This is a genomic window from Rhizobium leguminosarum (genome assembly GCF_001679785.1).
GTDB lineage: Bacteria > Pseudomonadota > Alphaproteobacteria > Rhizobiales > Rhizobiaceae > Rhizobium > Rhizobium leguminosarum_R.
This window is the reverse complement of sequence record NZ_CP016286.1, coordinates 4553040-4780014: the sequence shown is the minus strand read 5'-3', so window position 1 is coordinate 4780014 and position 226975 is coordinate 4553040. Positions and strand designations below refer to the sequence as shown.

General features: G+C 60.5%; 211 protein-coding genes, 4 tRNA genes, 13 pseudogenes and 1 riboswitch (1 of these 229 running past the window's edge). Of the genes and pseudogenes, 110 read left to right on the top strand and 118 right to left on the bottom strand.

Translation table 11 applies throughout. The features are described 5' to 3' along the window. Window positions 1–49 carry the beginning of a Ku protein gene (locus BA011_RS23260; RefSeq protein WP_065282177.1) on the bottom strand. 755 nt of this gene lie to the left of the window's left edge, so 49 of the gene's 804 nt are visible here — the first part of the coding sequence; its start codon is at window positions 47–49; its stop codon lies beyond the left edge, outside the window. A gap of 234 nt (window positions 50–283) precedes the next feature. On the opposite strand from BA011_RS23260, the gene BA011_RS23255 reads away from it, so the two are divergent. From BA011_RS23255 to BA011_RS23245, 3 genes are read left to right on the top strand one after another with little or no spacing between them, the layout of a single operon-like run. After that, window positions 284–1018: an SGNH/GDSL hydrolase family protein gene (locus BA011_RS23255; protein ID WP_065282176.1), complete on the top strand. Its 735-nt coding sequence runs from the start codon at window positions 284–286 to the stop codon at window positions 1016–1018. A gap of 43 nt (window positions 1019–1061) precedes the next feature. Further along, the gene (locus BA011_RS23250; RefSeq protein WP_065282175.1) at window positions 1062–2417 is read left to right on the top strand and encodes an O-antigen ligase family protein; all 1356 of its coding nucleotides are present in this window, start codon (window positions 1062–1064) and stop codon (window positions 2415–2417) included. Further along, complete coding sequence (locus BA011_RS23245; RefSeq protein ID WP_151343519.1) at window positions 2404–3510, top strand: acyltransferase family protein; 1107 nt, start codon at window positions 2404–2406, stop codon at window positions 3508–3510. Before BA011_RS23250 ends, BA011_RS23245 begins: the two co-directional genes overlap by 14 nt. 99 nt (window positions 3511–3609) lie before the next feature. Here the strand turns inward: BA011_RS23245 and BA011_RS23240 are convergent, their stop codons facing one another. Both BA011_RS23240 and BA011_RS23235 read right to left on the bottom strand, forming a co-directional pair. Continuing rightward, window positions 3610–4755: a right-handed parallel beta-helix repeat-containing protein gene (locus tag BA011_RS23240; protein ID WP_065282173.1), complete on the bottom strand. Its 1146-nt coding sequence runs from the start codon at window positions 4753–4755 to the stop codon at window positions 3610–3612. 74 nt (window positions 4756–4829) lie between these two features. Continuing rightward, window positions 4830–5480, bottom strand: a complete 651-nt coding sequence (locus tag BA011_RS23235) for an esterase/lipase family protein (protein WP_065282640.1) — start codon at window positions 5478–5480, stop codon at window positions 4830–4832. Window positions 5481–5729: 249 nt separating this feature from the next. Here BA011_RS23235 and BA011_RS23230 point away from each other — a divergent pair, with 249 nt between their 5' ends. Further along, on the top strand, window positions 5730–6749 hold the full coding sequence (locus tag BA011_RS23230; protein ID WP_065282172.1) for a LacI family DNA-binding transcriptional regulator: 1020 nt from the start codon (window positions 5730–5732) through the stop codon (window positions 6747–6749). 41 nt (window positions 6750–6790) lie between these two features. Here BA011_RS23230 and BA011_RS23225 read toward each other — a convergent pair whose 3' ends face one another. The 12 genes and pseudogenes from BA011_RS23225 to BA011_RS23170 form a co-directional block, all read right to left on the bottom strand. After that, window positions 6791–7798 (bottom strand): zinc-dependent alcohol dehydrogenase family protein, encoded by a 1008-nt coding sequence (locus BA011_RS23225; RefSeq protein ID WP_065282171.1) that lies wholly within the window; start codon window positions 7796–7798, stop codon window positions 6791–6793. A gap of 88 nt (window positions 7799–7886) precedes the next feature. Then, window positions 7887–8674 (bottom strand): annotated as a pseudogene (locus tag BA011_RS23220) (L-iditol 2-dehydrogenase). Window positions 8675–8809: 135 nt separating this feature from the next. Further along, the gene (locus tag BA011_RS23215; protein ID WP_065282170.1) at window positions 8810–9868 is read right to left on the bottom strand and encodes a carbohydrate kinase family protein; all 1059 of its coding nucleotides are present in this window, start codon (window positions 9866–9868) and stop codon (window positions 8810–8812) included. After that, window positions 9868–10539, bottom strand: a complete 672-nt coding sequence (locus BA011_RS23210) for a D-lyxose/D-mannose family sugar isomerase (RefSeq protein WP_065282169.1) — start codon at window positions 10537–10539, stop codon at window positions 9868–9870. The genes BA011_RS23215 and BA011_RS23210 overlap by 1 nt, the downstream gene beginning before the upstream one ends. Beyond that, on the bottom strand, window positions 10539–11693 hold the full coding sequence (locus BA011_RS23205; protein ID WP_065282168.1) for a Gfo/Idh/MocA family protein: 1155 nt from the start codon (window positions 11691–11693) through the stop codon (window positions 10539–10541). The genes BA011_RS23210 and BA011_RS23205 overlap by 1 nt, the downstream gene beginning before the upstream one ends. Before the next feature lie 22 nt (window positions 11694–11715). Beyond that, window positions 11716–12540: a class I fructose-bisphosphate aldolase gene (locus BA011_RS23200; RefSeq protein ID WP_065282167.1), complete on the bottom strand. Its 825-nt coding sequence runs from the start codon at window positions 12538–12540 to the stop codon at window positions 11716–11718. 136 nt (window positions 12541–12676) lie between these two features. Beyond that, window positions 12677–13450 (bottom strand): SDR family NAD(P)-dependent oxidoreductase, encoded by a 774-nt coding sequence (locus BA011_RS23195; protein WP_065282166.1) that lies wholly within the window; start codon window positions 13448–13450, stop codon window positions 12677–12679. Between the two features lie 11 nt (window positions 13451–13461). Beyond that, on the bottom strand, window positions 13462–14187 hold the full coding sequence (locus BA011_RS23190; RefSeq protein WP_065282165.1) for an SDR family oxidoreductase: 726 nt from the start codon (window positions 14185–14187) through the stop codon (window positions 13462–13464). A 30-nt stretch (window positions 14188–14217) separates the two neighbouring features. Continuing rightward, a complete protein-coding gene (locus tag BA011_RS23185) occupies window positions 14218–15495 on the bottom strand; it encodes a D-tagatose-bisphosphate aldolase, class II, non-catalytic subunit (protein WP_065282164.1) in 1278 nt (425 codons plus the stop codon). Then, window positions 15495–16472 (bottom strand): sugar kinase, encoded by a 978-nt coding sequence (locus BA011_RS23180; protein WP_065282163.1) that lies wholly within the window; start codon window positions 16470–16472, stop codon window positions 15495–15497. The genes BA011_RS23185 and BA011_RS23180 overlap by 1 nt, the downstream gene beginning before the upstream one ends. 30 nt (window positions 16473–16502) lie before the next feature. Next, window positions 16503–17729: an ROK family transcriptional regulator gene (locus BA011_RS23175; protein WP_065282162.1), complete on the bottom strand. Its 1227-nt coding sequence runs from the start codon at window positions 17727–17729 to the stop codon at window positions 16503–16505. A 62-nt stretch (window positions 17730–17791) separates the two neighbouring features. Continuing rightward, window positions 17792–18676, bottom strand: coding sequence for a sugar phosphate isomerase/epimerase family protein (locus tag BA011_RS23170; RefSeq protein WP_065282161.1), 885 nt, complete (start codon window positions 18674–18676; stop codon window positions 17792–17794). 298 nt (window positions 18677–18974) lie between these two features. Here BA011_RS23170 and BA011_RS23165 point away from each other — a divergent pair, with 298 nt between their 5' ends. From BA011_RS23165 to BA011_RS23140, 6 genes are all read left to right on the top strand, one after another. Next, the gene (locus tag BA011_RS23165; RefSeq protein WP_065282160.1) at window positions 18975–20408 is read left to right on the top strand and encodes an extracellular solute-binding protein; all 1434 of its coding nucleotides are present in this window, start codon (window positions 18975–18977) and stop codon (window positions 20406–20408) included. 95 nt (window positions 20409–20503) lie between these two features. Next, window positions 20504–21379, top strand: coding sequence for a carbohydrate ABC transporter permease (locus BA011_RS23160; RefSeq protein WP_065282159.1), 876 nt, complete (start codon window positions 20504–20506; stop codon window positions 21377–21379). Window positions 21380–21383: 4 nt separating this feature from the next. Next, a complete protein-coding gene (locus BA011_RS23155) occupies window positions 21384–22220 on the top strand; it encodes a carbohydrate ABC transporter permease (protein ID WP_065282158.1) in 837 nt (278 codons plus the stop codon). Between the two features lie 4 nt (window positions 22221–22224). Next, window positions 22225–22431 carry a DUF2160 family membrane protein gene (locus tag BA011_RS23150; RefSeq protein ID WP_003545406.1) on the top strand — a complete coding sequence of 69 codons (207 nt, stop codon included), beginning with the start codon at window positions 22225–22227 and terminating at the stop codon, window positions 22429–22431. A 162-nt stretch (window positions 22432–22593) separates the two neighbouring features. Next, a complete protein-coding gene (locus BA011_RS23145; protein WP_065282157.1) occupies window positions 22594–23655 on the top strand; it encodes an ABC transporter ATP-binding protein in 1062 nt (353 codons plus the stop codon). 11 nt (window positions 23656–23666) lie between these two features. Continuing rightward, a complete protein-coding gene (locus BA011_RS23140) occupies window positions 23667–24392 on the top strand; it encodes an SDR family oxidoreductase (RefSeq protein ID WP_065282156.1) in 726 nt (241 codons plus the stop codon). Between the two features lie 9 nt (window positions 24393–24401). Here the strand turns inward: BA011_RS23140 and BA011_RS23135 are convergent, their stop codons facing one another. The 5 genes from BA011_RS23135 to BA011_RS23115 form a co-directional block, all read right to left on the bottom strand. Next, window positions 24402–24671, bottom strand: a complete 270-nt coding sequence (locus tag BA011_RS23135) for a hypothetical protein (RefSeq protein ID WP_065282155.1) — start codon at window positions 24669–24671, stop codon at window positions 24402–24404. Between the two features lie 287 nt (window positions 24672–24958). Next, the gene (locus BA011_RS23130; protein WP_065282154.1) at window positions 24959–26386 is read right to left on the bottom strand and encodes an arabinose isomerase; all 1428 of its coding nucleotides are present in this window, start codon (window positions 26384–26386) and stop codon (window positions 24959–24961) included. 28 nt (window positions 26387–26414) lie between these two features. Continuing rightward, entirely contained in the window at window positions 26415–27419 is a 1005-nt protein-coding gene (locus tag BA011_RS23125) for an ABC transporter permease (RefSeq protein ID WP_025393100.1), read from the bottom strand. Further along, window positions 27416–28975 (bottom strand): sugar ABC transporter ATP-binding protein, encoded by a 1560-nt coding sequence (locus tag BA011_RS23120; RefSeq protein WP_065282153.1) that lies wholly within the window; start codon window positions 28973–28975, stop codon window positions 27416–27418. Before BA011_RS23120 ends, BA011_RS23125 begins: the two co-directional genes overlap by 4 nt. 22 nt (window positions 28976–28997) lie before the next feature. Then, a complete protein-coding gene (locus tag BA011_RS23115) occupies window positions 28998–30167 on the bottom strand; it encodes a sugar ABC transporter substrate-binding protein (RefSeq protein ID WP_065282152.1) in 1170 nt (389 codons plus the stop codon). A 94-nt stretch (window positions 30168–30261) separates the two neighbouring features. Between BA011_RS23115 and BA011_RS23110 the strand changes: the two genes are divergently transcribed. Then, entirely contained in the window at window positions 30262–31227 is a 966-nt protein-coding gene (locus BA011_RS23110; RefSeq protein WP_065282151.1) for a helix-turn-helix domain-containing protein, read from the top strand. A 511-nt stretch (window positions 31228–31738) separates the two neighbouring features. Here BA011_RS23110 and BA011_RS46130 read toward each other — a convergent pair. The 11 genes from BA011_RS46130 to BA011_RS23055 all read right to left on the bottom strand — a co-directional run bounded on the left by BA011_RS46130 (window position 31739) and on the right by BA011_RS23055 (window position 38230). Continuing rightward, complete coding sequence (locus BA011_RS46130) at window positions 31739–31873, bottom strand: hypothetical protein (RefSeq protein ID WP_257785303.1); 135 nt, start codon at window positions 31871–31873, stop codon at window positions 31739–31741. Between the two features lie 126 nt (window positions 31874–31999). After that, window positions 32000–32075: transfer RNA gene (locus BA011_RS23100), tRNA-Phe, on the bottom strand. 283 nt (window positions 32076–32358) lie between these two features. Continuing rightward, window positions 32359–32571, bottom strand: a complete 213-nt coding sequence (gene yacG / locus BA011_RS23095; RefSeq protein ID WP_018072488.1) for a DNA gyrase inhibitor YacG — start codon at window positions 32569–32571, stop codon at window positions 32359–32361. A 129-nt stretch (window positions 32572–32700) separates the two neighbouring features. Beyond that, window positions 32701–33321: a Maf-like protein gene (locus tag BA011_RS23090; RefSeq protein ID WP_020048403.1), complete on the bottom strand. Its 621-nt coding sequence runs from the start codon at window positions 33319–33321 to the stop codon at window positions 32701–32703. 57 nt (window positions 33322–33378) lie between these two features. Further along, window positions 33379–33597 carry a translation initiation factor IF-1 gene (gene infA / locus BA011_RS23085; protein ID WP_003545338.1) on the bottom strand — a complete coding sequence of 73 codons (219 nt, stop codon included), beginning with the start codon at window positions 33595–33597 and terminating at the stop codon, window positions 33379–33381. Window positions 33598–33720: 123 nt separating this feature from the next. Beyond that, the gene (locus BA011_RS23080; protein ID WP_186806479.1) at window positions 33721–34206 is read right to left on the bottom strand and encodes a low molecular weight phosphatase family protein; all 486 of its coding nucleotides are present in this window, start codon (window positions 34204–34206) and stop codon (window positions 33721–33723) included. Next, complete coding sequence (locus BA011_RS23075; RefSeq protein ID WP_018493697.1) at window positions 34203–34676, bottom strand: UPF0262 family protein; 474 nt, start codon at window positions 34674–34676, stop codon at window positions 34203–34205. Before BA011_RS23075 ends, BA011_RS23080 begins: the two co-directional genes overlap by 4 nt. A gap of 4 nt (window positions 34677–34680) precedes the next feature. After that, window positions 34681–35979: a histidinol dehydrogenase gene (hisD, locus tag BA011_RS23070; RefSeq protein ID WP_065282148.1), complete on the bottom strand. Its 1299-nt coding sequence runs from the start codon at window positions 35977–35979 to the stop codon at window positions 34681–34683. A gap of 116 nt (window positions 35980–36095) precedes the next feature. Next, the gene (locus BA011_RS23065) at window positions 36096–36527 is read right to left on the bottom strand and encodes a DUF2948 family protein (RefSeq protein ID WP_065282147.1); all 432 of its coding nucleotides are present in this window, start codon (window positions 36525–36527) and stop codon (window positions 36096–36098) included. 108 nt (window positions 36528–36635) lie between these two features. Continuing rightward, complete coding sequence (gene murA, locus BA011_RS23060; RefSeq protein ID WP_065282146.1) at window positions 36636–37928, bottom strand: UDP-N-acetylglucosamine 1-carboxyvinyltransferase; 1293 nt, start codon at window positions 37926–37928, stop codon at window positions 36636–36638. A 107-nt stretch (window positions 37929–38035) separates the two neighbouring features. Beyond that, window positions 38036–38230 carry a hypothetical protein gene (locus BA011_RS23055; protein WP_012755987.1) on the bottom strand — a complete coding sequence of 65 codons (195 nt, stop codon included), beginning with the start codon at window positions 38228–38230 and terminating at the stop codon, window positions 38036–38038. A gap of 154 nt (window positions 38231–38384) precedes the next feature. Here BA011_RS23055 and BA011_RS23050 point away from each other — a divergent pair. From BA011_RS23050 to BA011_RS23035, 5 genes are all read left to right on the top strand, one after another. Further along, window positions 38385–38459: transfer RNA gene (locus BA011_RS23050), tRNA-Thr, on the top strand. Between the two features lie 369 nt (window positions 38460–38828). Beyond that, window positions 38829–39140, top strand: coding sequence for a PadR family transcriptional regulator (locus tag BA011_RS42015; protein ID WP_206118331.1), 312 nt, complete (start codon window positions 38829–38831; stop codon window positions 39138–39140). Then, on the top strand, window positions 39128–39757 hold the full coding sequence (locus BA011_RS45995) for a sugar transferase (protein ID WP_065282145.1): 630 nt from the start codon (window positions 39128–39130) through the stop codon (window positions 39755–39757). Before BA011_RS42015 ends, BA011_RS45995 begins: the two co-directional genes overlap by 13 nt. An 11-nt stretch (window positions 39758–39768) precedes the next feature. Next, window positions 39769–40065, top strand: coding sequence for a sugar transferase (locus BA011_RS45990; protein ID WP_065282144.1), 297 nt, complete (start codon window positions 39769–39771; stop codon window positions 40063–40065). A gap of 356 nt (window positions 40066–40421) precedes the next feature. Further along, complete coding sequence (locus BA011_RS23035) at window positions 40422–40664, top strand: DUF982 domain-containing protein (RefSeq protein ID WP_011650393.1); 243 nt, start codon at window positions 40422–40424, stop codon at window positions 40662–40664. Window positions 40665–40902: 238 nt separating this feature from the next. Here BA011_RS23035 and BA011_RS23030 read toward each other — a convergent pair whose 3' ends face one another. After that, window positions 40903–41163 (bottom strand): hypothetical protein, encoded by a 261-nt coding sequence (locus BA011_RS23030; RefSeq protein ID WP_065282143.1) that lies wholly within the window; start codon window positions 41161–41163, stop codon window positions 40903–40905. A 125-nt stretch (window positions 41164–41288) separates the two neighbouring features. Continuing rightward, the gene (locus BA011_RS23025) at window positions 41289–41549 is read right to left on the bottom strand and encodes a BON domain-containing protein (RefSeq protein ID WP_065282142.1); all 261 of its coding nucleotides are present in this window, start codon (window positions 41547–41549) and stop codon (window positions 41289–41291) included. A gap of 178 nt (window positions 41550–41727) precedes the next feature. Between BA011_RS23025 and BA011_RS23020 the strand changes: the two genes are divergently transcribed. Together BA011_RS23020 and BA011_RS23015 are read left to right on the top strand one after the other, a co-directional pair. After that, complete coding sequence (locus tag BA011_RS23020; RefSeq protein ID WP_065282639.1) at window positions 41728–41994, top strand: hypothetical protein; 267 nt, start codon at window positions 41728–41730, stop codon at window positions 41992–41994. Between the two features lie 107 nt (window positions 41995–42101). Next, on the top strand, window positions 42102–44162 hold the full coding sequence (locus tag BA011_RS23015; RefSeq protein ID WP_065282141.1) for an ATP-dependent helicase: 2061 nt from the start codon (window positions 42102–42104) through the stop codon (window positions 44160–44162). Window positions 44163–44172: 10 nt separating this feature from the next. Here the strand turns inward: BA011_RS23015 and BA011_RS23010 are convergent, their stop codons facing one another. The 5 genes and pseudogenes from BA011_RS23010 to mscL form a co-directional block, all read right to left on the bottom strand. Then, complete coding sequence (locus tag BA011_RS23010) at window positions 44173–45225, bottom strand: enoyl-CoA hydratase/isomerase family protein (RefSeq protein WP_065282140.1); 1053 nt, start codon at window positions 45223–45225, stop codon at window positions 44173–44175. 82 nt (window positions 45226–45307) lie between these two features. Continuing rightward, window positions 45308–47268: pseudogene (locus BA011_RS23005) on the bottom strand (putative bifunctional diguanylate cyclase/phosphodiesterase). 110 nt (window positions 47269–47378) lie between these two features. Then, window positions 47379–48413: a UDP-glucose 4-epimerase GalE gene (gene galE / locus BA011_RS23000; protein WP_065282638.1), complete on the bottom strand. Its 1035-nt coding sequence runs from the start codon at window positions 48411–48413 to the stop codon at window positions 47379–47381. Between the two features lie 221 nt (window positions 48414–48634). Continuing rightward, on the bottom strand, window positions 48635–49801 hold the full coding sequence (locus BA011_RS22995; protein WP_065282139.1) for a pyridoxal phosphate-dependent aminotransferase: 1167 nt from the start codon (window positions 49799–49801) through the stop codon (window positions 48635–48637). Between the two features lie 111 nt (window positions 49802–49912). Beyond that, window positions 49913–50350 carry a large conductance mechanosensitive channel protein MscL gene (gene mscL, locus BA011_RS22990; protein ID WP_003545282.1) on the bottom strand — a complete coding sequence of 146 codons (438 nt, stop codon included), beginning with the start codon at window positions 50348–50350 and terminating at the stop codon, window positions 49913–49915. A gap of 223 nt (window positions 50351–50573) precedes the next feature. Here mscL and BA011_RS22985 point away from each other — a divergent pair, with 223 nt between their 5' ends. Continuing rightward, window positions 50574–54095 carry a PAS domain-containing hybrid sensor histidine kinase/response regulator gene (locus tag BA011_RS22985; protein ID WP_065282138.1) on the top strand — a complete coding sequence of 1174 codons (3522 nt, stop codon included), beginning with the start codon at window positions 50574–50576 and terminating at the stop codon, window positions 54093–54095. Between the two features lie 9 nt (window positions 54096–54104). On the opposite strand, the gene BA011_RS22980 is transcribed toward BA011_RS22985, so the two are convergent. Next, a complete protein-coding gene (locus tag BA011_RS22980) occupies window positions 54105–54662 on the bottom strand; it encodes a TetR/AcrR family transcriptional regulator (protein ID WP_065282137.1) in 558 nt (185 codons plus the stop codon). A 136-nt stretch (window positions 54663–54798) separates the two neighbouring features. Between BA011_RS22980 and BA011_RS22975 the strand changes: the two genes are divergently transcribed. After that, window positions 54799–56001, top strand: a complete 1203-nt coding sequence (locus tag BA011_RS22975) for an MFS transporter (RefSeq protein ID WP_065282136.1) — start codon at window positions 54799–54801, stop codon at window positions 55999–56001. Window positions 56002–56005: 4 nt separating this feature from the next. On the opposite strand, the gene BA011_RS22970 is transcribed toward BA011_RS22975, so the two are convergent. Both BA011_RS22970 and BA011_RS22965 read right to left on the bottom strand, forming a co-directional pair. Beyond that, on the bottom strand, window positions 56006–56449 hold the full coding sequence (locus tag BA011_RS22970) for a YybH family protein (protein WP_065282135.1): 444 nt from the start codon (window positions 56447–56449) through the stop codon (window positions 56006–56008). Between the two features lie 117 nt (window positions 56450–56566). After that, complete coding sequence (locus BA011_RS22965; protein ID WP_065282134.1) at window positions 56567–56971, bottom strand: GFA family protein; 405 nt, start codon at window positions 56969–56971, stop codon at window positions 56567–56569. 58 nt (window positions 56972–57029) lie between these two features. On the opposite strand from BA011_RS22965, the gene BA011_RS22960 reads away from it, so the two are divergent. Beyond that, complete coding sequence (locus tag BA011_RS22960) at window positions 57030–57530, top strand: MarR family winged helix-turn-helix transcriptional regulator (protein ID WP_065282133.1); 501 nt, start codon at window positions 57030–57032, stop codon at window positions 57528–57530. 223 nt (window positions 57531–57753) lie between these two features. Then, a complete protein-coding gene (locus tag BA011_RS22955; protein WP_065278963.1) occupies window positions 57754–58962 on the top strand; it encodes a helix-turn-helix domain-containing protein in 1209 nt (402 codons plus the stop codon). A 312-nt stretch (window positions 58963–59274) separates the two neighbouring features. Here the strand turns inward: BA011_RS22955 and BA011_RS22950 are convergent, their stop codons facing one another. From BA011_RS22950 to BA011_RS22925, 6 genes are all read right to left on the bottom strand, one after another. After that, entirely contained in the window at window positions 59275–59484 is a 210-nt protein-coding gene (locus tag BA011_RS22950; protein WP_003545273.1) for a cold-shock protein, read from the bottom strand. Between the two features lie 279 nt (window positions 59485–59763). Continuing rightward, window positions 59764–60327, bottom strand: a complete 564-nt coding sequence (locus BA011_RS22945; protein ID WP_065282132.1) for a YdeI/OmpD-associated family protein — start codon at window positions 60325–60327, stop codon at window positions 59764–59766. 114 nt (window positions 60328–60441) lie between these two features. Next, window positions 60442–62655, bottom strand: a complete 2214-nt coding sequence (locus BA011_RS22940) for a 3-hydroxyacyl-CoA dehydrogenase NAD-binding domain-containing protein (protein ID WP_065282131.1) — start codon at window positions 62653–62655, stop codon at window positions 60442–60444. A 16-nt stretch (window positions 62656–62671) separates the two neighbouring features. Then, window positions 62672–63055: a cupin domain-containing protein gene (locus tag BA011_RS22935; RefSeq protein WP_065282130.1), complete on the bottom strand. Its 384-nt coding sequence runs from the start codon at window positions 63053–63055 to the stop codon at window positions 62672–62674. Between the two features lie 2 nt (window positions 63056–63057). After that, entirely contained in the window at window positions 63058–64266 is a 1209-nt protein-coding gene (locus BA011_RS22930; RefSeq protein ID WP_065282129.1) for an acetyl-CoA C-acetyltransferase, read from the bottom strand. A gap of 100 nt (window positions 64267–64366) precedes the next feature. Then, window positions 64367–66163 carry an acyl-CoA dehydrogenase C-terminal domain-containing protein gene (locus BA011_RS22925; RefSeq protein WP_065282128.1) on the bottom strand — a complete coding sequence of 599 codons (1797 nt, stop codon included), beginning with the start codon at window positions 66161–66163 and terminating at the stop codon, window positions 64367–64369. Between the two features lie 267 nt (window positions 66164–66430). Here BA011_RS22925 and BA011_RS22920 point away from each other — a divergent pair, with 267 nt between their 5' ends. The 6 genes and pseudogenes from BA011_RS22920 to BA011_RS22895 all read left to right on the top strand — a co-directional run bounded on the left by BA011_RS22920 (window position 66431) and on the right by BA011_RS22895 (window position 74867). Then, window positions 66431–67132 carry an SDR family NAD(P)-dependent oxidoreductase gene (locus tag BA011_RS22920; protein ID WP_065282127.1) on the top strand — a complete coding sequence of 234 codons (702 nt, stop codon included), beginning with the start codon at window positions 66431–66433 and terminating at the stop codon, window positions 67130–67132. Window positions 67133–67580: 448 nt separating this feature from the next. After that, window positions 67581–71350 (top strand): annotated as a pseudogene (locus tag BA011_RS22915) (peptidoglycan-binding protein). A 312-nt stretch (window positions 71351–71662) separates the two neighbouring features. Continuing rightward, window positions 71663–72585: pseudogene (locus BA011_RS22910) on the top strand (sulfite exporter TauE/SafE family protein). Then, complete coding sequence (locus BA011_RS22905) at window positions 72585–73385, top strand: TIGR02186 family protein (RefSeq protein WP_062944100.1); 801 nt, start codon at window positions 72585–72587, stop codon at window positions 73383–73385. Before BA011_RS22910 ends, BA011_RS22905 begins: the two are co-directional and overlap by 1 nt. A gap of 200 nt (window positions 73386–73585) precedes the next feature. Continuing rightward, window positions 73586–74143 (top strand): dihydrofolate reductase family protein, encoded by a 558-nt coding sequence (locus BA011_RS22900; protein WP_065282126.1) that lies wholly within the window; start codon window positions 73586–73588, stop codon window positions 74141–74143. A 142-nt stretch (window positions 74144–74285) separates the two neighbouring features. After that, window positions 74286–74867, top strand: a complete 582-nt coding sequence (locus tag BA011_RS22895) for a transglycosylase SLT domain-containing protein (RefSeq protein WP_065282125.1) — start codon at window positions 74286–74288, stop codon at window positions 74865–74867. A gap of 32 nt (window positions 74868–74899) precedes the next feature. On the opposite strand, the gene pdeM is transcribed toward BA011_RS22895, so the two are convergent. The 3 genes from pdeM to BA011_RS22880 are packed head-to-tail and all read right to left on the bottom strand — an operon-like array spanning window position 74900 to window position 78840. Further along, a complete protein-coding gene (gene pdeM, locus BA011_RS22890) occupies window positions 74900–75625 on the bottom strand; it encodes a ligase-associated DNA damage response endonuclease PdeM (protein ID WP_065282124.1) in 726 nt (241 codons plus the stop codon). 24 nt (window positions 75626–75649) lie between these two features. Then, window positions 75650–78160: a ligase-associated DNA damage response DEXH box helicase gene (locus tag BA011_RS22885; protein ID WP_065282123.1), complete on the bottom strand. Its 2511-nt coding sequence runs from the start codon at window positions 78158–78160 to the stop codon at window positions 75650–75652. Window positions 78161–78207: 47 nt separating this feature from the next. Next, a complete protein-coding gene (locus BA011_RS22880; RefSeq protein WP_065282122.1) occupies window positions 78208–78840 on the bottom strand; it encodes a YitT family protein in 633 nt (210 codons plus the stop codon). A 132-nt stretch (window positions 78841–78972) separates the two neighbouring features. Here BA011_RS22880 and BA011_RS22875 point away from each other — a divergent pair, with 132 nt between their 5' ends. Further along, a complete protein-coding gene (locus BA011_RS22875) occupies window positions 78973–79473 on the top strand; it encodes an RrF2 family transcriptional regulator (RefSeq protein ID WP_065282121.1) in 501 nt (166 codons plus the stop codon). Between the two features lie 23 nt (window positions 79474–79496). Next, entirely contained in the window at window positions 79497–79958 is a 462-nt protein-coding gene (locus tag BA011_RS22870; protein WP_011650365.1) for a carboxymuconolactone decarboxylase family protein, read from the top strand. Window positions 79959–80027: 69 nt separating this feature from the next. On the opposite strand, the gene BA011_RS44410 is transcribed toward BA011_RS22870, so the two are convergent. The 3 genes from BA011_RS44410 to BA011_RS22860 all read right to left on the bottom strand — a co-directional run bounded on the left by BA011_RS44410 (window position 80028) and on the right by BA011_RS22860 (window position 82127). Continuing rightward, complete coding sequence (locus BA011_RS44410) at window positions 80028–80195, bottom strand: hypothetical protein (RefSeq protein WP_186806563.1); 168 nt, start codon at window positions 80193–80195, stop codon at window positions 80028–80030. Window positions 80196–80348: 153 nt separating this feature from the next. Continuing rightward, window positions 80349–80984, bottom strand: a complete 636-nt coding sequence (locus tag BA011_RS22865) for a YitT family protein (protein ID WP_065282120.1) — start codon at window positions 80982–80984, stop codon at window positions 80349–80351. A 210-nt stretch (window positions 80985–81194) separates the two neighbouring features. Continuing rightward, on the bottom strand, window positions 81195–82127 hold the full coding sequence (locus BA011_RS22860; RefSeq protein WP_065282119.1) for a class I SAM-dependent DNA methyltransferase: 933 nt from the start codon (window positions 82125–82127) through the stop codon (window positions 81195–81197). A gap of 202 nt (window positions 82128–82329) precedes the next feature. Between BA011_RS22860 and BA011_RS22855 the strand changes: the two genes are divergently transcribed. The 3 genes from BA011_RS22855 (at window position 82330) to BA011_RS22845 (ending at window position 84527) form a co-directional block, all read left to right on the top strand. Beyond that, window positions 82330–82596, top strand: coding sequence for a DUF6460 domain-containing protein (locus tag BA011_RS22855; protein WP_026154422.1), 267 nt, complete (start codon window positions 82330–82332; stop codon window positions 82594–82596). A gap of 1 nt (window position 82597) precedes the next feature. After that, window positions 82598–83095 (top strand): CAP domain-containing protein, encoded by a 498-nt coding sequence (locus BA011_RS22850; protein ID WP_017958873.1) that lies wholly within the window; start codon window positions 82598–82600, stop codon window positions 83093–83095. 85 nt (window positions 83096–83180) lie between these two features. After that, window positions 83181–84527 carry an MATE family efflux transporter gene (locus BA011_RS22845; RefSeq protein WP_065282118.1) on the top strand — a complete coding sequence of 449 codons (1347 nt, stop codon included), beginning with the start codon at window positions 83181–83183 and terminating at the stop codon, window positions 84525–84527. On the opposite strand, the gene BA011_RS22840 is transcribed toward BA011_RS22845, so the two are convergent. After that, entirely contained in the window at window positions 84503–85591 is a 1089-nt protein-coding gene (locus BA011_RS22840) for a quinone-dependent dihydroorotate dehydrogenase (protein WP_017958871.1), read from the bottom strand. The genes BA011_RS22845 and BA011_RS22840 overlap by 25 nt on opposite strands. Further along, window positions 85588–85941 carry a DUF952 domain-containing protein gene (locus BA011_RS22835; protein WP_026158509.1) on the bottom strand — a complete coding sequence of 118 codons (354 nt, stop codon included), beginning with the start codon at window positions 85939–85941 and terminating at the stop codon, window positions 85588–85590. Before BA011_RS22835 ends, BA011_RS22840 begins: the two co-directional genes overlap by 4 nt. Before the next feature lie 119 nt (window positions 85942–86060). On the opposite strand from BA011_RS22835, the gene BA011_RS22830 reads away from it, so the two are divergent. The 5 genes from BA011_RS22830 to BA011_RS22810 all read left to right on the top strand — a co-directional run bounded on the left by BA011_RS22830 (window position 86061) and on the right by BA011_RS22810 (window position 89226). Continuing rightward, window positions 86061–86459 carry a hypothetical protein gene (locus BA011_RS22830; RefSeq protein WP_017958869.1) on the top strand — a complete coding sequence of 133 codons (399 nt, stop codon included), beginning with the start codon at window positions 86061–86063 and terminating at the stop codon, window positions 86457–86459. 91 nt (window positions 86460–86550) lie between these two features. Then, the gene (locus BA011_RS22825; RefSeq protein WP_003545225.1) at window positions 86551–87198 is read left to right on the top strand and encodes a response regulator; all 648 of its coding nucleotides are present in this window, start codon (window positions 86551–86553) and stop codon (window positions 87196–87198) included. A 125-nt stretch (window positions 87199–87323) separates the two neighbouring features. Beyond that, window positions 87324–88001, top strand: a complete 678-nt coding sequence (locus BA011_RS22820) for a S24 family peptidase (protein WP_026158508.1) — start codon at window positions 87324–87326, stop codon at window positions 87999–88001. An 11-nt stretch (window positions 88002–88012) separates the two neighbouring features. Then, window positions 88013–88711, top strand: coding sequence for a thermonuclease family protein (locus tag BA011_RS22815; RefSeq protein WP_065282117.1), 699 nt, complete (start codon window positions 88013–88015; stop codon window positions 88709–88711). A gap of 101 nt (window positions 88712–88812) precedes the next feature. Beyond that, complete coding sequence (locus BA011_RS22810) at window positions 88813–89226, top strand: tellurite resistance TerB family protein (RefSeq protein ID WP_017958866.1); 414 nt, start codon at window positions 88813–88815, stop codon at window positions 89224–89226. 24 nt (window positions 89227–89250) lie between these two features. Here BA011_RS22810 and BA011_RS22805 read toward each other — a convergent pair whose 3' ends face one another. After that, window positions 89251–90126 carry a transporter substrate-binding domain-containing protein gene (locus BA011_RS22805; RefSeq protein ID WP_065282637.1) on the bottom strand — a complete coding sequence of 292 codons (876 nt, stop codon included), beginning with the start codon at window positions 90124–90126 and terminating at the stop codon, window positions 89251–89253. Window positions 90127–90499: 373 nt separating this feature from the next. On the opposite strand from BA011_RS22805, the gene BA011_RS22800 reads away from it, so the two are divergent. Then, window positions 90500–92491, top strand: a complete 1992-nt coding sequence (locus BA011_RS22800) for a methyl-accepting chemotaxis protein (protein ID WP_065282116.1) — start codon at window positions 90500–90502, stop codon at window positions 92489–92491. 222 nt (window positions 92492–92713) lie between these two features. Here the strand turns inward: BA011_RS22800 and BA011_RS22795 are convergent, their stop codons facing one another. Then, on the bottom strand, window positions 92714–93094 hold the full coding sequence (locus tag BA011_RS22795) for a VOC family protein (RefSeq protein WP_065282115.1): 381 nt from the start codon (window positions 93092–93094) through the stop codon (window positions 92714–92716). Between the two features lie 421 nt (window positions 93095–93515). Between BA011_RS22795 and BA011_RS22790 the strand changes: the two genes are divergently transcribed. Beyond that, the gene (locus tag BA011_RS22790; RefSeq protein WP_065282114.1) at window positions 93516–93794 is read left to right on the top strand and encodes a hypothetical protein; all 279 of its coding nucleotides are present in this window, start codon (window positions 93516–93518) and stop codon (window positions 93792–93794) included. 159 nt (window positions 93795–93953) lie between these two features. Here the strand turns inward: BA011_RS22790 and BA011_RS22785 are convergent, their stop codons facing one another. Next, complete coding sequence (locus tag BA011_RS22785; protein WP_065282113.1) at window positions 93954–95102, bottom strand: helix-turn-helix domain-containing protein; 1149 nt, start codon at window positions 95100–95102, stop codon at window positions 93954–93956. Window positions 95103–95456: 354 nt separating this feature from the next. Between BA011_RS22785 and BA011_RS22780 the strand changes: the two genes are divergently transcribed. From BA011_RS22780 to BA011_RS22715, 14 genes are all read left to right on the top strand, one after another. Beyond that, entirely contained in the window at window positions 95457–96503 is a 1047-nt protein-coding gene (locus BA011_RS22780; RefSeq protein WP_017958859.1) for a UDP-glucuronic acid decarboxylase family protein, read from the top strand. Beyond that, window positions 96503–97489, top strand: coding sequence for a UDP-glucose 4-epimerase GalE (gene galE, locus BA011_RS22775; protein ID WP_017958858.1), 987 nt, complete (start codon window positions 96503–96505; stop codon window positions 97487–97489). Before BA011_RS22780 ends, galE (BA011_RS22775) begins: the two co-directional genes overlap by 1 nt. Beyond that, window positions 97486–99393: a glycosyltransferase family 2 protein gene (locus tag BA011_RS22770; RefSeq protein WP_065282112.1), complete on the top strand. Its 1908-nt coding sequence runs from the start codon at window positions 97486–97488 to the stop codon at window positions 99391–99393. Before galE (BA011_RS22775) ends, BA011_RS22770 begins: the two co-directional genes overlap by 4 nt. A gap of 19 nt (window positions 99394–99412) precedes the next feature. After that, window positions 99413–100351, top strand: coding sequence for a glycoside hydrolase family 26 protein (locus BA011_RS22765; RefSeq protein WP_065282111.1), 939 nt, complete (start codon window positions 99413–99415; stop codon window positions 100349–100351). An 18-nt stretch (window positions 100352–100369) separates the two neighbouring features. After that, a complete protein-coding gene (locus BA011_RS22760; protein ID WP_065282110.1) occupies window positions 100370–100879 on the top strand; it encodes a DUF995 domain-containing protein in 510 nt (169 codons plus the stop codon). Between the two features lie 585 nt (window positions 100880–101464). Continuing rightward, window positions 101465–102475 carry a hypothetical protein gene (locus BA011_RS22755; protein ID WP_065282109.1) on the top strand — a complete coding sequence of 337 codons (1011 nt, stop codon included), beginning with the start codon at window positions 101465–101467 and terminating at the stop codon, window positions 102473–102475. A gap of 368 nt (window positions 102476–102843) precedes the next feature. Next, window positions 102844–103512, top strand: coding sequence for a hypothetical protein (locus tag BA011_RS22750; protein ID WP_065282108.1), 669 nt, complete (start codon window positions 102844–102846; stop codon window positions 103510–103512). A 116-nt stretch (window positions 103513–103628) separates the two neighbouring features. Beyond that, window positions 103629–104267: a hypothetical protein gene (locus tag BA011_RS44405; RefSeq protein ID WP_065282107.1), complete on the top strand. Its 639-nt coding sequence runs from the start codon at window positions 103629–103631 to the stop codon at window positions 104265–104267. Window positions 104268–104309: 42 nt separating this feature from the next. Continuing rightward, window positions 104310–104756: an IS66-like element accessory protein TnpA gene (gene tnpA, locus BA011_RS22740; RefSeq protein WP_065280340.1), complete on the top strand. Its 447-nt coding sequence runs from the start codon at window positions 104310–104312 to the stop codon at window positions 104754–104756. Continuing rightward, the gene (gene tnpB / locus BA011_RS22735; protein ID WP_065280339.1) at window positions 104753–105106 is read left to right on the top strand and encodes an IS66 family insertion sequence element accessory protein TnpB; all 354 of its coding nucleotides are present in this window, start codon (window positions 104753–104755) and stop codon (window positions 105104–105106) included. The genes tnpA and tnpB overlap by 4 nt, the downstream gene beginning before the upstream one ends. Window positions 105107–105169: 63 nt before the next feature. Next, window positions 105170–106825 carry an IS66 family transposase gene (gene tnpC / locus BA011_RS22730; protein WP_065280338.1) on the top strand — a complete coding sequence of 552 codons (1656 nt, stop codon included), beginning with the start codon at window positions 105170–105172 and terminating at the stop codon, window positions 106823–106825. Between the two features lie 694 nt (window positions 106826–107519). Continuing rightward, the gene (locus BA011_RS22725; RefSeq protein ID WP_065282106.1) at window positions 107520–108200 is read left to right on the top strand and encodes a hypothetical protein; all 681 of its coding nucleotides are present in this window, start codon (window positions 107520–107522) and stop codon (window positions 108198–108200) included. Between the two features lie 311 nt (window positions 108201–108511). After that, window positions 108512–109087, top strand: coding sequence for a hypothetical protein (locus tag BA011_RS22720; protein WP_065282105.1), 576 nt, complete (start codon window positions 108512–108514; stop codon window positions 109085–109087). A 24-nt stretch (window positions 109088–109111) separates the two neighbouring features. Further along, window positions 109112–109468, top strand: coding sequence for a DUF3768 domain-containing protein (locus BA011_RS22715; RefSeq protein WP_065282636.1), 357 nt, complete (start codon window positions 109112–109114; stop codon window positions 109466–109468). A 5-nt stretch (window positions 109469–109473) separates the two neighbouring features. On the opposite strand, the gene BA011_RS22710 is transcribed toward BA011_RS22715, so the two are convergent. Further along, window positions 109474–109740 (bottom strand): helix-turn-helix domain-containing protein, encoded by a 267-nt coding sequence (locus tag BA011_RS22710; RefSeq protein ID WP_065282104.1) that lies wholly within the window; start codon window positions 109738–109740, stop codon window positions 109474–109476. 108 nt (window positions 109741–109848) lie between these two features. Here BA011_RS22710 and BA011_RS22705 point away from each other — a divergent pair, with 108 nt between their 5' ends. The 3 genes from BA011_RS22705 (at window position 109849) to BA011_RS41975 (ending at window position 111936) form a co-directional block, all read left to right on the top strand. Next, window positions 109849–110199 (top strand): hypothetical protein, encoded by a 351-nt coding sequence (locus BA011_RS22705; RefSeq protein WP_065282103.1) that lies wholly within the window; start codon window positions 109849–109851, stop codon window positions 110197–110199. Further along, window positions 110186–111244: a hypothetical protein gene (locus BA011_RS22700; protein ID WP_065282102.1), complete on the top strand. Its 1059-nt coding sequence runs from the start codon at window positions 110186–110188 to the stop codon at window positions 111242–111244. Before BA011_RS22705 ends, BA011_RS22700 begins: the two co-directional genes overlap by 14 nt. 389 nt (window positions 111245–111633) lie before the next feature. Then, window positions 111634–111936, top strand: coding sequence for a hypothetical protein (locus BA011_RS41975; RefSeq protein WP_151343514.1), 303 nt, complete (start codon window positions 111634–111636; stop codon window positions 111934–111936). On the opposite strand, the gene BA011_RS22695 is transcribed toward BA011_RS41975, so the two are convergent. Next, complete coding sequence (locus BA011_RS22695) at window positions 111894–113027, bottom strand: omptin family outer membrane protease (protein ID WP_237352516.1); 1134 nt, start codon at window positions 113025–113027, stop codon at window positions 111894–111896. The two genes, BA011_RS41975 and BA011_RS22695, sit on opposite strands and share 43 nt — an antisense overlap. 323 nt (window positions 113028–113350) lie before the next feature. Between BA011_RS22695 and BA011_RS45185 the strand changes: the two genes are divergently transcribed. The 3 genes from BA011_RS45185 (at window position 113351) to BA011_RS22680 (ending at window position 116588) form a co-directional block, all read left to right on the top strand. Then, a complete protein-coding gene (locus BA011_RS45185) occupies window positions 113351–114523 on the top strand; it encodes a hypothetical protein (RefSeq protein WP_237352515.1) in 1173 nt (390 codons plus the stop codon). A 347-nt stretch (window positions 114524–114870) separates the two neighbouring features. Continuing rightward, a complete protein-coding gene (locus BA011_RS22685; RefSeq protein WP_065282100.1) occupies window positions 114871–115641 on the top strand; it encodes a hypothetical protein in 771 nt (256 codons plus the stop codon). An 89-nt stretch (window positions 115642–115730) separates the two neighbouring features. Next, window positions 115731–116588 (top strand): hypothetical protein, encoded by an 858-nt coding sequence (locus BA011_RS22680; RefSeq protein ID WP_237352513.1) that lies wholly within the window; start codon window positions 115731–115733, stop codon window positions 116586–116588. A gap of 147 nt (window positions 116589–116735) precedes the next feature. Here BA011_RS22680 and BA011_RS46565 read toward each other — a convergent pair whose 3' ends face one another. The 6 genes and pseudogenes from BA011_RS46565 to BA011_RS45180 form a co-directional block, all read right to left on the bottom strand. Continuing rightward, complete coding sequence (locus BA011_RS46565; protein ID WP_196766967.1) at window positions 116736–116888, bottom strand: reverse transcriptase N-terminal domain-containing protein; 153 nt, start codon at window positions 116886–116888, stop codon at window positions 116736–116738. Window positions 116889–117439: 551 nt separating this feature from the next. Beyond that, a pseudogene (locus tag BA011_RS41965) lies at window positions 117440–117711 on the bottom strand (ArdC-like ssDNA-binding domain-containing protein); the annotation flags it as partial. A gap of 419 nt (window positions 117712–118130) precedes the next feature. Beyond that, window positions 118131–118529 (bottom strand): annotated as a pseudogene (locus tag BA011_RS44400) (glycoside hydrolase family 2 protein); the annotation flags it as partial. Beyond that, window positions 118521–118823: pseudogene (locus BA011_RS44395) on the bottom strand (acyl-CoA dehydrogenase family protein); the annotation flags it as partial. The pseudogenes BA011_RS44395 and BA011_RS44400, both read right to left, overlap by 9 nt. Then, window positions 118823–119074 carry an acyl carrier protein gene (locus tag BA011_RS22670; RefSeq protein WP_065282098.1) on the bottom strand — a complete coding sequence of 84 codons (252 nt, stop codon included), beginning with the start codon at window positions 119072–119074 and terminating at the stop codon, window positions 118823–118825. The pseudogene BA011_RS44395 and the gene BA011_RS22670, both read right to left, overlap by 1 nt. A gap of 485 nt (window positions 119075–119559) precedes the next feature. Next, a pseudogene (locus tag BA011_RS45180) lies at window positions 119560–119832 on the bottom strand (thiamine pyrophosphate-binding protein); the annotation flags it as partial. A 174-nt stretch (window positions 119833–120006) separates the two neighbouring features. On the opposite strand from BA011_RS45180, the pseudogene BA011_RS22660 reads away from it, so the two are divergent. The 3 genes and pseudogenes from BA011_RS22660 to BA011_RS22650 all read left to right on the top strand — a co-directional run. Beyond that, a pseudogene (locus tag BA011_RS22660) lies at window positions 120007–120645 on the top strand (PD-(D/E)XK nuclease family protein); the annotation flags it as partial. Window positions 120646–120715: 70 nt separating this feature from the next. Beyond that, window positions 120716–121036: a thioredoxin gene (gene trxA / locus BA011_RS22655; RefSeq protein WP_065282095.1), complete on the top strand. Its 321-nt coding sequence runs from the start codon at window positions 120716–120718 to the stop codon at window positions 121034–121036. After that, a complete protein-coding gene (locus BA011_RS22650; RefSeq protein ID WP_065282094.1) occupies window positions 121037–121252 on the top strand; it encodes a hypothetical protein in 216 nt (71 codons plus the stop codon). A gap of 21 nt (window positions 121253–121273) precedes the next feature. Here BA011_RS22650 and BA011_RS44390 read toward each other — a convergent pair whose 3' ends face one another. Further along, window positions 121274–121417 (bottom strand): hypothetical protein, encoded by a 144-nt coding sequence (locus BA011_RS44390; RefSeq protein WP_186806478.1) that lies wholly within the window; start codon window positions 121415–121417, stop codon window positions 121274–121276. Window positions 121418–121783: 366 nt separating this feature from the next. Between BA011_RS44390 and BA011_RS22645 the strand changes: the two genes are divergently transcribed. Beyond that, window positions 121784–122350: a recombinase family protein gene (locus BA011_RS22645; protein WP_065282093.1), complete on the top strand. Its 567-nt coding sequence runs from the start codon at window positions 121784–121786 to the stop codon at window positions 122348–122350. A gap of 178 nt (window positions 122351–122528) precedes the next feature. On the opposite strand, the gene BA011_RS22640 is transcribed toward BA011_RS22645, so the two are convergent. The 5 genes from BA011_RS22640 to BA011_RS22615 form a co-directional block, all read right to left on the bottom strand. Next, on the bottom strand, window positions 122529–123488 hold the full coding sequence (locus tag BA011_RS22640; protein WP_065282092.1) for a hypothetical protein: 960 nt from the start codon (window positions 123486–123488) through the stop codon (window positions 122529–122531). A 136-nt stretch (window positions 123489–123624) separates the two neighbouring features. Next, a complete protein-coding gene (locus tag BA011_RS22635) occupies window positions 123625–123921 on the bottom strand; it encodes a hypothetical protein (protein ID WP_065282634.1) in 297 nt (98 codons plus the stop codon). Continuing rightward, window positions 123902–125935 (bottom strand): PHP domain-containing protein, encoded by a 2034-nt coding sequence (locus BA011_RS22630; RefSeq protein WP_065282091.1) that lies wholly within the window; start codon window positions 125933–125935, stop codon window positions 123902–123904. The genes BA011_RS22635 and BA011_RS22630 overlap by 20 nt, the downstream gene beginning before the upstream one ends. Before the next feature lie 854 nt (window positions 125936–126789). Continuing rightward, window positions 126790–128586 carry a DUF262 domain-containing protein gene (locus tag BA011_RS22620; RefSeq protein ID WP_186806477.1) on the bottom strand — a complete coding sequence of 599 codons (1797 nt, stop codon included), beginning with the start codon at window positions 128584–128586 and terminating at the stop codon, window positions 126790–126792. A 267-nt stretch (window positions 128587–128853) separates the two neighbouring features. Further along, window positions 128854–129321, bottom strand: a complete 468-nt coding sequence (locus tag BA011_RS22615) for a hypothetical protein (protein ID WP_065282088.1) — start codon at window positions 129319–129321, stop codon at window positions 128854–128856. 1115 nt (window positions 129322–130436) lie between these two features. Here BA011_RS22615 and BA011_RS22610 point away from each other — a divergent pair. Further along, window positions 130437–133667 (top strand): type ISP restriction/modification enzyme, encoded by a 3231-nt coding sequence (locus BA011_RS22610; protein ID WP_237352511.1) that lies wholly within the window; start codon window positions 130437–130439, stop codon window positions 133665–133667. Between the two features lie 186 nt (window positions 133668–133853). Here the strand turns inward: BA011_RS22610 and BA011_RS22605 are convergent. The 5 genes from BA011_RS22605 to BA011_RS22580 all read right to left on the bottom strand — a co-directional run bounded on the left by BA011_RS22605 (window position 133854) and on the right by BA011_RS22580 (window position 138756). Then, window positions 133854–135043, bottom strand: a protein-coding gene (locus BA011_RS22605; protein WP_151343511.1) for an IS3-like element ISRle4 family transposase whose coding sequence is annotated in 2 segments (ribosomal slippage) — window positions 133854–134794 and window positions 134794–135043 — 1191 coding nt in all. Because the reading frame shifts where the segments join, the coding sequence is not laid out codon by codon here. Between the two features lie 123 nt (window positions 135044–135166). Continuing rightward, window positions 135167–135985, bottom strand: coding sequence for a DUF3800 domain-containing protein (locus BA011_RS22595; protein ID WP_065282632.1), 819 nt, complete (start codon window positions 135983–135985; stop codon window positions 135167–135169). Window positions 135986–136129: 144 nt separating this feature from the next. Next, window positions 136130–137341, bottom strand: a complete 1212-nt coding sequence (locus BA011_RS22590; RefSeq protein ID WP_065282086.1) for a tyrosine-type recombinase/integrase — start codon at window positions 137339–137341, stop codon at window positions 136130–136132. Between the two features lie 187 nt (window positions 137342–137528). After that, window positions 137529–137602 (bottom strand) — tRNA-Gly (locus tag BA011_RS22585). Between the two features lie 59 nt (window positions 137603–137661). Next, on the bottom strand, window positions 137662–138756 hold the full coding sequence (locus BA011_RS22580; RefSeq protein WP_017958854.1) for a 2'-deoxycytidine 5'-triphosphate deaminase: 1095 nt from the start codon (window positions 138754–138756) through the stop codon (window positions 137662–137664). Window positions 138757–138829: 73 nt separating this feature from the next. After that, a riboswitch (SAM riboswitch) is annotated at window positions 138830–138908 on the top strand. A 42-nt stretch (window positions 138909–138950) separates the two neighbouring features. Here BA011_RS22580 and BA011_RS22575 point away from each other — a divergent pair. Then, window positions 138951–140135, top strand: coding sequence for an O-succinylhomoserine sulfhydrylase (locus BA011_RS22575; protein ID WP_065282085.1), 1185 nt, complete (start codon window positions 138951–138953; stop codon window positions 140133–140135). A 373-nt stretch (window positions 140136–140508) separates the two neighbouring features. After that, window positions 140509–140901, top strand: coding sequence for a Co2+/Mg2+ efflux protein ApaG (gene apaG / locus BA011_RS22570; RefSeq protein WP_003545191.1), 393 nt, complete (start codon window positions 140509–140511; stop codon window positions 140899–140901). A gap of 213 nt (window positions 140902–141114) precedes the next feature. Here the strand turns inward: apaG and BA011_RS22565 are convergent, their stop codons facing one another. The 3 genes from BA011_RS22565 to BA011_RS22555 form a co-directional block, all read right to left on the bottom strand. Continuing rightward, a complete protein-coding gene (locus BA011_RS22565; RefSeq protein WP_065282084.1) occupies window positions 141115–142107 on the bottom strand; it encodes an Hsp33 family molecular chaperone in 993 nt (330 codons plus the stop codon). A 91-nt stretch (window positions 142108–142198) separates the two neighbouring features. Beyond that, window positions 142199–143113, bottom strand: a complete 915-nt coding sequence (gene argF, locus BA011_RS22560; protein WP_065282083.1) for an ornithine carbamoyltransferase — start codon at window positions 143111–143113, stop codon at window positions 142199–142201. 42 nt (window positions 143114–143155) lie between these two features. Further along, window positions 143156–144355 (bottom strand): aspartate aminotransferase family protein, encoded by a 1200-nt coding sequence (locus BA011_RS22555; protein ID WP_065282082.1) that lies wholly within the window; start codon window positions 144353–144355, stop codon window positions 143156–143158. 420 nt (window positions 144356–144775) lie between these two features. Here BA011_RS22555 and BA011_RS22550 point away from each other — a divergent pair, with 420 nt between their 5' ends. Beyond that, a complete protein-coding gene (locus tag BA011_RS22550) occupies window positions 144776–145309 on the top strand; it encodes a GcrA family cell cycle regulator (protein ID WP_017958849.1) in 534 nt (177 codons plus the stop codon). Between the two features lie 247 nt (window positions 145310–145556). Here the strand turns inward: BA011_RS22550 and phoB are convergent, their stop codons facing one another. The 7 genes from phoB to phoR form a co-directional block, all read right to left on the bottom strand. Further along, window positions 145557–146240 (bottom strand): phosphate regulon transcriptional regulator PhoB, encoded by a 684-nt coding sequence (phoB, locus tag BA011_RS22545; protein ID WP_010068798.1) that lies wholly within the window; start codon window positions 146238–146240, stop codon window positions 145557–145559. Window positions 146241–146374: 134 nt separating this feature from the next. Continuing rightward, entirely contained in the window at window positions 146375–147088 is a 714-nt protein-coding gene (gene phoU / locus BA011_RS22540) for a phosphate signaling complex protein PhoU (protein WP_003556199.1), read from the bottom strand. Window positions 147089–147132: 44 nt separating this feature from the next. Continuing rightward, the gene (gene pstB, locus BA011_RS22535; protein WP_017958848.1) at window positions 147133–147948 is read right to left on the bottom strand and encodes a phosphate ABC transporter ATP-binding protein PstB; all 816 of its coding nucleotides are present in this window, start codon (window positions 147946–147948) and stop codon (window positions 147133–147135) included. 15 nt (window positions 147949–147963) lie between these two features. Continuing rightward, complete coding sequence (gene pstA / locus BA011_RS22530) at window positions 147964–149286, bottom strand: phosphate ABC transporter permease PstA (RefSeq protein ID WP_017958847.1); 1323 nt, start codon at window positions 149284–149286, stop codon at window positions 147964–147966. Next, window positions 149283–150764, bottom strand: a complete 1482-nt coding sequence (gene pstC / locus BA011_RS22525; RefSeq protein WP_065282081.1) for a phosphate ABC transporter permease subunit PstC — start codon at window positions 150762–150764, stop codon at window positions 149283–149285. Before pstC ends, pstA begins: the two co-directional genes overlap by 4 nt. A 162-nt stretch (window positions 150765–150926) precedes the next feature. Beyond that, the gene (locus BA011_RS22520; protein WP_065282080.1) at window positions 150927–151961 is read right to left on the bottom strand and encodes a substrate-binding domain-containing protein; all 1035 of its coding nucleotides are present in this window, start codon (window positions 151959–151961) and stop codon (window positions 150927–150929) included. A 193-nt stretch (window positions 151962–152154) separates the two neighbouring features. Next, the gene (phoR, locus tag BA011_RS22515) at window positions 152155–153378 is read right to left on the bottom strand and encodes a phosphate regulon sensor histidine kinase PhoR (RefSeq protein ID WP_065282631.1); all 1224 of its coding nucleotides are present in this window, start codon (window positions 153376–153378) and stop codon (window positions 152155–152157) included. A gap of 242 nt (window positions 153379–153620) precedes the next feature. On the opposite strand from phoR, the gene ppk2 reads away from it, so the two are divergent. Continuing rightward, the gene (gene ppk2, locus BA011_RS22510; RefSeq protein ID WP_065282079.1) at window positions 153621–154502 is read left to right on the top strand and encodes a polyphosphate kinase 2; all 882 of its coding nucleotides are present in this window, start codon (window positions 153621–153623) and stop codon (window positions 154500–154502) included. Window positions 154503–154591: 89 nt separating this feature from the next. On the opposite strand, the gene BA011_RS22505 is transcribed toward ppk2, so the two are convergent. Next, window positions 154592–155791 (bottom strand): regulator, encoded by a 1200-nt coding sequence (locus BA011_RS22505; protein WP_065282078.1) that lies wholly within the window; start codon window positions 155789–155791, stop codon window positions 154592–154594. 286 nt (window positions 155792–156077) lie between these two features. Here BA011_RS22505 and BA011_RS22500 point away from each other — a divergent pair, with 286 nt between their 5' ends. The 7 genes from BA011_RS22500 to BA011_RS22470 all read left to right on the top strand — a co-directional run bounded on the left by BA011_RS22500 (window position 156078) and on the right by BA011_RS22470 (window position 161536). Next, the gene (locus tag BA011_RS22500; protein ID WP_065282077.1) at window positions 156078–157037 is read left to right on the top strand and encodes an NAD(P)H-dependent flavin oxidoreductase; all 960 of its coding nucleotides are present in this window, start codon (window positions 156078–156080) and stop codon (window positions 157035–157037) included. Window positions 157038–157159: 122 nt separating this feature from the next. Continuing rightward, window positions 157160–157235, top strand: a tRNA-Thr gene (locus tag BA011_RS22495). A 441-nt stretch (window positions 157236–157676) separates the two neighbouring features. After that, window positions 157677–157952: a DUF1778 domain-containing protein gene (locus BA011_RS22490; protein ID WP_065282076.1), complete on the top strand. Its 276-nt coding sequence runs from the start codon at window positions 157677–157679 to the stop codon at window positions 157950–157952. A gap of 96 nt (window positions 157953–158048) precedes the next feature. Beyond that, complete coding sequence (locus BA011_RS22485) at window positions 158049–158468, top strand: GNAT family N-acetyltransferase (protein WP_151343509.1); 420 nt, start codon at window positions 158049–158051, stop codon at window positions 158466–158468. Window positions 158469–158978: 510 nt separating this feature from the next. Further along, on the top strand, window positions 158979–159350 hold the full coding sequence (locus BA011_RS22480) for a hypothetical protein (RefSeq protein WP_065282074.1): 372 nt from the start codon (window positions 158979–158981) through the stop codon (window positions 159348–159350). Window positions 159351–159609: 259 nt separating this feature from the next. Next, window positions 159610–161100: an MDR family MFS transporter gene (locus tag BA011_RS22475; protein WP_065282073.1), complete on the top strand. Its 1491-nt coding sequence runs from the start codon at window positions 159610–159612 to the stop codon at window positions 161098–161100. Window positions 161101–161155: 55 nt separating this feature from the next. Beyond that, on the top strand, window positions 161156–161536 hold the full coding sequence (locus BA011_RS22470; RefSeq protein ID WP_065282072.1) for a GFA family protein: 381 nt from the start codon (window positions 161156–161158) through the stop codon (window positions 161534–161536). Between the two features lie 28 nt (window positions 161537–161564). Here BA011_RS22470 and BA011_RS22465 read toward each other — a convergent pair whose 3' ends face one another. Continuing rightward, entirely contained in the window at window positions 161565–163574 is a 2010-nt protein-coding gene (locus tag BA011_RS22465; protein ID WP_065282071.1) for an ABC transporter ATP-binding protein/permease, read from the bottom strand. A 207-nt stretch (window positions 163575–163781) separates the two neighbouring features. Here BA011_RS22465 and BA011_RS45175 point away from each other — a divergent pair, with 207 nt between their 5' ends. Then, entirely contained in the window at window positions 163782–163976 is a 195-nt protein-coding gene (locus BA011_RS45175) for a hypothetical protein (RefSeq protein ID WP_151343551.1), read from the top strand. A gap of 65 nt (window positions 163977–164041) precedes the next feature. Then, a complete protein-coding gene (locus BA011_RS22460) occupies window positions 164042–164518 on the top strand; it encodes a nucleoside deaminase (protein WP_065282070.1) in 477 nt (158 codons plus the stop codon). Between the two features lie 59 nt (window positions 164519–164577). On the opposite strand, the gene BA011_RS22455 is transcribed toward BA011_RS22460, so the two are convergent. Continuing rightward, a complete protein-coding gene (locus BA011_RS22455) occupies window positions 164578–165477 on the bottom strand; it encodes a GntR family transcriptional regulator (RefSeq protein WP_065282630.1) in 900 nt (299 codons plus the stop codon). 340 nt (window positions 165478–165817) lie between these two features. Here BA011_RS22455 and BA011_RS22450 point away from each other — a divergent pair, with 340 nt between their 5' ends. From BA011_RS22450 to BA011_RS22420, 7 genes are all read left to right on the top strand, one after another. Then, window positions 165818–167320 carry a UxaA family hydrolase gene (locus tag BA011_RS22450; RefSeq protein ID WP_065282069.1) on the top strand — a complete coding sequence of 501 codons (1503 nt, stop codon included), beginning with the start codon at window positions 165818–165820 and terminating at the stop codon, window positions 167318–167320. 91 nt (window positions 167321–167411) lie between these two features. Beyond that, a complete protein-coding gene (locus BA011_RS22445) occupies window positions 167412–168431 on the top strand; it encodes an aldo/keto reductase (RefSeq protein ID WP_065282068.1) in 1020 nt (339 codons plus the stop codon). Between the two features lie 9 nt (window positions 168432–168440). Further along, a complete protein-coding gene (locus tag BA011_RS22440) occupies window positions 168441–168887 on the top strand; it encodes an RbsD/FucU family protein (RefSeq protein WP_065282067.1) in 447 nt (148 codons plus the stop codon). A gap of 208 nt (window positions 168888–169095) precedes the next feature. Continuing rightward, window positions 169096–170085 carry an ABC transporter substrate-binding protein gene (locus BA011_RS22435; protein WP_017958826.1) on the top strand — a complete coding sequence of 330 codons (990 nt, stop codon included), beginning with the start codon at window positions 169096–169098 and terminating at the stop codon, window positions 170083–170085. 108 nt (window positions 170086–170193) lie between these two features. Then, window positions 170194–171747 carry a sugar ABC transporter ATP-binding protein gene (locus BA011_RS22430; protein WP_065282066.1) on the top strand — a complete coding sequence of 518 codons (1554 nt, stop codon included), beginning with the start codon at window positions 170194–170196 and terminating at the stop codon, window positions 171745–171747. A gap of 27 nt (window positions 171748–171774) precedes the next feature. Beyond that, window positions 171775–172749 carry an ABC transporter permease gene (locus BA011_RS22425; protein ID WP_025393012.1) on the top strand — a complete coding sequence of 325 codons (975 nt, stop codon included), beginning with the start codon at window positions 171775–171777 and terminating at the stop codon, window positions 172747–172749. Window positions 172750–172812: 63 nt separating this feature from the next. Then, on the top strand, window positions 172813–173832 hold the full coding sequence (locus BA011_RS22420; RefSeq protein WP_065282065.1) for a zinc-binding alcohol dehydrogenase family protein: 1020 nt from the start codon (window positions 172813–172815) through the stop codon (window positions 173830–173832). 301 nt (window positions 173833–174133) lie between these two features. On the opposite strand, the gene BA011_RS22415 is transcribed toward BA011_RS22420, so the two are convergent. After that, the gene (locus BA011_RS22415) at window positions 174134–175330 is read right to left on the bottom strand and encodes an IS256 family transposase (RefSeq protein WP_065278964.1); all 1197 of its coding nucleotides are present in this window, start codon (window positions 175328–175330) and stop codon (window positions 174134–174136) included. A 292-nt stretch (window positions 175331–175622) separates the two neighbouring features. Here BA011_RS22415 and BA011_RS22410 point away from each other — a divergent pair, with 292 nt between their 5' ends. Further along, window positions 175623–176609 carry an IS110 family transposase gene (locus tag BA011_RS22410; RefSeq protein WP_065280768.1) on the top strand — a complete coding sequence of 329 codons (987 nt, stop codon included), beginning with the start codon at window positions 175623–175625 and terminating at the stop codon, window positions 176607–176609. 138 nt (window positions 176610–176747) lie between these two features. On the opposite strand, the gene BA011_RS22405 is transcribed toward BA011_RS22410, so the two are convergent. Next, window positions 176748–177473: a copper homeostasis protein CutC gene (locus tag BA011_RS22405; RefSeq protein WP_065282064.1), complete on the bottom strand. Its 726-nt coding sequence runs from the start codon at window positions 177471–177473 to the stop codon at window positions 176748–176750. Next, the gene (locus BA011_RS22400) at window positions 177470–178717 is read right to left on the bottom strand and encodes a LysR family transcriptional regulator (RefSeq protein ID WP_065282063.1); all 1248 of its coding nucleotides are present in this window, start codon (window positions 178715–178717) and stop codon (window positions 177470–177472) included. Before BA011_RS22400 ends, BA011_RS22405 begins: the two co-directional genes overlap by 4 nt. Before the next feature lie 521 nt (window positions 178718–179238). Here BA011_RS22400 and osmF point away from each other — a divergent pair. The 6 genes from osmF (at window position 179239) to BA011_RS22370 (ending at window position 186039) form a co-directional block, all read left to right on the top strand. After that, a complete protein-coding gene (gene osmF / locus BA011_RS22395; protein ID WP_065282062.1) occupies window positions 179239–180147 on the top strand; it encodes an ABC transporter substrate-binding protein in 909 nt (302 codons plus the stop codon). 59 nt (window positions 180148–180206) lie between these two features. Continuing rightward, complete coding sequence (locus BA011_RS22390; RefSeq protein WP_065282061.1) at window positions 180207–181373, top strand: ABC transporter permease; 1167 nt, start codon at window positions 180207–180209, stop codon at window positions 181371–181373. Further along, window positions 181370–182314: an ABC transporter ATP-binding protein gene (locus BA011_RS22385; protein WP_065282060.1), complete on the top strand. Its 945-nt coding sequence runs from the start codon at window positions 181370–181372 to the stop codon at window positions 182312–182314. Before BA011_RS22390 ends, BA011_RS22385 begins: the two co-directional genes overlap by 4 nt. Continuing rightward, window positions 182311–183060 carry an ABC transporter permease gene (locus BA011_RS22380; RefSeq protein WP_065282059.1) on the top strand — a complete coding sequence of 250 codons (750 nt, stop codon included), beginning with the start codon at window positions 182311–182313 and terminating at the stop codon, window positions 183058–183060. The genes BA011_RS22385 and BA011_RS22380 overlap by 4 nt, the downstream gene beginning before the upstream one ends. Window positions 183061–183108: 48 nt before the next feature. Next, complete coding sequence (locus BA011_RS22375; protein ID WP_065282058.1) at window positions 183109–183504, top strand: VOC family protein; 396 nt, start codon at window positions 183109–183111, stop codon at window positions 183502–183504. Between the two features lie 81 nt (window positions 183505–183585). After that, on the top strand, window positions 183586–186039 hold the full coding sequence (locus BA011_RS22370) for a glycoside hydrolase family 2 protein (RefSeq protein ID WP_065282057.1): 2454 nt from the start codon (window positions 183586–183588) through the stop codon (window positions 186037–186039). 49 nt (window positions 186040–186088) lie between these two features. Here the strand turns inward: BA011_RS22370 and BA011_RS22365 are convergent, their stop codons facing one another. Continuing rightward, window positions 186089–186481 carry a PRC-barrel domain-containing protein gene (locus tag BA011_RS22365; protein WP_017958814.1) on the bottom strand — a complete coding sequence of 131 codons (393 nt, stop codon included), beginning with the start codon at window positions 186479–186481 and terminating at the stop codon, window positions 186089–186091. Window positions 186482–186742: 261 nt separating this feature from the next. On the opposite strand from BA011_RS22365, the gene BA011_RS22360 reads away from it, so the two are divergent. The 3 genes from BA011_RS22360 (at window position 186743) to otsA (ending at window position 192124) form a co-directional block, all read left to right on the top strand. Then, the gene (locus tag BA011_RS22360) at window positions 186743–188443 is read left to right on the top strand and encodes a long-chain fatty acid--CoA ligase (protein ID WP_065282056.1); all 1701 of its coding nucleotides are present in this window, start codon (window positions 186743–186745) and stop codon (window positions 188441–188443) included. A gap of 185 nt (window positions 188444–188628) precedes the next feature. Then, window positions 188629–190254 (top strand): glucose-6-phosphate isomerase, encoded by a 1626-nt coding sequence (gene pgi, locus BA011_RS22355; RefSeq protein ID WP_065282055.1) that lies wholly within the window; start codon window positions 188629–188631, stop codon window positions 190252–190254. 472 nt (window positions 190255–190726) lie between these two features. Beyond that, window positions 190727–192124, top strand: a complete 1398-nt coding sequence (gene otsA, locus BA011_RS22350; protein ID WP_065282054.1) for an alpha,alpha-trehalose-phosphate synthase (UDP-forming) — start codon at window positions 190727–190729, stop codon at window positions 192122–192124. Window positions 192125–192217: 93 nt separating this feature from the next. On the opposite strand, the gene BA011_RS22345 is transcribed toward otsA, so the two are convergent. Beyond that, window positions 192218–193180 (bottom strand): acyl-CoA desaturase, encoded by a 963-nt coding sequence (locus BA011_RS22345; protein ID WP_065282053.1) that lies wholly within the window; start codon window positions 193178–193180, stop codon window positions 192218–192220. A gap of 169 nt (window positions 193181–193349) precedes the next feature. Here BA011_RS22345 and BA011_RS22340 point away from each other — a divergent pair, with 169 nt between their 5' ends. Further along, window positions 193350–193709, top strand: a complete 360-nt coding sequence (locus BA011_RS22340) for a metalloregulator ArsR/SmtB family transcription factor (RefSeq protein ID WP_065282052.1) — start codon at window positions 193350–193352, stop codon at window positions 193707–193709. Between the two features lie 245 nt (window positions 193710–193954). Here the strand turns inward: BA011_RS22340 and BA011_RS22335 are convergent, their stop codons facing one another. The 3 genes from BA011_RS22335 to BA011_RS22325 all read right to left on the bottom strand — a co-directional run bounded on the left by BA011_RS22335 (window position 193955) and on the right by BA011_RS22325 (window position 196361). Then, window positions 193955–194881: a carbohydrate kinase family protein gene (locus BA011_RS22335; protein WP_065282051.1), complete on the bottom strand. Its 927-nt coding sequence runs from the start codon at window positions 194879–194881 to the stop codon at window positions 193955–193957. A gap of 62 nt (window positions 194882–194943) precedes the next feature. Continuing rightward, window positions 194944–195633 carry an orotate phosphoribosyltransferase gene (locus tag BA011_RS22330; RefSeq protein WP_065282629.1) on the bottom strand — a complete coding sequence of 230 codons (690 nt, stop codon included), beginning with the start codon at window positions 195631–195633 and terminating at the stop codon, window positions 194944–194946. Between the two features lie 71 nt (window positions 195634–195704). Further along, on the bottom strand, window positions 195705–196361 hold the full coding sequence (locus BA011_RS22325; RefSeq protein WP_065282050.1) for a TetR/AcrR family transcriptional regulator: 657 nt from the start codon (window positions 196359–196361) through the stop codon (window positions 195705–195707). A 75-nt stretch (window positions 196362–196436) separates the two neighbouring features. Between BA011_RS22325 and BA011_RS22320 the strand changes: the two genes are divergently transcribed. Further along, a complete protein-coding gene (locus BA011_RS22320) occupies window positions 196437–197261 on the top strand; it encodes an NmrA family NAD(P)-binding protein (protein WP_065282049.1) in 825 nt (274 codons plus the stop codon). Between the two features lie 2 nt (window positions 197262–197263). Continuing rightward, complete coding sequence (locus BA011_RS22315) at window positions 197264–197746, top strand: DUF1772 domain-containing protein (RefSeq protein ID WP_065282048.1); 483 nt, start codon at window positions 197264–197266, stop codon at window positions 197744–197746. Window positions 197747–198289: 543 nt separating this feature from the next. Here BA011_RS22315 and BA011_RS22305 read toward each other — a convergent pair. The 8 genes and pseudogenes from BA011_RS22305 to BA011_RS22270 form a co-directional block, all read right to left on the bottom strand. Further along, window positions 198290–199237: an IS110 family transposase gene (locus tag BA011_RS22305; RefSeq protein ID WP_065282047.1), complete on the bottom strand. Its 948-nt coding sequence runs from the start codon at window positions 199235–199237 to the stop codon at window positions 198290–198292. A gap of 489 nt (window positions 199238–199726) precedes the next feature. Further along, entirely contained in the window at window positions 199727–200263 is a 537-nt protein-coding gene (locus BA011_RS22300) for a glyoxalase superfamily protein (RefSeq protein WP_065282046.1), read from the bottom strand. 189 nt (window positions 200264–200452) lie between these two features. Beyond that, window positions 200453–201631, bottom strand: coding sequence for a GGDEF domain-containing protein (locus BA011_RS22295; protein ID WP_065282045.1), 1179 nt, complete (start codon window positions 201629–201631; stop codon window positions 200453–200455). A gap of 180 nt (window positions 201632–201811) precedes the next feature. After that, complete coding sequence (gene pyrC, locus BA011_RS22290; protein ID WP_065282044.1) at window positions 201812–202858, bottom strand: dihydroorotase; 1047 nt, start codon at window positions 202856–202858, stop codon at window positions 201812–201814. Window positions 202859–202930: 72 nt separating this feature from the next. Then, window positions 202931–203563 carry a nucleoside triphosphate hydrolase gene (locus tag BA011_RS22285; RefSeq protein WP_065282043.1) on the bottom strand — a complete coding sequence of 211 codons (633 nt, stop codon included), beginning with the start codon at window positions 203561–203563 and terminating at the stop codon, window positions 202931–202933. Next, window positions 203560–204341: pseudogene (locus tag BA011_RS22280) on the bottom strand (ATP-binding cassette domain-containing protein). Before BA011_RS22280 ends, BA011_RS22285 begins: the two are co-directional and overlap by 4 nt. Before the next feature lie 2 nt (window positions 204342–204343). Next, entirely contained in the window at window positions 204344–205408 is a 1065-nt protein-coding gene (locus tag BA011_RS22275) for an ABC transporter permease (RefSeq protein WP_065282042.1), read from the bottom strand. 155 nt (window positions 205409–205563) lie between these two features. Further along, window positions 205564–206583 carry a sugar ABC transporter substrate-binding protein gene (locus BA011_RS22270; RefSeq protein WP_017958798.1) on the bottom strand — a complete coding sequence of 340 codons (1020 nt, stop codon included), beginning with the start codon at window positions 206581–206583 and terminating at the stop codon, window positions 205564–205566. Between the two features lie 228 nt (window positions 206584–206811). On the opposite strand from BA011_RS22270, the gene BA011_RS22265 reads away from it, so the two are divergent. Both BA011_RS22265 and BA011_RS22260 read left to right on the top strand, forming a co-directional pair. Next, the gene (locus tag BA011_RS22265; RefSeq protein WP_065282041.1) at window positions 206812–208059 is read left to right on the top strand and encodes an ROK family transcriptional regulator; all 1248 of its coding nucleotides are present in this window, start codon (window positions 206812–206814) and stop codon (window positions 208057–208059) included. After that, window positions 208043–208513, top strand: coding sequence for an RbsD/FucU family protein (locus BA011_RS22260; protein WP_065282040.1), 471 nt, complete (start codon window positions 208043–208045; stop codon window positions 208511–208513). Before BA011_RS22265 ends, BA011_RS22260 begins: the two co-directional genes overlap by 17 nt. A 114-nt stretch (window positions 208514–208627) precedes the next feature. Here the strand turns inward: BA011_RS22260 and BA011_RS22255 are convergent, their stop codons facing one another. Then, window positions 208628–209110 (bottom strand): RidA family protein, encoded by a 483-nt coding sequence (locus BA011_RS22255; RefSeq protein ID WP_065282039.1) that lies wholly within the window; start codon window positions 209108–209110, stop codon window positions 208628–208630. A 19-nt stretch (window positions 209111–209129) separates the two neighbouring features. Further along, window positions 209130–209564: a cupin domain-containing protein gene (locus BA011_RS22250; protein WP_065282038.1), complete on the bottom strand. Its 435-nt coding sequence runs from the start codon at window positions 209562–209564 to the stop codon at window positions 209130–209132. Between the two features lie 118 nt (window positions 209565–209682). Between BA011_RS22250 and BA011_RS22245 the strand changes: the two genes are divergently transcribed. From BA011_RS22245 to BA011_RS41935, 5 genes and pseudogenes are all read left to right on the top strand, one after another. Further along, entirely contained in the window at window positions 209683–211215 is a 1533-nt protein-coding gene (locus tag BA011_RS22245; protein ID WP_065282037.1) for a winged helix-turn-helix domain-containing protein, read from the top strand. A 68-nt stretch (window positions 211216–211283) separates the two neighbouring features. After that, window positions 211284–211450 (top strand): annotated as a pseudogene (locus BA011_RS41940) (RbsD/FucU domain-containing protein); the annotation flags it as partial. 245 nt (window positions 211451–211695) lie between these two features. Beyond that, entirely contained in the window at window positions 211696–212370 is a 675-nt protein-coding gene (locus BA011_RS22240; RefSeq protein ID WP_065282036.1) for a hypothetical protein, read from the top strand. 463 nt (window positions 212371–212833) lie between these two features. Beyond that, window positions 212834–214378, top strand: coding sequence for a putative bifunctional diguanylate cyclase/phosphodiesterase (locus BA011_RS22235; protein WP_065282035.1), 1545 nt, complete (start codon window positions 212834–212836; stop codon window positions 214376–214378). Between the two features lie 98 nt (window positions 214379–214476). Continuing rightward, window positions 214477–214602: pseudogene (locus BA011_RS41935) on the top strand (TetR/AcrR family transcriptional regulator); the annotation flags it as partial. A gap of 121 nt (window positions 214603–214723) precedes the next feature. Here the strand turns inward: BA011_RS41935 and BA011_RS22230 are convergent. Further along, window positions 214724–215539 (bottom strand): annotated as a pseudogene (locus BA011_RS22230) (alpha/beta hydrolase). A 270-nt stretch (window positions 215540–215809) separates the two neighbouring features. On the opposite strand from BA011_RS22230, the gene BA011_RS22225 reads away from it, so the two are divergent. Then, window positions 215810–216388, top strand: a complete 579-nt coding sequence (locus tag BA011_RS22225; protein ID WP_065282034.1) for a TetR/AcrR family transcriptional regulator — start codon at window positions 215810–215812, stop codon at window positions 216386–216388. A 29-nt stretch (window positions 216389–216417) separates the two neighbouring features. Here the strand turns inward: BA011_RS22225 and BA011_RS22220 are convergent, their stop codons facing one another. The 5 genes from BA011_RS22220 to BA011_RS45170 form a co-directional block, all read right to left on the bottom strand. Further along, complete coding sequence (locus tag BA011_RS22220; RefSeq protein ID WP_065282033.1) at window positions 216418–217512, bottom strand: alkene reductase; 1095 nt, start codon at window positions 217510–217512, stop codon at window positions 216418–216420. Between the two features lie 26 nt (window positions 217513–217538). Continuing rightward, window positions 217539–217991, bottom strand: a complete 453-nt coding sequence (locus BA011_RS22215; protein WP_237352509.1) for a DUF2147 domain-containing protein — start codon at window positions 217989–217991, stop codon at window positions 217539–217541. A 191-nt stretch (window positions 217992–218182) separates the two neighbouring features. After that, the gene (locus BA011_RS22210) at window positions 218183–219187 is read right to left on the bottom strand and encodes an NADP-dependent oxidoreductase (RefSeq protein WP_065282032.1); all 1005 of its coding nucleotides are present in this window, start codon (window positions 219185–219187) and stop codon (window positions 218183–218185) included. A 31-nt stretch (window positions 219188–219218) separates the two neighbouring features. After that, window positions 219219–220082 carry an alpha/beta fold hydrolase gene (locus tag BA011_RS22205; protein ID WP_065282031.1) on the bottom strand — a complete coding sequence of 288 codons (864 nt, stop codon included), beginning with the start codon at window positions 220080–220082 and terminating at the stop codon, window positions 219219–219221. 128 nt (window positions 220083–220210) lie between these two features. Beyond that, window positions 220211–220456 carry a hypothetical protein gene (locus tag BA011_RS45170; RefSeq protein WP_237352507.1) on the bottom strand — a complete coding sequence of 82 codons (246 nt, stop codon included), beginning with the start codon at window positions 220454–220456 and terminating at the stop codon, window positions 220211–220213. A 36-nt stretch (window positions 220457–220492) separates the two neighbouring features. On the opposite strand from BA011_RS45170, the gene BA011_RS22200 reads away from it, so the two are divergent. The 3 genes from BA011_RS22200 to BA011_RS22190 are packed head-to-tail and all read left to right on the top strand — an operon-like array spanning window position 220493 to window position 221806. Beyond that, window positions 220493–221074, top strand: a complete 582-nt coding sequence (locus BA011_RS22200) for a TetR/AcrR family transcriptional regulator (RefSeq protein ID WP_065282030.1) — start codon at window positions 220493–220495, stop codon at window positions 221072–221074. Continuing rightward, window positions 221071–221433 (top strand): nuclear transport factor 2 family protein, encoded by a 363-nt coding sequence (locus tag BA011_RS22195; RefSeq protein ID WP_017958787.1) that lies wholly within the window; start codon window positions 221071–221073, stop codon window positions 221431–221433. Before BA011_RS22200 ends, BA011_RS22195 begins: the two co-directional genes overlap by 4 nt. After that, window positions 221426–221806 carry a TfoX/Sxy family protein gene (locus BA011_RS22190; RefSeq protein WP_065282029.1) on the top strand — a complete coding sequence of 127 codons (381 nt, stop codon included), beginning with the start codon at window positions 221426–221428 and terminating at the stop codon, window positions 221804–221806. The genes BA011_RS22195 and BA011_RS22190 overlap by 8 nt, the downstream gene beginning before the upstream one ends. An 85-nt stretch (window positions 221807–221891) precedes the next feature. On the opposite strand, the gene BA011_RS22185 is transcribed toward BA011_RS22190, so the two are convergent. Beyond that, window positions 221892–222632, bottom strand: a complete 741-nt coding sequence (locus BA011_RS22185) for an SDR family NAD(P)-dependent oxidoreductase (protein ID WP_065282028.1) — start codon at window positions 222630–222632, stop codon at window positions 221892–221894. Window positions 222633–222713: 81 nt separating this feature from the next. Here BA011_RS22185 and BA011_RS22180 point away from each other — a divergent pair, with 81 nt between their 5' ends. After that, on the top strand, window positions 222714–223382 hold the full coding sequence (locus tag BA011_RS22180; protein WP_027666203.1) for a TetR/AcrR family transcriptional regulator: 669 nt from the start codon (window positions 222714–222716) through the stop codon (window positions 223380–223382). Window positions 223383–223876: 494 nt separating this feature from the next. On the opposite strand, the gene BA011_RS22175 is transcribed toward BA011_RS22180, so the two are convergent. From BA011_RS22175 to BA011_RS22165, 3 genes are read right to left on the bottom strand one after another with little or no spacing between them, the layout of a single operon-like run. After that, window positions 223877–224914, bottom strand: a complete 1038-nt coding sequence (locus BA011_RS22175) for a 4-hydroxyproline epimerase (RefSeq protein WP_065282027.1) — start codon at window positions 224912–224914, stop codon at window positions 223877–223879. Window positions 224915–224930: 16 nt separating this feature from the next. Next, the gene (locus tag BA011_RS22170; RefSeq protein WP_065282026.1) at window positions 224931–225641 is read right to left on the bottom strand and encodes an SDR family oxidoreductase; all 711 of its coding nucleotides are present in this window, start codon (window positions 225639–225641) and stop codon (window positions 224931–224933) included. A 9-nt stretch (window positions 225642–225650) separates the two neighbouring features. Then, window positions 225651–226901, bottom strand: coding sequence for an NAD(P)/FAD-dependent oxidoreductase (locus BA011_RS22165; RefSeq protein WP_065282025.1), 1251 nt, complete (start codon window positions 226899–226901; stop codon window positions 225651–225653). Window positions 226902–226975 lie beyond the last annotated feature (74 nt).

The window sequence follows — 226975 nt, the reverse complement described above, 5'->3', positions numbered from 1 at the left end:
TGACGAGCGAGAGCTTGAGATAACCTTTCCAGAATGTCTGACGTGCCATGTCTGTCCTGTCTCCCGGACACGGTTGGGCATGGCAATCAACGGCGGGTTCGGCCTTTGGTTCCGGAAGTTGAAGATTTCGTTGATCGGATGCTGTCGGTGCATTTCCCTTTCATGGATCGGCTGCCATGCCCGAGCATTGCGGGCGGAGGGACCAGAGCCACTCTTTCCTTGCCACCGCCATTTTCCTCTTCAATAATGAAAGCCCCAAGACGTCTGGATATCGGTAATCTGAATGTTGCGACTTTTCGTCAACCTCGTCATCGTCCTCGCATGCAATTTCTTTTTCATCGTCGGCAATGCTGGCCCGTCCTTTGCACAGGAATGCCCTGACCCGACAAAAGCGACGAATGCCTCGGCCCAGCAAAAGCAGGCAAGCAAGCGACTTAATCGCGCTCTTCCCAGCTATCGCGCCAGATCGGCCCGATACAACATGGCTCTTGTCGGCGATTCGCTCGTCGAACTCTGGCAGCCCTGGATCAAGGACAGCTTTCCCACCCGCCCGGTGATGAACCTCGCGGTCGCCGGCGACACCACGCAAAATGCATTGTACCGCCTCGAGGGTTTAGACCTTCCGGATTTCCATCCCGCGGACGTCGTCGTGCTTATCGGCACGAACAACCTGGGTGCGAAAACCGCGCCATGCGCAGTGGCAGCTGGTGTCGTGGCTGTTGTCAGCAAGGTTCGCGCTCTTTGGCCGGGCGCCCATGTTTACGCGTTGTCCATACCGCCTCGGGGCAAGCGCTACGCTTTCTACGAGGATGTCCGAATTCCGGCCAACCAACTTGTCGCATCGTCATTGGCTGAAATGCCGGGTGTCACGTTCGTTCAAATGAACGATGATATGTTGCGGTGCGGTAAGCCAAGCGATAAGGATTGTTCCAACTACAAGCCTGACCATCTTCATTTCAATGAAGGGGCATACAAGCTGATCACGAGCTTCCTCGCCGCAGCGGGTCTGCAGCTTTGATTTTTGCCGCTCAGGTGGTTACCAAAACGTAAGGCGGAATGTCATGAGCACCTCATTTGACAGCTACCAACCGATTGGCCTGCAAAGACATAGACCCAGAGCTCGCGCGCAATATCGCATTCGGCGGGAAACCCTCGTTCGGATCGTCCTCTCGGCAATATTTTATATTTCCCTCTGGAGAGCGACCGGCATGTGGTATGGGCTGCCCGCCGACTTCCAGGAGGGTGTCGGCAAAGATCCCATGCCAATGCGACTGTTGCTGATGTCGCTCGTTCCACTCATTGGCCTCTACTGCTTGCTGGAGCCCAGGCGAATCGTTGAATTGCTCCGCAGCGCCTCGCCGCTGGTCGGCATAGTCTGCTTATGCATCTTTCTGTCGATTGCTTTTTCCGTCAGCGTTACAGCCTCGCTCCGGGCGCTCGTCGCCGTCGCATTGCTGACAGCTGGACCCCTTCTTTACAGAGCCCGTTATGGAGCCGTCGACACATTTGAAAGCCTGGCCAAATTTGCCATTGCGACGGCTTTCATCAATATTCTTTACACGGCAGCCTTTCCCCGGTTTGCGGTGATGAGAGGCAGTTATGCCGGGATGGTGAAAGGGGCCTTCTACCACAAAAACATGCTTGGCCAGTTTTCGGCAATAAACTTCATCCTGCTGCTTCCAGCCCTGCCGATGTGGCGTCTGCGCTATTATGATCTCCTGCGATGGGCGGCAATGCTGCTCTACCTCGTGCTCATCGTGCTGGCGAAATCATCAACGGCGATCATCCTGCTTTCGATCGGAATAGCCGTATACCATGGAATGAGCTGGATTCAGCGCTTTCCAGGCCGCATCTTCAGATCCTTCGTCGTTCTTCTTGCATTCGCCCTGCTGGGCTTCGTCGTCTCCGTCGCGTTGATGGGTGTGGCACAGGCGATTGCCGAGTCATTCGGGAAAGACCTTACGCTCAGCGGGCGTACGAATGTCTGGGAACAGTTGCTGCCGCTGATCTACGAGCGGCCGCTTACGGGCTGGGGATTTGCCTTGTTCCGACAGCCCGACATCATGGAGCAATATGTTCGCCTTACGTGGGACGCTCAATCGACCCATAACACCTATATCGAACTTGCGCTGAACATGGGCATACCCGCGACCATAATCTGGACGTCGTTCGTCGTGGTGCGGCTCGTGGCGAAGATGACCTCGTCGCCCCTCAATCAAGCGCTCGCCATCACCAAGAGAAAGGAGGTTGTCATTATCCTCCTGATCTTGATCGGCGCATTCACCGAAGCCGGAATGATGCTGGCCCCCTTCATCTTATGGCCCCACACCGTTATCGCGCTTACGAGCCTTGGCCCGGAATTCCTGTCCCGCTTCCGCAAACCGACCCAGGCAGGCGCGCAACATGCATCAGGCTAAAAAGATGACTTCAAATAATCGTAGACTGGTTGGCCTCGATGGGATTCGTGGCTTGGCGGCTATTTGTGTGGCAGTGCATCACACCGAAGGTTTTATCGGATTTGATGCAGCACCTGCTGCCTACCTCGCCGTCGACCTGTTTTTTTGTCTCAGCGGCTTCGTGATCGGCCACGCCTATGAGAGGAAACTCATTCAAGAGTCTTCGCTCTCTGCCAATGATTTCGCCATCAAGCGTCTCATCCGCCTGTATCCCCTCTATCTGCTCGGTTTGTTGCTCGGCGTGCTTGCATATGCAGGCATGTCGCTCAGCAGAAATCAGCAAATGGATCCGATGCTGTTTGCCACCTCGTTGATTGCCTCGATGTTCTTCCTGCCGGCGATCGGTGGGACATCACTGAAGGCGCCGAATCTGTTCCCTTTCAACGGTCCGTCATGGTCTCTATTCCTGGAGATCGTGATCAACCTGGCCTATGGCTATACGGCGAGATTGCTGTCCAACGGTGTGCTCGCTGTCATCCTGCTTGCGTCATGGGTTTGGTTGGCGGCGCAAACGCTGGCCCATGGAAGCGCCGACTTGATCCCGCTCGACGGCGCCTTGCTCTCCGGATTTCCCCGCGTTCTCTTTTCTTTCAGCCTCGGCATCTTGATGTACCGCTACCGTCAGCGGCTTTCCCCTTCGGGCATCGGAAAAGCAGCCGCAGTGACAACAATCGTCGTCGCGACTGCTCTTCTCGTTTTCCAGGCGCCAGCCGCCTGGGTTGGCATAAAGGACCTGATTGTCATCACTGCTTTATTTCCTCTCGCCGTGCTTGTCCTTTACACAGCCAACTTCGATGGCGTGCTGCGGCAGCCCCTTCTTATTGCGGGAGAGGCGTCCTACGCGCTCTATGCAATTCATGTTCCTCTGCTGGGATTGCTGTTGGGAGCCTGGAAAGCCGCTGGCCTGGGACAACCGCCGGCCTGGGCGATATTTGCCATTGTTCTTCCGCTGATCGTCGTATTGGCCATTGTCGTCACCCGCCTCTACGATGAACCGGTTCGCAAAGCGCTCAGCGCAGGAAAGGCCATGAGGCTTCGCTGGCGTCGATCCTGATTTTGGCGCGATGCGAGGATTGAGAGAGTTGGAGCGCCTTTTGTGCGTCCGAAAGGACGCACAGCGCTCTAATCGTCGTGCAGCCAAGCGATACGCCGATTAAATCGAGAGATAGCGCTTGCGCCAAGGCAGCATGTGTTCCTGCCATGTGCGCGGCGTGAAATCGTCATAGGCAGTCTCAGCGATCGCCAGCATCCAGTTCTGCGCCTTGCGGGCCAGCAGGACGCATGACAATTCCATGCCGGGCTCAACCGCGATCGAGGGCCGGTTGGCGCCTGGGATATCGATGCCCTTGTTACGCCACTGGATGCGGATTTCGTCGGGCTCGGATGTCCATTCGCCGGAGGCAACGGAAGCGTTGCCGTCAGGCTTGAAGCGAAGCGGCGGCGGGGTGACATTCAGAAAGCTGCCATCGTTGCGATAGTTGCCATCGATATCACCCGCAGTCGCTTTGCCGTTTCCCTTGAGAACGATGTCCTGTTCGCACCGCAGAAATATGTTGCGCCGGAAGCTGCCGGACCACCGACGGTTGGCGAAGAACGCGATGTCGCATTGGCTAATGACGTTGTCGTGAATATCGATGTCTTTGCGAAATGCCAGCTCCTGATCCGAAAAGCCGCTCAGGCTGACGCCACGGTTGGTGTTCTCGATCCAGTTGTCATAAATGTGATGGCCGGAGTGGTCGGCCTTGTCGCCGACGCCGTAGCCGAAGGAATAGTCATTCATCCTGCCATCGCGCATGATGTTGCTGCGCACCACGGCGTCATCGCCGATCGACGAAAAGGAGAAATTCTTGCCGCCGATGAAATTGTACTCGACCAGGTATTTTCGCGTTTTGTCGCAGACCAGCGCGCCCTTGTTCGATGCGCTCGCCGGCGACTGCAGGAAGAGGTTGCCGCGGATCACGATATCGGAGCTGATATTGTCGTCGCTGTTTTGATAGGCGAACTGGCAGCAGTCTGCTCCCTCGCCCGGGGCCGCGCCGATGCGATTATTCTCCAGCAACACGTGCGTCGTCTTCGTCAGGTAGATGCCGTCGCCGTTCACATTCTCCGTTTCACAGCGCCTGACGGTGAGATTATTGCCATTGTGAAATTTGAAGCCTCGGGGAGAATTCTTGACGATAACGTCTTCGATCACCGTATCGGAAAACACCTGATAGGCGACGCCGACATCGGGCGCACCATCGATGACCTGTCCGCGTGTAGACGCGCCGTGAACTTTCTTTCGCAGGATGGCGGTCATTACATTTCCTTCGATACCGGTGCCGCGGGGAATTAAGCAGAGGGCATGTGGCGGATGTTTGAATATTTGGAAATTCAGCTTGTAAACCGCCCATCTTTCAAAAACGACAGAGTCTGGCTCCACATCATCTTGTTGACGGGCAAGAAAGTGTGGTTTGCCGGAATGACGATATGCGCTGCCGCGCCGTCGAGGCGCGTGCTCTCCACCGAAACCTTTCCATCATTCGGAACCCTGACGCCAATGATAAGCGAAGAGACCGGGTCGATGGTCCGATTCCCGGCAATGATGCCAAGTTCATAATCCACAGTGCCGAACAGCTCTGTCATGGCGGTTTGATCGGTAATCAGCTGCTGCCCCGCCGGTCCATAGTACTTTCTGTATAGTGGCCAGTTCTTGAGGAAATCGGCAATCTGACTGCCGTTGTTCGGCGTTCCGACCATGACCACTCTGCCCAAATTGGCTGGGCGATAACGCGTGAGAAAAGCACGGATGATCAGCCCACCCATCGAATAACCGACGAAATGGACCCGGCCGTCGCCTGCCTCCATCGCAGCGCCATCGATCTCTGGTCGGATGGTGTCGACGAGGTCGCTGATCGAAAACTTGGTGGAGGGGTAACCGACATTCACAACCCGATAACCGTGGCCGGACAGGAAGCCGGCGAGCCTCGCCATGCTTTTCTTCGTCCGGGCAATGCCGTGAAACAGGAGGACAGTGTCGTTCATCATGGTCCGCTCAACGGGCTGCTATCGATCGGGCTCTATCCTGTAGCTCTCAAGCTGAAGCTTGTCACGAACGGCAGACGTTCTCAAATAGCGGCGCGCTTGATGCGGCGTGCCGCTAGTGATCTAGTGGATGATGAAATGAAGGTGAACTTCAGCAGCCCGTCTCATGAATGTTCGACCGCTCCTGTGCTAGCGTCTTTTGCGCGTTTGAAAAGACGCGCGGCGCTGTAGAGAAAGAAATGCGAGCACGTGACGACCAGCATCCGACATATCGCTAAACTTGCAGGAACGTCAGTCTCTTCGGTCTCGCGCGTGCTCAACAACAGCGGTTATGCCTCGCCTGAGCTCAGGGAGCGGGTCGAGGCGGCTATCCGAACGCTGAACTACACGCCCAGCAAGGGTGCCCGTATGCTGCGCGGTGCACCAAGCCGGATGATCGGGCTGATGCTGCCGTCGATCGAGGTGCCTTTCTTCGGCATCCTCGCCCATGCGATCGAACAGGAACTGTTCCAGCACGGCTATCAGACGCTGATCTGCAGCACGGCGGAAAATATGGACCACGAGGTGCGCTACATCTCCATGCTGCTCGCCCAGCGCGTCGATGGCGTCATCGTGGCGAGCGCCTTCGGCAGCATCGAGCATTTCGGGGTGCTGCGGGACGCTGGCATTCCGATCATTGCCATTGACCGCGAGCTGAGCGGCATCGCCGACGACGCTGTGATGGCCGATCACGAGGAAGGCGGGCGGCTGATGGCGCGCCATCTGATCGACCTCGGCCACCGGGCGATCGCCATTGTCGGCGCGCCGGCCCACAGCCAGCCGATCCAGCTTCGCCTTCAAGGCATCACGGCCGAGATGGCGAAAGACGCCATCGCGCCTGCCATCGTGGCGATGGCCGAAGAGCACAGTTTTGCAGAGACCTACCGCCTGGCGCGGGAATTGCTGGCGTCTCGACCTGAGGTCACCGCGATCATCGGCACGACCGACGTTTCGGCGATTGCCGCAATCCATGCCATCCAGGATCGCGGATTTTCCGTTCCGGGCGACTATTCGGTCGTCGGCTTCGACGATCTGCCGGAGGCAGCCTATGTCTTTCCACGGCTGACCACGGTCGCGCAGCCGATCCGCGATGTCGGACAGCAGGCAGCACGGCTGTTGGAAGCGCTGATCGAGGAGCACCCAACAGGAGACGAATCTCGGCAAGGCGCGATCGTAAAAGTGCCGGTCACGCTGATCGAGCGCGATTCCACCGGCCCCGTCCGCAGCTGAGCAGGTGGTGTGGCCTGACAGCCAGCTAGGCGCACGCAAAGCTAGGGCCGGACGATGACCTTGATCTCGCCTGGCAACGGCGTGTTGCCCACCACGTCGGCGACCTCCTCGAGACCGATGGTTTTGGTGACCAATGCGTCCAGTTCCAACGCCCCGCTCGCGACCATCGCCGCAGCCCGCGAATGGGTGAAGGGGTTGAGGTAGGCCGGCCTGATATCGACTTCGTTTACCAGCAGGTCGAAGGGCAGAACCGGCACCTCGACACCCGCCGGCGTCACCCCAAAAAGCACGAAGGTACCACCGCGCCGCGCCATTTTCAGACCGGTTTGCAGCGTGTCGCTGACGCCGGCGCACTCGATGACTACGTCGGCGCCGCCTTTGGTGACCTCTCGAACGGAAGCGATTGTTTCTGAGGCCGGGTCGAAGGCGTGCGTCGCCCCCAGGCGCAGAGCGGTTTGGCGTCTCGATTGCTGCCGCGTGATCAAAATGATCTCGCCTGCCCCAGCCAGGCGGGCCAGTTGCACCATGAGCAGGCCGATCACGCCCCCGCCGAGGATCGCGACGCTGTCGCCGGGACGAATCCTTGCCTTGTCGATGGCGTGGATACAGCAGGCCAGCGGTTCACTGAAGGCGCCGTGAACGGGGTCGAGGTCAGCCGGCAGTATGAAGGCTTGCGCGTGCGGCACCGCCACATATTCGGCAAAGCCGCCATCCCGTGTCACGCCGATGGCGGTCAAGCTCTCGCACAAGTTCGGCCGCGCCTGCGCGCAGGCCCGACAGGTGCCGCAGGAGATATTCGGGTCGACCGTCACAAGCTCACCGCCGGTAAAGCGGGTGACGGTATCGCCGATCGCTTCGACTATGCCGCAGAATTCGTGGCCCAGCGTCACGGGGATCGCTGTCGGATATTCGCCCTTGTACATGTGGCGATCGGACCCGCAGATGCCGGCCACTGCAACCCGGACAAGCAGCTCGCCCGGCCCGGCAACCGGCTTCTCGACGCTGCGCATGGTCAAAGACCCGATCGTCTCCAAACGTACAGCCCTCATTCCACTCCTCCAGACCTCAAGTTCGATTGCCTATCGTGCTGATGAAGCCGCCTTGCGGGATTATACGCCCGCGACGCGGCCCAAACGCTCAGCTCATGACATTGCCGCCATCGACATTGTAGCACTGCGCTACGATATATGCTGCATCAGGCCCGGCCAGGAAGGCCGCCATGGCAGCTTGCTCTTGGGGGGCGCCAAATCGTCCGGCGGGAACGGCGGCCGCCACGCGGCGCTTGACGTCACCGGGTTTCAAACCTTCCCGGCTCCCGAGTTTTGCATCGACGACGTCCCACATCGGCGTATCGACGACGCCGGGAGCGATGGCGTTGACGTTGATGCCGTAACGGATCAGCTCCAGAGCGCAGCTTTGCGTGATGCTGATGACGGCCGCCTTGGAAGCGCAGTAAGCCACAGCCGGTCCTTCGCCCCGACGCCCCGCCTGGGACGAGAAGTTGATGATGCGTCCACCTTCCCCTCTCTCCACCATGTGCCGGGCAACGGCCTGCGTCATGAAGATCAGGCCTTCGATATTGACCTGAAATACCCTAGCGGTTCGTTCCCGGGATATTTCCAGGATGGACTCGACCTCGTAAATGCCTGCGGCGTTGACCAGGATGTCGATCTGACCGGCGGTGGCGATAGTGAAGCGTACAGCTTCTTCGATGCTGTCCTGGCTGGTCACGTCAAGCGCCACATCCCAGGCATCAAGGCCGATCGCTTCCGCCACCCGCGCGCATCGTTCACCGTCGAGGTCCGCCACGACAACCCTCGCGCCTTCGGCGGCGAAGCGTTCGCATACTGCCTTGCCGATGCCGCTCGCTCCCCCGTGACCAATGCCACCTTGCCGGAGAGCCGCGCCGTTTCCGCATATGTCATCGCACTGGCTCCCCGGTCGCGTCTGAATCGGCAAAGGTGCCGTGCGCGGCTGCCATAATGAATAGCTTCATGTTTGCTCCTCCCCTTTTGACTGAACGATGATCGGAGCCGCCCTCCTGAGGCGACGCCAATGGGCTAAGCGGATTGCGGGTTCGTCTCCTTCGCCTCGCGAAGAAGAATAGACATGTCGGGGATACCATCGGTGGCCGTCGCACCCTTAAGGCAGCGCCCAGCTGCGGCATGGGCGACGGCGCAGATATGCTCGACAGGCCAATTCTCATGCAGGCCATAGAGCACGGCGGCGCAGAAAGCGTCCCCTGCGCCGACGGTACTGACGATGTCGTCGGGATCGACAGGTCGTGAGCGCGTGATGATCGGGGAAGCGCCAGGCGCAAACCAGAAGCAGGTTTCCGGTGCGTGGATGATCGCGCCCTTGGTGACGCCTGCGGCAAGCAGGCGCTCGCCCGCTTCCAGAAGCCCCGCCTCGATCAAGTCTCCCTTCTCATCGCGAACGATCACGCCGGTTGCCCGACCCGCCTCCATCTCGTTGATGATCAGATAATCACAGAAGGGCAGAGCGACGCCGACCTTGGCCGCAAATTCCGGGTCTTCGCTCGATACGAAATCCACGCAGGTCGTAAGCCCGGCGCGGCGCGCCGCTTCCAGCAGGCGCGACGCTCCCGAACGACCGTCGGGACCTATTCGGTCGAGACCCGGCAACAGCATGAGATAACCGAGATAGAACAGCCGATAGCCGGCCTTGGCGAAGGCTGCTGGTGAGACAAGCTCATCCGTGACGGCATCGTTGGCGCCGCCATGATAGAAGAAGGTCCGGTTCTGGCCGGGCACATTCATGACATGCGTATGCGCCGTCACCCGGTCGGCAAGCGCCGTCAGCCCACCGACATCGACGCCGGCAAGTGCAAGGCGGGCCTTGACGATTTCTCCGTCCTGATCGGCGCCGATGCATCCCGCCGCCGCCAGCTTTCCCGGAAATCCAAGCGAGGCCAGATCGGTGACGACATTGGCCGCCCCGCCCCCCACGCCGAGATCCTGGTGCAGGATATGGGCGAGATTGCCCTGTTCGGGCCAATAGGACAGGGTGTGGACGCGATCGACGATGAAGTTTCCCGCGCAAACGATGCCGCCCTGCTTCTGACTGTCGCGATCGCAAACCTCCTCCCCGGCTCGCATCAGCTGACTCCTTCGTTCCACAAGGGTCTCAGCGGCGGCTCGTCTTCCTCGATCGCGGCAAAGCGCCCGATCGGCTTCAGAAAGAAATTATCGCTGTTGTCGTCGTTGACCTGGCTGACCTCGCCGACAAGGACAGGTCCGCCCGCTTTACTGCCGTAAAAGCGATGGTAAAGCCCGGTGCGGATCGTCACGCTCTGGCCGGGCTGGAGAATCAGCGGTTCCCATGCCGCGAGCCGGTGCGGCAGCCCGTCTACCGGAACCGTCACATCATCCTTCAGCACATTGCCATCGGCATCGGTTGCGGCGAATTCGATGACGAGATCGCCGCCGGCGCGATTGATGATGTCTTCCATCTTCGCGGCATGACGGTGCGTCGGCGTGACCTGCCCTTCGCCAACGAAGAGCAACTTTTCGGCATAGGTCCGTTCACCGAAGACCTCAACGATGCCATTGCGCAGGCAGAACAGCACGAGACCGCATTCGGCAAACCGGTTCGAGCCGAAATCGGTGACATCCCAACCCAGCTGATGGGCGCGCAAATAGGCTGATGCCTCGGGATGAGCGGCAAAATCCGCCGCCGTCCAGGAGCCCCATGCCGGCAGGGACCAATGCCAGCGCTCGAGGGTCTCGGTTGCCCGCAGCAACGCGGCGTTGATCTCGGAGCGCTGCATCAGGCTGACGCCCCGTCATAGGCGACCGGTACCACGACGTCCTCGCGACCGGATTTGAGGGCTGCCGTCAGGACCGCATGATGCGCCTGCGCCTCGGCCGGCGTCGCGCAGCCGAAACCGTTGGCATTTCCGCCGGCAAGCTCATCGACGAAGGCCGCCCACATCTGCTGTATGGCGTCGGCAAAACCGAATTCGAAGATCTTGCCTGTGATGGCTGAAAACAGCGAGCCATAGCCGAGATCCTCGGTGCTCCAGGCCTGGGCACCGCCATTATAATCCATCCACTGCCACTGGCGCGGCGACTTCGTGCTGAAGAATGCGCTCTTCTTCATGCCGAGAACGCGGATGTACCAGGTGTTGGATTCGCCGGGCGCGATGCGCCAGGTTTTCAGCACCATCGGGAAATCCTGATCCCCGGCGCGCACGCGGCTGCTGATCGTGGCATTGTCCCAGGTCGTGCAGGGCAACATGCCGCCCTTGCCGTCAGGACGTTCGGTGACCTTCTTGATCAATTGCGCGTGCAGGGTGGTCGGGCGCCAGCCGAGACGCAGCGGCACGTGCAGCACATGCATGCCGAGATCACCCATGCAACCGTAGTCGCCATTGATATCGGCCATGCGCTTCCAGTTGATCGGCTTCTGCCGGTCGATATCCGAAGAGTGCAGGAAACCCGCCTCGACTTCGATTATATCCCCCATCTCGCCGCTTTTTGCGAGCGCGATGACCTTCTGTGCGCCGGGGAAGAAAGGCATTTCCGACGAACAGCGGACCAGGAGTTCGGGATGCTCGGCGAGAACCGCCATGATTTCGCGGTTCTGAGCGGCGTCCATGCCGAAGGGCTTTTCCCCGAGAAGATGCTTTCCGGCCTTCAGGATGTCGATGTAGAATTGCTGGTGCAGCACATGCGGGACAGCGCAATAGACCGCATCGACCTCGGGATTGGCCAGAAGCTCCTGATAGTCGGCGGTGAACTGGCGAACAGTCGGCACATGATCCCTGAACCAGTCGAGCAGCGTCGCGTTGGTATCACAGACGGCGACGATTTCGGGTCGCGCCTTCACATCGGCCAGATGCAGCCAGCGCGCCGCAGCACTCGCGAACTCGCGCCCCATAAGACCGCAGCCGATGACGCCGAAGCGGAATATTTTCGTCATGACATCTCCTCCCAGACGCGCGTCAGCCAATATGCAACAAGGCTTGCTCGACGGAAGCCTTGTCATGGACGATCGCCATCAAGGCCCGCGTCATGCCGCCGGGATTTTGATGCTGGATGACGTTGCGGCCATAGACGATGCCACGGGCGCCCTGCTCCATCAACTGCTTGGTGCGGATCAGGATTTCCTGATCCGAAACGCGGCCGCCGCCGCGCACGAGCACCGGCAGGCCCTGGGCGATTTCGACCACACGGTGATACTCCTCGACATTGTCGCAGGGGTCGGCCTTGATGATATCGGCGCCGAGTTCGGCCGCCTGGCGCACAAGCGGCAGGATCTTGTCGATCGCGCCATCGACCATGTAGGCGCCCTTGGAATTGTCCTGCATGACAAGCGGCTCGACCATCAGCGGCATGCCGTAGATCTCGCATTCGCGCTTCAGGCTGTTCACGTTACGCACGCAGGCGCGGTAGACTTCCGGCTGGTCCGGCAGCATCAAAAGATTGACGACGACACAGGCTGCATCCAACGCAACGCCCTGTTCCACCGCCCTGTCGATCATCTCGGAAAACAGCTGAGACGGCAGAGGATTGCCATAGATGTTGGCGATGTCGGTGCGCAGCACCAGTGCCGGACGATGCTTGCCGGGGATCGCCTGCAGAAGGGGTGCCGTCCCCGGCGGGAGCTGAATGGCATCCGGCGCCGCGTCCGCGATCACCTCGATCGCCGTCTTCATGTTCTCGATGCCGGCGAGGAAGGTCCGTTCGTTGAACATGCCGTGATCGATAGCAACGTCAAAACAATTCCCAGACACGCCGAAAAGTCGGTTCAACCGCGCGGATTTCATCAGCTTCCTCCCAATATGGCAACGTTTCCACATCTGGATAAACGCCGCTGGAATGCGAGTCAAGATTATGTGGTAACGTTTCCATACTGGTTTCCGTGTGTGAACGAGGCGCTACACGCGCCTCATTCCGGAAGGACTACCAGCAGGTGAACCCTGCATCGACGTTGACGATCGCCCCAGTCATGAGGCTGGCCGCGTCCGACGCAAGGAAGAGAACGGCGCTTGCAACCTCCTCCGGCGTACCCATCCTCCCCATCGGCGTGTCGGCGAGCCAGAGCGGAATACGCTCGCGATTGGCTTCGACGGCCACCACCATCGGTGTCTCGATGTAGGTGGGCGCGACGGCGTTTACCCTGATGCCGTGGTGCGCCCACTCGGCGGCCAACGAACGTGTGAGGTGATGGACTGCCGCCTTGGAGACGTTATAGGCCGTCTGAGGCTGAGGCCGATTGCAGATGTGACCCGACATCGAGCCGAGGTTGACGATGGCGCCGCGTTTCATCGAAATCATCGGACGACCGAAGGCGCGCGAGCACCAGAAGACGCCGTTGAGATTGACGTCCATCATGCGCAGCCAATCCGCGTCGGTGAGAGCCTCCGCCGGGATGCCGCTCTGGCCAATTCCGGCATTGTTCACCAGGATCGTCGCCGGCCGGCCGTCATCGGCAAGCTCAGCCGCGATTGCGTCCATTCGGGCCGCATCGGCGACGTCGCCCACCCGGAGTTCGATGTCGTAGCCTCTGTCGCGCAGCGCAAGCGCTTGCTCAGCGTCGGCCTCGCTGCGTTCGATGACGACGACGGCGGCGCCCGCCTCCGCCAGCGCCTCGGTGCAGCAGAGCCCGATCGCACGCCCTCCGCCCGTGACCACCGCCCGTTCGCCGTCGAGGCGAAATTTCTGCTGGTAGCTCATCTCACGTCTCCTCAAATGTCAAAGGCGCTTGGAAGCACCACGATATCGCGGATGGTGACGTTGCGCGGCCGGGTCAGCATGAAGATGATCGCATCGGCGACTTCCTTCGGCTCGATCAAGGCTCCGGCCTCCTTCGCCTTGCGAAGGTTTTCCTCCGGCCAATCCGCAAGCAAAGCACTGATCACCGGTCCTGGAGAAACCGACCCCACGCGAATGCCACTTTTCAGAAGCTGGCGTCGCATCGTCTGGACGAAGCATGTCATCGCCCATTTCGATGACGAATAGACAGGCTCCCATGGAATCGCCGAGTGTCCGGCGACGGAACTCGTGACGACAATGTCGCCGGTGCCGCGTTCGATCATGTGCGGAATGACGTTTCGAACGTTCTTGATGACGACATTGACGTTGAGATTGAGCATCCGATCGATGGTATCGAGATCGGTCTCCATCAGGTCGCCGCCGATATAGGTGCCCGCATTGGCATGCAGGATATCGAGTTTGCCCGTCTTCGACAGGACGCCCTCGAGCAATCCCGCGCATTGGTGCGAATCCAGCAAGTTGATCACGAGCGGAATAGCGCGCTCGCCAAGCCGGGCACAAACCGCCTCAAGGGCCTTCTCATCGCGGTCGACGAGGACGACCGTCGCGCCAGCGGCGAGCATTGCCTCCGTCGAAGCGAGCCCTATTCCGGACGCTGCGCCCGTGACCGCCGCGACCTTCCCATTCAATTCCGTCATCGATTGTTCCTCCTGTCTTGATCCTGATTGTCAATTCTTCCCGACGCCGCAAGCGGCATGATAGTCCGAGAGGCTCTTCGTCACTCTCCAGATTAGAACCTGTTCCGGATCGAGCGGCGCATCTGCGAAGTCCTGTGCGGCCGGCATGTGCTGCCACAGCAATGGCAGCGGTACGATTTGCCCTCGAATGGCCTCGCACAGCTGCCGGACGGCATATTGTGCTTCAGTCGACGCCCAATAATAGCGGATGCGGTCGGACAGCGAATAGTGCCGCAACCAGCGCATCTCGGCGTCTGTGCCATGGTAGTGGCGGCTCCAGTCGCCCGGCTGATCAAGCATCAGCGCTTCCATCGCCGCATACAGCGGACGCTGGCCGTAATCGGGCAAGAGGTCCGAAGCGATCGCATCCAGCGCGTAGAGCGCCTCGCGCAGGACGAAGGTCAGCTCGGGACCGACCTTCAGAATGGGAAAGCCGTCCTGCACCAGCGCGGTCAACGGCCGGGTCCCCTGATAATCCGTCGAGTGCGCCTCGAAGACGAATTGCGGTTCGTCGGTGAGCACCGATTTCAGCGCGTCTATCTTGCTGCGGTCGTACTGGATGACATTCTGATTGCCGAACTCGACGCCCGGCTGAACGACCAGCCCGATGGCCCGTTCAAATGCTTGGCCGAGTCCGGCCTCCGCAAAGATCCGGCGGTGGACTTCGATCGTCTCCAACGCCGCCGCGGCGGCCGTCGGTTCGATGGTTGTCAGGGCGTGGTCGGCTCCGCCCGGCGGCGGCACTTCGGTGCCGATGACGTAAACCGGCATTGCGCCGCCGCTCTTCTTCGCCGACGCCTCAGCGACCGCCGCAAGCCGGGCGGCGCGATGGGCGGTGGTTTCGTCGTCGAGCGCCACCGGCTCGCCCTTGCAGCCCATCGAGGCGTCGAGGTGAATCTTGCGAAACCCGGCCTCGACATAGGCGGCAACCATCTTCTCCGCCTCGGCCATGGCCTCTTCTGCCGAGCGGTCGCGCCAGGGATTGGGGCCGAGGTGATCGCCACCGAGAACGATCAGATTTTCGGGGCACCCCTCCTCGACTGCTATTTTGCCGACGAGGGATGCGAAGTCACTTGGCGTCATTCCGGTGTAGCCGCCGAGGTGATTGACCTGGTTGCAAGTCGCTTCGATCAGGACGGTGCTCTCGTGTTGCCGCCCGTGTCGGAGTGCTGCTCGAAGCACGATGGGATGGGCCGAGCATACGGAGGTCACGCCTCTCGGGTGGCCTTCGATCCTCAGCCTGGCCAGTTCGTTGAGATGCACCTGCATCACGGGCGCCTTTCCGTTGAAGCGATAAACGCATCGAGTTCTTGCTGAGTGCCGGCGCCTTCCATCGGACCCAGGACCGTCACGTTGCGGGCGCCGGCGGCCGAGGCATAGGTCAGAGCTTGCTGCGGAGACATTCCGAGCCGCCGGCAGGTGAGATAGGCACCGCCGAAGCAGTCGCCGGCGCCGGTCGGGTCGACCTCTTGAACGACAAATGCCGGAGCGTCGATGCGGTCTCCGTCCCTGCCGAAATAGGTCGCGCCTTCGGCGCCGCGCTTCAGCACGATCTCCTTGACGCCGATCTCGAACAAGCGGCGGATCGCCTCTGCCTCGCCTTCGACACCTGCGGCACGCTCAAGCTCCTCTCCGGATGGCAGAAGCAGATCGGCGGCAGCGACAAGCTTGGAAAAGCGGCGCTCGGTATCCTCATCCAGCTTCAATTCCTTGCGAATGTTCGGATCCACCGAGAGCGTTCCCCCGCGTGCCTTGACGATGTCGACCGCCTTGTCGATCACCTCGCGCGCACTGGGGACAGATAGAGCCGAGCCCATAACGTGAAGATGGCCGCTCCGATTGATGAGATCACCGACCGTTTGAGACCAGCCGAAGCGTGCGGCTGCTGATTTGGCGATGTTATAGACGAAATCCCGGGAGCCATCCTTGCGGTAGCGGACAAAAGCGCTGCCTGTGGGATAGTCCGGATCGATCGAGATCGTCGAAACATCGACGCCGTCGCGTTCGAGGCGATCGGTATTGACACGCCCGAAATCGTCATCGCCGACGGCGCCGACCATTGCGGCCTTGCCGCCGAGGCGCCCGCATTGCGAGATGAAGATCGCCGGCGCTCCGCTCGCGAACGGACCGACAAGCGGCTGGGCTTCAAGAAAACCGTCTCCGACCGTCGTGGCGACGATCTCGACGAGGATCTCCCCCACGCAAACGGTAGGACCAAGCGGGTCCGGAGCCAGTACTGAAGTCATTTGCAATCCTGCTTTCGATCGTTCTTGTCTTCAACTCGTCGCCGACTGGATCGGCGCACCGTCCTCGCCGCCGAACTCCTCGCTCTCCAATGACAGAAAGCGCTGGTGCAACATGCACGCTGCCCCGAAGGCGGAACCGAACTCCGCATCATCGTCCACAACGATGTCAGGCGTGGGAAAAGGTATGCTCTGCCCCTCCGACATGTGGACCGCCACGCGGGCGGCCACCATCGGGTAGAGGGATGCCACGGAGCCACCCAGCACGATCCTGTCGGGGTCGAGCAGACGACAGGCCTGCAGCAATGCGTAAGCGAGATGGCGCGACCAGGTTTCGGCGATATTGACCGCGGCCGGGACGCGATCATGAACGTCGCCAAGGAACTCCTGCAGATCGACGTGCTTACGTCCAATAGCCTCGCGATACTGCCTGATCAGCACTTCGCGACCGATCAGCTGCTCAAACTTCTGACCGCCGCTTCCCGGCACCAGAGTGTGGCCGATTTCTCCCGCCAGGCCGTGGCCGCCCCGGAACAGTTTGCCATCGATCATGATGCCGCCGCCAACGCCCGTTTCCATCAGCAGGAACAGGGTTACGCCTGAGACGCCGTGACGATAGCTGTCGCCGATTGCAAACGCGTTGGCGTCGTTTTCAACCGCGATCGGGACGGCGGCCGGGACGGCGGCCAGGAAGGCGGATCGACCGATCTCCTTCAACGACACCTCCCGCCAGCCGATGATGGGTGCGAGGGTGACAATTCCGTCCGGCCGGATGTGGGCCGGCGCCGAAATGCCGAGACCTTTGCACCGTCCAATCATCCCCTTCGCCATCGCGCCGATGATCAGCTCGACGCCCCGCGCCACGGCCTCCTCCACCGTCGAAGACGGCGTGTCGAACGCGATTTTCCGACATGCCCGGACTTCGGCGGAGAGATCGACAACTGCAGCCGATATATGCTCAACGCCAATCTCGATCCCGACGAAGAATGCGGCATCGGGGACAAGTTCGAGCATGATACCAGGACGCCCGGCACGGGAATGTTCCAGGCGCTGCTTGCCGCTCTCGTCCGACTCCTGAACGAACCCGCCTTCCGTGAGTTCGGCGACGATCTCTCCCGAGGATGAGCGATTCATCCCGAGCTTGCGGGCGAGATCCGCCCGGCTGAGGCTTCGGTGGGCATAAATCGTCTGCAAGGCGGCGACGATATTGTTCTGCCGGATCCTGCGCGGCGAACTTCCGATGGAGACGGTGTCGTTCATATTTCAATTCCCTTCAGTCGGCCCAACCCTTACACGACTGGAACAGGCTGTCAGAGGGATAATCAGGGCCGCGCGTTTGTGGCGCGGCGGCGCTTGGCCTCGTCATATTTCAGCTCGATGTAGCGCTTCGCGTGCGCGGCAAGCGGATCATTATCCTCCCAGGTGTCGCGCCAGATCGCGCAGGCGAGCGACAGGCCTTCGTCCACGACCGTCGTCGAGAAGCTCTCGAACACGATGTCGCGCTTGTAGTCGATGTCGAGCAGAGCGTCGAAGATCAGATCGAAGTTGATGACGCCGTCGCCGAGGTAACCGCGGTTGCTCTCGCCGATGTGGAAGTAGCCGATCTTGTCGCCGGCCAGGCGGATCGCGGCGGCCGGATTGGCTTCCTCGATATTCATATGGAACGTGTCGAGGTGGAGTCGGACATGCTCCGATCCGGTCTCGGCGATGAACTTCAGCCCCTGCGCCGCCGTATTCAGCAGGTTCGTCTCGAACCGGTTGACAATTTCCAGGACGAGGTCGACGTTCGCTTGTCTCGCGACTTCGGCGGTCGCGGCGATCGCGGCGACGCTGTTGTCCCAGCCCCTCTTTGTCGGCTGGCGATTGTACTTGGTGTGCGCGGAATAGAGAATTCCGCCCAGCTTGTTGCCGCCGATGTCGCGGACCGCACGAACGGCGTCGGCCAGCGTCTGCTTGCCGGCGGACACCGCAGACATGTCCTCGCTCGACACGTCCCTGTCGACCGGCAGGCCCATCGTCACGCCAATCTCCACGTCAAGCGACTGCGCAAGCTTTGCCAGTCGATCGAGATTGAATTTCTCGGGGCGGAGATAGGCAAATTCGATGGTGCGATATCCGTGTTCGGCCGTCTTGTTGAGGGCCATCTCCAGCCCTTCCTGCGTTTGGCCGCCTGTCCATACAAATGAATGGATACCCAATCGACGCATAGCCTTTTCCTCCAAAAAATGCCTTTGGCTGCGCACAGTGCTATGCCAATTAGTTCGGCAAGACAACAAATAATTTTGGCTGCAGTTTTTTTGCTGCTTTGCAAAATTACTTTGCGATGCAATATATTACGCTTCTTGCGATTTGCATCGCACCCTCCGCGGGAATTTAGTTTCTGCAAAAATCAATGGGATAGATCATCTATTTGCATGGCTAGACAACAAATGTTGCGTCGTCAGTTTTTTTGGCCTACACAAAGGACCGGCGAAATGATCTCGCTGCACTTTGGGAGGATTGAAAATGAATTATGCTTTGAAGGCTAGCGCGCTTGCGCTGACGCTCGGCCTCGCCACGACTGCTTCGCCGGCCTGGGCTGACTTCTGGTCCGACGCCGGCGCCAAATTCAAGGGCGTGACACTGCACGGCGTCACCGAAAGCACCCCGCCATCGAACTACATCAGGAACGTTCTCGCTCCGGAATTCGAAAAGAAGACCGGCATCAAGGTCGACATCGAGACGACGTCCTGGGATCAGATGTACGACAAGGCCATCAAGGACATGGAAGCCAAGACCGGCATCTATGACATGGTCTACATCGAGCAGGACATCATCTACTCCTATCTCGCCAGGAATTTCCTCGTCGACATCACGAAGACGCTGAAAGAACAGCCTGATCTGAAGGCGCCGACCTACGACGACGCCAACTTCACCAGCTTTGCCGACTACTTCAAGGACTCGAGCGGCGATCTCTTCGGCGTTCCGATGGAAGCCTTCCTGAAGGCGTATCTCTATCGCAAGGACCTCTTCGACGATCCAAAGATCAAGGAAGCCTTCAAGAAGGAAACAGGCAAGGACCTGAAGCCGGCGACCACACACGCGGAATACACCGAGATCGCCGACTTCTTCACGAAGTACGGCAAGGACAACGGCATGGAGCTCTGGGGCACGACCGCTCAGGCACATACAGGCCATCCGGCGTCCTGGTATGAATTCTTCGAGTCCATCGCGCCGACCTTCGGCGTCTACAATTGGGGCATCGACGCCAAGAACAATTATGCGGCGACGGTCGAACATGGCGGCGCAATGAACGGCGACAAGGCGAAGGCCGCGTTGAAGTACTGGCTGCACCTGCGCGACATCGCGCCTCCGGAATCGACGCAGTCAACCTGGACGGAAACCGCAACGACCTTCGCCGCGGGCCGCGTCGCCCAGGGCCTGATCTACGGTGAGAACGCCGCGTGGATCGCAAGCGATCCGGCGCAGTCGAAGGTGGTCGGCCAGGTCGGTTTCGCTCTGCCGCCGCTCGAGCCCGGCGTGCTGGACGACGCCAAAGCCGGAAAGGGCTATATCGGCTACTACGATGGCGGCGCCTTCGGCGTTCCGGTCACGTCCAAGAACAAGGAAGCGTCACTGCTGTTCCTCGAATTCATCGGCCAGAACGAAGTGCAGCCCGATTGGGCGATCGCCGCACCGCGCATCACCAACAAGGCAACGTTCGACGATCCGAAGGTGAAGGAGATGGACGTCAAGCTCGGCGGCTTCTACACAATGCTGAAGGACGACGGCAAGCTCTTCGCCGGCGCTCCCCCCTACCCCTTCCATGCGCAGGTGCGTGAAGCGACCGCTCCTATCTTCTACGACATACTGACCGGCAACATCGGGCCTGATGAAGGCCTCGACCAGATGGCGGGCAAAGCCGAAGAAGAGCTCACCTCGCTCGGTTATCGCAAATAAAGCATCCTCCCCAACTGACGGGTCGTTCCGACGACCCGTCATCTTTCGCTCCTGATGGAGCGGACGTCCACATAGTGTTCAATGGGGGATAGGCGATGCATTCGCAGAAGCTCGGGTGGCTGTTGCTGTCACCGACCATAGTGATCCTCGGACTGTTCGGGATATTTCCGTTCATCTACGTCCTCTGGGTCTCTTTCCATTCATGGAACCCGTTCGCTGCCAATCCGGGCATGGTGTTCAACTGGGCTGAGAACTATCGGCGGCTCGTCTTCGACCCGCAGTTCCTGGCATCGCTCGGCATAACCCTGACATTCGTCTTCTTCGCGGTCGTGTCGGAGCTGGTCCTCGGCTACATCCTCGCCCAGGCGCTGCTCAAGGACTTTCCCGGAAAAGCGGTGTTTCGCACGATCCACACTCTGCCGCTGATCATGGCGCCAATCATTGTCGGCTCCGTCTGGAAGCTGATGACCACGCCATCGATCGGCATCATTCCCTATCTCCTGAGGAGCTGGTTCGGCTACGATCTGAATATCGGCCAGAGCGCGGTTGCGGCCTTCACCGTCACTGTCATCATGGACATCTGGCACTGGACGCCGCTCGTCACCCTCTCGCTGATCGCCGCACTCGTCTCGCTCCCATCAGACCCGTTCGAGCAGGCGCAGATCGACGGCGCCGGCAAGAGCCAAATCTTCTGGCACATCACGCTCCCCCTGATCCGCCCGGCCCTGCTCGCCACGGTGTTCATCAGGCTGATGGACGCGCTGCGCACCGTCGACGAAGTCCTGATGCTGACCGGCGGCGGTCCGGGTTCTTCGACGCGCTACATCGGCGTCCATATCTTCAGGGAAGTCTTTCCCAAGACGAATTACGGCTACGGTTCGGCGATCTCCGTCATCGTCCTCTATCTCACCATCGTCGTCTGCTGGCTGCTCTATGTCGGCCTGATTGCGCCCCGCGTGAAGAGAGGTTGAAGCGATGAAGACCCGTTTTCCCTGGCTTCCGGTCCTCCTGTGGACCTTGATAAGCTTCGTCACCCTATTCCCGATCTATTGGCTCTTCGTCATATCGGTGAAACAGCCGTTCGACCTGTTTTCGACGCCCGATGTCATTCTCCGGAGCTTCTTCTGGAAGAACTACCAGGACGTGCTGACCAACCCGACCTTGCGCGGATACATGCTCAACTCGCTGATCATTTCGTCGGGCAACGCGCTGCTTGTCACGACGCTCGGCTTCCTTGCCTGCTATGCCCTGACGCGCTTCGACCTCGCCGGCAAGGAAAGCATCTTCTTCTGGACGATTACCAACCGCATGGCGCCGCCGGCGGTCTTCCTCCTGCCGCTTTTCCTGCTTTTGACGCAGGTCTACAGGATCGGCGACTTCTCGCTCGCCGATTCCAAGCTGGGCATGATCCTGGTCTATTGCTCCTTCAACCTACCCTTCGCCATCTGGACGCTGCGCCCGACCGTGGAAGGCATTCCGAAGGAATTGGACGAGGCGGCCTATATGGACGGCGCGAGCCCATGGACCGTCCTCTATGATATCATCTTTCCTTTGGCTCGGCCCGGACTTGCGGTGACGCTGATCCTGACCTGGGTGTTTGCGTGGAACGAATATCTGCTGGCGGCGACGCTCACCAACTTCCATGCGCGGACACTCACCACCGGCCTGTCGGAATATGTGACGACGACGGGGACGGCCTGGGGCATCATGGCCGCGATCTCCATGCTGACCTTGGTTCCGGCGCTCATCGTCTTTTCAGTGGTGCAGCGTCACATCGTCGCCGGCCTGACCTTCGGCGCCGTGAAAGGATGAAACGATGACGTCTCAATCAGAAAATAACGAACCCAAGCCAGGCTTCCTGCCGATCGAAACGAACTGGTTCGACCGGCTCTTCATCTCGATCGTGATCTGGGTCGCGCTCTCCCTGTTCTGGATGCGGTTCATCGAGCCGTTCGGGCTTTCCGTATGGTTCGCGGCGGCAATCTCGGCAGTCCTCGGCGCCTATATCGTCTGGAAGGGATGAGATGATGAATTCCGTCAACGCCATCAAGTCACTACAGCGCCGCGCGTCTTCTCAGACGCGCAAAGGACGCTGTAGCATTTTAAATTTCTGCATAATTTTACCCTTAAATCGATCCGATTTAAGGAATTATGCAGTAGCCGTGCTGCTTTAGGGGGAACGACATTGGCAAACGTACAGGTTAGCGACGTCACCAAGAAATATGGCTCTCTTCAGGTCATGCACGGCGTCAGCGTCGACATCGAGGACGGCGAGTTCGTCGTCCTGGTCGGTCCATCCGGCTGCGGCAAATCCACCCTGCTCCGGATGATCGCTGGGCTGGAGACGGTCAGCAGCGGAGATATCCGGATCGGCAGCCGTGTCGTCACCAACGCTCCCCCGAAGGAGCGTGACATCGCGATGGTGTTTCAGAGCTACGCGCTCTATCCCCACAAGACTGTCGCCGAGAATATGGGCTTTCCGCTGAAGATGGCCAAGCGTCCGAAGGCGGAGATCGCCGAGAAGGTCGGCAGGGCAGCCGAGATCCTCGACCTGACGCGTTATCTCGACCGCTATCCGAAGCAACTGTCGGGCGGACAGCGTCAACGCGTGGCAATGGGCCGTGCCATCGTTCGCGATCCGCAGGTCTTCCTGTTCGACGAGCCGTTGTCGAACCTCGACGCCAAACTCCGCGTCACCATGCGCGTCGAGATCAAGGAGCTTCACCAGCGGCTGAAGACCACCACCGTCTACGTCACGCACGATCAGATCGAGGCGATGACGATGGCAAACAAGATCGTGGTCATGCGCGACGGCCGGGTCGAGCAGATCGGCAAGCCGCTCGATCTCTACGACTTCCCCGTCAACCTCTTCGTCGCCGGCTTCATCGGCAGCCCATCGATGAACTTCCTTCAGGGTCGCATAGCCACAAGCGACGGCAGGAAGATCGTCGTCACCGACCAGGGCATCACCCTTCCGATGGCGGACACAAATGCGGATGAAGGAAGAGCCGTTACCTACGGCATACGACCGGAGCACATCACGATCGGCGAAGAGGGAGTTCCGGTCGAGGTATCGGTGTTCGAGCCGACGGGTTCCGAGACACTGATCTTCGGCCGCACGGGAGGCGTGCCGATCGACGCGCTGATCCGCGAGCGTATCGAGGTCGATCCCGGACGGACGATGTACTTCCACATCGATCCCCGACGTGCGCATATCTTCGATCGGGAAACAGGCCAGAGACTGTAGGAGAACGACCCATGGAGTTCAAAGGAAAGACTGTGATCGTGACCGGCGCCGGCAAAGGCATCGGACGCGAAATTGTAAGGATGCTCGTCGAACGGGGTGCGCAGGTCGTCGCCCTGACCCGCAGTGCCGCCGACGTCGAAGCGCTGCGAGGGGAGTTCGGCTGCCGGGCAATCCAGGTCGATCTCGCGGAAGCCGATGCGACCAGACAGGCTGTCATCGCTGCCCTTCCCGCAGATTTCCTTATCAACTGCGCCGGCACGACCGAGCTTCAGCCGTTCCTGGAAACAACCGTCGAAGCCTTCGATCGCCTTGTCGCGGTCAACACGCGTGCTCCGATGATCGTCGCCCAGGAATATGCCCGTTCGCTGATCAAGGAAGGCCGTCCAGGCGCCATCGTCAATGTCTCGTCGGTCGCATCCTTCGTCGGCATCCCCGACCACGCCGCCTATTGTGCATCGAAGGGTGGATTGGATGGCTTGACGCGGGTCATGGCAAAAGAGCTTGCGCCTCACGGCATCCGCGCAAACGGCGTCCACCCGACGGTGACGTTGACGCCAATGGCGGTGAAGGCATGGAGCGATCCCGAAAAGGCCGCGGGGATGATGAAGCGAATTCCGGTCGGACGCTTCGCGGAGCCGGCAGACATTGCCGAGGTTGTTCTTTTCCTGCTCTCAGACCAAGCTGCCATGGTGAACGGCATATCGATGCCGGTGGACGGCGGTTACATGATTGCCTGAAGTTCAGGACTAACGTGCAGTACGACCCTGCCGAGTAGTACGATTCTGCGATTGCAATACGGGAAGCGGCGAGGTTGACCGCCGCACCAACCGGCGCAGCTCATCTTGATCGACATAATGATCCGTCACTCCGGCCTCTTTATCCGGATGGCTGAAGACAAGACCGTCGGAGTCCTCAAGCTTTAGCGCTTGCTCCGTATTCATGATCCCCAGTGCCTGACGCTCGTACTCGGACTCGAGCGCCGCCTCGACGATGGCTTTTTTCTTGCGCATGTCCATTTCCTCCGTTCCTCAAATGATAACGGACGGCTGGACTCGCGGTTCCCATCAGGGCATCACGATATGAGACCCGTTGAAACGAACGCCCGCCGATACATGGCCCGCCAGCGCGCGGGCCGAACTGTTTTTATGCCCTCGCTGCGAGGTTTGGCGCTGCCACCAGCAAGCCACTACGGCCGCCAAACACGATAGCGGCCACAACCGGCAAGATAGGCAGAGGAACTGCGATCGTTTTGACGGGTCCTTTTATTCGTCAAGCAGTTCCCGCAGCGAAATATTTTTGACAATCAGCAAATTCTCACGAATTCGACCTCCAGCAGCTTTCCTAATTTTTCGATGCTGCTCCCAATGTGTCCGACGCCGACTGCGCAATGATGCGCCGGTCCTTCGGCGTTCCAATTCTCGACGAACGCGCGCGCCCCGATTGGAAATTGATAGCGGCTGTTGGTGTTTCCGATTTCCAGGATCGGCCCGGGCACCGATTGTCCTTCGGCGCACAACAGCTTCACTTTTCCGGCGCACTCCACCACGGAGAGCAGTGTGACCGGGCCATTCTTAACCGACATTTCGACGCTAACGCCGGAGCCGACCTTACCGTGATAGACCTCGAGAGGACGGATCTTGGTTCGACCCTCTGCAATTTTGGTATGGCCTGGGCCGTCATGGCCCATCAGGACCACGTCTGCATCGAAATCCATTGCATAATATTCGGTGAAGGAACCTCCGGCGCCGAAGCTGTCCATGATCTTCATGGCCTGCGCGTTCTTGATCTCATATTCGCCAGCAACCGGTATGCCTTCGGCGGTGAGCATCGAACAACCAACGATTACCGACGTGATGACGTCCTCGTATTCATGCCCGGACACCGATTCATAATAATAGGCGAGCGAGCCGAGACGCTTCGCGTCGACGAGTTTGCGCAGCGCGACAGCAGTTCTTGCCGCCCGCGCCAGTTCGTCCGGATCGCAATCCGGCTGCACGTCGAATTCCGTTCGGATTCTGTCCAAGCAGGCCGCCACTTCCGCCTCGCCAACATCGCGTCTGAGGCGTGCTAGTTCGTCAATCTCCACCACTTCGATGTGTGTCCCGAATGCCGTGCTTTGGGCTGTGAGATCGGAATAGATATCGAGCATGCCGTTGTAATAGCGCCCCATGACGCCAAGGCGATTATGCGACATGACGTGGGCTACCCGTGCGGCCTCGATCCACTCCTCGATCTCGTTGTCGACAAACGGGTCATCGGTGAGAACGCCTGTTACTTGGTGGAACCGAATGCCCGCTCGAGTGAACACATTGGCAATCTCGGGCACCGGGCATGCAGCGCAGTGCGCCAGCCACTCGCCGGTCATGGCAGTCCTGTTGCCGAGTGCGTTGAAGGAGGCGTAGTCGATCGCACCAGCCGGCTGCAGATTCAAAATAATGACCGGCACCTTTGCACGCCGCACAACCGGCAAGACGGTCGACGATAGAGCGTAGGTGGTGATGTAAAGGAAAATGATATCGACATCGGCCTGGCGAAACAGATGGCCGGCATCGACGGCCTTCTCCGGCGTATCGACGAGGCCAAGATTGACGACTTCGACCCCGGGCCGTTCCAGCTTGGACGCGACGACATGTACATATCCGCGCAGCCTTGCTTCGAGACCGTCAAACTGCGGCCAATAGGCCTCCAGACCGATCCCGAACAGGCCGGCCTTCAAAGGGCGATCAGACATTCCATTTTCTCCTGGAATAATAGCGGGGTCAGCCCTGCAGGCGGACACGAAGCTGGTCGAGGCCCACGGCCAGAAGCAACACGACACCGCGCGTGACATCCTGCCAGAAACTGGACACGTTCATGAGGGTCAGGCCGTTGTTCAGAGTTCCGAGGATCAGCACCGCAATCAGCGTACCCCAGACGCTTCCCCGCCCGCCAAAGAGGCTCGTGCCTCCAAGAATGATCGCGGCGATGATCGTCAGCAGATGCTGACTTGCTGCATTCGGGGCTGCCGCGCCGAGCATTGCTGCAAGAATGATACCGGCGGCAGCGCCTGAAATGCCTGAGATCACGTAGAGGATCATCTGGGTGCGCTCGACAGGCACGCCGAGAAGGCTGCTGGCCTCGGGATTGCCGCCGGTTGCGTACACAAACCGTCCGAACGGCGTCTTGGCAAGCACGAGCCAAAGGACGGCAAAGACGATCAGCATGACGATGACGGGAAACGGCACGGAAAAGATGCGACCTGAACCAAGCCAGTTGAAGGCCGGCACGAAAAGCGGCTTGCTCAAGCCACCCGTCATGACCATCGACAGGCCGGAGAAGATGCTCATCGTCCCGAGTGTCACGATCAGGGGATTGAGGCGCAGCTTGGTGACGATGACGCCATTCAAAATTCCGACCCCGGCGCCGATGACCAAGGCTGTCAGGCATCCAACCCAGATATTGATCCCGTTGGAATGCATCAATGCGACGATGACGCCGGCCAGTCCGGCAACGGCAGCCACCGACAGGTCGAGTCCACCGCCAATGATCAGCGGCGTTCCGGCTGCGGCCATGAGCCCGATGAAGGCCATGTTGGTGCCGATATTGGCAAGATTGCTCACCGACAGAAAGAACGGCGACAGCATAGCGAAAGCCGCAAGAAGGATGACATAGAAGCCCAGCAGAACCACGATCCCGGCGACCGGTCTGGCAAGGATCTCCGTCATCGACTGGCGTTGGCTGGTCGGCTTGGGTTCGCCCGCAACGATCGAGTTTGACTTGTTCATGCTTTCTCCAATTCGTTCGCAGCAGCCACGGAGTGCGACTCCGCCGCCTGCATCAGCTCGGCGGCCGATGCATTGGCTCCCAGTGCGGCCACGGCCCGGCCCTCTTCGAAGACGATCGCTCGGTCGGCAAGACCGGCGACTTCCTCAGCGTCCGATGAGACGAGGAGTATGCCCAATCCGTTCGCTGCGAGCCGGCGGATCTCCTCATAAATCTCTCGTCGAGCGCCGAGGTCGACCCCGCGGGTCGGTTCCTCGAGAATGAGCAGCTTGGGGTCGCCGAGCAGCCATCGCGCCAGGCACACTTTCTGCTGGTTGCCGCCGGACAGGAGTCTTATCTCCTGCTCCGGACCCGTCGTCTTGACGCGCAGGGTGCGGATCCAGTGTTGCGACATTGCCCGCTCCCGATTGTCATCGACGAGCCCGAAGCGCGTAAAGCGCGTGAGGTAAGGAAGGGTCGTGTTGGTACGGACGGTGAGGTTGGCGATCAGGCCTTGCCGCTTGCGCTCGGCTGCAACGAAACCGATACCGCTTTGAATGCTTGCCCGCGGGTTCGACAACGCCGTTTCGGCTGTCCCCATCCGGATTGAACGGACCTTTGCCTTGGGCTCCGCCCCATAAACGGCTCTGCCGACCTTCTCAATCCCGGAGCCGATCAGGCCGAACGCACCCAGGACCTCGCCGCGGCGCACCGAAAAGGACACGTCGCTGAGCCAGCCTGGCAGCGACAGTCCTTCGACAGCCAGGATCGTCTCGTCCGGCAGGGATTGCGGCTTTGCCGGAAAAAGATCGCCGAGATCGCCTCCCAGCATCGCCCGCAGCACCTCGTCGTGACTGGTGGCGCTCGTCTGGAACTGGCCGCGTACCTCGCCGTCCCGCAACACGACGATCCGGTCGGAGAGGCGAAACACCTCGTCGAGGTAGTGGGAGATATAGATGATCGTGACGCCGTCGGCGCGAAGCGCATCGATCACCCCGAACAGGGTTTCGGCATCTGCTTCTCCGAGTGCAGCGGTCGGTTCATCCATGATCAGAATACGAGCCTGGCCGGCCAATGCCCGGGCGATCTCGACGATCCGCTGCTCCGGAAGCGATAGCGATCCCATTCTCCGGCTCGCAGAGACATGACCGAGCTTCAGTCGGCCGAGCAGCGTCGTCGCTTGCCTCTGCATGGCGGCACGGTCGACGAAACTTATGCCGGCGATCTTGCGCTGGGGCATCGAGCCAAGCGCGATGTTCTCCGCGACCGTCAAGTCCGGATGCACGGACAGTTCCTGCGGCATCAAGCGAATACCCGATGCTATGGCCGCACGTGCCGACGTGATGTCGACTGCGGCGCCATCGATCAGTATCTGTCCGGCATCGCAGGAATAGACGCCGGATAGGATCTTCATCAGCGTGGATTTGCCTGCACCGTTAGCCCCGAGCAGCGCCACGACCTCGCCAGCATCAGCCGAACAGGTGACGTTTTTCAGGACCTGCACGCCGGAGAAGGACTTGGTGACGTTGGTAATTTGGAGCCGCGCTACGCGGCTCCCCGTGCTCGATACCGTCTGCATCAAAATCGCCTCCGACCCCAGATCATTGCTTGGGGAGAATTGCCTCGTAGCCCTTCAGCCAACCCTCTTTTTTCAGACCAGAGAGATAGCTTGCGAACTCTGCCTCGGGAAACGCGTACCCGTCGACCTCGCCTGCGCACGCGAATTCCTTGTAGAATTTGCAGATGTTTGCCTTGGTTACCATCTGATGGGTGACGAAGGTTGCCTCCGGCACGGCCTTGCCGGCGAGCGCAGACAGCGCAATCGGAATGAGATAATTCCCGTAGCTGCCTGGAAACGAACCCGTCGCCGCCACGAGTTTCGGGTCCGTGGCAAGCGCCTCGGCTTCATCCGCGCCGTTGCCGACGGCGATGGCCTGATCAACACGTCCGGCTGCTCGGACGGCCTGCAGCATGCCCATGGTCGCCTGGTCGTTGATGGCGATGATCAGGATCGGCGCTCCTGGCGGAATGCGGCCGAGCACGTTGTTCATCTGGGTATAGGATTCCTGCAGCGTATTCTTCGTATCGATCTCGATGATGCGGTCGGCCGGGAAATCCTTGGTCAGGGCCAGGAAGCCGGCGCGCTGACCTTCCGTGCGCATGCGCGGGATGACGCCCGACTGGGGCAGTGCGCCGATGACGAGGTAGCCGCTTTTTACCGTGTCCGCGCCAAACTGTTTTGCCGCGGCCGTTGCAAGGTAGGACCCACCCATGAAGCCGGACTTGGGATTATTCACGCCGAAGAAGCTTGCGCCGGGCATGGGGATATCGATTGCCGTGACCTTGGTGCCGTCTTGCTTGAACACGTCCATCACGGTCTGACCGAAGTTTGCGTCGGTCTGAAACTCGATGACGTAGTCAACCTTGCGTTCGGCAAAAGATTTGGCATTGGCAAGCGCGGTCGGCCCATCGAGTCGGTTGTCGGCGACGACGAGTTCCACGCCGGCAGCATCGGCGTTTGCCTGAATGCCTTTCTCAACGAGCACGCCGAAAGCGATATCACGCTGAAGATTGGCGAAGCCGATGCTGTACTTGCTGCCGTTTTTCGGAGGCGTCACTTTCGACGCGTCGGCGGCCATGGCCTTGAGAGCCTCGGCCGAGAGCATATTGCCATCGAACTTCGCGGGATCGAACCCGTGGAAATCATCGGCATAGGCAGCAGATGCGGCGAGGCAAGCGGCTGCGACCAGCAGTCTGGCGTGAGTTTTCATATCTATTCTCCTCCCAGCCGCTACCCTCCCCGGCAGCGGCGATAGCTGATGCAATCAGCGTTTCGGCAAATTCGATCGACTTTGCCCTGACCTGATGACGGTACCATCGGCCCCACCTGTTGACACGACGCCAAAATCCACAAAAGTGATCATTTGCATACAAAAATTGATCCTAAAAAGGCGACGTCAAATGACGGAAAACTACTTCGTCTACATGCCTGACAACAGAATTTCTGCAGCATGGGGCTGCACCGCTGTCTCGACGGGCTATTCGGTCATCGCGCCGCACTCCGATTACCCTCCGAGCCGTCATCCGGACGACCATCATTTCAGCTGGTCTCGAGGCCGCATCCTTCAGGCCTATCAGGTCGTGCTGATCAGCGCCGGCAGCGGGAAGCTCGAATTCGGCAACCTGCGCCGACAGGTGCGCGTCACGGAAGGATCGATTTTTCTCCTGTTCCCGGGCGTGTGGCACAGGTTTGCGCCCGATCGGCGAACCGGCTGGACCGAGCACTGGATAGAGTGCCGGGGAACCGCTTTCGATTTTGCAGTGGATGCTGGCCTCCTGCATGTCGAACGCCCGCTCAACCCGGCAAGCGATGAGATCAAGCATGTGTTCGCCGCCATCCATGACCTGGCGCGGCAGGATCCCGTGCTTCATCAGCTGGTGATATCCACGCTCGGGTTGCAGCTCCTTGCGCTGCTCTGCCGGCCGGACGATCTGGCAACCGGCTCCGGCGCGCGCCTCGTCGATCGGGCGCGCATGATCCTGATGGAGCGCTGCGGAACTTCACAATCGGTCGAGGATCTCGCAGCAGAGATGGGGGTGAGCTACCCCTATTTTCGCCGGCTGTTTCGTGAGCAAACCGGGATGTCGGCGAAACAGTATCAAATGAACGTCCGCGTTCAGCGAGCACGCGACTTCCTGGTAAACACCGACAAATCGGTAAAAGAAATCGCCGGCCTGCTCGGCTTTCATTCCGCCTTCCATTTTTCCAGCCAATTCAAAAATGCGGTTGGCTGCGCACCGACGGAATATCGTAGGACCTCTGAGAATTGAGAGGTCTGCCGATCCGTGGCACCGTGCGACCCCAGACGTCCCTCAGTCTGTCTTCGATGTCGGGAACCAGCGGCAGCGTGCTTGATATGGTCCGACAAGGCTGCACGCCGTTTCGCGGCGTAGAAACGAGAGCGGCGGCTCGACGCTGCAATCAGTGGAGAAGCCGCATGTCCGCCAGTCGCTGAAGAGGCGGCGCGCCGCCAATGGGAACCACGATTTTCGGAAGACCTCTTATTTCATTGAAAGCTAATTTGAACTTCGTTAGCTTCCTTTGCGGGAGGACTACAATGCAACACATTGATTCGATTACTGCCGAGCCTATCGCAGCGGCGAAGGTCTGGTGCATCGCGGACTTCTGCTCGCAGCACCGATTGGATAGCAAGGAGCAAGCCAAGCTTACTGCTTTGTTCGGTGAGTTCGCGACCATCAGCGAACTCGTCCACAATGTAACACGTAGATCAAGGTCAAGGTGAAGAGGCCGACCCGGCGAAACGGCTGACGTTCCATGCGCTCACCTGGCCGGCGGCACCAGCGAGCCTGCGATATCGATGATGTCGTCACGCGAGGTGGTCGGGTCTTCCCTGTTCCAGGCCATCACGATATGAGACCCGTTGAAACGAGCGCCCATCGATACACGGCCCGCCATCGCGCCGGCCACGCTGTTTTGGCCCTCTCCACCACGTTTGGCGCGGCTACCAATGTGCTACCACGGCCGCCAAGCAGGCGCCTTTTCCAAGGCCAAAAATTCTCTAATGATGTAAGGAAATCAAAGTGGTGCCCAGGACCGGAATCGAACCAGTGACACGCGGATTTTCAATCCGCTGCTCTACCAACTGAGCTACCTGGGCTAACCTGCTTCCGATAGTGCCTTTCAGAAAAGGAACCGCGGGGCCTTGGTTCACCCCGGAAGCGAGCGGGGTTATAGCATCTTGTTCGCCCATGGCAAGCGTCAAATGACTCTTTTTTGACGGTCTTGCCAGCTTTGCGGATTCATGAGGAAAAATAAGAGCTTCGCGGGCGAAATTCTCTAAAGCGCGTCACGATCTTTCAGATTCGCTCCTCGCGCTTTAGGTCTTTATTTCTATGCATGTCGTTCTCCCAAAACCGCTGCGCACTTTTGGGCGACATGCATTAGTTTTCCTCATCGGGATAATCGGCCTTCGTCTCGTCGTCGGCAACCGGAATGGCATAGGCGCCGGTCAGCCAGCGGGAGAGATCGGCCTCGCGGCAGCGGTTGGAGCAGAAGGGGTAATGTTCGCGGTGGGAAGGTTTGCCGCATTCGGGGCAAGGGCGCGTCTTGCGCAGCGGTTCGACCTTGGCGGCCGGTTTCTTGTCTTCAGGCATATCGGTCGGTCCTAAAGCATGTCGCGTAAAAGTGTGTAGCGGTTCAACGACATGCGTAAAAATAAAGCCTTAAAGCGCGACGCGCGGATCTGAAAGATCGTGACGCGCTTTAAGCATCGGCCGTCGGGCTCAGCCCTCGGGCCACCGGCTATGCACATCGAAGCCTTCGCCGGTCAAAAGCAGAATGGTTTCATAAAGCGGCAGGCCGACGACATTGGTGTAGGAGCCCACCATCTTCTGCACGAAGGTGCCGGCGAGGCCCTGGATGCCGTAGGCGCCTGCCTTGCCGCGCCACTGGCCGGAGGCCAGGTAGTTCTCGATCTCGAAGCCGGAGAGACGCTTGAAGCGTACCTTGGTCTCGACGATCTTCTGACGGACCTTGCGATCCGGGGTCACCAGGCAAACGCCAGTGTAGACCATATGGTTGCGTCCCGAGAGGAGATGCAGCGAGTTCAACGCCTCGTCGGCGAACTCAGCCTTGCCGAGAATGCGCCGGCCGACAGCGACCACCGTATCGGCAGACAGGATATAGCTGCCCTTCCAGGTGATATCGCTCTTGATGGCGGCAAGGGCGGCTTCGGCCTTCTCCGCCGAAAGCCTGCGGGCGAGCGAACGCGGATGCTCCGACTTCTTCGGCGCCTCGTCGATATCCATCGGCATCAGGCGCGAGGGCTCAATGCCGGCCTGGTTGAGCAGGTCGACGCGCCGGGGCGAACCCGAGGCCAGAATGAGCTTGTATTTCAGCGCCATGGAACCTCGACCATCGTCAGACGGGGGCAAAAACCCTTGCAGGACCTTCGGGCAAACTTACTTGAAACGGTAGGTGATACGGCCCTTGGTCAGATCGTAGGGCGTCATTTCCACAAGCACCTTGTCGCCGGCGAGAACGCGGATGCGGTTCTTGCGCATGCGGCCCGCGGTGTGGGCGATGATCTCGTGTTCGTTTTCGAGCTTCACGCGGAACGTCGCATTCGGCAGAAGTTCGGTGACGATTCCCGGGAATTCGAGGACTTCTTCTTTAGGCATATAAGTGTTTTCTTCCTGTGGGTTGAATAGGCAGCGCAGCGCGCGCCTTTAAAATTTGGGCGGAAACTACACAATCAACGAAGGTTTGTGAACCTCGTTGATCAGGCTTTCCTTTATTTGTTTTCATGCCGATTGCGCGGCAATGCCATTTCGTTTGAGTAGCCGGCTTTCGATGAGGCCGGCCAGGTGATCGCGGACCTCGCGGTAGCTCTCCAGAATCTGCTCGCGCGTTCCGATTGCAACCGTCGGATCCATGGTCGGCCAATAGACGACATCGATCGCATTCGACCGTGTCAGCTCGAGTGCTGCATGATGTGCCTGGGGCGACAGCGTGATAATCAGATCGAAGTAATCGTCCTCGAGTTCTTCCAGCGTCTGCGGCTGGCGGCGCCCGAGGGAAAGCCCGATCTCCTCGAGCACGGCATCTACGAAGGGATCGCGCTCGCCGGCGCGAACGCCGGCAGACCTGATATAAGTATTGGCCGGCAAAATGCTACGGGCGATCGCTTCAGCCATCGGCGAGCGGATGGCATTCATCCCGCACATGAAGAGGATGGCGCCCGGCCGCTTTCCCTCCTCGACATCGGCGGCGCGCTCCATTGCCGTCATCCGCGCCAGTAGAGCACGCAGACCAGCGTGAAAAGGCGCCGGGCGGTATCGAAATCGACCTCTATCTTGCCGGCCAGCCTATCCTTCAGCGTCTGCGAGCCTTCATTGTGGATGCCGCGCCGGCCCATGTCGATCGCCTCGATGCGGCTCGGCGTCGACGAACGGATCGCTTCGTAATAGCTCTCGCAGATCATGAAGTAATCCTTGACGATCCGCCGGAAGGGCGTGAGCGACAGGATATGAGTGGCGACGCCGCCGCCCTCTTCGGTGGTGATGGCAAAAACCAGTTTCGAATCGACCAACGAGATATTCAGCCGGTAAGGTCCGCCGACATGGCCGAGTGGCTCGAACCTGTTCTCCTCGATCAGATCGAAGATGGCGACGGCGCGTTCATGCTCGACATCGGGCGTCGAACGGCCGATCGTATCGTCAAGGACGACGTCGCAAAGCCGGAATTCGCCCTTCGCCATGCCCTCACCTTTCGAGGTTGAGGCGGATCGCGACCGACCGCGCATGGGCATCGAGGCCTTCGGAGACAGCAAGGGCGATCGCCGCCGGGCCGAGGGTGCGGAGCTGCTGCGGACCGAGGCGCAGGATCGAGGTGCGCTTGACGAAATCGAGCACCGAAAGGCCGGAGGAGAAGCGCGCCGAACGCGCCGTCGGCAGCACATGGTTCGAACCGCCGACATAATCGCCGATCACCTCGGGCGTATGGGCGCCGATGAAGATCGCGCCGGCATTGCGGATGCCGTCGAGCAGACGATCCGGATCGGCGACGGCGAGTTCCAGATGTTCGGCGGCGATGCGGTTTGCCAGCGGAATGGCCTGTTTCAGATCGGCAACCAGGATGACCGCGCCGAAATCGCGCCAGCTTGCCGCCGCCGTCTCGGCGCGGTTCAGCGTCTTCAGCTGGCGTTCGACCGCCTGCTCCACCGCCTTGCCGAATGCGGCATCGTCGGTGATCAGGATCGCCTGGGAACTGACATCGTGCTCGGCCTGGGCCAAGAGGTCGGCTGCGATCCAATCCGGATTGTTGTCCTTGTCTGCAATGACAAGCACTTCGGAGGGGCCGGCGATCATGTCGATGCCGACGGTGCCGAAGACATGGCGCTTGGCGGCGGCGACATAGGCATTGCCGGGGCCGATGATCTTGGCGACAGGGGCGATCGTCTCGGTGCCATAGGCAAGAGCCGCGATCGCCTGGGCGCCGCCGACACGATAAATCTCCGTGACACCGACGAGCTTGGCGGCGGCAAGCACCGCCGGATTGACGGCGCCGCCGGTGGCGGGAACGGCGATGACGATGCGATCGACGCCGGCGACCTTGGCCGGCACGGCATTCATCAGCACCGAGCTCGGATAACTCGCGGTGCCGCCCGGAACATAGAGCCCGACCGCTTCGATCGCCGTCCAGCGCGAGCCGAGACCGACGCCGAGGTCGTCCTCGTAGATATCGTCCTTCGGCAGTTGCCGGCGATGATGGGATTCGATGCGCAGTGCGGCGAGCTTCAGCGCCCCCAGCACTTCCGAAGGCACCGCCTCGACGGCGGCGTCGATCTCTTCAGCTGTGACGCGCATCGGGACGGTGGCGTAATCGATGCCGTCGAATTTCAGCGAATATTCGGCCAGCGCCACATCACCGCGGGCTCTGATATCATCGATGATGGCGCGAACGACGACGTTCACATCATCGGAGACTTCACGCTTCGTCGTCAGAAAGGCGGCAAAATGCTGCTCGAAACCTTCCGATGCCTGATCCAGCCAGATTGCCAAGGCCGATATTCCTTCTCAACTTGAAACTGCGATGTTCAAACTTTAGGGCGTCAAACACTCATTGTTTTATGCATGTCATTATCCCGGAACCGCTGCACACTTCCGGGCGACATGCATTAGCGGTGGCGAGGCATGGAGGAAGCCTCCCAGGCGCCGCCGATATCGGCCAGTTGGACCTCGATGCATTCGACATCGAGCGCAATCGAGGCGGTGCCGGACAGCGACAGCTCGACCGTGCCCTCCGGCCCCTCGCCCTTCTGCTCGAAGCGCAGCGCCAGCAGCGACAGCACCTCATCGCGTTTTCCACGATCGATGCCGAGCGAACGGACGGCAAGCACGCGCTTGAAAACCAGGGCAGCACGGCGCCGCTCGAAACCCTTGCGCTTGCGCTCGGCACCTTCCCAGACGAAACGATTGGCGGCAAGCGCGAACTGCGCGTCGCGCGGCGACCAGTCGATGTCGCCGACCTTGAAGACGCTGTCCTGCATATGCGCGGACATGATCGCAAGATCCTCGTTATCGAGCGCAACAAGTTTCAGGTCGGTCATTCAGCCTCATCCCATTACCGGCCTAGGCCGGGCACCGCCGGAATGGCGATGCGTCAGACAAGGGAAATAAGGCGCGGCGACCGAATACGCAACCGGGATGAACGGTGCTTACTCGCTGATGCGCTCGACGATGGCGCCGCAGCGGGTCAGCTTCTCCTCGAGCCGTTCGAAACCACGGTCGAGGTGATAGACGCGGGAGACCGTGGTTTCGCCCTCGGCGGCAAGGCCGGCGATGACGAGCGAGACGGAGGCGCGCAGATCCGTCGCCATGACGGGGGCGCCGCGCAGGCGTTGGACACCCTCGATCTTCGCCGTCTGGCCGGACAGCGAGATCCTGGCGCCGAGGCGGGCAAGCTCCTGCACATGCATGAAACGGTTTTCGAAGATGGTCTCGGTGACATGCGAGACGCCGGAAGAACGGGTCATCAGCGCCATGAACTGCGCCTGCAGATCGGTCGGGAAGCCCGGGAAAGGATCGGTGACAATATCGACCGGTCTGATGCCGGCGCCGTTGCGCTTGATGCGCATGCCGTTGTTGGTCGATGAGATTTCCGCGCCGGCGCGGCGCAGCGTTTCCACCGCGGTTTCGAGCAGCGCCACATCGGTATTTTCGAGCACGACGTCGCCGCCGGCCATGGCGACGGCCATGGCGTAAGTGCCGGTCTCGATGCGATCCGGCAGGACGCGGTGGCGGGCGCCGGAGAGCGAGGTGACGCCTTCGACCGTGATCGTCGCCGTGCCGGCGCCCGTAATTTTGGCGCCCATGGCGTTCAGGCAGTTGGCGAGGTCGACGACCTCGGGCTCGCGGGCGGCATTGCCGATGACAGTCGTGCCGCGGGCAAGCGTTGCCGCCATCATCACCACATGGGTGGCGCCGACGGAGACCTTCGGGAAGGTGTAGCGGGCGCCGATCAGGCCGCCGGCAGGCGCCTTGGCGTTGATATAACCGGCATCGATCTCCATGGTGGCGCCGAGCGCCGTCAGGCCTTCGATGAAGAGATCGACCGGGCGCGTGCCGATGGCACAGCCGCCCGGCAGCGAAACACGGCAATGGCCTTCGCGCGCCAGCAGCGGACCGATGACCCAGAAGGAGGCGCGCATCTTCGAGACCAGTTCATAAGATGCGGTCGTATCGACGATGGTGCGGCAGGTGAAGTGGATCGTGCGCGAATAGGAATCTTCCTGGCGCTCGCGGCGGCCGTTGACGGCGACATCGACGCCGTGATTGCCGAGAATGCGCATCAGCAGCTCGACGTCGGCCAGATGCGGCACGTTTTCGAGCGTCAGCGTATCGCTGGTCAGAAGCGAGGCGATCATCAGCGGCAGTGCGGCATTCTTGGCGCCGGAAATCGGAATGATGCCATTCAGCTCATTACCGCCGACGATTCTGATACGATCCATGTGCGCTTACGGGCAGCGCCCGCCTTTCCTGAAATTTCTGCCTTGGAATAAGGAGTGAGGTGTTTAGGGGATTTATCGAGACGCTTCAATTCGCGACGGACGGAACATTACGATTCGTCCATTTTTGCGGCGGGCAGCCCATTTGTTTCGTCGGCTTGGCCGGAACGGCGGGCGCGCACCTGCTGTTTGCGTCGCCCCAGATTTTCCCTGAGCTTGTCGGCGGCGCGCTCGCGGCGCAGTTTCGCCTGTGCCTCGATCGCCTGTTTGCGGCTCTGCTGGCCGGTTTCGGTCTTTTCATTCATGCAACAGGATTAGCCGAATTCGCGCCAATCCAAAAGGCCCTTGCATCCCAATCCACGCGAAGTTGGAATTTGCGGCTTGCGCTTGCCGTCAAGCTGTGGCAATAGCCCCCCGTTCTCGCGATTGAGCCACATGGCTCGCACGGGTCCTGGTCCTGCTGCCGTAGCTCAGTGGTAGAGCACACCCTTGGTAAGGGTGAGGTCGGTGGTTCAATCCCACTCGGCAGCACCAGTTTTCTCTTAGGACAATCAGAGCGACATCGAGCACCTCCCGGCCGTCATCGCTCCTCAATCCAGAACGCCCATCCCCTTTGATTTGGCGGAGGGCTATCGCGATGTTCATTCTGTCGAATTGATTACATCGAGCCTAAGAGCAAACGCGTTAGGCGCTCAAGGCGCTTTGACGGTTAGCACGTTTCTATTCGAAAGCAGCACGGGCCGGCTGAAGAGGATCGCGATCACTCATGTTGCGCCTGCTCACTAGAATCCTAGCCGACCTCGCCGGACACCGCCGCCCTCCTCGATGACGCCGCTGACCGGATCGCGGATACACCAAACAACCGCATTGACAAATCTGGGACCCTATGTAGACTTCTCTACTATGGCAAAAGATGTTCGTCTGACAACGCAAACAATATCGGTTCTCCAAGCCGTGATGGCCCACCGCGTATCCGGGGCTTCCGGTGCGGTGATTGCGAAGGAAACAGGCCTCGCCTCTGGTAGCCTCTATCCAATTCTGAAGCGTTTGGAGGATGCGGGCTGGTTATCGAGCGAATGGGAGAAGGGAGATCCAAGCGAACTTGGCCGACCTAGACGGCGTTTTTACAATGTTACTGGCATGGGCGCGCGCAAGATGAATGCTATAGCAACGACCATGAGCAATGATCTGGAGGATGCTGCATGGGCGTTCTGACGGTTATTGGAGCGTTCCTTGTCGCCCTGATCGTTCCTGCTGTCTCCCGTTTGCTCTCTGACGAGTACAAGGAGTGGCGCCCTCACCTTGTGAGAAAGGTTATTAGATTCTCGGTTCGATTCCTGCCCCAGTCAGAACGTGGCCGCTACGAGGAAGAATTCTCGGCTCACATTGAGGATACCCCTGGCGATCTTAGCAAATTGATTGTGGCTCTCAGCTTGATACCGGCTGCGTTTCGGATGTCGGATCGACCACTCTTAGCGCTTGGACTGAAGCGAGCTTTGGACATTTTTATTGCAGTGGGATCACTGGCGTTGTTGATGCCTTTGCTGATTTCCGTTGCTATCTTCATTCGCATCGAAAGTCGCGGCCCAATCGTCGTCAAGCACACTCGGCTTGGTAAGGGCGGAAAAACGTTTCCCGTCTTTAAGTTCCGCACGATGTACAGCGACAAGAGCTATGATGCACTGGCAGGTCTGGCCTTTAGGAGTGATCCAAGGATCACTAGGACTGGCAGTTTTCTTCGCATCACGAGCATTGATGAGTTGCCGCAGCTTTTCAATGTGCTTCGGGGCGACATGTCCCTTGTCGGCCCCCGTGCGTACCCCCCAATTTGATGGCCGCCGGAATGATGATCGATGAACTCGTTACGGACTACCATTCGCGTTTGCAGATGCGACCGGGCATTTCTGGCTTGGCGCAAATTCGCGGCCTGCGTGGCCCCAGTGAGTACCCTGCAGCCTACAGCAATCGTATCGAGGCAGATCTAGAATACATAAAAAGTTACTCGCTGGCATTAGACCTGAAGATATTGTGGCAGACTGTGTTTTCCCAGTTGAGCCCGCTTTCAGCACCGCTAATTGTCCTTCTAGCAATGATGATTTCCGGTGGCATTTCCTTCTTGCTCTACCTCGCGATTCCGTGAATTGGAGTCGGGTTCTCGGTTGGATGCAGTAGTTAGGACTGCACCCATCAGATGATTATGCGTGGGGTCTAGACGACGGAATACAGTTTCGCCTTCTCTGACTGCGGCGGCATACACCTTCCAAAAACTCCCTTGTATTTGGGCGTCATGGTTGCAAATACCCACGAAATTTTAGTCCTCGCCCGCCCGATCGCTCCGTGAATCTCACAAGCAGACAATTCGCCTCACCAGCCGCAATGCATTCCACCATTGCTGACCGCAAAAATCACGCTAGAGTATTAACTATCGCAAAGTCTCCCCGGAGGAACTGGGAGATGCTGCGCTTCGTTTCTGTCGACAATCGTGGAGGAGCGTCAATGGCAACTGAAAGATGGAACAGCCCGGTCAAGGTCGGTTTCGAAGGTGCCGATGCGCGAACGGTCAATGGTCCGTTCGATGCGCTGAAGTGCCTGGCGGATCTGTGGCCGAGTATGCGCGGGCTTCGTTATATCAAGGCCCGCAGCGCCTGCCGGGCAGCGCTCGATGGGCGCAAGAGCGTGGAAGAAGCAAGAGCCGAGTTCCTGGCGGCCGCCGAAGAGGCGAAGCTGAAGCTGCATTAGCACTTCGGAAAGGAATTTCGGGCGATTTTCGCCTTCTGGGCGCGCAAGCGTGCCGGAACGGGACAATGCTTTAATTTTGATTTAACCCTGCAATAAGTGTCTGCCGGGTTTTGGTGTAAAGGGCGTTGCGCCTGGTACAGGTGCATCAATAGAAGACGACCAGCCATCATGATGATGGTTAGAGGCTCGTCGCCTCTGCGGAAACGCAGGCGAGCCTCGTCCGAGCAAAGCGGATGCCTCAGCAGCCCGCGCCCTCATTTTCCACTTCGATATAACCGACGCCGATGATCGTGCCATCCGATGCGCGGATGAAGGAGGGGAGATAGTGGGGCTCTACCGGCGTGCAGGCGACGGCCCCGGTATATTCGTTGAGGGCGATCTGATCCTTCGGCAAAGCGGAATAATTCGTGCCGGTTTCGAGCGATGCATGGGCGGAGCCAGCAAGGACACCGCAACCCACTATCAAGGTCGTTGCCCAGAGGCGAGGAAGCAACTGCATGAGAGTCTCCAGCGTTTAGGTCCGGCATTTCAACACGCAGGGGAGCATTTTGGTTCCCTCGTCCAACAGAAAGACATGAGCGCGCGGCTGTTCTAAAACCGCTGCACAGCTTTGCGCGACATGCATTAGCGTCGCAGCAGGCGACCACGCACATAGCCTCGGCCGACGACGCCCTCGGCGATCTCGATCGCCCGCTCGACGTCGGCCCGCCGGCGCACGAAGCCTTCGAGGATGACATAGGAGCCCGATATGCTGACGGTGATTTCGCCGGCTTCGATGTCGGCGGCCGCATGAAGGGCGCTCTCCACCGAGGCGCGCGTCGCGGCATCGCTGTGGCCCTGCCGGCCGGGCTCGTCATGCCCCGTGAATGCTGGAAAGCCGAGCACCGTGAACGTTTCCTGATGTTGGTTGATGTCTGTTAACGCGACAGCGACGCAGTTCGTTGCGCCCCCCGGAAAAGAAGAGCCTGCTCGACAGCGATACCTGCGCGGTGGCATGGGCTACCCTTGGCGAAAGGCGCCGCGGTTTCCATATCTGGCGGCAGTCGAAAGAGGGATGATGACGATGAAAGCGCTTCTGCCCGCCTTGTTTGGCGGGGCATTGCTTGCCGGCTGCTCCGCGGCGGATACGCCGGCGCTGGAACCCATTCCCGGCAGCATTACCTATGGCGGCCAGCCGCGAACGAAGCTTAGCAAATCGCCGGTCGGCAGCGTCGTCTACAACCAATTCTATAACGGGACGGGCCAGCGCGTGGAGGAAACCTATATTCTTCAGCCGGACCGCAGCCTGAAGCTGGTGCGGCGCGAGATCGGTCCGGATTTCCCCGACTGAGATGTTGTTCGCGCGCCAGATCGCTTGACAGGGACGGCAATCGCGAACATTCAAGGAACATCTAATCTTTCCCCAGTGATTCTGCGGGAGCCCGACCGGACGGCTGGATGTATCTCGAAAAGCTCAATCCGCAGCAGCGCATGGCCGTCGAGCACGGCACGCTCATCGACGGCAGCCATATTGCCGGGCCGCTGCTGGTCATTGCCGGCGCCGGTTCCGGCAAGACGAATACCTTGGCGCATCGCGTCGCCCATCTCATCGTCAAGGGCGCCGATCCCCGCCGCATCCTGCTGATGACCTTCTCGCGCCGGGCAGCCGCCGAGATGGCGCGACGCGTCGAGCGCATCTGCCGCGATGTGCTTGGTGCGAATGCCGGCGTGATGGCGGACGCGCTTTCCTGGTCCGGCACCTTCCACGGCATCGGCGCGCGGCTGTTGCGCGATTATGCGGAGCAGATCGGTCTCGATCCTGGGTTTACCATCCACGACCGCGAAGACAGCGCCGATCTGATGAACCTGATCCGGCACGACCTCGGCTTCTCGAAGACGGAAAGCCGCTTTCCCACCAAAGGCACCTGCCTTGCCATCTATTCCAGGGCGGTGAATTCCGAAACCGCGCTCGACCTGGTGCTGCGCGACGTCTTTCCCTGGTGCGCGACGTGGGAGAAACAGCTGCGCGAACTTTTCGCCAGCTATGTCGAGGCCAAGCAGAGCCAGAACGTGCTCGATTACGACGACCTGCTGCTCTACTGGGCGCAGATGGTCGGCGAAGCGATGATTGCCGAGGATATCGGCAGCCGCTTCGACCATGTGCTGGTCGACGAATATCAGGACACCAATCGGCTGCAGGCCTCGATCCTGCTGGCGCTAAAGCCCCAGGGCCAGGGGCTGACCGTCGTCGGCGACGACGCACAATCGATCTATTCCTTCCGTGCCGCGACAATACGCAATATTCTCGACTTTCCCGCCGCCTTCAGCCCGGCCGCCAATATCGTCACGCTCGACCGCAACTACCGCTCGACGCAGCCGATCCTCGCCGCCGCCAACGCCGTCATCGATCTCGCCTCGGAGCGCTTCACCAAGAACCTCTGGACCGAGCGCCAATCGTCCGAGCGGCCGCGCCTGGTCACGGTGCGCGACGAGGCCGAGCAGGCGCGCTACATCACCGACATGGTGCTCGACAATCGCGAGGAAGGTGTGACACTCAAGCAGCAGGCCGTGCTCTTCCGCGCCTCGCATCACAGCGGGCCGCTGGAGGTCGAGTTGACCCGGCGCAACATCCCCTTCGTCAAATTCGGCGGGTTGAAGTTCCTCGACAGCGCACATGTGAAGGACATGCTGGCCGCCCTTCGCTTCGCGCAGAACCCGCGCGACCGGGTGGCGGGCTTCCGGCTGATGCAGATCCTGCCGGGCGTTGGGCCGTCGACGGCGCAAAAGGCACTCGACCTGATGGCCGAAGACGCCAGCCCGATCTCTGCTCTTGCCGCCATGCCGGCGCCGCCGCGCTCCGGCGAGGACTGGACTGATTTCGTTGCCATGCTGCAGGAGATGAAGTCCGGCAAGGCAGGCTGGCCGGCGGAAATCGGCCTGGCGCGGCAATGGTATGCGCCGCATCTGGAACGGCTTCATGAGGACGCGACCACGCGGCAGGCCGACCTGCTGCAGCTCGAGCAGATCGGCAGCGGTTATGCCTCGCGGGAGCGCTTTCTCACCGAGCTCACCCTCGATCCGCCGGACGCGACCAGCGACCAGGCGGGCGTGCCGCTTCTCGACGAAGACTATCTCATCCTGTCGACCATCCATTCCGCCAAGGGCCAGGAATGGACGAGGGTCTTCATGCTGAACGTCGTCGACGGCTGCATACCGAGCGATCTCGCCGTCGGCACCACCGCCGAAATCGAGGAGGAACGCCGGCTGCTCTATGTCGCGATGACACGCGCCCGGGATGGTCTCGACCTCGTCGTGCCGCAGCGCTTCTTCACCTATGGGCAGAACTCACAGGGCGACCGGCATGTCTATGCCTCACGCAGCCGCTTCATTCCGGCAACGCTGCTGCAGTTCTTCGAGGCCTGCAGCTGGCCGCAGGTGAAATCGCAGACCGTCGCCCAGCAGCAGGCGCGGCAGGTGCGCATCGATGTCGGCGCCCGCATGCGCGGCATGTGGCGATAATTGGGTAGCGTTAGAGTGAAAGCGGCGGCTCGGCCGGTTTCAGGAATTGCTCGACCCTAGCCACCTCCACAGCCTCGACTGATGCCGGCGACCATTGCGGATTGCGATCCTTGTCGATGACGGCAGCGCGGATGCCCTCGAAGAAGTCGGGATTGTCAAGCATCTGCAGACAGGCGCCGAGTTCACGGCCGAGGCATTCGGCAAGCGAGGCGCTGCGGCGGCCGGCTCTGAGCAGCCGCAAAGCGAGCTTCAGGCTGGTCGGCGAACGCGTCAGCAGCACCCGGCGCGTCTCGGCGGCGAACTCGCCCTTCTCCCCGGCGAGTGCTGCCAGGATCTCCTCGACGTTATCGAACCGAAATGCGCGATCGATCATCGCCGCGTTCTGCCGCAGCCGGCTTTCTCCCGCGGGCTCCGAAAGCACCTGCAGCACGGCATCGACATCGCCGGATGAGCTGCCGCGCGGCAGGGCACATAGAGCATCGATCACCTCGCTGAGCCGCGACGAAGCGGTGTGAAGGTCGGCAAGGCGAGCGTGGATGGCGTCGGCCGCACCGATATCGAGCCCCGTCAGGCCGAGCCATGTTCCGGCTTCGCCGGGGCCACGCGGCAGCAGCCAGGTGGCGCCGACATCCGGGACATAGCCGATGCCGGTTTCGGGCATGGCCATCCGGGTGCGCTCGGTGACGACGCGGTGGCGACCGTGCGACGACAGGCCGACGCCGCCGCCCATGGTGATGCCGTCCATCAGCGCGACATAAGGTTTGGGGTAGGCGGAAATCATATGGTTGAGGCGGAACTCCTCGCGCCAGAAGTTTCCGGCGAGGCCATCGCCGGCGCGGGCGCTCGCATGCAGGGCGCGGATATCGCCGCCGGCGCAAAAGCCGCGTTCGCCCTCCCCCATCATCACGACGCTTGTCACCTCGGGATCATCGGCAAAGTCGTGAAGGGCCGCAGTGATTGCGCGAATCATCGGCAGCGTCAGGCTGTTCAGCGCCCGCGGCCGGTTGAGCCGAATGATAGCAGCAGTCCCTCGCCGTTCAATGATGACTTCGCCGTCCTGCATGGTTCACCTCAATTGTTACGACCATGAATAAACGACGACGTAGCTTCGCTCCAGTCGATTTAAGACCGGTGGGGAGATTGGCTCAGGCAGACAGCGAATTGCGGGCGGAGGCTGCGGTCTCGCACCGCGCGGCGTAATCGATGGCAAGTTCGAGCGGCAGCGGCCGCGAGAAATGATAGCCCTGCGCCAGACGAACGCCCATCGCCTTCAATCCCTCGGCGATCTCCTCGCTTTCGACGCCTTCGGCGACGGAGGCAATGCCGAGATTCTGGCAGAGATTGGCGACCGAGCGGGTGATGTTCATGCAACGGGCGTCACGATCGAATTCATCACGAAGGACTTGTCGATCTTCAGCTTGTCGAAGCCGAGACGATGAATATGGCTGAGGCTCGAATAGCCGGTGCCGAAATCGTCGAGCGCAATCGAGATGCCGGCAGCGCGCAGCATCGTGATCACCTGGTCGGCGGTGTCGAAATCGGAGAGCAATGCGGTCTCGGTAATCTCGAACTCGATGCGCTTCGGATCGATGCCGGAGCGGGTGATCATTGCCAGCAGCGCCATCGAGGTCTCGTGGTCGCAAATATCGCGTGCGGAGAGATTGAAAGACAGGCTCAGATGCCGTGGAATGATCGCCAGCGCTTCGAGCGCCTTGGCGAAGAGGATGCGGGTCATGCGGCCGATGACCGCCGTGCGCTCGGCAGCGGGAATGAAGGCTTCGGGACTGATGCGGCCGAAGCGGGCGCTGTCCCAGCGGGCGAGCGCCTCGTAAGCGACGACGCGGCCGCTCCTCAAGTCGACGATCGGCTGATAATCGAGTTTCAATTCCTTGGCGAAATCATTCGCCTGCAGTTCGAGTTCGATCAGGTGGCGCTGCGTCAGGATCTTCTCGTGCTCGGCTGAAAAAAATTCGACGCCGCTGCTGCGCTTGCTCTTGACCTGGTAAAGAGCGAAGTCCGCTTTCTCGTAGAGATCCTCGGCGGTGTATGTGCCGATATCGGGATAGACGATGCCGCAGGAGCCGAAGACGCGGACCGAGCCGTCGGGGATTTCGAAGGGGTCGCGGACGGCAGCGCAGAGCGCCTGGCCGAGATCAGCGATCGCCTGGCGCGTCATCGAGCAGGGAAAGATGATCCCGAACTCATCGCCGCCGAGACGGGAGACGATGCCCTCTTCGCCGACCAGCGCGACGAAGCGGCGGGCCGTCTCCTTGAGCACGAGGTCGCCGGCGGCATGGCCGAAGACGTCGTTGACCGGCTTGAAGCCGTCGAGATCGAGAATACCGAGGACGGGCGGCGAAGACGGATTCTTTTGCAGCCGTTTTTCCAGCGAGAAAAAGAAGCTGCGGCGATTGGCAAGGCCGGTCAGCTGGTCATGCAGCGCATTGCGGCTGTTGACGAGGTTCAGCTCTTCGGCTTCCGCCTGCTTCTGCTTCAGCTCCTCGGTCAATTGCACGAGACCGACGAAATTCTGGAAATAGCTGTTGATCACCCTGAGGAAGGGCAGGATCAGGAAGAGGCCGCTGATGGCCGTCGCGACGAAAACGGGATTGCCCGAGAACAGGAAGGTCGCGACCATGGCCGAGAAAGTGATGACCGTGGTCAGCGCTGCCGCCATCGGCAGGTGCATCAGGCAAAAGATGCAGGAAATGCCTGTCACGACGAGGAAGTAGGCGATCTGACCCTGCTGGGAAGCATCGCCATATTGGTAAAGCGCGATCGCCCAGCCGCCGAAAGCGACGGCCAGAATGCCTGCGCCTGATATCGTCACCTTCATCAGCCTGTAGGCCTGCTCGGCGGTGACGTTTTCCTTGCCCCGGATCTCCCACCAGCAGAGACGGAAGACACAGACGACGCACAAGGCCACGGGAATGTAGAGCGAGAGCCAAAGGGGGGCGGATTTGAGGTGGGTGATCGCCACCGCAAGGGCGTTGATGATCAGCAGGACATAGAGAATGGGGATCTGCGACGACAGGGCCCGGAACTGCGCCGTCAGAAGCGTTGGATTGTCTTTTTGCAGCTGCAATGAGGCGAGAAAGTTCTTCATCTTCTCTTTTCCGTTGGCCCCGAGCCAGCCAGAGAAAGCTTCATATTTCCTTATTCACGTGACGGCATGCAGCCCCCCGCAGGCGCGGGGACGATAAACGGGTTCCCAGATCAGAACGAAGCGGCGGCGAGTGCCCGGTGGATGCTGTGCAGGTCATCGACATTCTTGTTCGAAAGGAACAGTTCCCAATCGAGCGAGCTCTGGACGATGGTTTCCAGCGAATCGTATTTGGGCTTCCAGTCGAGCACCTGCCGTGCGAGCGAAGCGTCTGCGACGACGCTTGCCGAATCGCCGGCGCGCCGCGGCGCCATGTGGATCTTGAAGGAATGCCCGTGCAGGCGGGTGACCATGTTCAACACGTCGAGCACCGAATAGCCGCTGCCATAACCGCAATTGGCAACGAGCGAGCCCTTGCCTCTGCGCAGGTGCTGCAGCGCTTTCAGATGTGCATCCGTGAGATCGCTGACATGGATGTAGTCGCGCACGCCGGTGCCGTCATGGGTGGGATAGTCGATGCCGTAGACATGGACGCTGTCACGCCTGCCGAGCGCTGCCTCGCAGGCGACCTTGATGAGGTGCGTGGCGCCTGAGGTCGACTGGCCGGCACGGTGGTGCGGGTCGGCGCCGGCGACGTTGAAATAACGAAGCGCGACATAGTTGAAATCATAGGCGGCGGCGGCATCGCGCAGCATGAACTCGGTCATCAGCTTCGACTGGCCGTAAGGATTTTCCGGATTGAGGGGGGCCGTCTCCTTCACCGGCAGGTCGGTCTTTTGCTGGCCGTAGACGGCCGCCGTCGAGGAGAAGACGAAGTTGCGGATACCGGCCTTGACCGAAGCGCTCAGAAGCGCCCGGGTCTTGCCGGAATTGTTGTCGTAATAGGAGAGCGGATCGGCGACCGAGACCGGGACGACGGCGGAGCCGGCGAAATGGATGATCGCCTCGATGTCGTTTTCGATGAAGACCTTTTTCAATATATCGGGATCGGCAACGTCGCCGAGATAGAAACGCGCCGCCGGCGCCACCGCCCAGCGAAAGCCCGTGGAAAGGCGGTCAAGCACGACCACATCCTCGCCTGCATCAAGCAGCGCCCAAACCATGTGACTGCCGATATAACCGGCCCCGCCCGTCACCAAAACCGCCATGTCCCGCATCCCTGCTTTCGTTTTTTAGAAGCAGGGGCATCAGGCGCCGGTTTTTCTTTCCAATTTTCTTATCGCACGGCCTTTGGAAGGCCTTTGAACGGGTATGTTTGGAGTCGTGGTTAGAGGCCGATTTCGGGCTTTGCTAGAGTTTTATCGATCCGGCGATTTCGGCACAAAATCGACGCCTCAGTCGCCACGACGCGTCTTGCGGCCAGTGCTTCTCAAAGCTTGAGGATATAGTCGCAGAGGCGCTCGGCCGCGATCGCCACCTGCGTGGGATCGCGCAGGAAACAGGCGCGCAGGAAGAGTTCGCCGCCCGGCCCGAAAGCGGTGCCGGGAGCAAGGCCGACGCCTGTCTTGTCGACGATGTCGAGCGCTGCCTTGCGACTGTCGGCGACGCCGTCGATCTTCAGGAAGGCGTAGATCGCGCCGTCCGGTTTCAGCGTCTCGACGCGGTTGGTGGCGACAAGCGCATCGCAGAGAATGTCGCGAGAGCGGGCCGCCTTGGCGATATTGGCAGCGACGAAATCGTCGCCTTGATCAAGGGCTGCGACGGCGCCCTTCTGCATGAACTGCGCCACACCCGATGTCGAATACTGGATGAGGTTTTCGAGCACCTGGCCCATTTCAGGCGGTGCTACAATCCAGCCGACGCGCCAGCCGGTCATCGACCAGTTCTTCGAGAAGGAATTGACGAAGATGATCTTGTCGCCCTCGTCCATCACATCGAGGAAAGAGGGCGCGCGGCCGCCGGCAAAATAGTAGCGGGCGTAGATTTCATCTGCCAGGATCCAGAGGTCGTGCTTGCGGGCAAGCGCCAGGATATCGCCAAGATCCTGTTTCGTTGCGGTCCAGCCCGTCGGGTTCGACGGCGTGTTGATGAAGATGCCCTTGGTCTTCGGGGTGATCGCGGTTTCGATGCGATCAAGATCGACCGCCCATTTGCCGCCTTCAAACTGCAGCTCGACACTGACTGAGCGCGCACCTGCTATCTCGAGGGCGGCGGCAATGTTCGGCCAGGAAGGCGAGAGGTAAACCAGTTCGTCGCCCGGCGAGGTCAGCGCCTGCACGGCAATCTGGATCGCCTGCATGCCGGAACCGGTGACGTAGAAATGCTCGACCGGAAGCCGGATTTCGAAATGTCTGTTGTAATAATCGGAAAGTGCCTGGCGAAGCTCCGGAATGCCGCGCTGCCAGGTGTAAAAGGTCTCGCCGGCGGCAAGCGCCTCGATCGCCGCCCTGCTGATGAAATCGGGCGTCGGCAGATCACCCTCACCCACCCAGAGCGGCAGCAGGCCTTCGCGGCCACGGGCATAGTTGACGAGTTCGACGATCCCGCTTTCGGGCGCCGCCAGGGCGCGCGGGCTGAGGCTGCTGACAATCGACATGCATATCTCCGGTTTCCGCCTTCATAGCGGATTTGCGCCGGCAAATCCCATGACATCCAGTGATGGCATATCGATTTTGGTGATGAATGGGCCAGGCCGAAGCGGACGGGATCAAGCCGTCGGGCGCGTGGCGAGAAGATCGCGGATTTCCGTCAGCAGCTGAACGTCTGCCGGCGGCGGGGGCAGTTCCTCCGGTGCAGCCTTTTCCTGGCGCTCAACCTGGGCACGCAGGGTATTCACGCCCTTGACCATCAGAAATATGATCCAGGCGAGAATGAGGAAGTTGATGAGCACGGTGAGGAAGCTGCCATAGGCAAAGACCGCTCCCTGCTCGCGGGCGGCGGCGAGCGACTGCGCGTTCACGGCCGACGAAAGCGGGAGGAAGTAATTCGAAAAATCGAAGCCGCCGAAAATGGCGCCGACGATTGGCATGATGAGGTCATCGACCAACGATTTGACGATGCCACCGAAGGCGCCGCCGATGATGACGCCGACTGCAAGATCCATGACATTGCCGCGGGCGATAAAGGCCTTGAACTCATTGAGCATCGGATCCGTCTCCCTTTGATGCATTTTCAAAGACATGCAATGGGTTTCATTAGCTACATCTTCATTGCAATTAATCAATCGGCAATCGCAACTATTCGGCGATACCTCCCCCGCGGTCTTTGACTTAAGGCCTAGACGGCAGGAATTTTCAAAGTGCCTGAAATGACCTAAGCTGACCCACGTTGCGGGAGGTCCCGGCGGGTTTTCCGCCGGCGGAGGGTCAATGCTTCCAGGCTGGGTTATATTCGCGTCTGCCTTCGGCTATCTGCTCCTGCTTTTCGCCGTGGCAAGCTATGGCGACCGCAAGAACCGCGGCCAGGGCACGCCGCAGGGCGGCCAGGGCACGCTGAGCGGATGGCCGGTGGTCTATGCGCTGAGCCTTGCGATCTACTGCACCTCCTGGACCTATTTCGGCAGCGTCGGGCTTGCGGCGCAGCGGGGCCTAGAATTTGCCGGCATCTATATCGGCCCGATCCTGGTCTTCACCCTCGGCATGCCGCTGCTTCGCCGCATCATCGAGCTCGCCAAGGCGGAGAAGCTCACCTCGGTTGCCGATTTCGTCGCCGCGCGCTACGGCAAGAACCCGACGGTCGCCACGATCGTCGCACTGCTCTCGCTGATCGGCGCCATTCCTTATATCGCGCTGCAGCTCAAGGCGATCTCCAGCACCGTCAGCGCCATGGTCAATCCTTCCGATTACGGCATCGGCAGCGGCAATCTCTATTTCCTCGACCTGCCGCTCGCCGCGACGCTGGTGCTTGCCTGTTTCGCCATCATGTTCGGCACGCGGCATACGGATGCGACGGAACATCAGGATGGGCTGATCCTCGCCGTCTCGATGGAATCGGTGGTCAAACTCGTCGCCTTCCTGACGGCCGGCGTCTGCGTCATCTGGTTTCTCTTCGATGGCCCGACCGATCTCTGGCGCAAGACCGTCGACAATGAGCTGGTCATGTCGGCGCTCAGCTACCATACGCCGATCAGCCGCTGGATCACCCTGATCATCTTGTCGGCCTTTGCGATCATCCTGCTGCCGCGGCAATTCCACGTGACGGTTGTCGAAAACCGAACGCCGAAACAGCTGAAACTCGCAGGTTTCCTGTTTCCCACCTATCTCATCGCCATCAATCTCTTCGTGCTGCCGGTGGCGATCGGCGGGCTCTTGACCTTCGGCGGCACCGGCAATGCCGATTTCTACATGCTGTCGCTGCCGCTTGCCGGCCAGATGCCCGTCATTTCGCTGATCATCTTCATCGGCGGTTTCTCCGCCGCGACGGCGATGGTCATCGTCGATTCCGTCGCACTGTCGATCATGGTGTCGAACGACATCATCATGCCGATCTTCCTCAGGCGCAAACTCGCCGGCCGCGCCGGCCAGCGCGATAATTTCGCCAAGACGCTGCTGAACATCCGGCGCAGCGCCATCTTCGCCGTGCTGCTGTTCGGTTATGCCTATTACCGCTCGACCGACAGCACCGCCGGCCTTGCCTCGATCGGCCTTCTTTCCTTTGCCGCGATCGCGCAAATCGCCCCAGCGCTGTTCGGTGGGCTGATCTGGCGGCGGGCGAATGCGCGCGGCGCGATCCTCGGGCTGACCTCCGGCTTCGTCATCTGGATCTACCTGCTGTTCCTGCCCTCGCTCGGCGGCCCCGATTATTCCTATGTGGCGAGCGCCGTGCTCGGCTTCATCTTTCCGGGGACTACACTGTTCACCGCGCCCGACGCCGATCCGCTGGTCAATGCGACGGCGATGAGCCTGCTCGTCAACACCGCCTTCTTCGTCGTCGGCTCGCTCACCCGCAACGCCAAGCCGCTGGAGCGCATCCAGGCCGGCATCTTCGTCAAGCGGCATTCGCGCTCGCAATTTGCCACGCGCGGCTGGAAGACCCGCATCAGCGTCGGCGATCTCAAGGCGGCGATCTCGCGCTACCTCGGCGAAGAGCGCATGCAGCGCTCGTTGACGACCTACGAACAAAGCTCCGGCCGCAAGCTAGAAGACGAGCAGCCGGCCGACATGGCGCTTATCCATTTCAGCGAACAGCTGCTCGGCAGCGCCATCGGCTCGTCCTCGGCCCGGCTGGTGCTGTCATTGATCCTGCAGAAGATCGAGGATGCTTCTTCCGACACCGCTTGGCTGCTCGACCAGGCGAGCGAAGCGCTGCAATATAACCAGGACATGTTGCAGACGGCCCTTTCGCAGATGGACCAGGGCATTGCCGTCTTCGACAGTTCCAACCGGCTGACGATCTGGAACCGGCGCTTCCGGCAATTGCTGGACCTGCCTGAGAATGCCGGCCAGGTCGGTTTTCCCTTGTCCGAAATCGTCACCACGCTCAGCCAGCGCGGCGACATCGCGCCCGGCGATCTCAGCCAGACTGTCCGGCATTTCCTGACGCTCGACAAACCCTTTTCGCTGGTGCTCGGCGGCGGCGAGCGGATCATCGAAGTGCGCTCCAATGCCATGCCCGACAAGGGCATCGTCGCCACCTTCACCGACATCACCCAGCGCGTCAGCGCCGATAAAGCGCTGAAACAGGCGAATGAGACGCTGGAGCAGCGGGTCGTCGAACGCACCGCCGAGCTTACCCGCGTCAACCGTGAACTCGGCGAGGCACGCGCCGCCGCCGACGAGGCGAATATCGGCAAGACACGCTTTTTCGCAGCCGCCGGCCACGATATCCTGCAGCCGCTCAATGCCGCCCGGCTCTATTCCTCGGCATTGGTCGAGCGCATGGCGCAATCCGACAACAGCCCGATCGTGCGCAACATCGATTCCGCGCTGGAATCGGTCGAGACCATTCTCGGCGCAGTGCTCGATATCTCCAGGCTCGATACCGGCGCCATGCGGCCGCGGCTCGCCTCCGTCGCGCTCTCCGACCTCTTGGAGCGTATCCAGACCGATTTTGCGCCGATCGCCCGCGAAAAGCGGCTTAAGCTGGTGGTCATGCCGACGTCGCTACGCGTCCGCTCCGATCCCAACCTGCTGCGCCGGCTGGTGCAGAACCTGGTTTCCAACGCCATCAAATACACGATCACCGGCAAGGTGCTGGTCGGGGCGCGGCGGCGCGGCAACCAGGTGATCATCCAGGTGATCGATTCCGGCATCGGCATCCCGCCGTCGAAATTCCGCACCGTGTTCAAGGAATTCGCGCGGCTGGACGAAGGCGCGAAAACCGCCTCCGGCCTCGGGCTCGGCCTTTCGATCGTCGACCGCATCGCCCGGGTGCTCAATCATCCGGTCGAGCTGCAGTCGACGCATGGCAAGGGCACGGAATTCCGCATTGCCATGCCGCTCGACGTCTCGCGCACGGGCGCGGCTGCAGCAGCGGTTGCGCCCGCCGACCGTCCCGGCCAGCCGCTCAGCGGGCTGAAGATCCTCTGCATCGACAACGAGCCGAAGATCCTCGAAGGCATGCGGCTCTTGATCAGCGGCTGGGGCTGCGAGGTGGAGTCGCTCAATTGCCTGGCCGACGCCAACGCCGTGGATGGCCAGGAGGGATCACCTGATATCGTCATCGCCGACTACCATCTCGGCGACGGCACCGGCATTGCCGCGATCCTGCATCTGCGCCGGCAGTTCGGCGTCGATGTCCCCGCTTTGCTGATCACGGCCGACCGCACACCGGAGGTGCGCAGCGAGGCCGAACGACACGGCATCGCCGTTCAGCACAAGCCGGTGCGGCCGGCAGCGTTGCGCGCCTATATCACCCAAATTTCCGGCATCAAGCGCGCCGCCGCAGAATAACAGCGAACCTCAGTCCGTCGTGCTCATGACACGCGCAACCAGATCGCGCACACGCGCTGTCGCCGGCACATCGCCGAATAGGATGCGGTATATGATCGGCGCCACGACCTGGTCCATGACGCGCTCGACATCCGGAAAGGCCTCGCCGCGGGCCTTCGCCCTCTCGGCGATGACGTCGATCTGCTGGCGGGTATATTCGCTGCATTTACAGGCATTCGCGCCCGCCTGCGCCGCCAGCACGTCGCGGATCATCTCGCGGCCCGGGCCGGAGGACATTTCCTCGGCATATTGCTCGGCCCAGGTTTCGAGATCGGCCTTGCCGCTGCCGGCATCGATCGGCTGCATATCCGGCCGCAGCCGATCGACGGCGACATCGGCAAGAAGCTCCTGCAGGTCGCCCCAGCGGCGATAGATGGTCGATGGCGTTACCCCCGCCTTGCCGGCAATCAGCGGGATCGTCACGTCGGCGCGGCTCATCTCGGCCATCAGCTCACGGACCGCCTTGTGTACCGATGCCTGAACCCGGGCGCTTCTGCCGCCCGGACGGAGATTCTCTTTCACTGTCATGCCTGCAACCGTCTTTCGCCCTTTGACCTCGATGGTTCAAAATCTTTGACAGACCTATTAACGCAAATAATTTGCTTTTATGAAATGCCCGCTCTACATAAGCTAACGCAACGGCTTAGCTTTAAGGGGCTTATATATGTTCGCCGCAGCCAAATCCACCAAGAATTCGCCGCGCCCCTCGATCGGCTTTCATGCGCTGACGCTCGCGACCTTCTTCGGCGCCTCCGCGGCGCCGACGCCGCTCTACCGGATCTATGAGGAAAACTTCTCCGTCTCGCCGGTGCTGATCACGGTGATCTTCGCGGTCTACGCCTTCGCGCTGCTGGCAGCGCTGCTGACCGCCGGTTCGATCTCCGACCACCTCGGCCGCAAGCCGGTGATCTTCTTCGCCCTCGTGCTCGAAATCGTCGCCATGGGCCTCTTTGTCGTCGCAAGCGGTCCCGGCTGGCTGATCGCGGCGCGGATCGTGCAGGGGCTGGCAACCGGGATCGCCGGCGCCTCGATCGGAGCGGCGCTCGTCGATGTCGACCGGGCAAAGGGACAGATCGTCAATTCGATCGCGCCGCTTTGCGGCATGGCAGTGGGGGCAGTGGGCACCAGCGCCCTGATCCAATACGGCCCCTTCCCGATGCATCTGGTCTATGCGCTGTTGTTTGTCGCCTTCACGCTGCAGGCGGCTGCCATCTGGCTGACAGGCGAGACCGGCGGCACGCGGCCAGGCGCTCTCGGCTCGCTGATACCGCGGGTCACCATTCCCAGGCAGGTGAAGCGGCCGCTCTCGCTGGTCACACCGATCAATATCGCCAATTGGACGCTTGCCGGCTTCTATCTCTCGCTGGTCCCGTCGCTGGTCGCCAGCACAACCGGCAGCCGGGCGCCGCTGACGGGCGGGGCCGTCGTCACCGCGCTGATGGTGAGCGGAGCAATCGCCGTCTATCTCAGGCGCAGCAAGACGGCATCGGCCAATCTCGCTTTCGGCGTGTCGGCCAAGGCGATCGGCATCCTGACCGTCGTTGCCGGCGTGCATCTCGCCAATGTGCCGCTGCTGCTGATCGGCACGATTTTCACCGGCGCCGGTTTCGGCACCAATTTCCTCGGTTCGATCGGCACCATTATGCCGCTCGCCAAACCGGACGAGCGGGCCGGACTGCTGTCGGCCTTCTACGTCCAGAGCTACCTCGCCTTCAGCCTGCCGGCGATCCTGGCCGGGTTCCTGGCAAAGTCGGCCGGTTACGCATTGACGACGGATATCTATGCGACGGCGATCCTGCTTTTGATGGGCGTCGGATTGGTGAGCATTCGCGCCGACCGGCGGAAGGTCGCGGGGAGTGCTGCCTGACACTTCACGGCTTGAGATCGAGCAGCGCCCGGCCGCTGCCATCCATGGCGAAGGGCACCGAGGCGTGCTGGTGGGCAACCAGCCAGCGGCCATCCTGCTTGACGAGGCCGAGGGTCTGGCGGAACCACAGATCGACGGCTGCGCCGTCGGTCTTGGTCCCGGTCATGCGCGTGAGGCCGCTCCAGAAAGCCACATCCTCACCAACCGTCAGCCTGGCATCGCGCACATCGCCGCCGATCGGGCCTTCCCAGGTATCGAACCAGGCCTGCAGGCCCGCCTCGTCCTTGCCGTAGTAGACCAGCGGCGGCGCCAGCGAAAATTCGATCTCATCCTCGGTCTCGTAGGAAAGCGCATCCTTGGCGTTTTTTTCGCCCAACGCCTTGGCGCGCATCATCAGCATGGCGATGATCGCCTCTTCCTCGATCCTGGCATTCGCTTCGTCTTTCACGATCGTTCTCCTTCTGCGTTATGGACAGAGGACGAAGGGGAGGACGAGGATCCGACATCGACTTCGAGCTGAGCATGATGTCGTCCGAAAACCGCTCACACTTTTCGGCATCATGCTCTAGAGATAACTCGTCACCGTCGGCTCGTTCCACCAGGCATCGTGCCTGCCGTCGGAGTAACGGACCGGCAGTGCTGCCAGTTCCTCAGGGGTGATATCGTCGAGGCAGGCGATGTTGATCGAGACGTATGCGCCGCCGATCGCTTCGACATAACCGTCGCCGAAGGCCGGCACACCGCAGGTGCGGCAGAAGCGGTGATGACCGCTCATGGTATTGAACTGGTAGTCGGACATTTCCGCCTGGTCGCACATCAGCCGGAAATCCTCCGGCTTGACGTTGGCGCCCCAATAGCGGCGCTTGGCGCAGATCGAACAATTGCAGCGGCCGGTACCCTCCTCGAGGTCCATATCCACCTCATAATGCACTTTGCCGCAATGGCAGCTTCCCTTGTAAGTTTTCTTCATGGCGCTCTCCTCCCTCGGCGTTGCCTTCAGTATCCAGATATGACAATATGTTGTCATTATGGATGAAATACAAAATAGACAACATGTTGTCAAACAAAATCGACCGGAGCGGACGATGGAGGGGGATGCCTTTTCCGCTTTCGCAATCACCGCCCTTCGCCTCGCCGGTCATCTGACGGCGGCGGGCGACCAGTTGGCAAAGCCGGCGGGACAGACGAGCGCCCGCTGGCAGGTGCTGGCCGCGGCACGGCGCGGCGGCATGTCGGTGGCGCAGATCGCCCGCGCGCTCGGCCTCGCCCGCCAGGGCGTGCAGCGGCTTGCGGACGTGCTGGAGGGTGAAGGCCTGATCGCCTATGCCGACAACCCGCAGCACCAGCGCGCCAAGCTGGTGCGGCTGACGGAAGAAGGGGCCGCGCGGCTCGGTGTCATCGAGATCGCGCAAGCCGGTTGGGCCGACGAGCTCGGCGCTGCGTTCACGTCAGCCGAACTCGATGCGGCACGGGCGGTGATGGCGCGGGTTATGGAGATGCTGGAGGGTGGCGAGGCGGCAGGCGGTTGAAGGGCTTTGCTGTCTTGCGGGACTTGTTGTCGCCAGCGCCAAATTCAGTTTGGCGGTGCGAAAGATTCTTTAAGGTCGTGCCGTGAGCGCCCCCCTCTGCCCTGCCGGGCATCTCCCCCACAGGTGGGGAGATTGGCAAGAAGCTGTCCGACCCGGATAGATAGGTAACAGAACGGACCGTTTACATAGGTGACAGTTCTCTGACAGCCGGGAGGACCCGGCGATGGTTTGGAGAGAGACTGGCATCATGGACGAGCGGCTGCGCTTTGTTGGGGAATGTCTTGCGGGCGAGGAGACGATGACGGCGCTGTGTGCTGCCTACGGGATATCGCGCAAGACGGGCTACAAATGGTTGGAGCGGTATCGGGCGCTCGGGCCTGCGGGGCTTATCGACCTGCCGCGGGCGCCGCTTGAGCACGGGCGGGCAACGGCGGCGGAGCTGGTGGCGCGGATCGTGGCGGAGAAGGAGGCGAATCCGCAGTGGGGGCCGAAGAAGGTGCTGGCGCGGCTGAAGCGGTCGGCGCCGCAGCTTTGCTGGCCGGCGGCCTCGACGATAGGCGAGATCCTGAAGCGCCACGGGCTGGTCGGGCGCCGGCGGCATCGCTGGCGGGCGGCTGGTTGCGGCCCGTTCGCACCGGCCAACGGGCCCAATGCGGTGTGGAGCGCCGATTACAAGGGCTGGTTCCGGACCCGCGATGGGCGGCGCTGCGAGCCACTGACGGTGATGGATACGGCGAGCCGCTTTCTGCTGGCGCTGCAAGCCTGCGCGACGCCGGCCGAGGCAGAGGCCTGGCCGGTGTTCGAGCGGCTGTTTGCCGAGCACGGACTGCCGGAGCGCTTTCGCAGCGACAACGGTTCGCCCTTCGCGGCGATTGGCGTCACCGGGCTGACGACGCTTGCTGTGCGGTTCATCAAGCTCGGCATCGGCCTGGAGCGCATCCAGCCGGGCAAACCGCAGCAGAACGGCCGCCACGAACGCTTCCATCTGACGATGCTGCCGCTGGCCATGGCGCCGGAGGTCGACCATGCCGCGCAGCAGGCGGTCTTTGACGCATTTCGCCAGAATTACAACGCCGAGCGTCCACACGAGGCGCTCGCTATGGACGTGCCTGCTGATCATTACCGACCGTCACTGCGGCGCCTGCCCGACCGCCTGCCTGAACCGGACTATCCGGCCGAGGCGGCGGTGCGCCGGGTGCGCTCCAATGGCGAGATCAAATGGAACGGCGACCTCGTCTATGTCGCAGCAGCGCTGGCCGGCGAGGTCGTGGCGATCGAGGAGAATGAAGCGGGCATCTGGACGCTACGCTTCCATGCCCATCCGCTCGGCATCATCGACAGGAAGACCAAGCGGCTTGTCCGCCCCAGCGCCCTGCAACCCCGACCAGCCGGCGCAGGGGCGGACACTGGTTTACAAGGGGGAGAACTGTAACCCATCTATCCGGTTCAATCTGTTACCCATCTATCGGCTGGACAAAGCCATGCCTCACCCTCAATTTACGATTCATATGACGGCCAGTTGTTTGGGAAAACCATCGCGCCCATCCAATCTCCTTCCTTGTGGGGGAGATGCCCGGCAGGGCAGAGGGGGGTGTCGCGGACGCATTTCTCGGGAAAGGGCACGGCATCAGCCAACCAGATACAAAAAAAGGCCGGGTGAACCCGACCTTCCCTGCTATCTCAACGAACCGTGCCAGTACATCCGTGGTCACGATCCGGAGATGATATTTAGAGCCTTGAAGACTCAGGCCGCCTGGAGGCGGTCTGCCGACATCTTGCCGGACTTGTTGTCGCGGACGAGCTCGTAAGACAGCTTCTGGCCATCCTTGAGATCGCGCATGCCAGCGCGTTCAACGGCGGAGATGTGGACGAAAACGTCGGCTGCGCCGTCATCCGGCTGAATGAAGCCGAAGCCCTTGGTTGCGTTGAACCACTTTACGGTACCAGTGCTCATGACGATATCCTTTTCGAATCGTTCATAGAAGAATGCAGCTCGGATAAATGTCGAGCGGCGATGAAAACCGATTTTGGAGGAAGTTCGCCAGGAACGACACGAGGCCGTTTCAAAGTTCATCTAGCAAGATCGATGCGCGGATATGTAATCGGAAATTGTGTCCGTGACAAGGCCGCGGCTCGGGAAATCGGTGACGTTTCAGACACCGCGGACAGATCTTTGCCTGCCGCGTAGCGCGGAAAACCGAGGGCGAAATTTTTGCAGAAGCTGAAATACCGTCTATTCGGCCTGCGCCAACCTGGTGATCGCCTTGCCGAGGCGGGCGACCCGCACTTCCGGGGTGGTAGCCTTCAGGAGCGGCAGGACGATTGCATATTGGCCGGTCTTGTCGAGCCGCGCAAAGGCAGCGCCGGCGGCAACGTTCTCAGCGAGCGCCGCCGCCAGATCGTCCGGCAGGCCGGCATCGCGTTGCGGAGCGTAGGCGACAGCCCATCGTCCGTCGGCTTTGGCGGCAGCGACTTCGGCAAGGCCCGCGGGCCGCATGCGCCCGGTTGCTGCGAGTGCTGCGACACGATCGACATTGAGCTTGGACCACGGACTTTTGGCGCGCCGGGGCGAATAACGCTGCAGGTAGGAATGCGCGTCAAACCCCTTGCGCTGGCTGTCAATCCAGCCGTAACAGAGCGCCACATCCAGCGCCTCATCGATGGTGATGAGAGTTCGTTTCGGATTTTTCTTACCGATCTTCAGCCAGGCGCCGGTCGACGCCGCGTGATGCAGGCAGAGCCAGGATTCCCACTCCATCGGATCGGCAAAGGCGAGGATGTCGGTTGACGGTTGCATGGGCGGTCCGATCCGGGTGACAGCGAGGCGTGGGTTGCTTGCGGTTCAGATTGCCATCGCCACCTGCCCATTCAACGTTTGAACCCCGGCAAGAGCTGCAGCTTTAAAGGCGGCCTAAGCCGCCTTCCCAACCTTCGCATAGGGGTCGAACCGGCCGTAGAACGTCTCGCCCCTGGCGGCCATGTCCTTCAGCAGCGGCGTCGGGTTGAAGTGGTTTCCGTAAGCAGCAGCTAACTTTTCCGCCAATTCCACGAAAGCCTTCGCGCCCATCCCGTCGATATAGCTCAGCGCGCCGCCGGTATAGGGCGCGAAGCCAAAGCCCAGGATCGAACCGACATCCGCCTCGCGCGGATCGGTGACGATGCCCTCCTCCACAGTGCGGGCGGCTTCCAGCGCGATGGTGACGAGGAAACGTTGCTTCAGGACATTAACGTCAACCTCGTCCGCCTGCTTCTGCGGGTAGAGGGTCTTGAGGTCGGGCCAGAGGGACTTCTTCGCTGGTTTCGGTGGATAGTCATAGAAGCCCTTGGAATTCTTGCGGCCGAAACGGCCCTCCTTTTCCACCATGCGGGAGATGAGTTCCATATGCCTGGGGTCGATGGCTTTTTCGCCGAGATCGGCGACCGTCGCCTTGAGGATCTTCAGCGAGAGGTCGATGGCGACCTCATCGTTCAGCGCCAACGGTCCCACGGGCATGCCGGCCATCTTGGCGGCATTCTCGATCATGACAGGCGGCACACCCTCGATCAGCATGTCGTAGCTTTCCGACATGTAGCGCAGCACGCAGCGATTGACGAAGAAGCCGCGGGTGTCGTTGACGACGATCGGCGTCTTCCTGATGGCCGCGACATAATCAAGAGCAACGGCCAGCGCCCTGTCGCCGGTGTCGTTTCCGACGATGACCTCGGTCAGCATCATCTTCTCGACAGGCGAGAAGAAGTGGATGCCGATGAAATCGGCGGGGCGTTTCGAATTCCTGGCGAGACCTGAGATCGGCAGGGTCGAGGTATTGGAGGCGAAGATCGCACCTTCCGGCAGCACGGCTTCGACCGCCTCGATGACCGCTTTCTTCACCTCGCGATCCTCGAACACCGCCTCGATGACGAGATCGGCATTGGCGAGGTCGGCATAGTCTGCCGAGGGTGTGATGCGGGAGAGCAATGCAGCAGCCTCATCTTGCGTAAGACGTCCCTTACCGACGGAATCCTTGACCAGGCCTTCCGAGACTGTCTTGCCCTTGGTCGCCGCTTCGATGTCGCGATCAATCAGCGTCACCGGGATGCCGGCGGCAGCCGTGACATAGGCGATCGAGGCGCCCATGAAGCCGGCGCCGACGACGCCGACATGTTTCAGCTCGGTCTTCGCGTGACCTGCCGGGCGGCGGGCGCCCTTGCCGAGCTCCTGCATGGAGATGAACAGCGAGCGGATCATCGAGAAGGCTTCGCGGGTCTGCAGCACCTCGGTGAAATAACGCTGCTCGATCTTCAGGCCGGTGTCGAAAGGCACCTGCAGGCCTTCGTAGACGCATTTCAGGATGGCAAGCGCTGCCGGGTAATTGCCCGATGTTTCCCTGCGCAGGATCGCCGGGGCTGCCGGCCAGAGCTGGGCGGAGGCCGGCGTCCAGATGCCGCCGCCCGGCGCCTTGAAGCCCTTCTCATCCCAGGGGGCGACCGGCTTCAGGCCATCCTTGATCATCTGCTTGGCGGCCGGGATAAGCTGATCCGGCTCGACCACCTGATGCACGAGGTTCATCGCCTTGGCGCGGAAGCCGGTCAGCGACTGGCCGGTGGTCATCATCTGCAGCGCATCCTGGGCGTTTGCCAGCCGTGGTACACGCTGCGTGCCGCCGGCGCCGGGGAAGATACCGACCTTGACTTCGGGCAGCGCGATCTTGACGCTCTTGGCATTGGAGGCGACGCGGCCGTGGCAGGCGAGCGATAGTTCGAAAGCGCCGCCCATGCAGGTGCCGTTGATGGCGGACACCCAGGGCTTGCCCGATGTTTCGAGCTTGCGGAACAGGCCGCTCATGCGGCCGACCAGACCGAAGAGGTTCTGCACGGCCGTCTCGGGGCTCTTTGCCTTCTCCTCCTGGTAGGAACTGAACATCGACTTGATCATCGACAGATCGGCGCCGCCGGAGAAGGAGGATTTACCCGAGGTGAAAACGGCGCCCTTGACGGCCGCATCGGCGGTCGTGGCGTCGATGATCGCGTCGAGTTCGGCCATCACCTCGGCAGTAAAGACGTTCATCGATTTGCCGGGCATGTCCCAGGTGACGAGAGTGATGCCGTCGGCGTCGGTTTCGAGCGTGAAATTGGTGTAGGTCATTGGGTTTCCTCCCCGATCAGGCCGGCAAATGGCTGCGCTGCGCGTCTAAGGTCTTCGTCTTTTCGGTGACGACATCGCCGGTATGCTTGGTCTGCGACGGCTCGAAAAGCACGATCCAGCATTCCTCCTCAGCAACCGGATTATGCTCGACACCCTTCGGCACGACATGAAAATCACCGGCCTTCAGATGCACATGCGGGCGGTCACGATATTCGATGGTCAGCGACCCCTTCCAGATGAGGAAAAGCTCGTCCTCGTCGCGGTGGGAATGCCAAGTGAGCTGGCCCTTAACCTTGGCGAGCTTGACGCTCTGGCCGTTGAGATCGGCGATGACGCGGGGCGACCAGTGTTCGGTGACCGCGGCATATTCGGTTTCGATCGTGCCGGTGTTGAAGCCCATCGTCAGACCCTCTCGATAACCGTTGCCGTGCCCATGCCGGCGCCGATGCAGAGCGTCACCAGCGCGGTGTTGAGGTCGCGGCGTTCAAGTTCGTCGAGCACAGTGCCGAGGATCATCGCGCCGGTGGCGCCGAGTGGATGGCCCATGGCGATGGCGCCGCCATTGACGTTGATCCTGTCATGGTCGATGTCGAAGGCCTGCATGTAGCGCAGCACCACGGCAGCGAAGGCCTCGTTGAGTTCGAAGAGATCGATGTCGGCAAGGCCCATGCCTGATCGTTTCAACAGTTTCTCGGTGACGTCGACGGGCCCGGTCAGCATCAGGGCCGGATCGGAGCCGATATTGGCGAAAGCCTTGATGCGGGCGCGCGGCTTCTTGCCCATGCTCTCACCGCCGGCCTTCGAGCCGAGCAGAACGACGCTGGCGCCATCGACGATGCCGGAGGAATTGCCGGCATGATGGACATAGTTGATGCGCTCGATCTCAGGATGGGCCTGGATGCCGACGGCCTCGAAGCCGCCCATCTCGCCCGGCATCTGGAAGGACGGATTGAGGGAGGCGAGCGCCTGCATATCGGTGCCGGGGCGCATATGCTCGTCCTTTGCCAGGATCGTCAGGCCGTTCTGGTCCTTGACCGGGATGACCGACTTGTCGAACCAGCCCTTTTCCCAGGCATGGGCGGCACGCTTCTGGCTCTCGACCGCGTAAGCGTCGACATCGGTTCTGCTGAAGCCGTATTTGGTGGCGATCAGATCGGCCGAGACGCCCTGCGGCATGAAATAGGCCGGGAAATTCACGGAAGGGTCCATGAACCAGGCGCCGCCGGACATGCCGAGGCCGACGCGGGACATGCTTTCGACACCGCCCGCGATGACAATGTCGTCGGCCCCTTGCGCGATCTTGCCGGCACCGAAATTGACGGCATCGAGGCCGGAGGCGCAGAAGCGGGAGATCTGCATGCCGGGCGCCTTCGTGGAGTAACCGGCTTCGAAGGCGGCGGCCTTGGGGATGACGGCGCCGGCATCCATGACCGGATCGACGCAGCCCATGATGATGTCGTCGACCGTTTCCGTATCGAGCCCATTGCGATCGCGGATCGCCTCCAGCGTCTTTGCCGCGAGGCGGACGGAAGGCACTTCATGCAGGGCACCATCCTTCTTGCCGCGGCCGCGCGGCGTACGCACGTGGTCGTAAATGAAAACCTCGGTCATTGTCTCATCTCCCTGGCGGCAATCTATCTTGCCTCAAATCTTGGAAGGAGGAGATAAGACCCCTCCCCAGCCCTCCCCACAAGGGGGAGGGAGAACCGGCTCAAAACGCTTCGGCGGCCAGTTCCATCATCGTGTCGGCGCCGGCTTCGATGCGGGCCTTGCGAAGCGCGGTTTCCGGCATCAGGCGTTCCATGAAGAAGCGGGCGGTCACCAGCTTGCTCCTCAGGTAATCCTCGCGGGCGGCATCGCCGGATGCAAGGCCGTCTTCGGCGGCTTTCGCCATCTTTGCCCACATATAGCCGAGAATGACGAGGCCGAAGAGGTGCATGTAGTCGGTCGAGCCGGCGCCGGCATTGTCGGGTTTGGCCATGGCGTTCTGCATGAACCACATGGTCGCGCCCTGGACGTCGTTCAAGCCCTTCTTCAGATGCTTGGTGAAGAAGGAGAGCTTTTCATTCTCGCGGTTCTCCTCGCAGAAATCACCGATCTCCTTGAAGAGGGCCATGGCGGCGCGGCCGCCGTTCAAGGCGAGCTTGCGGCCAACGAGATCGAGCGCCTGAATGCCGTTGGCGCCTTCATAGATCATGGCGATGCGGGCATCGCGCACATACTGGCTCATGCCGTGCTCTTCGATATAGCCGTGGCCGCCGAAGACCTGCTGGGCCATGACGGCATGATCGAAGCCCTTGTCGGTCATCACACCCTTGAGGATCGGGGTGACAAGGCCGAGAATATCGTCGGCCGTCTGGCGCTCCTTCTCGTCGCTAGCGCGGTGGGCGATATCGGACTTGAGCGCGGTCCAGAGCAGGAAGGCGCGGCCGGCCTCGTTGAAGGCGCGGATGGTCATCAGCGTGCGGCGAATATCCGGATGGACGATGATCGGATCGGCCTTCTTGTCCGGCGCCTTGGGACCGGACAGCGAGCGGCCCTGGATGCGGTCGCGGGCATAGCTGGCGGCGTTCTGATAGGCGATCTCGGAAATGGCGATGCCCTGCAGGCCGACCATCAGGCGGGCCTCGTTCATCATCACGAACATGGCGTTGAGGCCGCGGTTTTCGGCGCCGATCAGGAAGCCGGTCGCCTCGTCGTAATTCATCACGCAGGTGGCGTTGGCGTGGATGCCCATCTTGTGCTCGATGGCGCCGCAGGAGACAGCGTTGCGGGCGCCCGGCGCGCCGTCCTTGCCAACGAGGAATTTCGGAACGATGAAGAGCGAGATGCCCTTGGTGCCCTCGGGCGCACCCTCGATGCGGGCCAGCACCAGATGGACGATATTGTCGGTCAGGTCGTGCTCGCCGGCGGAGATGAAGATCTTCTGGCCGGAGATCTTGTAGCTGCCGTCAGCCTGCGGCACCGCCTTGGTGCGCAGCATGCCGAGATCGGTGCCGCAATGCGGCTCGGTCAGGTTCATGGTGCCGGACCACGTGCCGTCCACCATCTTCGGCAGATAGGTGGCCTTCTGCTCGGCGGAACCGTGGACGAGGAGTGCCGCGATCGCGCCCTGCGTCAGGCCCGGATACATCATCAGCGACATGTTGGCGGCCGAGGTATATTCGCCGACGGCGGTATGCAGCGTATAGGGAAGCCCCTGACCGCCGAATTCCTCCGGCACCGCAAGGCCGATCCAGCCGCCTTCGCGATAGGCTTTATAAGCCTCCTTGAAGCCCTTCGGCGTCGAGACGCTGGCATCGTCGTGACGCGTGCAGCCTTCCTGATCGCCGGAATAATTCAGCGGAAAGAGAGCTTCTTCGGCAACCCTTCCGGCCTCGCCGAGGATCGCTTCGATCATATCGGGGGTCGCGTCGGCAAAACCCGGCAGATTGTTGTAGCGCTCGAGACCCAGTACGTCGTTCAGGACGAAAAGCGTATCGTTCACCGGGGCCTTGTAGACTGGCATCTCTCAAATTCCTCCCATTCGACTGACCGGATCGCGACGGCCTTGCCACTGTCTTACAAAATATTGACGTTTGCGTAAACGTCAAATTTTGCGCTTGTGCCGTCTTTTCTTAAAAATTCGAGAGCACGAATCCGCCGCGATGAACCGCTGGAGGAGCAGACGCCATGTCATCTTCCTTGTCCATCGCAGAACGAAGTGTCGGCCGGGCAGTAGCGCAGGTCGTTCCGACGTCCTAAGTCTGTGGGACGATCCATCGAGGAAGACATCATGACCGACTTTCCCTATGAGAGCGCGCTGATTGTCGGCGCGGGCTCCGGCATCAGCGCATCGCTTGCCCGGCAACTGTCGGCGCAGGGCGTCAAGGTCGGGCTCGCCGCCCGCAATATCGAAAAACTCCAGGCGCTGGTCGATGAAACGGACGCCAGCGCCTTTACCGCCGACGTCTCGCAGCCGGCGAGCGTCGCAGCACTGTTCGAAGAGGCCGCCGCCGCAATCGGCGGGCCTGACGTGGTGATCTTCAACGCCAGCGCCCGTCAGCGCGGCCCACTGGCCGAACTCGATCCCGCCGAGGTCGAGAAGGCGATTGCGACCACTGCTTTCGGCGGTTTCCTGGTGGTGCAGCAGGCGGCGCGACGGATGATCCCGCGCGGCCGCGGCGCCATCCTCATCACCGGCGCGTCGGCAAGCGTGAAGGGCTTTGCGCAATCGGCCCCCTTCGCGATGGGCAAGTTCGCGCTGCGCGGCCTTGCCCAGAGTGCCGCCCGCGAACTCGGGCCGATGGGCATCCATGTCGCGCATTTTGTCATCGACGGCGCGGTGCGCTCGCAGATCCGGCCGGACCGGGTGGAGAAGCCGGATGGCACGCTGCTGCCGGATGCGATCGCCCAGACCTATATCGATGTGCTTCGCCAGCACCGCAGCGCATGGTCGCTGGAGGTGGAAGTCCGGCCCTGGACGGAGAGCTTCTGAGCCCTGCTGGCGGGCGGCTATCGCTACGAATATTACGATATTCCCGACACCGATCTCGGCCAGGTCTTCGTCTATGGCCCTAAAGGCGTGAAGATCGAGCTGCAATATCCAGGCCGGGCTGAGCGCGCGAGCGGCAATTCGATATGACGCGTTCGGGGGCAATTGCCACCAAAAACGGCGTTTGGAACACAAACGTTAAAAAATTCCCATCGGCATTAACGGCTTGTTTACCACGTTTCGTGAAAGGTGCGGATTGAGCAGTAGTGATCCGCATCCTTTCCCCCGTCTCGCGTTCCCTTAGGATGCCGCTACATCGTTCAGCTTGAGGAAAGTCTAATTGACTATCGTCTTATGAATGGTGCGCTCAGGCCCGCGTAAAGCGGGCAGCAGACGAAAAGCCAACGATCGAGCTCTGACGAGGGGTCGAGCAGTCGAAGCGAGCAAGAAGATGAACGGATCGCGATCAAATCCTTCCCGACAGTCCGACAGGACCTCGCTCGATGCGCTGAACCGCACGATCGAAGGGCTGGAGGCGCGCATCGAAGGGCTGATGGGCAGCGGGCGCGAACAGCGGCCGCGCGCGGCAACGGCCGAGCGCGATCCTTATGCCGCTTCCCATGCTCCCCGGCCAGCAAAAGCCCTGCCCGAGCCGCGGCCGGATCCGCTCGCCGAAATTCGTCAACGCCAGCGCGCGCTTGAAGCCGGCCGCGAGCGGCCCTATGCACGCGAGCAGGCTCCGCAGCTTCGTGAACCTGCGCCGCGCGCCGCTGCCCCAGTGCCGGCACCCGCCTTCCGCGCCGGCGACGACACGATGACGGAGATCGCCCAGGCGCTCGTAAATCTGCGGCAGGACCTGAAGCGCGACATTTCCGAGGGCGTCACCCGCGAAATGAACGCGCTGCGCGCCGAGCTGCGCGAAATCAAGACAAACGCCGGAGACGGCCGCTTCGCCGACGACATACGCGCGGACATGGGCCGCCTGGCCCAGAGCATCACGCAACTGACCGGCCGCTCCGCCGCACCGGAGGCCACGGGCCTTCGCGAGGATTTCGAAGAGCTGCGCTCATTGATGGACGGGCTGGCGCGCGAAGATTCGCTGCGCCATTTGGAAAATCGCTGGGACGGTTTCGAAAACCGGCTTGCGGCGCTCGATACCGAGGGGTTGCAGGAAGAGCTCGTTTCGCTCGCCTATCGGCTCGACGATATCAAGCGCCATATAGGCGGCATGGGCGAAAGCCCGGCTGTTCGGGCGCTGGAAGACAAGCTCATCTCGATCGCCACGGCGATGGAGCATTTCGGCAATATGATCCAGCCGCACGACCGGGTCATGTCCGAGCAGTTCGCGGCCATGGACATGCGGCTCGACGAGATCAGCCGGGCAATCGCGGCAAGCGGCCGCACCGCCACTGCAAATGATCCGGGTCTGATGCAGCGGCTGGAAAGCCGGCTTGCGGCGCTCGCCGACCAGATCGACCTGATGAGCCATGATGCGGCCAGCCGCGTGAACCCGGCCGACGAGCTGGCGATGCGGCTGGAGGCGCTGACGGGACGCGTCGAGGAACTGACGAAGGCGGAATCGACGTCGCGGCTCGACGAACGGCTGGAACATCTTTCCTATCTGCTAGAGCGCACGCAGGAGACTGCGCCGCAGGCCGATCTCACCGGCACGCTTTCCGACATTTCCCGCAAGATCGACGCGCTTGAGAACGGCGCCGTCAACGATGTACTGGCCCAGCGGCTCGACCATCTCGCCCGGCGCATCGACGAGATGGCCCATCAGCAGCAGGCGCCGGCACCGGCCGCGGTAGTCGACGACGGCGCCTTCCTGCGTCTCGAAGGACGGCTGAGCGACATTGCCGCCCGGCTGGAAGAGAGCACATCGGCAGCGCCGACCGATCCGCGGGCGCTGAAGAACCTCGAAGACCAGATCGCCAATCTTTCGGCGCTGATGAGCGCGCCGCGCGAAAGCGCTGTAATACCCCCGAACTCGACCAGCGCATGGGCGCCATCGAAGATTACATGGCGACGAGCGATGAATATATCATCGAGGCCGCACGCCAGGCGGCAGAGGCCGTCGTCGAAGCCTATTCGCGCCATGGCGGCCCGCAGGGTGTCATGCCCGCCGCCGACATGTCGGCGCTGACGGCGCTGGCCGAGGATCTTCGCCACCTCGAGGATCTCAGCCGCGACAGCGAGGAACGCACGCACAAGACTTTCCAGGCGCTGCACGAGACGCTGGTGCATATCGCCGATCGGCTCGACGGCATGGAAGATCGCGGGCGGCCGGCCGCGCAGATGCCGATCGCCGACGTCGATTTCGATGTCGATCCCTATGCGCTGATGGTGGCCGAAGCGGAGCTGAACAGGACGCCGGCCCCTGCCCCGATCGCGAAGGCTTCTCCTGTTATCCGCACGGCCGAGGTCGCCGCCGAAGCTGCCGCCCCGGCGCAAGCCACCGCCATGAGCGGAACGAGCGCGATCGCCATCGAAGCGGCGACCAAGACGACGGAAGCAGCGACAGCGGCACAGGCCCCGGCGAAGGCCAGCCTGCTCGCCAGCCTCGGCAAGCGGCTGCTGCCCGGCAAGAAAGCCGAGAGCCGGGCGACCGAACGTCCGATGATCGACCCCGCGCCGTCGATCGATCCCACCGACGTGGTGCCGACCGATGCGGCAAACGAACTGCTCGAGCCGGGCTCGGGCGCACCTGACGTGAAGAAGATCCTTGAACGGGTTCGCGCCAGCCAGAGTGCGGCACGCGGCAAACCGGCCGGCGAAACCGATCGCGCCGATTATATCGCTGCCGCGCGCCGTGCGGCGCAGGCGGCCGCGATGGAGGTGGATGCCAATCCGAAGCAGGCAGCCGGCAAGGCCGAGAAGAAGGGCGCGACTGCCGATAAGATCGGCAAGGCTTCTGACAAGACCGGCAAGACCAGCGCCTTTTCGCGCTACCGGCGGCCGATCCTGCTGGCGGTCGGCGCCGTGCTGCTCGCGATCATGGCCTTTCCGCTGGCCCGAACGCTGACAAGTGGCGAGAGCGCGCCGCAGCCGCCAGCAGAAGTCTCGGCGCTGACTGGCGCCGAAAATCCGTCGCCGGCCTTGCCTGACGCGACACCTGCCCAGCCGGATGCCGCCTCTCTCGGAACGACCGCTCCGGCAGCGGATGCTGTACCGCCCGCCGCCGAACAGACGCAGCCGGAAGCAACCCCACCTGACGCCGGCGAGCATCTGACCGACGTGGCGCCGCTTGACGGCGAAGGGGCAGCGACCCTTGCCCCTCCCGGTCCGTCGGGCGCGGCACAGGAGACATCGGGCTTCGTTCCCGCACCCGCACCGCAGGCTGCCATCACCATTCCCGAAACCGTCCAGCCGAAATCGCTTGCCGATGCGGCGAGCAGCGGCGATGCGCTGGCGCTGTTCGAGATCGGCGCGCGCTATTCCGACGGCCGCAACGGCATGACGGTCGATCAGAAGCAGGCAGCGAGCTGGTACCAGCTTGCGGCCCACAAGGGCTTTGCGCCGGCCGAATACCGGCTCGGCAGCATGTACGAGAAGGGCAACGGCGTCGAACGCGACATCGCCAAGGCGAAGGGCTTCTACGAACAGGCGGCCAACCAGGGCAATGCCAGCGCCATGCACAATCTCGCCGTGCTCTACGCCTCCGGCGCGCTCGGCCAGCAGGATTATGCGACGGCCGCCTCGTGGTTCACCAAGGCAGCGAACCTCGGCATCACCGACAGCCAGTTCAACCTGGCAATCCTCTGCGCACGCGGCAACGGGGTTCCGGCGGATCTCGAAGAGTCCTACAAGTGGTTTGCGATCGCCGCCAAGGGCGGCGACAAGGATGCGGCGCAGAAGCGCGACGAAGTGGCCAAAGCCATGAAACCCGACCAGCTCGAACGGGCGCGCGCCAAGGCCGATCTCTGGAAGGCGGAGCCGGTCGACCACCGCACGAACGCCATCGACATCCCCGACGAATGGGCAGGCACCGGCGCGAAGACGGCGAGCGTCGACATGAAAAAGGCGATCCGCAACATCCAGGCGATCCTCAACAATAACGGCTTCGACGCCGGCGTGCCGGACGGCGAAATGGGCGCGAAGACCGTGACGGCGATCAAGAACTTCCAGAAGTCCGTCGGCCAGGAGCCGGATGGGAAGGTGACCGATGCGACCGTGAAGGCGCTGCTCGAACGCAACAAACAGGGCAGCAAGGCAATCTGAGTCCCGCGTCGCATTGACGCAGGATCACCTCTTTGTTCCCAGCGATGAAAAATGCCTGGCGGCCCTATGCCGAAAGGCTTTTTTCAATTTTGCCCTCGCCTGTCACAAAACCTGAAAAAAGCCGGATTATGCCCGGACATATCGATCCGCGCATCCGGCGAATCCTCTGCCACCGATCTCTCCGTCAATCTCTATGGCTAATCACGGGGCCGATCGAAAGCCTCTGGCAACGATTTCACAGTATGGTGCGCATTCGAACGGGGACGTGACAAGAAACCGCCCGGCAGGGGCGGTCATCATTCGGGGTCGGCTGTGACAATCTATCTGCCCATCGCAGAATTGTCGGTGAACATCTTCATCATTCTCGGCATGGGGGCGGCCGTCGGATTCCTGTCTGGAATGTTCGGCGTCGGCGGCGGTTTTCTCATCACGCCGCTGTTGATCTTTTACAACATCCCCCCGTCGTCGCCGTCGCGACCGGCGCCAACCAGGTGGTGGCGTCGTCGATATCTGGCGCGATCTCGCATTTCCGGCGCGGCTCGCTCGACGTCAAGCTCGGCACGGTGCTGCTGGTCGGCGGCCTTGCGGGTGCGACGGTCGGCATCTGGATCTTCTCGCTGCTGCGCGCCATCGGCCAGCTCGATCTCATCATCTCGCTGATGTATGTGATCTTCCTCGGCACGGTCGGCGGACTGATGCTGCTCGAAAGCATCAATGCCATGCGGCGGGCAGCGCGCAACGAGCCGCCCGCACCGCGCAAGCCCGGTCACCAGCACTGGGTGCACAAGCTGCCGCTGAAGGTGCGCTTCAAGAAATCGAAGATCTTTCTCAGCGTCATTCCGATCGTGGCACTCGGCTTTGCGATCGGCATCCTCACCTCGATCATGGGTGTCGGCGGCGGGTTCATCATGGTGCCGGCGATGATCTACCTGCTGCGTATCCCGACCAATGTCGTCGTCGGCACCTCGCTGTTCCAGATCATCTTCGTGACCGCCTATACGACGATCGTGCAGGCGGCGACGAACTTTTCCGTCGACATCGTGCTCGCCTTCATTCTGATGGTGGCGGGTGTCATCGGGGCGCAATACGGCGTGCGCGTCGGCCAAAAACTGCGCGGCGAACAGCTGCGCGCCCTGCTCGGCCTGCTGGTGCTCGCCGTCGGCGTGCGTCTTGCGATCGCGCTGGTGGTGACGCCGGCCGACGTCTATTCGGTGGTGATGGGAGCGGGCAATTGATGCGCCTGGCTGCCGCTGTCATCGCATTGCTTTGCCTGCTGCCGGCCTCTGCCGGAGCGCAGTGGTTGCCGGGGCAAGCAACGGAAGCGGTGCGTGAAGGGCTGGAAATCGGCACGTCGACCAGCGAAATCGCCATCACCTCGGATTTCCACGGAGCGGATCTGACCATCTTCGGGGCGCTCTCGAATACCGACCAGCTGCTGCTCGCCATTGGCCAGTATGACGTGGTCGTGGTGCTGGAGGGCCCGCGCGAGGATGCGACAGTACGCAGGAAGGAACGCGTCTTCGGCATTTGGGTCAACACCCGCTCGATGACCTTCGAAGCGGTGCCGCATTCCTATTCGATGTCGAGCTCGCGCATGATCGACGATCTGACGACGCCGCTCGAGCTGACCGATCAGGGGATCGGCATCGACCACATTCCGCTGACACCGGTCGGCTTCGTCGGCGACGGCAGCAATCTCGGCGAGTTCCGCGACGCCTTCCGGCGACTGCAGCAGGGTGACGGGCTCTACGACCGCAACCCGAGTGGCGTGCGGTTCGTTTCCTCCAACCTCTTCAAGGCGAGCCTGCGCCTGCCGGCAAACATTCCGAACGGCGTGCACACCGTGCGCGCCTATCTGTTCAAGAGCGGGCTTTTCGTCACCGAAAAATCGTTGCCGCTGCGGGTCATCAAGACCGGCATCGAGCAGACGATCACCGATGCGGCGCATGAGCAGCCGATCCTCTACGGCTTTGCGGCCGTACTGCTCGCCGTCATCACCGGCTGGGGTGCCAGCCTGATCTTCCGCAAGGACTGATCCACAGCCAAGGCGCTCAAAATTTCTTCCCGAAAATAGGCTCGGCAAGGCGCTGAGCACGAAGCCTGCGGGAGCAGCTGCTTGCCCGAATGTTCTGCTCCAAAAAAACCGCTTGCATTCTGCTATCAGTCAGCTTAACTTTCAACCAGTTGTTAAACGCAACCAGTTTTGATGGGTGGCAATTCAGAAGGAGGATGGAAATGAGAAAGCTTGTTGTCTGGAACCTGATGACGCTCGATGGTTATTTCGAAGGCACGAAGCCTTGGGATATCGACTTCCACAATTTCGCCTGGGGACCTGAGCTGCAGCGCTATGCCGAACAGTTCGGCAGGGAAGGCGATCTGCTGGTGTTTGGCCGCAAGACCTATGAGGGCATGGCCTCCTACTGGCCGACCGCCGAGGGCGAAGGTGAGATCAAGGCCTATATGAACGGCATCGCCAAGATCGCCGTGTCGCGGACGATGAGCGAGCCCGGCTGGAACAATGCCCGTGTCGTCAACGATCCGATCCCCGAACTGACGAGGCTGAAGCAGGAGGACGGCAAGACGATCTTCATCTTCGGCAGCGCCGAACTTGCCGACAGCCTGCTGAAAGCGGGGCTTATCGACGAAATCAGGGTTTGCCTGGTGCCGGTGATCCTCGGCGGCGGCAATCCGCTTTTCAAACAGGCAGAGGGCCAGGTGCCACTGAAGCTCATCGAATCCTCGACGACGGAGGGCGGCGCGGTGATCCTGCGCTACGAGCCCGTCAAAGCGTAGTGGATGGGATGCCGTCCGATGGTCAGGCCAGGGTATCGATCCCTGGCCGCACAAGGAGGCAGCCGGGGAAGTTCGCATTCGACTAAAAACCGGTTTTTAACATTTACGAGTTAGTAATCTCTCGGAAACGAGAGGTTTTGTCATGCGTACTCGTATCGTCCTGACGGCCGTGGGTCTCGCGCTGCTTGCCGGCTGCGCGACGGCGCCGAAGCAGACGAGGAACATCTGTGCCGTCTTCGACGAGCGCGACGGGCTCTTCTCCAGCTGGCAGAGTGCCGCCGAGCGGACGGAGAAGAAATATGGCGTGCCCGTGCCGATCCTGATGGCGACGATGTACACCGAATCCGGCTTCCAGCCCTATGCGCGGCCGCCGCGCACCAAGCTGTTCGGCTTCATTCCCTGGACCCGGCCTTCGACGGCCTACGGCTATTCGCAGGCACTCGACGGGACCTGGGACCACTACCAGTCGCAGACGGGGAACTGGACCGCGCGGCGGGCGAACTTCGCCGACGCGATCGATTTCATCGGCTGGTATCACTACCAGAACAGCGTGGAGACCGGCATTCCGTTGAACGATGCCTATAATCTTTACCTTGCCTATTATTCCGGTCCGACGGGGTACAAACGCGGCGACTGGCGCTCGAACAGGCAGTTGCAGCAGACGGCGCAGAAGTTTGCGCGGATGGCAGGGACATATCAGCGGCAGTTGCAGGAGTGCGATTGAGTTTAGGCGGTGCCGTCCAAATATGAAGGGCACTACCCCCACAAATTCCCGTACCTGACAGAATAAATCCGGTCCTTGCCGAGCAGATGCGCCACCAGAAAAGCCTTGTCGAACAGGCCCTTCATCGCCTGATGGCCGAGATCCAGACCGCCGCTCATGAGGCCGAAGGCCGGCATCAGCAGACGGGCGCCGTCAGTGGCAAAGCACGGGCGGCGGACGGATTTGTCGCGGCGGCGCACGGTCGCCGACGGGTGCAGGTGGCCGGCGATCTCGCCGCTCTGCAAGCCGTTCCTCGGCTCGTGCCGGAAGGTCAGGCCGGCATAATGCATCTCGTCGGCGGATGTGCCCGGCAGATCGACGATGCCATCCGGATCATGGTTGCCATTGATCCAGATCCATTCGCGGCCCTGCGCCATCGCGACGATCAGGGCGCGGAAATTCTCCGGCAGATGCTTGGAACCGATGCGGTCGTGGAAATTGTCGCCGAGCGAGATGACGAGCTTCGGATCGTAACGTGAGATGACGGCGGCAAGAACGGTCAGCGTCGCCAGCGTATCGTAAGGCGGCAGCATCATGCCGCGGCGGGCAAAGGCTGCGCCCTTTTCCAGATGCAGGTCCGAGACGACGAGCAGGCCGGCATCGGGCAGATAGAGGGCGCCGAGCGGGTCGCAGACGGCAGCGATGCCATGGACTGCCGTTTCGACGCCTGATGTCGCGGCCAGTCCCGATATGTCGCGCGCCAGCGCCAGGCGGTTCATCACAGTCGTTTTTCCTAGTCGTCATCATGCCAGAGCTTCGGCGATCAGATCGTCCGCCGCCTCGGCCAACAGTGCATCATGGGCCTCGCCCGGCACCGCCTCGCGTCCGATTTCCAGCATCACCGGCACGGCGAGCGGGGAAATATGGTCGAGAGCGCGGTGGGTGATGTGGCCCCTGATTCGCCGCAGCATATCGCCAAGACGGCCAATATCCAAAAGCCCCGTCGCCGCATCCTGCCGCGTCGCCTGCAAGAGGATGTGATCCGGCTCGTGGCTGCGCAGCACGTCATAAATCAAATCGGCGGAGACGGTGATCTGGCGGCCGCTCTTTTCCTTGCCCGGATGGCGGCGTTCGATCAAGCCTGCAATCACGGCGCAATTGCGGAAGGTGCGCTTCAACAGGAAGGATTCATCCAGCCAGGCTTCGAGATCGTCGCCGAGCATGTCCTCGTCGAAGAGGTCGGAGAGATTGAGCCGGCCATTGCGGATCATCAGTCCCATATCCTCGAGGCCCCAGATGGCCAGCGAATAATCGGTGGCGACGAAACCGAGGGGCTTGGCACCTGTCCGCTCTAGCCGGCGGGTCAGCAGCATGCCGAGCGTCTGGTGGGCGAGACGGCCTTCGAAGGGATAAGCGACCATATAGGCGCGGCTGCCGCGCGGGAAGGTTTCGATCAGGAACTCGTCGCGCTTCGGCAGCATCGACTTGTCGTCCTGCAGCGACAGCCAGTCGCGCACCTGATCCGGCAGGTGGCGCCAGCGATCGGGATCGGCGATCATCGCCCGCACCTGCTCGGCGAGATAGGTCGACAGCGGAAACTTGCCGCCATTATAGGAGGGGATCTTCGGATCGAGCGAAAAGGCCTGCGACGCCAGGCACTCATTTTCGCGGATGCCCTCGAAGCGCAACACCTTGCCGGAGAAGACGAAGGTATCGCCCGGCGACAACTGCTCGAGGAAATATTCCTCGACCTTTCCCAACGTGGCGCCGCCGCGGCCGATCCTGCCGCCCTCGCCGCGCTTGACCATGCGGATATTCAGCATCGGGCTTTCGACGATGGTGCCGAGGTTGAGACGGTATTGCTGGGCGACAGCCGGATTGGAGACGCGCCAGCGACCTTCCGCGGTCTTGCGGATACGGGCGTAGCGCTCATAGGTGCGGAGCGCATAACCGCCGGTCGCAACGAAATCGACGATGCGCTCGAAGGTCTCCCAGCTCAGATCGGCATAGGGCGAGGCGCTGATGATTTCATCATAGAGCTCCAGCATGTCGAAAGGTTCGGCGCAGGCCATGCCGAGCACATGCTGGGCGAGCACGTCGAGCGCGCCGCGGCCGACCGGCGGGGTGTCCTGCGCCCCGATATAATTGGCGTCGAGGGCGGCCTGGCACTCCATGACCTCGAAACGGTTGGCCGGTACGAGGATCGCCTTCGAGGGCTCGTCCATGCGATGGTTGGCGCGGCCGATGCGCTGGGCAAGACGCGAGGCGCCCTTCGGCGCGCCGACATGGATGACGAGATCGACATCGCCCCAGTCGATGCCGAGATCGAGGGTGGAGGTGGCGACGACGGCGCGCAGCCGGTTTTCGGCCATCGCCGCCTCGACCTTGCGGCGCTGGGCGACATCAAGCGAGCCGTGATGGAGCGCGATCGGCAGGTTGTCGTCATTGATCGTCCAGAGCGCCTGGAAAAGCATTTCCGCCTGGCTGCGGGTGTTGACGAAGAGCAGTGTCGTGCGGTGTTCGACAAGCTGGCGGTACACGTCGGGAATGGCATACCGGGCGGAATGGCCGGACCAGGGAATGCGCTCTTCGGTCGACAGGATCGAGATATCGGGTTTGGCGCCGCCTTCGACGACAACGAGGCCGGCATGATGTTCGCTACCCTCTTGCTGGCCGACCAGCCATTTCTGCAGATCCATGGGTTCGGCGACGGTGGCCGACAGGCCGATGGTCTTGAGGCCGGGGGCAAGGCGGCGGAGACGCGCTAGGCCGAGCGAAAGCATATGGCCGCGCTTGGAGGTGACCAGCGAATGCAGCTCGTCGAGGACGATATATTTCAGGTCCTTGAAGAACCGCTCGGCCTCCCGGTTTGCCAGAAGCAGGGCGACCTGTTCCGGCGTCGTCAGCAGAATATCCGGCGGGTTGAGCTTCTGGCGCTGGCGCTTGGCGTTCGGCGTATCGCCGGTGCGGTTTTCGACGGTGACGGGCAGGCCCATCTCCTCGACCGGCTTCATCAGATTGCGCTCGATATCGATGGCCAGCGCCTTCAGCGGCGAGACATAGAGCGTGTGGATGCCGGTGAAGACGGAGCCGGGCGGGATCTTGCCGCGGCGGGTGAGATCGGTGAGCGAGGGCAGGAAACCGGCGAGCGTCTTGCCGGCACCGGTCGGCGCAATCAGCAGCGTACTTTCGCCGGCCTCGGCGCGGGCAAGCAGCTCCAGCTGATGGGCGCGCGGTCGCCAGCCCTTTTCCGCAAACCAGCGGGTAAAGGCGGCAGGCAGCAGGGTACGGGCTTCGGAATCGATCTGGTCCACGCCTGGAAGGTAGTGAAATGCAGGGGAAAAAGAAGAGCCGCGAGCCTTTACATGGCGATATAGCGGTCCTTGCGGTGGTTGATGGCGATCGTGAGGTTGAGAACGATCGCACCGAGCACCGAGCAGGCGATGATGAAGGGGCTTGCGACGAAGAAGGAGAGCGCCAGGATGATGCCGTCGAAGCCGAGCTGGACGAAGCCGGCGCGCCAGCCGAAGCGATCCTGGATATAGAGGGCGAGAATGCCGATGCCGCCGAGGCTGGCGCGGTGGCGGAAGAGCGCCAGCATGCCGGCGCCGATGACGAGGCCGCCGAAGAGCGCACCGGCGATAGGATCGACATGCGCCATGCTGATGAAGCCCGAGACGAATTCCGACAGGACCGAGGTGAGCGCGATGGCGGCGAAGGTCTTGATGGTAAAGGCGGCGCCCAAGCGGCGGAAGGCGAGATAATAGAAGGGCAGGTTCACGGCAAAGAAGCAGAGGCCGAAGCTGAAGCCCGTCGCATAATGGGCGAGGAAGGCAAGGCCCGCCGTGCCGCCGGCAAGCAGCCCCGCGCCGGAGAGAAGCGTTACGCCGAGCACGGCGAGCATGCTGCCGGCGACGATGCCCTGGGCGTCGTCGAAGAGCGAGTGACGCTCGGCGCTGGAATTCAGAAGGCCTACGAAAGCGTTGGATGCCATGTTGTTCCCCTGTCGGCGTTTCCGTCTTCTAGCCGCGGTCAGGATAAAGGCAAGTGGCAGCAGCGAGGACACCTCTTGACAGCCGGCATAATCGTGGATATTTTTTATCCACGAATTGAGGAGGCCGAGTGCATGAAGATGGGCGATGGGGTCGAGCAGGCCATTCACAGCGTTGCGATGCTTTCCGGCCTCTCCGAAGGCAGCGTGCTTTCGGCCGCCGCGCTGGCAGAATTCCACGGCGTCTCGACAAGCTATCTGCTGAAGCATCTGCAGGCGCTGTCGGGCGCCGGCATCCTCGATACCGTACCGGGGCCGAAGGGCGGATATCGGTTGGCAAAAGCGCCGAAGGAGATTTCGCTGCTCGACATCGTGCTCGCGGTCGAGGGGTCTGCACCGGCGTTCCGCTGCGCTGAAATCCGCCAGCGCGGACCGAACCCGGTGTCCGATCGCTTGTTCGCCCAGCCCTGCACCATCAACGCGGCGATGCTGAAAGCCGAACGGGTCTATCGCGCCGAACTCGCCAAGACGAGCATTGCCGATCTCGGCATCGAACTTGCCGCCGTCGACGACGGATCGATCGCAGCTAGAGGCTGCGCCTTCCTTGAAATCCATGAACGCAAGACGGCTCGTTGAGCCACCAACAAAGGAGAAAGAGCATGCAACCACGTTTCAACTTCGCCAAAGCCGCTCCCGATGCCTACAAGGCGGTCGCCGCGCTCGAGCAATATGTCCAGTCCTCCGGGCTGGAGCGCCGCTTCATCCACCTGATCAAGCTGCGCGCTTCGCAGATCAACGGCTGTGCCTATTGCGTCGACATGCATGTGAAGGAAGCCCGCCACGATGGGCTTTCCGAACAATGGATCAACCTGATGTGCGTCTGGCGGGAATCGCCGGTCTATGACGCCCGCGAACGGGCGCTGCTCGGCTGGGTGGATTCCGTGACCAATATCGCCAAGACAGGCGCGCCGGATGCCGACTACGAGACGCTGAAGGCGCATTTTTCCGAGGAAGAAATGACGAAGATCACGGTGGCAATCGGCGCCATCAACATCTGGAACCGGCTTGCCGTCGGCTTCCGCTCACAGCATCCGCTCGATGCGGCGCAAAAGGCAGCCTAATCGAAATCCGCTTGCAGGGAATTCATCCTGGCAACCGACCCGAAAATCTCGGGTCGGTCGAATATCGGGTCACTCGTGATCCCTGGTGGCCCGTACGGCAACGGCGTCAAACCGATTGCCCGAGAGGTCGATGCTGTTGAATAGGTCGCGGACGACTTTCGAAATTTCTTCTGCGGAAGCGCCCTTGGCGTATTCTTCCTGCATACGGCGTCTCACAAGTTTTTCCAAATCTGACATAGTTCACCTCATCAAATCCGGCGCGAGATGAGTTTCGCGCCGCGACCGATCACAGGCAAGTTACGTTTTGTTTAGAATGACTTACCGTTTTGTAACGTTAGAGCATGTCGCGCAAAAGTGTGCGGCGGTTTTGCGATAACGACATGCATAAAACTAAAGCGCGATGTAGCGATCAGCGCGGTGATTGATGGCGACGAAGAGATTGAGGACGACGGCGCCGAGCACCGAATAGAAGACGACAGGCGGCGTGGTGACGAAGAAGGCGGCGGCGAGCACGCACATGTCGATGGCGAGCTGGACGAGGCCGGCGCGGATGCCGAAACGCTCCTGCAGATAGATGCCGAGAATGCCGACACCGCCGAGGCTGGCACGGTGGCGATAGAGCGCCAGCAGGCCGAAGCCGAGCAGCAGGCCGCCGAGAAGTGCTGCCCAGGCCGGATGAATGCTTGAAATGGACAAGAAGCGCGACTGCACATCGGCAAGCACCGACGTCAGGCCGATGGCGATGAAGGTCTTGATGGTGAAGGCCATGCCGAGTCGCTTCCAGGAGAGATAGAAGAACGGCAGGTTGAGCAGGAAGAAGGCGAGACCGAAATTGGCGCCGAAGGCATAATGCAGGAGAAAGGCCACGCCGGCCGTGCTGCCGGTCAGAAGGCCGGCGCTGGCGAGCACATAGAGGCCGAGAGCGGCAACGAGGCTGCCGGAGAATATGCCCTGCACGTCTTCGATCGGGGTGTGGCGCGTCGCAGTCGTATTCCAGAAGCCAAGGGCATTGATGAGCTGTGTCATGTCGCCAGTCTCCACGGCAGACGAGTTCAAGAACGCGCTTGGGAAAACCCGGCGCGGCGGAATTTTGGATCATGAAAGGAGCCCGAGCGCCTCGGCGTAATATTGCCGGGCTCTCTGCCGATGTGGTGCAGTATCGGGTTTTTCCGTCTTCCGATCAAGCGAAATAGGTAAGCAATACTGACCTATAAGAACATCGCAAGAAATGTTCGCTCACGCGGGTTTTTGCGTAAGGAACAGAATGCCGGAAACCGGTTTTCCGCCATCTTTGCGAATGACCGATTTGACGGTCTTCAGGATTTCCAGCCCGTGACGGGCAAGAAGCATCCTGACATAGGTTTCCGAATGGGCATAACGCAGCGACGGGGCGAGATGGAAGCCCTCGCCGTCACCGGCATCCTCGACGGAAAAGGCGATGTCGGCGCCTGATGCAGCGAGTTCTCCGACGATGGCAAAGACACTCTCGAGATTGCCGAGATACATCAGTACGTCGGCTGCCGTCACCAGGTCGGCGCGATGGCGCGCTGCATCGGCAAAGAGGCCGGAGAGATCGGGTGTGAGCGAGAGATCGGCCTGAACGAGACTGTCATAGATCCGTTTCTCGGCAGCTTTCGCCAGCATGTTCTGCGAGAGGTCGAAGCCTTCGAGGTAACCGACATTGGCACGGATCTCAGGGCCGAGCAGGCCGGTGCCGCAGCCGAGATCGACGGCGCGTTCGTAGCGCCTGCCGGTGGAGGCGATGAGCACTGCAAGCTTCTGCGGGACGCTGTAGTCGAGCTTTTCGACAAGTGCTGATTCGAAACGGTCGGCATAGTCGTCGAAGAGGCGCTCGACATAGCGGCTCGGCGGCCGGTCGGGCATGGCCGCGTCGCCAAGAAGGGCGAGCTTGAGGGTTGCGCCGAAAATGTCTTCCGGATCGAGGGCAAGCGTCTTGCGATAGGCCTCGATCGCGGCATCCGCCCTGCCCGCCTTTTCCAGGTAGGTGGCGAGGCGATACCAGCCGGCGGCCCAGCCAGGCACGAGCTCGAGAGCCTGCTCCATCAGCTCGGCGGCCGCTTCCGGCTCACCGCCTTCTTCGAGCATCCTGGCGTAGTCGGCGCGGCGGTCGGCAATGACGTCGCCGGAGGAAAGCTGGTGGGGCTGCATGAATTGACCTATCAACTCTCTCTTTTACGCATGTCGTTGCCGCAAAACCGCTGCACACTTTTGCGCGACATGCGTCGGCCCGCATCTGGCGGCGGCCACAAAAAAACTCAAGTCCTATTTCAGAGGCGAAGCGGCCAATTCCGGAAAGGGCTTGCGGGCGTCGCGCCGCGACCTTATTCCAAGGGCAAACAGGAGATGGCTTATGTCCGATCAGGCGAACAGGTTCCTCGGCGATTCAATCGGCCGCACATTGATAAAGCTTATCGTGGTGTCGCTGATCGTCGGTTTCGTCATGACCGTCTTCGGCCTGACGCCGTGGGGCATCATCTACGGCATACGCGATTTCATCCTGGAGATCTGGTACCGCGGCTTCTCGGCCCTCGGGCGCGTCGGCGACTATCTGATCCTCGGCGCGACGATCGTCATCCCGCTCTTCATCATTCTTCGTCTTTTCAGCTACCGCCGGTAACATGACATCCATCGATCTTTCCAGGCGCGGCCTGCTGCGCCTTTCCGGACTTGCGCTCGCCGCCGGCATCGCCGGCTGCACCACGACCCCGCGGATGGCCGGCACGCCGTCGGAGGGCGAAGACGAGACGGCGAGCGTGCTGCCGCTCGTCAACCAACTCAGGGCCAAAAACGGGCTGCCGCCGCTTGCCGTCGATCCGGCGGCGAGTACTGCCGCCCTGTTCCAGGCGAAACGCATGGCGAGCGCCGGCAAGATGGCGCATCTCATGGGCATGACCGACAGTTTTGGCGCGCGGGTCAAGGCGAGCGGTGTGCGGCTGCCGGCGGCGGAAAACATCGCCTCCGGCCAGCAGAGCGTCGATGCCGTGGTGACGGCCTGGATCAACTCGCCGCATCACCTGGAAAACATGCTCGGTCGTTATGGCGGCCTTGGCGTTGCCGTCGCCCATAATACATCTTCCAGGAACCTGCCCTATTGGGCCATGGTGCTTTCCAGCTGAGGTGATTCCGCCTGCAGCAGTTCAAGTGATGCAGCGTCTTTTGCGCGTCTGAAACGACGCGTGGCGCTGCCGCGACGAGGCCGGCATGGATACACGCAGCAATCACAACGCGCTTGCATTCGACGTGACGCACCTGATGGTGCTGTCGATCGCCATTCCGATGACGCTCGGCTTCATGACGACGCCGCTGCTCGGGCTGACGAACACCGCCGTCGTCGGCCGCATGGGCAATGCCGAAGCGCTGGCCGGGCTGGCGATCGGCGCGATGCTCTTCGATCTGATCCTCGGCAGCTTCAACTTCCTGCGTGCCTCGACGACCGGGCTGACGGCGCAGGCCTATGGCCGTCACGACCAGCACGAGCAGCAGGCCGTCTTTTCCCGAGCGATGATTTCGGCGCTCGGCTGCGGGTTGGCGCTGCTCTGTCTTTCGCCGCTGCTGATGGCGGCGGGGTTGAGGCTGATGGGGGCGGAAGGCGCGATCGCCGAGGCGACCAGCACCTATTTCTCGATCCGCATGCTGGCAGCACCCGCGGCACTGGCAAATTATGCCATCCTCGGCTTCGTGCTCGGGCGCGGACAGGGCAAGATCGGACTGCTGCTGCAGGCGATCATCAACGGCATCAACATCCTGCTTTCCATCTATCTCGGCCTGACGCTCGATTGGGGCGTAGCGGGGGTCGCCTGGGGAACGATGGCCGGCGAAACGGCCGGCACGCTCGCCGGGCTTGTCATCGTGCTGCGTGGCTTCGGTAAAGCAGCCCGGCCGACATGGTCCGAGGTCTTTTCCCGGCACCGGCTGGCTGAGCTTTTCGCGCTCAATCGCGACATCCTGATCCGCACCTTCGTGCTGATCGGCGCCTTCACCATCATGACGCGGATCGGCACCAGCTTCGGCGCAGTGACGCTTGCCGCGAATGCCGTGGTGATGAATTTCTTCCTGCTGTCAGGCTATTATCTCGACGGGCTTGCCAATGCCGCCGAACAGATCATCGGCCGGGCAATCGGCGCGCGCTACCGGCCGGCTTTCGACCGCGGGCTGAAGCTGACGATCTTCTGGTCCTTCGGGCTGGCGGCGCTCGGCTCGGCCTTCTTCTTCCTCGCCGGCCCCTGGCTGATCTCGGTGCTGACGACTTCACCAGAGGTTCGGCAGGCGGCCGAAACCTATCTGCCCTGGGCAGCGATCACCGGACTGACCGGCGCACTCGCCTTCCTGATGGACGGGGTCTTCATCGGCGCGACGTGGTCGGCCGACATGCGCAACCGGATGCTGATATCCTTCGCTGGTTATCTCCTGATGCTCGCGGTCTTCGTGCCGCTCTTCGGCAATCACGGCCTGTGGCTGGCGATGAACGCCTTCCTGCTCTTTCGCGGCTTCTTCCTGGCGATGCTCGTCAAGCCGCGGGCCAATCAGACCTTTCGCGCCGCCCAATAATCCAGCCTGGTATCGCGCAGGTCGCGGATCGAGGCGGCCTTTTCGCGGTCCAGGAGTTTCGAGAGGCCGCGGACGATATCGCCGGCCAGGCCGGGGCCTTCATAGACCATGCAGGAATAGAGCTGGACGAGATCGGCGCCCGCCCTGATCTTCTCCAATGCGGTTTCGGCCGAGGAGACGCCGCCGACGCCGATGATCGGCAAGGCCGGGCCGACGCGCTTGCGCATCCTGGCGAGCACCGCCGTCGACTTTTCGAAAAGCGGCACACCGGAGAGACCACCCGCCTCCTTCGCCTGGCGCTGATCCTTAAGTCCGTCGCGCGACAGCGTGGTGTTGGAGACGATCAGGCCATCAAGCGCATGCGAAAGCACTTCCGCGGCGATATCGTCCATGCCTTCCTCGGTCAGATCGGGGGCGATCTTCAAAAAGACCGGGATCTTCCGGCCGGATGCCGCCGCCATCTCGTCGCGCGCCGCAAGCACTGATGACAGCAGCACAGCAAGGCTTTCGCGCCCCTGCAGGTCGCGCAGGCCCGGCGTGTTCGGCGAGGAGATGTTGGCGGTGAAATAACGCGCGACGGAATAAAAGCGCCGGATGCCGGCGACATAGTCGGCGATGCGGTCTTCGCTGTCCTTGTTGGCGCCGATATTGACGCCGATCATGCCACCGCCCCTCAGCGCGGCGAGGCGCCCGAAGGCGGCATCATGGCCTTCATTGTTGAAGCCGAGACGGTTGATGACGCCTTCATCCTCCACCAGGCGGAAGATGCGCGGGCGCGGATTGCCCGATTGCGGCTTCGGCGTCACCGTGCCGATCTCGGTAAAGCCGAAGCCGAGCTTCAACAGCGCCTCCGGCACTTCGGCATTCTTGTCGTAGCCGGCGGCCATGCCGAGCGGATTTTCGAAGGTAAGGCCGGCAACGGTCTGGCGCAGGCGCGGATCGGGCGTCAGCTGGCAGGCCGGCACGAGGCCGGATTTTAAGGCGGCGACCGACATGCCGTGCGCGGTTTCCGGATCGAACAGGAAGAGACCCTTGCGGGCGAGACGCTTGAAGGGATCGATCATGGCGCGAGCTCCGGGAAGATATGGGCGCCGGCTTCGTCGAGCGGCAGCGGCGCCTCCCAGAGCACGGCGGCAAGCGGCAGATCGGCGTAGAGGTGCGGGAAAAGATCGCCGCCGCGCGAGGGCTCGAAGACCAGCTTGTCGGCGAAGCGGCTGCCATCGACGGCAATTAGCAGCAGACCGGACTGGCCGGCAAAATGCAGGGCGGCGGTCTGCTTCACCTGCTTCGCCGTCGAGAAATGGATGAAGCCGTCCTTGAGATCGATGCCGGCGCCATGAAAAGTGCCGGTTTGTCTGGCTTGCTGCCAGAGCGTTTCCGTCACGATCTTGTAAAGGGTCGGTGTCAGGGTCATCATGGCCTCACGATAGGCTGTTCCTCGGTCACGAGGGCTTTGCCGGAAAGAGGCGGCGATGTCCACGCCTCGGCGCCGAAAAACGGGACAGCCACAAGCAAAATCCGGAGGATGAGACGATGAAGGCATTCGTTATCACACTTGGCGTTTTTCTGATGCCGTTGGCCGCGGCGGCCGTCGAAGCTGATGCAAGCCGTTTCCAGCTGGAGAAGAGCGGCGACCATTTCGTCCGGCTCGACCGGCAGACCGGAGCCATGTCGATCTGCCAGGACAAGGACGGCGCCCTCGTCTGCCGGATGGCAGCCGACGAGCGGGCGGCCTATGAGGACGAACTCGACCGGCTGGCAAAGCGGGTGACGGCGCTCGAACAGGGCGGTGTCATCCAGCGCGCATTGCCGAGCGACGCCGAGGTCGACCGTTCGATCAGCATCATGGAGCGGATGATGAAGAGTTTCATGGGGATGGTGAAGGAGTTTCAGGCCGAGGAAAACACCAATCCCCTTCCGCAGAAGACCTGATCTGATATAGTCACTATGAGCAAGCCGGTATGCAACGCGGAGGGGCGGAGGCACATGCCGGCATGATCGGGCTCTTGGGAGGGAGTTTTCGATGCAGGAACAGACCATCATCATTGCGGACGATCATCCGCTTTTCCGTGACGCGCTGCGCCAGGCGGTGATCGGCATGGAAGGCCGGCAGTCGATCGTCGAGGCCGGCGATTTCGCCGCCGCGCGCCGGGCCGCCGGCGCCCATGCGGATGCCGACCTGATGCTGCTCGATCTCGCCATGCCCGGGGTCAGCGGCTTTTCCGGCCTGATGGCGCTGCGCTCCGAATTCGCCAGCCTGCCGATCGTCATCGTCTCGGCGACCGACGATGCGACGACGATCCGCCGGGCGCTGGAACTCGGTGCCTCCGGCTTCATTTCGAAATCCTCCGGTATCGAGGATATTCGCCGCAGCATCCAGACGGTGCTTGCCGGCGACATCGCCACGCCGGAAAGTTATCGCGACGGGCAGGAGCAGGATCCCGATGTCGCCGACCTGATCCACCGCCTGCATACGCTGACGCCGCAGCAGAGCCGGGTGCTGACCATGCTTGGCGAGGGACTGCTGAACAAGCAGATCGCCTACGAACTCGGCGTCTCCGAGGCGACGATCAAGGCGCATGTCTCGGCGATCCTGTTGAAACTCGACGTCGACAGCCGGACGCAGGCCGTCATCCAGCTCGGCAAGATCAATATGGCGATGGTTGCCTGAGCGATACATTTCCCTTTGGAAACAGGATTTTATTCCTCTTTCATCTTTACTCAGAGGGCACGGTCGATTAATATTCCGCCGGGTTGAAGCGCGGCGTTGAAATCAGCCGCGACGGAATCGCGCGCATGCTGTCACACGACCAGATTTGGGAAGCGCTCGACAGGCTTGCCGAACGGCACGAGCTGACGCCATCCGGACTTGCGCGCCGCGCCGGCCTCGACCCGACCTCCTTCAACAAATCGAAACGGCTTTCTGCCGACGGGCGGCTGCGCTGGCCTTCGACGGAATCGATCGCCAAGGTGCTCGATGCCACAGGGGCAAGCATGGAGGAGCTTCTGGCCTTCATGCGGCCGGATGCCGATCTTTCCAAACAGCCGGCCGGGCAGCAGGAAAGCGCGTTTCCCCAGCAGGGCGGCTCTATTCCGCTGCTCGGCTTCGCCCAGGCGGGAGCAGGCGGTTTCTTCGACGATGGCGGTTTTCCGGCCGGCCAGGGCTGGGACGTGGTGGAATTTCCGGCGGCCCCGGCACAGAAAGCCGGCGTCTATGCGCTGGAGGTGCAGGGCGAGAGCATGATGCCGCTCTACCGCGACGGCGACGTGCTGATCGTCGAGCCGGGGGCACAGGTGCGCCGCAACGACCGCGTCGTCGTGCGCACAAACGAGGGTGAGGTGATGGCCAAGGTGCTGCTGCGCCAGAGCCCGCGGTCGATCGAGCTGATGTCGCTCAATCCCGAACATCCCAACCGCACCCTCGAGCTTTCCGACATCGACTGGATCGCCCGCATCATCTGGGCCAGCCAATAGGAAGATATTCCATGCGCCCTGCCGCCTTCATCACAGGTATCACGGGGATGGCGGTGGTGGCCGGCCTGCTGCTGGCAGGCGAAGCAAGGCTTGGCGGCGGCACGGCCGGTGAAGAGACGGCGTCCGCGGAGGACACGGCGACCGCACCGGCGGATGCCCGCGAACCCGCGGCTATGTCGGACGAGCGTGCCGAAATGATTGCCCGGTCAGCGGAGCCGGCTGCTCCATCCGCTCCGCTCCCAGGGAACAGCGTGGCGTCCAAACCGGCCGATATGCCGCAAGAAGCGGAAACGGCGGCCGGGCAAACAGCGCGTCCGGCTGCGGAAAAGGCGATCGAACTGGTGCGACCGATGGTCGAAAATGCCGGCATTCTTTCCTTTGGTGGGCGCCGGCTTCAGCTTGCCGGCATCGTGCCGACGCCGGTCGACAGGATATGCGGGCCGTCGGGCCGGCAATGGCCCTGCGGCATGATGGCAAAGACGGCGGTGCGCCTGCTGTTGCGCAACCGCAGCGTCAGCTGCGATCTCGAGACGGTGGAATGGAAGGAAACTGTCACGACTGCCTGCCGGCTGGGCTCGGAGGATCTCGGCTCATGGCTCGCCGAAAACGGCTGGGCGGAACCGACAGCGGGTTCGCCGCTTACATCCGCCGCCGAAAAGGCCAGGCAGGCGGGAAAAGGCCTCTACGGCGATGATCCGCGCCGCAATTAAACCGGCGGCCGCGACAGCGGTCGGACAGCCCGCATCGGGCCGATCCCTTGTAATGGCTGTCGTCAATTCCTAATCTCGGCTGACCGAAAAAGGAATCAGAGATGAACAAGCCGCTTTCCGCCCATGATGCGCTGATCTACGTGATGGTGATGGCATCCGCTGTCGACAGCACGATGAACGACAGGGAGATGACAAGGATCGGCCAATTGATCGGATTCCTGCCGGTTTTCCGGGACTTCGATGACGACAAGCTGATTTCGGTGGCGCGCGACTGCGCCGCGCTACTGGCCGGGCCGGAAGGCCTCGACGTCGTCCTCGAAACCGTGCGCGACACCCTTCCCGCAAAGCTCTACGACACCGCCTATGCGCTGGCCGTCGAGGTGGCCTCCGCCGATCTCTCGGTCAAGGCGGAGGAGTTGCGCCTGCTCAGCCTGCTGCGTGACCGGCTCAGCCTCGACAAGCTCACCTGCGCGGCGATCGAGCGCAGTGCGATTGCCCGCTTCCGCAAGGGCTGAGGGCGAGCAATTTGGACTGCGGCTTCAATAGAGCCCGTAGGGGAAATACCGCAGATAAATTTCCTGGAGGCGGCCGTTGCGCGACAGCGTGGCGAGCGCGTGGTCGATGGCTGACGTCAGCACGCTGTCCTTCTGCCGCAGCATGATCGTCATGCCCTCGCCGAGGAAATGCTCGGAGAGATAGGGGCCGTCGAACAGCGCGCAGCATTTGGCAGAGGCCGGCGAAGAGACCCAGAAGGAAAGCTGCAGCGCATCGGCAAAAGCGGCATCGACCTTGCGGTCCTTGAGCGCCGCAAGCAGGGCGTCCTTCGTATCGAACGGCTCGGCCTTGAGCGTGGGGAAAAAGGCGGCCAGCATCGCCTCATGCACCGTCCCCCTGACGACGCCGACCGGATGGCTGGAAAGCGCGGCAGCGGTCTTTCCGTCAAGCGGCACGGCGAGATTGCGCACGAAGCGCGCCGGCAGCATCAGATAAGGCCTGGAGAAGACGAATTGCCGGCGCAGCTCCGGGGTCACGGCAAGGCCGGCGATGATGGCATCGCCCTGTGAGGCGGCGAGCGCATCCCTAAGGTCGGCAAAGGGGAGCGCCTGGATCTGGCACTTGTCTGAAATCTCCAACTCGCTGCAGATTTCGCGGGCGAGGTCGACATTGAAACCGGAAAGCTTGCCGTTCTGATCGGTGAAACTGAAGGGCGGGAAATCGACCGACGTCAGGAAGCGCAGGCGCACCAGAGAGGAGAGATCGGGCCTCGCAAGACGTTCGCGCGCATCGAAGAGCAGCGGCAGCGAAGGTGCCGCCTGCTGGGCCGACGCGGCAAAACTTGAAAGCAGCGCGCCGAAAAACAGGCCGAGCGTGAAAAAACCCTTCAGAGTCAGGGATGCCGGCTTGGATTGCATCATCGTGATCGTGGTCTCTGGGTTAAGCGCGAAGCGTGCGGCGTCGGCAAGATGTATCAGAGTCATGCGTGGCGGGGAATATGAATGCCGGCGCTCCGAGACTTGATCCTCGGTGCCTCTCATACGCGCTAGGTTAAAGTGCAACCTCTCAGCCCCTAAAAATCATAGCCAACCGCCGCCTCGTGTTAGCGCGGAATTAAAGAATATCGCCTTTATTTGTTGCGACGACATCGGACCCCGCCAGCCGATCGCATGATGCAAGCGTCAGCCCAAACGTAATCCCTAATCCGCGATATTGAAGCAGCGTTTTTCTGCAACAATTGATTTCAAAAGCACCGGGCGCGCGAGCACGCCCCGTCAATCGGGTGACATTTCCATGCTGAAACATCTGAAAATCCGCACAAAAATCATATCGGTCGTAGCGCTGCTCGGGCTGATCACGATGGCCGGGTTGATCTACGTCATTTCCGAGTTCCGCCGTGCGGACGCCGCCTACAGCGCCTTCATCGATCATGAGGCGCAGGCCTCGATGCTGAGCGCGCGCGCCAGCGCATCGGCGGTGGCCTCGGTGCTGCAGGTAAGCCTGCTTGCCGACATGAAGCCCGATACGCCCGAATTCCAGAAGGCGCTCGCCACACCGAGCAAGCTGCCACAGGCGCGTGACCGCATGAAGCAGGCGCTGGCGCTGGTGCCCAGCCGCAAGCCGGCGATCGATGAAATCCAGGCGGGCATCGATGAGATCGAAACGCTTGCGAACAAGATCATCGAACAGAGCAAAGCCAAGGACGGCGCCGGCGCTCAGACGAATGTTGCCCTGATCAATGCCAAGCTCGATGCACTGACGCCGAAGATGATCGCCAACAATGATGCGATGATGGCGATGCTCAACGATGGCGGCGACGCGCTCTCGGCTTCCGTCAACGAACGAATCGTCTTCTGTCTCGTTCTGATCGGCATCGCCGTTCTCGCTGCCGTCGGCTTCAGCGTGGTCGTGGCCCAGATAGGCATCGCCGGCCCGATGATGCAGCTGCGCCAGCGCATGACGCGGCTTGCCGAGGGCGATACGACAAGCGATGTCAGCGGCCTCGACCGCGGCGACGAAGTCGGCCAGATGGCAAAGGCCGTTTCGGTCTTCCGCGACAATGCGATCGAGCGCGCCCGGATCGAAGCGCGTGCCGAAGCAGACCGCGACGTCAGCGACAGCGAGCGCCGCGACCGTGAGGCGCAGAAGGCCCGCGAAGCATCCGAACTCGACCGCGCCGTCACCGCACTCGGCGACGGCCTGCGTCGCCTTGCCGCCGGCGATCTCGCCTCGCATATCGCCGAGCCCTTCGTCGCGCATCTCGATGCGCTGCGTGAGGATTTCAACAACTCGGTCGAGAAGCTCAACGAAACCATGCATACGGTCGGCGCCAATGCCCGGGCGATCGGCGCAGGCGCCAACGAGATTCGTTCCTCCGCGGACCAGCTTTCCCAGCGGACGGAACAGCAATCGGCCTCCGTCGAAGAAACGGCAGCAGCGCTGGAGGAGATCACCACGACAGTGCGCGACGCCGCCAAGCGCGCCGAGGAGGCGAGCCAGCTCGTTGCCCGTACCCGCCTCGGCGCCGAAAAATCCGGCGAGGTCGTCCGCAAGGCCGTCTCCGCCATGCAGCAGATCGAGAAGTCCTCGGGTGAAATCTCCAACATCATCGGCGTCATCGACGACATCGCCTTCCAGACCAATCTTTTGGCCTTGAATGCAGGCGTTGAAGCCGCCCGCGCCGGCGATGCCGGCAAGGGCTTTGCCGTCGTCGCGCAAGAAGTGCGCGAACTCGCCCAGCGCTCGGCGAAGGCCGCCAAGGAGATCAAGGCGCTGATCAGCACTTCCGGCTCGCATGTGCAGACCGGCGTCTCGCTGGTCGGCGAAACCGGCAAGGCGCTCGACGCGATCGTCCAGGAGGTGCAGGAGATCAACCAGCACGTCCACGCAATCGCCGAAGCCTCCCGCGAACAGTCGATCGGCCTGCAGGAGATCAACACCGCCGTCAACACCATGGACCAGGGGACGCAGCAGAATGCGGCGATGGTCGAGGAATCCACCGCCGCCAGCCACAACCTGGCGACGGAAGCGGCAGCGCTCAACAACCTGCTCGGCCAATTCAGGCTGACCGGCACCGGCGGCTTCACCACGAGTGCGCCAATCGCCACGGCACCACGCGCTGCCGCCCGCCCGGCAGCCAGGGCAGCTCCGGTCCGCGTCGCCCGCGACGGCATTGCCCGCCCGGCCGCCTCGCCGGCCCGCACTCTCGGCCAGAAGATCGCCAACGCCTTCGGCGCCGGCAGCAGCACATCGCCGAGCCAGGATCCCGACTGGACGGAATTCTGAGCCGACCTCGGCACGAGGCACGGCTGCCCGGTTCGCGCCGATGGCTGCCCCTCACCCTAACCCTCTCCCCGTTCTGACGGGGCGAGGGGACCTGCCCCGCGAGAGTTTTGTGGGGAACCGAGAGGGTGCGGCATATCCCCTTCGCCCCGCTTGCGGGGAGAAGGTGGCGGCAGCCGGATGAGGGGCGGACGGCGGCGGCCGGCCTTTGCTTTTGGGTATCGTCTAACCCGGCCGCCAGCCGATCTCGACGAGGATGTTTCCGGGCGCCGTGCAATAAAACAGCCAGCCGCCACGCATGGCGGCCGGCGGACCGGACAGATCAGCACCGGCAGCCACAAGCCCGCCATGGACCGCATCGACCTCCGCCCTTTCGGGCAGGATGAAGCCGACATGATAGGTCTGGCGGCCCATCTCCACCTGATCGGCGGTGCCGAATTTTGCGATTGCGTGGCTGAGGACGATTTCGAGGCCGGTATCGTCTTCGAGGATCGCGAGGCCGTTTTGACCGCGCATATCCTTAAGTCTCAGGCCGAAATGGCGGATGAAGAAATTCGCCGTGGCAGCAATATCGGGAACGTGGAAATCGAGATGGTTCAAGTGCATGACAGTCTCCGTTCGAAAAAATCCCGGGACTGCCTATTTGCCGTCTCCGCACGCCGCCGGGATCCCGCATGTTCATGCGGATCACGTCGCGGGTTCTCGTGCCATGGCACGGAGCAGAGCTTCGCCAGAGCGCTTGACGCTCCAACGGAAGGGATCGGGCTTACCTCAACCGATCCTGCCTTTTTCGACGATGCCGATCTAGCAGACGACGCCGATTTCGGCAATGGATGCGTCATCGCGGCTGGAGGATCCGGATTTTCACCCTAATATCAACAGGTGGATGTCGCGTCCCGCCGGCCACTCGATCACGGCGCCCCCGGCGACGCTTCCCGAAGGATTGAAGCGCGGCATGGGCATTCGTGTCGTGAACTCTATCCGGTGAGGCGTAGAGTGATATTATTCAGGCATTGGAGGGATGGACATGAAACCTGCAATCATCGGCCTCATCGGCACGCTCGTTCTCGCGGGATGCAGCACCGTCAGCTACGACGGACCGGGCCTCGAACCCATCCCCGGCAGCATCACCTATAGTGGCCAGCCGCGCACCAAACTCACCAAATCACCCCCCGGCTCCGCCTTCCCGCACGATTTCATCGACCAGTACGGCCGGCAGGTGGAGGAAACGTATATCATCCAGCCCGACCGCAGCCTGATCATCGCGCATCGGCAATATAAGCCGATCCGGTTCTTCGGGGATTAGGCTTGGTCGGCGTGGTCTGCGGGATGGAGCGGGTGAAGGGAAATATTCCCTCAATTGCGAACGGAGGTCCATGGGTGTGGATCAAGTCCGCTGTGTCTTCGGCAAGCGCGTCGATCGCCGCTTAACGGACTTCGAGTCTGGATTTCAGCCCGAGCCGGATCAACCCGTCAGGGCCAGCCAATCACCGATCGTTTTTCCGGAACGCCGCGTGGAGTGGAGGGCCGGAGCCGGCCGCTGTTGGGTTGCCATCGTCCTTCGGGTTTCACGCGGGCTCAGCCCGAATTCGTGGATGAAGGCGCGCGTAAAATTGGCGGCGACCTCGAAACCGGCGGCTTCTGCGATTTCTGAAATCGGCCTGTGGTCGGCCGAATTGCTGAGATCCGCATAGGCCTGCAGCAATCGCCGCTTGCGAATATAATTGAGCACGCCTCCACTCCCCTCAAACAGCTGGTAAAGCCGAGTACGCGAAATCCCCAACGCGCGGCACATCACGTCCGGTGTCAAGTTTTCCGAATGGAGATTGACGTGAATGTAGCGGTGCGCCCGCTCCATCAGTCCCATGTTGGCCTGGTTTTGACCGGTATCAGTCCTTGTGGACGATGCGGCGCCCGCAACGACCATATCGCCGATGGTTTGGATTATCCGGGGCACTTCCTCTATCGTCAGATTCCCGAGGTTCGTTTCGAGGCCCGTGAGATAGCCCGTGAGCAACTCGGCGTGGCTGCCCGAAAGAACCGTGTTGCCGGCGCTCTGGAGAAGGCTCGCATCGCGAGCCAGCATCTCATACGGCAGGAACACGAGCAAAGCTTCGGTATCGGTCGTCCGTCCGCGATAGGGGCTGCCGAGAGACATGAAAAATATCTCGCCGGCAGCGGTCTCGGTGACACGACGGTTGACCTCGGTCCAGGCCTGGCCGCTGCGCTGCAGGCCCACGTTCCAATGGTCGATGGGGCTCGATCGAAGCATGGCCTGATCGCGGATATATCTGTGGGCATGCGCGCGCTGCTGGACGATGAGGATATCGCCGAGCTGCCAGCCGATCTGCTCCGCGAGGAACCCGTCTTCCGGTGATTTTCCCTCCGGCAGATGAACATCCACGAGCGGCGCCATATGTGCCCGCCAGGCCTGGAATTGTTCTGTCGGTGGCAGGTCCTGCGTCGAGAATCGCAGCGGCTCGAGTGCAGGGGAGGCATGGGGTGGGCGTTCCTTGCGCATGGCCGGTCCACGCGGCCAGCGCCGCCTCTCCACATGCGCCGGCCGTTCCTGTTCCGCGGCAGGATCATCGTCGGATTCAGACCCTGTAGCCATCCAATTCCTCCAGCGCATAACCCGACCCGAGCCATGGAAATTGAGAAAAGCAATTGTTTTTGCGGCTGAAATCTCCGCAGAACTCCGTCTGAAAAAGCGGAAGTGCCCGAAGAGTCTCCTCCATAAGTTGTTTATCATATTCCTTTTCGCTCTGAAATGTACGGAGCGATAATTTCCAGGACGTGAGGATAACGACAATTGCCTTTCTTAGCTGTATCTAAATAAGCATCGGTTCATTCCAAAAGAAAAACCGGACGAATAAAATATTCGCATGATCGAACGACTTGGTTTCGCGATATGTCGAAGTAAATATCGAATATCCCATAGCAAACTCTGAAAACACGGGAGGTAGTCGTGAACTATCTTGGCAGGATTCGTGCGCGCTCTGTAAAAGCTTCGGCTCGTGATGCAAATTGTCTATCCGGAATACACCACGCTCCCAAGAGAGTTCTTGTCACCGGCGGTGCAGGTTTCCTCGGATCGCATCTGTGCGAGACGCTTTTGGCCGCCGGACACCAGGTGATCTGCCTCGACAACTTTTCCACCGGCATGCGGCGCAATATCGTCCATCTGAAGCGAGTCGATCGCTTCAATGTCATCGCCCACGATATCGTCCACCCGCTCGATCTGGAAGTCGACGAGATCTATAACCTCGCCTGCCCGGCATCGCCCCCGCATTATCAAGCCGATCCGATCCATACGACAAAGACCTGCGTGCTGGGCTCCCTCAACCTTCTGGAGCTGGCCGCGCGCACCGGCGCACGTATCCTTCAGGCATCCACCTCCGAAGTCTACGGCGACCCGAACGTCCACCCGCAGGTCGAAAGCTACTGGGGCAACGTCAATTCGTTCGGGCCGCGCTCCTGCTATGACGAGGGCAAGCGCTGCGCCGAGACGCTGTTCTTCGACTTCCACAAGACGCACGGCGTCGAGATCAAGATCATCCGCATCTTCAACACCTACGGCCCGCGGATGCGTCCGGACGACGGCCGCGTCGTCTCGAATTTCATCGTCCAGGCCCTGACGGGGCAAGACATCACCATATATGGCGACGGTTCGCAGACCCGCTCGTTCTGTTTCGTCGATGATCTCATCGGCGGCATGGTCCGCATGATGGCCTCACCGTCGTCGCTGACGGGGCCTGTCAATCTCGGCAATCCGGGCGAATTCACGATCCGGGAGCTGGCCGAGCAGGTGATCGGATTGACCGGCTCCCGGTCGCAAATCATCCATCGCGCTTTGCCGGTTGACGATCCCCGTCAGCGTCGCCCCGATATTTCGCTTGCCATGCAGGAACTCGACTGGCGGCCGAAGATCGACTTGTCGAGCGGCCTGCGTCAGACGATCGACTACTTCGATGGCGTTCTCACCCGTCCGGCACGCGAGCTGGAGGCGGTCTGATGGATGCGCCCCGGGTCCTGGTCACGGGCGGCGCCGGCTATATCGGCAGCCACACCGCCAAGCTCCTCCGCTCGGAGGGGATTGAGCCTGTCGTCTACGACAATCTCACGACCGGAAACCGTTCGTCCGTGCGCTGGGGCCCTTTCGTCGAAGGTGACGTCCTCGACTCGTCATGCCTGATCGAGGTCATCGAGAAATATGCTCCCGCTGCCGTCATCCACTTCGCCGCCTCGGCCTACGTCGGCGAGTCCGTGGAAAACCCCGCGAAATATTACAACAACAATGTCTGTGGTGCATTGTCGCTTATCGATGCCTGCCGGCAGACGGGGCTTCAGAACGTCATCTTCTCATCGAGTTGTGCCGTATACGGCGTCCCGTCAGTGCTGCCGATCGATGAGACGTTGCCGAAGGCTCCGATCAATCCCTACGGCAAGACCAAGCTGATCTTCGAGCATATGCTCGCCGATTATGCGGCGGCCTACGGCCTGCGGTATGTTGCCCTGCGTTACTTCAATGCCTGTGGAGCCGATCCGGACGGCGAGCTTGGCGAATGGCACGTTCCGGAAACCCATCTCATTCCGCGGGCGCTGCTGGCCGCGGCCGGCCGGATTCCGCACCTGGAGATATTCGGCGATGATTACGATACCCCTGATGGGACCTGCATAAGGGACTATATTCACGTCGCAGATCTCGCGCGCGCCCATGTTCAGGCCTTCACCCATCTCGCCAAAGGCGGAGCAAACCTCGCTGTCAACCTCGGCACCGGGCGGGGGTTTTCCATCAGGGAAGTCCTGCGCGTGATCCAGGAAACGACCGGGCGCGAAGTCCCGGTCGTCATCCATCCACGCCGGCCGGGCGATCCGCCCAGCCTCTACGCCGACGCCAGCCTGGCCCGCGAGACGCTCTGCTTCCAGCCTCGATATTCCGACCTCGAAACCATCGTGCGGACGGCGGCTCCGTTCTTCGGACTGGAGGCGCGCGCGTGACCGAACTTGCGATTACCCAAGCGACGCATGCTCCGGAGCTCTCCCACGAGCCGCTTCTTGTCCCGGTTCTGACCGGACATCGGCGGACCGAATATCTGTTCTCGGCGGCCGTATGGGCCTGCGCCTTCGCCTATTTCTGGATCTGGTGGCTGGAGCCGCGCCATCACGTCGATGCTTTCGGCACGATTACGGTGAGCCTCGTTCTTGCCTGGGTTACCGCTCTGCCGGCCTATTTCATCGTCGTCTTCTATCGGGCGGCAAGACCGAACGGCCCCTTGCGCCTGCCGACAGGCAGTCGAGTGGCCATGGTCGTGACCAAGGCGCCGGCGGAACCCTTCTCGGTCGTCAGTGAAACCCTGCTGGCAATGCTTGCCCAGGACGTGGAACACGACACCTGGCTTGCCGACGAAGACCCTTCCCCCGAGACTCTCGACTGGTGCTCCGGGCACGGGGTCTTCGTCTCGACCCGCAAGGGGCGATCCGATTATCATCGGACGTCGTGGCCCCGACGCACGCGGTGCAAGGAAGGCAACCTCGCCTTCTTCTACGACCACTACGGCTACAGCCGCTACGATTTCGTGGCACAACTCGATGCGGATCATGTTCCCGCGCCCGACTATCTCTTCCACATGCTGCGTCCGTTCGCCGATCCAAAGGTCGGCTATGTCTCGGCCCCCAGCATTTGCGACAAGAACGCTTCCGAAAGCTGGTCGGCACGTGGAAGGCTCTATGCCGAGGCCAGCATGCATGGCTCGCTCCAAGCCGGTTACAACGGCGGCCTGGCGCCGATGTGCATAGGGTCGCATTACGCGGTACGCACCGTCGCCCTCAAACAGATCGGCGGCCTCGGTCCGGAGTTGGCTGAAGACCATTCGACGACATTGATGATGAATGCCGGCGGCTGGCGGGGTGTGCATGCGCTGGATGCCATCGCCCATGGTGACGGCCCCAGAACCTTCAGCGATCTCGTGACGCAGGAATTCCAGTGGTCGCGCAGCCTGGTCATGGTGCTGTTGCGGTACTCGCCGAGCCTCGTCGGCCGGCTGCCGCCCCGGCTCAAGTTCCAGTTCCTCTTTTCGCAACTCTGGTATCCGCTTTTTGCGTTCTTTATGTTGCTCATGTTTGCGTTGCCGATCATCGCGCTCGTGCGCGGCCAGAACTTCGTGACGGTGACCTATCCCGATTTCCTGGCGCATTTCGCACCGCTTTCTATCGCTCTCGTGGTGATGGCTTACCGCTGGCGCGCCAGCAGCTCGTTCCGCCCCTACGACGCCAAGATCCTGAGCTGGGAATCCATGCTCTTTCTCTTCGCGCGCTGGCCCTGGGCGCTCGCCGGCACGCTGGCTGCGGTGCACGATTTTGTGACAGGCTCCTTCGTCGATTTCCGCGTCACGCCGAAAGGCCGGTCCGAAGTCGATCTGCTGCCGGTGCGTGTCCTGGCGCCCTACGCTGTGCTGGCGCTTATGGCGGTATTGCCCGCCCTGGCAATCGGCGATGCCGGCGCCTCCAAGGGGGGATACTTCTTTACCATCCTGAACGCGGCAATCTACTGCGCGCTGCTGTTGGTCATCGTCGGGCGCCATTCGAAGGAAAATACGGTTGCGGCGGCCCCGCGTTTCTACCGTCCGGCGATGGCGACCGTGCTTCTTGCGCTCGTCGCGTTGCCGGGGGCTGCAACCATCATGCGCGGGAAGGATGCGACCGAGGCACTCGCCTGGGGCAGCGGCCGCCTTCAGCTGTTCGAAGAGCGCTACGCCGCCTCCGGTGCAGGCCGGGGCGGAACCGCCCTGCGCACGATCTTCTTCAAACCACGATGGATTTCCGATCCGGAGGAGATCCAACTGAGAACGGATGCCGCTCACCCGGATGTGCGGCCGAGCGTGGAGGAAATACACAATGCATAGCCCATCCAAAATAGCCCTGTTGTCGTTAACCGGCCTGTTGCTGTCGGGAGTCGCGGTCCTGCCGACCGCTCTGGGCAGTTCTGCCGAAGGGCAGCCGCTTGCAATGACGACATCGTCCATTGCGCCGCCGACCAAAATGCCGGTCGTCACGAAGGAGTCGATCACGTTCGGCGCCTATGATCCGCACGGAGATTTAGGCGCCTCGCCCGATTCGAAGATCGAACACCTCTTCCTGCCCTGGGAAGATGTCGATCTGCGCACGCTCGCCCTCGCCGACGATTATGCGCAAGCGCGTGGCCGCACCCTGCTGATCTCGGTCGAGCCCTGGACCTGGTCGACCGGTCGGCGCCAAACCTCGCAGGAACTGCTGCATAGCATCCTGGACGGTTCGCGCGATGCGAACATGGCCGCCGTCTGCTCGACTGCTGCCAAGCTGAAAAGTCCGGTCATCATTCGCTGGGGACAGGAAATGGACGAAACCGACAGCCAGTTCTCCTGGTCGCATTGGCAGGGCGACGATTATGCCAAGGCCTATCGCCGGATGGTGGAGGTCTGCAAGGTCCACCTGAAGACGGCCAAATACATGTGGTCACCGAAGGGCAATGAGGGGCTTCAAGCCTTTTATCCCGGCAACGATGTCGTCGATCTCATCGGGCTCTCGGTCTTTGGCCTGGAGCAATACGACAGGGACAAGACTGGCCGTGACCAGACGTTTGCCGAGCACCTTGCGCCCGGATACGCCCGTGTCGCTGGTTACGGCAAGCCCATCATGGTTGCCGAACTCGGCTACGAAGGCGGCGATTCCTTCGTGCGAAACTGGGCTGAGAGCGTAACGAAACGCTATCCCCAGTTCCCGGCGCTCAGCGCCGTTGTCTACTTCAACGACCGTGAAGTCTATCCGTGGCCGGACGGCTATGGCCGCCCCGACTGGCGGGTCGTCCGCCAAAGCATCAATTGAACAAGAAGGAACCTGAACATGTCCATGCTTCAAAAAATGTTCCTGGCCGTGGCCCTGACCAGCGGTATCGCCACGGCCGCGTCCGCAGCCGGAACCAATGAGCCTGCGGGGATCGAGACCGCAAAGCCGATGAGCAGCGCGGAAATCTATCGGCTCTACAACCAGAATTCCTGGATGTGGAAAGCCGGCGCCGGCTACTTCTCCGCAAAGGCGCGTCGCTTTACCGCCTGGTCGCGGGAAAATGGCTCGCCGTCCTTCGGCATGGGCCGCTGGTTCATCACGGAGTCGGGGAAACTCTGCTTCAACGCCGACTGGCACGCCAGGACCGGAACGGCGACGGCAATCACCTGCTTCAGCCACCGCAAGAAGGGCGGCCTGATCTATCAGAAACGCGAACCGGACGGTGAATGGTACGTTTTCAAGAGCGCACCGGCACAAGCCACCGACGAATTCGCAAAGCTTCGCCACGGCGACTACGTGAGTTCTCAATTGGGGAGGATTGAGACGAGCGTCAGTAAGACCAAATAAAGGCGAAGCTAGGGGTTGCGCGCGGCCGAGGCGCCATCTGTGTCCTTGTAGGAGCCGATGCCTGCGCGCAACCCTTTTTATAAAAGATCGCGAAGCGCCTTCAAAAGGCGGCGAACGAACGGCCGGGGCAATTGGAGCGGGTGAAGGGAATCTATATGTACAGATAACCCGTTGTTTTAAATATTCATGCTGACCTCTTGCGCATAAAATACCGTAGATAATACCGAAAACATCTTCGGGGCGCTGCAACTCGCAATTCCGGTCGTTATTCAACCTCATTCAGGGGAAGACCCCTAGACATCGCGGCCGAGCGGTCACGAGATCTCGACGCACGGATGCCACGAGATGCTGAAGCCGGGTCAGCATAAATTCACCACACCGTACATCACGGGACTTGCGTGAGCGAGTTCTTGGCGGGCAAGTTTCTGATCTAAAGCACTCCTTTTTGCGAAGGCACATAGCTCCGCAGACTATCCTTCGACAAACCAGAATCGCTCCAGACATGTGTCATAGCATGGTGGTTGAGAATGAGTACGGGGTCGCCTATCGTCGCCCGTTCTTGGGTGAGCGACAGGAGCGCATGTGATGGCTGAAATAGCAGAGATCCTTGAGTCGGAGGAAATGGCCGAGGTCATGAGGGCGGTAGAGGCCCTGAAACAAAGATTCGGCGCCCATCCTGGCAGTATCCCATTTCAACGCAATGACGGACAGCACCTTTGGCCGATCGCGCTTACACGTGTAGGAAGATACAAACCGGATGTAGTACTAAAGATCCTTCTTGACGATCACGAATATTATCCCGGCTACAAGGCAATTTTGGCAGCCGGGTTCGGTGGGTGGCTAATAGCACCTCGCTCAAAAGAAGTTCGGGAGGCGCTTGTCGTTCACGCCGCAGTCGCGCACATGGATAGGGCGGAAAGCCTCGCCAGTATTGATACTTCCTTCACTGTGCAGAAAGACATCGCAGCTAGGTACCTGTTCACCGGCACAGATTTTTTGGTCGAGGTTTACGATTGTCTAGGAGGGCACAGAGCTTTCGGGGAAGCACCTTCGTTCGACGAACTTTGGGATGCCTTCGAAAGCGTCGAAAAGACAATCAATACTGCAAGTCGAGCGATCACCTACCTTCATCATGCCACCGATCGCTTCGGGAGTCCGGGATCTAGATTCGTGCCAAGTCTCAACAAAGCCGTATCCGTTCTCGATGAACTCAAGAATGCGAAGAAGAGTGACCCGTCGGCACAACAATACGTGTCCCGGTCACTCCTGCATCAAAGGTGGAGCCAAAACAAGCAAACCTTAGCTCTGCTCTACTCAGCATCAACGATCAGGATTAACCGAAGGACGCTTCTGCAAATCATCCTAGATGGCTTCTTCTCCTATGAAGATCACAGAAGTTATCTTGAAACATGGGTCGGTCGCGCTCGATATGTGGCGACTCATATCTTCGCTCGCATGAAGGGCGACTTGGAGCTCGAGAGAAAGACCCACCGGATCCTTGGCGAGGGAAAGATAACGCCTTTTTCACCTCCCAAATTAGATGATGCCGAGCTCGCCAGTTTTAAGAGAACTTTTCGTAATTTTATCAATGGATAAAGCCGTGATTGTTGTCCACATCCGGCATGATTGTCCATGGAAACAAACATAATTTTAAACAAACAATATCGCAGTCATAATCTTCGTCGTGTTCAACAACACCACGGAGACAAAGGTGACACAAACAACTTCGGAAACAACAAGCCAACTTGGTCCTATCAACGAGACGTTTCCCACGAACGGCTACGTTCGTCTCAAGCAGATCCTGCGCCCTAGTGGGCCGTTACCGATCAGCAGATCTGGGTTCTGGGCCGGCGTGAAGAGTGGCAGGTTTCCCTCCCCCCGTAAAATATCGGCAAGGGTAACGGTATGGCGCGCCGAGGACATCCAAGCCCTTATCGCAAAAATCGATCGTGGGGAGGCTTAAGATGGCTCACAAGAAGCACTGGATTAAGCAAAAGCGTGTCGAGAGGAATAAGGTCGACGCTCACAACGAGGATGAGGCCTCGTCACCAATCGGGACTCGGATGGCAATGGCTCAAGCTCTTGAACAGCTTAATAGCCAAGGTGTCGTTGCTGCCCTGCGCGGTCAGAAACAGGGCATCAGCGATCTGTTGCACAACACTGATCGGGCACTCTCAATCAAGCTTGCAGTCGTCTATGGTGCAGGCCTTATTGTCGAACGAGACGACGATGAATGGCACGCGCTCTGCGCTGCGCAAGAGTGGATTGATCATCCCAAGGTAAAGCCGAAGCGCACCGATCCACTGAGGGCGGTTCTGCGGCTAGCGGTTGGTTTTGAGGGAAAAAAAGCCGACAGCACCGTTCACAGATACTACAGGGCCCTTCACCCACTCTTCACGGAGAAAGTACCCGCTGATGAGATTCCTAGCCGCATAATCGAGGCAGGAGGCGTCGAAAAAATGCGGCAAAACTCGGCACGATCCATAGTGGTCAACTCCACTCCAGAAATTATGCGGACTGTCTACGGCGTGAACAAGGCAGCCCACTTCAGGGCGTGGATAACAGTCTATCCTCTTGAAGGTGGAGTTGCCAAAGTCACAATCGGAAAGCTGAAGCAACCAAAGATAAAGTAGCTGTACTTGTAATACAGTATTCAGCCCACCGAAAATAAACCCACCACAATCACGACAGATAGGCTTGGCTTTTGCCATGGTGGCGGAGCCTTGCCTATCGGCAGGGAGTTATCAACATGAAACCTCTTCGCATATCGAAGATAGAATTCGATGCCCAGCACCGGCACCTTAATGACCGCCTACTCGCCTTTTCCTTAACTAGGCGTGGAAGGCGCCTCGTCACTCAATCGATCAGGAAAAACGTCAGCCTCTCATCGTCATCGTCGCTTAAAGCGATAAACTCAGCTGCTAGGACCCGGTTCGCAGATCTGTTTTGCACCAAACTCAGAGCTTTCATCCTCGAGAAGGCTATCGATGAAGTATTCTTCGTTACTCTTATCGTGAGGAAACACGCGGTTCCGATATCTAAGGCGGCAGCCTTTAACGTGGCGGCTTGCAAGGAAGTAGCTGGCCAATTCTTTAGAGACCTTGACTACATTGGCCTGATTGAAGCCGCCTACTACTACCGGATACCGTTCATAGCAGGTGATCATCAACCGTTCGTATCCTGGCATTCCCACGCACTCGTATGGTCAGTGTCTCACAAGGAGCTTTCTGATCGGCGGCGACATTTCAATCGCGAACATCACGCATTTGTTCCGGGGAAGCGGGCCGCTCATTTTCAGATGATCGCGAGGGAATCGATTTCGTCTTACGTGCGCTACATGGTATGCGCCGCCTACATCCCATTGATTCCGTGTGTTTCTGAGCATTGAGGTATCTGCCACAAGGTTTTCGGCAAGAGCTGGAGATTTGGCATGGCAGATGGTGAGGGATTTATTGGGCGCTGTGAAATTGTCGAGCCTCGTCGTGGAAACCGGCGATGGCCCAATGCTGTGAAGGCGCGGATTGTTGCGGAGAGCCTTCAGCCTGGAGTTAGGGTCGCTGACGTTGCGCGTCGTCATGATCTCGTTGCGCATCAGCTTTCTTGCTGGCGACGACAAGCACGTCAGGGTCTTCTGGCGCTGCCTGCCGAACTGATGCCAGCCATTGAGGACGGGTCTATCGAACCTGCCTTTGTGCCGCTGGCGATCGCAACGGAACCGAAGGAGGCTGCCGATGCATCGCCGGTTCCGGAGCTGGTCGAGATCACTTCAGGGATTATGACAGTAGAAATAGGCGCAGACCTCGTGGTGAGGGTTCCCGGCGATGTGCCGGTTGATCGGGTTGCGGCCTTGGTGCGGGCGATGCGAGGGACAGCATGATCGTCGCGGGCCAACGCTTACCGATCCTGATCGCGACGCGGCCGGTGGACTTCCGCTGTGGCCATCAGGCGCTGGCATTGATGGTGCAGACCGAGTTGAAGCTTGATCCGCATTCCGGGGTCACCGTGGTCTTCCGGTCGAAGCGCGGGGATCGTTTGAAAATCCTGGTATGGGATGGCACCGGAATGGTGCTGACCTACAAAATCCTGGAACAGGGAAGCTTTGCATGGCCGAAGGTGCAAGATGGAACGATGCGGCTGTCACGGGCTCAATACGAAGCGTTGTTCGAAGGGCTCGATTGGCGGCGGGTGATGGCGCAGCGGGTGACACCGCCAACTGCGGCAGGATGACTCACCGGCTCGATTTTGGCATTGTTTTATTGGGCTTTTCTGCTTGATTTGCTATAAAGCTGCATGTCGCAGCCCATCGATCTCAGCCAGTTCCCGGACCTTCCCGTCGAGGTGTTGAACGCCTTTGCGGCGGTGCAGTTCGAGCTGTCGGTGGAGCGTGCAGCACGTCAGCATGAGCAGGCGGCGGTGGCCGAAAAGGACGCCTTCATCACCGAGCTAAAGGAACTGATCGAGAAGCTTGAGGGCCAGGTTCAGGACTACCGGCGTACGAAGTTCGGGCCGAAATCGGAAAAGCTGGATCCGACGCAGATGGAACTGGCGCTGGAGGACCTGGAGACGGCGATTGCCGAAACACAGGCCCAGATCGCCTTCGTTGAGGAAAAGATCGCGGCGAGCGGACCCGATGTCGGCAAGGACGCCCCTCGCAAACAGCGCAAGACGCGCGCGCTGCCTGAGCACCTGCCGCGGGTCGAGCGGGTGATCGAGCCCGACAGCATTGCTTGCCCCTGTGGCTGCGGCAACATGGTGCGGATCGGCGAAGATCGGACGGAACGGCTCGATCAAATTCCGGCTTGCTATCAGGTGATAGTCACGATCCGCCCGAAATACGCTTGTCCCAAGGGCCGCACGGGCGTGGTACAGGCCAGAGCGCCGGCGCATTTGCTGGAAGGTAGCTGGCCGACCGAAGCCCTGTTGGCGCAGATCGCCGTGTCCAAGCATTCCGAACATATGCCGCTCAACCGTCAGGCGACAGTCATGGCCCGACACGGAGTGCCGATCGACCGTACGGTCCTGGCCGATTGGATGGGCCGAACGGGTGCTGCGATCGCGCCGGTGGTAGACCGCATGGCCATGATCCTGAATCAGGGCAGTTCAAGACTTTATGTCGATGAGACTACGGCCCCGGTGTTGGATCCGGGCCGCGGCACGACGAAAACTGGCTATCTCTGGGCTGTTTTGCGCGATGATCGCGGTTGGAACGGCTCTGCGCCGACGGGCGTGGTCTTCCACTACCGGCCTGGGCGTAAAGGCGAATATGCCGCAGAAATCCTCGACGGCTTCAACGGCACGATCCAGGTCGATGCCTATGGTGGCTACTCGCACCTCGCCACGCTGGACCGCACGGGCGGTGATCCGCTAAAGCTGGCCTTCTGCTGGGCGCATGGCCGCAGAAAACTGATCAAGGCCAAGCCGAAGAAAGGTTCGCCCATCGTCGATGAGGCGTTGTTACGTATCGCCGCTCTTTACAAGATTGAAGACGGCATCCGAGGCCGTGATCCCGAATATCGCCGGGCTGTCCGCCAACACCTGTCCCGCCCATTGGTGGATGAGTTCTTCACCTGGCTGTCCGCTCAAGCCGCGCGCGTCTCGCGCAAGTCCGACCTCGGTCAGGCTATGGCCTATATGCTCAAACGCCAGGATGGCTTCCGGCTCTTCCTCGATGACGGCTGCGTCGACATCGATTCAAACCTGGTCGAAAACGCGATCCGCAGCCCGGCCATGAACCGCCGCAACGCGCTGTTTGCCGGGCATGACGAGGGTGGCCGAAATTGGGCCCGCTTTGCCAGCCTGATCGGAAGCTGCAAAATGAATGGTGTCGAACCCTACGCCTACCTGCGAGATCTCTTCATCAGCCTCGCCAACGGTCATCTCGCCAAAGATATCGACGCACTCATGCCGTGGGCCTATGCGCACTGCCGGACCAGCGCCTCACAGTGAGCTCGTCCGGGACTCTTCGATGAGCTCACAGAAAATCCGCAAGCGATAGACCTGACCGCTACAACCGCAAAATCAATGGGGTGGAGACGCCGCATACGCTACATGTCGAAATCCCTTCTCAAAGAATACACCGCCTACCCTAAGATGCGCACCGTAGTTGATCCAAGAACCGGTGAGTTCATCAAGCAACCGACCGGCAGGTGGAGTAACCGCAAGAGACCGATCAGGTCGACTAACCTCGTTCGCGCCATGAGTGCGATGGGTAGCCGTACCTTGAAGCAACTAACTTTCGCTGGCGGAACTGGAATGGGCTTACGTCGAGCTCTGCTGAGGGCGTCGCGAGACTCGCTTGAAAGGGACACGGCAACGAGGGCTTTACGCCGCAGAACCCTTCTATTCGCGTGATAGCCTACTTGATCACATCCACGAAAAACTCGCGGGAGGCTCATCGCGGCAAAAGATTTCCGCGCTTTGCATGTGGGCCAATCACATGTTGCTGCCTAACCTGCTACTCAATTCCTAAAGGTGAACTATGATGACTCCTACTGGCGCCGCCGGCGTCCGTGATGCCCTCTTCGATGGGGCTGCAGAGCTTAACTTGCCGTTGTCGCCCAGCCTGCTTTCTCTCTTGCGATGTGAAGACAGTTTGCCTTGCGGGCAGGGTCGGTGCCCCATTTGTGCTTCGAAGCTAACTATGCTTTTACACAGCATCAAACAAGCGCCGGACCTTCGCAGGCAGCGTTGGCAGAAAAGCGCTTTCGCGCTGCGGTCTTTTTCTTACGCGTCAACTGAACTTGCGGCCATTCCGATAGACAAAATTAATTCCGGTGTCGCCGCGATCCTTGACGGCTATGTCCGCTCATTTCTGCGGCAGGACAACCGCGGCAGTATGAAATATGGCTGCATTGCCCAGATTGGATTGGTCGAAGATACCTCGCCTGCGAGCGCGTGTGAGAAAGTTGTTGTCGTGGAGTTCGCTCTAACCGGTGGTAACGAAGAGACGGACTACGATATGTTCGAGAGCCTGCATGCTCACTTCGGTAAAGAGCTATACCATGTTGCCGGCAATGACCTTGGTCCGCAGGAGGTGGAGCCTGTCCCCTTGCTTTCAGCAGAAGCGAGTAGATTTCTTCCTGAGCAGGGTCTGCTGTTCGGATACACGAAGCGAAGGTTGGACACGCCCGAGCGACCGACAGTGATTTCAAGCAAAAAGCGTCTTGCCCGAATGGCCTTCAACTATGGAAATCATACGCTGAGGAGCCGGATTCTATCCCGAGGCTTGTCCAACAATGGAACAGAGTTGGTATTTGACGAAGATGCGAGAGGAGATCTATGGGAAATTGACTATTTCTCACAACTCGATCTACAGCCATGATGACGAGCGATGAAGCTGTCAACTAAGCATCGGTAGAGCGCCATTCGGCGCTCTTTTGCGTGCTAGCGTTATTCGGAGTCTCCAGCCCCGCCCCAAGAGATTACGCGATCCCCTGTGTTTCGACCTCTCGGACTGAGCAACCGGCGACCGGCCACCGACCGCAACTAAGACGAGCTCAAAATCGCGTTGCAACAACCGTAATTTGACAATCTGTAGTTGCGCTGATACAAAGCAAGGCAGTCGCGACCTGCAACACAGGTTTGCCGACGCATCGGGGGCCTTCGGGCCCCTCTTTCATTTAGGAGATCAATATGCCCTCGACTACAACCGCCGCAAACGGTATCAGACTGCCCCACCCCGTCATCGTCCTCGGCCGTGACGACAATGGCAAAGCCCACGCCTCGTTCTTTCCCGCCACCGATGCTCAGCCGGCCTCACGCGCCGCCAGTCTAATGGGAATGCTTGCGCTCTCTGCGGACAACGACGCCGTGCGATCGCTGCTGCCGAAGCTGCCTAGGGGAAAGCTCTTCGACAGTGGCAAGGCCTTCGTGCCGTTCGTCAAGCAGGACCTATACAAGCAGCTTGCCGCCCACTTGCCTGAGGCCGACCGTGCAAAGGCGGAAACGGTTCGAGCGGCACCTGCTGAAGTTTCACAACAGGGGCACGCTGCAACGCCGAGCAATGTGCCGGACGACTGGTCGAATATCCTCGTCGGCAGTTTGGTACTCGCCACCGACGATCCGCTCGAGGGATGGTTTGAAGCGACCGTCATCGAGCTGAAGCCCGACAGCGTTCTTCGGCTTCAGTGGCGGCATTACCTCGACCTGCCGCCGTTCAACCGCAAGCTCGAAGACGTGGCCCTGCTGCATCCAAGCATGAAGCTGTGAGGCGGGGCGATGCGGAGCCTCGCCATGACTTCAGCAAATCATCAAGAGGAGGCCGTCGACAAGGCGGCCACCATCCGAACCCTCAACGACGCCTTCAGGCGCAATCCGACCGCTGGTAGGGTTGTCATCACCCCACGGGTGAGCGCTCTGCCACATGACCAACGATTGGTCCTGCTGATGACCGTCGTTGGCTTTGACGACTTCAACGCCGGCAATGATCCGTACAACGAACACGACTTCGGGGCGATCGAACAGGATGGGGTGAGCTATTTCTGGAAGATCGATTATTACGACCTGGATTACGACATGGGGTCACCAGACCCCGCCAATCCGCATGTCACGCGTCGCGTGCTGACGATCATGCGGGCGGACGAATACTGATGCGGTCAACCAGTCTTTGGCTTTCGTCCAGACCTCAACGGAGCAGGTTTTGCAGCGGCGTCATCTACATGCTGAAGCAATGCCGAAACGTGCACTTGGAGCACTCCCGCCAGAGCCTCAAGCGTCGAAACGGTGACGTTTTCTGCGCCGCGCTCGACGCGGCCGACGTAAGAGCGGTCAATTTCGGCGGCCAATGCCAGCCGCTCCTGCGAAAGCCCCTTGGCTACCCGCAAGCGTCGCAAGTTCCAGCCGATGGTTTGTCGCGCGTCCATGGGGCAACAAAGCCATATTCACGGCTTGACAATCGACGGACTGACAGTCCCATATTACTGCAACTACGTCACGAGCTGTTGCGTCGTGAATCTATCGAGAGGGAAATCATGAAAATAGCAGTCGGAATTATTGGCATCTTCTTGGGTCTGCTCGTGCTGATGCAATCATGCGCGGTGACGGCGGGCAGCGGCCTGCTGCAGGACAAGGCCACCGGAGGTGCCGGCGCCATAGGTATGCTTGTTGGCTTGCTGTTCTTCATCGCAGGGGCGTTCTCGTTCGCGCTGCCGCTCGTTGGCGCGATCATGTTCGCTCTGGCCGCTGCGTTTGCCTTCATTGCATCAACGTCGGGCAGCTTCTCCGACGTTACGATCTGGGGCTTCATCGCCTTGGTGCTGGCCGTGATGAGCTTTTTCACGTGGCGTTCGTCAAAGCGGAAGAAGCTCGATGCGTCTGTTTGATCACCTAAAGCCTTTTGCCATCGGCCTATCGGCTTTCCTTGCCGTGACAGGCGCCGCGGCAGCGAGCGAGACGAGCTACTATAGGGGCAAGCCTTGGGAGGTCGTTTTGCATTTGCCTGACACGCAAAACGAACGCCCCTATTGCGCTTTTCGAACGTCGCTGTGGGAGGCAAGGTCAATCTCCATCGAAAAGATGATTGGAGCCGGCGATGAGGTGGCCATAGCTCTTCGTGTTAGGAAGGAAAGTTGGCAACTTCCAGACAATCAAACAACGACAGTCGCCGCCGACACCGTGATGGGAATGGTCGAGGTCCCAATGAAGGCGATCACCGGGCAAGAACTCTATTCGGGCGTGCCCACTGTGCCTGTTCTTCTATATAATGTTGTAATCGGCTCGATGCTTGATTCCGTGTTGGCAGCGCGGCAACCTCAGCCGCTAACCATCAAATTCAGTGGCAACGAACCGCTATGGACCGTCCCAGCGCTGGACCGGTTCCAAGCTTTCGAAATGAATGACGCGTTCAAACGTTGTGGCCTCGACCTGAGAGGCATGCAGTCCAAAGCCGAACAGGACGACAGCAGCCAGCAAAGCACCTCGCCTTTTGGTGCTGCCTCACCAGCGGGCCAGCCTCCGGCTCAATCTTCCGCCAGCTCTCAGTCTCTGGCTGCCCCCTCGGATTGGGAGTTCTATGCTCGTGATGAGGATTGGGGCCACACCTGCTTTGTCCAAACCCATAATGGAATTGTGATGGTGGGCTTTATGGGCTCGTCCGGCAAGGATCTCATCGGTTTCGTCAGCAGCTTGTTCAGCGGTGAAACCAGAGCGACATGGCACGTCGATGACAAGCCGGCCTACGTCTCAGACGGGGGTGAGAGTGATTATTTCGGTTGGCATGAATTTGGCCAATTGCCGATGGAATTGCTGGATCAAGCTTCAGAGGGTAAGGAAATGGCTGTAACGGGCGGAAGCGGCGAACGGGTTCTTGTCGATTTGAGAGGCGCGGCCGAGGCAGTGTCCAAATTTAAGGCATGCTTCAACAAGTGAGGGGCAGCCTCCGCTCATCTGATTGAGCTGCCTATGATCACGAAATAAAGCCGGCGTCAGCGCCGCCGCCCGACGAGCGAAGGCATTAGGAGCGAGACGGCTTTCGTGCGTCCCACGCGTGCGGAACATTCACTTTCCCTCCGGTTTCGAGGAATTGCTTTCCAAAGGCGTCGGGCGTCGGCGCCCGTAAAGCCCTAGCCCGGAGCAGGCCGCTCAGCGTAACTGAACGGCCCGCGGTGCAGGAATTGTATCGGCCATCAAATTGGCATCGGTAAGAATTTGGATCAGATCGTTATGAGTCTACGAGACCGACAAGTATGTTGGGTCGTTCTGCGCTCCCTTCCTTATATTGGCGCTATGTGTCACCCCGACAACAAGCCTGAGGCATTTTGTCGAGCATCGCCTGTCCTCTCGACGGTCATATCGAAAGGCTTGCGACTTACCATCGCCCGGCTCGATCCACGATCAATTTGCACGAAAGCGGTCGACCCGGGCTGGACAGCGAAATCAAAGCTGTCGCCCTCGATGGCAATCTACAGAGATTGAATGCCGAAAATCCCCACCACGGCATTGTTCCTGCTTTGTGTCCCGGAACAGTCAGACTGGTGCGCGGCGATAGTCTTCTGTTGAAAATAGTCACGCTGCCACGTCAAAACGTGGCCTTTAGCCCCAAGGAGATCGACATCGACTGAAAGTTTGCCCCGACCGCATCCTTTTCCCAGGCGGAGGATGTGCCCTTCGAGGTGTCGTCTATTTGCATGTCCCCGTGGCTGCGAAAAACCTGCTCGAACGAACCGGACAGATAGATCGAAGCAGCTGGCGTCACCGCGTAGTTAAGGTCAAAAGTTGCGCCGATTGTCGGCGCTGGGTCAATGTCACCATGAAACCGGAGACCCCTCAGCCAATGGTCGTCGGTATACTTGATGCCGAAACTCAAGCCGGTCTGAAGGCCGCCGCTGATGGTAAGATCGCCGAGGACGTGTTCGCCGCTCAGGCTGACGAAGCCAATCGGAATCTGTTGCCGGTAACTGATGCTCTTTTCCCAGTCTGGCCATGCCACAGGTGTATCCCGGAACCTTTCCTCCGTATAGATGCCGGACCCGCCATAGGCGGTCCACTTGAGGTCGGTATATTGGACACCGGCGCCGACCGCCATACTGCTGGTCTCGTTGCCGTAGATGATCCGGTCCAACTGGATCGCTCCGGCGACATAGTGATCGAGTTCGGTAAGGGGATGGATTGAGCGGTGGCTCCAGTCATCGTGCCCGGGGCTCGCCCAGTCGTAGTCAACCATGTGACCGGTGCCGCCGGTGCCGACTTTGACGCTGCCCTTCAAGCTCCAGTCGTTGTCAATCTGCGCGTCCACACCAACAGTGAAAAGGGTCATCCCCTTGCTTTCCCAGTTCAGCTGGCTGTTCTTGTGGTCGCCGTCATAGACAAATGCGTGGGCCTTGATGTTGGCGAGGCCGAGTCCGGCGAAAAAGAAGAAATTGCCGTCGTCGGAGGAATACGAAGCATTGTTTGCGGCGGCCAATGATGGGGTGGCGGCCACCAGTAAACAGGAAGTGACTGCGAATCCGGTAATGACGCGCTTCATCAACTGACTGCGTGTTTCGTCTGGCGCCTCCGTCTTGGGCCTGAGCTTTGTCGGCTCAGGTCGGCTTTGTGTGGTGCCAGAGTTGTCCGCTGCACAAGCCACTGGTGTTGATGGATCGGTGTCGCCGTGCCGTTGCAAGGCTGGGTGCGTCGACCCAGTCAGGGAATGGAAGTATTCGCGGGCCATCCGTTGTCCTTTGCTGGAGGTGATCAAATTGCGGGACTGGGGAGCTCGGCAACATTCTTCCCCTGAGCGAGTTTGTTGGCGCAGCAAAGTGCTTGTTGACTGACACAGGGCATTGCGTTTTAGTCCGTGACGGATTAGAAGCGTCCTTCATGTACTAAGCCATCACGACGCCATACATGCCACATTCGGAGTATCCGCGCTATCAAATCGAGACGACGTCGGAACGCATTCAGCGCCACGGCGGGATGCCCCGAATAGGCAACGAAAATACAAAATCACCTCCGAAAAAGCTCGGAGACTGATGAACCTGCTTGGAGGACAAGATGCACTGGATTTCCAGATTATTTGCAACGGGTGCCGCTTTTACGTTGGCGTCCATAGCCCTCGACGGCTTCGCCCAGTCGGTCGATGCCAACCTGGCAATCAACAGGCCGGACGAGGCGTCCTGGCGTTTCCTCGCTTATGTCGCTGCTCCCGTCGCGGCGACGCCCGGCAAGGTTTTGTTCGAAACATGGGCTTCGAACGAAGATACATTCACCCCGCACCCAATTTTCCCGGGCGCCAAGGGTGACCCGTCCTGTGGACAGTCGGGTGCGGTCGCTGCAGCGGCGGAAATCCCCACTCCCGTGGCCAGCCCAAAAATACTGAGTCTTCCAGCCCTCCAGCAGTTGGCTCCGATGGGCCTCGTCCCGCATGGGTCGCCCGACGGGAGCGAAGAAGTTCGCCGCAACCAGGCGACTTTCGATTACATCGTTTGCAACCAGCTCTTTACCAAGGCCGGTCTGCGATCCTTCTATAATGCCGGCCGGCCGATCTCAGCTCCTGTCGGCGCCATGGAAGTCAAGGCAGATTGGGTACCCGCCGATGAGGTCGATAGCGCCGATTATTATGTCAGTGAGGCACCTGACGGGAAGAAATACGCGCTAATCGCCATGCATATTAGCAGTAAGGTGCTGCCAAACTGGACCTGGACGACGTTCGAGCACCAGAACAATCCAGGCCGTTGCGATTATACCGGATGCCATGATGCCTATGGTGCGGTTGTCGCCGACGTGGACGCGAATGACGCCCTTGATCAGACCTACAGCGACTGCGCAAAGAACGACGCACTGAAAGCCATGATGAGATCTGCAGGCCTTCCACCCGTGTGGGAACATTACTGCCTGAAGGGCAGCCAGACCAACTTCGTCTCGGCGACCGGCTTGCCGACGCATCTTGGCAATTCGGTAACGGAGGCCGGATTCGCCGACACTTCGTCCTGCATCACCTGCCATGCGCGTGCCGCCGTCAACGCAAGGGGTATAATGACGACGCCAGCAGGATTCGTCGATCCGCCGATCCCGGCGCTCTGCCCCAATCCATCCGGTTCCTGCAGCCCTAATGGCGCGCCGGATCCGAATTGGTTCTGGACCAATCCCGGCAAGCTCGACCAGGCTGCCGTTGCCATGCAGACGGATTTCATCTGGTCAATTGCCCGCCATGCAATTGGGCACTAACACCGGCGAGCGCAGAGTGCGACTCACTTGGGATTGAACGAAGCTGCTACCGCGGCAATTGCGGTGGGCTTTGAGAAGAGCCTCCTGGCTGAGAGGATGAGGGTGTTGCAAACCCACCCTTCAGACAGGAGATCCAGATGGCCGAGATAAGCCCTCTTCGCCGCCGGATGATCGAGGACATGACGGTCCGCAATCATTCATGGCGGGTGTGGTCTCCGGGAAATGATTCGGATCGGCTTTAGCAACAAACTCCTACGTCATTTCAATGGCTTGGACTACTTCCGCCAACCCACCACGAATTTTTCGGGTTAATTCATCGTCTCAAAAATCAAGCGCAACATAAAAACATGAGTAAGCAAAAAACACCGAGGAAGTTCTCAAAAATCGCCTGTGCCTGCCTGTTGTCGGGCAGCTTGCTGGCAGGGTCGGCGCATGCTGTCACGCCGGACCATGGCCAGATCCTGAGCGGTTTTTGGACCACCGCGAATCTGATCAAGGAATATTTCGATTGGCGCGGCTGGGCTGGCTGGAGCGCGATTGGCCTGACCAATGTGGTCATTACCGTGGCAACCGGAGACAGCAATGGCGCCTTTACCCGGGCTCTGTTCACCAATCTTTGCGGCTCTACCGCCGCCGGCTTTGTAGCCGCGTGGAAGCCGGCCACCAGGCCCGGAGCTGCGACGCACATCAAGGCAATCGTCAAGGCCGGGACCGTGATCGCCGCCGCCAGCGCCTGCGGATGGGCGACGCAGGCAATTCTTAGCAAGATCGATTCCGAAATTCCTGCTGCGCAAAGAGCCATCGACAACGCGCAAAGAAACAATGTGCCGAACTACAAAGAAATCGTCGACGACAAGACAAAAGTAAATAACGCATTTCTGGGCATCGAGAAGAATTACCGCGATACCGCGCTCGCCTTGAACAAGGCGGCGAATCTGATGAGGCAATACCGCAGAAACGGCTGCAAGGCCGCCACGCAGTCCACACTCTGCGCCGACCTCGATCGTCGCAGGGCCATTGCGCAAGCCGAGGCTGAGCAGGCGCTACTTGCCTTCAACAATGACGGCAAGACGATGTCCGCCAACGTCAAGGAACTGGGTTACGACGTGAAATCTTGAATTGAATTTGCCCGTTCGAATCTTCGGCGGGCCCGTTGAAAGCAGTGGGCTGGCGTCAAACCCCATGGAAAATGAGGATCTACTACTCAATGTCAACAGGCAAAAAGAAATTGCTGCGCGTCCTTCTCGTATCGCTTACAGCTTTGGCGGTCTATTGCATTTACTGTATTTTCCAGTCGGATGAAATTGCACCAACGGCCGAGGTGTTGCCTGCCGACCCTCAAGCTCCCGTTCGATTCGATCTGTTGAACCCGGCGCAATATGCATTGCAGGCCAAGGATTACGGGGGGCATCCCGCCTACGGCGCAGCTATGCTGGCGCGGGTATGCGCCAACTATTTCGAATCTAGGAGCAATCACGACCAGGATCTGGCCGACGCCGCAAAACTGGAAGAAAGCAGCGACAGGAGCTTCGAAGATCTTGTCGCCGCCACCGCTTTCAAGATTCGCACGATGGAGGTGCAGTGCAGCGGTGTCACCGCGGAAGACATCCGGAATTCCGGCGATTTGCTGCGCGAAGCCGCGGCCGCGGGGGATGTCAATGCCAAGGGCATTGTCTTGTTGGAGGATTTCCGCGCCGCAGATGCCGCCCGGGCCGAAGCCAAGCTGGCCAACAAGGCCTTCGACGTTGATCCCGCCGTTTACAAGGATTGGCTGAACGAAGCGGTGCATCTGACCGAACAGGGAAATCTGAGAGGCGCCCAGCTTGCCGCCTTGTTGACCGGCGTCAGCGCCTACGGGCAAAAAGACATGACTACATCGGCCATGTGGTCCATGGTCGCCCAACAATCCAAAGGGGAGGCATTCGATTCCGGCAAATTCTCTTTCGAAACGGAGCCATACAACGAATTGAGCAGTGCAGAAAGAGCCGCAGCCACCGAGCGCGCAAAGAATGTTTTCGGCACGTGTTGCAACCAGCCTTCGGCGCAAGACCAGGAGGCACCCTGACAGAGTGATCGCCGCACCGGAGCGCGAGGAAATCGGACAGCTTCCGGCGCGCTGAATCTCGGATGGCAGGCCGTTAAGCCGCCTTCCTGGTCTTGGCGGCCGTCTTTTCAAGGCTGCCTTTCAGCGTGTTCGAGTAACTCCTGAGCATCAGTTTCTGTAGAGAACGGACCTTGGCGAGGTCTCACGGGACGCCCGGAAGGTACGCTGTCTCAGATTGCGAACGCGTCGATTGACCTGCCGCCAGTTGATGGCATTCCAATCGGTCTGTCCCTTGGTTCCGTTTGCAGAGGATTTCCGCACCTAACTTTTCCCTCGGTTAACAATCATCACAACGTCTTTGGGCGGTTCACCAGACCCACGTCAGCAGCCTTTCGGCTCGGGCATCGCCCTATCCGGCGGGTTATGGATTTCCCCGATCTTTCGATCTGCCGGCATTCGCATCTTGGGTCTTCCTGTTCCCGCTGGGCATTCGGCTTCCCTTGCGGTCCGCCTACTGACGAAATCACCAGTTCCCATCGGGGTTTCCGTGTTCCACATGAAGGAGCTGCGGTCGGGTCGGGCGCTCTCTGTACGCCGGGGCGCGGTGTTCGCGGTGGGGCCAAGCGCACCCCGGTTCGCATTTGCTCAGCTCGGCCGTATCAACCAACGGTTACGGCCTTACTTCCTCACGACGCGTTTCAATGAGAATTCACTCGCGTTCGCCCTTCCGACCTTCGCCTCGCCCGATAAAATGCGTTGGCTGCATTTCCATCTTGGGCTTTCATTCCCGCTTCACACCGCGCCGTTACCAGCACCGCATGGGGAAAGCGGCGACAGAGTTGAACACTACTCATGGACCCATGGGTCACTCCTTTCATGCGACTTTCACGTCGCACCGCCTGCTTGAACGTCATCCACATGGGTGACGTGAAGCACGCGCCATTCCCTCCGACCATAACAAGAGAATGTTCATGCCCGAATAGGGCTGACCGTTGTGGCGTGGGGGCCGGGTAATCCGGCCATTGGTGTTAGCCGCGTGCCATGGCTTCATCCAGGGTTTTACGCCCTTCCCGAGATCTGCAACGATCCTATCCGTGATCCGCGCATAGATGTCGGCGCGTTCGCCTTCGGATTTCCTGCTCATGTCACTATCCTCCGTTTTGGGGGCCGCGCCATCGCGACCCCGTCGCGGAGGTCCGAAGGCAGGAGCGATCAGGCGCTCGCCACACCGGAACGGCCAGAATGGCTCGCCACACCGGAACGGCCAGAATGGAGTGAGGACGGCAAAGCCGTTGCGGCTGACCGCCGGCTCCTGCAGGACCGCCGACCGGGACGGGGTCGGCGTGGCGGGCAGGGTCCTTGTCCTTCTTTTCCTTCCCTTCCCCTGACATGGCAAAGAGCCGGTCCCAAAGGAACCGGCCCGATCTCCACCGGCTGGCGCGGATTGAAGGCAAGACGCGAGCGCGGGATCAGCCGCTGCAGAACATGGGCGCGCAGAAGGCGGTATATCGTTCTCAAATCACGGTCTTTCCCAATGGATCGGCATCATCCTTCGCAGCGGCGTCAGCCCTCGATTGCGACGCGATGCGAACTGCCTAGACTTCTGATCTCGCCCGCAGGCGGAATATCGCTTTCCACGCCGGACAGCGCGTGGAGCTTCACGCGCCGCATCGCGCCGGGGGCAAGGTGGAACCAGTCGTCGTCGGCCCGATAGCCTTCGACATCGATATGCACCGATTGCGCCAGCCGGTCGGTCCTGAGGTCAACGAACCAGTCGCCGTCGTCTCTGCCGAATGATGCTTCGATCCCTGCATCATGCAGCGCCTTCCCCCGTCCGCAGGGGAAGTGGAAGCTCTCGGCGAGAATGGCGCCGTCCGCCAGCGAGCGCAGGCGCGCCACAGTTGCATCATGCGCCGGCGGCCCGAAACGAAAGGCATAGGTCGTATCGAAGAAGGCGCCGTGTTCAACGAGGCTCGACAGCTTGATATGGTGCATGGCGAAGACCATGGCGCTCGCGGCGCAGGCCTGGCCGAGCAGCGAGCACAATTCGGCGATCTCGGTGATCGAGGCGGATTCGCCGCCGAAATGGCGCGGCACCTGGATGCCGAGCAGCCTTTCGGCCTTCATCGCGTCGACGGCTTCCCGAGGGAAGCGGGCCTCCGCATCAACGGTATCCGCGTGTTTCGCCGCGATTTCGGCGACCCGGGCTACCCTTGTGACAAGAGCGTCCTGCATGATCTTGACGGGAAAATTCATCACGCGACCTCCCCGCTGTCCCGGATGAGATCGACGGTCCTGGCGATGGCCGAGATGCTCGCGAAGGATTTGCGGTTCAGGAGATTGTCGGGAAAGTCGATGTCGAAGGCCTCTTCGATGCCAAGCATCAGCTGCACCGAGGCAAAGGACGTCAGACCTGCCGCATAAAGATCGGCATCGTCGGCAACTTGGTCGATCGACACAGGAAGCTTGCCGAATTTGGCGACGAGGTCGCGGATTGTCTGTTTCATCTCATCACTCCATGATTCTCATCGAGCTGGAAGTTGGAAAGCGGGTCGCCGCGCAGCCAGTCCTGCACTTTGATCGACGGGGCTGCAGAGCCGCCATTTAAACTAGAGGTCATGTTTTGTTCACCGCAGTGTTTTATTCAGCTTCGTGCTCCAGGAATTAGCGCGTCCTTCCAAGTATCAGGTCGAGTTGTTTTGATATTGAAAGGTCATCGCGGCGAACGTTCCATCGGTTGGACAATAGACGCTGGTGATCTCGTCTTTTGAAATGGCTTCTGCGGGTACGCGCCATTGTGAAAGTACCCTTCTTTTGGGAGAGTGCAGATGTCCCCATCGTGACAGGAAGACGCCGGGCGCTAGCATCTGGGTACCTCAAGTTCTTGCTTCTGAAGCGCGGCGAACCTTCTTCTCGAACTCACCAAGCTTAAAAGAACCGGCTCGAAGTCAAGACCATTAAAATGGGTCGATCGGATTACAGAGCGCATGCTGGCCTGACCGTCATCATAGCGTATCGCTGCATACATGCTCGGGGCGATGCAGACGCCCCGCTGGCAGGTGAGCTGGCCGTAGGTGGCGGCCATGAAGGTCGCAGCCCGCTCGTGGCGGGTCAGCACGAGCTTGATCTTCGAGTTGCGCAGCGACTCGACTACGTCAACGTTTTCCTCGGCGGGGACGCCGAAGATGTACTCGACTCCCTCGTTCTCGAGTGCCGAGACAAGAAGGTCAGCCTCGTTGAGGCGTGCATCCACGGACTGGGGCATGTATTATCTCCTGACGGGTTTACCCATCTTTGATGGGATAATTCGGTCACGACGATCTAGATGCATTTGTTCAACCCGTCAACAGTCAATAATCATTTGCCGCCAACAAACGTGCCGGCTGCATTGGAGCAGGCCTTGCCGCCGCCATTGAATTTTTCTCTTAGTGAAGGCGCAGCGAGACAATTACCTCAGCGATCCGCTCCGCGGTCCGGCGTGGGCACGATCATCGATGAAGACGAGGGCAGTCTACTCGTCATTTCGCCGCTGTTCGGCAAGAAGGAGCGCACCGATCGTTCACTGGAGAAGGGCAGGCTGATCCATCGCATGCTGCAGGCGCTTCCCGAAATTCCACTTGGCGAACGGCCTGATGCGGCAAGCCGCTATGCCGAACGGGCGGCTCGGTTGTGGCCGGAAGGCGAACGGCGCAAGCTTGTCGATTCGGTTCTGAAACTATTGGACGAGAAAGGTCTGCAGGCCGTTCTCGGCGCGCAGGCCCAGCCCGAGGTCTCGATCATGGGAACATTGACGCTCGAAGACCGGCGCTATGCCGTCTCCGGCCGTATCGACCGGCTTGCCGTCCTTGCCGATCGCGTCGTCATTCTTGACTACAAGACCAATCGGGTGCCGCCGGTAACCGAAGAGGCTATCCCCTTCGCGCACCGGGCGCAGCTGGCGATCTATCGCGAGATCCTGGCGCCGCTCTATCCGGGTAAGCGTATTGATTGCATGCTTGTCTACACCGAGAACGCCTCGCTCTTCACGCTCAGCGAAAAGGCGCTCGGTTTGGCGCTTGCAGCGGGCAGGACAAAGTGAATACCGGACATTGAAAATTCGGCACCGCACCATCACATGCGGTTACCCAATTCCGATAAAGGAGCAGCCCATGGCTACCGTGAAAGTCGATATCAATAATTTCCAGTCCGAAGTTCTGGAATCAGCAGAACCCGTCGTCGTCGATTTCTGGGCTGAATGGTGCGGCCCGTGCAAGATGATTGCTCCGAGCCTCGAAAAAATCGCCGTCGAGATGGAAGGCAAGGTCAAGGTCGCCAAGCTGAATATCGATGAGAACCCGGAACTCGCTGCACAGTTCGGTGTGCGCTCCATTCCGACGCTTGCGATGTTCAAGGGCGGCGAAGTTGCAGATATCTCGGTTGGCGCAAAGCCGAAGACGGCTCTTTCGAACTGGATTTCGAACGCTGCCTGATTGATATCGCTCGATTTGTATCACAATGAAAAAGCCCGGTTCGACCGGGCTTTTTTCATTTTGCAGCCTTCATTTCGGGGGCGTATCGTTGTCGGCAAGGACATCGCCGACGAGGTAGAGAGAGCCGCCGACCAAGATGCGCGGCGGCTGCCTTTCAGCAAGCTGATTTCCGCACGGTCAACACTGTTACAGTTGCTGATGACAACAGTTAATTGAGTCATGCATCGTCCTCTATTCCTAGTTTAGCCCATTGACCCAAACCGCCACAAACGTCCAGGCGGTCCAGAGCAACGCCACCGTGATTATTACTTTCGACGACAAGATCCGCGACGCCACAAGGCTGGCGGCGATGGCGAGCTGCCATGCAAGAATTGCTTCCATATGAATGTTCCTTCTTTGGAAACAACCCTTACGATCGGCGGTTCCTACTTTTGCGGATGATGTACATCAACCGGTTTTCGTTGCAACAGTTCTGCCCGTGCTGGGGAGGCCACGCGTGGGGACAACAAGATCGGAGGTCACTAGTACGCGCCGAAGTCTCTCGTAACTTTTGTGAAATGCTGACTGCTCCTTCCACTTGCTGACAACATGTCAGTTGCACATTAATTTCAGTTGCAGCCAAGGCCGCGTCACGCGGGGGTATAGCCGGTTGTGACGTGGGCGAGGTTACATCGGTCAGTGTCACATCGATCTTGACATCGACCATTTGTGACAAGGTAGCCTCGGGCCTAAAGTTCGAGGTGACATATGACGAAAATCGGTTATGCCCGGGTCAGCACGGCTGATCAGGATTTCGAAATACAGCAGCAACGTCTGCAGAGTGAGGGCTGCGTGATCATCCGCGCAGAAAAGGTTTCCGGCGCCAGCCGCGAGGGGCGAACGGAACTCGCAACTATTATCGAGTTCCTTCGTGAAGGTGACGAGTTGGTGGTCACGCGGCTGGATCGTCTTGGGCGCGACACCCGCGATGTCCTCAACATCGTTCACGAGTGCGAGCAACGAGGAGCATTCGTGACGATACTCGACCCGCATGTGTCGACACGCGGTGAAATGGGGCACGTCATTCTCACTGTCCTCGGCATGGTCGCACAAATGGAGCGTCGATTTATTAAAGAGCGTCAGCGAGAAGGTATTGCCCGCGCAAGACAAGCTGGAGCGTACCATGGGGGTAAGGCTCGCCTGAACCACGAGCTAATCCGCACGCTTCATCATCACGGAATTGGAGCTTCCGAAATCGCGAGAAGGGCTGCTTGCTCGCGAATGCAGGTGTATCGAATATTGGCCGCCTCTGACCATGAAATTGTTGAAAAATAAGAAGTTCTTTACCTCGACATCGGTGCACTTGAGGAGGCCGTTGCCTCAGCTCGGGCGAACCCATTTGACGGTATGTCCGCTGACGGCGCAGAAGCAGCAGTGCGCGATGCTCTTAACGATATCGGCGACGAGTGCCCCGCCTGCGATTCCGGGGACTGACGCGCTGAGTCGGTTCGGCCTATAACCAATCCGGTCGATCAGGAATTTCGCCCGCCGCGACTTCTATGAGAAGAGTAGTTATACCGGTCGGACCGTCTTCGATGCCTGAAAACTGCCCGTCTGGCGGTCCGCCGGTTCCCCCAGACACCACAAAGCCCGCAGCGGGCGCCGCCAACAACGCCATGGCCGATACGGATCTCGGTGCTGCGATATTGCCTAGCGTCGACGAGTGGCTGAAGGTTTTGGAAAAAGTCTCCCGCATTAGGGCGTCTACCACTTCAGTCCAAGTGGGGTTGACGCATGTGTCGACGTCCCGACCATATCCAGACTGGCCTGCCACCATCCGCGCAAGGAAGTCCCCGAGCTCGGCATAGCCTATTGTCTTTTTCGGTGTCGGATTGGCCGGAAGCTGAGTCCATCGCGGAGCATGAGATCGGTGCCAGTGGCGGTCGATTATGCCATAGCTTCCGGAGTGGTCTGAATCCACTCCCAGTGTAAGATCGACAGATTTCAGCCGATACGCTGCTTGCTCGAAGTCGAACCGCGGCCAGTTCTGGTAGAGCGACAACTGCGTCCAGCCAGATCCCTTCTTGACATTCGCCGTTCCAGCCTGAGCGGCCATTTTGGCTTGAATGAGGACGGCCCGCCTTCCGGTCCAGCGGCTCGTCCGTAAATCAATAACTACCAAAAAGTCGGCGAGTTCGGAGCGTTGCCGCTTCCCTCGCACATCACAGTAGATCGCCATCGGGGACTGATGGCAAAACACGCCTGTGAGTTTCAGGTTTAGCCCGGCAAGAGTGAACAATGGAGACCACGCCGCCGCTATATCGGGAATGGCCCCCAAATGGACAGCGGCGACGAGACCGGGCTCGGTTCGGGGCGAGGACTTCATCAGGGGCGACCCATTTGCCAGCGCACGGGAAATCGCTACGTTGGCTGATACGCTCATCTGGTGAACTGCGCTCGAAGAAAGCGTCATTCGCAGCGATCTGGTTTCATGGGGCGATCTCAGCCTGAGACTTCTTGGTCATCTGCTCGGTCATCGATCTGCGCGACAAGGACCGGCGAAGACTGCGTCCACAGAGTTGCAACGGAGTTTCCTTTTAGTCAGCGCATCAGGATGACGCGTATTTTTTAATTTCTTCGAAGTATAGTCTCTCGCTGTCGTCCTTAAACGAAGATTTACTTTCTGAAAGCGACGAGAGCTTTTGGAAAATATGTGCGTAAATGATCTTATGCACTTCGTTGCGTAGATTGTGCTCATCAGGGGAATCCATTTGGGCGTCGACATCAAGAAATAGGTCTAACAGTGAAAGCAGTCCATCCTTGTCAATTTCGTCTATTTTGCGCCACTCACCCGAAGCCGCCACCCAAAAATAGCCTGATCCGTCTTCAATCTTTAAGATCTGCATAGGTCGCACTCCGCTCTTCGTAAGTTTTCACTCCTGCCTCCAAGTTTCCAAGAAGTATGTCCCTTGTTTGCAGTTCTAATCCATCTGCAGAGACAAGTTTCTTGCTCGTTGGAGGCCCGGAGAAAATTCGCCACTTGATCTCTGTGCCCTCTACTGCTTTCTGAGTATAGAGGATGTAATCTGGGCGGATCGAAACTCCTACGGTGTTATTGTGGGTGACCACGACAACGGGCATCTTTCTGGACATTTCTTTTATAATTTCATTAACTTCAGCCTTCAGGAAATGGTTGTCGAATGACGATTCTGGTTCATCTATGAGCAGGACATCTGCGGAGCTTGCTCCTTCTATCTTATCTAGCAAGAAAAATTCCGACCTTTCTCCCCCAGAAGCAACGAGCCCATCCTTGTTGAGAATCTTATATTCAACCTTGACCAGATATTTGCTGAAATCAGAAGCTTCAACTGGAGATCCAATGTTTCGGAGCTCCTGCAGGAATTCATAGGGCTTATCGTACTTCTCGAAGGCGGCACTGAAGCCTTTCTGCGATCTGGAAAGGTCTTTAAGTTCGCTCACCCTCATAAATGGGCCGACCTGAGCAACAATCTCAAAACTGCCTTTTTTCTTCCGAAGCGGAATTTTGGCCTTGCGGGCCGCTTTCACCAGCTCTTCGAATCTGGCTATCCCTCTTTTGTTGGTTGCGACTCTCAGAAGGTCAACATCCGTCACACTAGGCGCGGATGACTTTCTCTGAAGCCTCGCCTTGATGTCTTGAATGACAGTATTTACCCAGTCTTTTTTTAGGTTACTCTCTTTCTGGGTGCAGTAAGTCATCATCAATTCGACATACAGCGCCTTTAGTGCAGCCTGTGGAATGTGCTTATCAATTATTAATCTATACTCAACGTTACTGACCAGTCTTTTTGTCGATGATATTAGATTCTCCAAGCCAGATAGATTTTTTTGTTGAAATAGTTCCTCATTATAAATCGTAGCTTTCGAGAACGCGTCATGCCTACTTGTGTCGCGTGCATAATTTAGTAACGTGGACACATATTGTTCCACGGATTCCATGTCCGATTTGAGGTCGATTTCAAGCATATGGCCAACCGCTCCTTGCAAATCCGCCAGATACTCCCGAGAAAAAAGGCTGGTTTTTTCACTTAGAAAATCCTTGAATTTCCTTTCGTCTTCCACTTCATTGCGGGCCACAAGATCGAACTGTCGTATATATCTAGTGTTCTCGGCTCCAAACCAATCGTATATCCTTTGCAGCGTATAAGATTTTCCTGACGACCGATCGCCCAAAACAACATTCAGTCCAGTTGAAAGCTTCTGACCGTCGGGAAATATCTGGAAGTATCTGTTCCCGCCAATGGTAGACAAAGACACCTTATCTCTGTCCTTTAGAACTTGTCGCAGAGTGCCGAACGTTAGCTCCTCACAATCAACATATGTTTGCTTGGTAGGGAGGTCGGAAAGGGTGTCGCTAATTCGGCAGTCGCTGAAAAATACTGGGACGAGCATCTCAGGGTCTTTGTGGCAAGCCATGAATTTTTTAGGGCTACTGACTTCGCCACAGTGAATATGACCTCCGAACCTCTCCAAACTTTCAGGACTAATTTTCGGGTCCTTCAGATAGTGAGGAATAAGGATGTACTGACGGAGGTCGCCCAGAATCGACTCAAACTCTTCATGCCGAAGGGGCAATCCAGTCGTATGCCATTTTCGCGCCACCTCATCGCATCGGGAAGAAAATCCATCCAAATCTCGTCCGTCGGCCAAGACTAAGATGTGAAATTTTTCGATATCAACTTCTATCCCTGGAATAACAAGGATATCCAGAACTGACCTGATTTTCTCAAATTGCTCTCTATCAAAGAGATTGTGGTTTGTAATGGCAATGCAGTCCAATTCAGCATCGCGCACATACCGCTTAATATTGTGTTCGCTAAACACAAAATCTCGATCTTGAGAGCTAGTTTTGGTATGGATGTGCAAATCGATTTTTTTCAAAATTGTAGCCCCTCATTCCGCACGATTTTATCTTATCTGGGAGCAACAACTTATGCACGAATACTTTTTTTAAGTTTTTTCAGGTGCTTTTGAAGCGAGTTAGTATGCCGCTCTCATCCGATTCTGTGGCGGCTAGCCAGACCCGTCGTTCTGGAAGCGGCCCCTACCTTACCCACCATGAGCGGCGCTACCAGAAGTACGCTGATGGTGGCATCGCTGGCTTCCTGCGAAATGAGCTTCCCAGGAAGGTGCCTATCGAGATCGACGAGACGACTCGAAGCCGTTCCCACCGCAGCAGCGCAGTAACTTGCGCGGTGTCATTGTATCCGGCCTTCCCGGCCAGCAAGGCCGTGAGTGTGGGCAGTGTCACACAGGAAAGGCTGGCTCTGGCGCCTTTATCCTCGAAATGGCCGACTACGCTCACTACTTGGCGACGGTCGGCCGATGCAGCTGCGCGACAAGATCACCAGCACCGGCGTAGATCGTCGATCGCCCGCCATGACTTTGGGGAGTCGAAGGGCCGAGGTTTCGACCATGTGGTTATTCTGCCCACCGAGCCGATGCGATGCTGGCTCTCCGACCCCGCGAGCGACTTGAAGCCCCAGAGCCGGGCGAAGTTGTACGTCGCTCTGACGCGCGGCCGCCGTAGCGCGGCCATCGCGATGGATTGGGGGAGCGCGCCGCTACCCGCAGGATTTTCCCTCTACAGGCGTACTGCGCCGAGTTGACGCCGGCCCTGTTCGGTAGATGACGGTACGCGGAACCGCAACCGGCATGCTGAATGAAAAGAAGGGGGCGGAATGCAGACCGGAGAAGATTTGAATGGCGCAAAGGGCCCTGATGTTGGGCCCTCGTCAGGCTGCTTCTTCTAGCTCCTCCTCCCCGTAATAGTCGTCCTCTCTACCCATAGGAAGAATGTTCTCGCGTACGACATCTTTGCCCATGGCAGCCTCGATCATGGCCAGCAGTTTGGAGCGGCGATCATCCATGAAGTCGGTGAAATTGTCGGACGTCAGCAATGCTTCGTCGATCTCATGGCTTTTGAGAATGGCGGACAACCGGTCAGCAGCAATCGGGGGATTGCTGTCGTTCCCCTTGTGGAGCCGCCCTAGGTATGCGGATGGCGCAACACCGCCCAGCATACGGTTGGTGGCGGATGCCAGCGGGGTCTTGTTGACGATGCTGTTGTAGATCGCCGGTTCAATTTTCTCGCTCTTGCACCAAGCTTCCGGAAAAATGTGATGAATATCGACGTTCTCGTCGAAGAAGACTGTCTGGACGTAGGGCTGGCCAGATTTGAAATCCTCTGCCCCGGACTTCATCAGCAGGGCATGGACGCCCTTGTATGCGGCAGAAAGGCGTGAGCGAAGTGTGCGAAGGCGCTTTTCTTCGAAGCTTGCACGCTGCACGGTCTGCGGTTCGGCTCCTCCGTTGATCCAAGGCGCAAAGTCTCGAATGTCGAGCGCGAAGCGGCTTTCAACCGCTGAGCCGTACAACTCCCCAAAGACCCCGCACCAGTACCATTTGGCCAGTTTCTGGCGAACAGCGTCATTTTCCCAAGTCGAGCCAAGCTCAGCCAGGATGGCGGCCAGCGGAACGAGTTGCGTCTGATACGGCAGGTCGCGTGAGTTAAAGATCTTCAGTGAGTGAAGGAACTTGGCCGCTGCGACATAGCCCGCCTCGACCTTACCGGCCAACTTCTTATAAGCATCCAGCGGCACCTGTAGGAGGCTGTTGCGGGTAGCGCTGATCGCCGGCGGTTCCGCCCCCTTGGCAACTGCCTCGTTCCGGCGCTCCTTGGTGTGAAGTAGCGAAATGGCCTGTAGGAATTCGACCGGCTCGATCTTCGCTAGAACCTTCTGTGCGATCAATCGTTCACGGCGCGCCTTCCAATCGTCCCGCAGATGAAATTCCTCTGACGCATACATGGCCGTGACCAGCTCAAATGCGTCCAGCGGCTTGCCGCCCGTGTTGACCTTCTCGAAGACCAGGCACACGGCTGCACGCGACGTGTCCTTTCCTAATTTGATGACGGGAACATGGTAGGATGTGAAGTTGTTTACGACCTCCTGCGCGAAGCGATTGATCATCTCCCATTTCTCTTGCCGAGCGATGGGATCCCTCGCCATCCACTGCGCCGCCGAAATCTGCCATCGGTTTTCGTCGAAGATCCGATCAATCGGAAAATGAAGAGCATCGAATTCATACTCTTCGCATGACAGATCGAGCTTCACGTCGCGGCCGAAATTCTCGCGGATGACCCGGTCTTCCGGCACAGCAATCACGGCCTCGGAACGCGCTACGTTGGGATCAAGCGCGGCCTGGATATCGAAATAGAAGTGCACCTTTGTCGGTTGCTTTTTGGCCGTCTGCGTGGCCACCGGCATCTGTGAGAAGGTCGACTGATAGAGCGAGGTCATTCGCTGCTGGCCATCCAATAGGTACGCCTCAAGAGGCTTGACCGGTGCGGGCGCACCCTCGACTGGGCGCACTGCGAATGACACCTCCCCGGACGCATCCAGTGTCATTAGAGCGCCCACGGGAAACCCCTCGGAGATCGAGGCAAGCAGATCAATTATTCGGTCCTGATCCCAAACCCATCCGCGCTGAAAATCAGGCAATTGCAGCTTGCCCTCGTAGCATTCACGCATGAGATCTCTAAGGGATACTGGATTAGTTTGAAACGACGTCGCCAAGTGAGCCCTCATAGAAAGAAAAGGTAAAAGAAGATCGCCCAAACTGGTGGGGACTAAGTCAGAAACTTTAAGCAGCGATTCCGCTATTTGCCAGCGCAAAACACCAGAATGCCCGATAAAATTGCACTGGCATATCTATTGAATTACGCAGACGCGCCACCCTGCTTTGCTGGCGATGTTTTCTGAAGCGATATCAACTCATGGGCAAGCCCTTGACGCTCTTCAATCTTGCTTTTCAGCGTCGATCACCTTGTAAGGCACTCCCGAAGCCTGCTCCTCAGGCCGCTTGGTCAGTTCATCGTATAAGACCTTTAAAAACATCGAGCCTCCACCGAAAACCATCCACAAGGGCACGCCGACAGCGCCACCGAGTGCAGCAATGCCTGCGTTCGCTCCAGGAAACAGGGCAAAAGCCCCCGCCGCAGCTGCTATACCCAAGCGCTGGGTTGACGTTCGGTTGTCCCAACCATGTTTCTTTGCCTGACCGCTGATGATCTTCATTGCAGGCAGGATGACCTTGCTAGAGGCGGTCAGCGAAATCGCTCTTCGTGCCTTGGCTGCGGCCGAAATCTTCTCATCTTTTAGATCGATCAGCAGTTTCGCCCAGTTGCGGAGGGCGTCAGCCTCGGCTCGACTCGCAGATACGGCAATAGCGATCGCGAGCTGCTTCTGGCTGTCGTTGTCTTCCATGTTATCTTTTCCAATCAAACAATGTGCTGAGGCGCATTTTCTACAATCGATACACGAAAGTGACCGTTGTCAACGTCGCGCGCCGCCAGAGATTGCTAGAGCAAACCGCCATCCTTCGAATAGCTTTAGCCCGCCCGCTTCCATTGTCCCTCGTCCGCTTCTGGTCCAGCATGTCAGCCCACGAATGTATCATCCCCCGCGCTTCTCCCAATAAGTGGTGCGGCTGTATCGGCTCAACTGGGAGTGCGCTTACATGGCAGGGGAGGTCAGCGGTTCTATCCCGCTTAGCTCCACCAAATCTCCAAGCTCTACAAAAAATCCTTACACTTCAATGGAATGACAGAAACGGCGCGGGCAGGAAGTACCCAAATTAGTACCCACGCCAGAAGCCGCACCGGATTTCAAGCGCTTGGCGGTGATTTTGGGACGTCCGGTGACGCGGCAAACCGTGACGGGGCAGCCGAAATGTTGGCGCCTTCATTAATCAAGCGAAGCCGTAGAAGCTAGTTAGAACGTCATGGTAGCCCGCGACGCTCTCGTAAGGATGTGGGTCAAAAGGCGAATTGAAACCACAGCGCCAGAGGCTTAGAAGCGGCTGCGGTCGTCGTGTTACAGGGGGTGATTCTATGCTGCCTTTAGGCTTATCTAAGCTGCCCTATGAGATAAATCTGCTTGAAGACTTCTCTGTAGTTACACGAGATGGTGAGTACTTGGGAACCTGGGAGCTTGATGCCGAGGACCACCCGAGTTTTACCCCGGACGGCCAAGCTCGGGCACTACTTTGGGCTCCTTGGGTGGGCTTGCTTTGTGAGAAAATTGAAGAGTGGTATGAAAGCAAGCAAGCGAGTTAGCGGTCGGTTCGTCTCCACGAGTATCCCCTAAGCCTGATTTTATTTAAACGGGTGAGAGTCATCGCCTTGTCTCAAGCTCCCTGCGCAACCATAATGTGCAAGATTGATTTGGCTTAAGATTCTGTGGGGGGACGATTATTGACTGTTGACGGTCCATTTACCCGAGCGCTGTCCACCTTTGGAGCTTCCACCAAGTCTAAACTTTCAAACATTGCCGTTGCGGGTGCAGCGGAGGACCAACTTCGTGCACCACTTGAGGCGCTGATGCAGAATCTCGCTGCGATCTGCCAGTTTCCCGAAGGCTCCGTCGAGTTGGTGGGCGAGTCCTCTTTGGCGGAACTTGCTACCCGTCCAGATTATGCCGTCGTCGCCCATAACGCGCTTGTAGGATTTATTGAGGTTAAAGCCCCGGGCAAGGGTGCTGACCCCCGACGCTTCAGTGATCCTCACGATAAAGCCCAGTGGAAGAAGCTCAGATCCCTCCCCAATCTCCTTTATACCGACGGTAATGCGTTCAGCCTTTGGAGAGATGGAGAGCTGAGAGGCTCGGTTATTTACCTCCAAGGTGATGTAGAGGCCAGCGGATCTTCTCTTTCTGCTCCTGCTACCCTGTTGCCACTTATCGCTGATTTCTTGTCGTGGCGTCCGATTCCGCCAAGCAACCCTAAACAGTTGGCCGAGATCTCAGCTCGGCTTTGCCGTTTCCTTAGGGATGAAGTTGTTGAGCAGATGTCTCGAGGCAGTAGTGCGCTGACGGAACTGGCGAAGGATTGGAGGGTCCTGTTGTTTCCCCAGGCAACGGATGAAGAATTTGCCGATGGCTACGCTCAGGCGGTGACCTTTGGTCTTCTGGTCGCCCGCGCCAAAAATATCTCTTTAGCGGGGGGGATTGACCATGCAGCTCACGAGCTTCGCAAGACAGACTCGTTGATTGGGACTGCATTGCGATTGCTTACCGACGACACCGCCAATCAGGATGCTCTTAAGACCTCACTTGGGACGCTTACGCGGGTACTGGAGGAAGTTAATTGGTCGTCGCTAAGCAAAGGCCATACTGATGCGTGGCTATATTTTTATGAAGATTTTCTAGAAGTCTACGACAACGCGCTTCGGAAGCGTACAGGTTCATACTACACGCCGCCTGAAGTAGTCGACGCTATGGTTCGCCTGGTTGATGATGCCTTACGGAGCCCCGAGTTGTTCGATCGACGCGCTGGCTTTGCATCTCCAGATGTGATTGTCGCTGACCCTGCTGTAGGTACCGGGACCTTTCTTCTGGGCATCCTCCGTAAGATTGAGGAAGTAATCGAGGAGGATCAAGGTCCCGGGGCCGTTGCTGAAGCCATTAGCGCTGCAGCACATCGATTGATAGGCTTCGAAATCCAGTTCGGGCCGTTTGCCGTCGCGCAGCTTCGCTTACTCGCCGAAATGCACGCTTTGACGCATTCCGCGCTAGTCCCGGGCTTAAGGCTATTCATCACCGACACCCTCGGCAATCCGTACGCAGAAGAGGAGCGTCTGCCTCAGATTCTTCAGCCTATTGGTAAGTCGCGACGAGATGCAAATGCCGTCAAGAGAGGTGAACCGATCACCGTCGTAATTGGTAATCCGCCTTACAAGGAAAAGGCGAAAGGACGGGGCGGCTGGATTGAAGCGGGCAGTGATGGGCGCATGGCCCCGATGGATCGCTGGTCTCCCCCAAAGGAATGGGGGGTCGGTGCGCACACGAAACACCTAAAGAACCTCTATATCTATTTCTGGCGCTGGGCGACGTGGAAGGTGTTTGGTTCGGGGGTAGCCGAAACGACCGGTGAGACCGAGACCGACCGCGCAGGGATCGTCTGTTTCATCACCGCCGCTGGATTCTTGAACGGCCCAGGGTTTGAGAAAATGCGTGACGATCTGCGACGCGACTGCACTGAAATCTGGGTCATCGATTGCTCGCCAGAAGGACATCAGCCCGATGTTCCAACCCGCATTTTCGAAGGCGTACAGCAGCCTCTGTGCATCGTGCTCGCCGCTCGGAAGCCTGCCAAGGACCGGTCTCTCCCTGCAAGGATGCGCTTCTACTCTTTGCCGGAAGGCAAGCGAGACGAAAAGTTCAGGGCGCTGGCACAAGTCGCACTGAATGGTCCGCATTGGTCAGACGGGCCATCAGGTTGGCGCGATCCTTTCCTGCCAGTGTCCCGGGGCGCATGGAGTGGCTACCCGTTGGTGGAAGAGTTGTTCAGTTACAACGGCTCTGGAGTGATGCCCGGCCGCACTTGGGTTATCGCTCCCGACGCGGAAACTTTGGCGAAGCGTTGGAAAGCATTGACTCAGCAGAAAGACCCGGAAAAGCGGGAGGCGTTGTTTCACCCCCATCAGAATGGTGACAAGACTTCCACGAAATCGTCAAGCAAAGGCCTACCGGGCCACGAAGAAAGATTGGAAAGCGTCGCGAAGGACTCGGCACCCGTGATTGCTCCGGTCAGGTATGCTTTTAGATCGCTTGATAGACAGTGGATTATTCCGGACAACCGTCTGCTGAATCGACCGAATCCCACGCTCTGGGCAGCGCATTCTACTCGCCAGGTATATTTGACTTGCTTAGAGGCGCACTCACCAACGTCCGGTCCTGCAATTTCATTCAGCGGCCAGGTACCTGATCTTCATCACTATAAAGGGTCGTTTGGGGGCCGTGTGTTTCCTTTATGGAGAGATGCGGGGGCGTCGGCTTCGAATGTAAAGCCCGCTTTCACAGACTATCTCTCGACTGCCCTTGGGGTCGAAGTTTTGCCGGAAGACGTCCTTGCTTACTTAGCCGCCGTAATGGCGCATCCCGCCTTTGTCGAGCGCTTCTCTTCTGATCTTGTTCGTCCTAAACTGCGCGTACCGATCACAGCAGATGTTGCGGTTTTCAAGAAGGCGCTCTCCATCGGGGAAGAAGTCATTTGGTTGCATTGCTATGGTGAGCGCTTCGCTAATCCACTAAACGGGCGGCCGTCGGGGCCACCACGCCTGCCGAAGGGGCAAGGGCCTTTCGTCCCGCTAGGTGGAGCTATTCCAGGTGCCCCTCAGGCCCTTCCGGACGTAATGGAATATGATCCAGCATCAAAACGCCTAAAGATCGGTGGTGGCTTCATTGATAATGTGCCCGAGCGAGTCTGGAATTACGAGATCTCTGGCAAGAATGTACTGCGCCAATGGTTCAGCTACCGAAGGCTAGATCGGTCGAAACCGATTATCGGAGATCGCCGTCCGCCATCCGCGCTTGATCATATTCAGCCCGACCATTGGATAGCGGAATATACGACAGATTTGCTTGATCTGCTTCATGTGGTGGGTAGGCTGGTTTCCCTTGAAGAGCGGCAGGGAGATCTACTGAATCAGGTTTGCGACGGGCCACTGTTGGCATCGGAAACTCTCGCCGCCGCCGGTGCATTAGCGAGTGTTGGGACAAGCGGCGGTCATGTGGCCACCAACAGCGCTCAAAAGGATCTCTTCTCGATGTGATAGATGGGCCCCAGTGAAATTTGGGGTCACGCATCCGGGGGTCCCTCTACGTGCCAGCGGATTTTGCCCGTGCCGCACCGTTTACGCTTACGAACTTTTCGGACTAAATATAAGGTTACGCATCTCAGGGGCCTCCTACGTGCCAGTGACCGCGCGATTTCCCCCCGGTGACCTTGCCCCCAAGTTTTATCCAGTTTTGAGTTCGCTCCAGCGGTTTTTGGTTGCTGTTGTTGGTTCGGTAGCGGCGGGTTGCGGTGCGGAGCCATTTCGGCTGCGCAGCACCGCATCACGTCGCGGGTTGAGTGTCTGAGCGAATTCGGCCGGTGTCAGCCAGCCAAGGCCTGAATGCGGGCGTTTATCGTTGTAATCGCTACGCCAGTTTGAAAGCGCAGACCGGGCGTGAGCAAGCGACGAGAACAGAGTTTCATTCAAGAACTCGTCTCGCAGCCGCCCGTTGAAGCTTTCGATAAAAGCGTTCTGGATCGGCTTGCCAGGTGCAATGTAATGCCAGTCAACCTTGGTCCGGTCCGCCCATTGCAGGATCGCGTTGCTGGTGAACTCGCTGCCGTTGTCGCTGACGATCATCCTCGGCTTGCCGCGCTCCTCGATAATCCGGTCAAGCTCCCGTGCGACGCGAAGACCGGAAAGCGATGTATCGGCGACGAGCGCCAGGCACTCCCTCGTGCAATCATCGACGACGGTCAGAATCCGCAACCTGCGCCCATCGGTGAACTGATCCGACACGAAGTCTAGCGACCAGCGATCATTGGCCACCATCGGCACCAGCATCGGCGCTCGCGTGCCTATCGCTCGCTTGCGACCGCCGCGCTTGCGCACCGTCAGTTTCTCCTCCCGATAGAGCCGGAAGAGCCTCTTGTGGTTCACGAGGTGACCCTCCCGCCGGAGCAGCACATGAATGCGTCGATATCCGAAGCGGCGACGTTCATGCGCCAACGCCTTCATTCGCTCGCGAAGCTCATGATCATCGTCGCGCCTGGTCTCGTAACGGACCGTCATTCGGCAAAAACCAATGGCTTTACACGCCCGCCGTTCGCTCATCTCATGATGGCTCATCAGATGCGCAACAGCTTTCCGCTTGGCCGCGGGCGTCACCACTTCTTTCCCAAAAGGTCTTTCAAGGCAGCATTGTCGAGCATCGCATCCGCCAGAAGCCGCTTCAGCTTCGTGTTCTCGTCCTCAAGCGTCTTCAGCCGCTTGGCCTCGGACACCTCCATGCCGCCGTACTTGGCCTTCCATTTATAGATGCTGGCATCGCTGACGCCATGCTTGCGGCAAAGCTCCGAGACCGGCGTGCCTGCCTCGTGCTCCTTCAATATGCCGATGATCTGTTCGTCTGTGAAACGATTGCGCTTCATCCTCTGGTCCTCTCAATGGGCCAGAGCTTACTTCAAAATGGATTATTTCAACGGGGCAAGGTCACCGGGCACCCCCCCGATGGGACCCGCTACCGGTTTACAACGCGCCGCCGCCCTACATGTTTAGTAGGTGCGCTGGTCAGTTATTTGTTGCGCTGTCTCGATGCCTGCATCAGCAAGAAAGTTCTTCAAGCCTCGGTATTTGTCTCGGTATTTAGCAGCCTTGACTACCTTGGGGCTGAACAGAAATCCAAGTTCTGGCACCGCAGCCGAATGGTTGAATCGAACAAAGAGAGGGGAGAGTAGCCCAAGCAACTTTCCGGCCGTGGCAATTTGCTCAGGACGTTTTCGCGTGTGAGCGTTGATCGAAAACCGTAAGGACCCAAGAACTACATCCACGAGACTTGGCAGATGGGCCTGCCCAATGGCCGAATAGTGAAAGCCAACAATGTTTGCCAAGCGTTTATTCCCATCGCCGTATGGCATCCCTGTCAGCCCAACGGTAAATTTCTCCCGTAGGTGTGCCTCTATCGCGTTCCCCTCATCGTTGAACCTGTCGATGAGTACCAAGCCGGAACCTTGCAAGCGGTTCAGGACGCAATCGAAATGGTAGCAGACAGTGTTGATTCCGTTCCTTCTCGCCAAGTTGGGACTGATGGATATGTCGTGCAGGATTACGTACGCGATAAGGCCTATATCAAAGCCGGCCGCAAGCTCAATCAGCTCTTGCTTCAGCGCGTTGAACTGATCCTGAGTGAAGCCCGGCGGTCCAGGATTGAATTTGAGCCGATAATCCGGAGGGACTTTGTGCTTGCGTCGTAGCGAATCGACCGCGTGCGAAAAGTCTTTAGCCTTCGTTCCGTCAATGAACAGCCCCCCGTAGATTAGGAATTCTCCGGGCTTTTTCTCTAAGTTCGTCTCGTCGCAATATAGCAGATGCAAGGCAGCCACCGATCTGGGACCGGCTGCACCCTAAGTTGAGTCTTTGAACTGGGCAAGAGGCGCGCAAATAGACGCCAGTCTCTTTGAGGCAAGCCCTGCTGAGTCTGGATTCGAGCAATTAATCCAGCGCGGCAATTAGGACATCTAGACCGTCTGTGCATTGCTCAGAGGGCTTGTGCGTTCTTCATGGAGCATGTCAGCCCACCATTGCATCATCTGAACACGCTCATTCCAATATGTCGCACGGTTATAAATTCGCCGCACTTCCCGTGTGTCCAGATGTGCGAGTTGAGCTTCAATCGCATCTGGGCTGAACTTGCCGGATTCATTCAAAATGCTGCTGGCCGATGAACGAAAGCCATGCGCCGTATGCTCATTCCCTCCCACTCCCATACGACGCAGAGCAGAGTTCATCGAATTTTCTGAAAGCAAAGTCTTTCCAGACATCATCGACGGAAAAACGTGTGGCTTGTCACCACACACGTCCTTCATATATCTGATGACCTCGATAGCTTGACGAGAGAGCGGAACATGATGCTCGCGGCGCATCTTTGTTTTTGCAGCAGGAATTGTCCAAACCGCATTTTCAAGATCGAGTTCCGACCATTGCATCGCGCGGGTTTCCCCGGGGCGAGCAAAACAAAGAGCTTGAATTTTTAACGCTGCGACAAGCGACGGCCAGCCCTCATACCCGTAGATTGCTCTCATAAGGCCGCCAAGCTCCTTACGGCTAGTGAGGGCTGGGTGGCTTACGGGCACATGCCGCTGAAGAGCGCCTCGCAATGCCGAGGTCGGGTCGTTTTCCGCTCTTGCTGTTGCTATGGCAAATCGGAAGACCCGCCCTATTGCTGAACGAGTGGCCAGCGCACTCTCAACGCGTCCACTCTTTTCAATCACGTTGAGGACGTCCAAGACGTCTTTCGCCGAAATCTGGGTTATTGGATAAGGTGAAAGCTTCTTCGCGAGCACCTTTAACATCCACGTGTTCTTGTCGATGGTCGGCTCGGCTCGCTTGTCACGGCGCAGCTTCGCGATGAATTCATCGGTGATCAGACCGAACGTGTTTCCGGCCGCCGCTTTGGCAGCCAGTTGTTCTCGCTTTTTTGCCAGCGACGGATCTAAACCCTCTGATAGCTTTTTCTTGACGTCATCTCGCCGGGTGCGAGCGTCGGCAAGTCCGAGGGCGGGATAAGCACCTAGCGTCAGCGTCTTCCGCTTACCAAAATAGGCGTAGTCGATCCTCCATGACTTACCACCGGCCGTCGAAACATAGAGATAAAGGCCTTTTCCATCCGGCAGCTTGTAGGGCTTTTCGGATTTTTTGGCATTTCTAATTTGAACATCTGTCAGCGCCATTTACGGTATGGGCCTCTAAGTTGGCAGCCTTGTACCGCAGTTTTGTACCGAAAAAATTACTGGCTGTCACTGCACCTCGTTGCACTTCGCTACGCGCGCGCGAGGCGTGGAACCTCTTATTCCACTGATTTTACATGGGTTTATTGGACGTCTGTGGACGCTACTAAACAATTGGCTTGAGGGTGAGTGGAGCGGGTGAAGGGAATCGAACCCTCGTATTCAGCTTGGGAAGCTGCTGCTCTACCATTGAGCTACACCCGCGACGATGCGAGATTTCCAACAGATAGGGGCGGCTGTCAAGTCGCGTCGGATGCGACGCCTCAGATGCGGAAGTGCTTCGAGAGTTTGAGGCCCTGGGCCTGGTAGTTGGAGCCGAGGCCGGAGCCGTAGAGGCTGGCGGGCTTTTCCTGCATATGCTCGTAGACGAGGCGGCCGACGATCTGGCCGTCTTCGAGGATGAAGGGCACTTCGTGGCTGCGCACTTCGAGCACGGCGCGGCTGCCGCGGCCGCCGGCCGGCGCATGGCCAAAGCCCGGATCGAAGAAGCCGGCATAATGGACGCGGAACTCGCCGACCAGCGGATCGAAGGGGGTCATCTCGGCGGCGTAATCCGGCGGCACGTGCACGGCCTCGCGCGAGACGAGGATATAGAACTCATCGGGATCGAGGATCAGCTCGTTGCGGCCGCGGCTGTGGAGCGGTTCCCAGAAATCGAAGAGGTCGTGCTCGGCCTTCTTGTCGACGTCGACGACGGCAGTGTGATGTTTGCCGCGATAACCGATCAGGCCGTCCTTGTCTCCGGCGAGGTCGATCGACAGGGCGATGCCGCCGCCGGAAACGTTCGGCAGCTTGCTGGCGACCAGCGTCTCGCTCTCGTGCAGCTTCAACAGTTCCGGCTCGCCGAGCAGCGCCTGGCCGACGCGGAAACGGATCTGCGACAGGCGTGAGCCGCGGCGCACGACGATCGGGAAGGTGCGCGGGCTGATTTCGAGATAGAGCGGGCCGGAATAGCCTGATGGGATCTTGTCGAATTCCTGGGCGTAATCGGTGATGACGCGGGTGAAGATATCCAGCCGCCCGGTCGAGCTCTTCGGATTGGCCGAGGCCGACATGTCAGCCGGCAGCGCTAAGCTCTCCATCAGCGGCACGATGTAGACGCAGCCGGTTTCGAGCACCGCCCCCTCGGAGAGGTCGATCACGTGCAGGCTCAGCCGGTCGAGCTTGTCGGACACCAGATGCGAGGGGCCTGGCATGAAGCTGGCGCGCACGCGAAACGCCTTGCCGCCCAAGCGCAGATCGAGGCTTGCCGGCTGGATCTGGTCGCGGTCCAGCTCCCGCTCGGAGATCAGACGCCCCGTTTCGAACAGCGCGGAGATCGCGCGATCCGCCAGAATTCCCGTTTCGCGAGCCATCATGCCTCATCCATCATTTGCCGCCGACAAAACCAAACTCGGGGAATTGACGCAAGCAGCTAACAGCAGTATTGCAGAATTATCCCGTGGTGATTTGGCCGGTCGGCTTGCAGCCACGTTAAACAAGTGGCTAAAAAGACCGGGTTGAAACCGGTCTGCTTTTGCGACCGGTTTTTTTGTTATGTGAAGGTGATGGCATGAGCAAGACCTGGCGCCCGGCAACCCAACTCGTTCACGGTGGCACGCTGCGTTCGCAATATGGCGAGACGTCCGAGGCAATCTATCTCACCCAAGGCTTCGTCTACGAGACGTCGGAGGCGGCCGAAGCCCGCTTCAAGGGCGAGACGGAGGGCTTCATCTACGCCCGCTATGGCAGCCCCACCAACGACATGTTCGAAAAGCGCATGTGCATGCTCGAAGGTGCTGAAGACGCCCGCGCCACGGCTTCCGGCATGGCGGCCGTCACCGCTGCCATCCTTTGCCAGTTGAAGGCCGGCGATCATATCGTCGCTGCCCGCGCCCTCTTCGGTTCCTGCCGCTGGGTCGTCGAGACGCTCGCACCGAAATACGGCATTGACTGCACGCTGATCGACGGCCGGGATCTGGCGAACTGGGAAAAAGCGATCACGCCGAAGACCAAGGTGTTCTTCCTGGAAAGCCCGACCAATCCGACGCTCGAAGTGATCGATATCGCAGGCGTTGCCAAGCTCGCCAACCAGATCGGCGCCAAGGTCGTCGTCGACAACGTCTTCGCCACACCGCTCTTCCAGAAACCTTTGGAACTCGGCGCCCATATCGTCGTCTATTCCGCCACCAAGCATATTGACGGCCAGGGCCGCTGCCTCGGCGGCGTCGTGCTTTCGGACAAGGAATGGATCGACGAGAACCTGCACGATTATTTCCGCCATACCGGCCCGGCGATGTCGCCGTTCAACGCCTGGACGCTGTTGAAGGGCATCGAGACGCTGCCGCTGCGCGTGCGCCAGCAGACCGAAAATGCGGCAAAGATCGCCGACTTCCTGGCCGAGCAAGGCAAGGTCGCCAAGGTGATTTATCCGGGCCGCAAGGACCACCCGCAGGCCGATATCATCGCCAAGCAGATGACCGGCGGCTCGACGCTGGTCGCCTTCGAGCTGAAGGGCGGCAAGGATGCGGCCTTCGCGCTGCAGAACGCGCTCGAGATCATCAAGATCTCCAACAATCTCGGCGACAGCAAGAGCCTGATCACCCATCCGGCAACGACGACGCACAAGAACCTGACCGAAGAGGCGCGCGCCGAACTCGGCATTTCTCCGGGCACGGTCCGCCTGTCGGCCGGCATCGAGGATACCGATGACCTGATCGAGGATTTCGCGCGGGCACTTGCCAAGGTCTCGGCCTGATCTAGGGATAAGCGGCCGGACCTCTAAGCGCGTCGCATTCGCTCCTCGCGCTTTAGTTTTTGTTTTTACGCATGTCGTTATCGCAAAACCGCTGCACACTTTTGCGCGACATGCTTGGGGTTCGGCCGTGCCCAGATCTCACTGGGTGAGGCCAGATCTCCCCAAGGTGAGACCGGATCTCACCAAGGTGAGACCGGGGGGGAACAAGTTCGCCCGCCGCGGCGTTCCGAAACCGAATTAACACTGACAATTAGGCTTAACGATCGAAAAGCCTTCGGATCACAGCCATTTCAGCGATGATAATTGTTCCGTTTCTTGACGGACAGGGCCTCTTATAAGATACGGGTAACATATCTTGACTAAGGTGCAAGGCATGTATCGCGCCCTCACAAGAGAGATCGAAGTAGTCGTCGAGCCGTTCTATCTGGAGGAGCAATCCGATCCGGAAGACGACCGCTATGTCTGGGGTTACCGGATTGTCATCAGCAACAATTCCGGCATAGCCGTTCGGCTGGTCAACCGTTACTGGAACATCACCGACCAGAACGGCCAGGTGGACGAGGTGACCGGCCCCGGCGTCGTCGGCGAGCAGCCGCGGCTGAGCCCCGGCGACACCTACGAATATTCCTCCGGCTGCCCGCTCGACACGCCCTCAGGGCTGATGTTCGGCCATTACCAGATGGAAACGGACGACGGCGAGATGTTCGATGTCGACATCCCCGCCTTCTCGCTGGATTCACCCGGGCTGCTGCGCGTGCTCAACTGACGTGTAACGCCACAGGCGGCACGACACCTCGGCCCACGAGATCGCCGATACCGGCCCCTCATCCGGCTGCCGCCACCTTCTCCCCGTAAACGGGGCGAAGGGACCATGCCGCCGACATCTCCGTTCCTCGCCCACCTCTCGCAAGGCACGTCCCCTCGCCCCGTTTACGGGGAGAGGGTTAGGGTGAGGGGCAGCCATTCGCGCGAACCGCGCCTATTCCGCCGGCTGAAGCTCGGCCGGCTCGAAGCGGTAAGTGGTCGAGCAGAATTCGCAGGTCACGGCGATTTCGCCATCTTCCTGGCTGGCCTCGATCTCCTCGGCCGAGAAGCCCTTCAGCACGCCCTTGATCTTGTCGCGCGAGCAGCTGCAGCGGTCGAAGACGGCGCGCGGTTCGTAGACGCGGACGCCGCGTTCGTGGAACAGGCGGAACAGCAGCCGCTCGGTGCCGACAAGCGGATCGGTGAGTTCATCGGCGTCGATGGTCTCGACCAGCGAACGGGCTTCGAGCCAGGCATCGTCCTCGCCATGCGGGCGGCTGCCGGTGTCGCCGTCGCCGCCGTGGAGATCCGGCTGGCGCATGCGCTCCGGCGCTTCCGGCAGGAACTGGGCGACGAGGCCGCCGGCCCGCCAGCGATGGCGCGGCTTGCCCGCATCGTCGCGATCGAAGAGTTCGGCCGCGGCGAGGCGCACGCGCGTCGGGATCTGCTCCGATTGGCGGAAATAGACGCCGGCAATTTCTTCCAGCGTGGTGCCGTCGAGCGGAACGATGCCCTGGTAGGGCTGACTGAACTTGCCCTGGTCGATGGTGAAGGCGAGCACGCCCTTGCCGAGCAATTGCTCCGGCTCGGTTTCACCCGCCTCGATTGCCTTGTTGAGCAGCGCCTGATCGAAACGGGCATAGGCGCGGACATTTTCCGGCGTCGAGAAATCGGCGACGAGAAGATCGACCGGGCCGTCGCCCTTGGTCTGCACCGTGAACTTGCCGTCGAACTTCAGCGAGGTACCAAGCAGCACCGTCAGCACGACGACTTCGGCAAGCAGCCGGGCAACGGGTGCCGGATAATGATGGCGCTCTAGGATCGCATCGAGCATCGGGCCGAGCTGGACGGCGCGGCCGCGCACATCCAGCCCCTCCACCTGGAAAGGGACGACATGGTCATCGCCGGCGAAATCGAACTGGCCGAGGGCGGCTGCAGCTTCTGCCATGGCTTTCACTCCTAGTTTTCAGAGCGATGGGCCAGCGTGCCCTTCGCTCGCGCGGTCGCGAGATCTTTCACTCTCGACGTCCGATTATGGTTCAGATCGCGCCCAGGCACCAAGCAAGAATGGACTTCTGCGCATGAAGACGGTTTTCCGCCTCATCGAAGACCACGGACTGCGGACCGTCAATCACATCATCCGTCACTTCCTCACCGCGATGGGCGGGCAGGCAATGCATGAACAATGCATCATTGCCGGCTTTCGCCATCAAGGCCGCGTTGACCTGATAAGGCTGGAAGACATTGTGACCCCGGGCCCGATGTTCCTGATTCATGGAGACCCAGGTATCGGTCACCACGCAATCGACGCCGGCGACCGCACGGTCGGCATCATGGCAAAGCATGATTTCGGCGCCCTCATTGCGGGCCCAGTTCAGATAGTGATCCTTTGGCTCCGAGCCAAGGGGCACGGCCATGTTCATGCGATAGCCGAAACGCGCGGCACCCTCGACCAGCGAATGCAGCACATTGTTGCCGTCGCCGGTCCAGGCGATGGTCTTGCCCTTGATCGGGCCGCGATGCTCTTCGAAGGTCATGATATCGGCCATGATCTGGCAGGGATGGGTGTCATCCGTCAGCGCATTGATCACGGGCACGGTCGCATGCTGGGCAAGCTCCAGCAGCCTGGAATGCTCGGTGGTGCGGATCATGATCGCATCGACATAGCGCGACAGCACCTTGGCGGTGTCGCCGATCGTCTCGGCGCGGCCGAGCTGCATCTCGGTGCCGGACAGGAACAGCGTTTCGCCGCCGAGCTGGCGCATGCCGACGTCGAAGGAGACGCGGGTGCGCGTCGACGGCTTCTCGAAGATCATCGCCAGCATCTTGCCGGCGAGCGGCTTGTCGCCCTGGCCTGCCTTGAAGGCCTGCTTGCGGGAAAGCGCATCGTTCATGATGGTTCTGAGATCGGCTGATGTGACCGCCGAAAGATCGAGGAAATGTTTAGGGCTCATATCGTCTTCTTACCTGTGCTGCGCCCGAAGGCGGCAATCTCTTCAAGCCGTCTTCTTGACCTTGGAGGCGCGAATGCTCTCGGCGGCGCGTTCGACGCGGGCAAGGCCCTCGCGGGCTTCCTCGGCGGTGACCACGAGCGGCGGAAGAAGGCGGATGACGTTGTCGCCGGCAGGCACGCCGAGCAGATGGGCGGCGCGGATCGCCTGCAGCAGTTCGGCTGAGGGAACGGCAGCCTTGATGCCGAGCAAAAGGCCCTCGCCGCGCACATCTTCGATCACGTCGGGATAACGATCCTTCAGCGAGGCGAGGCCCTGGCGGAAGACAAGTGCTACGTCGCGCACCTGCTGGAGGAAGCCATCGGCAAGGATGATGTCGAGCACGGCGCTGCCGACGGCCATGGCGAGCGGATTGCCGCCATAGGTCGAGCCATGCGTGCCGGCCTTCATGCCGGAGGCGGCCTCGGCCGTTGCGAGGCAGGCGCCGAGCGGGAAACCGCCGCCGATGCCCTTGGCGACAGCCATGATGTCGGGGGTGATGCCAGACCATTCATGGGCGAAGAGCTTGCCGGTTCGGCCGACGCCGGTCTGAACCTCGTCGAGGATCAACAGCAGGCCGTTCTCGTCGCAGAGCTGGCGAAGCGCCTTCATGAACTCAGGCGTGGCAGGACGGACGCCGCCCTCGCCCTGCACGGGCTCGATGAGGATGGCAGCCGTCGCCTCGGTGATCGCGGCGCGGACCGCTTCGATGTCGCCGAAAGCCACCTGATCGAAACCCGGCGCCTTGGGACCGAAACCTTCGAGATATTTTTCCTGGCCGCCGGCGGCGATCGTCGCCAGCGTCCGTCCGTGGAAGGCGCCTTCGAAGGTGATGATATGGAAACGCTCGGGATGGCCCTTGGAAAACTGATAGCGGCGCGCCGTCTTGATTGCGCATTCGAGCGCCTCGGCGCCTGAGTTGGTGAAGAACACCTTGTCGGCGAAAGTGGCGTCGGTCAGCCGTTTTGCCAGACGCTCCTGGCCGGGGATCTCATAGATGTTCGACAGGTGCCAGACCTTGTCGGCCTGCTCCTTCAATGCACCGACCACATGCGGATTGCTGTGGCCAACGGAGGTGACGGCGACGCCGGCGCCGAAATCGAGATATCGCTCGCCAGTTTCGGTGACCAGCCATACGCCCTCGCCTCGCTCGAACCGCAGCGGGGCACGAGAATAGGTGTCATAAAGCGGCGCGGCTTCAGCCATGGCGCGATCTCCATCAAAGTTGCCGGGCAATGACTCCGGCTAAGGAAACCAGGCCCGAAAAATCAAAAATGCCGCCTTGCGGCGGCGAGTGGCACTATTTCCTTTTCGCGCTGCAATGTCAACAAAACTGCGCCCTTAGCGTATGCAGCAAGGGTGTACAGCGGCATTTTCAGTCATCAACAGGCATTATTGCAGAAATGACACGCAGGGGCAGCAAGTTGGGGAAAACTACGAATTCGATTCATCCGGATTCATGCGACTCTTGTCACGGAGTCAGGCTCACACTAGGTTAAAGATCAATTACTAGACTGCATGCGGCGGAACTAGTCACCAAAATTGATCAAGCGTTTCTTGTTTCGGAGCTCCCGGGACAACGGTGAGGGATTCTGCCATCACCAACGCAAAAGGTGGAGACAGGGCATGAACTGGACAGACGAGCGGGTCGAGAAACTCAAGAAGCTTTGGGCCGAAGGACTGAGCGCCAGCCAGATCGCGGCACAACTTGGCGGGGTCAGCAGAAACGCGGTCATCGGCAAAGTGCACCGGCTGTGCCTTCCCGGCCGTGCCAAGGCCGGCGGCACCAACACTGCGGCGCGAACGCCGAAGCGCAACACATCGGCGCCGCGCGCACCGAACTACACCTCGCGGATCACGACCCGCACCGTCACCCGCCAGCAGGGCGCGACGATGCTGAAGGAAGAGATCGAGATCGAAACGATCGAGGAAATGGAATACGTGCCGAGAGGCAACGTGGTGGTGCCGATTTCGCGCCGCCTCGGCCTGACGGAACTGACCGAACGCACCTGCAAGTGGCCGGTCGGCGATCCGCTGAAGGACGACTTCCATTTCTGCGGCTGCGAGTCCCCCGACAATTCGCCTTATTGCGGCTATCACCAGAAGCTCGCCTACCAGCCGGTGAATGAACGCCGCCGGGCAGCGGCGCGGGCCAGCTGAACGCGGGCAACCATCGTTAGAATGCAGAAAACGGGCCGAGTGGCCCGTTTTTTTATGCGAGTGGATGTGAGCTCAGGTTCCTCCGTCATGCTCGGCCTTGTGCCGAGCATCTGATCACCTCAATTGCTTTGACGGAAAAACTTTATTTTCAAATACTTAACTTGGCGTGTGCAGATCCTCGGCACAAAGCCGAGGATGACGTCGCAGGTTTTGCCAGGGATTTGTCAGCAGGCTCATATGGAAGCCCTCAGGCTTCCATCGAATAACCGGCGCCGCGGACGGTGCGGATGACGTCCTGCATGTTGGAGAAATTCAGCGCCTTGCGCAGGCGGCCGACATGGACGTCGACGGTGCGCTCGTCAACATAGATATCGTGGCCCCAGACGCCATCGAGAAGCTGCGAGCGGGAGAAGACCCGGCCCGGCGACGACATCAGGAATTCCAGCAGGCGGAATTCGGTGGGGCCGAGGCGGACTTCGCGGCTCTTGCGATGGACGCGATGGGTTTCGCGGTCAAGCTCGATATCGCCGCATTTCAGCACCGTCGACAGCACCTCGGGACGGGCGCGGCGCAGCATCGCCTTGACGCGGGCAACGAGCTCGGGGGTCGAGAAGGGCTTGACGACATAATCGTCGGCGCCCGTCGACAATCCGCGGACGCGCTCGCTCTCCTCGCCGCGCGCCGTCAGCATGATGATCGGCAGTCGCTCGGTTTCCGGCCGCATGCGCAGGCGCCGGCAGAGCTCGATGCCGGAGACCCCCGGCAGCATCCAATCGAGGATGAGAAGATCGGGCGTGCGCTCCTGAAGCCTCATTTCGGCTTCGTCGCCACGAAGGATGGTATCGACCTCGAAGCCTTCCGCTTCGAGATTGTAGCGAAGAAGCACGCTGAGGGCTTCCTCGTCTTCAACAACTGCAACTCTCGGGATCATGCGTGTCGGTCTCCTCGCGCATCATCCTTAAATCAGGGGTGATTTAAGCAATTCATCCTGCGCAAATTCAGAAATTGGCTGCGACCTCTTTGCGCGCCCCGGACGGGCGCGCACGCAACTAACTATGCGGGCGGTTATTCCGTGACCGCGCCGACGGTGTTGGCGCTGTCGTCCTTCGGACGATCGCCTTCCGGCTGTGCGCCTGTCGTCATGTAAAAGATCGTCTCGGCGATGTTGGTGGCATGGTCGCCGATGCGCTCGATGTTCTTGGCGCAGAAGAGAAGATGCGTGCAGCTGGTGATGTTGCGCGGATCTTCCATCATGTAGGTCAGGAGTTCGCGAAACAGCGAGGTGTACATCGCGTCGATCTCGTTGTCGCGTTCACGGATCGCATTCGCCTTGTCGGCTGAACGATTGGTGTAGACATCGAGCACTTCCTTGAGCTGGACGAGCGCCAGCTCGGACAGATGCTCGAGGCCGCGGGCGAGCTTACGGGGAACGCCGGTGCTTTGGACGGCGATGACGCGCTTGGCGGTGTTTTTGCCGAGGTCGCCGACGCGTTCGAGATCGGCGGCGATGCGGATCGAACCCATGATTTCACGCAGGTCCGAGGCCATCGGCTGACGGCGGGCGATGGTGACGATCGCCTTGTCGCCGATTTCGCGTTCGGCGTGATCGAGGATCACATCGTCGGAGATGACCTTCTGCGCCAGCGCGGTATCGCCGTTGACGAGGGCGCGGACGGCTTCGCTGACCATCTGCTCGGCCAGGCCGCCCATTTCGGAAATCCGCCTGGACAGGAACTTCAGATCATCATCGTAGGCAGAAAAAATATGTGTCGATGCCATGGGGCTTTATCCTCGAATAACGGGAAGGCTTGGTGTCGCCAAAATCAACCGAAGCGACCCATGATGTAGTCCTGGGTGCGCGGATCGTCGGGATTGGTGAACATCTTGTCGGTGTCGTTCTCCTCGACGAGATTGCCGAGGTGGAACATGGCGGTGCGCTGCGAGACACGCGCGGCCTGCTGCATGGAGTGGGTGACGATGACGATCGTGTAGTTCTCGCGCAGCTCGTGGATCAGTTCCTCGACCTTGGCGGTGGCGATCGGATCGAGCGCCGAGCAGGGCTCGTCCATCAGGATGACTTCAGGGCTGACGGCGACGGCACGCGCAATGCAGAGGCGCTGTTGCTGGCCGCCGGACAGGCCGGTGCCGGATTCATGCACGCGGTCCTTGACCTCGTTCCAGAGGCCGGCGCGCTGCAGGCTGGTTTCGACGATCTGGTCGAGGTCGGCCTTCGACTTGGCAAGGCCATGGATGCGCGGGCCGTAGGAGACGTTTTCATAGATCGTCTTCGGGAACGGGTTCGGCTTCTGGAAGACCATGCCGACGCGGGCGCGAAGTTCGACGACGTCAATATCGGGATCATAGACATCGTCGGTATCAAGCGTGATCTTGCCGGTGACGCGGCAGCCGTCGATCGTATCGTTCATGCGGTTGAGGCACCGCAGAAAGGTCGACTTACCGCAGCCGGACGGGCCGATCAGGGCGGTTACGGTGTTTTCGCGGACGTTCAGGTTCACATCGAAAAGCGCGCGCTTTTCGCCGTAGTAAACCGAGACATCCTTTCCGATCATCTTATAAGGGACGTTGCTCATCTTCTGATCCAGCGCCTTTTCAACTGCAGCTTCCGTCAACATGTTCATGATGTGTAACTCCGTTTACCAGCGGCGCTCGAAGCGACGACGCAAGAGGATGGCGCCCATGTTCATGACGATCAGGAACAGGAGCAGGACGATGATGGCACCCGAAGTACGCTCAACGAAGGCACGTTCTGCCTCGTTGGCCCACATATAGACCTGTACGGGCAGAGCCGTCGAGGGATCGAGCGGTGTCGTCGGCGCGTTGGCGACGAAGGCGACCATGCCGATCAGCAGCAGCGGCGCGGTTTCGCCGAGCGCGTGCGCCAGGCCGATGATCGTGCCGGTCAGGATGCCCGGCATGGCGAGCGGCAGCACATGGTGGAACACCATCTGCATCTTCGAAGCGCCAAGGCCGAGCGCTGCGGCGCGGATCGACGGCGGCACGGCGCGCAGTGCCGCACGCGTCGCGATGATGATCGTCGGCAGGGTCATCAGCGTCAGCACCAGGCCGCCGACCAGCGAGGCCGAGCGCGGCAGGCCGATGAAGTTGATGAAGACGGAAAGACCGAGCAGACCGTAGACGATCGAAGGCACCGCGGCGAGGTTGTTGATGTTGACCTCGATCAGGTCCGTCAGCTTGTTCTTCGGCGCAAACTCCTCGAGATAGATCGAGGCGGCGACGCCGATCGGCAGAGCGAGCACGAGCACGATCAGCATCAGGTAGAGCGAGCCGATCAGGGCGACGCCAAGGCCTGCGGCCTCCGGACGGCTGGAATTGCCATTGACGAAAAGGCCGGTGTTGAACTGCTTGTGGAGAGCGCCGCTCGCCTTCAGTTCGTTCATCCAGCCGACCTGCTTGTCGTTGACCTTGCGGTTCTTCTCATCGACCGAGAGGTCGATCTGGGCCTTGTTGGCGCTGTCGACATTGGCGTCGGCGAGCACCGTGACATTGACCGTCTTGCCGATGATCGACGGATCGGCGATCACCATATCGCGCAGCTGGATCGGCGCGCTTTTCGACAGCATGGCGGATGCATCGCGCACGTCGGGACGGCTCGAGGCATTGATGTTCAGCTGCTTGACGATCGCGTCACGCAGGAGAACCGGATAGTTGGCGGCGATCAGCACCGAAGGGTCGGTCGCGCGCTTATTGTCGGGGTCGATCGTCTTCTCGACGAATTCGATCGGCAGGGTGATCGCCGTCTGCTGGAAGGCGGTATAACCTTTGCCGATCACCGTCCACAGCAGGATGAAGAGGAAGACGAGACCGAAGGTGATGGCGGCGATGCCATAGGCCTGGAACCGGCGCTCGGCGGCATAGCGGCGCTTGATGCCGATATCGCGGCGCGCGGGCGCCTTGGAAACGGTGACGCCTGATGTGGGAGAAACAATATCCGTCATTCGTACTGCTCCCGGTATTTGCGCACGATGTAGAGCGCGTAGATATTGAGGCAAAGCGTGATGCAGAACAGGGTGATGCCAAGGGCAAAGGCAACCAGCGTCTGCGGAGAGGTGAACTCAAGGTCGCCGGTCAGCTGGTTGACGATCTTGACCGTCACCGTCGTCATCGGCTCGAAGGGGTTGATCTGGATGCGGGCTGCCACACCGGCGGCCAGCACGACGATCATGGTTTCGCCGACGGCGCGCGAGGCAGTCATCAGCAATGCGCCGACGATGCCGGGAAGGGCTGCGGGCAAGACCACTTTCTTGACGGTTTCGGAGCGTGTGGCACCAAGACCGAGCGAACCGTCACGCAGGGACCCCGGCACGGCGGTGATGATATCGTCCGACAGCGAGGACACGTAAGGGATCAGCATGATGCCCATGACGATACCGGCCGTCAGAACGCTCTGCGCCTGAATGAAGTTGCTATAGTTGCCGGACAGAAGACCGCTGACCTGAGCGGAGAAATCGCGCAGGAACGGGCCGACGGTGACGAGCGCGAAGAAGCCATAGACGATCGTCGGAATGCCGGCGAGCACTTCGAGGAGCGGCTTGGCGATCGAGCGCACCTTCATCGAGGCGTATTCGGCCATGTAGATGGCGGCAAAGAGGCCGACCGGCACGGCGACCAGCATGGCGACCAGGCCGATATAGATCGTGCCGAGCAGCAGCGGGATCAGCCCGAACTGACCGAAGGACGAGCTGCCGGCGCCGGCAAAGCGCGGATCCCAGACGGTGCCGAAGAAGAAGTCCATGGCGGGAACGGCCGTAAAGAAGCGGGCGGCTTCCGACAGCATGGAGAGCACGATGCCGATCGTCGTCAGAATGGCGATCGAGGAGGCAAGCAGCAGGCCCCAGAGCATGACGCGCTCGACCCGGTTGCGGGCGCGGAAGCGCGGAGCGATGGAGCGCAGCGCATAGAAGGCGCCGGCAACGGCGAGCGCGAAGACGATCGCCGTCATGGCGATGCGGCTCGTCATGCTCATGGCGTTGAGCGTCCTGGCGGCGTCGATCATGTAAGGCAGCGGCTGGCCGGCAAGCGGCACGCCCTTTTCCAGGAGCTTGGCCTGAAGCGCAGCTGGATCGTTGCCGACCGCCGCAGTTTCATCCGAGGTCAGCATCGTCAGGCCGCGGGCGACCGTCGCCACCGTCGAATAACCAAGATCCTGCTCGACCGAGACCTGAGCCTTGATGTCGTCAGGGAAAGCGCTGCGAACCGAAGACTGGATGATGCCGGGGCTGATGGAGAGCCAGAGGCCAAGGACGATGAGGGCGGGAAGAACTGCCCAGATCGCCGCATAGGCGCCGTAATAGGCCGGCCGTGAATGCAGTGCGGAGGATCTGCCTCCGGCAAGCGCCGTGGCACGGTTGCGCGCGACCAGATAGGCGGCGACTCCGATCACCACAAGGCACAAAAGTATGATGGATGTGCTCATTCGTTACGTCCCCAGGCCCATAGCCCCAAAAAGCCCGGCAGCTTCGTCAGCTGCCTTCAGCTTCCAATCATGGAGAAGGAATTCAACCCTGCAGCGGACATGCCCGGCAGGGACATAAGCAATGCCGGCGCGGGCTGAAAGGCACCGCGCCGGCAAAAGTCATTACATAGCCTTACCGGCTTCGACTTCCTTGCGGATCGCTTCGCGCTCGGCATCCGGAGCGGCAACGAGGCCGTATTCGACGAGCGGGCTGTCAGGGCCGATCATCTGGTCGGATACGAAGAAGTTGACGTATTCCTTCAGGCCCGGAACAGCGCCGAGATGTGCCTTCTTGACGTAGAAGAACAGCGGGCGGGAAACCGGGTAAGTGCCGTTGGCGATCGTTTCGGTGGACGGAACGATACCGCTCATCGAAGCAACCTTGAGCTTGTCGGCGTTGTTTTCATAGAAGGAAAGGCCGAATACGCCGACGCCGGTCTTGTTGGCGGCGATGCGCGCCAGGGTTTCCGGATAGTCGCCGTCGATGTCAACGGCGGCGCCGTCCTTGCGGACTGCGACGCAGGCCTTGCCCTGGGCAGCCTTCTCGGCGATTTCCTTGGCGATGACGTCGGTTGCGCCAGAGGCCTTGCAGCCGGCAGCGAGAACGTTCTGTTCGAAGACTTCGCGGGTGCCGTGCTTTTCGCCCGGAATGTAGGCAGCAATATCAACAGCCGGAAGCTTCGGGTTGACTTCCGACCACTTCTTGTAGGGGTTGGCGACGAGCTTGCCATCGACGACGACCTGGGCTGCGAGGGCCTTGTAGATGTCGGCAGGAACGTAAGCGAGATCGGGGTTGGAAGCGTCGGTTGCGAAGACGATGCCGTCATAACCGATCTTGACTTCCTGGATGTCGGTTACGCCGGCAGCCTTGCAGGCTTCCAGTTCGTTCTTGTTGATCGGACGCGATGAATTCGCAATATCGATGGTGTCTTCACCAACGCCCTTGCAGAATTCCTTCAGGCCAGCGCCCGAGCCGCCGGATTCGACGACCGGCGTCTTGAAGTTGGTGAAGGTTTCGCCGAAGGACTCGGCAACGATCTTTGCGTAAGGCAGGACGGTGGACGAACCAGCGACCTGAATCTGGTCGCGGGCGACGGCAGCGCCAGCGAAAGCAGCAGTTGCAGCGAGCGCGGCAACGGTGAGCTTGAAGGTGTTCATGTAAATCTCCCGCATTGGGCTTGTGTGAGTGCGGCCTTAGAGAGGCCCTCGCATTGCCTTTTTTCATCGGCGGGACTCTCTTAGCTCTTGAAGCCTCGTCCTTTTATGTCAAATCGATGAAACATTTGTGACAATATAAGTTGTTGATTTAAAATGATAAAATTATGCAACGTATAAGTGTTGCGACATATCGTTAGAAGCGGACGGTAAAATCGGTGCCTTTGCCGACTTCCGACTTGACGATCAGCCGCGCCCGGTGGCGGGTGAGGATGTGTTTGACGATGGCAAGGCCGAGGCCGGTGCCCTTTTTCGACCGGCTGTCCTCGATGCTGACCCGGTAGAAGCGCTCCGTCAGCCGCGGCACATGCTCGGCCGGGATGCCCGGGCCCCTGTCGACGATGCTGACCTCGACCGGCTGGCCGGTGCCGTTTTTCAGCCAGACATCGACGATCTCGCCCTCCTGGCCGTATTTGCAGGCATTTTCCATCAGGTTCTCGAAGACCTGGACAAGTTCGTCGCGGTCGCCCAGCACCTCGACCTTGCCGTCGGGCAGATGCAGATTGATGTCGACGCCGACATCCCTGGCCAGCGGCACAAGCGCGTCCCTGACATGGCCAAGCAGCGGCACCAGATCGATCTTCTCATCAGGCGCAATGTGCGATTTCAGCTCCAGGCGGGAGAGCGACAGCAGGTCGTCGACCAGCCGGCTCATGCGCGTCGTCTGGTCGAGCATGATGTTGAGGAAACGCGCCTGCGCCTTCAGATCGTTCTTCGCCGGTCCCTGGATGGTCTCGATGAAGCCGCGCAGCGAGGCAAGCGGCGTGCGCAACTCATGGCTGGCATTGGCGACAAAATCCGAGCGCATCCGGTCGATGCGGCGGACCTCTGAAATATCGCGGAAGGACAGGATGAAATAACGTTCATGCGGGCCGTCATCGGCCGCGAATTCGACAGGAGCGCTGCGCACGATATAGACGCGCTCGGACGGCAGCCGCTCGGAATGCTCGATCTGGTTCGGTGCGTTGGTGGCGATGGTTTCGCGCACCATGTCGAGCACGCCGGGCGAGCGCATACGGGCCGATATATGGGCGCCGAGCGCCACCTCGCCGAAGGCCTTTTCGGCAGCGCGGTTCTGGAAGAGCACCGAGGCGTCGTCCGACAGCACCATGACGGGGATATCGAGGCCGGAGAGCGTGGCGGAAACTTCAGGCAGCCGGCTTGGCGGCGCTTCCGGCTCGATCTCCACCGGCGGTGCCGGCTCGGCCTTGATGATTGGCGCCTCGTTGAAAAGCGCCGTGAGGATCATCACAAGCAGGAGGACAAGCACAACCCACTTGTTCATGCCGGCGGCAAGCGCGGCGAGCGCGCTGAGGATTGCCGCAAGCAGCACCGGCCGTTCGCGCCGGATGCGCGCCAACAGGCTTTTTCTCCATGGAGTTTCGTCTGGCAAGTGCCCTCGCGGCGTCGATTCGTTTTTCTTATATTGGAACTCTGCCTGATAGCGGCAATTCATGACAGAAGTTTTCGGGCTGCCGCTCAGATGCGAAAGACCGCAGCCGAAACCCACGAAAAAATGCCGGCGGGTTGCGAAAGATTTGATTTTCAACGGTAAATATGTTCGCTTGCAGGAAGAGAAGCGATCGGGCTGTGGAGGCTGATATGGACGAGGACGTCGAAAACAGGGCCGTGGAGCTGGAGATCCGCGGAAAGAAGCGCATCTTCGATGTCGACGATCCCACTCTGCCGGCCTGGGTGGAGGAACGCGCGCTGGAATCCGGCGACTTTCCCCACAAGAAGAAGCTCAAGGAGGAGGACTATCTGGAGCAGCTGGAAAAGCTGCAGATCGAACTCGTCAAGGTGCAGTTCTGGCTGCAGGCGACCGGCAAGCGGGTGATGGCGCTGTTCGAAGGGCGCGACGCTGCCGGCAAGGGCGGCGCGATTTCGGCCTCCTCGGCGAATATGAACCCACGCCTAGCGCGCGTCGTGGCGCTGACCAAGCCGACCGATCGCGAGCAGGGGCAATGGTATTTCCAGCGCTATGTCGCGCAGTTTCCGACGGCCGGCGAATTCGTGCTGTTCGACCGGTCCTGGTACAACCGCGCCGGCGTCGAGCCGGTCATGGGCTTCTGCACGCCGCAGCAATATGAGGATTTCCTCAAGCAGGCGCCGCAGCTCGAAAAGATCATCGCCCATGAGGGCATCTTCTTCTTCAAATTCTATCTCGATATCGGCCGCGAGATGCAGCTCAAGCGCTTCCACGACCGCCGGCACGATCCGCTGAAAGTCTGGAAACTGTCGTCGATGGATATCGCCGCGCTGACGAAATGGGACGATTACAGCGACAAGCGCAACCGGATGCTGAAGGAAACCCATACGGATTTCGCGCCATGGACGGTGATCCACGGCAACGACAAGCGGCGGGCGCGCCTCGAACTCATCCGCCACATGCTGAACAGGATGGATTATGACGGCAAGGACAGACAAGCGCTCGGCACGGTCGACGAGGAGATCATCGGCTCAGGGCCAGGCTTTTTGAAGTAGAGCTTTCGGAACAGACTGGCTTCCTGAAATCGAAGCCGGGGTCACCGGCTCTGCCGAGACCGAGGTCACCGGCTCTGCCGGGACCGGCCTTACTGCCCCGGCAGGATGCGGATGGCGAAGAGGTTGATGCCGCGCGCCTTGCCGTCGAGATCGCTGTTGATCGTCAGCGTGCCCGGCGAATTCGGCGCGAGCGAGCGGTCGAACTTCACCTGCAGCAGCGCATCCGATTTTTCCCGGGTGACGTTGAAGCGGTGGCGGGCGCAATTGCCGAGCGTCTGGAAATTGCATTCGACGGTGATCTGCGTCGGCTCGTCGGTGGTGGATTGCAGCGTCAGCGCGATCGTCGAGGATTTGCCGGCCAGCTGCTGCAGCACCGACGGCGGCACGCTGATTGATATATTGCCATCGGCCGCACCGCTTTCGGAAATCAGCCGAATGGCCGGACCGTCATTCTCGGTGATCTTTTCGGTGCGCGCCCGCGGGCCGGTCTGCATCTTGTCGGCGTCCTCAGGCTTGAACAGCGGGATCCAATCAGCCGAGAAACTGTTCTGCGGATCGATGGTGACCGGCTGTTCTGTGTGAGAGCCCGCATTCCCGGCGCTGTCGTCATTGCCGGTAAAATCCTCCGGCTGCGTGCTTGCCGGCGGATTGGCGACGCTGGTGTCGCGCTCGGCCGCCGTCATCAGCAGGCCCGACGTATACGCCCACCAGGCGCCGATGCCGATGAAGGCAAGCAACACGCACCAGACGAGCAGCCGCGAAAAGAATTTGCGCGGTTTACGGCGGCCCGCCGCCCGCTCCGGGCGGAAATCCATGGTGGTGGCGCGCTGACCGCGGGCAAGGCGTTCCTCGCCGACGGGAGCGGCAGCGAGATGATCGGTATTGCCGGCATGCACGTCGTCGAGGCTCGACTCGTCGCCGCGGCTGAAGGCTACCTCGGGGGTGCGGGTTTCGCCCACAGGCACGGGACTGTCGATAAGGCTGTCAATATCGGCCACATCACCGCGCGGAACCGGCGGCGCCGGCATTTCAACGACCGGCGGCACGGGCACTTCAGGCGGCCTCTGGCGGGGGTGAAGGCGGTCGCGCTCCTCGCCTTCGATGGCGTGAATGGTGCTTTCCAGGCGGTGGCGGTGATGGGCGACAACTTCGGAATCGGTGATATCCTGCTTGCGCAGGCCGGCTTCCAGCGCCTGGCGGGCCGACTGATAGATCCTCGCTCGAACCTCCGGATTGTCGCGATCGGAATTCTCGAGCGCTGTTCTGATGGCCGTTTCTAATCCGCTCACATTCAGTCCTTCACCTTGAACTCGGCATTGGACTGCAATCCCTGCCGTTCTCTATCAAAATTCGGTAACGGCAAGTGCGGCAAACCGCAAGCCTTGCGAGGGCCGGCCGCAGTCGATCGGCGGGGATATCGGCAGCTTTCACCGCTTACGGGCCTTATTCTATTAGCTTTCTCGGACGTATATATTCGGGCCGAAATCGACGAAGACATGGCAGCCGGTCTTTAATCGCCTTTTCATCTCTGTTATGAGATTGACGTTTTCGTAAACGTCAATGGAGGTGATGACCATGGCCCTACCCCCCATCCTGAGGGACAAATTGAGACTGCCGGTCATCGGCTCGCCGCTCTTCATCATCTCGCACCCGGCGCTGACGCTGGCGCAATGCAAGGCGGGCATCGTCGGCGCATTTCCGGCATTGAACGCCCGGCCGGAAAGCCAACTCGACGAATGGCTGGCGGAGATTACCGAGGAGCTCGCCCGCCACGACGCCGCCCATCCGGAGCGGCCGGCCGCGCCCTTTGCCGTCAACCAGATCGTCCATATGTCGAACAAGCGGCTGGAGCACGATCTTACGCTCTGCGTCAAATACAAGGTGCCGATCGTCATCTCCTCGCTCGGCGCCGTGCCCGAGGTCAATGCCGCCGTGCATTCCTATGGCGGCATCGTGCTGCATGACATTATCAACAACCGCCATGCCCATTCGGCGATCCGCAAGGGCGCCGACGGGCTGATTGCGGTCGCGGCAGGCGCCGGCGGCCATGCCGGCACGCTGTCGCCCTTTGCCCTGACCCAAGAAATCCGCGAATGGTTCGACGGACCGCTGCTGCTGGCCGGCGCAATCGCAACCGGCGGCGCCATCCTCGCCGCAGAAGCGATGGGCGCCGACATGGCCTATATCGGCTCGCCCTTCATCGCAACGCAAGAAGCCCGCGCCGCAGACGCCTACAAGCAGGCGATCGTCGAAGGGGCCGCCAGCGATATCGTCTATTCCAACTATTTCACCGGCGTGCACGGCAACTATCTCAAGCCCTCGATCGTGGCTGCCGGCATGGACCCGGACAATCTCCCCTTAGCCGATGTCTCGAAGATGGATTTCGAGCAGGCTGTCGGCGGCGCCAAGGCCTGGAAGGACATATGGGGCAGCGGCCAGGGCATCAGCGCCGTCAAAGCCGTCGAGCCGGTGGCAAATCTCGTCGACCGGCTGGAGGCCGAATACAGGGCGGCGCGCGCCCGGCTGACGCTCTGAGGCGCGCCTTCTTGGCCCCTCCCCTCTTTTTTGCCAAAGCCATGACAGGGTGCTTGAAATCTTCCAACAATGGCTGTATCAGCGCCATGCAAATCGCAGGCCGCATGCTTCGGCCGTGAAACGCCGCTTTAGCTCAGGTGGTAGAGCACATCATTCGTAATGATGGGGTCGCAGGTTCGAGTCCTGCAAGCGGCACCATTTATTAGCTTAAACGGCTGATTTTTCTTGCCTATTCGCACTGACGATTTTCGCCAATCCACCTTTTAGCCCACCGTTACCCGTTCGTTAGGAAAGGAGTGCGTTGATTGCAAGGCAGATAAAATGTCGTGCTTCACAGGTTCAAACTGTCGCTCCCGTTAGTTCGCTGCTCGATCGGTAGTGACGCGACTATTCCGGGGAAGCATTGAGAAACGGCGCTGATTTTTAGAATCCAGCACCTCCTCTGCGTCCATAAGGTCGGCGCGGACCTATGAATTAAGAAATCCAGAAATGCTTTCAGCGCATTAGCGGAAATGGAACCTTTTCGGTAATTGAAAATTTATGGAAACGTATTTACATTGACCACACATGGACGTATTCGAACGTTCATCGAGTACGTCGCACAAATCAATTCACCTGTGCGATTGATGGAGAAGTATGATGTCCGCTCTTAGGAAAACCAAAACCGTCAATCTTCGAATTGAACCGGAAACGCATGATCTAATCGCACGCGCTGCTGAGGTTTGTGGAAAGAGCATAACTGCGTTCATGACCGAAGCCTCTGTATATACCGCGCAAGAAGAGTTGCTAGATCAACGATTCATAGGTGTATCCGCTGAAGTGTTTGACGCTGTAAGTGACCAGCTTGCCGCTCCAGGCGTAGCCAGAGACAACTTGGTCAAGCTTTTTCAGACCAAAGTAGAATGGATGGACTGACGTTTGCCGTATCGGAAGCCCTGCCCCATTACAAATCATCACATCATTGAGGGCTTCTCATCAGGGAAGCCCTCATTGGATTCGTGGCTAAAGGAAATGGCCTTATATAATCAGGAGCAGGGATATACTCGTACATTTGTAATTGCGGACGAAAACTTCAGAGTGGTAGGTTACCATTCGATTTGCGCAGGTATGATACACCGAAACGATGTTTCCCGATCGGTAAAGGGGTCTAAATCTCCCACCGAAATTCCGATTGCAGTTTTAGCCCGACTTGCGGTTGATGCCGATCATCAAGGTAGGGGCCTTGGCAAAGTACTCCTTAAAAACGCGCTCCTGAGTGTGGTTTCCGCCGCGCAGGTAGTCGCTTTTCGCGCCGTGATAATCCACGCTCTCGATGATGATGCTGTCACTTTTTATAAAAAATTCGGCTTTCAGGAGACGAAGAACATGGAGCGGCGTCTCATTTTGCCGACAAAGGACATTGCAGCTTCCTTGAACGAGACCACAGGCTAGCCTGATGCGGAAGGTGCGGACGTCATCGGTTTCCGAAAATTTGCGAGGCTTCCTCTGGGACGTGAATGCGTCAGCGCCCTTAACCGCGGACGAGCAACATCAGCCCCGGAAACTTGCCGAAGACGGGCGGTTTCGGCTTCGTAATGGTCGGCCAACTGGATGCGCAGTTCGCATTCCTGGATAGCCTTAATCCTGTAGGCGCGGTTTCGCGCGAGAGTCTTTTCGGTTCGCCCCGTTGGCGTGGACCGCTTCTACCTTTCGAGGAGTTTTCTCTCTTCGCTGGCCGTGCAAATGGCGATGAAACTGCAAAGATGGATACCTTGAGTATTGAAAGGCAACGATAGCTTTCTCCGATAAGAAAGCAATCAGCACGCGAACTTATGGAATATAATGGCCGCAAACCGGTCTCCCCGGTTCCAATCAAACGACCGTGAAAACCGCAACCCCGACAGGAACAATGCCAACCCCGTGCCGGTTTCCTCCCGTGAGGCAACAAGCATGGAGAAAATCATGTCCTGCAAGTTCATCGCGATATCGCTGCTTTCTATCGGCTTGGCCGGCCCGGCGCTGGCGCAGACGGCCGGGGGTGCGGATTCCAATGGGCGGCTTTCGGTGGCGCCGATCATTGGCGGGTCAGGGAGTTCGGGCGCCGGTTCTGCCGGGGCCGGGTCAGCTGGCACTGGTTCTGTCGGCGGCGGTGCAACGGGCACCGGGTCTGTCGGCACCGATTCCGGCAGCACGACCGGCACTGGCGGCGTCAATCTCAACAGCGGCCGCAGCACGATCAACCCCGGCGGGGTCAATCCCAACCTGCAGCAGACACCGGGTTGCACCAGCGGCAGCGCGGATACCGGCTCGCTGGGCGAGGCATGCCCGCAATGAGGATGAGGTGATTGTTCGCCTTACCTGCTGTCAAAGCGAAGGCCCGGAGCGGAATGGCGCCGGGCCTTCGCTTGCGGCCGAAACTTCCCTGACATCACGCGAAAACAACGGCTGGCGTCAGAAACCGGTCTCGGCCTGCTTTACCGGCCGGGCTTGAGGTCGTAAAAGAGCCACATCACTCCGCAAGCGGCGCATCGCCCCACATCTCGCCAGCCTGCCGATATTTCCGGCATCTGCGGAGCACCCGAAGAGGATCGTCATGTCGAATGCAGCGCAACGCTCGAACCGCGTGCTTATCGTCGCCACCATCATGCTGGCGACCTTCATGGTGGCGATCGAGGCGACGATCGTGGCGACCGCGATGCCGCGCATCGTCGGGGAGCTTGGCGGCTTTTCCTATTACAGCTGGGTGTTTTCGGCCTTCCTACTGGCGCAGTCGACGACGACTGTTATCTACGGCAAGCTTTCCGATATTTTTGGGCGCAAGCCGGTGCTGATCGGCGGCATCCTGATCTTCCTGGTCGGCTCGGCTCTCTGCGGGCTTGCCTGGTCGATGATGTCGCTGGTGCTGTTCCGGCTGCTGCAGGGGCTCGGCGCCGGCGCCATCCAGCCGGTGACGATGACGATCATCGGCGATCTCTTCAAGCTGGAGGAGCGCGGCCGCGTGCAGGGCGCGATGGCGACTGTCTGGGCGACCTCGGCCGTCGTCGGGCCGCTTGCCGGCGGCATCATCGTCGACAATATCTCCTGGGCCTGGATCTTCTGGATCAACCTGCCGATCGGCGTCATCTCGATCATCGCCTTCATGGTCTTCCTCAAGGAGGACGTGGCGCACAAGCAGGCAAAGATCGATTACCTCGGATCGGTGCTGTTTTCGATCTCGATCGTGGCACTGCTCGTCATGCTGACGGAAACCGATGCCAGCGCCTGGATCCTGCTTTCGCTTTTCGCCGTCTTCGTGGTCACGGGCCTTCTCTTTCTCGCCCAGGAGAAGCGGGCGCCGGAGCCGATCATTTCGATCCCGCTCTGGAGCCGAAGGCTGATTGCGACCAGCAATGCGGCGACGCTGCTGGCCGGCATGGCGCTGATCGGGCTTTCGACAATCCTGCCGCTCTATGTGCAGGGCGTGCTCGGCCGCTCGCCTCTTGTCGCAGGCTTCACGCTCACCATGCTCGTCGTCGGCTGGCCCCTGGCGGTGATGCTCTCCAGCCGCTTCTACAAGGCCTTCGGCATCCGCCGCACGCTGCGCGTCGGCAGCCTGATGTTTCCGTTCGGCGCCTGTTTCCTGTTGTTCCTGACGCCTGACAGTTCGCCGATCGTTGCCGGCGCCGGCTCCTTCTTCATGGGCTTCGGCATGGGCCTCATCAGCCTCACCAGCATCGTGCTGGTGCAAGACAGCGTCGAATGGTCGATGCGCGGCAGCGCCACGGCCTCGATCATCTTTGCCCGCAGCCTCGGCAATACCCTCGGCGCCACCGTGCTCGGCGCCATCCTCAATGCCGGCATCAACCACTATGCGAGCGGCGAGGCGGCGGCAGGCCTGCATGAGGCGCTGAACCAGCCAACCGGGCTCTCGGCGCTCGCCGCCGATCCGGCGATCCGCTCGATCTTCAACGCGGCCCTGCACTGGAGCTTCTGGGGCGTGGTCGTCGTCGCGGTGCTGACCTTCTTCACCACCTGGCTGATCCCGGTCGGGCCTAGCCAAAAGCGCGAGGGGGCGGCTGTCGCAAGCGAGGCAGCCTCGCATTAGGGGCCGAAAAGCAGAGCGAAAATGGGCGTCAACTGGGCTTATGAGAGGAAGGCTTATGCACAAAGGATCCTGCCTGTGTGGCGCCATAACTTTCGAAATCGAAGGCGATCTGCGAGCGCCGGACGCGTGCCATTGCTCCAAATGCCGAAAACAATCCGGCCACTTTTTCGCTTCAACCGACGTGCCAAGGCGTCAGATCGCGATCCAGGGAGGTGAAAGTGTTACTTGGTACCAATCCTCAGAAAAAGTGAGGCGTGGATTTTGCGGGGTATGTGGATCATCGCTGTTTTGGGACCCACCTCATCACGACTGGATTGCTGTCGCGATGGGTGCATTTGATGGCCCGACCGAAACCAAATTGAAAATGCATATCTTTGTCGCTGACAAAGGCGACTACTACGACATCACCGACAACCTGCCCCAGAATGCGCAATAGGCAGCGGTTGCTCGCCCGCAAGCGGACTTCAATTTCTATTCTGCGGCTGCGGCGCCTTGTTCGAGGTCGTGCTACCCTTCGGCAGGGAGCGGCGGTTCTCCAAGACGCGTGATAGCAAGTTCCCCTTTCTTTTGCGCGGGATGAGATCGATATCGCTGACAAGCTTTGCGCCGCCCCGGCGGCGCTCCAAGGTGATCTTGCGGCTATGGAAGGTTTCCAGCTCAGCGCGATGCGCGACGCTGATGATGGTGACATTAGGCAATTCATCGATCACCATCTGCATCATCTTGTCCTGGCTCTTCTCGTCGAGTGCCGAGGTTGCTTCATCCAGCACGATGATATCGGGTTTATGCAGCAGGAGACGGGCAAAGGCCAGCCGCTGCTTTTCGCCGCCCGACAAGGTCTGGTCCCATGGCGCGTCTTCCTCGATCTTATCTTTCAGATAATCCAGTCCCACCTTGTCGAGGGCCGACTTGATCTCATCCGGCGGCCAGTTATCGGCGGCGCCGGGATAGGCGACAGCACGGCCAAGCGTCCCCGAAGGAATATAAGATCGTTGCGGCAACATGAATAATCGCCTGTCGGCGCGGAAATCGACGCTCCCGCCACCCCACGGCCAAAGGCCGGAGATGGCCCGCACCAGCGTGCTCTTGCCCGAACCGGATTCACCTGACACAAGCACCCGCTCGCCGGGCTGGATCTCGACCCGGGTTTCCTTGACCACCGCGGTGCCATCGTCAAGCGACACGGCGAGATCGTTGAGGCTGAGCATCGCCTCACTTTCGGTTTGGCCATGCTTGATGCGCCCGAGCGAGTCGCTCTGTTCTGCACGCTCCAGCCCGTCGAGCGACATCATCAGCGACGCGACGCGACGCGCGCATGCGTTCCAATCGGCAAGACGCGGATAGTTGTCGACCAACCAGCCGAAGGCGGTCTGGACGATGGCGAAGGCTGACGCTGCCTGCATGACCTCGCCCAGCGTCATGCTGCCTTCGAGAAATTTGGGGGCGCAAAGGAGGAGCGGCACAACAGGGGCAATCAGCATCGACCCATGCGACACAAACGTCGTGCGCATATGCTGGCGGGCAAGCAGCGCCCATTGCCGCAGCACATTGCCGAAGGTCTTGTCGAGGTCGTTGCGCTCTTCCTCCTCGCCGCCGAGAAGCGCGATGCTCTCGCCGTTTTCCCGCACATGCGTCAGCGTGTAGCGAAATTCGGCCTCTACCTGGTTCTTGACCTCGGAGACCTGCACGAAATGGCGGCCGATCACCGCGATCACGCTGGAGGTGATCGCGGCGTAGAGGACCGCGGTGACGACGAGAAAGCCGGGAATGGTGATGGTCCAGCCTCCGATCGGCAGCGTCAAGGCTCCGCCGATCGTCCACAGCACCACGATGAAGGTCGAGGCCGACAGGAACGCCGCGATGACACCGGCGGTAAAATCGACGGGGGCTTCGGTGGCGATCCTCAAATCCTCCGAGATGCGGGCCTCGGGGTTCTTGTGGTCGCCGCCGATGAGGTTCAGCTGATAGTATCGGCCGTTTGCCAGCCAGCGCGCGATGACTGCTGTCGCCAGCCAGGAACGCCAGCGCCGCTGGATCATCATGCGAACAGCGACCTGTGTGGTGACAAGGGCGACGGTTCCAAGCACGAGCGGCACGAACACGCCGCTGAGGTAATAGACGGTGCCGGCATCGTGCCGCTCTATGGCGTCGAAAATCGCGCGGTTCCAGCGATTGATCCCATACTGGAAGCCGACATTCATGCAGATCATGGCAAGCAGCCCGATCGACAACGGCCAGGCGAGCTTGTCACCGCCACGGCCCCAGAAACGGCGCGCGGTGATCCAGAAGCGCTTGAGCAAATAGCGCTTGCGCGCGTGCTCGGCCTCCTCAGGCGTCCACTCCGGATCGGGTTCAATGATATCTGGCGGCGGCACGACCTCGACAGTCGATGCCTTCTCCTGGCGCGTCTTTTCGGCACCGTGCGGTTCGTCGGTGCCGTCGACCGATGTCGGATTGAGTTTAGCGTCGGCCATAAGCGCGATAACGGCTTACACATCGAAATGTTTCATGAGGCCGGTGCCGTAGGTGGCTTTGGTCGAGAAAACACGTACAGCGAAGCTGCTAACGGATTTTCAACGAATAACGATATCTTGATCGGCCACGACAGTTATCGAAACGCTACACCAGCCCTATTTGCGCAGGAATTGCACGACAAAATTTGGCAAGTGAGGGGTGACCAGATGCTTCAAACTCGCAAACTATTGGCAGCCTTGACAGCAGTCATCGTGGTCGCGATGTCATCGTCGTCCTGCACTACGGCTTCCGATGACTCAATGCAAACGGGTTCGGTTGGGTATACATCTCGAAGCGCTGACTTTTCTCTCAGACCAGCTTGCCGAGATGGTTTCGGCAATGATCGCCCGTGCAGCTATTAGCGCGCCTTGGAAATCCCTTCGATGCAAGACAAGATCACCCCGCTCTAGCTGGAGGGGAAAATCCGATGGAAAACCACGAGCCGTTTCTACGCGAGGCGATTGCGCTCTCGAAATCCGCGATGGAAAACGGCGACGAACCGTTTGGTTCGCTACTGGTGAAGGACGGCGAAGTCATCCTGCGCGCCGAAAACAGCGTCTTCAGCGGCCACGACATGACCAACCACGCCGAGATGAACCTGGTCAAACTGGCAGCACGCCACTACGACACTGCTTTTCTCGCCGACTGCACGCTCTACACCAGCACGGAACCCTGCGCGATGTGCTCCGGGGCGATCTACTGGTCGGGCATCGGACGCATGGTGTTTGCCTGCTCCGAAACGCGGCTTGGCGAGATCGCCGGGATCGGATTGAACGTGCCGAGCCGCGCGGTGTTGCAAACCGGCGCACGCATCGTCACTGTGGTTGGCCCGGACCCGAAGCTCGAAGCCGAAGCCGCCGAAGTCCATCAGGAATTCTGGCCGAAGCATCTCGGCAAGGCATAGGCTCTTTCGTCCGAAATGTTGCCGGCGGGCACACCGACGCGGTGCCTGCTCTCGTCCGCTCAGGCGGTTTCGGTCGCGACCTGCGGCAGGGATTGCAGCAGGGTCTGGCGGGCGGAGTGCAGATGCGCTCGGCAGGCGGTTTCGATTGCCGCCTGGTCGCCGGATTCCAGGGCTGCGATATAATCCAGATGTTCGTGGATGGCACGCTCGTTGCGCTGGCGGGCGGCGGTCTTGTTCCACTGGTAGTGATAGTGGAAGACGATGGCGATGGCGTCGTAGAAATCGGCGATGAAGCGGTTCTTCGAGGCGCGGTGGATCAGCAAGTGGAAGCGCTCGTCGAGGACGGAGAAATCCTTGAAGCGCTGGTTGATGTCGGCAAGCATGGCGTGATGTTCGTCGCGGATGGCGGCAAGATCGGCCCAGCCCTGACTATCCCTGGGAAGCCGGCCGAATTCGGCGGCGGAATGCAACTCGAACATTTCGCGCACATCGGCAAGCTCGAGGGCGAATTCGCGGGTGAACCCTTTGAGCGTCCAGTGGCTGTTCGGGCGTTTCTCGATGAGGCCAAAGCGGGAGAAGCGGATCAGGAATTCGCGCACGCTGGTCGTGCCGGTCCCGATCTCGCGGGCAAGCTCCAATTCATTGATCTGCATGCCGGGTGCTGCATCATCGGCAAGGATGCGCTGCATGAAGCTGCGCTCGATGATATCATGCAGGGAGTCGGTTTCTTCGGAAGGAAAGAGGTCATGGTCGGTCGGCTGGCGCAGCACGATCTTCTGGCGTTTGTTCCAGCGGATGATGCCTTCTTCACTGAGCCGCGTCAGGATGGCGCGCGCCGTCGAGCGGCTGACGCCGAGCTGGGCGGCGATCTCCGGTTCCGACGGCAGTGCGGTATCCGTGCGCAGGGCTACGGCATACCTGTTATAGGCTTCCTTGAAGACCGTATTCTGCCTTGCCACCAGACCCCGCTTTCCGCCCTCGTGACCGTCGCCCGCTTCAAAGCAGGACGGAACGGACCGGGGCTTGTTCAAACGACCTTTTAGCTTAATTTCGGTCGCCTGCGGCTCATTGCCTCCCTCGTCCACAGGATCAATATTCCCGTTGACTTGAAAATGTTTATTGTAGATAAAAAACAAAATCAATGCGCTTTCGCCGATGCAGCGAGCGTTTCGCTAGAAGAGGATGATTTTAGGTGGGATGGCCTAAAAATCTGAATCCTGTTCTAAATTAAAGAGTTAGAGCATGATGTCGTCCGAAAACCGCTGACACTTTTCGGCATCATGCTCTAGGGAGACGACATTGGATAAATTGCCTTGGATCATCCTTTCGGCCGGCGACAACGTCGCGGTCGCAACGGCGGCAATCGCGCCGGGTTCGACGGTTGCCGGCATTCAGACCCGTGAGAAGATCGACCCCGGTCACAAGGTGGCGATAGCGGATATTCCGCTCGGGTCGCCGGTGGTGAAGTATGGACAGGCGATCGGCCGCACGACGGCCGAGGTCAAGGCCGGCGACCATGTGCACAGCCACAACCTGCATTTCGAAAACGACCGGCTGGCCGCGACCGCCAATTCGGCGCCGGAAGCGGCGACAGCCGACGACGTCGGGCGCACCTTCATGGGGTACCGCCGCGCCGACGGTCGGGCGGCAACGCGCAACTATATCGGCATCATCGCCAGCGTGAACTGTTCCACCACGGTCTGCCGGGCGATCGCCGACGAGGCGAACCGGACGATCCTGCCGAATTACGAGGGCATCGACGGTTTCGTGCCGATCGTGCACGACCAGGGCTGCGGCATGAGCTCGACCGGCGACGGCATGAACGTGCTACACCGGACGCTCGCCGGCTACACAAGGCATGTGAATTTCGGCGGCGTGCTGATGATCGGCCTCGGCTGCGAGGTCAATCAGCTGACGCTTTACGGCCAAAGTGGTGCAGGCGCCTCGAAGCGGCATTTCAACATCCAGGATGCCGGCGGTTCGCGCCGCGCGGTCGAGCGCGCCATGGGCATGCTGCGCGAAATCGCCGCCGATGTCGGCAAGGAAAAGCGCGTACCGATGTCGGTCGGGGAGATCATCATCGGCCTGCAATGCGGCGGCTCGGACGGCTTTTCCGGCATCACCGCCAATCCGGCGCTAGGGGTCGCGGCCGACCTGCTGGCGGCAGCCGGCGGCACGGCGATCCTTTCGGAGACCTCGGAAATCTATGGCGCCGAACATCTGCTGCGCAGCCGCGCCGTCAGCGACGAGGTGGCAAAGAAGCTCGACGACAAAATCGCCTGGTGGGAGCAGTACGTCGCCCTGCACGGCGCCTCGCTCGACAACAACCCCTCGCCCGGCAACAAGCGCGGCGGGCTGACGACCATTCTCGAAAAGTCGCTCGGCGCGGTTGCCAAGGGCGGGCGTTCGCCGCTGACGGCGGTCTATGGTTATGCCGAGCGGGTCACGGCCCCCGGCCTCGTCTTCATGGACACACCCGGCTACGACCCGGTCTCGGCGACCGGCCAAGTGGCGGGCGGAGCAAACATGATCGCCTTTACCACAGGCCGCGGCAGCTGCTTCGGCTGTCGGCCGGCGCCATCGCTGAAGCTTTCCAGCAATTCGGCGCTCTATGCCTCGATGGAAGAGGATATGGACATCGATTGCGGCACGATCGCCACCGGCGACGCGACGATCAGCGGCAAGGGCCGCGAGATCTTCGACCTCATCGTCGATACCGCCTCGGGCAAGAAGACCAAGAGCGAGCTCTTCGGCTACGGCGACAATGAATTCGTGCCCTGGCATCTCGGTGCAACGCTGTAGTCTTTCTTTTTACGCAATCCCGGACGGAAAACCGCTTCACACTTTTCCTGGGATTGCTCGAGATAGTTCAGCTTCTTCGTAAGGAGGAATGATGAAGACGAGACGGATCGGCAAGACCAAGCTGGAGGTGACCGAAATCAGTTTCGGCGCAGCCGCTCTCGGCGGTCTCTACCGCGCCTGCCCGCGCGAGCAGGCGATGGACACGCTGCAGGCGGCCTGGGGCAGCGGCATCCGCTATTTCGACGTGGCGCCCTGGTACGGGCTCGGCCTTGCCGAACGGCGGGTCGGCGATTTCCTGCGCGACCAGCCGGACGGCTCTTACGTGCTTTCCACCAAGGTCGGCCGGCTGCTTCGGCCGGTGCCGACCGGCACCGTGCCTGATTACAGCTATGTCGACCCGCTCTCCTTCGATGCCGATTACGACTATTCCTATGACGGCATCATGCGCTCGGTCGAGTTCAGCTATGCCCGCCTCGGCCTCAACCGCATCGATATCCTCTATGTGCACGATCTCGGCGTCTACACACACGGCGCGGCGAAGAATGCGGTCCACCAGAAGCAGTTTCTCGATTCCGGCGTGAAGGCGCTGGAGAAACTCAAGTCGTCTGGCGCGATCTCCGCCTTCGGCCTCGGCGTCAACGAAGTACCGGTCTGCCTCGACGTCATGCGCCATTCCGATCTCGACTGCATTCTGCTTGCCGGCCGCTACACCCTGCTCGACCGCTCGGCCGTTGCAGAACTGCTGCCGCTTTGCCGAGAGAAAGGCACCTCGCTTGTCGTCGGTGGCGTTTTCAACTCCGGCATTCTCGCCACCGGCCCGGTTCCGGGTTCGCATTTCGACTATATGCCGGCTGATGACGACGTGCTTGCCAAGGTCGGCGCGATGGAGGCGATCGCCAAAAGCCACGGCGTGCAGCTGGCTGCTCCCGCCCTGCAGTTTCCGCTGCGCGAGACGATCGTCGCATCGGTGCTGATCGGTACAGCCAAGCCTTCGAGCCTGACGCGCAACATGGAAATCGTCGAGCCGCGGCTTGCCGACGAGATCTATGCCGAATTCGAACCCTATACGCTGGTCGCGCCGCCGCTCGGCGCCGAAGCGGTGCGAGTCTGAGGAGAGATTATGCTCAAGGGTATTCATCCGCTGCTTGGCCCCGACCTGCTCCATGCGCTGAAGACCATGGGACATGGCGACGACATCGTCATATCAGACGCCAATTTTCCCTCAGGCTCAATGGGCCCGCCGGTCATTCGCGCCGACGGCGTCAGCGCCACTGACATGGCCGAGGCCATCCTGACGCATATGCCACTCGATACATTCGTGCCGGAAGCGGCGTGGCGGATGGAAGTGGTCGGCGATCCCGATGCGGTGCCGGAGGTCTGCACCGAGTTCCAGCAGATCGTTTCCAAGCACGCCGGCAATTTTCGCATCGCGCGGGTCGAGCGTTTTGCGTTTTACGCGATGGCGCGCAAGGCCACCTACATCGTCGCGACGACGGAATTCCGACTGTACGGGAACCTGATTTTGAAAAAGGGCGTCGTCCATCCGCACGAGGTCGATATGGCCTGATCCCTATTTTAGGGTATCGTGGTATTGGAATAAAATCAGTTGCTTGGCGGGAGTTTAACGAAGTAAAAAAGCCTGTCTGACGCTCTTGCAATTTGATTGCGCCTCGGCTAGCTTCACCTGGCAAATGTTTTTTATCGATAAAAATCGTCCGCCTGCGTTCAGCGGTCGATTTATTTGGAGGAGAACGCACCCTGAGAGGAGAACCCTTATGAGTTTCGTGAAATCCCTTCTGTCCCGCCGCGCCTTTACCGCGCTTGCGGGCGCCGCAGTTATCGCCACGGCGATGCCGGCACCGTCGTTTGCAGCCGACGTGACGATCCCGATCATCGTCAAGGACACGACGTCCTTCTACTGGCAGATCGTTCTGGCCGGCGCCCGCAAGGCCGGCAAGGATCTCGGCGTCAACGTGCCGGAACTCGGCGCACAGGCCGAATCCGACGTCAACGGCCAGATCAGCATTCTTGAGAACGCCGTTGCCGGCAAGCCGGCGGCCATCGTCATTTCGCCGACCGAATTCAAGGCGCTCGGCAAGCCGATCGATGAAGCGGCCAAGTCGGTACCGATCATCGGCATCGACTCGGGTGCTGACTCCAAGGCGTTCAAGTCGTTCCTGACGACCGACAACGTTCAGGGCGGCCGCATCGCCGCTGATGGTCTGGCCGCCGCTATCAAGGGCGCCACCGGCAAGGAAGAGGGCGAAGTCGTCATCCTCACCAACCTTCCGGGCGTCGGCTCGCTGGAACAGCGCCGCGAAGGCTTCCTGGATCAGGTGAAGACCAAGTATCCGGGCCTGAAGGTCATTGCCGACAAGTACGGCGACGGCCAGGCAACGACCGGCCTGAACATGATGACCGACCTGATCACGGCAAACCCGAACCTCGTCGGCATCTTCGCCTCGAACCTGATCATGGCGCAGGGCGTCGGCCAGGCGATCGCCGAAAACAAGCTCGGCGACAAGATCAAGGTCATTGGCTTCGACAGCGACGACAAGACGGTCGGCTTCCTCAAGGATGGCGCGATTGCCGGCCTGGTGGTTCAGGATCCCTACCGCATGGGTTATGACGGCGTGAAGACCGCGCTTGCCGTCTCCAAGGGCGAGAAGGTCGAAGAGAACGTCGACACCGGCGCAAACCTCGTCACCAAGGCGAATATGGCCGATCCGAAGATCGACGCGCTGCTGAACCCGAAGATCAAGTAATAACGACAGACAGGCCGCGCCGGCTTCAAAAACCGGCGCGGCCTTTTCCATCCGTGCTATGTTTTGCGGGGGATGGAGAGCAGACGCGACACAAGGAGGAGAGGTCCCATGATCGGACTGGAAGAGGTCAGTCATCGCCATGATGACAGCGCGACGCTGAAAGAAGCCAATCGAATTCCCGCCGGATCGCCTATCCTCGAACTCAAGGGCCTGCAGAAGAATTACGGTCATGTGCAGGCGCTGAAGCCAGCGACGCTGACCTTTCTTGCCGGCGAAATCCACGCCATCGTCGGCGAAAACGGCGCCGGCAAATCCACCCTCATCAAATTGCTGACCGGCGTCATCACCCGCACCGCCGGCGAAGTGCTGTGGTGCGGCCAATCGGTAGGACTGTCGACGCCGAACGAGGCGATCGCCCGCGGCATCAACGCCGTCCACCAGGAAGTCGTGCTCTGCCGGCACCTGACGGTCGCCGCCAATCTCTTCCTCGGCGACGAGGTCAACCGCTATGGCCTGATGCGCAAGAAGCAAATGGAGAAGATGGCCCAGGCCGTGCTCGACGATCTCGGCTTCGGCCTGCCGGCGGGTGCACTGCTAAGCGAGCTGACCATCGGCCAGCAGCAGCTGGTGGCAACCGCGCGCGCGGCGATGCGCGGCACGCAATTCCTGATCTTCGATGAACCCACCGCCTATCTCACCCGCCAGGAATCGGCGCAGCTCTTCAAGCTGATCCGCCGCCTGCAGGGCGAAGGCGTCACCATCGTCTATATCAGCCACCGCATGGAGGAAGTGTTCGAGCTTGCCGACCGTGTCTCGGTGCTGCGCGACGGCACGCATGTCGGCACGCGCCTGATCGGCGAGACCAACGATGCCGAACTGATCTCGCTGATGATCAACCGCTCGATCGAACAGATCTACCACAAGGAAGAAATCGCGATCGGCGAGACGATCCTCACGGTCAACGGCCTCTCCGGCCCGGGCTTCGAAGATGTGTCGCTCAGCGTCAAGGCGGGACAGATCGTCGGCCTCTACGGCCTGATCGGCGCCGGACGCAGCGAATTCGCGCTGGGGCTCTACGGCCGCCAGCCGACGACATCGGGCGATGTCGAATGGATGGGCAAACGTGTCGACATCCGCAACGAACGCACGGCGATGGAACTCGGCATTGCGCTGGCGCCGGAAAGCCGGCGCGACCAGGGGCTTTGCCTCAACCTGCCGATCGGCCTCAACATCAACCTGCCGGTGTTTGGGCGGCTTAGCCACGGGCCGGTGATCAATCACGCGCGCGAATCGGCCAATGCCGACCAGCAGATCCGCAATCTCAGCATCAAGACGCCGAGCCGGCGCGTTCCGGCCTCCAGCATGTCGGGCGGCAACCAGCAGAAGATCGTCATCGGCAAGTGGCTGAGCCATGGCGCCCGGCTTTTCATCTTCGACGAGCCGACCGTCGGCGTCGACGTCGGCACCAAGGCGGAAATCTACCGGCTGTTCGCCCAGCTTCTGAAGGACGGCGCCGGTATCATCCTGATCTCCTCCTACCTGCCCGAGGTCTACGAACTGGCCGACCGGCTGCACGTCTTCCGCGCCGGCAAAATCGTCGCGAGCCATGATTATCACGCGGCGACGCATGAAGAAGTGCTCAGCGAAGCGATCGGCGTCTGAGCCAAAAGAATAAGAGGGAGAAAATTCATGACTGTCACCCCCACCGAAATCGTCGCGCCGCCGCCGCGCCGGAAAATGAACATCCTGTTCGGCCTGACGCTGATCGGCCTGCTGATCTTCCTCTGGATCGTGCTTGGCGTCGTCACCCCGAGCTTCTGGACGCCGCTCAATATCTCCAACCTGCTGCGTCAAGGCGCGATGACGGCAATCCTGGCGCTCGGCCAGACCTTCGTCATCATCACCGCCGGCATCGACCTTTCGGTCGGCGCCATCGTCGGGTTCTGCACCGTCATCATTGCCTGGCTGCTGCAGGCGGGCGTGCCGGTCTGGGGTGCGATCGCGCTGACGCTGCTGATGGGTGTGGCGATCGGCGCCTTCCATGGCTTCGGCATCGTGCATATGGGCCTGCCGCCGTTCATCATCACGCTGGCGACCCTGACATCGCTGCGCGGCATCGGCCTGCTGATCACCAACGGCTCTACGATCAATATCACCAATGAGGGGTTCAGCAATTTCGCCCGCGCCGATTTGCTCAGTATTCCGAGCCTGTTCTGGATGGTCATCCTGGTGGCGGTCCCATCCTTCATCTTCCTGCATCTGAGCCGTTGGGGCCGCTATCTCTTCGCGGTCGGTTCGAACGCCGAGGCGGCGCGCCTTTCCGGCGTCAACGTCAAGGGCATGATCTATCTTGCCTATATCCTCTCGGCCTCCTTCGCCGCCTTCGTCGGCGTGCTGCTCGCCTCGCGCATCGCCATCGGCAATGCGACACAGGCCGACGGCTGGGAACTGCAGGCGATCGCCTCCTCCGTCATCGGCGGCACCAGCCTGTTCGGCGCGGTCGGCTCGGTGCACGGCCCGCTGATCGGCGCCTTCATTCTCGCCACCATCAACAACGGCGCGAACCTTCTGAACGTCAACTCCTTCTGGCAGCGTATCATCACCGGTCTGCTGATCATCGTGATCGTGTTCTTCGACCAGCTGCGCCGCCGCCGGAGCAATTGAGCGACAAGAGGCAGCCGGCCTGAACAAGCCGGCTTCCTCCATTCCAGGAATGCGAGATCCGTCATGAAAGCAGTTCTTTGCCGGGAGCCCGGCGTGCTCGATATCGTCGAGCGTCCTTCGCCAGCGCCTCCCGCCGCCGGCTGGGTGCGGCTTGCCGTCAGCCATGTCGGCATCTGCGGCACCGACTATCATATCTTCGAGGGCAAACATCCCTTCCTCGAATATCCCCGGGTGATGGGGCATGAGATCTCGGCGACGGTGCTGGAAGCGGGCGACGACGTCACTATCGCGGTCGGCACGCCCGTCATCGTCAATCCCTATCTCTCCTGCGGGCAGTGTATCGCCTGCCGCCAGGGCAAGCCGAATTGCTGCACCAATATCAAGGTGCTCGGCGTCCATACCGACGGCGCCTTCTGCGAGGAGATTTCGGTTCCGGCCGAGAACCTCTATGCCGCCGAGGGCTTAAGTCTCGAAGCGGCGGCGACGACCGAGTTCCTGGCGATCGGCGCCCATGCGGTGCGCCGCTCGATGACCGGTGCGGGCGCACGGGCGCTCGTCATCGGCGCCGGGCCGATCGGGCTTGGGGCGGCGATTTTCTCGCGCATCGCAGGCCATGAGGTGACGCTGCTCGATACCAGCACCGAGCGGCTGCAGATGGCGTCGGATCGCTTCGGCTTCACCTCCGGTATCGTTGCCAACGAGGCGACAACGGAGGCCGTTCGCGACAAGACCAATGGCGACGGCTTCGACGTGGTCTTCGACGCGACGGGCTACGGGCCTTCGATGGAGAAGGCATTTTCCTTCGTCGCCCATGGCGGCGCGCTGGTGCTGGTCAGCGTCGTCAAGGACGATATCCGATTCTCCGATCCCGAATTCCACAAGCGCGAGATGATGGTGATCGGCAGCCGCAACGCCACCCGCGTCGATTTCGAGCATGTGGCGGATTCGATCGCCAAAGGGCTGGTGCCGGTGGACAAACTCATCACCCACCGCACGACGCTTGCCGATGCACCGCGCGATCTCGCGCGCTGGGCGCATGAGAAGAATGGGTTGATCAAGGCGGTGATCAGTATTGGTGGTTAGGGCAATTTCGGGAACAGTGAAAAGCAACTGAGCTCTGTTCAGGAGCACGGCTGTCCGGTTCGCGCTTGTGGCTGCCCCTCACCGGGCGTGCCATGCGAGAGCGTGAGGGGAACGGCGAGGGCGCGGCAAATCTCTTCTCCCCTCGGGGAGAAGGTGCCGGCAGGCGGATGAGGGGGCCACACGGCACACCCCTCTTGTGATATCCTAACCCGCCACACCAGCGCGGTCGAAGCCCGTATGGCTGTTGTTGAAAAGAGGTTATGTGCGTCAAGTTCAGCAAAAAGGGCGGTCATGAGACTGGTCATGCGGCATTGCGGAGAGCGAGTTTCTTATGCTCTCTGAGATCGTCCATGTTGATGTATCGATTGGCCTCCATCCAGTTTTCGTGGGTTTCGACGGCAAGCGCCCTGACCAGGCGCAGGCAGCTTTCGGTGTTGGGAAAGATGCGCACGACGTAGGTTCTACGACGGATTTCCTCGTTGAGGCGCTCGAGCATGTTGGTGCTCTTGAGATGCTTGTGGTGAGTGCGCGGTAGCCGGAAGAAAGTGAGCGTCTGCTCGATGGCTTCCTCGACCCAGCCGGTCAGCCGTGGATATTTTCCCGACCATTTGCCAAGCCAGGCGGAAAGATCGGTTTTCGCCTCGGCGAGATCGCGCCGGTCGTAGATCCATCGCAGTTCCTGCAGGCAATCGTCGCCGTGCTTGCGTGGCAGATGGTCGAGCGCATTGCGCAGGAAGTGCACATAGCAGCGCTGCCAGGCGGCTTCCGGAATGACTTCGCCGATCGCCGCGACGAGGCCGGCATGATCGTCGGAGACGACGAACTCGACACCCTTGAGGCCGCGGGCTTTCAATCCCAACAGGAAGTCCTTCCAGGCCGAGCGGCTCTCGCGGCCGGCCATCTCGACGGACAGGATTTGCCGCCGGCCGTCCCAGTCGATGCCGACGGCGATCAGCACCGCCTGGCTCCTGACGACGCCGCCCTCTCTGACCTTCTCATAACGGGCATCGAGGATGAGATAGGGAAAGGGCTCTTGAAGCGGGCGGCAGGCAAAGGCCTTTAGGCTTTCATCGAGCCGCTTGTTGATCGCCGAGATCGATGAGGCCGAGAACGCATGCCCGCACAGTTCTTCGGTGATCGCCTTGACCTTGCGCGTCGACACCCCCTGCACATACATCTCGGCCAGCGTGGCGACCAGCGCCCGCTCCGAGCGCTGGTAGCGTTCGAACAGCTCGGTGGAGAAGTGTCCCGAGCGGTCCTGCGGCACCCTGAGTTCCAACTTGCCCACCCGCGTTATCAGCGTGCGGCCGTAATGGCCGGAGCGGTAGCCGAGCCGCTCGGGCGTGCGTTCGCCTTTCGCGGCTCCCAAAGCCTCGTCCATCTCGGCTTCAAGGACCTCCTGCATCACCGCGCGCAGCACCCCGTGCAGCCCATCGGGGTTCGAAAGCAGAATGTCTTTGACGGTAGCAACAGCAGTCTTATCTTCTGTCTTGGTCATGGTGGCGTTCCTTCCAGGGAATCAGGTGACGTTGAACATCACCAGCCTGCCATGACCGCCCCTCTCAGTGAATTTGCAGAACCTTCCGCACACTACCTGAAAAGACCGGCTTCGCCGGCCCCCTTGCATGTTCAAACTGCATCCATTGATGATGGGTGCGACCTCTGGGGGATGGCCATCCCCCAGAGGTCGGACGGGCGGGACCGTAACCCCCTTGGCTTGAACCGGGGATGAGCCTGGTCCGCCCGTCCTTCGCGTTTGTCCTGAACAGATAGTGGGGAGCAGGTCCCGTATGCAAGGCAAGGTATCGTCCGAACGCACCGCGATAGCGACAGTTTATGTCGGTATCGATGTCTGTAAAGAGTGGCTGGACATTCATCTGCATCCTCTCGGCCGCAGTTTTCGGGTGGCCAACGACACGGCCGGCCTGCGCCGCCTCAAGCGGGAGCTCGATGCGCTTGGTCAGATGCCGCGCTCGGCGCTGCATATTGTCATGGAGGCGACCGGCAAGTGGCATCGCGCCGTCCAGCGCTCGCTGCATGCCGATGGCTTTTACGTGTCGGTCGTCGATCCGCTGCGCGCCCGGCTGTTTGCCAAAGCTTGCGGCTTTCTCGCCAAGACCGATCGGCTCGATGCGCGGCTTTTGGCCATCATGGGAGAAGCCCTCAAGCCCGCACAGACCCCACCGCAGGACCAAGCCCTGGAAGCCCTGCAGGAACTGGTCAATGCCCGATCTGCGGCCAACGGTGAACGCACCGCCCTGTCCAACCGGATGAAGACGGCCGTGACCGCCTTCCTGCGCAAGGAACTGACGCGCCGGCTTGCCGCGCTCGACACCCATATCGCAAGACTGGATGCCGAAATCCAGCGGAGCATCGGCGCCGAGCCCGAGATGCGCCGCCGCCTCGACATCCTCATCTCCATTCCCGGCATCGGAGCCGTCACCGCCGCAAGCCTGATCGCTGGCCTTTGCGAACTTGGCGCCTGCTCCGGCAAGCAGGCCGCCATGCTGGCTGGCCTTGCGCCGCTCGCCTGCGAAAGCGGCGAGCGGGCCGGACATCGCGCCATCAGGGGCGGACGCCCCGCACCCAGGAACGCCATCTACATGGCCGCCCTGTCCGCCTCCCGTCACAACCCGGACCTCGCACACTTCGCCGAAAGACTGAAGAAGGCCGGAAAACCCAATAAGGTCGTCCTCGTCGCCGTCATGCGAAAGCTCATCGTGCTCGCAAATACCCTCATCACCAAAAACCGCATCTGGACACCAAATCCACCTTGACACCAAACACAGATGCTCATCCGCCCTGCGGGCACCCTTGCCTGGGTTGAGCCGCCGGTCTCAACCCGTCCTTCGGACCCCCGCTGGGGAGAAGAGGGAATCGAGATGTTGCGGCATATCCCTTCTCCCGCAGTCGGGCTAACCCGCCACCTCAATCGCCCTGCGCATCTGCCGGACAATCGCGACATCCGTCTTGTTCGTGCTTTTCGCCTCGAAGCCGAAGGCGACCGCGCGCGGATCGGCGCTCTCGAACGGCGAACTGCAGGAACCGTGGACCTCGTGGGCGCCGGTCGCCTTCAATATCTCGCCGACGTTGGCGGGGCGGATGCCGCTGCCGGGCATGATGGCGATCCGGCCGGCGGCCTTTGCCGAAATGCGCTTCAGCGTTTCGATACCATCCAGCGCCTTCAGCGCGCAGCCGGAGGTCAGGATACGTTCGCAGCCGAGCTCGATCGCCTGTTCCAGCGCTTGGTCGGCATCCGGCACCAGATCGAAAGCGCGATGCAGCGTCGAGCCGAGGCCTGCGGCATGCGCCTTCAAACGGTGGATCAACGGCATGTCGAGCGTGCCATCCGGCCGGTTGGCGCCGATGACAACACCGGCGAGGCCAGCGGCGCGCACGGCATCGATATCGATCATCATCGCCTCCTCATCTGCCCCGTCGAAGATGAACGGACCGGCGTGCGGGCGGATCATCGCGTAGACCGGAATGGGTGCGCGGGCGGCGATCCGCATCAGGCTCGGCACCGGCGTCAGGCCACCGAGTTCCAGCGCCGAGCAGAGCTCGATGCGCCCGGCGTCACCCTCGATCGCGGCGGCAAGGCCTTCGGCGCTGTCGACGCACACTTCCAGCAAGATCGTCACGCTGCAGTCTCCCTGGCTCCGGCGTCCGTCAGCGTTATGGTGCGCGCGACGGGTTCTGACGTAATTCTCGCCGCCGCCTCGATGATCATTGTGCAGGCATCGGCGGCGGCTTTGCGATGGTTGAAGGCGACGTGATAGGACATCGGCAGATGCTCGTCGAGATCGACGATACGCACCTTGTCGGCAATCGGCATGGCGCTGACCCGGCCGAGGAAGGAGACGTAGCCGTGATTGGCGACGAGGTCGACGATGACGGGCAGCGAATCCGCCGCGGTGATATCCTGGCCGCGCAGGCGCCGGTTGGGCGCGCGTTCGTAGCTGAAGGCCATGGCGGCGTGGCCGAGGCCTGTGCGCGGGCTCGGCATGCAGATCGGGTGGCCGGCGACGAGATCGGCGACGCTGGTCTCGGTACTGTCAAGCGGCGCGATCACCACCATCTCGGTCTGCAGCAGTTCGCGATGCCGGAAGCTTTCCAGCCCGAAGACCGAATCCAGGATCGCGACATCGATGCGGCCGCTCTTCAGCGCCTCGCGCAAATCGTCGGCGGTCATCGAGACCAGCGAGATCGCATTGTTGTTGCGGCGTATATTCCATTCCGACACGAGCGAGCCCAGGCAGCGCGCCACCCAGCTTTCCGATCCGGTCGGGATGATCGAACCGATGCGCAGCGACCGAGCGGTGCGCCGATAACGCTCGTCGGCCGACGATTTGAGATCGTTCCACGCCTGGCTGATCGCCATGAAGATCTGGTAGGCGCGCCTGCCCTCCTCCGTCAGCACCGATCCCTGCGCCTGCCGCTCGAACAGGCGGTGCCTCAGAAATTTCTCAAGATTGGCAAGCTGAAGCGAAAGCTGCGGCTGACCGAGGCGAAGGCGGCGGGCGGCCCGGTTGATGCTGCCCTGGTCGGCAACTTCGAGAAAACGCTCCATCGTGACGATCTTGACGGGAATGCGGGATGTCCAGGCCTCGTCGATCTCAGCGCCGGCGCCGTCGTGACCGGCCCATTGGCCGAGCTCGCCGATCGCAGCCATGATCGGCTCCAGGCCTTCCAGCACCCTGCCGCTCGCAATCAGCGTCGCCAGCTCGCCGGAGGCGCGTTCCGTCAGCGTCATCGCCAGTTCGGTCTCGAGATTATGGATTGCCGTCGAGACGGTGGAGGGCGACAGCTGGAAGCGCCGCGCGGTCTCGCGGACCGAACCGGAGGTCAGGACATGGCTTGCGATGAACAGGGCACCAAGATGCAAACGGCCGCCTCCGGAAAGCGCTGGAAAAACCGGACGATATGATGTGTTCAGGAAAAAAGATATCCCTGCCTCCGGAGAGGCGGGCTATCGTTCGATCATAGAAAAATCCGGCCGGCGGGAATCCGCAATAGAGCCGGGGAATATCGTGGAAACACGCAAGGGGACAAAAACAAATCGCGCCGGCCTTGGAAAAGGGAATGCGTTTCCGCGCGCGGAGGTGCATTCGCCGCCATAATCGTGCCGCGACCGCAAATACTGGAGGGGGCTTGCATCGATTTTTCGGGCATGCACGCTATTTCCATCACGCACGCAATTCCGGCATGATGGCGGCTTGGCCGCCTTTGCCGGCGGATTTCCTATGCGCAGGCCTCCCGCCCGGGGCTTGGGCCACTGCATAATTCCTTAAATCGGGCTCGATTTAAGATAAAATTATGCAGCAATTCAAAGTGCTACAACGTCCTTGCACGTCCGAAAGACGTGCGGCGCTGTAGGTCAACGGTTTTTGAAAAAGGGGACTTTCCATGCTGAAGAAACTCGCACTTGCCGTTTCGCTCTCCGCCTTCGCGGCGGGTGCGGCCCATGCCGCCGACGTCGTCGTCTCGTCGAAGATCGACACGGAAGGCACGCTGCTCGGCAACGTCATTGCGCTCGCTCTTGAAGCGAACGGCATCAAGACGCAGGACCGCATCGCGCTTGGCGCTACACCGGTCGTGCGCAAGGCGATCACCGCCGGCGAAATCGATATCTATCCCGAATATACCGGCAATGCCGGCTTCTTCTTCAACAAGGCCGATGATGCCGCCTGGAAGAACATCGACCAGGGCTATGAGCTGGCGAAGAAGCTCGATTACGACGCCAACAAGATCGTCTGGCTGACGCCGTCACCGGCTAATAACACCTGGGCGCTTGCCGTGCGCAGCGACGTCGCCGGCCCGAACAACTTGAAGAGCCTCACCGACTTCGGCAAATGGATTGCCGGCGGCGGTGCCGCCAAGCTTGCCGCCTCCGCCGAATTCGTCAATTCGGCCGGCGCGCTTCCCGCTTTCCAGACGACCTACGGCTTTCAGCTGAAGCCCGACCAGATGGTCGTGCTTTCCGGCGGCGACACAGCGGCGACGATCAAGGCGGCCGCCGACCAGACGAACGGCGTCAACACCGCCATGGTCTACGGCACCGACGGCGCCATCGAAGCGGCCGAACTGACCGTTCTCGAAGACGACAAGAATGTGCAGCAGGTCTATGCTCCGACGCCGATCATCCGCGAAGAGGTGTTGAAGGCTAATCCGAAGATCGAGGAAGTGCTGTCGCCGATCTTTAAGAGCCTGACCGCCGACGAGTTGCGCAAGCTCAACGCCAAGATCCAGGTCGACGGCGAGCCGGCAAAGTCCGTTGCCGAAGCCTATCTCAAGGAAAAGGGTTTCCTGAAGTAGTCATTGCCCGCTCCGCCCGATTACGGGCGGAGCTTTCTTTCCGGACAGGATTGGGATTCATGGCAGAAACCTTAGCGGTCCGCAGGCTGGACCGGCTCGGCGTGGTTCTGGTGGCAGGCGGCATCGCGGCGACAGCACTGATGCCCTTCATCTACGTGAAGGCGAACCGCATCGCCGCCGGCAAGCCGATGCTGCTGATGCAGCTTCTTCCCCAGCCTTCCGTCATCATCCTGACGGTGCTACTCATCCTCACCGCCTTCGCGACGCTGTTCCTGCGCCATGCGATCGTGCGGCTTGCCATCGCCACACTCTGCCTTGCGGCGCTGATCGTTGCGATCGGCCTCGTCTCGACCGCCGCGACGCCGCCCGGCAGCACGGTAGCGCGCATGACGCCCGGCGGCGGCTTCTGGGTGCTGTTTGCCGTGATCGGGCTCGTCATATCTGATGCGCTGGTGAAGATCCGCCTGGCGCCCTGGATGCGGGTCGCAGCCCTTGCAGCCTATACGGCGCTGCTCTTCATCTCGCTTTCCTCCGGCCTGCTCGACAGCCTTTCGATCATGAAGGAATTTTCGACACGGGCCCCGCAGTTCGAGACCGAAGCGATCTCGCATCTGCTCTTGGCGTTAGGCTCGCTTGCCATCGCCATTATTCTCGGCCTGCCGCTCGGCATCCTCTGCTTCTGGGTGCCGAAGCTGCGGGCCATCGTGCTGCAAGGCCTCAGCCTCATCCAGACGATCCCGAGTCTGGCGCTCTTCGGCCTGTTGATGCTGCCGCTCGGTTATCTCGCCCTGCATGTGCCCCTCGCCGCCGCCATCGGCATTCGCGGCATCGGCACGGCGCCTGCCTTGATCGCGCTTGTGCTCTACTCGCTGCTGCCGATCGTCGCCAACACCGTCGTCGGCCTGCAGGGCGTCGATCCCTCGGTGCGGGACGCTGCGGCCGGCATGGGGCTGACGCGCTGGCAGATCCTTGTTGGAATCGACATGCCGCTCGCCTTTCCCGTCATCCTCACCGGCATCCGCATCGTGCTGGTGCAGGCGATCGGCATGGTGACGATCGCCGCACTGATCGGCGGCGGCGGCTTCGGCATCTTCATTTTCCAGGGGCTCGGCCAGACGGCCATGGACCTCGTCCTGCTCGGCGCCGTGCCGACCGTCTTCTTCGCCTTCTCATCGGCCGTCATCCTCGATGCGGTCATCGAAAGCATCCGGGGATCCGCCGCATGACCATGATCGAGATCAGGAACGTCACCAAGCGCTATGGCGCGGCCACCGTCGTCGACGACGTCTCGATGAGCGTCGAGAAGGGCGAGATTACCGTCATCGTCGGCACGTCGGGCTCCGGCAAATCGACGCTGATGCGGATGATCAACCGGCTGGTGCCGATTACCGAGGGCGAGATCTTCGTCGGCGGACAGAGTGTGATGGACGTTGAGGTAACCGAGCTTCGCCGCAAGATCGGCTATGCGATCCAGGGGCACGGCCTCTTTCCACATCGGACCGTGGCCCAGAATATCGCCACCGTGCCGCAGCTTCTCGATTGGGATTCCGCCCGCATCGCCAAACGCGTCGAGGAACTACTTGGGCTCTTCAATCTCGATCCGGCAACATTTGCGGACAAATATCCGCACCAGCTCTCCGGCGGCCAGCAGCAGCGCGTCGGCGTCGCCCGGGCACTGGCGGCCGAACCGGAGCTGCTTTTGATGGACGAGCCCTTCGGCGCGCTCGATCCCGTCATCCGCGGCAAGGCGCAGGACGACCTGTTGGCGATCCAGAGGCAGTTCGGCACGACGGTCATTCTCGTCACCCACGACATGGACGAGGCCTTCCATCTCGGCAACCAGATCGCGGTGATGAGCGAGGGCAGATTGCTGCAATGCTCGACCCCGGAAAAGATCCTCACCGAACCCGCCGATCCCTTCGTCCAGCAATTGACCGGCACCTCCGACCGGGCGCTGAAGCTGATGTCGCTGCTGCCGCTGAAGGAAAGCATGGAGCCGGCCAAGAACGGTCTCGCCTATGCCCTGCCGCAATCTCTCAGTCTCCGCGACGCGCTGGCCGAAATGATCTGGCAGGGGGTCGACGAGGCGGCGGTGCAGGATGGCGAGAAAGCGCCGGTTGGCTCGATCTCGATGACGCGGCTTCTCGAACTGGGCCGCAAGGCATGAAGCTCGTCGTCGCCAATCTCTTCCGCCTGGCGGCGCTGGTCCTGCTGCTCATCCTGCTGTTCAGGACGGAGTGGCTTTCCTTCATGCTGGTGCCGCTGACCAGCAACAATGCGCCAGCCGTCTATACGCAAAACAGCCTTGCTTCGCTGGCTAGGGGCCATCTGCAGCTGGTGATCGGCTCGATCGTCTGCAGCGCCGTGCTCGCCGTTATCGGCGGCATCTTCGTGACGCGGGAAAGCGGGGCCGACTTCCTGCCGCTGTCGCGCGCCATCGCCAATGCCGGGCAGACCTTTCCGCCCGTCGCGGTGCTGGCGCTCGCCGTTCCCGCCACCGGTTTCGGCGCCATGCCAACGCTGATTGCGCTCTTTCTCTACGGCCTGCTACCGATTTTCGAAAACACCGTCGCCGGGCTGAAGCAGGTTTCGCCGCAGGTGCTCGATGCTGCCGACGGCATGGGCATGAACGGTACGCAGCGGCTGTTGCGCGTCGAGCTGCCGCTTGCCCTGCCGCTGATTCTCGAAGGGCTGAAGGTCGCGACCGTGATCAATATCGGCACGGCGACGATCGGCTCGACGGTTGCGGCAAAGGGCCTCGGCGAGGTCATCATCGCCGGGCTGATTTCCGACAATACCGCCTTCATCCTGCAGGGCGGACTGATCGTCGGCCTGATGGCGGTGCTGATCTATGATGCCATGGGTCTCGTCGAAGCGGCGATCACCCGAAGAATCGGCTTGCGCGCGGCGTAAGAGGACGGGTACCAAGACTGCGGCGCTGGTAGGCAATGGGAGGCAGACTTGGCGAAGATGATCCACTCCATGATCCGCGTTCTCGATGAGGCGCGCTCCGTCGAATTCTACGAGACGGCATTCGGCCTTTCGGTCGCCGACCGCGTCGATTTCGAAACCTTCACGCTGATTTACATGAGCAATGCCGAGACCGGCTTCGAGCTGGAACTGACCGTCAACAAGGGCCGGACCGCGCCCTACGATCAGGGCAATGCCTATGGCCATCTCGCCGTCTCGGTCGAGGAGGTGGCGGTCGAGCGCGAGCGGCTGTCGAAGCTCGGGCTCAAGCCCGGTGAACTGGTAGAGCTCAACCGCGACGGCAAGCTCTTCGGCCTGTTCTTCTTCATCAGCGACCCCGATGGCTACAAGATCGAGGTGCTGCAGCGCCACGGCCGTTTTCTCTGAGGCATCCGACGCCGAACCACTGATACGTTCCAATCCATAGATAATCCCACAGCTTCAAGCGGCATGCATGAGGAGCCCGCCATGATCGAAAAGACTGCGCTCAATTCCGGCTGGACGCTCTCCTGTAACGATACAGCCAAGTCCGGCCTGCCGGCTGCAATACCCGCGACGGTGCCGGGCTGCGTGCATCTCGACCTTCTCGCCAACCGGCTGATCCCCGATCCCTATATCGACGTCAACGAAATCACCAATGACTGGATCGGCAAGACCGACTGGACCTATCGCTGCAGCTTCGAGGCGATGCCTGATGATGCCAGGGTGCAGGAACTGGTCTTCGACGGGCTCGATACGGTCGCGGTGATATCACTCAACGGCGAAGAGATCGGCCGCACCTTCAATATGCACCGCACCTATCGTTTCGATGTTTCGGCACTGCTGAAGGCCGGCGCCAACGAACTTTCTGTCACCTTCCGCTCCGCCTACGCCTATGGCGCGGAGATGGAAAAACATTACGGCTACCGCCCCAACAACTATCCGGGACCGGGCAATCTGATGCGCAAGATGGCCTGCAATTTCGGCTGGGACTGGGGGCCGACGCTGGTGACAGTGGGCCTCTGGAAGCCCGTCCGGCTGGAAATCTGGGATCGGGCGCGGCTTGCCGAAACCAGGGTGTCGGCTACGCTTGCCGGCGGCGATGGGCTGGTGAAGGTGCATGCCAGGCTGGCACGACATGGCGACACGACGCCGTTGAGGCTCATCGCCGAAATCGGCGGCATGACGACGACCGTGGCGATTGGGCCTGACGAAGACGAGGTTTCCTTCGAGCTTGCCGTGCCCTCGCCGCAGCTCTGGTGGCCGCACCATCTTGGCGCGCAGCCGCTCTACCCGATGACCGTCAGGCTGATCGACGATTTCAGCGACGACCTGCTCGACAGCTATGAGCGCGAACTCGGTTTCCGCTCGCTGCGGCTCGATACGGCAGCCGACGAACACGGCTCGGCCTTTACCTTCGTCATCAACGACGTGCCGCTCTTCATCTGCGGGGCAAACTGGATTCCGGACGATTGTTTTCCATCGCGGGTGACGGCCGAGCATTATGCCGCGCGGATCGAGGAGGCAAAAAGCGCCAATATCCACATGCTGCGCGTCTGGGGCGGCGGCATCTTCGAGGCCGACGAGTTCTATGAGGCCTGCGACCGCGCCGGCATGCTGGTCTGGCAGGATTTCCTCTTTGCCTGCGCCGCCTATCCCGAGGAAGAACCGCTCAGAAGCGAGGTCGAGGCGGAGGTGCGCGACAATGTCGTGCGGCTGATGTCGCATGCCTCGCTCGTCCTCTGGAACGGCAATAACGAAAACATCTGGGGCTTCGACGAATGGGGCTGGCGGCCGATCATCAAGCCGGGCGAAAGCTGGGGGCTCGGTTATTATCTCGACCTGCTGCCCAAACTCTCCGCCGAACTCGATCCGGACCGACCCTATTATCCCGGCAGTCCCTATTCCGGCTCGATGGAGATCGAACCCAATGCCGACGCACATGGCTGCAAACATATCTGGGACGTGTGGAACGATGTCGGCTACGAGGTCTATCGCAACTATATCCCGCGCTTCTGCTCCGAATTCGGCTGGCAGGCGCCGGCCGCCTGGGCGACGATCGAAGAAAGCGTGCACGACGCGCCGCTGACGCCGCAATCGAACGGCGTCTTCCACCATCAGAAGGCAACTGATGGCAATGACAAGCTGATCCGCGGCCTGTCCGGCCATCTGCCGGAGCCAAGGACAATGGACGACTGGCACTTCGCCACCCAGCTCAATCAGGCGCGCGCCATCCGCTTCGGCGTTGAGCACATGCGCTCGCATCGCAATATCTGCAAGGGTGCTGTCGTCTGGCAGTTCAACGATTGCTGGCCGGTGACCTCGTGGTCGGCACTCGATTCGGCCGGGCGCCGCAAGCCGCTCTGGTATGCGTTGAAGGCGGCCTATGATCCGCGCCTGCTGACGATCCAGCCGCGCGGCGGCGGACTTGCGGCGGTTGCGGTCAATGAACGAACGCTGTTCTGGCGGGCGAAGATCAGCGGCAAACGCATGAAGCTCGACGGCACCGTGCTTGCCGAATTCGAATTCTGGCGCCTGCTCTGCGACCGCTTCGAGGCAAAGGAATTTCCGCTGCCCGAGGATATCGTCATGCCCGAAGTACCGAAGGACGAGGTCATTGTCGTTGAGATGTTGGACAGGCGCGCCTACCACTATTTCGTCGAGGATATCGAGCTTGCCTTACCAGCACCGCGCCAGACGGTCGATGTCGTCGGGATCGATGGCGGGCATCAGGTCAAGGTGACGGCGCAAAATTTCCTCAAGGATCTTTGCCTGATGGCCGACCGGCTGGATCCGAATGCCGTCGTCGACACGATGCTGGTGACGCTGCTGCCGGGCGAGAGCCATGTGTTTGTGGTCAAGACGGCAAAGGCGATCAGGGCAGACGACATTGTCGTCGGCACCGTATTGCGCTCGGCCAACGATCTCGCCGCCAAACACTAAAAAGGCCCCGCATCCGCGGGGCCCTTCCAGCTCGGCCTATCGGACGACGTTACATCCAGTAGGGCGGCACGCCGTAGTAATCATAGACCCGGCGGCCATTGTCGTTGTACCAGGTGTCGTCATCGTCCGAATAGCTCGGGGCGCCTTCGATCTGCTCCTTGGTCAGGTCGATGCGATAGCCGTCCAGCTGGGTGTCGTAGTTCAGCTTTTCCCAGGGAAGCGGGTAGTGATCGTGACCGATGCCCAGGAAGCCGCCGAAGCTCAGCACGGCATAGGCGACGCGGCCGTCGCGCTTTCCGATGATCAGGCGTTCGATCGAGCCGATATGCCTGCCATCCGGACCATAGACGCGGGTGCCCTCGACGCGGTCGCTGGCGATCAGCGAATGCGTGTCCTTGACATTCGGGTCACGGCGGGTGGCGTCAGTATCCTCGTTCAACATTGTGCACCTCCTTTTGGTGTTTCCTCATGATGGGTATGCAAGATCAACGTCATGGCGGACTCAAAGTTCCCATCCTTCCACGATCTGGCGACGGGCGAATGTTGACGTTTACGTCAAGGTTAGTATAGCTTCATTCGGCTTGAACCGTTCAGGCAATGGCATAAGCTGCCAGACTGGAAGATGGAGGACTCTTCCAGTCAATTGTGGGCCAGCCGATTACCGGCGCGGCCGGCGCGGCGGCCGCAAGGGAGAGAGGATACGATGAACAGCATTTCCGTCCATCCGAACGGAGCGAAGCCCGACAGGCCCTGGCTTGCCGCCTATCCCGATATCGTTCCGGCAGAGATTCCGCCGCTGGAATATGCCTCGCTTACAGAACTGCTCGAAAAATCCTGCGCCCGTTACGCCGACCGGACCGCCTTTTCCAGCATGGGCAAGGCGATGCGCTACCGCGAACTGGAGAGCCAGACGCGCAAACTCGCCGCCTGGCTGCAAAGCACCGGCCTTCAGAAGGGCGACCGCGTCGCCGTGATGATGCCGAACGTGCTGCAGAACCCGATCGCGACCTATGCCATACTGCGCGCCGGCCTCGTCGTCGTGAACGTCAACCCGCTCTATACACCGCGCGAGCTCGAACACCAGTTGCGGGATTCCGGCGCCAAGGCGATCTTCGTGCTGGAGAATTTTGCCCGCACGGTCGAGCAGGTTCTCAACAAGACCGACCTTCGCCATGTCGTCGTCACCTCGCTCGGGGAAATGCTGGGGCCGAAGGGGCTGATCGTCAATTTCGTCGTGCGCAAGGTGAAGAAGCTCGTTCCCTCCTGGTCGATCCCTCAGCACAAGAGCTTCGGCCAGGTGCTGCGCGAAGGTGCGGGAAAAGAGCTACAGCCGGTCACGCTTGCGAGTGGCGATATCGCCTTCCTACAATATACCGGCGGCACGACGGGTGTCGCCAAGGGCGCGGTGCTGACGCATGAAAACCTGCTCGCCAACAAGGCGCAGCTGTCGCTCTGGCTGCGATCGGCCTTCGAGCGCAAGAAAGAGCCGGAGGTGCTGAATTTCCTCTGCGCCCTGCCGCTCTACCACATCTTCGCGCTGACGGTGAATTCGCTGATGGGCATGTCGCTTGGCGCCCACAATATCCTGATCGCCAATCCGCGCGACATTCCCGGCCTCGTCAAGGAATTCGAAAAATCGAAGGTACATATCTTCCCCGGCCTCAACACGCTGTTCAATGCGCTGATGAACAATGCCGATTTTGCCAAGCTCGACTTCTCCTCGCTAATCATGTCGCTCGGCGGCGGCATGGCCGTCCAGCGCCCGGTCGCAGAACGCTGGCTGAAGATGACGGGCACGGCGGTGACGGAAGGCTACGGCCTTTCCGAGACATCGCCTGTTGCCACCGCCAACCGCTTCGATTCGCCTGAGTTCACCGGCACGATCGGCCTGCCGCTTCCCTCCACCGACCTCGATATCCGCGACGAAGAAGGCAATTCACTGCCATCAGGCCAAGTCGGCGAGATCTGCATCCGCGGGCCGCAGGTGATGGCAGGCTATTGGCAGAAGCCGGAAGAGACGGCGCGGGTGATGACCGATGACGGCTACTTCCGCTCTGGCGATATGGGTTTCATGGACGAACGCGGCTATACCAAGATCGTCGACCGCAAGAAGGACATGATCCTGGTTTCCGGCTTCAACGTCTATCCGAACGAAATCGAGGAAGTCGCCGCCATGCATGCCGGCATCCTTGAAGCCGCGGCCATCGGCGTGCCGGATGGGCATTCGGGCGAGGCGGTGAAGCTCTTCGTGGTCAGGAAGGATCCCAACCTGACGGAAGCCGAGGTGAAAGCCCATTGCATCGCCAACCTCACCAACTACAAACGCCCGCGCTTCATCGAGTTCCGCACCGAGCTGCCGAAGTCGCCGGTCGGCAAGATCCTGCGCAAGGACCTGCGCGGCTGAATTTGACGAAATAAAGTGTTACAGCGTCCTTTGCGCGTCTTTCGGACGCGCGGCGCTGTCATGAAATAGACAGCCATCCGCTTGCCGCGGGTGGCTTTTTTCCATTTCGGCAGGTGGCTGAACTTGATTTGCGGGTGAGAAAGCGAATAGTTTCCGCAACCTTTCCGCCTCCAAAGGAGCCTCCCATGAACGCCATCGTCGAACAGCTGAAAAGCACCGCTGATGCCACCAAGGCAACCGATATCCGTGCCGCCTTCGCCGCCGATTCGCAGCGCTTTTCGCGCTTTTCCGTCGCGCTTGACGACCTGCTGATGGATTTTTCCAAGACGGCGGTAAATGACGACATCCTCAAGCTCCTGGTAAAGCTCGCCGAAGAAGGCGGCGTCGAGGCAAAGCGCGAGGAAATGTTCTCCGGCAAGGCGATCAACTTCACCGAGGATCGCGCCGTTCTGCACACCGCGCTGCGCAACCGCTCCAACACGCCGGTTCTGGTCGACGGCAAGGACGTTATGCCTGATGTCAATGCCGTGCTTGCCGCCATGGGCAAGTTTGCCGACGACGTCCGCTCCGGCACGCTGAAGGGCGCGACCGGCAAGGCGATCACCGACGTCATCAATATCGGCATCGGCGGCTCGGATCTCGGGCCTGTCATGGCGACGCTGGCGCTTGCCCCCTTCCATGACGGCCCGCGCGCGCATTTCGTCTCCAACATCGACGGCGCCCATATCGCCGACATCCTGAAGCTGGTGCAGCCGGAAACGACACTGTTCATCGTCGCCTCGAAGACCTTCACCACTGTGGAGACGATGACCAATGCGCAGACGGCGCGCAATTTCATCGCCAAGGCGCTCGGCGAAGCGGCCGTGCAGCACCACTTCGCCGCCGTCTCGACGGCGCTCGACAAGGTCGCCGCCTTCGGCATCGACAGCGCCCGTGTCTTCGGCTTCTGGGACTGGGTCGGTGGCCGTTATTCGATCTGGTCGGCGATCGGCCTGCCGCTGATGATCGCCGTCGGGCCTGACAATTTCGGCAAGTTTCTCGACGGTGCCCATGCGGTTGACAATCATTTCCGTAAGGCACCGATTACCGAGAACCTGCCGATGCTGCTCGGCCTGATCGGCTTCTATCATCGCAACGTGCTCGGCTATCCCACCCGCGCCATCCTGCCCTACGACCAGCGCCTGTCGCGTTTCCCGGCCTATCTGCAGCAGCTCGACATGGAATCGAACGGCAAGGGCGTCACCATCGACGGCACGCCGGTCGAAGGCAATTCCGGCCCGGTCGTCTGGGGCGAGCCTGGCACCAACGGCCAGCACGCCTTCTACCAGCTCATCCATCAGGGCACGAGCATCATTCCAGCCGAGTTCATGATCGCCGCCAACGCCTTCGAGCCGGAGCTGCGCCACCAGCACCAGCTGCTGATCTCGAACGTTCTTGCCCAGTCGGAAGCGCTGATGAAGGGGCGCACCTTTGCCGAGGCCAAGAAGCAGCTCACCGACAAGGGCATGGACGACAAAAAGGCCGATTTCATCGCCCCGCACCGCGTCTTTACCGGCAACCGCCCATCGATCACCTTCGTCTACGACAAGCTGACGCCTTATGCGCTCGGCCGCCTGATCGCGCTTTACGAACACCGCGTCTTCGTCGAAGGCGTGCTCTTCCGCATCAACTCCTTCGACCAGTGGGGCGTCGAGCTCGGCAAGGAACTGGCGACGGGCCTGCTGCCGGTCGTCGAAGGCAAGGAAAGTGCAGCATCGCACGACTCCTCGACGCAGGGCCTGGTTGCGGCACTGGCGAAGCTGGCGAAGTAAGCGCTCGAGATTGCCCCTCACCCTAGCCCTCTCCCCGTTCTGACGGGGAGAGGTGGCGGCAGCCGGATGAGGGGCGGACGCTGGCTCCTGTCTCAAAGGCCGATCCCACGCGCCCAGTGCCGACTGCCGCCAACATCGTCATTGCGGCCGCAATTATAATGAACTGATATCGGCGGGCTTGGTGCATCCGCACGATGGGCTTCGTCATGCGAAACCGGATTGAACGTTCTTCTAATCAAAAATTGTAGAATGAATTCTTTCAATCCGCGGGAATCGCCCTAGATTCAAGCAAAATCTGTGCGGGAAATGCTCCGTTCGTTGTTCTTGTTGGCATCTGCACCGGGCCGCTCGCGTCCGGGTCGGCTCGTCGATGTCGGCGCCTTCACTGCATGGTCCCTGCCCAAGTTCAGGAGATGTCTCAAGACGCTCGTCACGCAGCGTTTTCATGTCTCATCTCCTTTAAAGGAAGCTCATGAGCCGTCTTGTCGTCGTTTCAAATCGTGTTCCCATGCCCGCCAAAGATGGGAGCGCCGCTGCCGGCGGCCTGGCCGTTGCGCTGCAGGCAGCCCTGCAGGAGCGTGGCGGCATCTGGATGGGATGGTCGGGCGAATCGAGCGGGGACAGGGAACCTGGCCCGTTGTCGCAACTGCAGAAGGGCAACATCACCTATGCGCTGACCGATCTCACCGACACCGACGTCGAGGAATATTATCGCGGTTTTGCAAACCGTGTTCTCTGGCCCATCTGCCATTATCGACTGGACCTCGCCGAATATGGCCGTAAGGAAATGGCCGGCTATTTCCGCGTCAACCGCTTCTTCGCACACAGGTTGGCGCCGATGATCGAGCCGGACGACGTCATCTGGGTTCATGATTACCACCTCATTCCGCTGGCGGCCGAACTCCGCCAAATGGGGCTAAAAAACCGGATCGGCTTTTTCCTGCACATCCCCTGGCCGCCGGCCGACATTCTCGTCACGATGCCCGTCCATGAGGAAATCATGCGCGGGCTCTCGCATTACGATCTCGTCGGCTTCCAGACCGACTACGACCTCCAGAACTTTGCCGGCTATCTCAGAAGGGAGGGAATTGGCGACGACCTCGGAAATGGATTGTTCGATTCCCATGGGCGGATATTCAAGGCCGGCGCCTATCCGATCGGGATCGAAACTGCTGCCTTCGCCGAGTTCGCCGAGAGAGCCGCAAACAATATCATGGTACAGAAGACGCGGCGCAGCATCGAAGGCCGGGACATGATCATCGGGGTCGATCGCCTCGATTATTCGAAGGGCATCATTCAGCGGCTGGAAGCGTTCGAACGCTTCCTCACAAGCAATCCTGGCTACCAGAACAAGGTCACCTATCTGCAGGTCACGCCGAAATCGCGATCGGAAGTTCCCGAATACGAGCATATGCAGAAGATGGTCGCCGAACAGGCCGGCCGCGTGAACGGTGCCATCGGAACGGTCGACTGGGTGCCGATCCGTTATGTCAACCGGTCGATCAGCCGCAACGTGCTCGCCGGCCTCTACCGGCTGGCGACGATCGGGCTGGTCACGCCGTTGCGCGACGGCATGAACCTCGTCGCCAAGGAATATGTCGCCGCTCAGGATCCCGATCGCCCGGGCGTATTGGTGCTATCGCGCTTCGCCGGCGCGGCTCGAGAGTTGAAGGGCGCGCTGCTGGTCAATCCTTACGATGTCGAAGGCACTGCCAATGCCATCGCCCGGGGCCTTGCCATGTCGCTCGAGGAGCGCCGCGACCGCTGGAGCATGATGATGGAGCATCTGCTAACCCACGACGTCTCACTTTGGTGCGAAAACTTCTTGCGGGACTTGGTGCTTGCTCCCGAGCCTTCGCCCGGAGCGTGACCCCGGATAGTCTCCTGATCGATCGGCATCGACCCGTCCTTCGGACCCGAGGGAAGAAGAGGGAATCGAGACGTTGCCGCAAGGAGGAGGCATTCACGGGCGAGATTCCGCGTGACCTGCTGCGTGATGCGGCGCATGACCGTCACCTGCCGTTTCAGTTCCGTTGACGCGTCTCAACCCTCGCCTTTGCACGATCGTGTGTGGGAGCTTGATCGCCGAAGCCAGACCGAGCCTTGCCAGCAGCCGGATGAAATACCAACCGAGATCCAGCTGGCCCGGCTCGATGCCGAGCCGGGCCGAATCCGGAAAGGCGTGATGGTTGCCATGGAAGCTCTCGCCAAAGGTCACCAGCCCGAAACGCGGCAGGTTATAGCCCTGCACCGCGACATCATCGACACTCCAGCCCTGATGGCCGGCTCGATGCGCGAAATGACCGACCAGCCAGTGTCCGGTCAGCGACACCGATATCCGCACGGCAATACCCCAGACCACCCATGGCAGTCCGCCGAGCGCAAAGAGCGCGAGTCCTAAGGGAATTTGCTGCGCCATCCATGTCGCCTCCAGGAAACGATAGAAGCGGTCGCGCCGCTCGCGCTCTTCGAGGACGAAACGCGGCGGATGGTCCAGCGCCACGATGCAATGCATCTGCCAGAAGGCATCGATGAAGAAAGGCCGCCGATGGGCATAGAGGTCATGGCAGTCTCGCTGGCGTTGCGCCCAGTCGCGAATATCGTGCGCGTAGATCATGCCGAAGGGGCCGGCCATGCCGACCAGCGTACCGAGATAGACGAGAAAGTGCTCGATCCAGATATGAGTGCTGAATGAGCGATGGATCAGCAGCCGGTGCATACCGACCGAATGACCAAGGCAGATCGTGATGGCGGTCAGGAGGATAAAGACGATAAAGGCGCTCCAGGTGAAGGTCAGTGGGCCACCAATGATGGCAATCAAGGTCATGGCGGTGATCCAGATCGACTTTGCGGGCATCCAGACCACTCTGCCCTTCACCGGATCGCTCCCATTGTCGATCATTCGTCCAGTGGAAATACTGCTCATGACAAACTCCTTCCCATCGGGCGCATTCTCTACTTGAACATCGCCTACCAATTCATTATTTAAGAAATTACCTAATTACTTTGCACGAGCGGAAACAATTAAGCAATGCATTAATTGCTTAATTGATTAACGGATCGATGCGATGATGCCGCTGGCACGGAGACCGGACTTGGACGAAGAGACTTTCGATGACGCCGTAGAGGGCCGCTCCGTCAGCGCCGCCCAGCGGGTATTCCACGCGCTTTCCAGCGCGCCGCGCCGGAAGATCCTCGCCTATCTCTCGGCATCGGGTCTGACCGCCGGCGAAATCGCTGACCGCTTCAGCATGTCCAAGCCAGCCGTTTCGCAGCATCTTTCCATCCTCGAAGCTGCGGGTCTGATCAGACGAGAGAAACAGGGCCAGTTCGTCCACTATTCCCTGATCGAGAACAATCTCGTCAACACGCTCAACGGCTTCGTGCAGGAGGTCTGCCCGGTCGGTCGGCCGATCAAGAAGGAAAGCCAGGCGCGCACCCGCGCGAAAGAGTAGGCTTGAGCACCGGGCAGATGCTGGGCTGGCGTGGCGTCAGAACATGATGCCGGCGCGGTCGAACCCGCGCGGGTGTTGTTAGAAAGACCGGCTTCGCCGGCCCCCTCATCTGCCTGCCGGCATCTTCTCCCCGCTGGGGCGAAGGGACTTGCGGCAACGTCTCGTTCCCTTCTCCCCTCGGGGAGAAGGTGCCCGCAGGGCGGATGAGGGGCCGCACGGCACACCTCTGCGGAGACTTGCGGGCCTTAAAGCCCGATCTCGCGTGCCCAGGGCGGATTGGCGCCGGCGCGGGAGACGGTGACGGCGGCGGCTTTGGCGCCGAGGGTCAGGGCGTTGCGCAGCGCCTGCTCATCCAGCGAGGCGACTTGGCGCTTGGTCAGCAGATTATCCATCTTCAGCGACGCCAGGATTCCGGCATCGAAAGTATCGCCGGCGCCGACCGTGTCGACGACGGTGACGCGTTCGCTCGGCACCGTTACCTTGCGCTCCTTGGTATATCCGGAGGCGCCTTCCGCGCCCTTGGTGATGACGACGAGCTTGGCGCCATGGTTCAGCCAATGGGCGGCGAGCGCATCATGGTCGCCCTGCAGGCCGAACCATTCGAGATCCTCGTCGGAGAATTTCACGATGTCGGATTTGCCGGCCATGCGCTTGATGCGGGCCATATGCGACGGCTTGTCCTTGATGAAACCGGGACGGATATTCGGATCGAGCGAGATGACGCGGCGTGCGGCTTCGCGGTCGAGCAAGGCTTCATAGGTTTCGCCGCAGGGGCTGGGGATCAGGCTGATCGCCCCGAAGTGCAGCGCTTCGCAATCATCACCGAGATCCGGCAGGTCGGCCGTGGTGATCATCCGGCCGGCGGTGCCCTCGTCGTAGAAGGCATAGGTCGCCTGGCCGTTCACCAGCTTGACGAAGGCGATGGTCGAGGGACGCGGCGTGATGGCGCACGGGCTGTAATCGACATTGCTCGCCTTCAGCGTTTCGAGCAGGATTTCGCCCATCATGTCATCGGCAATGCCGGTGAAGAAGGCGGTGGGGATGCCGAGGCGGCCAAGCGCGATCGCGGTGTTGAAGATGGCGCCGCCGGCATAGGGCGCAAAGCCCTTTTCGCCGAGGGTCGTGTCCCTTGGCAGCATGTCGATCAAAGCTTCGCCGCAGCACAAAATCATCGTATTCCTCCCAACAGCACTGATAGGTTCATCAACCGATTAAGCGAGCTTTTGTCAACCGGCTAGAGCGAAAGCTCACTCACGCCACCATTTCTTCCCGACCAGGCCAGCGGCGCATCGAGGAAGGCCTCGACTTCCGACAGCGTCGTGTCGTCGAAGAGCTTCTGCTCCCTGGCGACGGCCAGAACATTGCGCCAGGTGGCGATGTGATGCAGCCTGACCTTGCCATCGGCAAAGCGCTCCTCGCCGAATATGCCGTAGAAGAAAAGCGCTATGCCGTGATCGACGATGCCGCCGGCGGCACGGATGGCATCGATGAACTTGAACATGCTGCCGCCTGCTGTCGTCAGGTCTTCAATGACCAGCACCCTCGACCCTTCCGGCATGTTGCCTTCGATCTGGGCATTGCGTCCGTGGCCCTTCGGCTGCTTGCGGACATAGATCATCGGCAGGCCGAGACGATCGGCCAGCAGGGCGGCGAAGGGAATGCCGGCAGTCTCGCCGCCGGCGATGCAATCGAACTGCTCGAAGCCGGCATCGCGCAGCAGGGTGCTGGCGGCGAAATCCATCACCGTTGAGCGGATGCGCGGGAAGGAGAGCAGCTTGCGGCAATCGATATAGACCGGGCTCGCCATGCCGGAGGAGAGTTTATAGGGCTGAGCGGCATTGAAATGGACCGCGTTGATCTCCCAGAGCATCTTGGCCAGCAATTCGGCCATCACGTCGCGGTCGGGAAATGTGGTCTGGATCATGCGGCTCTCCTTCGGCTTGGATCCCTGCGGGAATAGCAGCAAGAGCGCGCCGTTTCCAGACGAAAGGCGGGCTATTGCTGCAGCAGGCGGCCGATATCAACGATCTGCATCTTCTTGAACAGAGCGACTGCCTGAGCGCCCTCCTCCGCATCCAGCGAAACGGCATAGCGCACCGCGGCGGCAAGCAGCTGCATCGTCAGCCGGGCGATCGCGAGCAGCTCCTTCCGGTCGCGATCCGGCCATAGGCGGATAAGCACCGCGAGAAATGCCTGGGCATGGAATTCCATGTCCTCGGCATCGACCTGTTGCAGCAGCTTGTCGGTATGGGTCGCATGCCAGATGTCGCGCATGACGGGCTCGCGGCGGAAGAAGGCGTAATATTCGTCGACGATATTGGCGAGTGCGCCCTGCAGGGCCGCAGCGTCGGTCACCTTCGCCAGTTCCTCTTCGACGCACCGCCTGCCCTCTTCGTTGAAGCGCTCAGCCAATGTGCGGATGATTGAGGTCTTGTCCGGGAAATACTGGTAGAGGGCGCCGAAGGAGAGACCAGCCTTTTCGACAATCTCGCTCATCTTCAAGCCGTCGCTGCCATGGCTTTCGATCAGCTCGGCGGCCACAGTGAGGATCTTTTCGAAGCGCTCGCGGCCGCGCTGCTGGCTGGGAATGCGGCGCAGCTGGCCGGTAGACTCCTGCTGGCGTCTGCGCGTTGCGACCGGCTGTTCCGACATGCTCTCTCCTTTTCCACGTTGACAAACAAAATAAGAGAGTTTCTCTTGTTTTCAAAGTTTGGGAGGAATTTTGACATGCAGACTTCCGAAATCGTCCTCGTCGGTGGATCGGGAAAGACCGGCGGCCGCATCATCAAGCGCCTGGAAGAGCGCGGCCTCACCATTCGTGCGGCATCACGCTCAAGCGCACGGCCCTTCGACTGGGAGGACAGGTCGACCTGGCGCGGCGCGCTTGACGGCGCATCGAGCGCCTATGTCGCCTTCCAGCCGGACCTTGCCGTCGCCTGGGCGGCGGAAGCGATCGAAGCACTCACCAAGGTCGCCAGGGAATGCGGCCTTGAGCATATCGTGCTGCTCTCCGGCCGGGGCGAAGAGGGCGCGCAGCGCAGCGAGGCGGCGCTGAAAGCTTCCGGCATTAACACCACCATCCTGCGTGCCTCCTGGTTCTGCCAGAATTTCAGCGAGGGCGCCTTTGTCGAGCAGATCATTGGCGGCCGGCTGCAATTGCCGGCGGGCGAGATCGGGGAACCTTTCATCGATGCCGACGACATTGCCGATGCGGCGGTCGCCGCTTTGACCGATCCCGGCCACCGCAACAAGATTTACGAACTGACCGGCCCGCGAGCGCTGACATTCCGCCAGGCGGTCGCCGAAATCGCCGCAGCCACTGGGCGGCCGATCGAATATGAGCAGGTGTCGATGGCGGATTTCACCGGCGGGCTTGCGGCTGCCGGCCTGCCGCAGGGCCTGATCGATCTTCTGGAGCAGCTCTTCGGCCAGGTGCTCGATGGGCGCAACTCCGGCACCACGGGCGGTGTCGCCGAAATTCTTGGCCGCCCCGCCACCGATTTCAGCGAATATGCCCGCCGGACCACGGAAACCGGACTCTGGAGCGCCTGACCATGCAGATCTTTCTCATCATCTCCCTCGTCGCCGCGGCGATCGGCAGCGGCCTCGTCGCCGGCATCTTCTTCGCCTTCTCGACCTTCATCATGACCGCCTTCTCGCGGATTTCGGCGGAACAAGGCATCGCGGCGATGAACTCGATCAACGTGACGATCGTCCGCTCGCCCTTCATGGCGCTTTTCGTACCGACAGCGATCCTCTGCCTCGTCATCGCCGTGCTCGCCCTGATCGACTGGCGCGGCGGGGCATCCTTTCTGATGCTGGCGGGTGCAGCCCTCTACATTTTCGCCTCCTTCCTCTCGACCATCATCTTCAACGTGCCGATGAACGATGCGCTGGCAAAGGTCGGCGGCAACGGCCCGGAAGCGGTTCAGCTCTGGACCACTTATGTCAGGGACTGGACGTGGTGGAACCATGTGCGGACCATCGCCTCTCTGCTCGCCTCGGTCGCCTTCGTGAGGGCGCTGATGATCGTCTGAGAAACAAGCGGAGGCATTCAAGGAACAGCGTGGCGGCGTGTCCTTCGAGGCGACCCTGTGGATCGCACCTCTGGATGAGGCAAATTGGAGGGGCGCAGCTTCGCTCCCGCTTCGGTCACCGGCTCCGGAAAGCGCGCCAGGCGGAGATCACGGCGAGCAGCAAGAACAGACCTGCAAAACCAGCCCACAGAGAACCGCCTTGCGTCAGGTTGTCATCGTCGGGAGTGAGGCAGCTGGATAAGGCTTGCGAGATGCAATCTCGGAACTTCCAGTACCTTTCATAGAATAACCATCCGAAAAAAATCGACAGAAACGTTAGGACGAAGACTGGAAGGTATTTCATTTTGTTCCTCTCGGCAGGTATGTCCGCGACCCATGGCGCCCCCATGCCAGCGCCCTGGAGTGCCGGCACTCAAGAGAGCCTCATCCTGAGGTGCCCCGCAAGGGGCCTCGAAGGACGAGGCGGGCGTTCCGGCGACGGATCTATGCAAGGAGCAGTGTTGCGGCGTGTCCTTCGAGGCTTCGCCCTGCGGGCTGCGCACCTCAGCAACCGTGTTGTTGGGGCTGGTTCCATGGGGTTCGTCTTTTAAGAATGGTGTTGATCATGATGATGAGCTTTCGCATCGCGGCGACGATGGCGACCTTGGGCGGTTTGCCCGCGTCGCGCAGCCTTTTGTGGAAGGTCTTGATGGCCGGGTTGCAACGGATGGCCGAGAGGGTAGCCATATAGAGGGCGCATCGGACGGTGGCGCGGCCGCCGGCGATATGGCGTTGTCCACGCCATGTGCCGCTGTCGTGAGCCATCGGCGCAACACCGACGAGGGCTGCGAGCTTCTTGTCGTCGATGGCGCCGAGTTCGGGCAGTTCGGCGATGAGCACGGCGGCACCGACCTCGCCAATGCCCGGCACGGTCAGCAGCAGATTGCGGCGTGCGGCCATGTCGGGCTCGGCCTCGATGGCAAGCGCGATGGCGGCATCGACGCGGGCGAGCTGGGCCTTGAGGGCGGCGAGGGTCTCGCCAATCAGCGCTGCGACGGCCTCAGGCGCATGCTCGAGGCGGTTCTTCTCGGCGACCGCCATGTCGATGAGTTGGCGACGGCGGGTGACAAGCGCAGCAAGCGCGATGCGGCCGTCGTCGATATGGGGGATCTGTGCCGGCCGCATCGCTCTGGCGAAGTGGAGAGTGACGCGGGCGTCGACCTGATCGGTCTTGGCCAAACGACCGCTGGCCCTGGCGAAGTCGCGCACCTGGCGGGGATTGACGACGGCGACGGGAATACCGGCGGCCATCAGCGTTCTGACGATCGCCATCTCGTAACCGCCGGTCGCCTCGACGACGACAAGCTCTGCGCCGGCCACTGCCGTTGCGAGCGCGGCACAGCCTGGCGCATCGTTGTCGAAGCGGACAACGGCGCGTTTGCCCTCGACGGCCACGTCGAGATAGGCCTTCGAGACATCGATACCGACCATGAAAGATTGCTGAATATGCATGACTGCTCCTCCTTCCAACGCGGGCTCGAAGCCCAACCAACCGTTCGAGCGAAGACATGGCGACGGAGATGCTTGCTGAGGTACGAGTTCAAGACCCAAGGATGACACGCATCCCCGTCGCACAACCGCATTCTACACGATCGGCAACGTACAAGGGTGAGGGGTCAGAGGGTGCCGCGGCTGGCCGCCTTCTAGACCGGAAAGCTGGAGAAAGCAGCTAGAAACTTCGCTCGATACATCTTGCTCTGGCTAAGAAGAAGCGGCACGGCGCTGCTACACGTCTCTTCTCCCCGCTGGTGGTCCGAAGGACGGGTCGAGACCCGTGGCTCGACCCCGGTCGGTGCCGGCAGGCGGTTGAGGGGGTGAGCGGCAAAGCCGCGAATGCTCTGAGCGTAAGCGAGGGTCAACGTATAGGATGTGCCGTGCGGCCACCTTCTCCCCGCTGGGGAGAAGAGGGAGCCAAGCGGTGACCTTAGTCATCCCATAGGACTATGTCTGTTCGCAAAAGGCGATGCGGTTGCTGAAGGGGTCGGTGACGGTCATCTCGAGGCCCCACGGCGCTTCCTCGACGCCGGGCTTCATGTAGCGGTAGTCCTTGCCTGAGAGTTCGGCGTGATAGGCCCGCACATTGGCGACGCGGACGAAGGCCTTGGCGCCGGGGCTGGCGTCGCCGGAATGTTCGCTCAGATGCAGCGCCATGCCGTCGCGGGAGACTTGGCAATAGAGCGGGAAGTTTTCGCCGAAGCGGTGCTCCCAATCGAGATGGAAGCCGAGAAAGCCGCAATAGAACTCCATGGCCTTTTCGACCGAGAAGACGCGGAAGATCGGCATTGGTGGCTCGATGCCGATCGCGGAGCGGGAGGTGCCTGCCTCCTCTATCTTTGCCGAGAGGATATTCCATTGATCGAGCCCGAACTGCCGGGCGACGATTTCAAGCGTCTCGCTGTGGGTCAGCGAAATGTCGCGGTCGGCAAGCGCCTGCCGCAATGTCTTTGCCATGAGCTTGGCATCGCGAAAATCGCGCATGATGTCATCCTTCCGTTGGCGGCAAACAGGAAGATCAGTGCCCGCGTCTGCTGACCCGTTCGCCATCGATCGCCAAACGGCAAGGGATGTGAAGGATGTTGTCTGGATGCATTCACCATAACGCTAAGCGTCGCGGGGCGGCTGGCCGCATCCGGCCGAGGGCGATATTATGAGAGGGTTTATCAGGAATCAAGACGCCGTGCGCGTTGCCTCGACGGGAACCGCCTTGAGATAGCTGGCAAGCTCGACCCGATTGCGGCCGGCGCGCTTGGCGACGTAGAGAGCCTTGTCGGCGGCACTCAGCATGGCGTCGAAATCCAAGCTCTTCGACCGGCCGGGGGCGACGCCGACGCTGACCGTGCATCTCAACACCTCGTCGTCGATATGGATCTCGCGCGCCTCGAAAGCCCGGCGGATGCGCTCGGCCGTCAGTTCCGCCCGGCCGGGCATGATCTCCTTCAGCACCAGCACGAATTCCTCGCCGCCGAGCCTGGCAGCGGTGTCGCCGCTGCGGCAATGGGCCGAAAGTTCGCCGGCGAAGATATTGAGGACGCGGTCGCCGGCGGCATGGCCGAAGCGATCGTTGACGGATTTGAAATGGTCGATATCGAAGACGATGACGGCCGTGGTCGTGCCCATCGGGCGCGTGCCGTATTGGTCGAAGAGGGCGCGGCGGTTGAGCAGGCCGGTCAGCGGATCGGTGATCGCATCGAGACGGTGGCGGGCGGCAAGCCGCCATTGATGCAGCGCCAGCGACAGCGCACCGATCCCGGTCATGCCGGCGATGCAGACGGCAAGGCTCAGATCTTCGGCCCAGTTGCTGGGGGCGTGACCCAGCACCAGCTTACCGTCTGCTATCAGCACGGCGGCGCAAAGCACGAAAGAGATCGCCGTCAGCGTATAGAGCGCGGTAATGCCGAGGATCGGCGCCGGCGCTTCCGCCCGGGCGAGCCAGTATTGCCGGGCGGTGGCAAAGAGCAGCAAAGCGATGGCGAGGTTGTCGGCGATGAAAGCCAGGCCGTCATATCCCGATAACATCGGCGCCACGGAAAAGATCATCGCCGCGAGCGCGCGGATCGCAATGGCTCGGATGGACAGGTGGCCGGTGAGGAACTGTCTGCCCGCACCCCATATGGTGGCGAAACCGGCATGAAACAGCACGAAGTTGCCGACGCCAAACCATTTCTCAGGTGTCGTCACATAGGCGCTGTAGACGAAAATACCGCTGACGACGAGGACCAGGCCGATAGTGGCGGTGAGCAGCACGGTTTCCGCCCGGCGGACGAGCCAGCTGCCCATCAGCGTCACCGCAAGGCAGGCCGCCGAAACGCCGAGCGCCAGCAAGAGGGAGTTATAGTCAAGCATCATGCTTTTCAGCCTCCGCGACTGCAGCCGCGCCGGATGATGTCGGCAGCTCATGGGGTCGGTGTTGAGGAATGTCTTATGCATCCGTTAACAAATGATGCATCGCACAATACAAATGTTACGCGTTTAACGTTACGCCGGAATTTAAGACAAAAAATCTATTTAAAATTGAAATCCGTGAGCTTACGCCTGCTGGACCACCTGCCAGTGCAGGGGAAACATCGGATCGAACACCGTCACCGGGCCTGCGCCGGTTTCTATCCTGGCGGGAAAGATGATCGGGTCGGGCTGCCGTGACAGGGTGATGCGGTCTTCGTTCGGCTGAAGCCCGTACCAGGCCGGTCCGTTCAGCGACACGAAGGCTTCGAGCCGCTCCAGAGCGCCCTCCTGTTCGAAGACATGGGCGAGGCAGCTCATCGTATTGATCGAGGTATAGATGCCGGCGCAGCCGCAGGCGCATTCCTTCAGCGGGTCGACATGCGGGGCCGAATCCGTGCCGAGGAAGAAGCGAGCATCGCCGCTGGTGGCGGCGGCGCGCAAGGCCAGCCGGTGGTTTTCGCGCTTGGCGACGGGCAGGCAATAATAATGCGGCCGGATGCCGCCGACGAGGATGGCGTTGCGGTTGATGATCAGATGGTGGGTGGTGATCGAGCCGGCGAGATTGCCCCTGGCCGCCTTGATGTAATCGATGCCATCTGATGTCGTCACATGCTCCATCGTCACCTTCAGCTCCGGCAGGCGCTGCCGCAGCGGATCGAGCACGGTCTCGATGAAGACCGCCTCGCGGTCGAAAATATCGACGTCCGGCGTCGTCACCTCGCCATGGACGCAGAGCGGCAGGCCGATCTTTGCCATGCGTTCCAGCACCGGCATCGCCTTTTCCATGTCGCGGACGCCACCATGCGAATTGGTCGTGGCGCCGGCGGGATAAAGCTTGACGGCGGTGATGAGGCCGCTCGCCTTACCCTCCTCCACGTCATCGGGGCTGGTGTGTTCGGTGAGATAAAGCGTCATCAGCGGCTGGAAGCGATGGCCGTCCGGCAAGGCCTTGAGGATGCGCTCGCGATAGGCCTTGGCGTCGGCTGACGTGACGACCGGCGGCACGAGATTGGGCATGATGATGGCGCGGGCGAAGGTGCGGCTCGTATCGGCGATCACGCCTTCCAGCATGGCGCCGTCGCGCAGATGCAGGTGCCAGTCATCAGGACGGCGGATGGTGATCGATTGCATGGCAGGCCTCCGAAGCGATGCGTCTGCGGCCTCGATAGCACTATCTTTTACATGAAAACAATCGCTGCCGCATCACGCCAGCGCGATCTCCAGCGTCACATCGGCCGGGCGGCGGTTTTCGAGGATCAGCCGGCCGTTCGGCAGGTCGTTGCCGTAGACCTTGGCGCTGGCGGCCTCTTCGGTCAGGTTGTAACCGCGCCAGCGGGCCCAGAGCCGCTCCTCCAGCACCTCGATCGGCGGCGCGAGCATGATCGAAAAGTCGAAGACGCCTTCGAGTTCGGCCCATTTGCCCAGCGAAAAGAGCAGGTAATTGCCCTCGACGATGATGAAGCGATGATCGGGGGAAACAGGGCGGGCAGACGCAATGGCGAGTTCGCGTGAGCGGTCGAAGACCGGCACCAGAACCTCCTGATCGGCCAGCCGGACGGCGCGGATGATATCGAGGAAACCGCGAACATCGAAAGTCTCGGGGATGCCCTTGCGTGCCAGCAGGCCGCGTTCGATCAGGATGGCGTTGTCCATGTGGAAGCCATCCATCGGCAGGACTTCGGCGCTTTCGCCCCTGACCTTCAGCGCTTCCGCCAGATTGTCGGCCATGGTCGATTTTCCGGCACCCGGCGGTCCGGCAATGGCGACCAGGAAACGCTTGGAATGGCCGGCGCGATCAAGCACCTCGCCGGCGATTTCATCGATGCGTGCATTCATGCGGCGACGGTCTCCGTCGGCACCGCCTTGGCGCCGGTCATGAAGGCGACGGCGTCGGACATGGTGTATTCCTTCGGATCGATCACCGTCAGCCGCCGGCCGAGGCGGTGAATGTGGATCCGGTCGGCCACTTCGAAGACATGCGGCATGTTGTGGGAGATCAGCACGATTGGCAGGCCACGGGCGCGCACGTCGAGGATCAGTTCCAGCACGCGGCGGCTTTCCTTGACGCCGAGCGCTGCCGTCGGTTCGTCCATGATGATGACCTTCGAGCCGAAGGCGGCGGCACGGGCGACCGCAACACCCTGGCGCTGACCGCCGGAGAGCGTTTCCACCGCCTGGTTGATGTTCTGGATGGTCATCAGGCCGAGTTCGGTGAGCTTGTTGCGCGCCAGCTTTTCCATGGCCGGCCGGTCGAGCATGCGGAACATCGAGCCGAGCACGCCAGGTTTGCGGATCTCGCGGCCGAGGAACATGTTGTCGGCGATCGACAGCGCCGGCGACAAAGCGAGATTCTGATAGACGGTCTCGATGCCGGCGTCGCGCGCTTCCATCGGCGAGCGAAACTGCACCTGCCGGCCTTCGAGCGTGATCACCCCTCGTCCGGGGTGACGGCGCCCGATATCGCCTTGATCAGCGAGGATTTGCCGGCGCCGTTATCGCCGATGACGGCGAGGATTTCACCCGGATAGAGGTCGAAATCGGCATTATCGAGCGCGGTCACGCGGCCATAACGCTTGACGAGACCGCGGGCGGTGAGAAGGGGTTCGCGAGCCATGATTACACCGAAACCTTTCTGATCCACTGATCGATGGCGACGGCGGCGATGATCAGCACGCCTGTCAAAAGGACTTTCCATTGCGGGTCGGCGCCGAGCATGTTGAGGCCCATCGAGACGACGCCGACGATCATGGCACCGAAGAGCGTGCCGAGAATGGAGCCGCGGCCGCCGAACAGCGAGATGCCGCCGATCACCGTCGCAGTGATTGCCTGGAGGTTAAAATCGGTGACCGCCGAGGACGGCGAGATCGAGCCGTTGCGGCCGATCGAGACCCAGGCGGCCAAGCCGGCAATGACGCCCGATATGGCGTAAACGGTCAGCAGCACCTTCTTGGTCTGGATGCCCGAGAGCTTGGCTGCCTCCGGATCGTCGCCGACGGCATAGACATGCCGGCCCCAGGCGGTGTGATTGAGGACATACCAGAGCACCAGGACGAGCAGGACCATGGCGATGACGCCGAGGGTGAGCACGGCGCTGCCGAGCTTGAAGCTCATGGCGAAAAGATGAAGCAGCGGCGCCTTTTCGTCGACGTCGGTGTCGCGGATCGTCTCATTGGCGGAATAGATGAAATTCGTCGCCATGACGATGTTCCAGGTGCCGAGCGTGACGATGAATGGCGGCAGCTTCATGTAGGCGACGAGGAAGCCGTTCAGCAATCCGCAAAGGCCGCCGACGACAAGCCCGGCGACCACTGCGATCGGCGTCGGTATGCCATAAGTGATGGCGACATTGCCCATGATCACCGCCGAGATCACCATGATGACGCCGATCGAAAGATCGATGCCGGCGGTCAGGATGACCAGCGTCTGGGCGGCGCCGAGAATACCGACGATGGCGATCTGCTGCAGGATCAGCGTCAGCGTATAGGACGAGAAGAACCGTCCGCCGATGGTGATCCCGAAGATGATGATCGCCAGCACCAGCACGATCAGTGGCACGGCGGCCGGCGTCGAGTGCAGAAAATGCTGCGCGCGCTTGATCAGCGAGACTTTCTCGTGCTCGAAGGAGGCAACGCTCTTGTCGCTGCCGTCGAGGACACTTTCGAATTCCTGTGTTCCGGTCATGGTTCCTCCTCCGCATCCGCGCGCCGAACTCGCGCGGGGGCCGTCACCGATATCCATCCGGTCTTTGATTAGCCGGTTCGTGAGGCGACGGCACATCGTCCGTCGAAAACGGCCGGGGATCAAGCCCCGGCCGGTCTGCTTTCAACAATCGGGGCTCAGCCCCAGCACTTGTCCGTGCCTTCCTTGGTGTCGATCGACTTGACGCCGGAAACCGGCTTGTCGGTGACGAGCGAGACGCCGGTGTCGTAGAAGGACTTGCCTTCGGTCGGCTTCGGCTTTTCACCATTGTCGGCGAACTTCTTGATCGCTTCGACGCCAAGGGCTGCCATCATCAGCGGATATTGCTGCGAGGTGGCGCCGATGACGCCTTCCTTGACCGACTTCACGCCCGGGCAACCGCCGTCAACCGAGACGATCAGCACGTTCTTTTCCATGCCGACGGCCTTCAGCGCCTGATAGGCGCCGACAGCGGCCGGCTCGTTGATCGTGTGGATGACGTTGATGCTCGGATCCTTCTGCAGAAGGTTTTCCATGGCCTTGCGGCCGCCTTCTTCATTGCCGTTGGTCACGTCATGACCGACGATACGAGCATCGTCCTCGTCGCCGATCTTGTTCGGGTCCTTCGGATCGATGCCGAAGCCCATCATGAAGCCCTGGTCGCGCAGAACGTCGACCGTCGGCTGCGACGGGGTCAGGTCGAGGAAGCCGACCTTGGCATCCTTGGCCTTGTCGCCCATCGTTTCCTTGGCCCACTGGCCGATCAGCTTGCCGGCGAGCAGGTTGTCGGTGGCGAAGGTGGCGTCGGCGGCATCGGCGGGCTCAAGCGGCGTGTCGAGAGCGATGACCAGCAGGCCGGCTTCACGGGCCTTCTTGACCGAAGACACGATGCCCTTGGTGTCGGAAGCAGCAATCAGGATGCCCTTTGCGCCGTCGGCAATGCAGCTTTCGATCGCGGCCACCTGGCTTTCGCTGTCACCGTCGACCTTGCCGGCATAGGACTTCAGCGAGACGCCGAGTTCCTTGGCCTTGGCCGTCGCACCTTCCTTCATCTTGACGAAGAAGGGGTTGGTGTCAGTCTTGGTGATGAGGCAGGCAGCAACGTCAGCCGCCATGACAGGAGCGGAAAAGGTGACACCAAGCGCGAGCGCGCCGAAAGCGAGAACAGATTTCTTCATGGAACTCCTCCCAGAGTTTGCCGGCGCCGCCCCTGCGGGGCCGGAAGCTTAAGATATGACACTTCGCCGTGGATCGCTAATGCCTCCCAGCGGTCCCGTGCCCTTGACGACGGCAATTAAGAGCGAAAAGAAATCGCCTTGTCAATAAATAAATCCAATTGAATTATTAATCCGATGTGGCATGCTCGATCGAATTAGGGCATAGGCCAACAATCGGGAGGAGGGGCCATGTCGTCCTTGGATGGACCGGCAAACATACCGGTCCCGCCACCAATTCTGAATCCGGCCGGCGGTGCGAACCAGGTCAGGGTGCGGGCCTATAACGAACGGCTCGTGCTGTCGCTGGTGCGTCTCTACGGCGCGCTGTCGAAGGCCGATATCGCGCGCCGCAGCGGACTGTCGGCGCAGACCGTCTCCGTCATCATGCGGGTGCTGGAGAAGGAAGGGCTGCTGTCGCGGGGAGAACCGGTGCGCGGCCGTGTCGGCCAGCCGTCGATCCCGATGCATCTCAATCCCGACGCCGTCTATTCTTTCGGCCTGAAGATGGGCCGGCGCAGCGCCGATCTGGTGCTGATGGATTTCGTCGGCCGCATCCGCATGCAGCTGCATAAGACCTATGCCTATCCGCTGCCGGATGAGATCCTTGCCTTCGTCACCTCGGGCATCCGCGAGCTCGAAGAGCGGCTCGACGACAAGCAGCGCGGCCGCATTGCCGGCCTCGGCATCGCCGCCCCCTTCGAGCTCTGGAACTGGGCCGAAGAGGTGGGCGCGCCGGCCGGCGCCATGGAGGTCTGGCGCGAGATCGACCTGCAGGCCGACATCGCCGCGCGCGTCTCGCATCCGGTCTTTCTGCAGAATGATGCGACCAGCGCCTGCGGCGCCGAGCTCGTCTTCGGCGTTGGGCCGTCCTATCCGGATTTCGTCTATTTCTTCATCGGCTCCTTCATCGGCGGCGGCATCGTCCTGAATTCGGCAATCTTTTCCGGCCGCACCGGCACGGCGGGCGCGATCGGGCCGCTGCCGGTGCGCGGCAAGAACGGCGAGACGATGCAGCTGCTTGAAATCGCCTCGATCTTCGTGCTCGAAAACATGCTGCGCGAGCGCGGCATCGATCCGGAGCCGCTCTGGTATTCGGCCGACGGCTGGGTGGATTTCGGCGAGCCGATGGAAGCCTGGATCCAGGACAGCGCCAAGGCGCTGGCGCAGGCGATCGTTGCCGCCGCCTCGATCGTCGATTTCAGCGCGGCCGTCATCGACGGCGGCTTTCCCGATTGGGTGCGCAGCCGGGTGGTGCAGGCAACGATCGACGAAGCCGCCAAGCTCGACCTGCAGGGCGTCGTCATGCCCGAAATCATCGAGGGCGCAGTCGGCGCCCAGGCGCGCGCTATCGGCGGCGCCAGCCTGCCGATCTTTGCGCGTTACCTCACCGACCAGAACGTACTCTTCAAGGAGGTAGACCATGCTGAAAGGACTTGATCCGCTGTTGAGCCCGGAGCTGCTTTTTACGCTTCGCGCCATGGGCCACGGCGACGAGATCGCCATCGTCGACGGCAACTATCCGGGCGTCGAACATGCCCGCCGGCTGATCCGGCTCGACGGCCATCGCCTCATCCCGGTTCTCAATGCAGTGCTCAGCGTGCTGCCGATCGACGATTTCGTGGCCGAGGCGATCTTCCGCTCGACCGTCAAGGCCGAGCGCGACAAGCTCGACCCCGTGCATGAGGAGATGATCGACTGCTGCGCCCGTCACGAACCGCACCGGCAGGTGGTGCCGCTGATCGGCCAGGATTTCTACGGAAGGGTGAAGACTGCCCATGCGGTGATCCAGACCGGCGAGCCCAGGCTCTATGCCAACATCATCCTGCGCAAGGGCGTGATCTATCCGAAGGAGGCGGACGCCCATGCGGAGGTTGATCCCTTCGTTTACTAGAGCATGATGCCGAAGTGTGAGCGGTTATCGGACGACATCACGCTCTGACGATCTGACGTAGAACAGGATTCAGATTTTAGGCCAAACTGGCCTAAAATCATCCTGTTCAGGCGGTCACCCGTCTATTTCGACCTCCGCTTCACAGTTTACGGGCGCATTTAAAGGGATGGCCATGCCGATGGACGAGCGGGCGTGGGCGCCAACGTTGGGGCCGTACAGCTCCAGTATCAGATCGGAATAGCCGTTTGTGACCAGCGGCGTCTCATTGAAACCCGGAGCAACGTTCACCATGGCGAAGACGCGCAGCCAAGCCGTGACCCGATCAAGGTCTCCGACAGCACGTTTGAGACTGGCGAGATGGGCCAGGGCAACCAGCCGGGCTGACACGTAACCCTGCTCTGCCGAAACATCCGCTCCGACCTTGCCAAGGGGGTCTGCCAATGTCCCGTCGCGGTTGCACGCGACGTGACCCGAGATGTAAGCGCGGGTTCCGCGCACCCGAACCCAGGCGAAGGGCATATGCAGCCCCTCGCGCACTTTCAACGGTTCGGGCAATTCCAGACCCATTTCGGCCAGACGTTGTTCGATGATGGCCATGGTGCACCTCCCGGTGTGGTTAAGGTACGATGTTGTCGAGCTCCGGCATCAGAACGACGCTCTCGTTGGCTGCGGGGTCGTTGCGGGCACCGAGGAACTCGGCGCTTTCGGTGCTGCGATTGACGGCCACGTGGGGAACGCCGGCCGGAATGAACAGATAGTCACCGGCGTGGACCAATTCGCACCGCTCGAGCTCCGGCCCCGACCAGATCTCGATTTCTTTTCCCGCAGTCATCAGAAGGGCCGTCTCGTGTCCCTCATGGCGATGGGCCTTGGTTCGTCTGCCTGCCGGTAGCGAAATCATCCCCAGCCACAGCACGCGTGATCCGACGCTTTGTGCCGAGACGCCCGAGCGATAGACCGACCCTTGCTCGGCGACATGGCTGCCGCTCCCGCGTACGACTTTCGCGGTTAATCCATGAGGATTTTTCGGTTGCGTTGCTTCGTTCTTCATCTCTCTCACCACTTCAGCCGGTGCACTGGAGCAGACTCTGCGCGCTCAGCCGGCGCAAGTCCTGAAGCGGGGCCGAAAAATTCCGAAAAGTTGCGAAATCGGCGTATCATTCCCGGCCATGAACACCCAGCACCTTGCCTTCGGCCACTTCGAGTTCATTGCAGAGAACGGATGCCTGTTTCGCGACAATAGGCCTGTCGCTACGGGCGCCCGAGGTGCTTCCCTGCTTGCCGCACTGCTTTCGGCACAGGGAGGTGTCGTCTCCAAGTCGGCCCTGATGGATGCTGTTTGGCCGGGATTGGCCGTCGAGGAAAGCAATCTTTCCGTTCAGATTGCCGCCCTTCGCAAGCTGCTCGGCCCTGCATCAGACGGCAGCGAATGGATCGTCACGGTCCCGCGGGTCGGATACAGATTTTCCGGTCCGGTGGAGAGCCGGACCGACGCAGCCGAAAGCGGATGGCACGCGCAGACCAGTTCGATGCCGGCGATTGCGGTACTGCCATTCGAAAATCTCGGCGGTGATGCAAAAAGACAGTATCTGGCCGACGGTATCACCGACGACCTGATCATGGCGCTCGTTCGGTTCAGATGGTTCCGCGTCGCCTCACGTGGGGCGAGTTTCACAAGGAAGGATGGCTCGAGGGATCCGCAATCTATCGCGCGCGAACTTGGCGTCGATTTTCTGGTGGATGGAGCTATCCGATATACCCGCGATCAGATCCGGATATCGGTGCACCTCGCCGACGCAGTGAAAGGCGCCACGGTCTGGTCCGAACATTACGACCTTCAGGTGGCCGAGGTATTTGCAGTGCAAGACGCCATCGCCGAGCGGATCGCAGCGGCGGTGGAGCCCGAGCTGCTGTTGCGTCATGGGCTTCAGCTGGCTCCGCACACCGGCAACATCACTGCCTGGAACCTTGTAAGGCAAGGTACATTCAATTTCCACAAGGTCACGCAGCCCACCCACCTTGTCGCACGGCGATTCTTCCGCGAGGCTGCGGAGCTCGATCCCATGCTTCCAGAGGCGCAGATCTGGCGGGCGCGGGTCAATGCGGGCCTCATTGGCTACGGCTGGACTGATAACCCCGCCGCGGACGGGAAGGAAGGATTGGATGCGGCCCTTCGAGCGATCTATCTCGATGCGCGGAACCCGTACTCGCACTATGCGCTGGCGATTGTGTCGGCCTACACAGGCAGGGCTGACCATGCGATCCTCGCAGCGGAACGATCCATCGAACTCGGTTCGAGTTTCGCCTTGGGGTATCTCGTCTTCGGCATGGCCCGTCTCTTTTCGGGGGATGCGGCCGGCGCGCGGCAACCCCTGGCTCGCGGCCTCGAACTCAACCCCCATGACCCGCAGAATGGAGTTTGGTTCAGCCTCCTGATGCTTGCACTGTTCTTTTCGGGCGACGTCGAGGGCGCACTCGAAACGGGACGTACGGCGCAAAAGGCGCGGCCTGACTGGCCGGCGCTCCTGCGCATTCAGGCGTGCTGCCATATGGCCGCGGGACATCGTGAACAGGCCCGCCGCTTTGCTGCGGCCGCCAGCGACCTTTCCGAACCCGCCGGCGATGCGCTTGGTCCGTTCAGGGATGGCAACAAGGAATGGGCCACCCGCCTGAACGAGCTGCTGCGAGAGGCGGAATTTTAAAACGACCGGTTGGCAAAACCCGTTCAGGATCGGCGCCGAAGAAGCCCGAGGCCTTGCCATAAGGAGGCCTGCCGCTCGTCGGCCGGGACTTCGGCGGCCGGTGAAGACCGCCCATGCGGTGACCCAGACCGGCGAGCCCAGGCTCTATGCCAACATCATCCTGCGCAAGGGCGTGATCTATCCGAAGGAGGCGGACGCCCATGCGGCGGCCGAGGTGGATCCGTTCGGCTACTAGCAATTCCAGCCAAAAGACGCAGCGTTTGGTCGTCGGTAGGCTTTGGCTTTCGGTCCGGCTGAAGGTCGGTCTTTCGCCATTCTTTGGATGGAGTTATTGTGCGGCCGGTGGGTTGGTCCACCGCGCCGGCAAACCGCTTGTTAAGCCAAGTGCTGCGAACGGCGTCACCATCGGGGGCGGACGTCGAGCGGCTGCATAGACGCGTGCGTGATTAGCCGGTGAAGCGATGAGGACACGGATCTCACATGGTACCTGACATGAGCACGACTCCTCGTCGCAGTACCACCGGTCTGCGCAAGTTTCTGGATCCTGAGCAGCAGCGCGATTGGATACAAGGCAAGGCGGACCTAATCGACGCCGAAGAGCGCTTGGAGTCCCTGGAACAGCGGTTCAAATATGTCCCACGGTTCGAAAAGCTGCTTGGTCGCCCGCAGGCGCAAGACGTTCTGGAAATTCTCAGGGTATACGGGCAGACCTGCATCCCCATCCCGCGCAAGACCGAGCGTCACTACTGGTCGGTTTCATGTCTGCCCTCGACCTCAGACAAGCCGCTCGTCCGCGTCAATGCGAGCTGGATGGAGCTTTTCACGCTCTACGCCGATGGCGAGGACCTGCGTGCACGATTCCTGGTGCATCTTTCTGACTTCACCACGGACCATTCACCCACGCAGGGCGATGTGGACAAGGCTTTTCTCGAGGACTGCGTCGCGACGCCCGAAGACGTCGGTTACTTTTTTCCGCGCGGCGAGGACATTTTCGGCATCACTGTGCGGGGCTCGGCCTCGATCCGTAAACTCCTGGCGGAGCGCCGCATCTTGCGCGCCATTCGGACTTTCAATGTGACGCACATGAACCGAGGTCGGAACGCCTATCAGGCGAGCCACTGCTACAGCCTGGCGGATAACATGCTGGCAGGTTGATCGGCCCTGGGATGCGCCCTACCCCTGGCGCCGAGCCGATCCTCGGTCGCGGGCGACGCGCAGATGCTGAAAAGACTCGGGGCGCTGTAAACCCGTCACGCCCATTCCCTTTGAAGGACTACTGATCCTCCGGCGGGTTCTTCAGCCGTTCGAAGAATGGCAGATAGCGGCGACCGGCAGACACCATGGAATCGAAGCCCCATCCGATTTACGGGAAAGATATCCAATTCACGCAGCAAAACGCCCGCACCTTCGTCAATGCAACCCGCCATTAACCTTCGAAGGTCAGACAATCTTACGGACTTGTCGGTGCTGCGCAGCTTGATCAACAGCTGCAACGCCCGACCCGGCATTCGGTGATACGAGCATCAGCCATGTCGGCTGTTGATTGAAAACATGTCGGGGACGATGCGGTTCTCCAAACTGGCCATGACGGCTCTTCACCCAACAGGAGCCTGTTCATATGCCTCGCATCCAACCAACCAGACCGCAGATGGAGATCGTTGCCTGGCTCGCGGTCTTCCTGGTTCTCTTCTGCCTATCTTGGTTCCTCCAATGGCATGAAGGGCTGGATCGGTTCATCGAGAAGCATCATGACTATCCGCTGGACCACGCGCTCGTCGCCCTCAATATCTCCGGGTTTCTCGGGCTCATTTATTCCGCGCTGAGAATCCGGGATCTTTCGAGGGAGGTCAATCGCCGGCTGCAGGCCGAAAAGAACGTAGACTGGATTGCCTGTCACGACACGCTGACCGAACTGCCTAACCGCAGGTTTCTGGATTCCCTATGCGCGCAGGCGATGACCGATCAAAGGGAAGAAACCTACGCCGTGTTCAGCATCGATCTCGACGGCTTCAAGAAGGTCAATGACCTCCTGGGGCACGATCACGGTGATGCGGTGCTGAAGACTGTTGCTCAGCGGCTCTCTTCCCTCTTTCCCCGTGAACACGTTTTCCGCCTTGGTGGAGATGAATTCGTTGTTCTGGCGCGGCGCACCGGAAATCCCGATCTTGTCGCGTTGGCGAACCGCATAGTGACCGTGATCCGCAAACCCTTCACATTCAATGGCGTCGCCGTTGACCTCGGCGCCAGTGTCGGCTTCGCGCTTTTTCCGGAGAACGGCGATGACCTAAGCCAGGTCATCCGACATTCGGACTGTGCGATGTATGTCGCCAAAAAGCAGGGGCGCAATCTGGTGAAGCCCTTCGTGCCTTCGATGCAGGACGAGTTGGCGAAGCGGATCCGGCTGGAAGCGGATCTGAGAGCAGCCATCAAGAAGGCCGAGATCGTTCCCTACTATCAACCGCTCGTGGACCTGAAAACGAATAGGATTATCGGCTTCGAGGCGCTGGCACGCTGGAAGACGGCCTCCGGCGAATTCATCCCACCGAACGACTTCATTCCGGTGGCGGAGGAAGCCGGTCTGATCGTCGAATTGACCGATCAACTGCTTCGCCACGCCTGCACCGATGCGCTTTCCTGGCCAAGTGAACTCGTCCTGTCGTTCAACCTTTCTCCGATCCAACTGAGCGATCGGTTACTGGGGCTCAGAATTCTCAAGATATTGGGCGATGTCGGTCTGCCCGCGCACCGGGTCGAGCTGGAAGTGACGGAGAGCGCCATCATCCAGGACGCCGTTACGGCACGAATCGTCCTCGATGATCTGGTGAATGCCGGCGTCGGGATTGCTCTCGACGACTTTGGAACAGGTTATTCCAGCCTCTCACAGCTATCCAACTACCGGTTCGACAAGATCAAGATCGACAGGAGTTTCGTCTCTTCATTCGAAACCGACGATAAGCAAGACAAGGTGATCAAGGCGATCATCGCTCTCGGTGTGGGACTTGGCGTGACGATAACGGCCGAGGGTATCGAAGAGGAGAGCCAGCTTCAGCGGCTTCAGGAGCTGGGTTGCGACATCGGCCAAGGCTATCTGCTTGGCAGGCCAGCGCCGGCCGAGAAGCTTGCCACAGGCCAGGTCAGCGCCAGAATTTTGCAACGCGGTTGATGGGGGCCGCGATATGTCGGCTCTGAATCAGAGCCGACACGAGCTTACCGACTTCAAATGGCGGCTGTGTTCGCGCCTATCAATTCCTCACTTTTCGCCTATGCGTCTTTTGGCGCAAGGGCTACGAGGGCGCCTCCTATACCGACCTGACCGAGGCTGCCGGCATAGAGAGGCCTGGCTTCTATTCTGCATTCGGCAACAAGGAAGCCCTCCGCCTGGCGCTCCTGTCCACCTGGCCGACCGGCCGTTCCGCTGGAGCGTGATATCGCAGGCGCTCGGAGAGCTGCTCGAGGCAGCAGTTCAAAGTTTTACAGCGTGACGGCGCGCCGCTGCAATCGTCCCGCCTTACTCCGACACAGGGGTAAAGGCATGACGCCCAAGAAACGCAGCCACTTGTTCTGTAACCTCGGCCGGCGCGGAGTCTGGGAAAAAATGCCCGCCCGGTACAGCGCAAGCGTCCATGGTCGTGCAGCGATCCGCCCAGGTGGCTGGAAGATCATAGAGTTTGGCCATCGCGCCAGCGGCGCCGTACAGGATCAGCGCAGGCGCCGATATACGCCTCCCTTGCTCCGCCAGATCGTGGGCGAGATCGACGGCCAGCGCCGCACGGTAATCGTTGCAGCCGCCGGCAATCGCCTTGGCATCATGCCAGGAAGCCCGGTAGGCAGCGAGCTGTTTGGCGTCGAAATCCTGCAGGCCCGCTGCGCCCCAGCCAAACAGGCAGGTTTCATAAAAGAGATCGGGATTGGCTTCGATCATTCGCTCCGGGAAGGGCGCGGGTTGAGCGAGGAAGAACCAGTGCCAGTAGCTTTGAGCGACCTCGCGGCGCAGGTCGCCTAGCATCACCGCCGTCGGCACGATGTCCATCGGAGTGACGCTCGCCACAGCCGCAGGATGGTCGAGAGCCAGCCTGTGCGCCACCCGGGCACCGCGGTCGTGACCCACGAGGTGAAACCGCTCGTGTCCAAGCGTTTTCATCTAACCGAGCTGATCGGCTGCCATGGCGCGGAAGCTGTAGTTGGCCAGATCAGCGCGAGCCGGTGGTTTGTCGGAGGCGCCATAACCGCGCAAATCTGCACAGATCACCCGATAGCCAAGCGCGACCAGCTCCGGTGCGATCCGTGCCCAAAGTGCCTTGGTCTGCGGAAAGCCGTGCAGCATCAGCAGCGGCTCTCCCGCACCCGCAGCGACATAAGCAATCTCCACGCCATCGACGGCAATCCGGCCGCTTTCAAAACCCTCAAACATACTCCCCTCCGCTTCGCGACGACTGTGACGCCTTTACAGCGGGTTGGATGCCGTCAGGTGCGTCTCTGCCTTGATGTGATCCTGATGTTCGTTGACATTATTAATGATATACGTCATCAATAAGTCAAGCTATAATGACACACGACATCATAGTTTAGGCATGGCCGTCGAAAGGGCTGCGAAGTGCGGATCACGAAGGAAAAAAAGCAGGAAAACTACGAGCGGATTATCACCATCGCTTCAGAACTGTTTCGCGAGCGCGGGTACGATGGCGTGGCGGTGGCGGAACTGATGGAGCGGGCCGGGCTCACGCATGGCGGCTTCTACAACCACTTCCGATCCAAGGAGGAGCTGATTGCAGCGGCGACCGCCAGGGGTTTCGGCGAGACCGCGGAACGCTACGCAGGATATGATGCGCTTGCCGCCATCGAAGCCTATATCTCGCGGGAGCACCGGGATGCGCGCGGCCAGGGATGTCCCGCCGCGGCACTGAGTTGCGAAGCGGCACGGCAGCCGGATGAGACGAGATCGGCTTTTGCCGCAGGGATCGAAAACCTGCTCAGCACGTTCGAGGGCGACATGGTGCGAGATCACGCCTCCGCCGCCGGATCGCGCGCCCTGACGATCAGCCTCCTTGCTCAGGCCGTGGGCGCCATCGTCCTTTCGAGAGCCTGCCCGGACAATTCTTCCCTGGCGGATGAAATCCTGGATGCCTGCCGGGCCGACTGCCGTGATGCCATCGGAAATCACGCGCGCAAGTAATAGGGCCGCGCATGCGCGGCCCTATGCAGTCAGGCGTCGACCGGCGCGGCCATGGTGGGATAGTCGGTGTAGCCCGCAGCACCTCCTCCATAGAGTGTCACCATATCGAGATTGGCCAGCGGTGCACCGGCCCTCAGGCGCTCGATAAGATCCGGGTTGGCGATGAACGGCCTGCCGAAAGCGAACAAATCCGCCAGTCCCTGCTCCAGCCTAGCCGTGGCAAGGTCCAGATCGTAGCCGTTATTGGCGATGTAGGTGTTCTTGAACTTGCAGCGAAGCGCCTCATAGTCGAAGGGTGCAACGTCGCGCGGCCCGCCCGTCGCGCCTTCGACGACATGGAGGTAGGCAATACCCATCTCGTCAAGCCTCTCGACGATGTAGTTGAACTGCGCCTGCGGATCGGTTGCGGAGATCCCGTTGGCCGGCGACACCGGCGAAATCCGAACGCCGGTTCGCTGCGCGCCGACTTCCTCGATGACCGCGGCCGTCACCTCTAGCGTCAGCCGGGCGCGGTTTTCGATCGACCCGCCATAAGCGTCGGTGCGGGTGTTCGATCCATCCCTGGCGAACTGGTCGAGCAGGTAGCCGTTGGCGCCGTGAACTTCGACACCATCGAAACCGGCGGCAATCGCATTGGCGGCGGCGCGACGGAAATCCTCGATAATGCCGGGGATCTCGCCCGGTTCGAGGGCGCGCGGTTCGGATACATCGACGAAAGCATTGTTCACAAACGTCTTGGTTTCGGCCCTGATGGCGGAAGGCGCCACCGGGGGCTGCCCATCCGGCTGCAGGTCGACATGCGATACCCGACCGACATGCCAGAGCTGCAGGAAGATGTGGCCGCCCTTGGCATGCACCGCGCCGGTCACCTTCCGCCAGCCGTCGACCTGCGCCTCTGTGTAGATGCCGGGCGTGTCCTGGTAGCCTTGACCCTGCTGCGAAATCTGGGTCGCCTCCGAGATGATCAGGCCTGCCGAGGCCCGTTGCGCATAATATTCGGCAATGAGATCGCCCGGCACAAACCCGGCGCCCGCTCTGTTGCGCGTCAATGGCGCCATGACGATGCGGTTGGAGAGCGTGAGGGAGCCGAGTACCGAGGGCTCAAAGAGTGTCTTGTTGGTCATGTGTCACTTTCACCAAGAGTTAGAAATTATTGCTGACGTTCCCAGACCTGTGAACGTCCGAGCAATGACACGCCGATAAAGCCGCGCACGTTGAGCTTCTTGCCGCCGTTGGTGACGGAAATCTTGCTGCTGTAGACCTTGCCATTGTCCGGATCGAGAATCTGGCCGCCGGTATATTCGTCGCCGTCCTTCTTCAGGCCGCTCAGGATGACCAAGCCAACGACCGGCGCGTTCTTGAGCGCGCCTTCGCATTTCGCGCAGGTCGGGCTTTCGTTCGGGCCGAGAAAGACTTTTTCGACCCTTCCCTGCAATGTGCCGTTTGACTCCGTAATTCGGACCAAGGCCCTCGGCTTGCCGCTGACGTCATCGACATTCCGCCACAAGCCAACAGGCGAGCTATTGTCCGCCCATGCCGCCGATGACATGAGTGCCGCAACGGTGGCGAGGGCGAAAACGGCCGATTGTTTCAATATATGCAATGCTGTCAGCTCCTTGAATTGCGTTGAACGCGTGTGTTGGCGGATAGGCGTAAAGTCGGCTGGGAAGGGATGATCGAGAACCACCGACGGATCCACGAGATCGCTGGCCGGCTGTTCCGGGCGAAGGGTTTCGATGCAGCCAGCGTCGCAGAAATCATGAAAATCCGGTGAGCCGCTGAGGTCTCTGCGGGTTAGTCGGCGACCGTGATGACCACCTTGCCCTTCGCACGCCCAGTCTCGACATAGGCCAGCGCATCCCCGGTCTTCTCAAACGGGAACACCTTGTCGACGACCGGGCGGATCGCGCCCGATTCGATCAGCGAGGTGATTTGACCCAATTGCTGCCCTTCGGCCCGCATGAACAGGAACGAGTACCGGATGCCAAGGCGCTTGGCCTTTTTCCGAACCCCTCGACTGAGCAGGCGCAGCACCAGTTTCAGAAACAGGTTCAGGCCGAGTTCCCCGGCGAATGCGGGATCGGGCGGACCGGAAATGGAAATGAGCTGGCCGCCCGGCTTCAGCACGCCCAGAGATTTTTCGAGCGTCTTTGGATCCTGACTGTTCAGCACGAGATCGTAACCCGACAAGACCTTCTCGAAATCCTGTGCCTTGTAGTCGATCACCACATCCGCCCCGAGGCTTCTGGCCAGCTCGGCATTGCCAGCACTCGTCGTCGTCGCAACGGTCGCGCCAAGATGCTTGGCGAGCTGAATGGCGAAAGTCCCGACCCCGCCGGAACCGGCCTGAATGAAGACTTTCTGGCCGGGCTTCACCTTGCCCACCTCGACCAGCGCCTGCCACGCGGTCAGCCCCACCAGCGGGATGGACGCCGCTTCCGTCATGCTGAGGTTGTTTGGCTTCAGCGCCACGTCGGCTTCATCGACGGCAATGAATTCGGCGAATGTACCGACCCGATGATCGCGCGGCCGTGCATAGACCTGATCGCCCACCTTGAACCGCCTGACCCTGGATCCGGCTTTGACAACCGTTCCGGCAACGTCGTGCCCCAGGACGAAGGGTGGGCGATAGGGAAGAATAAGCTTGAATTCTCCATCCCTGACCTTGGAGTCCAGGAGGTTTACGGCCGTGGCCTGAATCCGGACGAGGAGATCATTGTCCTGCAATTCCGGTTCGGGCAGGTTGGCGAGACGCAGAGCGCCCTTCTTCTTGTATTTATCAACGACGAATGCCTTCACGGGCCTCTCCAATTCGAATTCTATTGCGACGTCAGGCGCCAAGGAAGGACAAAGCCTTCGGCACGAAATCGGCGTGGTTCTGGAAAATACCGCCATGCCCGGCGTCTTGATAGATAACCAGTTCCGCCCCGGGGATGCGCCGGGCCATATCGGTGCTGTTGACGGTCGGGACCATGATATCATTGTCGCCATTGGCGATCAGGACCGGGACATCGATACGGCCGAGATCCTGAGGCGCCTGCCGCCCCCAGGCTTTGATCGCCTTGAGTTGCCGCAGGAAGGCCCTTGGCGTCGGCCCCTTGTCCCTTCCCGCCTTCCGCTCTTTCAGCCGATCCAGAAATGCTTTCGCGGCCCGGCGACCATTGGCAGTGGACGTGAAGAACAGATAGGTTTTTGGGTCGCGCGCAGTCAGCAGACCTTTGATAATGAGTGGCCAGGATACCGCTCCGACCTTCTCGATACCCCGGCCTCCGGCGGGACCCGTACCGGCTAAAATAAGTTTGCGCACGAGATCGGGGGCTTTCAGCGTGATGTCCTGCGCGACAAATCCCCCGAGAGAAAACCCAAGCAAATCGACCTTTTTGAACCCAAGCGCTCGGATCAACGCGATGGTGTCGCGCGCCATCTCGTCTATGGTCAAAGGGGCCGTACCGCCTGAGGCGCCGATACCCCTGTAATTGGTGGCGATTACGTGATGCCTGGTGGCGAGACCATCGACAATCCGGGGATCGAAATTGTCCAGCACCGCGCCCCAATGGTTGAGAAGAATGACCGGGACGCCGCCTTGGGGGCCGAGGTCGCGATAGGCAAAAGGGGTTTCCCCAACATTGATCCAGAGATTGGGCGCCTCGGCATAACACGTGGCAGACCGAAGATATCTTACAGAAGTGTTCATCGTTTACTCCAATATCCGGCCCGAACCGGCAGGGTTGGGTCAGAGGGAAAGCACGCAGCTTCGGTCGCCCTACCTTTTAATGACAACCATCATCATAATAGGATTAATGATACTCGTCATCAAAGCTGTCAAGCGGAATTTTTCTCAGCCGCATCAAACGCGATCTCCCGCAGGCTGGTACGCGGAACGTTCCAGCCAGGAAGGGTGCAAAGATCACCACGGTCGGGATGGTCTATTCTCACTTCAAAGTTCTCATGAGCCCGAATCGCTCCTCGGTACATGCCGATCCCGCGCTCGCCGGCGATGACTGAGCTCGACCAGGCGAGATTCTCGCCGAAAGTCACGGAGACCGTTGCATTTGAATTCTTGATCATTTATTCTAGAACAATCGATAAAGAATCGGAGTGGCGATGGGCCGAACGCGGGAATTCGATGAGGAGGCGGTGCTGACGGGGGCGATGCACATCTTTCGCAAGCACGGCTATCAAGGGGCGTCGATCCGGGATCTCGAGGAGGCGACCGGGCTCAAAGGCGGAAGCATCTATCACGCTTTCGGCGACAAGGCCGGCCTCTTCGACGCGGCGTTCGGGCATTACAACCGGACGGTGCTGGAGGGACGGATCGAGCGGTTTGCGCCGCCCGGAAGCGGGCTTAAAGGCTTGCGCGAATTATTCCTTTCGCTCCTGCATGAGCCCGACGATGGCTCGCTCGGCTGCCTAATCACCAACATGGCGGTGGAATTTGGCGGTGGTGCCAGTCCGCATCCCCGTGTCGAAGCAGCGCTCGGCCTCCTTCGCACCACATTCCGCTCAAGGCTCACCGAGGCGTCGACCGTCGCTCGGGACGGTGATGGAGCCAAAGCGGACAGGATAGCCACCCGCCTTCTCGCCTGCTATCAGGGCCTCCTCGTGCTCATTCGCGGCGGTGACGACAAGGCCGGCCTGCGGCAAGCGATAGAAGACGAATTCAATCAACTGGAGACGATGTCATGACACCTGAGGCCCTTTGGAATCGATATGCAGCCATCTGGTCGCTGGATGCTTCCGCTCGCGAGCCGGAAATGCTGGCTTGCCTCGCTGACGATGTGACCTATTGCGACCCGAATGGAACGATTGCGGGGCGCGCCGGTCTCTCGGCTTACATGGCGGGCTTCAAGGAGAGCATGCCGCTAACCCGGTTCGAGATATCAAGCGTCCTTCACCATAATGAACGTTCGCTGGCGCGCTGGTCACTGCGCCACGAAGACGAGAGGATCTTGCAGACCGGCACGAGCTTCGGGGTGATTTCCAATGGCCGGCTCGGCGCGATCACCGGCTTCTTCGATCCTCTGGCGGAGCGGCACCATGAGTAGCGAGGCGACACGCCAGCTGGCGCTCGACTTTGCAAGCCAGATCGCCCCAGCCGGCTGCATCGATATCAGGCGCTTCTTCGGCGGCTCCGCCCTTGTCCGCAACGGCGCGCAGTTCGGGTTCGTCATGAAGGGCACTTTGTATCTCCGCGTCGACGCAGCGATGCGCGCGGAGTTCGAGGCAGATGGCTGCGAACCATTCAGCTACCGCGCTACCGGCCGGGAGGTGACGGTTCGCCGCTACTACGCCGTTCCTGCACATGTGATCGACGATCCCGCGCTGCTGCACAGCTACGCGGAGCGCGCATTGCACGCGACCGCCACGCCCGGCCACAGGCTCGCCGATACGCTCGCGGCCGTCACTCCGTCTGGCTGATGCCCGCGCCCGGCGCTCCCCATCGGGGCGAAAAGAGGGACCGACATCTGTCGACGCCCCTCTTTTGCAGGCAACAGACTCCACTTCAGGTATTCAAGCCGCCATCCACCGTGAGGATGGTTCCGGTGATGTGCCTTGCAGCAGGGCTTGCGAGGAAAGCCACAGCCGCCGCCACATCTTCCGGCTCGCCATAACGGCCAAGTGGAATCAGGGCGCGCTGGAAGTCGGCGAAGTCGCCATTGGCGGGATTCATATCGGTGTCGGTCGAACCCGGCTGGACGAGGTTTACCGTGATGTCGCGAGATCCGAGTTCCCGCGCGAGGCCGCGGGTAAATGAGTGGAGCGCGGATTTTGTCATGTAATAGACCGTGCCGGTGTCACCGACGATGCGTTCGGCGCCGACCGAGCCGATGGTGATGACGCGGCCCCCGGCCTGCAGATAGGGAATGGCGGCCTGGGAAGCGAGCAGAGGCGACCGCACATTGACATCAAGCAGCGCATCGATCTGCTCGACGCTGACGTCGGCGATCGCACCGTAAAGTGCGATTGCGGCATTGTTGACGAGAATGTCGAGACCGCCAAGTGCCTGCGCCGCCTCGTCGACCGAGCGCTTCACGGCCGCCGGATCGGCGCTGTCGGCCTGGATGGTAAGCGCTTTGCGGCCCTTGCGCTCGATCGCCCGCACGACTTCGGCGGCGCGATCGGCCGAACGCTCATAGGTGATGGCAACATCGGCGCCTTTGTCGGCAAGCGCCAATGCGATGGCGGCGCCAATGCCGCGCGAGCCACCGGTGACGAGGGCACGCTTTCCAGCCAGTTCTGTCATGATCTTCTCTTTCTGTAGTGATCGACATATAATTAGCTAGGCACATTGCGATGGGGTGTCAATGGCTTTATATAATGATCGATGCAAAAATCGGACGAGATGTCGAACGTCAATGAAACCCCTGCCCGCAGTCGCGGGCGGCCCCGGGCGTTCGACCGGGAAGCAGCCTTGGCACAGGCGACCCGCCTGTTCTGGATCAAGGGCTTCGAGGCGACCTCGATCGCCGATCTCACCGAGGCGATGGGGATCGGATCGCCGAGCCTTTACGCGGCATTCGGTTCGAAGGAGGCGCTCTATGCCGAGGCGCTGCGCCACTATCGCGATAACAACGAGGCGCTCGTCTGGGCAGGCTTCTTCTCCGCGGGCACGGCGCGTGAAGCGGTGATGTCGTTGCTGATGGATTCGGCCGCTGCCCTGACCGGCTGTGTCGCGGATATTCCCCGCGGCTGCATGGTGACGCTCTCCTCGGTCGGCAGCGAGGGCCACGCGGAACTCGGCGAACTCGTGCGAACTGCCCGCGCCATCACGCTCGACCGCTTAAAGGCGCGCCTGAACCAGGCGATATCAGAAGGCGAAATTCCAGCCTCGACCGACGTCCACGCCCTTGCCCGCTTCGTGCAGACCGTTCAGAACGGCATGTCGATCCTGGCCCGCGACGGAGCGACCCGCGGCGAGCTGGAGGCAGTGGCCGAGCTGGCCATGCTGGGTTGGGACACACGAACCGGGGATGCTGAACGCAGGCAAGGTTGATCGCGTTTCGAATATCGTTACGCGGATGCTCCTGTGTCCGCGGCTTGGCTCCCTCTACAACGAGACGGTTTTAGGCGGGTCGGGCCTAAGATCTGTTGACAGTGAGCGGACGTGCCATGCGAAAGGCAGGCCAGGAACGGAGAGGTCCGCCGCATATCCTCTTCTCCCCTCGGGGAGAAGGTGCCGGCAGGCGGATGAGGGGGCCACACGGCACGCCCTTGCCGTAATAATCTATCCTGCCACGCCGACGGCAAGCGCGCTGAACATGCAAGACGATACCGACATGGTCGATGCCGCCCGGGCGTTGTTGAAAAGACCGGCTTCGGCGGCCCCCTCATCCGCCCTACGGGCACCTTCTCCCCGCTGGGGAGAAGAGGGAATCGAGACGTCGCGACATATCCCTTCGCCCCGTTTGCGGGAGTCGGAAGGACGGGTCGAGACCGGTGGCTCGACCGAGGCAAGGTGGCGGCAGTCGGATGAGGGCATCCAACCGATCAAATCTCGCCGGCGGCCGGTCCCCAGACATCCGTCAGCGCAAAACCGTTCGGATGCGGGTCGAAGGGGTCGAGGGCTACCTGGGTCAGGCCGAAGGTGAAGCCGCGGCCGGTGATGGTGGGGATGACGGCGGGGCGGCCGGCCACCTCCGTCACAGCCTGGAGGCCGACTTCGAATTCGGAGCCGATGATCGATTTCGAGGTGAAGACGTCGCCGACCTTGGCCTTGCCGCGGGCATAAAGAGTGGCGAGATTGGCGGAATTGCCGGTGCCGCAGGGCGAGCGGTCGGCTCGGCCCGGCCACATGGTGGTGCAGGTGCGCACCGTGCCATCGGCTTCCGTATCGCGGAACATCACATAGGCGACGCCCGAGATCGCCGGGATCTCGGGATGGACGACCTTGATGTCGCGATTGATCAGCTCCTTGAGGATCATGCCGGCCTGGACGAGACCGGCGGCATTGGCCTTCTCGATCGTCAGACCGATCTGGCCGACATCAACAAGCGCATAGAAGATGCCGCCATAGCAGATATCGGCCTTGATCCTTCCCCAATGCGGCGTGTCGATCCCGACGTCCAGCTCATGGACGAAGGAGGGCACCATGGTGAGCTTGACCTTCTCGCAGCGTCCGTCGCGGCAGGTCGCCGTCGCCTTGACGAGGCCGGCGGCGGTTTCGAGCGTGACGATCGTCTCCGGCTCCTTCATTTCGACGATGCCGGATTCGAGAAGCGCCGTGGTGACGCAGATCGAGTTCGAGCCGGAACTCGCATGCGCCTGGTCGGGCTGCAGGATGATGAAGGCGGCGTCCGCCTCCGGGTGCCGTGCCGGCAGCAGCAGGTTGACCGAGCCGATGGGCGCGCCGCGCGGTTCCAGGCAAAGGAAGCGGCGGAGCTCGTCGCCCTTCGGATCGGTGTTCAGCCAATGCAGCTGGGCGGCAATGGTATCGCCGGGGATCTTCGGCACGCCGCCGATCGCGACGCGGCCGATCTCGCCTTCGGCGTGGACATCCAGCAGCTGGATCGTGCGCTTCCATCTCATATAAGAAAACTCCAGATCAGACGTGACGGGTGACGCCGCCATCGACGCGAATATTCTGGCCGGTGATATAACCCGCGCCGTCGGAGAGCAGGAAGGCCGCGGTCTTGGCGATCTCCTCCACATGGCCGATGCGCTTCATCGGCACCTTATCGGCGGTCTCGGGCTTGTGGTTCAGGCTATCGATATAACCCGGCAGGATGCAGTTCATGCGGATATTGTCGGCCGCATAACGATCGGAATAAAGCTTGGTGAAGGCGCCGGCAGCGGCGCGGTAGGTGCAGGAAACCGGGAAGACCAGCGACGGCTCGTAGGCCGCGAAAGTGGTGATGTTGACGAAGGCGCCCTTGCCCTGCTTCAGCATGACCGGCGTCACCAGGCGGGCCATGCGTACCAGCGACAGGATCATCATGTCGGATCCGAGCGTCCAGTTCTCGTCCGATATATCGAGCAGGTCGCCCTTCGGCGGATGGCCGCTCAGGTTGACGACGGCGTCGATGCGGCCATAGGCCTTCATCGTCAGGTCGAAGATCGCCTTCAGATCCTCGGCCTTTTCGGCCACGCCGCGCGAGGCGACGCCGCCAAGTTCGGCAGCCAGCTTCTCACAGCTTTCCGACGGCGACATCAGCGCCAGCCGATAGCCCTGCGCGGAGAGCTCGCGGGCGATTGCCTCACCCATGCCGCGGCCGCCGCCGGTGATCAGCGCTACGGGTTTGGTGGTTTCGGACATCGGAGCCTCCTAATAACGGTCTATGCGGAACGGAGTCATGTCGAGGGATGGTTTGAGCCCGGTCACCATATCGGCGATCACCAGCGCTGTCGTTGCCGAAAAGGTCAGGCCGAGATGGCCGTGGCCGGTCGCATAAAAAACGCCCGGCATCTTCGACGAGGGCGAAATGATCGGGATCGTATCGGGCAGCGCCGGACGATGCCCCATCCATTCCGTCGTCTCCTCGACCTTGAGGCCTGGCAGCGCACGCTGGGCATGGCGCATCAGCACCCGCGGGCGGCGGAAATCCGGAGCGGCATCGAGGCCGGCGAGTTCGATATTGCCGCCGACCCGGATACCGCCCGCCGTCGGCGTCACCATGAAGGCGCGATGTGGCCAGATCACCGAATAGCGCATCGCGATGCCGGGCTTCATGATCTGCGTGTGATAGCCGCGCTCGGTTTCGAGCGGGATCGGCTCGCCGAGCTTTTCGGCGAGGAAACGGGTGTGGACGCCGGCGGCAAGCACGACCGAATCCGCCTCGATACGCCTGCCATCCTCAAGGAGAACGACGGCCGTGCCGTCACCCCTGCTCTCGATGTTCCTGACGGCGCCGGAGACGAAAGTCGCGCCCGCTGCCTTTGCGGCGTCGGCGAGTTTGACCACCAGCTTGTAGGGGTCGCGGATCGACTTGTTGTCGGGGAGCAGCACGGCTTTGGCGATCGCCGGCGACAAAGTGGGTTCGTAATGTTGGATGGCGCCGTTGCTCAAAACCTCGAATTCAAGGCCGTAGCGCTGCATCATGGCGAGATGGCCGCGATCGGCGGCAAATTCCGCCTCGGTCTCGTAGATCGCCAGACAGCCCTCCTCGGTCATCAACTCGGGCGCGCCGATCGCCTGGAGCATCTGCCTGAAATCGCCGAGCGCGCGGTTGGAGAGACTCATGCCGGCATCCTCGATCTCTCGGAGACGCGAGGGCCGGCCGGCGGCGAGGAAGCGCAGGAACCAGGGCAGCATCCTGGCGGCATAAGAGGGACGCAGCCAGACCGGGCCTTCCGGATCGAGTAGCCAGCCGGGGATTTTTTTCCATGTCGAAGGACCGGAACCGGCGGCAAAATCGAGCGCGATGCTTGCCATATTGCCGAAAGAGGTGCCGCGACCCGGTTCGCCCTTGTCGATCAGCGTCACCTCAAGGCCGCGCCGCTGCAGCGCGAAAGCGATCGAGGCGCCGATCACGCCCGCGCCGACGACAACCACCCTCTTCTTCGTCTCATCCGCCATGCCATCAACCCATCGCACGGCAGACAGAGGTGCCGTCGTGAGTCTGATATATCACATCAAGATGCGATGCCTAG

Coding starts and splice junctions, on each gene's coding strand:
- BA011_RS23255 (WP_065282176.1), top strand. CDS start 284: ATGTTGCGACTTTTCGTCAACCTCGTCATCGTCCTCGCATGCAATTTC.
- BA011_RS23250 (WP_065282175.1), top strand. CDS start 1,062: ATGAGCACCTCATTTGACAGCTACCAACCGATTGGCCTGCAAAGACAT.
- BA011_RS23245 (WP_151343519.1), top strand. CDS start 2,404: ATGCATCAGGCTAAAAAGATGACTTCAAATAATCGTAGACTGGTTGGC.
- BA011_RS23240 (WP_065282173.1), bottom strand. CDS start 4,755: ATGACCGCCATCCTGCGAAAGAAAGTTCACGGCGCGTCTACACGCGGA.
- BA011_RS23235 (WP_065282640.1), bottom strand. CDS start 5,480: ATGAACGACACTGTCCTCCTGTTTCACGGCATTGCCCGGACGAAGAAA.
- BA011_RS23225 (WP_065282171.1), bottom strand. CDS start 7,798: ATGAGGGCTGTACGTTTGGAGACGATCGGGTCTTTGACCATGCGCAGC.
- BA011_RS23215 (WP_065282170.1), bottom strand. CDS start 9,868: ATGCGAGCCGGGGAGGAGGTTTGCGATCGCGACAGTCAGAAGCAGGGC.
- BA011_RS23210 (WP_065282169.1), bottom strand. CDS start 10,539: ATGCAGCGCTCCGAGATCAACGCCGCGTTGCTGCGGGCAACCGAGACC.
- BA011_RS23205 (WP_065282168.1), bottom strand. CDS start 11,693: ATGACGAAAATATTCCGCTTCGGCGTCATCGGCTGCGGTCTTATGGGG.
- BA011_RS23200 (WP_065282167.1), bottom strand. CDS start 12,540: ATGAAATCCGCGCGGTTGAACCGACTTTTCGGCGTGTCTGGGAATTGT.
- BA011_RS23195 (WP_065282166.1), bottom strand. CDS start 13,450: ATGAGCTACCAGCAGAAATTTCGCCTCGACGGCGAACGGGCGGTGGTC.
- BA011_RS23190 (WP_065282165.1), bottom strand. CDS start 14,187: ATGACGGAATTGAATGGGAAGGTCGCGGCGGTCACGGGCGCAGCGTCC.
- BA011_RS23185 (WP_065282164.1), bottom strand. CDS start 15,495: ATGCAGGTGCATCTCAACGAACTGGCCAGGCTGAGGATCGAAGGCCAC.
- BA011_RS23180 (WP_065282163.1), bottom strand. CDS start 16,472: ATGACTTCAGTACTGGCTCCGGACCCGCTTGGTCCTACCGTTTGCGTG.
- BA011_RS23175 (WP_065282162.1), bottom strand. CDS start 17,729: ATGAACGACACCGTCTCCATCGGAAGTTCGCCGCGCAGGATCCGGCAG.
- BA011_RS23170 (WP_065282161.1), bottom strand. CDS start 18,676: ATGCGTCGATTGGGTATCCATTCATTTGTATGGACAGGCGGCCAAACG.
- BA011_RS23165 (WP_065282160.1), top strand. CDS start 18,975: ATGAATTATGCTTTGAAGGCTAGCGCGCTTGCGCTGACGCTCGGCCTC.
- BA011_RS23160 (WP_065282159.1), top strand. CDS start 20,504: ATGCATTCGCAGAAGCTCGGGTGGCTGTTGCTGTCACCGACCATAGTG.
- BA011_RS23155 (WP_065282158.1), top strand. CDS start 21,384: ATGAAGACCCGTTTTCCCTGGCTTCCGGTCCTCCTGTGGACCTTGATA.
- BA011_RS23150 (WP_003545406.1), top strand. CDS start 22,225: ATGACGTCTCAATCAGAAAATAACGAACCCAAGCCAGGCTTCCTGCCG.
- BA011_RS23140 (WP_065282156.1), top strand. CDS start 23,667: ATGGAGTTCAAAGGAAAGACTGTGATCGTGACCGGCGCCGGCAAAGGC.
- BA011_RS23135 (WP_065282155.1), bottom strand. CDS start 24,671: ATGGACATGCGCAAGAAAAAAGCCATCGTCGAGGCGGCGCTCGAGTCC.
- BA011_RS23130 (WP_065282154.1), bottom strand. CDS start 26,386: ATGTCTGATCGCCCTTTGAAGGCCGGCCTGTTCGGGATCGGTCTGGAG.
- BA011_RS23125 (WP_025393100.1), bottom strand. CDS start 27,419: ATGAACAAGTCAAACTCGATCGTTGCGGGCGAACCCAAGCCGACCAGC.
- BA011_RS23120 (WP_065282153.1), bottom strand. CDS start 28,975: ATGCAGACGGTATCGAGCACGGGGAGCCGCGTAGCGCGGCTCCAAATT.
- BA011_RS23115 (WP_065282152.1), bottom strand. CDS start 30,167: ATGAAAACTCACGCCAGACTGCTGGTCGCAGCCGCTTGCCTCGCCGCA.
- BA011_RS23110 (WP_065282151.1), top strand. CDS start 30,262: ATGACGGTACCATCGGCCCCACCTGTTGACACGACGCCAAAATCCACA.
- BA011_RS46130 (WP_257785303.1), bottom strand. CDS start 31,873: ATGGCGGGCCGTGTATCGATGGGCGCTCGTTTCAACGGGTCTCATATC.
- yacG (WP_018072488.1), bottom strand. CDS start 32,571: ATGCCTGAAGACAAGAAACCGGCCGCCAAGGTCGAACCGCTGCGCAAG.
- BA011_RS23090 (WP_020048403.1), bottom strand. CDS start 33,321: ATGGCGCTGAAATACAAGCTCATTCTGGCCTCGGGTTCGCCCCGGCGC.
- infA (WP_003545338.1), bottom strand. CDS start 33,597: ATGCCTAAAGAAGAAGTCCTCGAATTCCCGGGAATCGTCACCGAACTT.
- BA011_RS23080 (WP_186806479.1), bottom strand. CDS start 34,206: ATGACGGCAATGGAGCGCGCCGCCGATGTCGAGGAGGGAAAGCGGCCG.
- BA011_RS23075 (WP_018493697.1), bottom strand. CDS start 34,676: ATGGCGAAGGGCGAATTCCGGCTTTGCGACGTCGTCCTTGACGATACG.
- BA011_RS23065 (WP_065282147.1), bottom strand. CDS start 36,527: ATGACCGACCTGAAACTTGTTGCGCTCGATAACGAGGATCTTGCGATC.
- murA (WP_065282146.1), bottom strand. CDS start 37,928: ATGGATCGTATCAGAATCGTCGGCGGTAATGAGCTGAATGGCATCATT.
- BA011_RS23055 (WP_012755987.1), bottom strand. CDS start 38,230: ATGAATGAAAAGACCGAAACCGGCCAGCAGAGCCGCAAACAGGCGATC.
- BA011_RS42015 (WP_206118331.1), top strand. CDS start 38,829: ATGGCAAAAGATGTTCGTCTGACAACGCAAACAATATCGGTTCTCCAA.
- BA011_RS45995 (WP_065282145.1), top strand. CDS start 39,128: ATGGGCGTTCTGACGGTTATTGGAGCGTTCCTTGTCGCCCTGATCGTT.
- BA011_RS45990 (WP_065282144.1), top strand. CDS start 39,769: ATGATGATCGATGAACTCGTTACGGACTACCATTCGCGTTTGCAGATG.
- BA011_RS23035 (WP_011650393.1), top strand. CDS start 40,422: ATGGCAACTGAAAGATGGAACAGCCCGGTCAAGGTCGGTTTCGAAGGT.
- BA011_RS23030 (WP_065282143.1), bottom strand. CDS start 41,163: ATGCAGTTGCTTCCTCGCCTCTGGGCAACGACCTTGATAGTGGGTTGC.
- BA011_RS23020 (WP_065282639.1), top strand. CDS start 41,728: ATGAAAGCGCTTCTGCCCGCCTTGTTTGGCGGGGCATTGCTTGCCGGC.
- BA011_RS23015 (WP_065282141.1), top strand. CDS start 42,102: ATGTATCTCGAAAAGCTCAATCCGCAGCAGCGCATGGCCGTCGAGCAC.
- BA011_RS23010 (WP_065282140.1), bottom strand. CDS start 45,225: ATGCAGGACGGCGAAGTCATCATTGAACGGCGAGGGACTGCTGCTATC.
- galE (WP_065282638.1), bottom strand. CDS start 48,413: ATGGCGGTTTTGGTGACGGGCGGGGCCGGTTATATCGGCAGTCACATG.
- BA011_RS22995 (WP_065282139.1), bottom strand. CDS start 49,801: ATGTCGATTGTCAGCAGCCTCAGCCCGCGCGCCCTGGCGGCGCCCGAA.
- mscL (WP_003545282.1), bottom strand. CDS start 50,350: ATGCTCAATGAGTTCAAGGCCTTTATCGCCCGCGGCAATGTCATGGAT.
- BA011_RS22985 (WP_065282138.1), top strand. CDS start 50,574: ATGCTTCCAGGCTGGGTTATATTCGCGTCTGCCTTCGGCTATCTGCTC.
- BA011_RS22980 (WP_065282137.1), bottom strand. CDS start 54,662: ATGACAGTGAAAGAGAATCTCCGTCCGGGCGGCAGAAGCGCCCGGGTT.
- BA011_RS22975 (WP_065282136.1), top strand. CDS start 54,799: ATGTTCGCCGCAGCCAAATCCACCAAGAATTCGCCGCGCCCCTCGATC.
- BA011_RS22965 (WP_065282134.1), bottom strand. CDS start 56,971: ATGAAGAAAACTTACAAGGGAAGCTGCCATTGCGGCAAAGTGCATTAT.
- BA011_RS22960 (WP_065282133.1), top strand. CDS start 57,030: ATGGATGAAATACAAAATAGACAACATGTTGTCAAACAAAATCGACCG.
- BA011_RS22955 (WP_065278963.1), top strand. CDS start 57,754: ATGGTTTGGAGAGAGACTGGCATCATGGACGAGCGGCTGCGCTTTGTT.
- BA011_RS22950 (WP_003545273.1), bottom strand. CDS start 59,484: ATGAGCACTGGTACCGTAAAGTGGTTCAACGCAACCAAGGGCTTCGGC.
- BA011_RS22945 (WP_065282132.1), bottom strand. CDS start 60,327: ATGCAACCGTCAACCGACATCCTCGCCTTTGCCGATCCGATGGAGTGG.
- BA011_RS22940 (WP_065282131.1), bottom strand. CDS start 62,655: ATGACCTACACCAATTTCACGCTCGAAACCGACGCCGACGGCATCACT.
- BA011_RS22935 (WP_065282130.1), bottom strand. CDS start 63,055: ATGGGCTTCAACACCGGCACGATCGAAACCGAATATGCCGCGGTCACC.
- BA011_RS22930 (WP_065282129.1), bottom strand. CDS start 64,266: ATGACCGAGGTTTTCATTTACGACCACGTGCGTACGCCGCGCGGCCGC.
- BA011_RS22925 (WP_065282128.1), bottom strand. CDS start 66,163: ATGCCAGTCTACAAGGCCCCGGTGAACGATACGCTTTTCGTCCTGAAC.
- BA011_RS22920 (WP_065282127.1), top strand. CDS start 66,431: ATGACCGACTTTCCCTATGAGAGCGCGCTGATTGTCGGCGCGGGCTCC.
- BA011_RS22905 (WP_062944100.1), top strand. CDS start 72,585: ATGCGCCTGGCTGCCGCTGTCATCGCATTGCTTTGCCTGCTGCCGGCC.
- BA011_RS22900 (WP_065282126.1), top strand. CDS start 73,586: ATGAGAAAGCTTGTTGTCTGGAACCTGATGACGCTCGATGGTTATTTC.
- BA011_RS22895 (WP_065282125.1), top strand. CDS start 74,286: ATGCGTACTCGTATCGTCCTGACGGCCGTGGGTCTCGCGCTGCTTGCC.
- pdeM (WP_065282124.1), bottom strand. CDS start 75,625: ATGAACCGCCTGGCGCTGGCGCGCGACATATCGGGACTGGCCGCGACA.
- BA011_RS22880 (WP_065282122.1), bottom strand. CDS start 78,840: ATGGCATCCAACGCTTTCGTAGGCCTTCTGAATTCCAGCGCCGAGCGT.
- BA011_RS22875 (WP_065282121.1), top strand. CDS start 78,973: ATGAAGATGGGCGATGGGGTCGAGCAGGCCATTCACAGCGTTGCGATG.
- BA011_RS22870 (WP_011650365.1), top strand. CDS start 79,497: ATGCAACCACGTTTCAACTTCGCCAAAGCCGCTCCCGATGCCTACAAG.
- BA011_RS44410 (WP_186806563.1), bottom strand. CDS start 80,195: ATGTCAGATTTGGAAAAACTTGTGAGACGCCGTATGCAGGAAGAATAC.
- BA011_RS22865 (WP_065282120.1), bottom strand. CDS start 80,984: ATGACACAGCTCATCAATGCCCTTGGCTTCTGGAATACGACTGCGACG.
- BA011_RS22860 (WP_065282119.1), bottom strand. CDS start 82,127: ATGCAGCCCCACCAGCTTTCCTCCGGCGACGTCATTGCCGACCGCCGC.
- BA011_RS22855 (WP_026154422.1), top strand. CDS start 82,330: ATGTCCGATCAGGCGAACAGGTTCCTCGGCGATTCAATCGGCCGCACA.
- BA011_RS22850 (WP_017958873.1), top strand. CDS start 82,598: ATGACATCCATCGATCTTTCCAGGCGCGGCCTGCTGCGCCTTTCCGGA.
- BA011_RS22845 (WP_065282118.1), top strand. CDS start 83,181: ATGGATACACGCAGCAATCACAACGCGCTTGCATTCGACGTGACGCAC.
- BA011_RS22840 (WP_017958871.1), bottom strand. CDS start 85,591: ATGATCGATCCCTTCAAGCGTCTCGCCCGCAAGGGTCTCTTCCTGTTC.
- BA011_RS22835 (WP_026158509.1), bottom strand. CDS start 85,941: ATGACCCTGACACCGACCCTTTACAAGATCGTGACGGAAACGCTCTGG.
- BA011_RS22830 (WP_017958869.1), top strand. CDS start 86,061: ATGAAGGCATTCGTTATCACACTTGGCGTTTTTCTGATGCCGTTGGCC.
- BA011_RS22825 (WP_003545225.1), top strand. CDS start 86,551: ATGCAGGAACAGACCATCATCATTGCGGACGATCATCCGCTTTTCCGT.
- BA011_RS22820 (WP_026158508.1), top strand. CDS start 87,324: ATGCTGTCACACGACCAGATTTGGGAAGCGCTCGACAGGCTTGCCGAA.
- BA011_RS22815 (WP_065282117.1), top strand. CDS start 88,013: ATGCGCCCTGCCGCCTTCATCACAGGTATCACGGGGATGGCGGTGGTG.
- BA011_RS22810 (WP_017958866.1), top strand. CDS start 88,813: ATGAACAAGCCGCTTTCCGCCCATGATGCGCTGATCTACGTGATGGTG.
- BA011_RS22805 (WP_065282637.1), bottom strand. CDS start 90,126: ATGATGCAATCCAAGCCGGCATCCCTGACTCTGAAGGGTTTTTTCACG.
- BA011_RS22800 (WP_065282116.1), top strand. CDS start 90,500: ATGCTGAAACATCTGAAAATCCGCACAAAAATCATATCGGTCGTAGCG.
- BA011_RS22795 (WP_065282115.1), bottom strand. CDS start 93,094: ATGCACTTGAACCATCTCGATTTCCACGTTCCCGATATTGCTGCCACG.
- BA011_RS22790 (WP_065282114.1), top strand. CDS start 93,516: ATGAAACCTGCAATCATCGGCCTCATCGGCACGCTCGTTCTCGCGGGA.
- BA011_RS22785 (WP_065282113.1), bottom strand. CDS start 95,102: ATGGCTACAGGGTCTGAATCCGACGATGATCCTGCCGCGGAACAGGAA.
- galE (WP_017958858.1), top strand. CDS start 96,503: ATGGATGCGCCCCGGGTCCTGGTCACGGGCGGCGCCGGCTATATCGGC.
- BA011_RS22760 (WP_065282110.1), top strand. CDS start 100,370: ATGTCCATGCTTCAAAAAATGTTCCTGGCCGTGGCCCTGACCAGCGGT.
- BA011_RS22755 (WP_065282109.1), top strand. CDS start 101,465: ATGGCTGAAATAGCAGAGATCCTTGAGTCGGAGGAAATGGCCGAGGTC.
- BA011_RS22750 (WP_065282108.1), top strand. CDS start 102,844: ATGGCTCACAAGAAGCACTGGATTAAGCAAAAGCGTGTCGAGAGGAAT.
- BA011_RS44405 (WP_065282107.1), top strand. CDS start 103,629: ATGAAACCTCTTCGCATATCGAAGATAGAATTCGATGCCCAGCACCGG.
- tnpA (WP_065280340.1), top strand. CDS start 104,310: ATGGCAGATGGTGAGGGATTTATTGGGCGCTGTGAAATTGTCGAGCCT.
- tnpB (WP_065280339.1), top strand. CDS start 104,753: ATGATCGTCGCGGGCCAACGCTTACCGATCCTGATCGCGACGCGGCCG.
- tnpC (WP_065280338.1), top strand. CDS start 105,170: ATGTCGCAGCCCATCGATCTCAGCCAGTTCCCGGACCTTCCCGTCGAG.
- BA011_RS22725 (WP_065282106.1), top strand. CDS start 107,520: ATGCTTTTACACAGCATCAAACAAGCGCCGGACCTTCGCAGGCAGCGT.
- BA011_RS22720 (WP_065282105.1), top strand. CDS start 108,512: ATGCCCTCGACTACAACCGCCGCAAACGGTATCAGACTGCCCCACCCC.
- BA011_RS22715 (WP_065282636.1), top strand. CDS start 109,112: ATGACTTCAGCAAATCATCAAGAGGAGGCCGTCGACAAGGCGGCCACC.
- BA011_RS22710 (WP_065282104.1), bottom strand. CDS start 109,740: ATGGACGCGCGACAAACCATCGGCTGGAACTTGCGACGCTTGCGGGTA.
- BA011_RS22705 (WP_065282103.1), top strand. CDS start 109,849: ATGAAAATAGCAGTCGGAATTATTGGCATCTTCTTGGGTCTGCTCGTG.
- BA011_RS22700 (WP_065282102.1), top strand. CDS start 110,186: ATGCGTCTGTTTGATCACCTAAAGCCTTTTGCCATCGGCCTATCGGCT.
- BA011_RS22695 (WP_237352516.1), bottom strand. CDS start 113,027: ATGGCCCGCGAATACTTCCATTCCCTGACTGGGTCGACGCACCCAGCC.
- BA011_RS45185 (WP_237352515.1), top strand. CDS start 113,351: ATGCACTGGATTTCCAGATTATTTGCAACGGGTGCCGCTTTTACGTTG.
- BA011_RS22685 (WP_065282100.1), top strand. CDS start 114,871: ATGAGTAAGCAAAAAACACCGAGGAAGTTCTCAAAAATCGCCTGTGCC.
- BA011_RS22680 (WP_237352513.1), top strand. CDS start 115,731: ATGTCAACAGGCAAAAAGAAATTGCTGCGCGTCCTTCTCGTATCGCTT.
- BA011_RS22670 (WP_065282098.1), bottom strand. CDS start 119,074: ATGAAACAGACAATCCGCGACCTCGTCGCCAAATTCGGCAAGCTTCCT.
- trxA (WP_065282095.1), top strand. CDS start 120,716: ATGGCTACCGTGAAAGTCGATATCAATAATTTCCAGTCCGAAGTTCTG.
- BA011_RS44390 (WP_186806478.1), bottom strand. CDS start 121,417: ATGGAAGCAATTCTTGCATGGCAGCTCGCCATCGCCGCCAGCCTTGTG.
- BA011_RS22645 (WP_065282093.1), top strand. CDS start 121,784: ATGACGAAAATCGGTTATGCCCGGGTCAGCACGGCTGATCAGGATTTC.
- BA011_RS22640 (WP_065282092.1), bottom strand. CDS start 123,488: ATGACGCTTTCTTCGAGCGCAGTTCACCAGATGAGCGTATCAGCCAAC.
- BA011_RS22635 (WP_065282634.1), bottom strand. CDS start 123,921: ATGCAGATCTTAAAGATTGAAGACGGATCAGGCTATTTTTGGGTGGCG.
- BA011_RS22620 (WP_186806477.1), bottom strand. CDS start 128,586: ATGCGTGAATGCTACGAGGGCAAGCTGCAATTGCCTGATTTTCAGCGC.
- BA011_RS22615 (WP_065282088.1), bottom strand. CDS start 129,321: ATGGAAGACAACGACAGCCAGAAGCAGCTCGCGATCGCTATTGCCGTA.
- BA011_RS22610 (WP_237352511.1), top strand. CDS start 130,437: ATGCAGAATCTCGCTGCGATCTGCCAGTTTCCCGAAGGCTCCGTCGAG.
- BA011_RS22590 (WP_065282086.1), bottom strand. CDS start 137,341: ATGGCGCTGACAGATGTTCAAATTAGAAATGCCAAAAAATCCGAAAAG.
- BA011_RS22580 (WP_017958854.1), bottom strand. CDS start 138,756: ATGATGGCTCGCGAAACGGGAATTCTGGCGGATCGCGCGATCTCCGCG.
- BA011_RS22575 (WP_065282085.1), top strand. CDS start 138,951: ATGAGCAAGACCTGGCGCCCGGCAACCCAACTCGTTCACGGTGGCACG.
- apaG (WP_003545191.1), top strand. CDS start 140,509: ATGTATCGCGCCCTCACAAGAGAGATCGAAGTAGTCGTCGAGCCGTTC.
- BA011_RS22565 (WP_065282084.1), bottom strand. CDS start 142,107: ATGGCAGAAGCTGCAGCCGCCCTCGGCCAGTTCGATTTCGCCGGCGAT.
- argF (WP_065282083.1), bottom strand. CDS start 143,113: ATGAGCCCTAAACATTTCCTCGATCTTTCGGCGGTCACATCAGCCGAT.
- BA011_RS22555 (WP_065282082.1), bottom strand. CDS start 144,355: ATGGCTGAAGCCGCGCCGCTTTATGACACCTATTCTCGTGCCCCGCTG.
- BA011_RS22550 (WP_017958849.1), top strand. CDS start 144,776: ATGAACTGGACAGACGAGCGGGTCGAGAAACTCAAGAAGCTTTGGGCC.
- phoB (WP_010068798.1), bottom strand. CDS start 146,240: ATGATCCCGAGAGTTGCAGTTGTTGAAGACGAGGAAGCCCTCAGCGTG.
- phoU (WP_003556199.1), bottom strand. CDS start 147,088: ATGGCATCGACACATATTTTTTCTGCCTACGATGATGATCTGAAGTTC.
- pstB (WP_017958848.1), bottom strand. CDS start 147,948: ATGAACATGTTGACGGAAGCTGCAGTTGAAAAGGCGCTGGATCAGAAG.
- pstA (WP_017958847.1), bottom strand. CDS start 149,286: ATGACGGATATTGTTTCTCCCACATCAGGCGTCACCGTTTCCAAGGCG.
- pstC (WP_065282081.1), bottom strand. CDS start 150,764: ATGAGCACATCCATCATACTTTTGTGCCTTGTGGTGATCGGAGTCGCC.
- BA011_RS22520 (WP_065282080.1), bottom strand. CDS start 151,961: ATGAACACCTTCAAGCTCACCGTTGCCGCGCTCGCTGCAACTGCTGCT.
- ppk2 (WP_065282079.1), top strand. CDS start 153,621: ATGGACGAGGACGTCGAAAACAGGGCCGTGGAGCTGGAGATCCGCGGA.
- BA011_RS22500 (WP_065282077.1), top strand. CDS start 156,078: ATGGCCCTACCCCCCATCCTGAGGGACAAATTGAGACTGCCGGTCATC.
- BA011_RS22490 (WP_065282076.1), top strand. CDS start 157,677: ATGTCCGCTCTTAGGAAAACCAAAACCGTCAATCTTCGAATTGAACCG.
- BA011_RS22485 (WP_151343509.1), top strand. CDS start 158,049: ATGGCCTTATATAATCAGGAGCAGGGATATACTCGTACATTTGTAATT.
- BA011_RS22480 (WP_065282074.1), top strand. CDS start 158,979: ATGTCCTGCAAGTTCATCGCGATATCGCTGCTTTCTATCGGCTTGGCC.
- BA011_RS22475 (WP_065282073.1), top strand. CDS start 159,610: ATGTCGAATGCAGCGCAACGCTCGAACCGCGTGCTTATCGTCGCCACC.
- BA011_RS22470 (WP_065282072.1), top strand. CDS start 161,156: ATGCACAAAGGATCCTGCCTGTGTGGCGCCATAACTTTCGAAATCGAA.
- BA011_RS22465 (WP_065282071.1), bottom strand. CDS start 163,574: ATGGCCGACGCTAAACTCAATCCGACATCGGTCGACGGCACCGACGAA.
- BA011_RS45175 (WP_151343551.1), top strand. CDS start 163,782: ATGCTTCAAACTCGCAAACTATTGGCAGCCTTGACAGCAGTCATCGTG.
- BA011_RS22460 (WP_065282070.1), top strand. CDS start 164,042: ATGGAAAACCACGAGCCGTTTCTACGCGAGGCGATTGCGCTCTCGAAA.
- BA011_RS22445 (WP_065282068.1), top strand. CDS start 167,412: ATGAAGACGAGACGGATCGGCAAGACCAAGCTGGAGGTGACCGAAATC.
- BA011_RS22440 (WP_065282067.1), top strand. CDS start 168,441: ATGCTCAAGGGTATTCATCCGCTGCTTGGCCCCGACCTGCTCCATGCG.
- BA011_RS22435 (WP_017958826.1), top strand. CDS start 169,096: ATGAGTTTCGTGAAATCCCTTCTGTCCCGCCGCGCCTTTACCGCGCTT.
- BA011_RS22430 (WP_065282066.1), top strand. CDS start 170,194: ATGATCGGACTGGAAGAGGTCAGTCATCGCCATGATGACAGCGCGACG.
- BA011_RS22425 (WP_025393012.1), top strand. CDS start 171,775: ATGACTGTCACCCCCACCGAAATCGTCGCGCCGCCGCCGCGCCGGAAA.
- BA011_RS22420 (WP_065282065.1), top strand. CDS start 172,813: ATGAAAGCAGTTCTTTGCCGGGAGCCCGGCGTGCTCGATATCGTCGAG.
- BA011_RS22415 (WP_065278964.1), bottom strand. CDS start 175,330: ATGACCAAGACAGAAGATAAGACTGCTGTTGCTACCGTCAAAGACATT.
- BA011_RS22410 (WP_065280768.1), top strand. CDS start 175,623: ATGCAAGGCAAGGTATCGTCCGAACGCACCGCGATAGCGACAGTTTAT.
- osmF (WP_065282062.1), top strand. CDS start 179,239: ATGCTGAAGAAACTCGCACTTGCCGTTTCGCTCTCCGCCTTCGCGGCG.
- BA011_RS22390 (WP_065282061.1), top strand. CDS start 180,207: ATGGCAGAAACCTTAGCGGTCCGCAGGCTGGACCGGCTCGGCGTGGTT.
- BA011_RS22385 (WP_065282060.1), top strand. CDS start 181,370: ATGACCATGATCGAGATCAGGAACGTCACCAAGCGCTATGGCGCGGCC.
- BA011_RS22380 (WP_065282059.1), top strand. CDS start 182,311: ATGAAGCTCGTCGTCGCCAATCTCTTCCGCCTGGCGGCGCTGGTCCTG.
- BA011_RS22370 (WP_065282057.1), top strand. CDS start 183,586: ATGATCGAAAAGACTGCGCTCAATTCCGGCTGGACGCTCTCCTGTAAC.
- BA011_RS22365 (WP_017958814.1), bottom strand. CDS start 186,481: ATGTTGAACGAGGATACTGACGCCACCCGCCGTGACCCGAATGTCAAG.
- BA011_RS22360 (WP_065282056.1), top strand. CDS start 186,743: ATGAACAGCATTTCCGTCCATCCGAACGGAGCGAAGCCCGACAGGCCC.
- pgi (WP_065282055.1), top strand. CDS start 188,629: ATGAACGCCATCGTCGAACAGCTGAAAAGCACCGCTGATGCCACCAAG.
- otsA (WP_065282054.1), top strand. CDS start 190,727: ATGAGCCGTCTTGTCGTCGTTTCAAATCGTGTTCCCATGCCCGCCAAA.
- BA011_RS22345 (WP_065282053.1), bottom strand. CDS start 193,180: ATGAGCAGTATTTCCACTGGACGAATGATCGACAATGGGAGCGATCCG.
- BA011_RS22335 (WP_065282051.1), bottom strand. CDS start 194,881: ATGATTTTGTGCTGCGGCGAAGCTTTGATCGACATGCTGCCAAGGGAC.
- BA011_RS22330 (WP_065282629.1), bottom strand. CDS start 195,633: ATGATCCAGACCACATTTCCCGACCGCGACGTGATGGCCGAATTGCTG.
- BA011_RS22325 (WP_065282050.1), bottom strand. CDS start 196,361: ATGTCGGAACAGCCGGTCGCAACGCGCAGACGCCAGCAGGAGTCTACC.
- BA011_RS22320 (WP_065282049.1), top strand. CDS start 196,437: ATGCAGACTTCCGAAATCGTCCTCGTCGGTGGATCGGGAAAGACCGGC.
- BA011_RS22315 (WP_065282048.1), top strand. CDS start 197,264: ATGCAGATCTTTCTCATCATCTCCCTCGTCGCCGCGGCGATCGGCAGC.
- BA011_RS22305 (WP_065282047.1), bottom strand. CDS start 199,237: ATGCATATTCAGCAATCTTTCATGGTCGGTATCGATGTCTCGAAGGCC.
- BA011_RS22300 (WP_065282046.1), bottom strand. CDS start 200,263: ATGCGCGATTTTCGCGATGCCAAGCTCATGGCAAAGACATTGCGGCAG.
- BA011_RS22295 (WP_065282045.1), bottom strand. CDS start 201,631: ATGATGCTTGACTATAACTCCCTCTTGCTGGCGCTCGGCGTTTCGGCG.
- pyrC (WP_065282044.1), bottom strand. CDS start 202,858: ATGCAATCGATCACCATCCGCCGTCCTGATGACTGGCACCTGCATCTG.
- BA011_RS22285 (WP_065282043.1), bottom strand. CDS start 203,563: ATGAATGCACGCATCGATGAAATCGCCGGCGAGGTGCTTGATCGCGCC.
- BA011_RS22275 (WP_065282042.1), bottom strand. CDS start 205,408: ATGACCGGAACACAGGAATTCGAAAGTGTCCTCGACGGCAGCGACAAG.
- BA011_RS22270 (WP_017958798.1), bottom strand. CDS start 206,583: ATGAAGAAATCTGTTCTCGCTTTCGGCGCGCTCGCGCTTGGTGTCACC.
- BA011_RS22265 (WP_065282041.1), top strand. CDS start 206,812: ATGTCGTCCTTGGATGGACCGGCAAACATACCGGTCCCGCCACCAATT.
- BA011_RS22260 (WP_065282040.1), top strand. CDS start 208,043: ATGCTGAAAGGACTTGATCCGCTGTTGAGCCCGGAGCTGCTTTTTACG.
- BA011_RS22255 (WP_065282039.1), bottom strand. CDS start 209,110: ATGGCCATCATCGAACAACGTCTGGCCGAAATGGGTCTGGAATTGCCC.
- BA011_RS22250 (WP_065282038.1), bottom strand. CDS start 209,564: ATGAAGAACGAAGCAACGCAACCGAAAAATCCTCATGGATTAACCGCG.
- BA011_RS22245 (WP_065282037.1), top strand. CDS start 209,683: ATGAACACCCAGCACCTTGCCTTCGGCCACTTCGAGTTCATTGCAGAG.
- BA011_RS22240 (WP_065282036.1), top strand. CDS start 211,696: ATGGTACCTGACATGAGCACGACTCCTCGTCGCAGTACCACCGGTCTG.
- BA011_RS22235 (WP_065282035.1), top strand. CDS start 212,834: ATGCCTCGCATCCAACCAACCAGACCGCAGATGGAGATCGTTGCCTGG.
- BA011_RS22220 (WP_065282033.1), bottom strand. CDS start 217,512: ATGACCAACAAGACACTCTTTGAGCCCTCGGTACTCGGCTCCCTCACG.
- BA011_RS22205 (WP_065282031.1), bottom strand. CDS start 220,082: ATGAACACTTCTGTAAGATATCTTCGGTCTGCCACGTGTTATGCCGAG.
- BA011_RS45170 (WP_237352507.1), bottom strand. CDS start 220,456: ATGATCAAGAATTCAAATGCAACGGTCTCCGTGACTTTCGGCGAGAAT.
- BA011_RS22200 (WP_065282030.1), top strand. CDS start 220,493: ATGGGCCGAACGCGGGAATTCGATGAGGAGGCGGTGCTGACGGGGGCG.
- BA011_RS22195 (WP_017958787.1), top strand. CDS start 221,071: ATGACACCTGAGGCCCTTTGGAATCGATATGCAGCCATCTGGTCGCTG.
- BA011_RS22190 (WP_065282029.1), top strand. CDS start 221,426: ATGAGTAGCGAGGCGACACGCCAGCTGGCGCTCGACTTTGCAAGCCAG.
- BA011_RS22185 (WP_065282028.1), bottom strand. CDS start 222,632: ATGACAGAACTGGCTGGAAAGCGTGCCCTCGTCACCGGTGGCTCGCGC.
- BA011_RS22180 (WP_027666203.1), top strand. CDS start 222,714: ATGCAAAAATCGGACGAGATGTCGAACGTCAATGAAACCCCTGCCCGC.
- BA011_RS22175 (WP_065282027.1), bottom strand. CDS start 224,914: ATGAGATGGAAGCGCACGATCCAGCTGCTGGATGTCCACGCCGAAGGC.
- BA011_RS22170 (WP_065282026.1), bottom strand. CDS start 225,641: ATGTCCGAAACCACCAAACCCGTAGCGCTGATCACCGGCGGCGGCCGC.
- BA011_RS22165 (WP_065282025.1), bottom strand. CDS start 226,901: ATGGCGGATGAGACGAAGAAGAGGGTGGTTGTCGTCGGCGCGGGCGTG.